This is a genomic window from Pseudomonas sp. S2_E02, from assembly GCF_054668355.1.
On the sequence record NZ_CP162761.1, the window covers coordinates 3,987,574 to 4,215,396 of the forward strand.

The 227,823-nt window shown below is 60.0% G+C and carries 212 protein-coding genes, 1 other RNA gene, 2 pseudogenes and 1 riboswitch (2 of these 216 cut by a window edge); of the genes and pseudogenes, 103 read left to right on the forward strand and 112 right to left on the reverse strand.

All coding sequences use genetic code 11. The features are described 5' to 3' along the window. A protein-coding gene (locus AB4O01_RS17930; RefSeq protein WP_093429898.1) for a dipeptidase crosses the window boundary here: on the reverse strand, positions 1-435 show its 5' portion. Its footprint begins 543 nt before the window's first position; the window shows 435 of its 978 coding nt (coding positions 1-435); its start codon is at positions 433-435; its stop codon lies off the left edge, out of view. 234 nt (positions 436-669) lie between these two features. Here AB4O01_RS17930 and AB4O01_RS17935 point away from each other — a divergent pair, with 234 nt between their 5' ends. Then, positions 670-1,071, forward strand: coding sequence for a lysozyme inhibitor LprI family protein (locus AB4O01_RS17935; RefSeq protein WP_077574880.1), 402 nt, complete (start codon positions 670-672; stop codon positions 1,069-1,071). Between the two features lie 102 nt (positions 1,072-1,173). Beyond that, entirely contained in the window at positions 1,174-1,497 is a 324-nt protein-coding gene (locus AB4O01_RS17940; protein WP_460089135.1) for a helix-turn-helix domain-containing protein, read from the forward strand. A 63-nt stretch (positions 1,498-1,560) separates the two neighbouring features. On the opposite strand, the gene AB4O01_RS17945 is transcribed toward AB4O01_RS17940, so the two are convergent. Beyond that, entirely contained in the window at positions 1,561-2,526 is a 966-nt protein-coding gene (locus AB4O01_RS17945) for a tyrosinase family protein (RefSeq protein ID WP_186619992.1), read from the reverse strand. 229 nt (positions 2,527-2,755) lie between these two features. On the opposite strand from AB4O01_RS17945, the gene AB4O01_RS17950 reads away from it, so the two are divergent. Further along, entirely contained in the window at positions 2,756-3,172 is a 417-nt protein-coding gene (locus AB4O01_RS17950) for a DUF3010 family protein (RefSeq protein WP_460089136.1), read from the forward strand. A gap of 140 nt (positions 3,173-3,312) precedes the next feature. Here the strand turns inward: AB4O01_RS17950 and AB4O01_RS17955 are convergent, their stop codons facing one another. Then, positions 3,313-4,257, reverse strand: a complete 945-nt coding sequence (locus AB4O01_RS17955) for a GlxA family transcriptional regulator (protein ID WP_099757380.1) — start codon at positions 4,255-4,257, stop codon at positions 3,313-3,315. A 207-nt stretch (positions 4,258-4,464) separates the two neighbouring features. Here AB4O01_RS17955 and AB4O01_RS17960 point away from each other — a divergent pair, with 207 nt between their 5' ends. From AB4O01_RS17960 to AB4O01_RS17985, 6 genes are all read left to right on the forward strand, one after another. Next, positions 4,465-5,409, forward strand: a complete 945-nt coding sequence (locus tag AB4O01_RS17960; RefSeq protein ID WP_460089137.1) for a choline ABC transporter substrate-binding protein — start codon at positions 4,465-4,467, stop codon at positions 5,407-5,409. A gap of 109 nt (positions 5,410-5,518) precedes the next feature. After that, entirely contained in the window at positions 5,519-6,406 is an 888-nt protein-coding gene (locus AB4O01_RS17965) for a beta-keto acid cleavage family enzyme (RefSeq protein WP_093429893.1), read from the forward strand. Between the two features lie 141 nt (positions 6,407-6,547). After that, complete coding sequence (locus AB4O01_RS17970; RefSeq protein WP_093429892.1) at positions 6,548-7,513, forward strand: L-carnitine dehydrogenase; 966 nt, start codon at positions 6,548-6,550, stop codon at positions 7,511-7,513. 337 nt (positions 7,514-7,850) lie between these two features. Continuing rightward, a complete protein-coding gene (locus tag AB4O01_RS17975) occupies positions 7,851-8,327 on the forward strand; it encodes a thioesterase family protein (protein WP_460089138.1) in 477 nt (158 codons plus the stop codon). Between the two features lie 23 nt (positions 8,328-8,350). Further along, on the forward strand, positions 8,351-9,514 hold the full coding sequence (locus AB4O01_RS17980) for a gamma-butyrobetaine dioxygenase (RefSeq protein WP_460089139.1): 1,164 nt from the start codon (positions 8,351-8,353) through the stop codon (positions 9,512-9,514). Positions 9,515-9,901: 387 nt separating this feature from the next. Beyond that, on the forward strand, positions 9,902-10,165 hold the full coding sequence (locus AB4O01_RS17985; RefSeq protein ID WP_095050250.1) for a hypothetical protein: 264 nt from the start codon (positions 9,902-9,904) through the stop codon (positions 10,163-10,165). Between the two features lie 125 nt (positions 10,166-10,290). On the opposite strand, the gene gbdR is transcribed toward AB4O01_RS17985, so the two are convergent. Together gbdR and AB4O01_RS17995 are read right to left on the reverse strand one after the other, a co-directional pair. Continuing rightward, positions 10,291-11,394 carry a choline metabolism transcriptional regulator GbdR gene (gene gbdR / locus AB4O01_RS17990; protein ID WP_007949927.1) on the reverse strand — a complete coding sequence of 368 codons (1,104 nt, stop codon included), beginning with the start codon at positions 11,392-11,394 and terminating at the stop codon, positions 10,291-10,293. Between the two features lie 515 nt (positions 11,395-11,909). Continuing rightward, complete coding sequence (locus tag AB4O01_RS17995) at positions 11,910-13,286, reverse strand: L-serine ammonia-lyase (RefSeq protein WP_034153599.1); 1,377 nt, start codon at positions 13,284-13,286, stop codon at positions 11,910-11,912. A gap of 436 nt (positions 13,287-13,722) precedes the next feature. Between AB4O01_RS17995 and AB4O01_RS18000 the strand changes: the two genes are divergently transcribed. From AB4O01_RS18000 to choV, 3 genes are all read left to right on the forward strand, one after another. Then, positions 13,723-14,667, forward strand: coding sequence for a choline ABC transporter substrate-binding protein (locus AB4O01_RS18000; protein WP_007918300.1), 945 nt, complete (start codon positions 13,723-13,725; stop codon positions 14,665-14,667). 66 nt (positions 14,668-14,733) lie between these two features. Then, positions 14,734-15,579, forward strand: coding sequence for a choline ABC transporter permease subunit (gene choW / locus AB4O01_RS18005; RefSeq protein WP_093429887.1), 846 nt, complete (start codon positions 14,734-14,736; stop codon positions 15,577-15,579). After that, positions 15,576-16,754 (forward strand): choline ABC transporter ATP-binding protein, encoded by a 1,179-nt coding sequence (gene choV / locus AB4O01_RS18010; protein ID WP_034153601.1) that lies wholly within the window; start codon positions 15,576-15,578, stop codon positions 16,752-16,754. The genes choW and choV overlap by 4 nt, the downstream gene beginning before the upstream one ends. A gap of 188 nt (positions 16,755-16,942) precedes the next feature. Here the strand turns inward: choV and AB4O01_RS18015 are convergent, their stop codons facing one another. Continuing rightward, positions 16,943-18,883 (reverse strand): BCCT family transporter, encoded by a 1,941-nt coding sequence (locus tag AB4O01_RS18015; RefSeq protein ID WP_460092282.1) that lies wholly within the window; start codon positions 18,881-18,883, stop codon positions 16,943-16,945. 486 nt (positions 18,884-19,369) lie between these two features. Between AB4O01_RS18015 and betI the strand changes: the two genes are divergently transcribed. From betI to yccS, 9 genes are all read left to right on the forward strand, one after another. Beyond that, complete coding sequence (gene betI / locus AB4O01_RS18020; RefSeq protein WP_008085771.1) at positions 19,370-19,963, forward strand: transcriptional regulator BetI; 594 nt, start codon at positions 19,370-19,372, stop codon at positions 19,961-19,963. 89 nt (positions 19,964-20,052) lie between these two features. Further along, entirely contained in the window at positions 20,053-21,525 is a 1,473-nt protein-coding gene (gene betB / locus AB4O01_RS18025; RefSeq protein WP_093429885.1) for a betaine-aldehyde dehydrogenase, read from the forward strand. 153 nt (positions 21,526-21,678) lie between these two features. Then, on the forward strand, positions 21,679-23,382 hold the full coding sequence (betA, locus tag AB4O01_RS18030) for a choline dehydrogenase (protein ID WP_099757387.1): 1,704 nt from the start codon (positions 21,679-21,681) through the stop codon (positions 23,380-23,382). A gap of 281 nt (positions 23,383-23,663) precedes the next feature. Further along, the gene (locus AB4O01_RS18035) at positions 23,664-25,106 is read left to right on the forward strand and encodes a TldD/PmbA family protein (RefSeq protein WP_093429882.1); all 1,443 of its coding nucleotides are present in this window, start codon (positions 23,664-23,666) and stop codon (positions 25,104-25,106) included. Continuing rightward, positions 25,106-26,443 (forward strand): TldD/PmbA family protein, encoded by a 1,338-nt coding sequence (locus AB4O01_RS18040; protein WP_093429881.1) that lies wholly within the window; start codon positions 25,106-25,108, stop codon positions 26,441-26,443. Before AB4O01_RS18035 ends, AB4O01_RS18040 begins: the two co-directional genes overlap by 1 nt. Before the next feature lie 151 nt (positions 26,444-26,594). Beyond that, positions 26,595-28,022 carry a multidrug transporter subunit MdtD gene (mdtD, locus tag AB4O01_RS18045; RefSeq protein WP_099757388.1) on the forward strand — a complete coding sequence of 476 codons (1,428 nt, stop codon included), beginning with the start codon at positions 26,595-26,597 and terminating at the stop codon, positions 28,020-28,022. 80 nt (positions 28,023-28,102) lie between these two features. Then, the gene (gene dbpA / locus AB4O01_RS18050; RefSeq protein ID WP_093429879.1) at positions 28,103-29,488 is read left to right on the forward strand and encodes an ATP-dependent RNA helicase DbpA; all 1,386 of its coding nucleotides are present in this window, start codon (positions 28,103-28,105) and stop codon (positions 29,486-29,488) included. A 131-nt stretch (positions 29,489-29,619) separates the two neighbouring features. Continuing rightward, positions 29,620-30,798 carry a BaiN/RdsA family NAD(P)/FAD-dependent oxidoreductase gene (locus tag AB4O01_RS18055; protein WP_122842324.1) on the forward strand — a complete coding sequence of 393 codons (1,179 nt, stop codon included), beginning with the start codon at positions 29,620-29,622 and terminating at the stop codon, positions 30,796-30,798. Positions 30,799-31,028: 230 nt separating this feature from the next. Continuing rightward, the gene (gene yccS / locus AB4O01_RS18060) at positions 31,029-33,221 is read left to right on the forward strand and encodes a YccS family putative transporter (RefSeq protein WP_460089140.1); all 2,193 of its coding nucleotides are present in this window, start codon (positions 31,029-31,031) and stop codon (positions 33,219-33,221) included. A gap of 121 nt (positions 33,222-33,342) precedes the next feature. Here the strand turns inward: yccS and AB4O01_RS18065 are convergent, their stop codons facing one another. Further along, on the reverse strand, positions 33,343-34,080 hold the full coding sequence (locus tag AB4O01_RS18065; RefSeq protein ID WP_460089141.1) for a substrate-binding periplasmic protein: 738 nt from the start codon (positions 34,078-34,080) through the stop codon (positions 33,343-33,345). A 254-nt stretch (positions 34,081-34,334) separates the two neighbouring features. Between AB4O01_RS18065 and AB4O01_RS18070 the strand changes: the two genes are divergently transcribed. Beyond that, positions 34,335-34,787 (forward strand): GNAT family N-acetyltransferase, encoded by a 453-nt coding sequence (locus tag AB4O01_RS18070; protein WP_102900062.1) that lies wholly within the window; start codon positions 34,335-34,337, stop codon positions 34,785-34,787. Positions 34,788-34,973: 186 nt separating this feature from the next. Here the strand turns inward: AB4O01_RS18070 and AB4O01_RS18075 are convergent, their stop codons facing one another. The 3 genes from AB4O01_RS18075 to AB4O01_RS18085 are packed head-to-tail and all read right to left on the reverse strand — an operon-like array spanning position 34,974 to position 37,956. After that, entirely contained in the window at positions 34,974-35,270 is a 297-nt protein-coding gene (locus AB4O01_RS18075; RefSeq protein WP_460089142.1) for a winged helix-turn-helix domain-containing protein, read from the reverse strand. Between the two features lie 24 nt (positions 35,271-35,294). Then, positions 35,295-35,789, reverse strand: a complete 495-nt coding sequence (locus tag AB4O01_RS18080) for a M48 metallopeptidase family protein (RefSeq protein WP_099757394.1) — start codon at positions 35,787-35,789, stop codon at positions 35,295-35,297. Between the two features lie 43 nt (positions 35,790-35,832). Next, complete coding sequence (locus AB4O01_RS18085) at positions 35,833-37,956, reverse strand: putative bifunctional diguanylate cyclase/phosphodiesterase (RefSeq protein WP_460089143.1); 2,124 nt, start codon at positions 37,954-37,956, stop codon at positions 35,833-35,835. Between the two features lie 321 nt (positions 37,957-38,277). On the opposite strand from AB4O01_RS18085, the gene AB4O01_RS18090 reads away from it, so the two are divergent. The 4 genes and pseudogenes from AB4O01_RS18090 (at position 38,278) to AB4O01_RS18105 (ending at position 40,646) form a co-directional block, all read left to right on the forward strand. Next, positions 38,278-38,946 (forward strand): polysaccharide lyase family 7 protein, encoded by a 669-nt coding sequence (locus tag AB4O01_RS18090; RefSeq protein ID WP_093429873.1) that lies wholly within the window; start codon positions 38,278-38,280, stop codon positions 38,944-38,946. Positions 38,947-39,429: 483 nt separating this feature from the next. Beyond that, on the forward strand, positions 39,430-39,792 hold the full coding sequence (locus AB4O01_RS18095) for a DUF6124 family protein (protein WP_116254339.1): 363 nt from the start codon (positions 39,430-39,432) through the stop codon (positions 39,790-39,792). Between the two features lie 120 nt (positions 39,793-39,912). Next, positions 39,913-40,023, forward strand: a pseudogene (locus tag AB4O01_RS18100) (helix-turn-helix domain-containing protein); the annotation flags it as partial. Positions 40,024-40,295: 272 nt separating this feature from the next. Next, complete coding sequence (locus AB4O01_RS18105; RefSeq protein ID WP_220557107.1) at positions 40,296-40,646, forward strand: hypothetical protein; 351 nt, start codon at positions 40,296-40,298, stop codon at positions 40,644-40,646. 215 nt (positions 40,647-40,861) lie between these two features. On the opposite strand, the gene fba is transcribed toward AB4O01_RS18105, so the two are convergent. The 6 genes from fba to tkt form a co-directional block, all read right to left on the reverse strand. Beyond that, a complete protein-coding gene (gene fba, locus AB4O01_RS18110) occupies positions 40,862-41,926 on the reverse strand; it encodes a class II fructose-bisphosphate aldolase (RefSeq protein ID WP_019694035.1) in 1,065 nt (354 codons plus the stop codon). Positions 41,927-42,197: 271 nt separating this feature from the next. Next, positions 42,198-42,530: an MliC family protein gene (locus tag AB4O01_RS18115; RefSeq protein ID WP_460089144.1), complete on the reverse strand. Its 333-nt coding sequence runs from the start codon at positions 42,528-42,530 to the stop codon at positions 42,198-42,200. 57 nt (positions 42,531-42,587) lie between these two features. Further along, a complete protein-coding gene (locus tag AB4O01_RS18120; RefSeq protein WP_007913756.1) occupies positions 42,588-42,809 on the reverse strand; it encodes a hypothetical protein in 222 nt (73 codons plus the stop codon). Positions 42,810-42,843: 34 nt separating this feature from the next. After that, a complete protein-coding gene (locus tag AB4O01_RS18125; RefSeq protein ID WP_007913753.1) occupies positions 42,844-44,007 on the reverse strand; it encodes a phosphoglycerate kinase in 1,164 nt (387 codons plus the stop codon). Positions 44,008-44,019: 12 nt separating this feature from the next. After that, positions 44,020-45,072 (reverse strand): erythrose-4-phosphate dehydrogenase, encoded by a 1,053-nt coding sequence (gene epd, locus AB4O01_RS18130; RefSeq protein ID WP_064388120.1) that lies wholly within the window; start codon positions 45,070-45,072, stop codon positions 44,020-44,022. 150 nt (positions 45,073-45,222) lie between these two features. Further along, on the reverse strand, positions 45,223-47,220 hold the full coding sequence (tkt, locus tag AB4O01_RS18135) for a transketolase (protein WP_093429867.1): 1,998 nt from the start codon (positions 47,218-47,220) through the stop codon (positions 45,223-45,225). Positions 47,221-47,479: 259 nt separating this feature from the next. Between tkt and AB4O01_RS18140 the strand changes: the two genes are divergently transcribed. The 4 genes from AB4O01_RS18140 (at position 47,480) to AB4O01_RS18155 (ending at position 52,084) form a co-directional block, all read left to right on the forward strand. Next, entirely contained in the window at positions 47,480-48,475 is a 996-nt protein-coding gene (locus AB4O01_RS18140) for an ArsR/SmtB family transcription factor (protein ID WP_093429866.1), read from the forward strand. Positions 48,476-48,493: 18 nt separating this feature from the next. Beyond that, positions 48,494-49,684, forward strand: coding sequence for a methionine adenosyltransferase (gene metK / locus AB4O01_RS18145; protein WP_093429865.1), 1,191 nt, complete (start codon positions 48,494-48,496; stop codon positions 49,682-49,684). A gap of 230 nt (positions 49,685-49,914) precedes the next feature. Beyond that, positions 49,915-51,591, forward strand: a complete 1,677-nt coding sequence (gene ligB / locus AB4O01_RS18150; protein ID WP_460089145.1) for an NAD-dependent DNA ligase LigB — start codon at positions 49,915-49,917, stop codon at positions 51,589-51,591. Between the two features lie 97 nt (positions 51,592-51,688). Next, positions 51,689-52,084, forward strand: coding sequence for a DUF1090 domain-containing protein (locus AB4O01_RS18155; RefSeq protein WP_093429863.1), 396 nt, complete (start codon positions 51,689-51,691; stop codon positions 52,082-52,084). A 74-nt stretch (positions 52,085-52,158) separates the two neighbouring features. Here the strand turns inward: AB4O01_RS18155 and AB4O01_RS18160 are convergent, their stop codons facing one another. After that, complete coding sequence (locus tag AB4O01_RS18160) at positions 52,159-52,608, reverse strand: c-type cytochrome (RefSeq protein WP_093429862.1); 450 nt, start codon at positions 52,606-52,608, stop codon at positions 52,159-52,161. A 128-nt stretch (positions 52,609-52,736) separates the two neighbouring features. Here AB4O01_RS18160 and mltA point away from each other — a divergent pair, with 128 nt between their 5' ends. After that, complete coding sequence (gene mltA, locus AB4O01_RS18165; protein ID WP_460089146.1) at positions 52,737-53,915, forward strand: murein transglycosylase A; 1,179 nt, start codon at positions 52,737-52,739, stop codon at positions 53,913-53,915. A gap of 121 nt (positions 53,916-54,036) precedes the next feature. Here the strand turns inward: mltA and AB4O01_RS18170 are convergent, their stop codons facing one another. Together AB4O01_RS18170 and AB4O01_RS18175 are read right to left on the reverse strand one after the other, a co-directional pair. Further along, a complete protein-coding gene (locus AB4O01_RS18170; protein ID WP_008081053.1) occupies positions 54,037-54,420 on the reverse strand; it encodes an MAPEG family protein in 384 nt (127 codons plus the stop codon). A 38-nt stretch (positions 54,421-54,458) separates the two neighbouring features. Continuing rightward, positions 54,459-55,292 carry an EamA family transporter gene (locus AB4O01_RS18175; protein WP_093429860.1) on the reverse strand — a complete coding sequence of 278 codons (834 nt, stop codon included), beginning with the start codon at positions 55,290-55,292 and terminating at the stop codon, positions 54,459-54,461. A gap of 212 nt (positions 55,293-55,504) precedes the next feature. Between AB4O01_RS18175 and AB4O01_RS18180 the strand changes: the two genes are divergently transcribed. Beyond that, entirely contained in the window at positions 55,505-56,674 is a 1,170-nt protein-coding gene (locus AB4O01_RS18180) for an MFS transporter (protein ID WP_093429859.1), read from the forward strand. A 267-nt stretch (positions 56,675-56,941) separates the two neighbouring features. After that, complete coding sequence (locus AB4O01_RS18185; protein ID WP_099757401.1) at positions 56,942-58,207, forward strand: cation:proton antiporter; 1,266 nt, start codon at positions 56,942-56,944, stop codon at positions 58,205-58,207. Here the strand turns inward: AB4O01_RS18185 and AB4O01_RS18190 are convergent, their stop codons facing one another. Both AB4O01_RS18190 and AB4O01_RS18195 read right to left on the reverse strand, forming a co-directional pair. Next, on the reverse strand, positions 58,208-59,095 hold the full coding sequence (locus AB4O01_RS18190) for a formate/nitrite transporter family protein (protein WP_099757402.1): 888 nt from the start codon (positions 59,093-59,095) through the stop codon (positions 58,208-58,210). It lies immediately after the preceding gene. A 176-nt stretch (positions 59,096-59,271) separates the two neighbouring features. Next, a complete protein-coding gene (locus AB4O01_RS18195; protein WP_016984776.1) occupies positions 59,272-59,679 on the reverse strand; it encodes an acyl-CoA thioesterase in 408 nt (135 codons plus the stop codon). Between the two features lie 198 nt (positions 59,680-59,877). Continuing rightward, a riboswitch (S-adenosyl-L-homocysteine riboswitch) is annotated at positions 59,878-59,976 on the forward strand. A 23-nt stretch (positions 59,977-59,999) separates the two neighbouring features. Here AB4O01_RS18195 and ahcY point away from each other — a divergent pair. From ahcY to AB4O01_RS18215, 4 genes are all read left to right on the forward strand, one after another. Beyond that, entirely contained in the window at positions 60,000-61,409 is a 1,410-nt protein-coding gene (ahcY, locus tag AB4O01_RS18200) for an adenosylhomocysteinase (RefSeq protein WP_460089147.1), read from the forward strand. Between the two features lie 156 nt (positions 61,410-61,565). Beyond that, a complete protein-coding gene (gene metF, locus AB4O01_RS18205; RefSeq protein ID WP_093429977.1) occupies positions 61,566-62,411 on the forward strand; it encodes a methylenetetrahydrofolate reductase [NAD(P)H] in 846 nt (281 codons plus the stop codon). A 145-nt stretch (positions 62,412-62,556) separates the two neighbouring features. Further along, entirely contained in the window at positions 62,557-63,369 is an 813-nt protein-coding gene (locus AB4O01_RS18210; RefSeq protein ID WP_460089148.1) for a substrate-binding periplasmic protein, read from the forward strand. Between the two features lie 222 nt (positions 63,370-63,591). Next, positions 63,592-65,475 carry a DEAD/DEAH box helicase gene (locus AB4O01_RS18215; protein ID WP_460089149.1) on the forward strand — a complete coding sequence of 628 codons (1,884 nt, stop codon included), beginning with the start codon at positions 63,592-63,594 and terminating at the stop codon, positions 65,473-65,475. Between the two features lie 258 nt (positions 65,476-65,733). Here the strand turns inward: AB4O01_RS18215 and AB4O01_RS18220 are convergent, their stop codons facing one another. Continuing rightward, positions 65,734-66,312 (reverse strand): YceI family protein, encoded by a 579-nt coding sequence (locus AB4O01_RS18220; protein ID WP_038358767.1) that lies wholly within the window; start codon positions 66,310-66,312, stop codon positions 65,734-65,736. A 31-nt stretch (positions 66,313-66,343) separates the two neighbouring features. Further along, the gene (locus tag AB4O01_RS18225) at positions 66,344-66,895 is read right to left on the reverse strand and encodes a cytochrome b (RefSeq protein WP_077574882.1); all 552 of its coding nucleotides are present in this window, start codon (positions 66,893-66,895) and stop codon (positions 66,344-66,346) included. A gap of 320 nt (positions 66,896-67,215) precedes the next feature. Between AB4O01_RS18225 and AB4O01_RS18230 the strand changes: the two genes are divergently transcribed. Next, complete coding sequence (locus tag AB4O01_RS18230; RefSeq protein ID WP_460089150.1) at positions 67,216-67,713, forward strand: hypothetical protein; 498 nt, start codon at positions 67,216-67,218, stop codon at positions 67,711-67,713. A gap of 373 nt (positions 67,714-68,086) precedes the next feature. On the opposite strand, the gene AB4O01_RS18235 is transcribed toward AB4O01_RS18230, so the two are convergent. Then, entirely contained in the window at positions 68,087-69,856 is a 1,770-nt protein-coding gene (locus AB4O01_RS18235) for a flavin monoamine oxidase family protein (RefSeq protein WP_460089151.1), read from the reverse strand. A gap of 223 nt (positions 69,857-70,079) precedes the next feature. On the opposite strand from AB4O01_RS18235, the gene AB4O01_RS18240 reads away from it, so the two are divergent. Continuing rightward, complete coding sequence (locus AB4O01_RS18240) at positions 70,080-71,486, forward strand: adenosylmethionine--8-amino-7-oxononanoate transaminase (protein ID WP_320336205.1); 1,407 nt, start codon at positions 70,080-70,082, stop codon at positions 71,484-71,486. 145 nt (positions 71,487-71,631) lie between these two features. Continuing rightward, positions 71,632-72,351: a 16S rRNA (uracil(1498)-N(3))-methyltransferase gene (locus tag AB4O01_RS18245; RefSeq protein WP_460089152.1), complete on the forward strand. Its 720-nt coding sequence runs from the start codon at positions 71,632-71,634 to the stop codon at positions 72,349-72,351. A gap of 136 nt (positions 72,352-72,487) precedes the next feature. Here the strand turns inward: AB4O01_RS18245 and trhA are convergent, their stop codons facing one another. Beyond that, positions 72,488-73,105 carry a PAQR family membrane homeostasis protein TrhA gene (gene trhA, locus AB4O01_RS18250; RefSeq protein ID WP_007964065.1) on the reverse strand — a complete coding sequence of 206 codons (618 nt, stop codon included), beginning with the start codon at positions 73,103-73,105 and terminating at the stop codon, positions 72,488-72,490. Positions 73,106-73,247: 142 nt separating this feature from the next. Between trhA and AB4O01_RS18255 the strand changes: the two genes are divergently transcribed. Further along, a complete protein-coding gene (locus AB4O01_RS18255) occupies positions 73,248-74,168 on the forward strand; it encodes a LysR family transcriptional regulator (RefSeq protein ID WP_099757407.1) in 921 nt (306 codons plus the stop codon). A 213-nt stretch (positions 74,169-74,381) separates the two neighbouring features. Here AB4O01_RS18255 and madM read toward each other — a convergent pair whose 3' ends face one another. From madM to pilG, 16 genes are all read right to left on the reverse strand, one after another. Then, positions 74,382-75,146, reverse strand: a complete 765-nt coding sequence (gene madM / locus AB4O01_RS18260) for a malonate transporter subunit MadM (RefSeq protein WP_038861195.1) — start codon at positions 75,144-75,146, stop codon at positions 74,382-74,384. 5 nt (positions 75,147-75,151) lie between these two features. Then, positions 75,152-75,544 (reverse strand): malonate transporter subunit MadL, encoded by a 393-nt coding sequence (gene madL / locus AB4O01_RS18265; RefSeq protein ID WP_016984760.1) that lies wholly within the window; start codon positions 75,542-75,544, stop codon positions 75,152-75,154. A 65-nt stretch (positions 75,545-75,609) separates the two neighbouring features. Further along, complete coding sequence (gene mdcH, locus AB4O01_RS18270; protein WP_257356521.1) at positions 75,610-76,530, reverse strand: malonate decarboxylase subunit epsilon; 921 nt, start codon at positions 76,528-76,530, stop codon at positions 75,610-75,612. Then, complete coding sequence (locus AB4O01_RS18275; RefSeq protein WP_460089153.1) at positions 76,527-77,147, reverse strand: malonate decarboxylase holo-ACP synthase; 621 nt, start codon at positions 77,145-77,147, stop codon at positions 76,527-76,529. The genes mdcH and AB4O01_RS18275 overlap by 4 nt, the downstream gene beginning before the upstream one ends. Continuing rightward, complete coding sequence (gene mdcE / locus AB4O01_RS18280; protein ID WP_460089154.1) at positions 77,141-77,926, reverse strand: biotin-independent malonate decarboxylase subunit gamma; 786 nt, start codon at positions 77,924-77,926, stop codon at positions 77,141-77,143. Before mdcE ends, AB4O01_RS18275 begins: the two co-directional genes overlap by 7 nt. Continuing rightward, positions 77,923-78,774, reverse strand: a complete 852-nt coding sequence (locus AB4O01_RS18285) for a biotin-independent malonate decarboxylase subunit beta (RefSeq protein ID WP_093429848.1) — start codon at positions 78,772-78,774, stop codon at positions 77,923-77,925. The genes mdcE and AB4O01_RS18285 overlap by 4 nt, the downstream gene beginning before the upstream one ends. Then, positions 78,767-79,066 (reverse strand): malonate decarboxylase subunit delta, encoded by a 300-nt coding sequence (locus AB4O01_RS18290; RefSeq protein ID WP_007913697.1) that lies wholly within the window; start codon positions 79,064-79,066, stop codon positions 78,767-78,769. Before AB4O01_RS18290 ends, AB4O01_RS18285 begins: the two co-directional genes overlap by 8 nt. Further along, positions 79,066-79,938: a triphosphoribosyl-dephospho-CoA synthase gene (locus AB4O01_RS18295; RefSeq protein WP_460089155.1), complete on the reverse strand. Its 873-nt coding sequence runs from the start codon at positions 79,936-79,938 to the stop codon at positions 79,066-79,068. Before AB4O01_RS18295 ends, AB4O01_RS18290 begins: the two co-directional genes overlap by 1 nt. Then, a complete protein-coding gene (gene mdcA, locus AB4O01_RS18300; RefSeq protein WP_098966058.1) occupies positions 79,938-81,608 on the reverse strand; it encodes a malonate decarboxylase subunit alpha in 1,671 nt (556 codons plus the stop codon). The genes AB4O01_RS18295 and mdcA overlap by 1 nt, the downstream gene beginning before the upstream one ends. 322 nt (positions 81,609-81,930) lie before the next feature. After that, entirely contained in the window at positions 81,931-82,296 is a 366-nt protein-coding gene (locus tag AB4O01_RS18305; RefSeq protein ID WP_460089156.1) for a DUF6124 family protein, read from the reverse strand. Positions 82,297-82,950: 654 nt separating this feature from the next. Next, the gene (locus AB4O01_RS18310; RefSeq protein WP_460089157.1) at positions 82,951-83,421 is read right to left on the reverse strand and encodes a chemotaxis protein CheW; all 471 of its coding nucleotides are present in this window, start codon (positions 83,419-83,421) and stop codon (positions 82,951-82,953) included. Beyond that, a complete protein-coding gene (locus tag AB4O01_RS18315; protein WP_460089158.1) occupies positions 83,414-89,311 on the reverse strand; it encodes a hybrid sensor histidine kinase/response regulator in 5,898 nt (1,965 codons plus the stop codon). The genes AB4O01_RS18310 and AB4O01_RS18315 overlap by 8 nt, the downstream gene beginning before the upstream one ends. 11 nt (positions 89,312-89,322) lie before the next feature. Then, positions 89,323-91,371: a methyl-accepting chemotaxis protein gene (locus AB4O01_RS18320; RefSeq protein ID WP_093429842.1), complete on the reverse strand. Its 2,049-nt coding sequence runs from the start codon at positions 91,369-91,371 to the stop codon at positions 89,323-89,325. A gap of 154 nt (positions 91,372-91,525) precedes the next feature. Then, on the reverse strand, positions 91,526-92,065 hold the full coding sequence (locus AB4O01_RS18325; RefSeq protein ID WP_186620027.1) for a chemotaxis protein CheW: 540 nt from the start codon (positions 92,063-92,065) through the stop codon (positions 91,526-91,528). Positions 92,066-92,075: 10 nt separating this feature from the next. Continuing rightward, positions 92,076-92,441, reverse strand: a complete 366-nt coding sequence (gene pilH, locus AB4O01_RS18330; protein ID WP_007897961.1) for a twitching motility response regulator PilH — start codon at positions 92,439-92,441, stop codon at positions 92,076-92,078. A gap of 60 nt (positions 92,442-92,501) precedes the next feature. Further along, positions 92,502-92,906, reverse strand: a complete 405-nt coding sequence (gene pilG / locus AB4O01_RS18335; protein WP_007913673.1) for a twitching motility response regulator PilG — start codon at positions 92,904-92,906, stop codon at positions 92,502-92,504. A gap of 225 nt (positions 92,907-93,131) precedes the next feature. Here pilG and gshB point away from each other — a divergent pair, with 225 nt between their 5' ends. From gshB to AB4O01_RS18370, 7 genes are all read left to right on the forward strand, one after another. Further along, positions 93,132-94,103, forward strand: coding sequence for a glutathione synthase (gene gshB / locus AB4O01_RS18340; protein WP_093429841.1), 972 nt, complete (start codon positions 93,132-93,134; stop codon positions 94,101-94,103). Positions 94,104-94,210: 107 nt separating this feature from the next. Next, positions 94,211-95,110: an energy transducer TonB gene (locus AB4O01_RS18345; RefSeq protein ID WP_460089159.1), complete on the forward strand. Its 900-nt coding sequence runs from the start codon at positions 94,211-94,213 to the stop codon at positions 95,108-95,110. Between the two features lie 172 nt (positions 95,111-95,282). After that, positions 95,283-95,855 carry a YqgE/AlgH family protein gene (locus AB4O01_RS18350; protein ID WP_016985971.1) on the forward strand — a complete coding sequence of 191 codons (573 nt, stop codon included), beginning with the start codon at positions 95,283-95,285 and terminating at the stop codon, positions 95,853-95,855. Then, positions 95,855-96,292 (forward strand): Holliday junction resolvase RuvX, encoded by a 438-nt coding sequence (ruvX, locus tag AB4O01_RS18355; protein ID WP_064589634.1) that lies wholly within the window; start codon positions 95,855-95,857, stop codon positions 96,290-96,292. The genes AB4O01_RS18350 and ruvX overlap by 1 nt, the downstream gene beginning before the upstream one ends. An 80-nt stretch (positions 96,293-96,372) precedes the next feature. After that, complete coding sequence (gene pyrR, locus AB4O01_RS18360; RefSeq protein ID WP_034153653.1) at positions 96,373-96,879, forward strand: bifunctional pyr operon transcriptional regulator/uracil phosphoribosyltransferase PyrR; 507 nt, start codon at positions 96,373-96,375, stop codon at positions 96,877-96,879. A 27-nt stretch (positions 96,880-96,906) separates the two neighbouring features. After that, entirely contained in the window at positions 96,907-97,911 is a 1,005-nt protein-coding gene (locus tag AB4O01_RS18365) for an aspartate carbamoyltransferase catalytic subunit (protein WP_007913665.1), read from the forward strand. Further along, a complete protein-coding gene (locus AB4O01_RS18370) occupies positions 97,908-99,179 on the forward strand; it encodes a dihydroorotase (protein ID WP_460089160.1) in 1,272 nt (423 codons plus the stop codon). Before AB4O01_RS18365 ends, AB4O01_RS18370 begins: the two co-directional genes overlap by 4 nt. Positions 99,180-99,272: 93 nt before the next feature. Here AB4O01_RS18370 and AB4O01_RS18375 read toward each other — a convergent pair whose 3' ends face one another. Then, positions 99,273-99,704, reverse strand: coding sequence for an NINE protein (locus tag AB4O01_RS18375; RefSeq protein WP_007913651.1), 432 nt, complete (start codon positions 99,702-99,704; stop codon positions 99,273-99,275). A gap of 248 nt (positions 99,705-99,952) precedes the next feature. On the opposite strand from AB4O01_RS18375, the gene AB4O01_RS18380 reads away from it, so the two are divergent. After that, positions 99,953-100,570, forward strand: a complete 618-nt coding sequence (locus AB4O01_RS18380; RefSeq protein WP_095049466.1) for a C40 family peptidase — start codon at positions 99,953-99,955, stop codon at positions 100,568-100,570. A gap of 125 nt (positions 100,571-100,695) precedes the next feature. Here the strand turns inward: AB4O01_RS18380 and AB4O01_RS18385 are convergent, their stop codons facing one another. After that, the gene (locus AB4O01_RS18385) at positions 100,696-101,730 is read right to left on the reverse strand and encodes a type IV pilus twitching motility protein PilT (protein ID WP_041063525.1); all 1,035 of its coding nucleotides are present in this window, start codon (positions 101,728-101,730) and stop codon (positions 100,696-100,698) included. 56 nt (positions 101,731-101,786) lie between these two features. Here AB4O01_RS18385 and AB4O01_RS18390 point away from each other — a divergent pair, with 56 nt between their 5' ends. From AB4O01_RS18390 to AB4O01_RS18435, 10 genes are all read left to right on the forward strand, one after another. Then, positions 101,787-102,473 (forward strand): YggS family pyridoxal phosphate-dependent enzyme, encoded by a 687-nt coding sequence (locus tag AB4O01_RS18390; protein ID WP_460089161.1) that lies wholly within the window; start codon positions 101,787-101,789, stop codon positions 102,471-102,473. Between the two features lie 23 nt (positions 102,474-102,496). After that, a complete protein-coding gene (proC, locus tag AB4O01_RS18395) occupies positions 102,497-103,315 on the forward strand; it encodes a pyrroline-5-carboxylate reductase (protein WP_093429835.1) in 819 nt (272 codons plus the stop codon). A gap of 10 nt (positions 103,316-103,325) precedes the next feature. Continuing rightward, positions 103,326-103,916 (forward strand): YggT family protein, encoded by a 591-nt coding sequence (locus AB4O01_RS18400; protein ID WP_099757419.1) that lies wholly within the window; start codon positions 103,326-103,328, stop codon positions 103,914-103,916. Next, a complete protein-coding gene (locus AB4O01_RS18405) occupies positions 103,913-104,209 on the forward strand; it encodes a DUF167 domain-containing protein (protein WP_007913642.1) in 297 nt (98 codons plus the stop codon). Before AB4O01_RS18400 ends, AB4O01_RS18405 begins: the two co-directional genes overlap by 4 nt. A gap of 330 nt (positions 104,210-104,539) precedes the next feature. Continuing rightward, positions 104,540-105,679, forward strand: coding sequence for a homoserine O-succinyltransferase MetX (gene metX, locus AB4O01_RS18410; RefSeq protein ID WP_093429832.1), 1,140 nt, complete (start codon positions 104,540-104,542; stop codon positions 105,677-105,679). A gap of 7 nt (positions 105,680-105,686) precedes the next feature. Then, entirely contained in the window at positions 105,687-106,307 is a 621-nt protein-coding gene (gene metW, locus AB4O01_RS18415) for a methionine biosynthesis protein MetW (protein ID WP_460089162.1), read from the forward strand. Positions 106,308-106,333: 26 nt separating this feature from the next. Next, complete coding sequence (locus tag AB4O01_RS18420) at positions 106,334-106,768, forward strand: DUF4426 domain-containing protein (protein ID WP_099757420.1); 435 nt, start codon at positions 106,334-106,336, stop codon at positions 106,766-106,768. Continuing rightward, positions 106,765-107,361, forward strand: coding sequence for an RdgB/HAM1 family non-canonical purine NTP pyrophosphatase (rdgB, locus tag AB4O01_RS18425; protein ID WP_008083802.1), 597 nt, complete (start codon positions 106,765-106,767; stop codon positions 107,359-107,361). The genes AB4O01_RS18420 and rdgB overlap by 4 nt, the downstream gene beginning before the upstream one ends. Further along, the gene (gene hemW, locus AB4O01_RS18430; protein WP_099757421.1) at positions 107,358-108,563 is read left to right on the forward strand and encodes a radical SAM family heme chaperone HemW; all 1,206 of its coding nucleotides are present in this window, start codon (positions 107,358-107,360) and stop codon (positions 108,561-108,563) included. Before rdgB ends, hemW begins: the two co-directional genes overlap by 4 nt. 22 nt (positions 108,564-108,585) lie before the next feature. Further along, positions 108,586-108,909, forward strand: a complete 324-nt coding sequence (locus tag AB4O01_RS18435; protein ID WP_007913629.1) for a DUF3392 domain-containing protein — start codon at positions 108,586-108,588, stop codon at positions 108,907-108,909. Between the two features lie 130 nt (positions 108,910-109,039). Here the strand turns inward: AB4O01_RS18435 and trmB are convergent, their stop codons facing one another. The 4 genes from trmB to AB4O01_RS18455 form a co-directional block, all read right to left on the reverse strand. Beyond that, positions 109,040-109,765 (reverse strand): tRNA (guanosine(46)-N7)-methyltransferase TrmB, encoded by a 726-nt coding sequence (trmB, locus tag AB4O01_RS18440; protein WP_460089163.1) that lies wholly within the window; start codon positions 109,763-109,765, stop codon positions 109,040-109,042. Positions 109,766-109,774: 9 nt separating this feature from the next. Next, on the reverse strand, positions 109,775-110,569 hold the full coding sequence (locus AB4O01_RS18445; protein WP_007913621.1) for a thiazole synthase: 795 nt from the start codon (positions 110,567-110,569) through the stop codon (positions 109,775-109,777). A 60-nt stretch (positions 110,570-110,629) separates the two neighbouring features. Further along, on the reverse strand, positions 110,630-110,830 hold the full coding sequence (gene thiS / locus AB4O01_RS18450; protein ID WP_122604433.1) for a sulfur carrier protein ThiS: 201 nt from the start codon (positions 110,828-110,830) through the stop codon (positions 110,630-110,632). Between the two features lie 71 nt (positions 110,831-110,901). Beyond that, on the reverse strand, positions 110,902-111,282 hold the full coding sequence (locus AB4O01_RS18455; protein ID WP_116254318.1) for a DUF423 domain-containing protein: 381 nt from the start codon (positions 111,280-111,282) through the stop codon (positions 110,902-110,904). A gap of 74 nt (positions 111,283-111,356) precedes the next feature. On the opposite strand from AB4O01_RS18455, the gene mtgA reads away from it, so the two are divergent. Then, positions 111,357-112,079, forward strand: a complete 723-nt coding sequence (mtgA, locus tag AB4O01_RS18460; protein WP_422610240.1) for a monofunctional biosynthetic peptidoglycan transglycosylase — start codon at positions 111,357-111,359, stop codon at positions 112,077-112,079. 181 nt (positions 112,080-112,260) lie between these two features. Here the strand turns inward: mtgA and rpoH are convergent, their stop codons facing one another. From rpoH to ftsY, 4 genes are all read right to left on the reverse strand, one after another. Continuing rightward, a complete protein-coding gene (gene rpoH / locus AB4O01_RS18465; RefSeq protein ID WP_003229146.1) occupies positions 112,261-113,115 on the reverse strand; it encodes an RNA polymerase sigma factor RpoH in 855 nt (284 codons plus the stop codon). A gap of 115 nt (positions 113,116-113,230) precedes the next feature. After that, positions 113,231-114,256 carry a permease-like cell division protein FtsX gene (gene ftsX / locus AB4O01_RS18470; protein WP_077574909.1) on the reverse strand — a complete coding sequence of 342 codons (1,026 nt, stop codon included), beginning with the start codon at positions 114,254-114,256 and terminating at the stop codon, positions 113,231-113,233. Next, positions 114,253-114,924, reverse strand: a complete 672-nt coding sequence (gene ftsE, locus AB4O01_RS18475; protein WP_008065082.1) for a cell division ATP-binding protein FtsE — start codon at positions 114,922-114,924, stop codon at positions 114,253-114,255. The genes ftsX and ftsE overlap by 4 nt, the downstream gene beginning before the upstream one ends. After that, the gene (ftsY, locus tag AB4O01_RS18480; RefSeq protein ID WP_460089164.1) at positions 114,921-116,462 is read right to left on the reverse strand and encodes a signal recognition particle-docking protein FtsY; all 1,542 of its coding nucleotides are present in this window, start codon (positions 116,460-116,462) and stop codon (positions 114,921-114,923) included. Before ftsY ends, ftsE begins: the two co-directional genes overlap by 4 nt. A 344-nt stretch (positions 116,463-116,806) precedes the next feature. Here ftsY and AB4O01_RS18485 point away from each other — a divergent pair, with 344 nt between their 5' ends. The 5 genes from AB4O01_RS18485 (at position 116,807) to AB4O01_RS18505 (ending at position 122,154) form a co-directional block, all read left to right on the forward strand. Continuing rightward, positions 116,807-118,162 carry a M16 family metallopeptidase gene (locus AB4O01_RS18485; protein ID WP_007913612.1) on the forward strand — a complete coding sequence of 452 codons (1,356 nt, stop codon included), beginning with the start codon at positions 116,807-116,809 and terminating at the stop codon, positions 118,160-118,162. After that, complete coding sequence (locus AB4O01_RS18490; RefSeq protein ID WP_460089165.1) at positions 118,155-119,642, forward strand: M16 family metallopeptidase; 1,488 nt, start codon at positions 118,155-118,157, stop codon at positions 119,640-119,642. Before AB4O01_RS18485 ends, AB4O01_RS18490 begins: the two co-directional genes overlap by 8 nt. Then, the gene (gene rsmD, locus AB4O01_RS18495) at positions 119,642-120,256 is read left to right on the forward strand and encodes a 16S rRNA (guanine(966)-N(2))-methyltransferase RsmD (RefSeq protein WP_093429823.1); all 615 of its coding nucleotides are present in this window, start codon (positions 119,642-119,644) and stop codon (positions 120,254-120,256) included. The genes AB4O01_RS18490 and rsmD overlap by 1 nt, the downstream gene beginning before the upstream one ends. 63 nt (positions 120,257-120,319) lie before the next feature. Beyond that, the gene (locus tag AB4O01_RS18500) at positions 120,320-121,315 is read left to right on the forward strand and encodes a hydrolase (protein ID WP_460089166.1); all 996 of its coding nucleotides are present in this window, start codon (positions 120,320-120,322) and stop codon (positions 121,313-121,315) included. Further along, a complete protein-coding gene (locus tag AB4O01_RS18505) occupies positions 121,312-122,154 on the forward strand; it encodes an AraC family transcriptional regulator (RefSeq protein ID WP_093429821.1) in 843 nt (280 codons plus the stop codon). The genes AB4O01_RS18500 and AB4O01_RS18505 overlap by 4 nt, the downstream gene beginning before the upstream one ends. Before the next feature lie 102 nt (positions 122,155-122,256). On the opposite strand, the gene AB4O01_RS18510 is transcribed toward AB4O01_RS18505, so the two are convergent. After that, positions 122,257-123,111 (reverse strand): sulfurtransferase, encoded by an 855-nt coding sequence (locus AB4O01_RS18510; protein ID WP_460089168.1) that lies wholly within the window; start codon positions 123,109-123,111, stop codon positions 122,257-122,259. 33 nt (positions 123,112-123,144) lie between these two features. Beyond that, a complete protein-coding gene (locus tag AB4O01_RS18515) occupies positions 123,145-123,816 on the reverse strand; it encodes a TetR/AcrR family transcriptional regulator (protein ID WP_099757428.1) in 672 nt (223 codons plus the stop codon). Between the two features lie 146 nt (positions 123,817-123,962). On the opposite strand from AB4O01_RS18515, the gene AB4O01_RS18520 reads away from it, so the two are divergent. The 5 genes from AB4O01_RS18520 (at position 123,963) to AB4O01_RS18540 (ending at position 128,677) form a co-directional block, all read left to right on the forward strand. Next, the gene (locus AB4O01_RS18520; protein WP_460089170.1) at positions 123,963-125,393 is read left to right on the forward strand and encodes a coniferyl aldehyde dehydrogenase; all 1,431 of its coding nucleotides are present in this window, start codon (positions 123,963-123,965) and stop codon (positions 125,391-125,393) included. Positions 125,394-125,422: 29 nt separating this feature from the next. Next, positions 125,423-125,968 carry a twin-arginine translocation pathway signal protein gene (locus AB4O01_RS18525; RefSeq protein WP_116254312.1) on the forward strand — a complete coding sequence of 182 codons (546 nt, stop codon included), beginning with the start codon at positions 125,423-125,425 and terminating at the stop codon, positions 125,966-125,968. 119 nt (positions 125,969-126,087) lie between these two features. Continuing rightward, positions 126,088-127,683, forward strand: a complete 1,596-nt coding sequence (locus AB4O01_RS18530; protein ID WP_116028418.1) for a GMC family oxidoreductase — start codon at positions 126,088-126,090, stop codon at positions 127,681-127,683. Between the two features lie 115 nt (positions 127,684-127,798). Then, on the forward strand, positions 127,799-128,278 hold the full coding sequence (gene coaD, locus AB4O01_RS18535; RefSeq protein WP_003229157.1) for a pantetheine-phosphate adenylyltransferase: 480 nt from the start codon (positions 127,799-127,801) through the stop codon (positions 128,276-128,278). A gap of 147 nt (positions 128,279-128,425) precedes the next feature. Beyond that, a complete protein-coding gene (locus AB4O01_RS18540; RefSeq protein ID WP_003195146.1) occupies positions 128,426-128,677 on the forward strand; it encodes a YfhL family 4Fe-4S dicluster ferredoxin in 252 nt (83 codons plus the stop codon). A gap of 132 nt (positions 128,678-128,809) precedes the next feature. Here the strand turns inward: AB4O01_RS18540 and AB4O01_RS18545 are convergent, their stop codons facing one another. The 3 genes from AB4O01_RS18545 to AB4O01_RS18555 all read right to left on the reverse strand — a co-directional run bounded on the left by AB4O01_RS18545 (position 128,810) and on the right by AB4O01_RS18555 (position 130,840). Continuing rightward, the gene (locus tag AB4O01_RS18545) at positions 128,810-129,133 is read right to left on the reverse strand and encodes a multidrug transporter (RefSeq protein WP_095049443.1); all 324 of its coding nucleotides are present in this window, start codon (positions 129,131-129,133) and stop codon (positions 128,810-128,812) included. Between the two features lie 69 nt (positions 129,134-129,202). Continuing rightward, positions 129,203-130,015, reverse strand: coding sequence for a bifunctional DNA-formamidopyrimidine glycosylase/DNA-(apurinic or apyrimidinic site) lyase (gene mutM, locus AB4O01_RS18550; RefSeq protein WP_095125836.1), 813 nt, complete (start codon positions 130,013-130,015; stop codon positions 129,203-129,205). A 12-nt stretch (positions 130,016-130,027) separates the two neighbouring features. Continuing rightward, on the reverse strand, positions 130,028-130,840 hold the full coding sequence (locus tag AB4O01_RS18555) for an HDOD domain-containing protein (protein WP_175559546.1): 813 nt from the start codon (positions 130,838-130,840) through the stop codon (positions 130,028-130,030). 228 nt (positions 130,841-131,068) lie between these two features. Between AB4O01_RS18555 and AB4O01_RS18560 the strand changes: the two genes are divergently transcribed. From AB4O01_RS18560 to ilvD, 6 genes are all read left to right on the forward strand, one after another. Further along, positions 131,069-131,608, forward strand: coding sequence for a type 1 glutamine amidotransferase domain-containing protein (locus AB4O01_RS18560; protein WP_093429814.1), 540 nt, complete (start codon positions 131,069-131,071; stop codon positions 131,606-131,608). Between the two features lie 172 nt (positions 131,609-131,780). Further along, positions 131,781-132,977, forward strand: a complete 1,197-nt coding sequence (locus AB4O01_RS18565; protein ID WP_093429813.1) for a class I SAM-dependent rRNA methyltransferase — start codon at positions 131,781-131,783, stop codon at positions 132,975-132,977. Between the two features lie 440 nt (positions 132,978-133,417). Further along, positions 133,418-134,491 carry a SagB family peptide dehydrogenase gene (locus AB4O01_RS18570; RefSeq protein ID WP_257358654.1) on the forward strand — a complete coding sequence of 358 codons (1,074 nt, stop codon included), beginning with the start codon at positions 133,418-133,420 and terminating at the stop codon, positions 134,489-134,491. Continuing rightward, entirely contained in the window at positions 134,488-135,465 is a 978-nt protein-coding gene (locus tag AB4O01_RS18575; protein WP_460089173.1) for a diiron oxygenase, read from the forward strand. The genes AB4O01_RS18570 and AB4O01_RS18575 overlap by 4 nt, the downstream gene beginning before the upstream one ends. Beyond that, on the forward strand, positions 135,458-136,690 hold the full coding sequence (locus tag AB4O01_RS18580; protein WP_099757432.1) for a multidrug effflux MFS transporter: 1,233 nt from the start codon (positions 135,458-135,460) through the stop codon (positions 136,688-136,690). Before AB4O01_RS18575 ends, AB4O01_RS18580 begins: the two co-directional genes overlap by 8 nt. 268 nt (positions 136,691-136,958) lie before the next feature. After that, positions 136,959-138,800, forward strand: coding sequence for a dihydroxy-acid dehydratase (ilvD, locus tag AB4O01_RS18585; protein WP_099757433.1), 1,842 nt, complete (start codon positions 136,959-136,961; stop codon positions 138,798-138,800). A gap of 188 nt (positions 138,801-138,988) precedes the next feature. Here ilvD and AB4O01_RS18590 read toward each other — a convergent pair whose 3' ends face one another. Then, entirely contained in the window at positions 138,989-140,050 is a 1,062-nt protein-coding gene (locus tag AB4O01_RS18590) for an HAD family hydrolase (RefSeq protein WP_099757434.1), read from the reverse strand. A gap of 242 nt (positions 140,051-140,292) precedes the next feature. Between AB4O01_RS18590 and AB4O01_RS18595 the strand changes: the two genes are divergently transcribed. Further along, the gene (locus AB4O01_RS18595; protein WP_095049438.1) at positions 140,293-141,684 is read left to right on the forward strand and encodes an L-cystine transporter; all 1,392 of its coding nucleotides are present in this window, start codon (positions 140,293-140,295) and stop codon (positions 141,682-141,684) included. 108 nt (positions 141,685-141,792) lie between these two features. Here AB4O01_RS18595 and AB4O01_RS18600 read toward each other — a convergent pair whose 3' ends face one another. Then, positions 141,793-142,305, reverse strand: coding sequence for a dihydrofolate reductase (locus AB4O01_RS18600; protein ID WP_099759369.1), 513 nt, complete (start codon positions 142,303-142,305; stop codon positions 141,793-141,795). A gap of 85 nt (positions 142,306-142,390) precedes the next feature. On the opposite strand from AB4O01_RS18600, the gene AB4O01_RS18605 reads away from it, so the two are divergent. Both AB4O01_RS18605 and AB4O01_RS18610 read left to right on the forward strand, forming a co-directional pair. Further along, entirely contained in the window at positions 142,391-143,770 is a 1,380-nt protein-coding gene (locus AB4O01_RS18605; RefSeq protein WP_460089175.1) for a DUF2868 domain-containing protein, read from the forward strand. Next, positions 143,763-145,148, forward strand: coding sequence for a GTPase/DUF3482 domain-containing protein (locus AB4O01_RS18610; RefSeq protein WP_460089177.1), 1,386 nt, complete (start codon positions 143,763-143,765; stop codon positions 145,146-145,148). The genes AB4O01_RS18605 and AB4O01_RS18610 overlap by 8 nt, the downstream gene beginning before the upstream one ends. Positions 145,149-145,308: 160 nt before the next feature. On the opposite strand, the gene AB4O01_RS18615 is transcribed toward AB4O01_RS18610, so the two are convergent. The 7 genes from AB4O01_RS18615 to AB4O01_RS18645 form a co-directional block, all read right to left on the reverse strand. Continuing rightward, positions 145,309-145,869 (reverse strand): phosphonate degradation HD-domain oxygenase, encoded by a 561-nt coding sequence (locus AB4O01_RS18615; protein WP_460089179.1) that lies wholly within the window; start codon positions 145,867-145,869, stop codon positions 145,309-145,311. Next, positions 145,869-147,002 (reverse strand): TIGR03364 family FAD-dependent oxidoreductase, encoded by a 1,134-nt coding sequence (locus AB4O01_RS18620; RefSeq protein ID WP_460089180.1) that lies wholly within the window; start codon positions 147,000-147,002, stop codon positions 145,869-145,871. Before AB4O01_RS18620 ends, AB4O01_RS18615 begins: the two co-directional genes overlap by 1 nt. Positions 147,003-147,134: 132 nt before the next feature. Then, positions 147,135-148,160, reverse strand: a complete 1,026-nt coding sequence (locus tag AB4O01_RS18625) for a putative 2-aminoethylphosphonate ABC transporter substrate-binding protein (protein WP_093429804.1) — start codon at positions 148,158-148,160, stop codon at positions 147,135-147,137. 36 nt (positions 148,161-148,196) lie between these two features. After that, positions 148,197-149,921, reverse strand: coding sequence for a putative 2-aminoethylphosphonate ABC transporter permease subunit (locus tag AB4O01_RS18630; protein ID WP_460089182.1), 1,725 nt, complete (start codon positions 149,919-149,921; stop codon positions 148,197-148,199). Then, complete coding sequence (locus AB4O01_RS18635; protein ID WP_093429802.1) at positions 149,921-150,997, reverse strand: putative 2-aminoethylphosphonate ABC transporter ATP-binding protein; 1,077 nt, start codon at positions 150,995-150,997, stop codon at positions 149,921-149,923. The genes AB4O01_RS18630 and AB4O01_RS18635 overlap by 1 nt, the downstream gene beginning before the upstream one ends. Before the next feature lie 221 nt (positions 150,998-151,218). Continuing rightward, entirely contained in the window at positions 151,219-152,082 is an 864-nt protein-coding gene (locus AB4O01_RS18640; RefSeq protein WP_093429801.1) for a LysR family transcriptional regulator, read from the reverse strand. 13 nt (positions 152,083-152,095) lie between these two features. After that, on the reverse strand, positions 152,096-154,405 hold the full coding sequence (locus AB4O01_RS18645; protein ID WP_460089184.1) for a heavy metal translocating P-type ATPase: 2,310 nt from the start codon (positions 154,403-154,405) through the stop codon (positions 152,096-152,098). 84 nt (positions 154,406-154,489) lie between these two features. On the opposite strand from AB4O01_RS18645, the gene cadR reads away from it, so the two are divergent. Further along, positions 154,490-154,939: a Cd(II)/Pb(II)-responsive transcriptional regulator gene (gene cadR / locus AB4O01_RS18650; RefSeq protein WP_008088440.1), complete on the forward strand. Its 450-nt coding sequence runs from the start codon at positions 154,490-154,492 to the stop codon at positions 154,937-154,939. Positions 154,940-155,064: 125 nt separating this feature from the next. Here cadR and AB4O01_RS18655 read toward each other — a convergent pair whose 3' ends face one another. From AB4O01_RS18655 to AB4O01_RS18665, 3 genes are all read right to left on the reverse strand, one after another. Further along, complete coding sequence (locus AB4O01_RS18655) at positions 155,065-156,036, reverse strand: thymidylate synthase (protein ID WP_102901367.1); 972 nt, start codon at positions 156,034-156,036, stop codon at positions 155,065-155,067. Positions 156,037-156,086: 50 nt separating this feature from the next. After that, the gene (gene lgt, locus AB4O01_RS18660) at positions 156,087-156,902 is read right to left on the reverse strand and encodes a prolipoprotein diacylglyceryl transferase (protein WP_016983202.1); all 816 of its coding nucleotides are present in this window, start codon (positions 156,900-156,902) and stop codon (positions 156,087-156,089) included. Between the two features lie 79 nt (positions 156,903-156,981). Continuing rightward, positions 156,982-157,764 carry a sulfite exporter TauE/SafE family protein gene (locus AB4O01_RS18665; protein ID WP_460089187.1) on the reverse strand — a complete coding sequence of 261 codons (783 nt, stop codon included), beginning with the start codon at positions 157,762-157,764 and terminating at the stop codon, positions 156,982-156,984. A gap of 132 nt (positions 157,765-157,896) precedes the next feature. On the opposite strand from AB4O01_RS18665, the gene AB4O01_RS18670 reads away from it, so the two are divergent. Both AB4O01_RS18670 and AB4O01_RS18675 read left to right on the forward strand, forming a co-directional pair. Further along, positions 157,897-158,643 (forward strand): NRDE family protein, encoded by a 747-nt coding sequence (locus AB4O01_RS18670; RefSeq protein WP_186620069.1) that lies wholly within the window; start codon positions 157,897-157,899, stop codon positions 158,641-158,643. Positions 158,644-158,944: 301 nt separating this feature from the next. Continuing rightward, positions 158,945-160,090, forward strand: coding sequence for an integrase core domain-containing protein (locus AB4O01_RS18675; RefSeq protein ID WP_116256756.1), 1,146 nt, complete (start codon positions 158,945-158,947; stop codon positions 160,088-160,090). A gap of 83 nt (positions 160,091-160,173) precedes the next feature. Here the strand turns inward: AB4O01_RS18675 and ptsP are convergent, their stop codons facing one another. Together ptsP and AB4O01_RS18685 are read right to left on the reverse strand one after the other, a co-directional pair. Further along, complete coding sequence (gene ptsP, locus AB4O01_RS18680; protein ID WP_093429796.1) at positions 160,174-162,453, reverse strand: phosphoenolpyruvate--protein phosphotransferase; 2,280 nt, start codon at positions 162,451-162,453, stop codon at positions 160,174-160,176. A 22-nt stretch (positions 162,454-162,475) separates the two neighbouring features. Next, positions 162,476-162,955, reverse strand: coding sequence for an RNA pyrophosphohydrolase (locus AB4O01_RS18685; protein WP_003229203.1), 480 nt, complete (start codon positions 162,953-162,955; stop codon positions 162,476-162,478). A gap of 143 nt (positions 162,956-163,098) precedes the next feature. Here AB4O01_RS18685 and AB4O01_RS18690 point away from each other — a divergent pair, with 143 nt between their 5' ends. Beyond that, entirely contained in the window at positions 163,099-163,755 is a 657-nt protein-coding gene (locus tag AB4O01_RS18690) for a histidinol-phosphatase (protein WP_116254299.1), read from the forward strand. A gap of 105 nt (positions 163,756-163,860) precedes the next feature. Here the strand turns inward: AB4O01_RS18690 and AB4O01_RS18695 are convergent, their stop codons facing one another. Both AB4O01_RS18695 and ilvA read right to left on the reverse strand, forming a co-directional pair. Further along, positions 163,861-164,274 (reverse strand): DUF2269 family protein, encoded by a 414-nt coding sequence (locus AB4O01_RS18695; protein ID WP_093429794.1) that lies wholly within the window; start codon positions 164,272-164,274, stop codon positions 163,861-163,863. Positions 164,275-164,314: 40 nt separating this feature from the next. Further along, complete coding sequence (gene ilvA / locus AB4O01_RS18700) at positions 164,315-165,829, reverse strand: threonine ammonia-lyase, biosynthetic (protein WP_041072159.1); 1,515 nt, start codon at positions 165,827-165,829, stop codon at positions 164,315-164,317. A 148-nt stretch (positions 165,830-165,977) separates the two neighbouring features. Between ilvA and rpiA the strand changes: the two genes are divergently transcribed. Next, a complete protein-coding gene (gene rpiA / locus AB4O01_RS18705; RefSeq protein ID WP_007913886.1) occupies positions 165,978-166,652 on the forward strand; it encodes a ribose-5-phosphate isomerase RpiA in 675 nt (224 codons plus the stop codon). 148 nt (positions 166,653-166,800) lie between these two features. Here rpiA and AB4O01_RS18710 read toward each other — a convergent pair whose 3' ends face one another. The 4 genes from AB4O01_RS18710 to AB4O01_RS18725 form a co-directional block, all read right to left on the reverse strand. Then, entirely contained in the window at positions 166,801-167,718 is a 918-nt protein-coding gene (locus tag AB4O01_RS18710) for an SdiA-regulated domain-containing protein (protein WP_099757445.1), read from the reverse strand. A gap of 115 nt (positions 167,719-167,833) precedes the next feature. Continuing rightward, entirely contained in the window at positions 167,834-168,757 is a 924-nt protein-coding gene (locus tag AB4O01_RS18715) for an SdiA-regulated domain-containing protein (protein WP_093429792.1), read from the reverse strand. A gap of 268 nt (positions 168,758-169,025) precedes the next feature. Continuing rightward, positions 169,026-169,691: a fumarylacetoacetate hydrolase family protein gene (locus tag AB4O01_RS18720; RefSeq protein WP_093429791.1), complete on the reverse strand. Its 666-nt coding sequence runs from the start codon at positions 169,689-169,691 to the stop codon at positions 169,026-169,028. Positions 169,692-169,732: 41 nt separating this feature from the next. Beyond that, entirely contained in the window at positions 169,733-171,127 is a 1,395-nt protein-coding gene (locus tag AB4O01_RS18725) for an FAD-binding oxidoreductase (RefSeq protein ID WP_026000500.1), read from the reverse strand. A 206-nt stretch (positions 171,128-171,333) separates the two neighbouring features. Here AB4O01_RS18725 and serA point away from each other — a divergent pair, with 206 nt between their 5' ends. Continuing rightward, positions 171,334-172,563, forward strand: a complete 1,230-nt coding sequence (gene serA, locus AB4O01_RS18730) for a phosphoglycerate dehydrogenase (RefSeq protein ID WP_008085296.1) — start codon at positions 171,334-171,336, stop codon at positions 172,561-172,563. A 61-nt stretch (positions 172,564-172,624) separates the two neighbouring features. On the opposite strand, the gene AB4O01_RS18735 is transcribed toward serA, so the two are convergent. Beyond that, positions 172,625-173,050, reverse strand: a complete 426-nt coding sequence (locus tag AB4O01_RS18735) for a DUF4399 domain-containing protein (RefSeq protein ID WP_093429790.1) — start codon at positions 173,048-173,050, stop codon at positions 172,625-172,627. Between the two features lie 135 nt (positions 173,051-173,185). On the opposite strand from AB4O01_RS18735, the gene AB4O01_RS18740 reads away from it, so the two are divergent. Next, a complete protein-coding gene (locus tag AB4O01_RS18740; protein WP_093429789.1) occupies positions 173,186-173,749 on the forward strand; it encodes a transporter substrate-binding domain-containing protein in 564 nt (187 codons plus the stop codon). 254 nt (positions 173,750-174,003) lie between these two features. Here the strand turns inward: AB4O01_RS18740 and AB4O01_RS18745 are convergent, their stop codons facing one another. Together AB4O01_RS18745 and AB4O01_RS18750 are read right to left on the reverse strand one after the other, a co-directional pair. Continuing rightward, complete coding sequence (locus tag AB4O01_RS18745) at positions 174,004-174,489, reverse strand: 2-thiouracil desulfurase family protein (RefSeq protein ID WP_460089190.1); 486 nt, start codon at positions 174,487-174,489, stop codon at positions 174,004-174,006. Position 174,490: 1 nt separating this feature from the next. After that, complete coding sequence (locus tag AB4O01_RS18750; RefSeq protein WP_093429787.1) at positions 174,491-175,123, reverse strand: 2OG-Fe(II) oxygenase; 633 nt, start codon at positions 175,121-175,123, stop codon at positions 174,491-174,493. 108 nt (positions 175,124-175,231) lie between these two features. On the opposite strand from AB4O01_RS18750, the gene AB4O01_RS18755 reads away from it, so the two are divergent. Then, a complete protein-coding gene (locus AB4O01_RS18755) occupies positions 175,232-175,963 on the forward strand; it encodes a DUF2059 domain-containing protein (RefSeq protein WP_093429786.1) in 732 nt (243 codons plus the stop codon). 132 nt (positions 175,964-176,095) lie between these two features. On the opposite strand, the gene bipL is transcribed toward AB4O01_RS18755, so the two are convergent. Then, positions 176,096-177,043, reverse strand: coding sequence for a phospholipase BipL (bipL, locus tag AB4O01_RS18760; protein WP_093429785.1), 948 nt, complete (start codon positions 177,041-177,043; stop codon positions 176,096-176,098). A gap of 99 nt (positions 177,044-177,142) precedes the next feature. On the opposite strand from bipL, the gene AB4O01_RS18765 reads away from it, so the two are divergent. Beyond that, a complete protein-coding gene (locus tag AB4O01_RS18765; protein WP_099757452.1) occupies positions 177,143-177,721 on the forward strand; it encodes a DUF6436 domain-containing protein in 579 nt (192 codons plus the stop codon). Between the two features lie 102 nt (positions 177,722-177,823). Next, complete coding sequence (locus AB4O01_RS18770) at positions 177,824-180,235, forward strand: penicillin acylase family protein (protein ID WP_460089192.1); 2,412 nt, start codon at positions 177,824-177,826, stop codon at positions 180,233-180,235. 202 nt (positions 180,236-180,437) lie between these two features. On the opposite strand, the gene AB4O01_RS18775 is transcribed toward AB4O01_RS18770, so the two are convergent. Continuing rightward, positions 180,438-181,403 carry a DJ-1/PfpI family protein gene (locus AB4O01_RS18775; RefSeq protein WP_116254292.1) on the reverse strand — a complete coding sequence of 322 codons (966 nt, stop codon included), beginning with the start codon at positions 181,401-181,403 and terminating at the stop codon, positions 180,438-180,440. Between the two features lie 151 nt (positions 181,404-181,554). Here AB4O01_RS18775 and AB4O01_RS18780 point away from each other — a divergent pair, with 151 nt between their 5' ends. Continuing rightward, positions 181,555-182,193 carry an HD domain-containing protein gene (locus AB4O01_RS18780; RefSeq protein ID WP_093429781.1) on the forward strand — a complete coding sequence of 213 codons (639 nt, stop codon included), beginning with the start codon at positions 181,555-181,557 and terminating at the stop codon, positions 182,191-182,193. Positions 182,194-182,342: 149 nt separating this feature from the next. On the opposite strand, the gene AB4O01_RS18785 is transcribed toward AB4O01_RS18780, so the two are convergent. From AB4O01_RS18785 to AB4O01_RS18820, 8 genes are all read right to left on the reverse strand, one after another. After that, positions 182,343-183,233 (reverse strand): ABC transporter permease subunit, encoded by an 891-nt coding sequence (locus tag AB4O01_RS18785; protein WP_093429780.1) that lies wholly within the window; start codon positions 183,231-183,233, stop codon positions 182,343-182,345. Then, positions 183,230-184,111: an ABC transporter permease subunit gene (locus AB4O01_RS18790; RefSeq protein WP_257358657.1), complete on the reverse strand. Its 882-nt coding sequence runs from the start codon at positions 184,109-184,111 to the stop codon at positions 183,230-183,232. Before AB4O01_RS18790 ends, AB4O01_RS18785 begins: the two co-directional genes overlap by 4 nt. Before the next feature lie 35 nt (positions 184,112-184,146). After that, on the reverse strand, positions 184,147-185,289 hold the full coding sequence (locus AB4O01_RS18795) for an ABC transporter ATP-binding protein (RefSeq protein ID WP_034151965.1): 1,143 nt from the start codon (positions 185,287-185,289) through the stop codon (positions 184,147-184,149). A gap of 67 nt (positions 185,290-185,356) precedes the next feature. Continuing rightward, a complete protein-coding gene (locus AB4O01_RS18800) occupies positions 185,357-186,454 on the reverse strand; it encodes a polyamine ABC transporter substrate-binding protein (RefSeq protein ID WP_460089195.1) in 1,098 nt (365 codons plus the stop codon). 187 nt (positions 186,455-186,641) lie between these two features. Further along, complete coding sequence (locus AB4O01_RS18805) at positions 186,642-187,751, reverse strand: polyamine ABC transporter substrate-binding protein (protein ID WP_093429777.1); 1,110 nt, start codon at positions 187,749-187,751, stop codon at positions 186,642-186,644. Between the two features lie 171 nt (positions 187,752-187,922). Then, positions 187,923-189,287 carry an aspartate aminotransferase family protein gene (locus AB4O01_RS18810; RefSeq protein ID WP_093429776.1) on the reverse strand — a complete coding sequence of 455 codons (1,365 nt, stop codon included), beginning with the start codon at positions 189,285-189,287 and terminating at the stop codon, positions 187,923-187,925. Between the two features lie 56 nt (positions 189,288-189,343). Then, complete coding sequence (locus tag AB4O01_RS18815; RefSeq protein WP_099757459.1) at positions 189,344-190,702, reverse strand: glutamine synthetase family protein; 1,359 nt, start codon at positions 190,700-190,702, stop codon at positions 189,344-189,346. Between the two features lie 93 nt (positions 190,703-190,795). After that, complete coding sequence (locus AB4O01_RS18820) at positions 190,796-191,152, reverse strand: gamma-glutamyl-gamma-aminobutyrate hydrolase family protein (RefSeq protein WP_460089197.1); 357 nt, start codon at positions 191,150-191,152, stop codon at positions 190,796-190,798. Between the two features lie 278 nt (positions 191,153-191,430). Here AB4O01_RS18820 and AB4O01_RS18825 point away from each other — a divergent pair, with 278 nt between their 5' ends. Next, positions 191,431-192,807 (forward strand): glutamine synthetase family protein, encoded by a 1,377-nt coding sequence (locus AB4O01_RS18825; RefSeq protein WP_038358985.1) that lies wholly within the window; start codon positions 191,431-191,433, stop codon positions 192,805-192,807. Between the two features lie 276 nt (positions 192,808-193,083). Beyond that, the gene (locus AB4O01_RS18830; RefSeq protein ID WP_077574961.1) at positions 193,084-193,722 is read left to right on the forward strand and encodes a TetR/AcrR family transcriptional regulator; all 639 of its coding nucleotides are present in this window, start codon (positions 193,084-193,086) and stop codon (positions 193,720-193,722) included. A gap of 178 nt (positions 193,723-193,900) precedes the next feature. Here AB4O01_RS18830 and AB4O01_RS18835 read toward each other — a convergent pair whose 3' ends face one another. The 11 genes from AB4O01_RS18835 to argE all read right to left on the reverse strand — a co-directional run bounded on the left by AB4O01_RS18835 (position 193,901) and on the right by argE (position 206,249). Next, positions 193,901-194,116, reverse strand: coding sequence for a TOBE domain-containing protein (locus AB4O01_RS18835; protein ID WP_003229256.1), 216 nt, complete (start codon positions 194,114-194,116; stop codon positions 193,901-193,903). Positions 194,117-194,143: 27 nt separating this feature from the next. Next, positions 194,144-194,950: an aliphatic sulfonates ABC transporter ATP-binding protein gene (gene ssuB / locus AB4O01_RS18840; protein WP_460089199.1), complete on the reverse strand. Its 807-nt coding sequence runs from the start codon at positions 194,948-194,950 to the stop codon at positions 194,144-194,146. Continuing rightward, entirely contained in the window at positions 194,947-195,729 is a 783-nt protein-coding gene (ssuC, locus tag AB4O01_RS18845; protein WP_003229260.1) for an aliphatic sulfonate ABC transporter permease SsuC, read from the reverse strand. The genes ssuB and ssuC overlap by 4 nt, the downstream gene beginning before the upstream one ends. An 8-nt stretch (positions 195,730-195,737) precedes the next feature. Continuing rightward, a complete protein-coding gene (gene ssuD, locus AB4O01_RS18850) occupies positions 195,738-196,886 on the reverse strand; it encodes an FMNH2-dependent alkanesulfonate monooxygenase (protein WP_007939251.1) in 1,149 nt (382 codons plus the stop codon). A gap of 25 nt (positions 196,887-196,911) precedes the next feature. Next, entirely contained in the window at positions 196,912-197,877 is a 966-nt protein-coding gene (locus AB4O01_RS18855) for a sulfonate ABC transporter substrate-binding protein (protein WP_034151972.1), read from the reverse strand. Positions 197,878-197,968: 91 nt separating this feature from the next. Further along, positions 197,969-198,562 (reverse strand): NADPH-dependent FMN reductase, encoded by a 594-nt coding sequence (ssuE, locus tag AB4O01_RS18860; RefSeq protein ID WP_007913832.1) that lies wholly within the window; start codon positions 198,560-198,562, stop codon positions 197,969-197,971. A 326-nt stretch (positions 198,563-198,888) separates the two neighbouring features. Continuing rightward, entirely contained in the window at positions 198,889-199,527 is a 639-nt protein-coding gene (locus AB4O01_RS18865) for a peroxiredoxin (RefSeq protein WP_007913831.1), read from the reverse strand. A 296-nt stretch (positions 199,528-199,823) separates the two neighbouring features. Next, positions 199,824-201,197 (reverse strand): OprD family porin, encoded by a 1,374-nt coding sequence (locus AB4O01_RS18870; RefSeq protein WP_460089202.1) that lies wholly within the window; start codon positions 201,195-201,197, stop codon positions 199,824-199,826. Between the two features lie 417 nt (positions 201,198-201,614). Beyond that, entirely contained in the window at positions 201,615-202,943 is a 1,329-nt protein-coding gene (locus AB4O01_RS18875; protein WP_093429767.1) for an OprD family porin, read from the reverse strand. A gap of 573 nt (positions 202,944-203,516) precedes the next feature. Next, positions 203,517-204,818: an amino-acid N-acetyltransferase gene (argA, locus tag AB4O01_RS18880; RefSeq protein ID WP_064116338.1), complete on the reverse strand. Its 1,302-nt coding sequence runs from the start codon at positions 204,816-204,818 to the stop codon at positions 203,517-203,519. Between the two features lie 273 nt (positions 204,819-205,091). Beyond that, the gene (argE, locus tag AB4O01_RS18885; protein WP_320336176.1) at positions 205,092-206,249 is read right to left on the reverse strand and encodes an acetylornithine deacetylase; all 1,158 of its coding nucleotides are present in this window, start codon (positions 206,247-206,249) and stop codon (positions 205,092-205,094) included. 155 nt (positions 206,250-206,404) lie between these two features. Between argE and AB4O01_RS18890 the strand changes: the two genes are divergently transcribed. Further along, the gene (locus AB4O01_RS18890; protein ID WP_007913820.1) at positions 206,405-207,775 is read left to right on the forward strand and encodes a CYTH domain-containing protein; all 1,371 of its coding nucleotides are present in this window, start codon (positions 206,405-206,407) and stop codon (positions 207,773-207,775) included. 89 nt (positions 207,776-207,864) lie between these two features. Here the strand turns inward: AB4O01_RS18890 and AB4O01_RS18895 are convergent, their stop codons facing one another. Further along, complete coding sequence (locus tag AB4O01_RS18895) at positions 207,865-208,329, reverse strand: Lrp/AsnC family transcriptional regulator (protein ID WP_257356574.1); 465 nt, start codon at positions 208,327-208,329, stop codon at positions 207,865-207,867. A 126-nt stretch (positions 208,330-208,455) separates the two neighbouring features. On the opposite strand from AB4O01_RS18895, the gene AB4O01_RS18900 reads away from it, so the two are divergent. The 3 genes from AB4O01_RS18900 to AB4O01_RS18910 all read left to right on the forward strand — a co-directional run bounded on the left by AB4O01_RS18900 (position 208,456) and on the right by AB4O01_RS18910 (position 211,057). Further along, positions 208,456-208,794: a hypothetical protein gene (locus AB4O01_RS18900; RefSeq protein WP_093429765.1), complete on the forward strand. Its 339-nt coding sequence runs from the start codon at positions 208,456-208,458 to the stop codon at positions 208,792-208,794. A gap of 92 nt (positions 208,795-208,886) precedes the next feature. Beyond that, positions 208,887-210,671 (forward strand): GspE/PulE family protein, encoded by a 1,785-nt coding sequence (locus AB4O01_RS18905; RefSeq protein WP_093429764.1) that lies wholly within the window; start codon positions 208,887-208,889, stop codon positions 210,669-210,671. A gap of 68 nt (positions 210,672-210,739) precedes the next feature. After that, entirely contained in the window at positions 210,740-211,057 is a 318-nt protein-coding gene (locus AB4O01_RS18910; RefSeq protein WP_460089205.1) for a DUF2388 domain-containing protein, read from the forward strand. A 186-nt stretch (positions 211,058-211,243) separates the two neighbouring features. On the opposite strand, the gene gcvP is transcribed toward AB4O01_RS18910, so the two are convergent. Beyond that, positions 211,244-214,117: an aminomethyl-transferring glycine dehydrogenase gene (gene gcvP / locus AB4O01_RS18915; RefSeq protein ID WP_460089207.1), complete on the reverse strand. Its 2,874-nt coding sequence runs from the start codon at positions 214,115-214,117 to the stop codon at positions 211,244-211,246. Between the two features lie 156 nt (positions 214,118-214,273). Between gcvP and AB4O01_RS18920 the strand changes: the two are divergent. Further along, positions 214,274-215,417: pseudogene (locus AB4O01_RS18920) on the forward strand (DegT/DnrJ/EryC1/StrS family aminotransferase). Positions 215,418-215,472: 55 nt separating this feature from the next. On the opposite strand, the gene gcvH reads toward AB4O01_RS18920, so the two are convergent. From gcvH to AB4O01_RS18965, 9 genes are all read right to left on the reverse strand, one after another. Then, positions 215,473-215,856 carry a glycine cleavage system protein GcvH gene (gene gcvH / locus AB4O01_RS18925; RefSeq protein ID WP_095049398.1) on the reverse strand — a complete coding sequence of 128 codons (384 nt, stop codon included), beginning with the start codon at positions 215,854-215,856 and terminating at the stop codon, positions 215,473-215,475. 50 nt (positions 215,857-215,906) lie between these two features. Then, positions 215,907-216,989, reverse strand: a complete 1,083-nt coding sequence (gene gcvT / locus AB4O01_RS18930; protein WP_116254279.1) for a glycine cleavage system aminomethyltransferase GcvT — start codon at positions 216,987-216,989, stop codon at positions 215,907-215,909. Positions 216,990-217,145: 156 nt separating this feature from the next. Next, positions 217,146-218,762, reverse strand: a complete 1,617-nt coding sequence (locus AB4O01_RS18935) for an ABC transporter permease (RefSeq protein WP_093429761.1) — start codon at positions 218,760-218,762, stop codon at positions 217,146-217,148. 154 nt (positions 218,763-218,916) lie between these two features. Then, on the reverse strand, positions 218,917-219,921 hold the full coding sequence (locus tag AB4O01_RS18940) for an extracellular solute-binding protein (RefSeq protein ID WP_093429760.1): 1,005 nt from the start codon (positions 219,919-219,921) through the stop codon (positions 218,917-218,919). A gap of 221 nt (positions 219,922-220,142) precedes the next feature. Further along, positions 220,143-221,360, reverse strand: coding sequence for a 2-octaprenyl-3-methyl-6-methoxy-1,4-benzoquinol hydroxylase (locus AB4O01_RS18945; RefSeq protein WP_460092286.1), 1,218 nt, complete (start codon positions 221,358-221,360; stop codon positions 220,143-220,145). Positions 221,361-221,369: 9 nt separating this feature from the next. Next, the gene (locus AB4O01_RS18950; RefSeq protein WP_460089209.1) at positions 221,370-221,855 is read right to left on the reverse strand and encodes a DUF4442 domain-containing protein; all 486 of its coding nucleotides are present in this window, start codon (positions 221,853-221,855) and stop codon (positions 221,370-221,372) included. Then, positions 221,848-223,035, reverse strand: a complete 1,188-nt coding sequence (gene ubiH / locus AB4O01_RS18955) for a 2-octaprenyl-6-methoxyphenyl hydroxylase (protein ID WP_095049392.1) — start codon at positions 223,033-223,035, stop codon at positions 221,848-221,850. The genes AB4O01_RS18950 and ubiH overlap by 8 nt, the downstream gene beginning before the upstream one ends. Continuing rightward, positions 223,032-224,366 (reverse strand): Xaa-Pro aminopeptidase, encoded by a 1,335-nt coding sequence (gene pepP, locus AB4O01_RS18960; RefSeq protein WP_099757471.1) that lies wholly within the window; start codon positions 224,364-224,366, stop codon positions 223,032-223,034. Before pepP ends, ubiH begins: the two co-directional genes overlap by 4 nt. Before the next feature lie 27 nt (positions 224,367-224,393). Further along, positions 224,394-224,954: a YecA/YgfB family protein gene (locus AB4O01_RS18965; protein WP_460089211.1), complete on the reverse strand. Its 561-nt coding sequence runs from the start codon at positions 224,952-224,954 to the stop codon at positions 224,394-224,396. 125 nt (positions 224,955-225,079) lie between these two features. Between AB4O01_RS18965 and AB4O01_RS18970 the strand changes: the two genes are divergently transcribed. From AB4O01_RS18970 to AB4O01_RS18985, 4 genes are all read left to right on the forward strand, one after another. After that, the gene (locus tag AB4O01_RS18970; RefSeq protein ID WP_007911197.1) at positions 225,080-225,289 is read left to right on the forward strand and encodes a TIGR02449 family protein; all 210 of its coding nucleotides are present in this window, start codon (positions 225,080-225,082) and stop codon (positions 225,287-225,289) included. Further along, positions 225,286-225,603, forward strand: a complete 318-nt coding sequence (locus AB4O01_RS18975; protein WP_093429754.1) for a cell division protein ZapA — start codon at positions 225,286-225,288, stop codon at positions 225,601-225,603. Before AB4O01_RS18970 ends, AB4O01_RS18975 begins: the two co-directional genes overlap by 4 nt. A gap of 30 nt (positions 225,604-225,633) precedes the next feature. Continuing rightward, positions 225,634-225,812, forward strand: a non-coding RNA gene (ssrS, locus tag AB4O01_RS18980) — 6S RNA. Positions 225,813-225,891: 79 nt separating this feature from the next. Continuing rightward, positions 225,892-226,497, forward strand: coding sequence for a 5-formyltetrahydrofolate cyclo-ligase (locus tag AB4O01_RS18985; RefSeq protein ID WP_099757472.1), 606 nt, complete (start codon positions 225,892-225,894; stop codon positions 226,495-226,497). A gap of 36 nt (positions 226,498-226,533) precedes the next feature. On the opposite strand, the gene AB4O01_RS18990 is transcribed toward AB4O01_RS18985, so the two are convergent. Continuing rightward, on the reverse strand, positions 226,534-226,689 hold the full coding sequence (locus AB4O01_RS18990) for a hypothetical protein (RefSeq protein WP_016985917.1): 156 nt from the start codon (positions 226,687-226,689) through the stop codon (positions 226,534-226,536). Between the two features lie 197 nt (positions 226,690-226,886). Between AB4O01_RS18990 and AB4O01_RS18995 the strand changes: the two genes are divergently transcribed. Both AB4O01_RS18995 and AB4O01_RS19000 read left to right on the forward strand, forming a co-directional pair. After that, positions 226,887-227,336 carry an EVE domain-containing protein gene (locus AB4O01_RS18995; RefSeq protein WP_099757473.1) on the forward strand — a complete coding sequence of 150 codons (450 nt, stop codon included), beginning with the start codon at positions 226,887-226,889 and terminating at the stop codon, positions 227,334-227,336. 121 nt (positions 227,337-227,457) lie between these two features. Further along, on the forward strand, positions 227,458-227,823 hold the 5' end (the start) of the coding sequence (locus AB4O01_RS19000) for an HlyD family secretion protein (RefSeq protein ID WP_460089214.1). 600 nt of this gene lie beyond the right edge of the window; 366 of the gene's 966 nt are visible here — the first part of the coding sequence; its start codon is at positions 227,458-227,460; its stop codon lies off the right edge, out of view.

Sequence of the window (227,823 nt, forward strand, 5' to 3'; positions counted from 1 at the left end):
GACGATCTCGCGACCGAAACCCGACAGGCCGCCGTCACGCTCATAGCAACCGGTGCCGACCAAGTTCTGGGTGTTGTAGCACATCTGCACGATGCCGACGCCGAGCTGCTTGAACACTTCGACATAGCCGATCTGGTCTTCAAACGCGTGAGCATTCTGGAAGCCGAAGAGGATGCCGGTCTTGCCTTGCTCCTTGGCGCGACGGATGTCGGCGGTGGTGCGCACCGGCATCACCAGGTCGCCGTTTTCGCGGATCAGCTTCTGGCTGGCGGCAATATTGTTCACGGTCGCCTGAAAGCCTTCCCACACCGACACAGTGCAGTTGGCTGCCGTCAGACCGCCCTTGCGCATGTCTTCGAACAGCTCGCGGTTCCATTTGGCAATGATCAGACCGTCGATAACGATGCTGTCGGCGTGTAATTCGGCTGGGCTCATCAGGCGTCCCCTTATTGGCGATTCATGCGCCGAATCGTCTGCCGGCGCTTTGGGGCCAGCATATGCCTCGGTGCCGGGGCGACCGGGTGCAAAAACGACAGGGGAATTGCCGAAAGCGTCAATCCGCGACAAAGGGTCGCCAGACGCTCCGATCAGCTACCTGTTCAAGCCCGCCAGCTTGAGCCAGAATCTGGCCCATCTTGGAAACACCACTGGATTAGAGCGGCGACAACAATGAAATCGATCTTCTTGGCTTTGGCTTTGCTTGCGACCGGCGTGCACGCCGCTGAAGAGTCCGACAACAACCCGTGCGACGCCGTCGAAAACGACGTCCAGACCCTGGAATGCTCGACCTATAGCCGCACCACCGCCGAAGACCTGCTCAAGGACAACTACGCCAGCCTCAACGAACGCATGCAGACGGCGTATGGCAAGAACCCGACGCAATTGGCGGACATTACCGCCAAGATCAAGACGGCTCAGCAGCAGTGGTTGAAGACGCGGGACGCGGATTGTGCGGTGGAAGCGTTTCCGGCGACCGCTGGCAGCAAGGCCTTTACGATTGCGCAGAATGACTGCGTGGCGCGGATGAGTGATGAACGGTCGGAGTTTTTGGAGTCGATTGGGCAGGAGTGATCCTGACTTCTCGCAACATGCCGTCAAACTTGCGGATTGGTATTTGGGAGAAATATAAGAAAAGATTCTGAAATCTTATAAAAGACTTATATTTCTTCGTATATGAAGTTATCCACAGATATCCAAATCATCAACGATGCCGAGGGCAAGCCAGCCTTCGTCGTCATCCCTTACGCCCAGTACTTCGCGCAGAAAATGCAGCCCGATCTGATTCCCCATGAGGTCGTCAGTCGGATGGTCGATGGGGCAACACCGATCCGCGCCTGGCGCGAACACCTCAACCTGACTCAGGAAGAAGTCGCCAAACGCATGGGCATTTCGCAACCGGCGTTTGCTCAACAGGAAACGGTGTCCAAGCCACGAAAAGCAACTCGCGAAAAGATTGCGGCGGCCTTTGGAATCACCTCTGAGCAGCTTGAGCTCTAGCCGGTTATGGCGTGTTTGCCTGCCGCAATAGCCAGGCATTCACACCGCCACCCAGCACCCTCATCAATCCTGAAAAGGAGAACGAGGTTTCACATGATCGAGGATCAGACGTGGCGCCTCGTACTCATACCCCAAGTCAGTGATGTCGCTCACAGTCCGAGCAGACTGCGCAAACGGCTCAAGCACATCATCGTAGTTATGTCCTATCGGACCATTGATCAGAGGCGCGTAATGCGGCGCCCAACGTTCGTTGCTCTGGAGCATCAGCGACTGCCAGTCTGCCCACACTTTGTCGACAAAGCAGTGATGCAGGAAGAACACCGGATCATCTGGAGAGGTCATCGGCAACATATTGCCGCCCACCCAGAGGTGGACGCGATTATGCAGTTGTGAACCCGCAGTGGTTACCTGCGGATCACCGCGCTGGGTGATCCAGCCTTCCAGACGATTTCGGAAGCCACGCACAGTCGGGCCGGAATCATAAGGCGGGGTGTCGTAAAGACTTTCGCGCAAAGCCATTTGCAGATCTTCCGGGGTTGGCAATGAGTTTACAACCAGCCCGAACTGGCGCTTCAAACCAGGACCTGGCAAATCGTCATCCGGATAGGAGGGAACCGGCCATTTACCGTTTTGAACAGCAAACGGACCGGTTGCTACACGCCACTCATCGCTTTCAACACCATTACCGCCCATAAAATCCTCAGCCCACAGCGGAGAGTTGAGCGGATTGGCAGCATCTTCGGTCCAGTTCCAGTAAGGAATCGTGTTGGAGCGGTTAATCGCCTGAAGGTCATTTTCGAACTTCAGTAAAAATGCCCGGTGCCAGGGCAAGAACGAAGGCCCCCGATGAGCGCCATTGCGGTAGTTTGGATCGTTTGGTTCATGTGGCAAAACCGTGGGCTTCATGACTTGGTGATGCAGGTGTACATACTCATCGTATTGACCAGTCTTTTTGAGCTGGAGGCAGGCATCGACGAAGTTGTCTTTTTCGATTGGGGTCAGCGAGCGAATGTTCTTGCGCAGCTTCATGTCTTCAATCCTTTGAGCGAGGTTAGGTGTGGAAAGGGCGACAATCGTCCCAATCCCCCGACAACCAAGCTAGGCGCCAGTCGGAAGGGCGTCTACTGTCAGAAATTACAGGTCAACAACTATTTCAGACCAGCGGTACTGCTCCGCTGCGGCACCGACGCGAGGTGACTTGACCGCCCGACTGCGTCAACATGACCGCCATCCAATTCGCTCATAAGGTCACTCGCCCATGAACATCTGCGGCATCGAAATCAAAGGCAGCGAAGCGATCATCGCCGTGGCCGCTCTCGACGGTTCGAACCTGAGCCACGTTCCCCTCGCCACCAAGAAGATTGCCCTCGAAGACGATGACGAGGCGGCGAACGTGAAGCTGTTCGCGGCACAGGTGGCGTCGTTTGTGCGGGAGAATTCGGTTGACCGGATTGCGATCAAGAAGCGCAGCAAGAAGGGTGAGTTTGCCGGTGGCCCGACGACGTTCAAGATTGAGGGGATTTTGCAGTTGCTGGATGGTTGCGAGGTGACGTTGTTGTCGCCGCAGACGATCAATGCGCAGGCGAAGAAGCATAATTTCGAGCTGCCGGGGACGTTGAACAAGTATCAGCATGAGGCTTATAAAGCGGCGTGTTCGGCGTTAATGAAGAAGTAACCCGATTTCCGAAATCACAGTAAATCCATGTGGGAGCGAGCTTGCTCGCGAAGAGGGAGTGTCAGTCGACAGTTTTTTTGAATGCTCTACCGCATTCGCGAGCAAGCTCGCTCCCACAGGTTTATTTGCTGGTCTCAAGATCAGGCCTGGGCGGTACGGCGGTCTTCGCGGGGGCAGCGGGCGAATTTTGCGCGGTAGCTGCGGGTGAAGTAGGACGGTGATTCGAAGCCGCAGGCGATGCTGACTTCGAGCACGCTCATGTCGGTTTGGCGCAATAACTGCCGGGCTTTTTCCAGCCGTAACCTGAGATAGAAATTGCTCGGTGTATCGTTCAGATGCAGCCGAAACAAGCGCTCCAATTGCCTCCGCGTGACCTTGATCGATTCCGCCAGTTGCAGCGTGGTCAGCGGCGGTTCGCTGTGCTGCTCCATCTCGCCGATCACCTGCACCAATTTCTTGTTGTTGATGCCGTAACGCGTAGCGACTTCCATACGCTGGTGGTCTTTGCGCGGACGAATGCGCCCCAGCACAAACTGCTCGCTGACCTGAATCGCCAGTTGCGGGCCATGGGCCTGGGCGATCAGATCGAGCATTAAATCGATGGACGCCGTGCCGCCCGCCGAGGTGATGCGCCGGCGGTCGATCTCGAACAGCTCCTGGGTGACGCTGAGCGTTGGATAAGATTCCTTGAATGCGTCGATGGCTTCCCAGTGCAGGGTCAGGCGATGACCGTCGAGCAGACCTGCTTCAGCGAGGACAAAGCTGCCGGTGTCGATAGCACCGAGGGTCACGCCTTCGTTATCCAGTCGCCGCAACCAGTGTTCAAGGGTTGGCGTGGCGAACTTCAGCGGTTCAAACCCGGCCACCACCAGCAGCGTCGCGCCTTTCTTCAGCGGCTCCAGCGCCGCATCGGCGTTGACCGACATGCCATTGCTTGCCAGCACCGCCCCGCCGTCGGCGCTGAGCACATGCCAGCGGTACAGCTCGCCACGAAAGCGGTTGGCCACGCGCAGCGGTTCGATCGCCGAAATAAAGCCGATGGCGGAGAACCCCGGCATCAGCAGAAAGTAGAAATCCTGGGACATGGGCGCACTCGATTCGCGGGTAACGAGAGGGAGGGGAGCGTGGCTCGTTGATACGCCGATTGTCGTCAGCGTTCAAGCGCACAGGTCGCTACAGTGCAAATGCCAGTCGCCGCAGTGCGCTTTCATGGGCGTATAGCTGCGTAACTTGGCATCACCGGCGCATCAGACGCCGGAAACCACAATAAACCACCTGCCGAGGAACCCGACATGAAACGACTGATCAGCAGCTGTGTTCTTGCACTCAGCGGTACCGCTTTCTTGAGCGCCAGCGTCATGGCGGCCGAACCTGCGTCATGCCAGAACGTACGCATGGGCGTGGTCAACTGGACCGACGTGATCGCCACCAGTGCCATGACCCAGGTCCTGCTCGACGGCCTCGGCTACAACACCAAACAAACCAGCGCGTCCCAGCAAATCATCTTCGCCGGGATCCGCGATCAGCGCCTGGACCTGTTCCTCGGTTACTGGAACCCGCTGATGACCCAGACCATCACGCCGTTTGTCGACGCCAATCAGGTCAAAGTCCTCGAAGCGCCAAGCCTGAAAGATGCCCGTGCGACCCTCGCCGTGCCGACTTATCTGGCCGACAAGGGCCTGAAAACCTTCGCCGACATTGCCAAGTTCGAAAAAGAACTGGCCGGCAAGATCTACGGCATCGAGCCAGGCTCGGGCGCCAACACGCAGATCAAGGCAATGATCGCCAAGAACCAGTTCGGCCTCGGCAAGTTCCAGTTGGTCGAGTCGAGCGAGGCCGGCATGCTCGCCGCCGTCGACCGTGCTGTGCGCCGCAAAGAGGCCGTGGTCTTCTTTGGCTGGGCGCCGCACCCGATGAACGTCAACGTCAAGATGACTTATCTGACCGGCAGCGACGACGCCCTCGGCCCGAATGAAGGCATGGCCACCGTGTGGACAGTGACCGCGCCGAAATACGCCGAGCAGTGCCCGAACATTGGTCGCCTGCTGACCAACCTGACGTTCACCGCCGAGGACGAGAGCCGGATGATGCAGCCGCTGCTCGACCACAAGGACGCTTTCGAATCGGCCAAGCAATGGCTCAAGGATCACCCCGAAGACAAGCAGCGCTGGCTGGAAGGTGTGACCACGTTCGATGGCAAACCGGCGGCTGAAAACCTGCAACTGACCAGCAAATAACCGCCACCCTCACCCTAGCCCTCTCCCGTTGGGAGAGGGAACTGAACGACGCTTCGCAGCCCGGAAAAGGGTTGCGGACAGACCCATCACGCCTGAAGGAAACCGCACCATGAACCACGACGTCATCATCACCTGCGCACTCACCGGTGCTGGCGACACGACCGCCAAAAGCCCACACGTGCCGGTCACCCCGAAACAAATTGCTGCTGCTGCGGTGGAAGCGGCCAAGGCCGGCGCCACGGTTGTGCATTGCCATGTGCGCGATCCGCAGACCGGCAAGTTCAGCCGTGACGTGGCGCTGTACCGCGAAGTGATGGAGCGCATCCGCGAGGCCGACGTCGACATCATCGTCAACCTCACCGCCGGCATGGGCGGCGATCTGGAAATCGGCGCTGGCGAGAACCCGATGGAGTTTGGCCCGAATACCGATCTGGTCGGCCCGTTGACTCGTCTGGCTCACGTTGAAGCGCTGTTACCGGAAATCTGCACCCTCGATTGCGGCACGCTGAACTTCGGCGATGGCGACACCATTTACGTCTCCACACCGGCGCAACTGCGTGCCGGCGCCAAGCGCATTACCGAGCTGGGCGTGAAGGCCGAGCTGGAGATTTTCGACACCGGTCACCTGTGGTTCGCCAAGCAGATGATCAAGGAAGGCCTGCTCGATAACCCGTTATTCCAGCTGTGCCTGGGCATCCCGTGGGGCGCGCCGGCGGATACCACCACGATGAAAGCCATGGTCGACAACCTGCCCGCCGATGCGGTGTGGGCCGGGTTTGGCATTGGCCGCATGCAGATGCCAATGGCCGCACAAGCGGTGCTGCTCGGCGGCAACGTGCGGGTGGGGCTGGAAGACAACCTGTGGCTGGACAAAGGCGTGCTGGCGACCAACGGCCAACTGGTCGAACGCGCCACCGAAATCCTCAGCCGCCTCGGCGCCCGGGTGCTGACCCCGGCCGAGGGCCGCAAGAAAATGGGCCTGACCCAGCGCGGCTAACGAACTCACCTCAAAACCCTGTGGGAGCGAGCTTGCTCGCGAATGCGATGGATCTGCTGATGAAGATACTGCGGATGTACCGCCCCCTTCGCGAGCAAGCTCGCTCCCACAGTTGATCGCCGAACTATTCAGGAAATCACCATGAGCTTTATCACCGAAATCAAAACCTTCGCCGCGCTGGGCAGCGGTGTCATCGGCAGCGGCTGGGTATCCCGCGCCCTCGCCCATGGCCTGGATGTGATCGCCTGGGACCCGGCACCCGGTGCCGAAGCGGCACTGCGCAAACGCGTGGCCAACGCCTGGGGCGCGCTGGAAAAAAACGGTCTGGCACCGGGCGCTTCGCAGGATCGTCTGCGCTTCGTCGCGACCATCGAGGAGTGCGTGCGCGATGCCGATTTCATTCAGGAAAGCGCTCCGGAACGCCTGGAACTGAAACTCGATCTGCACAGCAAAATCAGCGCCGCGGCCAAGCCCAATGCGTTGATCGGTTCGAGTACCTCGGGCCTGCTGCCAAGTGAGTTCTACGAGAGCTCAACGCACCCTGAACGCTGCGTGGTCGGCCACCCGTTCAACCCGGTTTATCTGCTGCCGTTGGTCGAAGTCGTGGGTGGCAAGAACACCGCGCCCGAGGCCGTTCAGGCAGCGATGAAAGTCTACGAATCCCTCGGCATGCGTCCGCTGCACGTGCGCAAAGAAGTGCCGGGGTTTATCGCCGACCGCTTGCTCGAAGCGCTGTGGCGTGAGGCGCTGCACCTGGTCAACGATGGTGTCGCGACCACTGGCGAGATCGATGATGCGATCCGCTTTGGCGCCGGCCTGCGCTGGTCGTTCATGGGTACGTTCCTGACTTATACCTTGGCCGGGGGTGATGCCGGCATGCGCCACTTCATGTCGCAATTCGGCCCGGCGTTGCAGTTGCCGTGGACCTATCTGCCGGCGCCGGAACTGACTGACAAGTTGATTGATGATGTGGTTGATGGCACCAGTGATCAGCTTGGTCGTCACAGCATTTCGGCACTGGAGCGCTATCGTGATGATTGCTTGCTGGCGGTGCTTGAGGCGGTGAAGACCACAAAGGAAAAGCATGGGATGGCGTTCAGCGAGTAATGCGTTCGCGTCAGACCGCTGCCCTCACCCTAGCCCTCTCCCAGGGGTAGAGGGGACTGACCGAGTTGAATGTTCGAGCTACGCCGACCTGCACCGCCGAGCCGAACTCAGGACTTGAAACGCTTGAAGATCAGCACCCTTTCTCCTCTCCTCCATTGGGGAAAGGGGACTGACCGCGGTGTTTTTTTCGAGCTACGCCGACTTGATCTATCGAGCCGAACTCAAGTTTTGAAAGGCGCCCGATCTACTCCCTTCCCCCTCTCCCCCTGGGGGAGAGGGCTGGGGTGAGGGGGTAGCTTTTGATCTTGAAGACCACCTAACTGCCGGAACCCAAACCATGCCCCAGCTCACCACGCACCAAACCCGAATCATCCCCGACTGGGTCGACTACAACGGCCACCTGCGCGACGCCTTCTACCTGCTGATTTTCAGCTACGCCACCGACGCCCTGATGGATCGCCTCGGCATGGACAGCAACAACCGCGAAGCCAGCGGCCACTCGCTGTTCACCCTTGAACTGCACCTCAACTATCTGCACGAAGTGAAGCTCGACAGCGAAGTCGAAGTGCGTACGCAAATCATCGGTCACGACAGCAAACGCCTGCACCTCTATCACAGCCTGTACAAGGTCGGTGAGGAACAGGAACTGGCCGGCAACGAACAGATGCTGTTGCACGTCGATCTCGCCGGCCCGCGTTCGGCACCGTTCAGCGCGGACACCCTGAGCCGCCTGCAAAGCATCGTCGCCGAGCAGCAAGACTTGCCCGCTCCCGCTTACATCGGCCGCGTTATCGCACTGCCACCCGCCAGGTAATCCATCGATCACAAGGAGCCGCCATGCACACCGCTGCCGCTGTTGCCGATTTCCGTACTTATCCGTTGATCAGCGCGCTCGGTGGCGTGCAGACCCTGGCGGATCGCGTTGCCATTGAATGGGCTGACGGTCGTGTCAGCCCGTTTCACCACGTCTGGTTGCGGGATAACTGCCCGTGCCCGCAGTGCGTCTACAACGTCACCCGCGAGCAGGTGTTCGAGATTGTCGATGTCGCTGAAGACCTCAGGCCTGCCGCCGCCGATATCGATACCGACGGCTGCCTGCGCATCGACTGGCAGGACGGTCACCTCAGCCGTTTCGATCCCGGCTGGCTGCGCGCTCATGCCTATGACGATGAATCCCGCGCCGAACGCTTGGCCGGCAAACCTAAGTCTCATCTGTGGCGCAGCGATCTGCAGTTGCCAGTGTTCGAATACGCGGCATTGATGAACGACAACGCCGCCCTGCTGCAATGGCTGCTCGCCGTACGCGACATCGGCCTGACGCAAGTACGCGGCGTGCCCACCGAGTCCGGTTCACTGAAGCTCATCGCGCAACGCATTTCCTTCATTCGCGAGAGCAACTTCGGTGTGCTGTTCAACGTGCAATCCAAAGCCGATGCCGACAGCAATGCCTACACCGCTTTCAACCTGCCGTTGCACACCGATCTACCGACCCGCGAGCTGCAACCGGGGCTGCAATTTCTGCATTGCCTGGTGAATGACGCCGAGGGTGGCGAAAGTATTTTTGTCGACGGTTTTGCGATTGCCGATGCGTTGCGCAGTGAAGACCCTGCATCGTTTCAGGCGCTGTGTGAAATACCGGTGGAGTTTCGCAACAAGGATCGCCATAGCGACTATCGCTGCCTGGCGCCGATCATCGCTTTGGACGCCTTGGGACGCGTGGCGGAAATCCGCATGGCAAACTTTCTGCGCGGAGCGTTCGATACCTCGGTAGAGCAGATGCCACGGTTGTATCGGGCTTATCGGCGGTTTATTGCGATGACCCGTGAGCCACGGTTTCGGCTGATGCAGCGGCTTAATTCCGGTGAGCTGTGGTGCTTCGATAATCGCCGTACGTTGCACGCGCGTAATGCCTTCGATCCGGCGACCGGGGCGCGGCATTTTCAGGGCTGCTACGTCGACCGGGATGAGTTGTTGTCGCGGATTCTGGTGTTGCAGCGGTAGACCGCGTCATCGTTCTTCGCGAGCAGGCTCGCTCCCACATTTAATCGCATTCCCCTGAATGAACGCGGTCACCTGTGGGAGCGAGCTTGCTCGCGAAAGCGTCAGTCCAGACAACGCGTCACTAACTGAATCACAGACAAAAAAAGCCCCGATACCAGCCGTGACTGGATCGGGGCTCAAGCTACTGTTGAGGAGCTGCCAAGCGAGGGTGACCAAACCTTCGTGTTGCAAGCTGAGTTCAGTGTGCCCACTCCCTTGAGCGGCGAGTTAGCCGAAAACGACCTGTTCATAGCCGTCGCAGCCACTGCGACAAATCGCCCTTGCCGTGCTCCCGCATGGCTACCAGAATCGAGCCACGACCTCCGTTACCGAAGAAGGATGCGCGTCATGATGTATGCCGATTTGATCGATCAGGAAGATTTGTTGGGCCAGCTCAAGGCGTTGGGTATTCAAGTGCCCAGTGGCACTACTGCCGATAAGGCTTGCGAGTGCGCGGTGCGCGGTCTGGATAATGTTCGCGCGTTTGAACTGCGCAAAATGGTCAAGGACATGTACACCAGCGGCGCCAGTATCCAGCCTGCGGTGCGCCAGGCGATCGACAAACAATTACTGCCGGCATTGGCGGACTATCAGCAAAGCCATAGCGCCTGACGTTGCTCACCTGATCGTTCCCACGCTCTGCGTGGGAATGCCTCAACGGACGCTCCGCGTTCGGCCTTTTGGGACGCAGAGCGTCCCGGGCTGCGTTCCCACGCAGAGCGTGGGAACGATCCTCATCAGAGCCTTACGCTGGCAAACGTCGATTCATTGCGCGCCTGACTCAACGCCGACATCGGCCCCGACAGCGGCGACATCACGATGGCCTGCGGCAGCGGCAACATCGCCACTTGTTGAGTGGTGTTGGACCCTACGCGCTCGTCACGCGGCGGAATGCCGAAGTATTCGCGATAGCACTTGGAGAAGTGCGGCGTCGAGACGAAACCACACACGGACGCCACTTCGATGATCGACATCGGCGTCTGCTTGAGCAACTGCCGGGCGCGAATCAAACGCAGCTTCAAGTAGTAACGCGACGGCGAGCAGTGCAGGTATTTCTGGAACAGGCGCTCCAGCTGTCGACGCGACACGGCGACGTACACCGCCAGTTCATCGAGGTCGATCGGCTCTTCGAGGTTGGCTTCCATCAGCGCGACGATTTCCTGCAGCTTCGGCTGGTTGGTGCCGAGCATGTGCTTGAGCGGCACACGCTGGTGATCCTGTTCGTTGCGGATACGTTCGTAGACGAACATCTCCGAGATCGCGGCGGACAGTTCACGGCCGTGATCGCGACTGATCAGGTGCAGCATCATGTCCAGCGGCGCGGTACCGCCGGAGCTGGTGAAACGGTTACGGTCGAGGGTGAACAAACGGGTGCTCATGGCCACGCGCGGGAAAGCTTCCTGCATCGCCGCCAGACATTCCCAGTGCACGCTGCAATCGAAACCATCGAGCAACCCGGCGCAGGCCAAAGCCCAACTGCCGGTGCACACCGCGCCGAGACGCTTGGACTGACGCGCCTGGCTTTGCAGCCAGGAAACGTGTTCACGGGTAACAGTGCGTTGAATGCCGATGCCGCCGCAGACAATCACAGTGTCCAGTGGCGGGGCTTTGTGCATGGAGGCGTCTGGCGTGATTTGCAGACCGTCACTGGCCCACACCTGGCCGCCATCGACGGTGAGGGTACTCCAGCGATACAGCTCGCGACCGGACAATTGGTTGGCCATGCGCAGGGGTTCTACTGCGGACGCCAGAGAAATCAGCGTGAAATTGTCCAGCAGCAGAAAGCCGATGGATTGAGGCGCACGGTTCTGGGGTTGGGCCCCGGAGTTGAACGACGTCATCGCGGTATCTCCTCACACAAAGCGGGTGATGGCCTCAGGCGGAGGCTCTTGTTATTGCCAGCGTTCTCGCGTGGGAGACGGGCTTTGTTATGACAGAGCAATTGCCATGCCTAAAATTGGATGGCCGTTCAATAACTCCTGAAAACGACGTCGCGACGTGTCTATACGAGCCGTCCGACGAAAGGTGTTTCGAAGTGCCATCAGCGTTGCTGAGCGCCCTGCCCCCAAGGGTGTGAGCAAATCGGTAGCACTTGTGGGAACTGGCCTGCGCGCAGTTTGAGGGGAGTGTCACCGCAAGCACGGGTGACGGACGGTAGGGGGTGCTGAATGCATGTAACAGCTGGGAAAGACTCTTATCTGTTTGCGACGCGCTAAAAGGTGGCGTGATTTATTGTCTGTGTTCACTTGATGAGCAATTTTGACTGGTCTGGCCCCTTCGCGAGCAGGCTCACTCCTACATTTGGAATGCGTTCCCCTGTAGGAGCGAGCCTGCTCGCGATGGAGGCGACTCGGTCTCAGCACTCAACCGCACTGACCGCCAATCCACCACGCGATGTCTCTTTATATTTGTCATGCATATCAGCGCCGGTATCACGCATGGTGCGGATCACCCGATCCAGCGAGATAAAGTGCTGACCATCGCCACGCAATGCCATTTGCGCCGCGTTGATCGCCTTGACCGCGGCAATCGCATTACGCTCGATGCACGGCACCTGCACCAAGCCACCGACCGGATCGCAAGTCAGCCCAAGGTTGTGTTCAAGACCAATCTCCGCTGCGTTGCACAACTGCTCCGGCGTGGCACCAAGAATCTCCGCCAGCCCCGCCGCCGCCATCGCACACGCCGAACCGACTTCGCCCTGGCAACCCACTTCGGCGCCCGAGATCGAAGCATTCTTCTTGCACAGAATCCCCACCGCCGCTGCACCGAGGAAGTAATCGACCACGTTGGCGTCAGTCACCGCTTCACTGAACTTCATAAAGTAGTGCAACACCGCCGGAATGATGCCCGCCGCGCCATTGGTCGGCGCCGTGACCATGCGCCCGCCCGCCGCGTTTTCTTCATTAACCGCCAGAGCGAACAGGTTGACCCACTCCATCGCGCTCAGCGTCGAGCCGATCACATTGGGCTTGCCCAGTTCCTGCAGACTGCGATGCAACTTCGCCGCGCGCCGACGCACATTCAGTCCGCCGGGCAGAATGCCTTCGTGTTTCAGGCCCTGCTCGACGCAATCCTGCATCGCCCGCCACAGTTTCATCAGCCCGGCGCGGATCTCTTCTTCACTGCGCCAGACCTTTTCGTTGGCCATCATCAATTCGGCAACGCGCAGGTTGTTTTTCTTGCACAACTCCAACAGCTCAACCGCGCTGGAAAAGTCGTAGGGCAACTCAGTGCGATCCAGATCGACCACGCCGCTGGACGCCTGCGCTTGATCCACGACAAAACCGCCGCCCACCGAATAGTAGGTGTCGCGATGCAGTTCGCCGTGATCACCCTCGGCAACGATAGTCATGGCATTGGGGTGGAATGGCAGGTTCTCGTCGATCAGGCGCATGTCCCGTGCCCAGACAAACGGCACCGACAAGCGACCATCCAATAGCAGGGTGTGCGTTTCGCGCAGCGCCTGGATACGTGGGCCGATCTGCGACGGGTCGATTGCGTCCGGCCACTCGCCCATCAAACCCATGATCACCGCGTTGTCGCTGCCGTGGCCAATGCCCGTGGCCGACAGCGATCCGAACAATTGCACTTCTATACGACGCACCTGTTCCAACTGGTGCTTGTCCCGAAGCGACTCGACGAACAACGCCGCGGCGCGCATGGGCCCGACGGTGTGGGAACTGGAAGGGCCGATGCCGATTTTGAACAGGTCGAAAACGCTGATAGCCATTGCTGCAGAGCTCCTGAGGATGCCGGTCCGGGGCGTGAAGCGCCCGCTGGCGGAGCTGCTACGCTCAAGCTGCGATCCGCCGGAATGCCCGCATCATCAGGCTTTTGTCGGAGCGCACGGCGTCTGACACCGACGCACTCATGTCCACCAGCGCCGCGCCGTTTTCGCCCCGGTTTTTCGCCGTTTTTGTGCGGTTCAGATGGCCATTCGGGGCTGAAAAAAGCTGTAAACGACGTCACTGACACTGGATGCGACCATCCCTGTACTGGATACGACCCCCCCTGTAGGCGTCAGATTTTCACTGGTACATGATCGTTATGACTCGATTGCAAGGCGCCGTGGTAGAGCTGTCTCCAGAACGCCATCCAACCGCAACCTATAAGTGCGGTGGTCCACAGTCGGAACACTGCCAAAAAAAACACCAAGGAGTCCATCCATGAAAGGTTCCCCGTCGTTGTTGTTGGCCGCCATGCTGAGTCTGCCGTTACTGGCGCAAGCTGCAGAACCGGCACAGTGCAGTACCGTTAACTTCTCCGATGTCGGCTGGACCGACATCACCGCTACCACCGCTACCACCTCCGTTGTCCTCAACGCCCTCGGCTACAAGACCAAGACCACCATGATCTCCGTGCCCGTGACCTACAAGTCGCTGGCCGACGGCAAGAACATGGACGTGTTCCTCGGTAACTGGATGCCGACCATGGAAAACGACATCAAGGCCTACCGCGACGCCGGCACCGTAGAAACCGTGCGCACCAACCTCAAGGGCGCCAAGTACACCCTCGCCGTGCCGCAAGCCCTGTATGACAAAGGTCTGCATGACTTCGCCGACATCGCCAAATTCAAGAAAGAACTCGACGGCAAGATCTACGGCATCGAGCCTGGCAATGACGGCAACCGTCTGATCCAGAGCATGATCGACAAGGACGCTTTCGGCCTGAAAACCGCCGGTTTCAAAGTCGTCGAATCGTCGGAAGCGGGCATGCTCTCGCAGGTGGATCGCGCGCAAAAACGCGACACCGCCGTGGTCTTCCTCGGCTGGGCGCCACACCCGATGAACAAGCGCTTCAAGATTCAATACCTGACCGGTGGCGATGATTTCTTCGGCCCCGATTTCGGTGCTGCGACCGTAGCGACCAACACCCGCAAGGGTTACGCCGAGGAATGCAGCAACGTCGGTCAGTTGCTGAAGAACCTGGAGTTCACCGTCGACATGGAAAGCGAACTGATGGGCAACATCCTCGACGACAAGATGAAGCCTGACGCGGCCGCGAAGGCCTGGCTGAAAAAGAATCCACAAGTGCTCGATACCTGGCTCGCTGGCGTGACCACCATTGACGGTAAACCTGGCCTGGAGGCCGTGAAAGCCAAGCTTCAGTAATCGCTTATGCCGGGTGGGTTCGCCCGCCCGGGCTGTTTATTTCCTTGCATGCGGACGTTCACTACCATGCTGATTGATCAGAAAATACCTTTAGGCCAGTACATCGCGGGCTTCGTTGAATGGTTGACGCAACACGGCGCCAACACCTTCGACGCAATCGCCGTGACACTGGAAACGATGATCCACGGCGTGACGTTTGCGCTGACCTGGTTCAACCCACTGGTCTTGATTGGCCTGATCGCACTACTCGCTCACTTCATTCAGCGTAAATGGGGCCTGACTGCGTTCGTCATTGCCTCCTTCCTGCTGATCCTCAATCTGGGGTACTGGCAGGAGACCATGGAAACCCTCGCCCAGGTCATGTTCGCAACCCTGGTCTGCGTGGTCATCGGCGTGCCGTTGGGCATCGTCGCCGCGCACAAACCGATGTTCTACACGGTCATGCGTCCGGTACTCGATCTGATGCAGACCGTACCGACCTTCGTTTACCTCATTCCTACCCTGACCCTCTTCGGGCTGGGTGTGGTGCCAGGCCTGATCTCCACAGTGGTGTTCGCCATCGCTGCGCCGATCCGCCTGACCTACCTGGGCATCCGCGATGTCCCGCAAGAACTGATGGACGCCGGCAAGGCCTTCGGCTGCTCGCGTCGCCAACTGCTCTCACGGATCGAACTGCCGCACGCCATGCCGAGCATCGCGGCCGGCATCACCCAGTGCATCATGCTGTCGTTGTCGATGGTGGTGATCGCGGCACTGGTAGGCGCCGACGGACTCGGCAAACCGGTGGTCAACGCACTGAACACTGCTGATATCGCCCTGGGCTTCGAAGCGGGCCTGGCGATCGTACTGCTGGCGATCATGCTCGACCGTATCTGCAAACAACCCGACGCTAAAGCAGGGGGTGACGCATGAGCATAATTCGCTTCGAAGACGTCGACGTAATCTTCTCCAAAGACCCGCGCGAGGCGCTCAAGCTGCTGGATCAGGGCATGACCCGCAACGAGATCCTGAAGAAGACCGGACAGATCGTCGGCGTGGAAAAAGCCACGCTGGACATCAATAAAGGCGAGATCTGCGTGCTGATGGGCTTGTCCGGCTCGGGCAAGTCGAGCCTGCTGCGCTGCATCAACGGCCTCAACACCGTGAGCCGCGGCAAGCTGTTCGTCGAGCATGAAAACCGCCAAATCGACATCGCCTCCTGCACCCCGGCCGAACTGAAAATGATGCGCACCAAACGCATCGCCATGGTCTTTCAGAAGTTCGCCCTGATGCCTTGGCTAACGGTGCGCGAGAACATCAGTTTCGGTCTGGAAATGCAGGGTCGCCCGGAGAAGGAACGCAAGAAGCTCGTCGACGAGAAACTCGAACTGGTCGGCCTGACCCAATGGCGCAACAAGAAGCCCGACGAACTCTCCGGCGGCATGCAGCAGCGTGTCGGTCTGGCGCGGGCACTGGCGATGGACGCCGACATTCTATTGATGGACGAACCGTTCTCGGCCCTCGACCCGCTGATCCGTCAGGGCCTGCAGGATGAACTGCTGGAACTGCAACGCAAGCTGAGCAAGACCATCGTGTTCGTGAGCCACGACCTCGACGAGGCGCTCAAATTGGGTAGCCGCATCGCGATCATGAAAGACGGCCGGATCATCCAGTACAGCGTGCCGGAAGAGATCGTGCTGAACCCGGCGGACGACTACGTGCGCACTTTCGTTGCGCACACCAATCCGCTCAACGTACTTTGCGGCCGCAGCCTGATGCGCACCCTGGACAAGTGCAAACGCATCAATGGTTCGGTGTGCCTGGATCCGGGCGGCGATTCGTGGCTGGACCTGGCCGAAGGCAACACCATCAAAGGTGCGCGGCAGAATGGTTCGGTGCTGAACCTGCAGAACTGGGCACCAGGCCAAGCGGTGGAAGGCCTGGAGCGCAAGCCGACGCTGGTGGACTCTAATATCGGTATGCGCGATGCGTTGCAGATTCGTTATCAGACCGGCAACAAGCTGGTGCTGCACGATGACAATCATGTGGTGGGGATCTTGGGCGACAGTGAGTTGTATCACGCGTTGCTGGGCAAGAACCTCGGTTAAGGCGGGATAAAAAAAAGGGATCGCGGTGAGCGATCCCTGATCGTTCCCACGCTCTGCGTGGGAATGCAGCCCGGGACGCTCCGCGTCCCACAACAGCGGACGCAGAGCGTCCATTGAGACATTCCCACGCGGAGCATGGGAACGATCATGCAAAAGGGGCTCAATCGAGCCCCTTTTGTTTTAGCGGTTTAGCTATACACCCGGCCAAGGAGCTGCCGATGGCTTTCAAACTGATCGAGCACATCGCGTGTGATCTGATCCTGCGTGAAGCCCATCAGGTCGTAATCCTGGCTGCCGTTGTGCAGGTACACCTCGGCGCGGTAGTAACGCTGGCGCGCTTCATCGGATTGCGCCGATTCGGTCGGGGTCGCCAGATAGCCGTCCAGGCTGACTTCGTAGACGAAAGGGTTGCCCTCTTCCATCTCGACGCGCACGCCCATGCAACGCTTGGATTTACCCAGCAGCGTCTGCACTTCCAGACCCTGCGCACGCATCTGCGCAGCAGCATCTTCCAGCGCCGGGCTGACCTGCTTGTCCATGAAGCGTTGCACCACCGATTGGCTCGGTTGCAGATCCAGTTGCGTCAGACGCTCGCTGAAACCACGACGACCGCGCTCCGCCAGCTGCGCCTGCTCCTGTTCGATCTGCACGTCCTGACGCATGGCCTTGTGCAAGCCGAACATGAAGAACACCAGCACCACCGAGAACGGCAGACCGGCCAGCACCACCATGGTTTGCATGGCTTCGAAGTTACCGGCAAACAGCAGACCGATGGTCACCAGGGTGATCACCACCGACCAGAAGATCCGCAGCCAGTGCGGCGCATCTTCATCGACGTTACCGCCCTTGCAGGACAGATTCGCCATCATCACCGCGCCGGAGTCGGCCGGGGTCAGGAACAGCACGAAGCCAACAAAGATCGACACACCGATAACGACTTTCGACGCCGGGTAGTGCTCAAGCAATTGATAGATCGCCATCGACGGCTGTTCCAGCGCCGTCTTGCCGAGCTCCACCGCGCCATGGTTCATCACCAGGTCCAGTGCCGAGTTACCGAAGATCGACAGCCAGGCCAGGGTGAAGCCCAGCGGAATCAGCAGTACACCCGCCACCAGCTCACGCACGGTACGACCACGGGAAATACGCGCGATGAACATGCCTACGAATGGCGCCCAGGAAATCCACCACGCCCAGTAGAACAGGGTCCACAGGCCCATCCAGCGCTCGGACTTGGCGTTGTCGCCTTCGTACACATAAAGGTCGAAGGTTTTCAGCACGATGCCATTGAGGTAGTCGCCGATGTTCTGCACGAAGCCGTTGAGCAGGTGCAAAGTCGGGCCAAACAACAGCACGAAAATCAGCAGACCGCTGAACAGCACGATGTTCAGGTTGGACAGACGACGGATGCCGTTTTCCACGCCGGACACGGCTGCGATGGTCGCCACGGTGCTCATCACGATGATCACGATCAGCAGGTTGGTGTTGCTGTGTTCCATGCCGAACAGGTTTTCCAGGCCCGAGGACACTTGCAGCGAACCAATCCCCAGGTTGGTCACCAGACCCAGCAGGGTCACGAACATGCCGAAGCCGTCCACCGCGTGACCGGCCGCACCCTTGACCCAACGCTCGCCGACCAGCGGATACAGCGCCGAACGCAGGGCCAGCGGCTGGTTATGACGATAAGCAAAGTACGCCACGGCCAGACCGACCAGTGCGTAGATCGCCCAGCCGTGCAGACCCCAGTGCAGGAAGGTCAGCTGTACCGCCTGGCGCGCGGCCAAGTTGCTGGCCGAAGCGCCTTCCGGCGGGTTGAAGTAGTGATCCAGTGGCTCGGATGCGCCGAAGTACAACAGCGAAATACCGATACCCGACGAGAACAGCATCCCCGCCCAGGCGCCGTAACTGAAATCCGGGGTGTCGTCCTTGCTGCCCAGTTTGAGTTTGCCGTACGAAGAAAACGCCAGGCCCACCACAAACACCAGGTAGGCGGCGATGACCACCATGTAGTACCAGCCGAAGCTGCGCGACAACCAGGCCTGAGCGATACCCAACAGTCTGCCGGCCTCTTGCGGGGCGATAATCAGAATGGCGGTCAACAACAGAATCAGCGCGGTAGAGGTGTAAAACACCCAACCGTTGACCGTCACCTTCTCGGGCGGGGTCTTTATAAGCGAGGCAGAACTCATGGCACAAATGCTCCAGGCAGTGCGAGAGAAGAACACAAGGCAACACGGAACCCGACCAATCGGTTAGTTGGCAGCCGACCGGCGGGTGATATAAAGACACCCCGAAAAAAGCCCGAACCTGCCGAAATGGCGCTGCGAATCGCTTTCGTGGCCGAAGGTGGACGGACGGTCATCCGAAACCTGGCCCTGAGCGTCTTGCCCTTTCAACACGTCCATCGAATCGCGAACCGCGCCATGCCCCACGCAGGTTTCGAGCTTTTTCGGATGTCGGTTTTATCGCCACTTACACGTAGGAAAAAGCTGTAGGCAGCGACGATTTGTCGCAGATCTTATTCTTTGTTGATTGAACGTTCAATCAAAACAAAATAGACTGGCCCTCAATCCGATCGGCGTGATTCGCCGCTCGGAAGGCCTAAGGAGATGTGCAAGATGCCCAAGGTCGGTATGCAACCCATCCGCCGCCAACAACTGATCGAAGCCACATTGCAGGCGGTCGATCAGGTCGGAATGGGGGACGCCAGCATTGCGCTGATCGCCCGTTTGGCCGGTGTCTCGAATGGCATCATCAGTCATTACTTTCAGGACAAGAACGGCCTGATTGCCGCCACGATGCGGTATCTGATGACCGCCCTCAGCGAGAGCGTCACCGCGCGCCGGCAGGCGCTGGCAGATGACAGCCCACGGGCGCATCTGCAGGTGATCATCGAAGGCAACTTCGACGCCAGCCAGGTCAATGGCCCGGCAATGAAAACCTGGCTGGCCTTCTGGGCCACCAGCATGCACCAGCCGTCTTTGCACAGGTTGCAGCGGATCAACGATCACCGTCTGTATTCCAACCTGTGCTGTCAGTTCCGCCGTGTGCTGCCGCTCGAAGATGCGCGCAGCGCAGCGCGGGGGCTGGCAGCGTTGATTGACGGCTTGTGGTTGCGCGGCGCGCTGTCGGGAGACGCTTTCGACACGGCGCAGGCGCAACAGATCGCTTACGAATACATGGATTTCCAATTGGCCAAGAAGGTGAGCTAGAGCACACAGAAAACGCTCGGCCCCTGAACCGCCACCGCAGCCTCACCGCGGTGGTCAACGCCAACCACCAATGCACTTGCGAGGACACTATGGCCCGTTTCGAACTGCAAAAACTTTACATCGATGGCGCGTACTCCGACGCCGGCAGCGATGCCACCTTCGAAGCCATCAACCCGGCTAACGGTGAAGTCCTCGCACAGGTGCAACGTGCGACCAAGGAAGACGTCGAGCGTGCTGTGGTCAGCGCTGAAAAGGGCCAGAAAATCTGGGCCGCGATGACCGCCATGGAGCGTTCGCGCATCCTGCGTCGCGCCGTCGACATCCTGCGCGAGCGCAACGATGAACTGGCCGCGCTGGAAACCCTGGACACCGGTAAATCCTTCTCCGAAACCAAGTACGTCGACATCGTTACCGGTGCTGACGTGCTGGAATACTACGCAGGCCTGGTGCCAGCGATCGAAGGCGAGCAGATCCCGCTGCGCGACACTTCTTTCGTCTACACCCGTCGCGAGCCGCTGGGCGTTGTCGCCGGTATCGGCGCGTGGAACTACCCGATCCAAATCGCGCTGTGGAAATCCGCGCCAGCCTTGGCTGCCGGTAACGCGATGATCTTCAAGCCAAGCGAAGTGACCTCGCTGACCACCCTGAAACTGGCCGAGATCTACACCGAAGCCGGCGTTCCAAACGGTGTGTTCAACGTCCTGACCGGCAGCGGCCGTGAAGTCGGCACCTGGCTGACCGAGCACCCGCGCATCGAAAAAATCTCCTTCACCGGCGGCACCGACACCGGCAAGAAGGTTATGGCCAGCGCTTCGGCTTCGTCGCTGAAAGACGTGACCATGGAACTGGGCGGCAAGTCTCCGCTGATCATCTGCGACGACGCCGATCTCGATCGTGCTGCCGACACCGCGATGATGGCCAACTTCTACAGCTCCGGCCAGGTCTGCACCAACGGCACTCGCGTGTTCGTTCCGGCGCACCTGAAAGCCGCTTTCGAAGCCAAGATCGTTGAGCGCGTTGCACGCATCCGCGTCGGCAACCCGGAAGACGAAAACACCAACTTCGGCCCGCTGGTCAGCTTCGCGCACATGGAAAGCGTGTTGGGTTACATCGCCAAGGGTAAAGAACAAGGCGCCCGCGTCCTGTGCGGCGGCGACCGTCTGACCGACGGCGAATTCGCCAAAGGCGCGTTCGTGGCACCTACCGTGTTCACCGATTGCACCGACGACATGACCATCGTTCGCGAAGAAATCTTTGGCCCAGTGATGGCGATCCTCTCCTACGAGACCGAAGAAGAAGTGATCCGCCGCGCCAACGACACCGACTTCGGTTTGGCCGCCGGTATCGTCACCAAAGACCTGAACCGCGCACACCGCGTGATTCATCAACTGGAAGCCGGTATCTGCTGGATCAACGCCTGGGGCGAGTCCGACGCAAAAATGCCGGTCGGCGGTTACAAGCAGTCGGGTGTTGGCCGTGAGAACGGCATCAGCTCGCTGAACAACTTCACCCGCATCAAATCGGTACAGGTCGAGCTGGGCGATTACGTCTCGGTGTTCTAAGACCCGAGTCTTGTATTGCTCGTGAGGCCGTCTTCGCGAGCAGGCTCGCTCCCACATTGGAACAGTGTCTCCTATGGGAGTGAGCCCGCTCGCGATTCGAGTGCAAAGCACTCGTCAGGCCCGACCTGACCACATCTAAAGAGGGTGCATTCAATGTCCCAAGAATTCGATTACATCATCATCGGTGCCGGCTCGGCCGGTAACACCCTGGCGACCCGTCTGACTGAAGACGAAGGCGTCACCGTTCTGCTGCTCGAAGCTGGCGGTCCGGACTACCGTTTCGACTTCCGCACGCAAATGCCCGCTGCCCTGGCATTCCCGCTGCAAGGTCGTCGCTACAACTGGGCCTACGAAACCGATCCAGAGCCACACATGGACGGTCGCCGCATGGAATGCGGTCGCGGCAAAGGCCTCGGCGGTTCCTCGCTGATCAACGGCATGTGCTACATCCGTGGCAACGCGATGGACTACGACGGCTGGGCGAAACTGCCGGGCCTGGAAAACTGGTCGTACCTCGACTGCCTGCCGTACTTCCGCAAAGCGGAAACCCGCGACATCGGCCCGAACGACTACCACGGTGGCGAAGGCCCGGTCAGCGTGACCACGCCGAAGGCGGGCAACAACCCGCTGTTCCACGCCATGGTCGAAGCCGGTGTACAAGCCGGTTACCCGCGCACCGAAGACCTCAACGGTTACCAGCAGGAAGGCTTCGGCCCGATGGACCGCACCGTGACGCCGAACGGCCGTCGTGCATCCACCGCCCGTGGCTACCTCGACGTCGCCAAGAAGCGTTCGACCCTGACCATCGTCACCCACGCCCTGACCGACAAGATTCTGTTTGAAGGCAAACGTGCGGTCGGCGTGCGTTACCTGGTCGGCGACGCTGAAGAGCGCGTTGAAGCCAAAGCGCGCAAAGAAGTGCTGCTGTGCTCCGGCGCCATCGCTTCGCCGCAGATTCTGCAGCGTTCCGGTGTCGGCCCTGCCGAACTGCTGAAATCCCTAGACATCCCGGTCGTTCACGACCTGCCGGGCGTCGGTGAAAACCTGCAGGATCACCTTGAGCTGTACCTGCAATACGCTTGCACTCAGCCGGTTTCGCTGTACCCGTCGCTGCTCTGGTACAACCAGCCAGCCATCGGTGCCGAGTGGCTGTTCAACGGCACCGGCATCGGCGCCAGCAACCAGTTCGAAGCCGGCGGTTTCATCCGTTCGCGTCCGGAATTCGAATGGCCGAACATCCAGTACCACTTCCTGCCGGTAGCGATTAACTACAACGGCAGCAACGGTGTGAAAGAGCACGGTTTCCAGGCGCACATGGGTTCCATGCGTTCGCCAAGCCGTGGTCGTATCCAGGCCAAGTCGAAAGACCCGCGCCAGCACCCGAGCATCCTGTTCAACTACATGGCCACTGAGCAGGACTGGCAGGAATTCCGCGACGGCATCCGCCTGACCCGTGAAATCATGCAACAGCCGGCGCTGGACGCTTTCCGTGGCCGCGAAATCAGCCCGGGCATCGAAGTGCAAACCGATGAGCAGCTGGACAAGTTCATCCGCGAGCACGCCGAAACTGCGTTCCACCCGTCCTGCTCGTGCAAGATGGGCACCGACGAAATGGCTGTAGTGGATGGCGAAGGTCGCGTGCACGGCATGCAGAGCCTGCGTGTGGTCGATGCCTCGATCATGCCGATCATCACCACTGGCAACCTCAACGCGCCAACGATCATGATCGCCGAGAAAATCGCCGACAAGATCCGTGGCCGCCAGCCGCTGCCGCGTAGCACCGCGCCGTACTACGTCGCGGGCGATGCGCCGGTGAAGGGCAAGCCGATGCGTGATATCACCCCGGCTGCTCAGTAAGACGTAATACCGAGGCGCGGCCTTCGCGAGCAGGCTCGCTCCCACAGTAGATCTCCAGTGAACACAAAATTTGTGAACACCCGGAATCCAATGTGGGAGCGAGCTTGCTCGCGAAGGGGCCCTCACATTCAGCAAAAATTCCCCCGCTACACAGTAAATCCCCCTACACCCCCTCTTCACTTGATCCTACCCCCACGCAGGCCTACTCTAGACCTCGCGCAACCGTTTCACCCCCTCCCCGCCGCTGCTCTACCGCTTCCCCCTGACAAGGAGGTTCCCGAATGTTCGATTTCCACCCCCAGCTCAAGCAGCGCTTCGCTGCCTTGCGCACGGGCGCTGAGTTTTTTTCCCTGCGGTATGTACGCGAGTCCGGGCAATATCTGTCGGTGCGCAAGAATGTCGCCGAGCCGCCGAGCCTGAGACGCGACGAAGGCGCGATGCTCACCGTGCGCGTCAATGGCGTTGAGGCCTACGCGGCGACCAACGACCTCTCGCAACAAGGTCTGCAAGCCGCCCTCGAACGCGCCGAGCAGCAAGCCCGCCGCCTCAAACCGCACGCCTTGCTCGACCTGCGCGATCAGCCGGTGTCCAGCGATCGTGCTGATTACTTTTCACCCAATCTCGACCAAGCCTTCCCGTCCCTGAGCGAATGTTTTGAGCTGCTCGGCGCGGAATCCGCCTCGGTGCCAAAGGATGAGCGCCTGGTGAATTGGGAAGTGAGCATTGGCATTACCCACGTCGAACAGATCTACCTGAGCAGCGCCGGGGCTGAATTGCGCCAAGCGCAGCGCTTCGTCTATCCGGGCCTCGACGTCACCGCTTACGATGGCAACGACAGCCAGACCCGTAGCCTTGGCCGCGAGAATTTCGGCCAACAGGGCGGCGCTGATGTGATCAGCCGCTGCGGTTTGATCGGCGCCGGCCCGCAAGTCGCCGATCAGGCCCTGCAACTGCTGCTTGCGCCGAACACCCCGCAAGGCCCGCGCGATCTGCTGCTGATGCCCGATCAAATGATGCTGCAGATCCACGAATCCATCGGTCACCCGCTGGAACTCGACCGCATCCTCGGTGATGAACGCAATTACGCCGGCACCAGTTTCGTCAAAGCCAGCGACTTCGGCAGCCTGCAATACGGCTCGAAACTGCTCAACGTGACGTTCGACCCGGGCATTCCCGAAGAACTCGCCAGCTATGGCCACGATGACGATGGCAGCAAGGCCAGCAAACAATTCCTGATCCGCGATGGCCTGTTGTTGCGCCCGCTGGGCGGTGCGCTGTCGCAGTTCCGCGCCGGTCTCGATGGCGTTGCCAACAGCCGCGCCTGCGGCTGGAACCGCCCGCCGATAGACCGCATGGCCAACCTCAATATCGAACCGGGCGATCAGCCTCTGAACAAACTGATCGAAGGCATCGAGCACGGCATCCTGATGAGCACCAACCGCTCATGGTCGATCGACGATGCGCGCAACAAATTCCAGTTCGGTTGTGAATGGGGCCAGTTGATCGAAAACGGTGAACTGAAAGGTGTGGTGAAAAACCCGAACTACCGGGCGATTTCCGCGCACTTCTGGAAAAGCCTGCGCGCCGTCGGCGACGCCAACACCGTCAAGGTGCTGGGCACGCCGAACTGCGGCAAGGGCGAACCGAACCAGGTGATCCGCGTCGGCCACGCTTCGCCGGCCTGCGTATTCAGCAACGTTGATGTGTTTGGGGGAGACGCCTGATGAGCATTTCGAAGAGTCAGTCCGACGCCTTCAAGGTCATGGTCAATTGGCTGCGCGACAGCGTGCGCGAGCCGGAACAGTTCACCCTCAGCTATGCCGCAGAATCCTCGGCGTTCGTGCGTTTCAATCACGCCAAGGTGCGTCAGGCCGGGCAAGTGCAGCAGGCCAATATCGTCCTGAAACTGATCAACGACGGTCGCCACGCCGACCTGCAAGTCACCCTGTCCGGTGATCAGGAAGGCGATCTGCAACGCCTCGCCGAAGGCCTGCAACAACTGCGCGAAACCCTGCCGCTGCTGCCGCAGGATCCGTACCTGTTGCTCAACCACAACGGCTGGCAGAGCAAAAATGTGCAGGAGCATCCGCTGCCGGACACCGAACAGGTTGTCGATGAAATCTGCGCTGCCGCTGAAGGTCTGGATCTGGTGGGTTTCTATGCCGCCGGCCCGATCAGCCGTGGTTTCGCCAGTTCTTCAGGCGCATTTGGCTGGCATCAGGCCAACAGCTTCAACTTCGATTTCAGCCTGTTCCACCAGAACGGTGAAGCAGTGAAAGCCAGCTACGCCGGGCATGACTGGAGCAGCGAAGGCTTCGCCAAGCGCTTCGGCCAGGCCCGCGAGCAACTGGAATTTCTCGGCCGACCGCTGCGCACCTTGGCGCCGGGGCAGTACCGCGCGTATCTGGCACCGGCGGCGCTGGAAGAAATCATGGGCATGCTGAGCTGGGGCGGTTTCTCGGCGCAGTCGATCGCCAGTAAGAGCAGCCCGTTGCAAAAGCTGTATGTCGGCGATCAGGCGTTCAGTCCACTGCTGTCGCTGGATGAGAAAGTCAGCGAATCGCTGAGCCCGGCGTTTTCCGGCGAGGGTTATCCGCGCAGTGATTTGCGCCTGATCGTCGAAGGCAAGGCTGGCGATCAACTGGTCGGCTCGCGCAGTGCAGCGGAATATGGCCTGACCGCCAACGGCGCCGGCGGCGGGGAAATGCCGAGTGCGTTGAACATGGCGGCGGGCGATCTGGCGCAAGCAGAGATCCTCAAACAGTTGGGCACCGGGCTGTACATCAGCAACCTGTGGTACCTGAACTTCTCGGATCAACCGGCGGCGCGCATGACCGGCATGACTCGGTTTGCGACCTTCTGGGTCGAGAACGGCGAGATCCAGGCGCCGGTCAGCACCATGCGCTTCGACGACAGCGCTTACAGCCTGCTCGGTTCACAGCTGGAAGCGTTGACCGCCGAGCGTGAGTTGTTGCTTTCTGCGAGTACGTACAGCCAGCGCAATACCTCGTCGGCGTTGCTGCCGGGGGCACTGGTCAGCCGGCTGACCTTGACCCTGTAAACGCAAAACCTGTGGGAGCGAGCCTGCTCGCGAAAGCGGTAGATCAATCGACATCGATGTTGAATGAAATGGCCTCTTCGCGAGCAAGCTCGCTCCCACACTGACCGCGCTCGACAATGGATATGCATTAACTTCAACGACAAGAGGTTCCATGCCCAACCGCCCGCCTCTCGACGCCATCACCGCACGCTGGTTGCCGTGGGTCGTCGCCATTGCGTTCTTCATGCAGTCCCTCGACGGGACCATCCTCAACACCGCCCTGCCGGCCATGGCTCGGGACCTGGCCGAAGACCCGTTGCGCATGCAAGGCGTGATCATCGCCTACATGCTCACCGTGGCCTTGCTGATACCGGCCTCAGGCTGGATCGCCGACCGTTTCGGCACCAAGAAAATCTTCTTCGGCGCGATCTTGTTGTTCAGCTTCGGCTCGCTGCTCTGCGCCTTGTCGAGCAGTCTGAGCATGCTGGTCGGCGCCCGGGTGATTCAGGGCCTGGGCGGTGCGCTGATGCTACCGGTCGGGCGACTCGTCGTACTGCGCGCCTATCCGCGATCCGAACTGGTGCGGATCATGGGCTTCATCACCATCCCCGGCCTGCTCGGTCCGCTGATCGGCCCGACCATGGGCGGCTGGATGGTCGAGTACCTGACGTGGCACTGGATCTTCCTGATCAACCTGCCGGTCGGCGTGATCGGTTGCTACGCCGTGTGGAAATTCATTCCCGACCTGCGCGGCACCGAGCGCACGCGTTTCGATAGCCTGGGTTTCCTGCTGTTCGGCGCGGCGATGATCCTGATCACCATCGCCATGGAAGGCCTTGGCGAACTGCACTTGCCGCATCTGCGGGTGATGTTGCTGCTGTTCGCCGGTCTGGCGTGTCTGGCGGCGTACTGGTTGCGCGCCGGGCACATCGAAAACCCGCTGTTCGCGCCATCGCTGTTCAAGACCCGCACGTTTGCCGTCGGCATTCTCGGAAACCTGTTCGCCCGCCTGGGCAGCGGCGCATTGCCATTTCTGGTGCCGTTGCTGCTGCAAGTGGCGCTGGGCTATTCACCGTCGCAAGCGGGGATGAGCATGCTGCCACTGGCGGCGGCGGCGATGTTTGCCAAATGGATGGCGCGACCGCTGATTGAGCGGCTCGGTTATCGCATCGTGCTCACCGGCAACACCCTGGCACTGGGGATCATGCTGGCGAGCATGGGCCTGGTCAGCGAGCAGACGCCGTATTGGTTGTTGCTGTGCCTGCTGGCAGTGCTGGGCGCGATCAACTCGCTGCAATTTACGGCGATGAACACCGTGACGCTGATTGATCTCGACGATGCCAGCGCCAGCAGTGGCAACAGCTTGCTCTCGGTGGTGGCGCAGTTGTCATTGAGTCTGGGCGTTGCCTGCGCCGGCGCGTTGCTCGGCGGGTTTACCGCAGAGATCGGTAACGATGGCGTGGAGACCGTGCTCGGCGCGTTCCAGCTGACCTTCGTCACCGTCGGCATCATGGCCATGCTCGCTGCGACGATCTTCTCGCAACTGTCGAAGGAAGACGGCCGCCGCGCCAAACGTCCGGAAGAACACATCGAACATTAACCACTGTTCGTCCAGAACTTTCGAAGAAAGTGGCACGGGGCTGCTACACTGCGCGACATTTTGTTTTGCAGGCCAGTCCCGTGACCACCATCGCCACCGCTTTTAATACTCTGCCGCTGTCCGCCGCCATGCTGGCTAACCTCGAATCCCTCGGTTATGCCCAGATGACGCCGATCCAGGCGCAGAGCTTGCCGGTGATCCTCAAGGGGATGGACCTGATCGCTCAGGCCAAGACCGGCAGCGGCAAGACCGCCGCGTTCGGCATCGGCCTGCTCAACCCGATCAACCCGCGCTACTTCGGTTGCCAGGCACTGGTGATCTGCCCGACGCGCGAGCTGGCCGACCAGGTTGCCAAGGAAGTCCGTCGTCTGGCCCGTGCCGAAGACAACATCAAAGTCCTGACCCTGTGCGGCGGCGTGTCGTTCGGCCCGCAAATCGCTTCGCTGGAGCACGGCGCGCACATCATCGTCGGCACCCCGGGGCGTATTCAGCAGCACCTGCGCAAGGGTTCGCTGGTCCTCGACGGCCTGAACACTTTGATCCTCGACGAAGCCGACCGCATGCTCGACATGGGCTTCTACGACGCCATCGAAGACATCATCGTCAAAACCCCGGAGCGCCGTCAGACCCTGCTGTTCTCTGCGACTTACCCGGTGGGCATCAAGCAACTGGCGTCGAAGTTCATGCGTGATCCGCAAACGGTGAAAGCCGAAGCGTTCCACGATGACACGCAGATCGAGCAGCGTTTCTACGAGATTTCCCCGGAAGATCGTATGAGCGTGGTGACCAAAGTCCTGCACCACTTCCGTCCGGCGTCCTGCGTGGCGTTCTGCTTCACCAAGCAGCAAGTGCAGGAAACCGTCGATCACCTGACCGCCAAAGGCATTTCCGCCGTCGGCCTGCATGGCGATCTGGAACAGCGTGACCGCGATCAGGTGCTGGCGATGTTCGCCAACCGCAGTACGTCGGTACTGGTTGCCACCGACGTCGCCGCCCGTGGTCTGGACATCGATGCACTGGACATGGTGATCAACGTCGAACTGGCGCGCGATTCGGAAATCCACATTCACCGCGTTGGCCGTACCGGTCGTGCTGGCGAAAAAGGCATCGCGATCAGCCTGGTTGCTCCGGGCGAAGCGCACCGCGCGCAAGCCATCGAACAACTGCAGAAATCACCGCTGAACTGGGATCAGGTCGATAACCTCAAGTCCCAGGGCCTCGCCCCGCTGCAACCGCCGATGACCACCCTGTGCATCGGTGCTGGCCGTAAAGACAAAGTGCGTCCGGGCGACATTCTTGGCGCACTGACTGGCGATGCCGGCATTCCCGGTGCGCAGGTTGGCAAGATCGCGATCTTCGATTTCCAGGCCTATGTGGCTGTTGACCGCACTGTGGCCATGCAGGCCTTGCAGCGTCTGAACGACGGCAAGATCAAAGGCCGTTCGCTGCGCGTCCGCATCCTCTGACCTGATCGTTCCCACGCTCTGCGTGGGAATGCATCCCGTGACGCTCCGCGTCACATAACAACGGACGCAGAGCGTCCATGGCGGCGTTCCCACGCAGAGCGTGGGAACGATCATTGTGTGAGGACACCGTTTTGCGCTCTACCGAAGTCGTGATCATTGGCGCAGGCGCCGCTGGGTTGATGTGTGCACTGACCGCCGCCGGGCGTGGGCGTCAGGTGTTGCTGCTCGACCACGCGAACAAGGCCGGCAAGAAAATCCTGATGTCGGGCGGTGGCCGCTGCAATTTCACCAACATGTACACCGAGCCGAGCAATTTCCTCTCGCAGAACCCACACTTCTGCAAATCCGCGCTGGCGCGCTATACCCAGTGGGATTTCATCGGCATGGTCGGCAAACACGCCGTGCCGTACCACGAGAAGAAACTCGGCCAGTTGTTCTGCGATAACAAATCCAGCGACATCCTCGAAATGCTCCTGACCGAGTGCGATCAGGTCGGCGTCGAGTTGCATCTGGACACCTCGATCCAGACCATCGAGAAGGTCGAAAGCGGTTACCTGCTCGACACCACACTGGGCCAGATCCAGTGCCAGTCGCTGGTGATCGCCACCGGCGGTCTGTCGATCCCGACGCTGGGCGCCACCGGTTTCGGTTATCAAGTGGCCAAACAGTTCGGCCATGAACTGCTGCCGACCCGCGCCGGTCTGGTGCCGTTCACCATCACCGATCAACTCAAGGAACTGTGCACCGAGCTGTCCGGCACTTCGGTGGATTGTCTGGTCAGCTGCAACGATCAGAGCTTTCGCGAGAACATCCTCTTCACTCACCGTGGCCTCAGCGGCCCGGCGATTTTGCAGATTTCCTCGTTCTGGGAATCCGGCGACACGGTTGAGATCAACCTGCTGCCGGATCACGACGCGGCGAGCTGGTTGCAGCAGCAAGTGGCCGAGCGTCCGAACAGTGAATTGAAAACCCTGCTCGGTGAAATCTTCACCAAGAAGATGGCCAATCTGTTGGCGGATAACTGGTTCGTGTCCAAACCGATGAAGCAGTACACCCACGCGGAACTGGCGGAAATCGCCGACAAGCTCGGCAGCTGGAAAGTCGTGCCAGCGGGGACTGAGGGTTATCGCACGGCCGAAGTGACCCTCGGCGGTGTCGACACTCGCGAAGTCTCCTCCAAGACCATGGAATCGCTGAAAAGCCCCGGCCTGTATTTCATCGGTGAAGTCCTCGACGTCACTGGCCACTTGGGCGGTTTCAACTTCCAGTGGGCCTGGGCCTCGGGCTACGCCGCCGCGCAGTACGCTTAACTCAAGGCCAAATACAAAACCCTGTGGGAGTGAGCCTGCTCGCGATAGCGGTGAATCAGTCGATGAATGCATTGGCTGACACACCGCTATCGCGAGCAGGCTCACTCCTACAGTTGTTATGTGTGATGCAGTAAGGAACACTTTTTGCTGTCAGATGTGATCGGCGCCATTGCGTCGGCGTCATTACTGGCTCAATTTAGCGGCATCGCCTCGGAAGGCCCTCGCACTTCATGTCCTCGACCTCGTTTCGTCAGTCTTTGCGGCGCCTGTGGGCGCTGGATAAATTCAGCTACAGCGTGCGGGTGTTCATCGCCCTGACCGGCAGCATGGCGCTGTGTTGGTATCAGGATGAAATGGGCCTGCTGATCCCGTTGTTCCTGGGGATTATCGCCAGCGCCCTGGCCGAAACCGACGACAGTTGGCAGGGCCGCCTCAACGCCCTCGCCGTGACACTGGTGTGTTTCAGCATCGCCGCGCTGTCGGTCGAATTACTCTTCCCCTACCCCATCGTGTTTGCCATTGCTTTGGCGCTGGCCAGTTTCGGCCTGACCATGCTCGGTGCGCTCGGCGAGCGCTATGGCGCGATTGCTTCGGCGACGTTGATTCTGTCGGTCTACACGATGATCGGCGTTGATCAGCGCGGCGGTGCGGTCACCGATTTCTGGCACGAACCGATGCTGCTGGTCGCCGGTGCCGCGTGGTACGGCTTGCTCTCGGTGTTGTGGCAGGCGCTGTTTTCCAACCAGCCGGTGCAACAAAGTCTGGCGCGCTTGTTCCGTGAGCTGGGCTTTTACCTGAAGCTGAAATCTTCGCTGTTCGAGCCGATCCGGCAGATGGACGTCGAAGCCCGGCGGCTGGAACTGGCCCAGCAAAACGGTCGCGTGGTGGCGGCGCTGAACAGTGCCAAGGAAATCATCCTGCACCGCGTCGGCAATGGCCGCCCCGGCTCGAAAGTCAGCCGTTATCTGAAGCTGTACTTCCTCGCTCAGGACATCCACGAACGCGCGAGTTCTTCGCACTATCCGTACAACGCACTGGCCGAAGCGTTCTTCCACAGCGACGTGCTGTTCCGCTGCCAACGCCTGTTGCGCCAGCAAGGCAAGGCCTGCCGCGCTCTGGCCGAATCGATCCAGATGCGTCAGCCTTTTATTTATGACGCGAGTTTCGCCGAAGCGCTGGGCGACCTCGACGCCTCCCTTGAACACCTGCGCATCCAGAGCAATCCGGCCTGGCGCGGATTGCTGCGCTCACTGCGCGCCCTGGCGGCCAACCTCGGCACCCTCGACCGTTTGCTCAGCGACGCGAGCAACCCCGACGCCTTGGCCGATGCGACTGACAGCAGCCTGCTCGACCGCTCGCCGCGCAACCTCAAAGACGTCTGGGTGCGCCTGCGCACGCAACTGACGCCGACGTCTCTGCTGTTCCGGCATGCCCTGCGCCTGCCATTGGCGCTGAGTATCGGTTACGGCATGGTGCATTTGATTCACCCGTCGCAGGGTTACTGGATCATCCTCACCACGCTGTTCGTCTGCCAGCCGAACTACGGCGCGACGCGGCGCAAACTCGGTCAGCGGATTTTCGGCACCGCCATCGGCCTGACCGTGGCGTGGGCATTGTTCGATCTGTTCCCGAGTCCGTTGGTGCAGTCGTGCTTTGCCATCGCTGCCGGCGTGGTGTTCTTTACCAACCGCACCACCCGCTACACCCTGGCGACAGCGGCGATCACCATCATGGTGTTGTTCTGCTTCAACCAGGTCGGTGACGGTTACGGACTGTTCCTGCCACGGTTGTTCGATACCTTGCTCGGCAGCCTGATTGCCGGCCTGACGGTGTTCCTGTTCCTGCCGGACTGGCAGGGCCGACGCCTGAACAAAGTGCTGGCCAACACTCTGACCTGCAACAGCATCTACCTGCGCCAGATCATGCAGCAATACGCCGCCGGCAAGAGCGACGATCTCGCCTATCGGCTGGCCCGCCGCAACGCGCACAACGCCGATGCGGCGCTGTCGACAACGCTGGCGAACATGCTCATGGAGCCGGGGCATTTCCGTAAGGAAGCCGATGTCGGATTCCGCTTTCTGGTGCTGTCGCACACGTTGTTGAGTTATCTGTCAGGGCTGGGTGCACACCGCGAGACGCAGTTGCCGGCGGATGTGCGCGAGCATTTGATTGATGGCGCCGGGGTGAAACTGGCGACGAGTATTGATGAAATCGCCCAAGGGCTGGCCAACAAGCAGCCGGTGGCGATTCAGAGTGATGAAGAAGAAGCGCTGGCCAATGAGCTGGAGCAGATGGCCGATGAGATCGATGAGGGGCAGCGGTTGGTGCAGACGCAACTGGCGTTGATCTGCCGGCAGTTGGGGCCGTTGAGGACGTTGGCGGCACATCTGATCAAGGACACCAGTGAGGTAAGCGCTGGCTGACAAGACGCCTTCGCGAGCAGGCTCGCTCCCACATGTGTTCTGTGTCGTTCACAAATCCAATGTGGGAGCGAGCTTGCTCGCGAAGAGGCCATCAGCCACACAAAAAATTCTGGATCAGCCCTCACATGCCATGCTGCCTCAACAACTTGTCATAACTCCCATCCGCCCTCATCGCCGCAATCGCCTTATCAAACCCCGCGACAATCTGCTCATGCTGCGGATTCTTCAGGCTCACCAATATATGCAGGCTGTTCTCACTCAACGGCTTGGGTAAAAACTCCACCGAATTGCGCACCTTGGCGGATTCCCGCGCCAGGTAATACTTCGCCACATACTCATCTTCCAGCGTCAGCTTGACCCGATCCGCCGCGAGCATGCGCACGGCCATGGCGAAGTTATGCACAGGGACTTTCTGCAACGCCGTGTCGGCATCGAACGGCGCCGAATAGGCGTAGCCGCGCACCACCGCAATCGGATAGGTGTGCAGTTGCTGCAGATTGGAATAGTCGAGTGGCGTGTCTTTGCGCTTGAGAAAGCGGATGCGGTTGAGCAGGTATTCCCCGGAAAATTGCCCGAGCTTGGTCCGCTCGTCGTTGTACCAGGCGTTGACCAGCACATCGTAACGGCCCTCCCCCACGCCAAGCAGCGCCCGTGCCCACGGCACCTGCTCGTAACCGCTGGCGTAACCGGCTCTGGACAGCGCGGTGCTGACAATGTCGGTGGCCAGGCCGCCGTTGACCAGCGTGTCGTCGGTAAAGGGTGGCCAGATATCAAACACCAGCCGCAGCTTATCCGCTGCAGCGGTCTGAGCCAGCAAGAGCAATCCGATCAAAGCAAAGGCTCGATGCAAACGCGGCATGCTTGAAATCCTTAGCGGGCAAGTTGCCCAGCATGTTTTCAGCCAAAACCCCAAGGCCCCTTACCGGCAAAACCCAGGCCCTAACATTAGCTCATTGCAGCCAATGCACAGGGCTCTCCAGCAGATTACACAAAGTCACCGAGGCTGCGAGAAAGGAATGATGGCATTTTGACCTTTGTCACAGACTCTTACGCCATACAGACATCTTTGCCACAGGCGCTTAGTATCGGGCGACACGTTCAAGGAATCGGCAAATGACAATCGAATGGGTCTGCAAACATCACAGTGATCTGGGCAAGGAACAGCTATACGCGCTGCTGAAGCTGCGCTCTGACGTGTTCGTCGTCGAGCAGAAATGCGCCTATCCGGACCTCGATGGCCAGGATCTGGAAGGCGACACCTACCATCTGATGGGGTGGGAGGATGACCAGTTGATGGCGTACCTGCGCCTGCTGGATCCGGAATCCCAGGGGGGTGACGTGGTGATCGGCCGCGTGATTACCGCACCGCAAGGGCGCGGCAAAGGGCTGGGGCACGAAATGATGGAGCAAGCACTGAAACAGGCCGAGAAGCATTGGCCGCAGGTGCCGATCTATCTGTCGGCGCAGGCGCATTTGCAGGGGTATTACGGTCGGTACGGGTTTGTTGTGGCGGGTGAAGAGTATCTGGAGGATGACATTCCACACATTGGGATGCGTCGTTCCTGAAGAGCCCCTCACCCTAGCCCTCTCCCGGAGGGAGAGGGGACTGACCTTATTGTCTTGCGGCAGACATCGACCTGAAAAACCGAGTCGATTATGGATTCAGAGGAATTCGCTCAAGTCGGCGTACTTCTCCAATATCCCCCAATCGGCTCCCTCTCCCTCTGGGAGAGGGCTGGGGTGAGGGGCTTTTCAGGGATATCCCAGAACTGCCTTGATCTGCCGCAAATTACGCTCGATCCACCCACGATCAATCGCCCCCCACTCACGAATCCGATAGCGCCCGGCGTGATTACGCGCGCCCTCTTCCTGCTCAAATTCACAGACGATATCCAGATCCGCCAACGCGGCAATCGTGTCCTGCGCCGTGCGCCGGGGCATGCCGGTCACTTCGGTCAGCGTCGGCACACTCGGCGCCAGACGGCTGTCGATCAGGTACGCCACATACAAGCGGCGGTAGAAACTGCTTTTGGTCTTGCTGACGTCCATCCCCACCTTCCTGGTTGCGTACGGTTAAGCCTGCATATCGCGCCACGTCAGGTACACACGCAGATCAAACTCGACCTGGTGATACCCCGGCAGCATGTGCTCGCACAATTTATAGAACGCCTTGTTGTGATCCGACTCTTTGAAGTGCGCCAGTTCATGCACCACGATCATTTTCAGAAAGTCCGGCGCGGCGTCTTTGAACAACGAGGCGATACGAATCTCTTTCTTGGCCTTGAGCTTGCCGCCCTGCACCCGTGAAACCGTGGTGTGCAGACCCAGAGCGCGGTGGGTCAGGTCGAGGCGGTTGTCGAACAGCACCTTGTCGATGGCCGGGGCGTTGCGCAGGTACTCCTGCTTCAGGTCCAGCGCGTAGCTGTACAAAGCCTTGTCGCTCTGCACGTCGTGTCGCCCTGAATAGCGTTGATTCAGGTAATCACCCAGACGCCCTTCGGCAATCAGTTGGCGCACCTGATCCTGTAATTGCGCGGGATAGGCCTGGAGGTACTTCAACACAGTCATGGACGAGCGACACGGTTCGAAAAGGTGCGCCAGTGTAGCGAATTCAACCGGGCAGCGCGCTCCAGTCAAACGGTTCGGCGAAGCTGACCGCATCCTCGGCCATCAGCGGCCGCGCGACGAGGAAACCCTGCACGTATTCGCAGCCATGGGCTTGCAGCCATTGGTATTGCTCGATGGTTTCCACCCCCTCGGCAATCACCAGCAAACCGTATTGTTTGCACAGACTGATCACCGTACTGACCAGCGAGGCGTCGCGTTTGGAGTCCGGCAACCGCGCAATAAGATGGCGATCAAGCTTGAGGGTATCCAGCTCCAGATCACGCAGGTGCGCCAGCGAACACGGCCCGGAACCGAAGTCATCCAGCGCCACCCGCACGCCCAGATTGCGCAGCAACCGCAGTTGTTTGCGGGTTTCGTCGGGATTCTGCATCAGCGCTTCTTCGGTGACCTCGACCTCCAGTTGCCGAGGCTGCAAGGCATGTCGTTCCATCACCTGACGCAACTCGGTGACCAGATTCGGCAGGCTGAACTGGGTGTTGCTCAAACTCACACCGAGCACCAGATCTTCGGCAAACAGGGTTTCCCAGGCTTTGCGCTGACCGGCACCACGATGATAAATCCAGCTGCCGAGGCGGCTGATCAGCCGCGCCTCTTCCAGCAACGGCAAGAACAACCCCGGCGGCACATCGCCAACGCTCGGGTGCTGCCAGCGCAACAAGGCTTCGAAGCCACGAATCTGGCCCGTGTCGATGGCCACCTGCGGCTGATACACCAAGTTGAAATCGCGGTTCTCGATGGCGGCACGCACGCTCTCTTCGAGCATCAACCGCGAGCGCGCCCGGCCGTTCATTTCATGATCATAAAAGCGATATTGCTGACGTCCGGCGCGCTTGGCCTCGTACATGGCGATGTCGGAGGCACGCAGCAACCCGTCAAGGTCCGAGCCGCAGTCCGGGTAAGTGGCGATGCCGATGCTGGCGCCTAGAGCGATGTCCAACCCTTCAATCTGCTGACAGATCGACACCCGTTCGATGAGTTTTTCGGCAATCTTCGCCGCTTGCTCGGGAAACTCCAGATCCAGCAGCGCGGTAAATTCATCGCCGCCCATGCGCGCAAGAATGTCGAACGGCCGCAGACATGCCTTCAATTGCTCGGAGACCCAGCGCAACACCCGATCGCCGGCATCGTGGCCTAGCGAATCGTTGACCCGTTTGAAGCCGTCGAGGTCCAGATACAGCAACACCCAACTGCTGTCGCTGCGCTCGCCACGCAGCAGCAGGTTTTCAACGGTCTGGTAAAACCCGCGTCGGTTGAGCAACCCGGTCAGTGGATCGGTCACCGCTTGAAATTCCAGTTGCTGGTGCAAGTGCCGGACCACCGACATATCGAGCACGGTCACCACCATCGCATGCTGTTCGGCGGGCAACGCCGCACAGGACAGCGCCACCGGCACTTGCTGGCCGGGCGCGGTGCGCAGCAAGGCGTCGTGCAGCCTCAACGTCTCGCCACGCTTGTAGCTGGCATAAAACTCGGAATCGGCCCACAGCGGAATGTGCGGCTTCTGAAGAAAATCGAGAAACTCCTTACCTTCCAGCTCCTTCACCGGCGCATTCAACAACCGCGAAATCGCCGGATTGGCAAAGCGGATCAAACCGTCCTCGCCCACCACCAATATCCCTTCGGCAGCGTTATCCAGCACCGAAGCATTGAAGGCGCGCGCCAACTCCAGATCATGACTCAAGCGCTGCAACGCGCGGCGATTGCGCTGATGTTCCAGCAACGCCTGAACTTTGGGCTTGAGGATCTGCGGGTCGAACGGCTTGAACAGGTAATCCACCGCGCCACTGGCATAGCCTTTGATCACGGCGTCCTGGGATTGCTCGTTGGCAGTCAGAAAGATAATCGGCGTCAGGCGCGTGCGCTGGCTGCCACGCATCAATCGCGCAACTTCAAAGCCATCCATGCCCGGCATCTGCACATCCAGCAGCACCAGATCGACGTCGTGGGAGAGCAGAATATTGAGCGCTTCGAAACCGGAGGCTGCGGTGAGGACGTGCCAATCCTGGCGCTGCAGCAACGCGCGCATGCTGATCAGATTTTCAGGGTAATCATCAACGATCAAAAGGACAGAACTGCCTTCACCTGGCGGGGGTTGCGCGCATTCCATGCTGCTTCTCTTGTCGGGACTTTCGGTCGGTTTCCGATAAAAACCGCACACATACTGAGCCTTCACTCTAGTACTGGATCCAGGAAAGCAGAAGCTGTCATCAGGCCATCATTTAACCAAAGCGTGAGTTTGCCGACTAACGGTCACCGCTGAAGCCCCCGGAAACCGGCAGAGATGGCATTTCGACAGGATGTTGACGTCAATCATCTGCCAAACGGGCATTAACAAAAAATCCCTCTACGCTTATAAAGGCCGCCCGAAAAGGCGCGGGCTAGAGCTTCTGGCACCCGCGTTCAGGATGAAATGAGTGGAAGAACCGACATGATCGACCTCGCAACCTGGAACCTCAGCGTTCCCGTTGGCAGCCCGCCATACACCGTCGAAACCTCAAAACTGGTGAACGGCTTCAAAGATCAGTACTTCCATTCCGACACCGGCACCTTGTTCTTCTGGTCACCGGTTACCGGGTCAAAAACCGAAAACGCCATCTACCCGCGCACCGAACTGCGCGAAACCTACAGCAACGGCACCCTGCGCAACTGGTATTACCCGGATGCCGACAATTCATTGCGCGCGACCGTCACGGTGAACAAAGTGCCGAGCTCCGGCAAGATCGTCATCGGCCAGATTCATGCTTATGAAAGCCAGAAGCCGATGGTCAAACTTGAATATCAGTACAAGACAAAAACCGAGACCGGCAACCTGGTGATCAAGGTGCGCATGCATCCGGACGAGGATGAGAGTCGCGTCATCACGCTGGCGACCGGGATCAAACTGGATCGCGAATTCAACTACTTGATTCACCTGAGTCCTGGCGGTGCGTTGGGTGTGAGTGCGGCGGGGTATCAGTGGGACTCACAGATCAGTGCGACTTGGCGAAACAAGCCGTTGTACTTCAAGGCTGGGGTTTATGTGCAGGACAACACGGGGTACACCAGCGAAGGTGGCCAAGTGACCTTCTCCAAACTCGACATCGATCACGACAAATAACCCAATCCCGACGGTAGGAGGTGCCGAAGGCTCGGGCCGCGATCGGACGATCTTTTGATCTTGTTTTTGCTTCTAAAAAGACAAAATCAAAAGATCGTCCGATCGCGGCCCGAGCCTTCGGCAGCTCCTACCTTTAAACGGTGTTGTTTAGATCTGTCGGCGGTTACTTCCGGATGCCTACAACAGCTTGCGTCGTTGCCTACCACTACGCCAGAATCCGCCGGCTTGTGCGCCTGGCGGGCCATCGGTAACTTGATTCGCGTCACTGATTTCCAGTGATCGGGTTTAGTAGCCCGTGGTGTTTTTCAGTTTTGTGCAAAGCGCATCCGTCGGTGATTGCTGTCCGACTTGATGGTGGCTGTGTGCAGGGCGCTTCGGCGCGCCGGTCAATGCTGAATACTCCCCGGTCTACTAACCTGCGCACAGCTGCCACCCTTCTTTTAGTAGAGAAGACGAAGCGGCTCCATCAGGAGTTTTCAGCTAATGATCAAATCAACGCCACACCCGCCAGAAACAGATCTCGCATCCCCTTACGAATCCCTCGATTCAAAAAAACTCAACGACGCCGCCGAACGCGCCCTCGACCATTACCTAAAACCCTCCGCCTTCATCATGGCCAGCACGCATAAACCCGAACCCATGTACCTCGCCAACCCGAAGTACAACACCGAATCCCTACTGGCCAACGCCAGTGAAACCCTGGGTTCAGCCAGCGAAATGCTCAACAACTTCGCCGCCATGCTCGACACCTCACACCGCAAGACCGCGCTAGGCATCGCGCAAGTGGTCATGCTTGGAGAACTGGCGGTGAATCAGGCGCTGGATCACGTTGAACTGAAGGAATAACCGCCCATAAAAAAACCCGCTTCATGGCGGGTTTCTTAAGCCAAATGGATTAAATGTTCCGCATACGCAACATCGACATCAAAATGTGACGGTAGCGCAACATGGAATGACTCTCCTTTAATCACCCGTCTCGGTATTCAACTACGCGAAAAACGTATAAATCGTGGCCTGACGCAGGCGCAGCTTACCGATCTAGCGGGACGGACACGATACAAGCAAATAAAGGGGACAAAGACACAAAAAGGGGACGGAATCTTGATAAATAAATCTGCCCCTTTTTTGCACTTTCAGCGAGATCTTAATCAAACAAATCAGTCAAACTTTGACATTGTCTCTTTTTGCCACTTCCTTGTTTTATTAAAAACCAGAACCCTTATAGCGAAAAAATATTAAAACCTGTCATTTATTACAGGTTACCTGCAACAACTTCTCGCCTAGTCTCATCGACGTAATACGAGACAACCTATTTGACTTTAATACTGAATACACGGAAGGTAAATATCATGAAAAATTACAATGGCTTCGTATTTAACGCCGCCGGCGAGGAACATGCCGCCACACTCAGATTTGACGATCCAGCCCAGCAAACTGGCAACATAAGTAACGGCTACATGGACTATTGCGGACTTGACTTCGTCGTCACTGGCACCTGCACGAAATCCACTTGGGCTTTTAAGCTTCAAGCGAAATCAGATGCCAAAAATAGAGATGAGCTAAACCATGGCCCAAGCACTCTCAATATTGATATGAAATCAACTGATGGAACCGACAGGAACTTGGAAGGTACGGTTACCGTTAAAGCAGGCGGGCCGTATGTAGGCCAATCCTTTGGAATCAGATTCACAAAAGGCTGACATCCTTTATTACCTATGAAACAGGGTGAATCAGTTAACCTTACATTCAGCTGACCCTTCAGATAACGCTGAGATTTCACCTCCAGCAAGATCGGCTTAATATCCGAAGCATTATGGATTGCTCTTACTTTTAGATAACTTCGTCAAGCGAAATAATCGTCCACAAAAAACCCGCCTCACGGCGGGTTTCTTTTAAAGAAGTCTAACGCTCAAGCTCAGTTAACCTTAGCGTTCAACTCACCCTTCAGATAACGCTGGAACATCGCTTCCAGAGAAATCGGTTTGATCTTCGAAGCATTACCCGCAGTACCGAAAGCTTCATAACGAGCGATACACACGTCACGCATCGCCGTCACGGTCGCGCCGAAGAATTTACGCGGGTCGAATTCGCTCGGGTTGGTGGCCATCAGGCGACGCATCGCACCGGTGGATGCCAGACGCAGGTCGGTGTCGATGTTGACCTTGCGCACGCCGTGCTTGATGCCTTCGACGATTTCTTCAACCGGTACGCCGTAGGTTTCTTTGATGTCGCCGCCGTACTGGTTGATGATCGCCAGCCACTCTTGTGGCACCGACGAGGAACCGTGCATCACCAGGTGGGTGTTCGGGATGCGTTTGTGGATTTCCTTGATGCGGTCGATCGCCAGAACGTCACCGGTAGGTGGCTTGGTGAACTTGTAGGCGCCGTGGCTGGTGCCGATGGCGATGGCCAGGGCATCGACTTGTGTGCGCTTGACGAAGTCAGCGGCTTCTTCCGGGTCGGTCAGCATTTGGCTGTGATCCAGAACGCCTTCAGCGCCGATGCCGTCTTCTTCACCGGCCATGCCGGTTTCCAGCGAACCCAGGCAGCCCAGCTCGCCTTCTACCGAAACGCCGCAGGCGTGAGCCATGGCTACGGTTTGTTGGGTAACGCGGACGTTGTAGTCGTAGTCGGTCGGGGTCTTGCCGTCTTCGCCCAGCGAGCCGTCCATCATCACCGAGCTGAAGCCCAGTTGAATCGAACGCTGGCAGACGTCAGGGCTGGTGCCGTGGTCCTGGTGCATGCACACCGGGATGTGCGGGAATTCTTCGATCGCGGCCAGGATCAGGTGACGCAGGAAAGGTGCGCCGGCGTATTTGCGAGCGCCGGCCGAAGCCTGAACGATCACCGGGGAGTCAGTCTTGTCAGCGGCTTCCATGATGGCGCGCATCTGCTCAAGGTTGTTGACGTTGAAGGCTGGAACGCCGTAGCCGAATTCGGCTGCGTGGTCCAACATCTGGCGCATGCTGATAAGTGCCATTGTGTGTGTCTCTCCCGGTTGAGGGTCGTTAATCGTGCCAGCCTGCCGGAGCGGCGGCGGCTATTCAAGTGATTGCAGATCGGGGGTTGAGGCCCGGTCTGGTGATTCGATAAAGCAAAATCCTGAGAGCTACACAGAACCCCTGTGGGAGCGAGCTTGCTCGCGAATGCGGCTTGGCATTCAGCATTGATGCAAGCTGATCCACCGCTTTCGCGAGCAAGCTCGCTCCCACAGTTGGATCTATTTCCACATTGGGCCTGCGGTGTTGCAATTACTGCGCTTTGCAGCCGCGGCCGATCAGGTCATTGGTGGCGACCCAGTACACCAGGCCTTCCTCACCCTTGACGTGAAACGCCAGCATGCCGTCGCTGTACAGCGTGCCCGAGGCGCCCGGTTCTTCTTTCAGGCGATAGACCTGATCACCGCCACCCAGTCGCACGTCGACTGCCTTCTGGCCGGCATCGGCGTAACGCCACAGCACTTTGGCCTGGCTGTCGCAGGTCCAGGTGGTCCAGTTGTCCGCCGGGGCAGACGACTGAAACAGGTTCAACTGCGCGCAACCGCCCAACAATGCCAACGCCGCGATGGCGATCAAGCCTTTCATCCGTGTTCCTCGACTGACGGCGCACGCCGCCAGCCCTGAGTTAAAGAGTCAGACCCGTCAAGGACAACCATGTTCCTTGGCCGGGGTTTGCGTCTCGTATTTGTCCAGGCCGTCCGGCCCCGAACGCTTGTTCAGCACCGGGTTGGTTTCGGCCTGCCAGTCGGCCTGATAACAGCCCTTCTGCGACTCGCTCGGCGCCGGCGTGGCTTCGGCCTTCGGGTTACTCCCGCAGGCCGCCAGCGTACCGGTCAGCAACAACAGTGCTAACGACTTGACCATGTAAACACTCCTTTGCCTGGCCAAACGGGCGGCCTCAGGCCTTGGCCCGGCTTTCCAGGACTTCTACGGCTGGCAGCACTTTGCCTTCGACGAATTCGAGGAACGCGCCACCACCGGTGGAAATGTAGGAGATTTGTTCAGCCACGCCATACTTATCAATGGCGGCCAGGGTGTCGCCACCGCCAGCGATGGAGAACGCCGAGCTTTCAGCGATGGCCTGGGCCAGCACTTTGGTGCCGTTGCCGAACTGGTCGAATTCAAACACGCCGACCGGGCCGTTCCACAGAATGGTTTTCGACGATTTCAGCAGTTCGGCGAAGTTGGCTGCGGTTTGCGGGCCGATGTCCAGAATCATGTCGTCTGCCGCGACGTCAGCAATCAGCTTGACGGTGGCTTCTGCGGTTTCAGCAAACTCTTTGGCAACCACTACGTCAACCGGCAGTGGCACGCTGACTTTGGCAGCGATGGCGCGTGCGGTGTCGAGCAGATCCGGTTCGTACAGCGACTTGCCAACCGGGTGACCGGCCGCCGCGAGGAAGGTGTTGGCGATGCCGCCGCCGACGATCAGTTGATCGCAGATCTGGCTCAGGCTGTTCAGCACGTCGAGTTTGGTCGACACCTTGGAGCCGGCAACAATGGCAGCCATTGGCTGAGCCGGTGCGCCAAGGGCTTTGCCCAGTGCATCCAGTTCAGCGGCCAACAGCGGACCTGCGGCAGCGACTTTGGCGAACTTGGCCACGCCATGGGTCGAACCCTCGGCACGGTGAGCGGTGCCGAAGGCGTCCATCACAAACACGTCGCACAGGGCGGCGTATTGCTGGGCCAGCTCGTCAGCGTTCTTTTTCTCGCCTTTGTTGAAGCGCACGTTTTCGAACAGCACAATGTCGCCGGCCTTGACGTCCACGCCGCCCAGGTAATCGGCCACCAGCGGCACTTCACGGCCCAGGGCCTTGCTCAGGTAGTCAGCGACAGGCTTGAGGCTGTTCTCGGCGGAGAACTCGCCTTCGGTCGGACGGCCAAGGTGCGAGCAGACCATCACGGCCGCGCCTTTTTCCAGGGCCAGCTTGATGGTCGGCAGCGAAGCCAGGATTCGCGCATCGCTGGTGACAACACCGTCCTTGACTGGGACGTTGAGGTCTTCGCGGATCAATACGCGCTTACCTTGCAGATCGAGGTCGGACATCTTCAACACGGTCATGGGTCGCACTTCCTACGGTTTTTTTGAAGTTGCTGTTTGCAGATAGTGTTCTGCTACGTCCAGCATTCGGTTGGCAAAACCCCATTCGTTGTCGAACCAGGCCAGGATGTTCACCAGCTTAGGGCCGGAAACACGGGTCTGACTGGCATCGACGATGGCCGAATGTGGGTCATGGTTGAAATCACAGCTAGCGTGCGGCAACTCGGTATAGGCGAGCAGACCTTTGAGCGGGCCGCTGGTGGCGGCTTCGCGAAGGATCCGGTTGACCTCATTGGCATCGGTCGCGGTGGCGGTCTGCATCGTGATGTCGAGGCAGGACACGTTGACCGTCGGCACGCGTACGGCTTTGGCCTGAATTCGCCCGGCAAGTTCCGGCAGCAGGCGCTCGATACCGCGCGCCAGACCAGTGGACACCGGGATCACCGACTGGAACGCCGAACGCGTGCGGCGCAGGTCTTCATGGTGATAGGCGTCGATCACCGGCTGATCGTTCATCGCCGAGTGAATCGTAGTGATCGACACGTAATCGAGGCCGATCGCCTTGTCGAGCAAGCGCAACAGCGGCACGCCGCAGTTGGTGGTGCAGGAGGCGTTGGACACCAGCAGTTCGTCGCCGGTCAGGCAGTCCTGATTGACGCCATAGACGATGGTGGCGTCGACATCCGCCTCGCTGGCCATTGGCTGCGAGAACAGCACACGCGGCGCACCAGCGTCGAGAAAGCGCTGGCCGTCTTCACGAGTGTTGTAGGCACCGGAACATTCGAGCACCAGATCGACGCCCAGTGACGCCCAATCGATGCCTTCGGGGGTGGCACTGCGCAGGACCTTCACGCAGTCGCCATTAATATGCAGACAATCGCCTTCTACTCGCACCTCGCCCGGAAAACGGCCGTGAGTGGAGTCGAAGCGTGTCAGGTATTCGATGCTGGCCATGTCCGCCAGATCGTTGATCGCGACAATTTCAAACCCGGCTTTCTCGCCTCGCTCAAACAACGCACGCAAGACGCAACGACCAATGCGGCCGTAGCCGTTGAGTGCAACTTTGAAGGGACGCGGTTGAGGCATGGGGTTCTCGATTACCGTGGTGAATCAGGCAGTGCGATGTTGCCCGAACCAACGCTTTCGCGAGCAAGCTCGCTCCCACAGGGAAATGCGTTCCAATGTGGGAGCGAGCTTGTTCGCGAAGGCGTCAGCTCAGACGACATCTTTTCTGGATCAGTCTTCCAGCAGCTCTTCAGCCTGACCCAGGATGTTTTCCAGGGTGAAGCCGAACTCTTCGAACAGTGCCGAAGCCGGAGCCGATTCGCCGTAAGTGGTCATGCCAATCACGCGACCTTCCAGACCCACGTACTTGAACCAGAAGTCGGCGTGTGCCGCTTCGATTGCAATACGTGCGCTGACCTGCAACGGCAGCACGGCTTGTTTGTAGCCAGCGTCCTGAGCATCGAAAACACTGGTGCACGGCATGGAGACCACACGCACCTTGCGACCTTGTTCGGTCAGCTTGTCGAACGCCTGAACAGCCAGACCGACTTCCGAACCGGTGGCGATCAGGATCAGCTCAGGCTCGCCTGCGCAGTCCTTCAGCACGTAACCGCCACGGCTGATGTCGGCAATCTGGCCGGCATCGCGTTCCTGGTGTTGCAGGTTCTGACGCGAGAAGATCAGCGCCGATGGGCCGTCCTTGCGTTCCAGCGCATTTTTCCAGGCCACTGCCGATTCAACGGCATCGGCTGGACGCCAGGTGTCGAGGTTCGGTGTGGTACGCAGGCTGGTCAGTTGCTCGATCGGCTGGTGCGTCGGGCCGTCTTCGCCCAGACCGATGGAGTCGTGGGTGTAGACGTGGATCACTTGCTTCTTCATCAGCGCGGACATGCGCACGGCGTTGCGGGCGTATTCCATGAACATCAGGAAGGTCGCGCCGTAAGGCACCAGGCCGCCGTGCAGGGTCACGCCGTTCATGATTGCGGTCATGCCGAATTCGCGCACGCCGTAGTACATGTAGTTGCCGCTGGCATCTTCAGCGCTGACGCCTTTGCAACCTTTCCACAGGGTCAGGTTGGAACCGGCCAGGTCAGCGGAGCCGCCGAGCAGTTCCGGCAGCAACGGGCCGAACGCGTTCAGGGTGTTCTGGCTGGCTTTACGGCTGGCGATGGTTTCGCCTTTGGCCGCAACTTCAGCGATGTAAGCCGAAGCTTTTTCGGAGAAATCGGCCGGCAGCTCACCGCTCAGACGACGCACCAGTTCGTTGGCTTCGGTCGGGAATGCAGCGGAGTAGGCAGCGAAACGCTGATCCCACTCGGCTTCGGCCGCGCGACCTTTTTCCTTGGCATCCCACTCGGCATAGATGTCGGCCGGGATTTCGAACGGGCCGTGGTTCCAGTTCAGCGCCTGACGGGTCAGCGCGATTTCCGCATCACCCAGTGGAGCGCCATGGCAGTCTTCTTTGCCCTGCTTGTTTGGCGAACCGAAACCGATGGTGGTCTTGCAGCAGATCAGGGTCGGCAGCGGGCTCTTGCGCGCGGTTTCGATGGCGGTCTTGATCTCTTCCGGGTCGTGACCGTCAACGTTGCGGATCACTTGCCAGTTGTAGGCTTCGAAACGCTTCGGCGTGTCATCGGTGAACCAGCCTTCGACTTCGCCGTCGATGGAGATGCCGTTGTCATCGTAGAAAGCGATCAGCTTGCCCAGACCCAGAGTGCCAGCCAAGGATGCGACTTCGTGGGAAATGCCTTCCATCATGCAGCCATCACCCAGGAACACGTAGGTGTGGTGGTCAACGATGTTGTGGTTTGGGCGGTTGAACTGCGCTGCCAGGACTTTTTCTGCCAGAGCGAAACCGACGGCGTTGGCCAGGCCCTGACCCAGCGGGCCGGTGGTGGTTTCAACGCCCGGGGTGTAACCGAATTCAGGGTGGCCCGGGGTGCGGCTGTGCAGTTGACGGAACTGCTTGAGGTCTTCGATCGACAGGTCGTAACCGGTCAGGTGCAGCAGCGAGTAGATCAACATCGAGCCATGGCCGTTGGACAGCACGAAGCGGTCACGGTCGGCGAACGATGGATTGCTCGGGTTGTGCTTGAGGTAGTCGCGCCAAAGCACTTCGGCGATATCTGCCATACCCATAGGGGCACCGGGATGGCCGCTGTTGGCTTTTTGCACGGCATCCATGCTGAGGGCACGAATGGCGTTGGCACGCTCACGACGGCTAGGCATCGCTGATCTCCTGGGTGTGAATAGATTGAAACGGAAAAAAGGAGGGCATTTTCCCTCACCGGAGCGCCTCGGGGCAATGACAGATAGTCATCCGGAGGCGTTTTTCCAATGGATAGCAGTGGTTTCGGTAGGTGAAACCTTTCCGCTGTTCGTTTGTAGAGTTAACCGTTTCGGGAGAAGTGCCATTTATCGAGCAATATCAAAACTTTTTGATATTGGCCTTGCGATGATTTGCCCCCCTCTCTAGACTGCCAGCCCTATGAACTTACGCGTGCCTTCCATTCGCCATGACGATTGCGACGAGCTGGCGGCCCTGTGCAAGGCCGGCGGCGATCCGCTGCGCCTGAATGTATTGCGCGCGCTGGCCAACGATTCGTTCGGCGTGCTGGAGCTGGCGCAGATTTTCGGCATTGGTCAGTCCGGTATGAGTCACCACCTCAAGGTGCTGGCCCAGGCTGATCTGGTGGCGACGCGCCGCGAAGGCAACGCGATCTTTTATCGCCGCGCCCTGCCCCACACCGAATTGCTCGGCGGCAAGCTGCACGCTGCATTGTTAGAAGAAGTCGACAACCTGGCACTGCCTGACGACGTGCAAGCGCGCATCGAACAGGTTCACGGCCAACGTGCCGCCGCCAGTCAGGACTTTTTCACCCGGGTGGCGGAAAAATTCCGTGCCCAGCAAGACTTGATCGCAGGCCTGCCGCAATACCGTGACAGCGTGCTGGCCCTGCTCGACAAACTGAACTTCGATGGTGCAGCCACGGCCATTGAAGTCGGCCCCGGCGATGGTGCTTTTTTGCCGGAACTGGCCCGTCGCTTCGGCACCGTAACCGCGCTGGACAACAGCCCGGCGATGCTCGAACTGGCGCGCCAGGTATGTGAACGTGAACAGCTGGCTAACGTCAGCCTGCAATTGGCCGATGCATTGAATGGCACAAGCCTTACGGCCGATTGCGTGGTGTTGAACATGGTGTTGCACCATTTCGCCGCGCCGGCCGACGCACTCAAGCATATGGCCAACCTGCTGCAACCGGGCGGTAGCCTGCTCGTGACAGAGTTATGTAGCCACAACCAGAGTTGGGCCAGGGAGGCCTGCGGTGATCTGTGGTTGGGGTTTGAACAGGACGATTTGGCCCGTTGGGCCACCGCTGCGGGACTCGTTCCCGGGGAAAGCCTCTATGTAGGCTTACGTAATGGTTTCCAGATCCAGGTCCGCCATTTTCAGCGACCGGCTGGCGACACTCACCATCGGTAAATTCAGGAAAACATCGAGATGAGCGAATACTCCCTCTTCACCTCCGAGTCCGTGTCCGAAGGACATCCGGACAAAATCGCCGACCAGATTTCCGATGCGGTGCTGGACGCCATTATTGCCCAGGACAAACACGCACGCGTTGCCGTGGAAACCCTGGTCAAGACCGGCGTGGCCATCGTTGCCGGTGAAGTGACCACCAGCGCCTGGGTCGACCTGGAGCAGATCGTTCGTGACGTCATCTGCGACATCGGCTACACCAGCTCCGAAGTCGGCTTCGACGGCGCGACGTGCGGCGTGATGAACATCATCGGCAAGCAGTCCCCAGACATCAACCAAGGTGTTGACCGTGCCAAGCCTGAAGATCAGGGCGCCGGCGACCAGGGCCTGATGTTCGGCTACGCCAGCAACGAAACCGACGTGCTGATGCCAGCGCCGATCACCTTCTCGCACCAGTTGGTGCAGCGCCAGGCCGAAGCCCGTAAATCGGGTCTGCTGCCTTGGCTGCGCCCGGACGCCAAGTCGCAAGTGACTTGCCGTTACGAAGGCGGCAAGGTTGTTGGTATCGACGCGGTTGTTCTGTCGACCCAGCACAACCCTGAAGTGTCGTACAAAGACCTGCGCGAAGGCGTGATGGAGCTGATCGTCAAGCACGTGCTGCCTGCCGAACTGCTGAGCAAAGACACCCAGTTTCACATCAACCCGACCGGCCAGTTCATCATTGGCGGCCCGGTAGGTGACTGCGGTCTGACCGGTCGCAAGATCATCGTCGACAGCTACGGCGGCATGGCCCGTCACGGCGGTGGCGCGTTCTCCGGTAAAGATCCATCGAAGGTTGACCGTTCGGCTGCCTACGCTGGCCGTTATGTGGCCAAGAACATCGTCGCGGCCGGCCTGGCCGAGCGTTGCGAGATTCAGGTTTCCTACGCGATCGGTGTGGCTCAGCCTACTTCGATCTCGCTGAACACCTTCGGCACCGGCAAGATCAGCGATGACAAGATCGTCAAACTGGTGCGTGAAGTGTTCGACCTGCGTCCATACGCAATCACCACTATGCTCGACCTGCTGCACCCGATGTACCAGGAAACTGCAGCGTACGGCCACTTCGGTCGCGCGTCAGAGACCAAGACCGTTGGCGAAGACACCTTCACCACGTTCACCTGGGAAAAAACCGACCGCGCCGACGCCCTGCGTTCTGCTGCTGGTCTGTAAGACTCCCTGGCGGTACAAAAAAGCCCCGCACGGTTCGCTCCGTGCGGGGCTTTTTCATGCCTGAAATACAGTTTTGAACTCGCCCCCCTGTGGGAGCGAGCTTGCTCGCGAAGGGGCCAGCCGAACCGACATCAATTTCCGGCCAGACACACCCCGCAAAACACCCCGTCTACCACGCTCCAGATTGTCTTCTAACCTTCAAGCATTCCCCCTGAGCAAGGACGCTCACCATGCTTGTCACGCTGCGCCTGCTGTTTGTTTTCCTCGTGGCCTGTACGGCCCTCAACGCCCACGCCGATTGCCCGAAATGGCCAGCTACTCAAGCAAAAAGCGAAATCACCGCCCTGCACAAACAGATCAACCAATGGGACGACGCCTATCACCGCGAAGGCCGCTCGCTGATTGCCGACGAACTCTACGATCAGTCACGTCTGCGCTTAAGTGAGTGGCAGCGCTGCTTCGATCTGCCACCCGCACCTGTGCCACTGCGCACCACCTCAGGTTCAATCACACACCCCATCGCCCATACCGGCCTGGATAAATTACACGAAGCAGCCGCCGTGGAAGCGTGGCTACGCGACCGCCGGAATGTCTGGGTACAACCCAAGATCGACGGCGTCGCGGTGACGCTGATTTACCGCGCAGGCGTTCTGCATCAGGCCATCAGTCGTGGTGACGGGATTCGGGGCCAGGACTGGACGCCATCAGTGCAAAAGATCGCCGCCATTCCGCAACGCCTGACGCAACCGCTGGACCTGCTGGTACAAGGCGAACTTTATTGGCGCTTGAACGAACACGTGCAAGCCAAATCCGGCAGCGTCAACGCTCGCGCCACCGTCGCCGGATTGATGGGGCGTAAATTCCTGAATACAGAACAAGCCGCCGGAATCGGATTCTTCGCCTGGGACTGGCCGCAAAGCCCCCTGGACTTGCCCAAGCGAATAACCGGATTGGCGACGCTGGGTTTCGCCACGACGGAACCTTACAGCCAACCGGTCAGCGAACTCGCAGAGGCGCAGAAATGGCGCGATCACTGGTATCGCTCACCCCTTCCCTTCGCAACCGACGGCGTGGTTCTGCGTCAGGGTCAGCGCCCACCCGCCGAACGCTGGCAGGCACGTGCTCCCTACTGGGCCATCGCTTGGAAATACCCATTCGCGCAGGTACTGGCCGAAGTCCGCAAGGTCAATTTCAAGATCGGGCGCACCGGGCGCATCACCCCGGTGATCGAGCTGAACCCGGTCAGGCTCGATGACCGAGAGATAAAACGGGTCAGCGCCAGTTCGCTAAAACGCTGGCAGGCACTGGATATTCGTCCTGGTGATCAGGTCGCCATCAGCCTCGCCGGCCTGACCATTCCCCGGCTCGACGGCGTCGTGCTGCGAACCGCCGAGCGGGCAGAGATCAACCTCCCCAACGCCGACGACTTCCATACCTTGAGTTGCTGGCAACCTACCCCTGGTTGCGAAAGCCAGTTTCTCGCCCGCTTGACCTGGCTCAGTGGCAAGCAGGGACTGGCGATGCAGCATGTCGGTCGCGGCACCTGGGAGAAACTTTTCGAAACAGGCCGCCTGAATAACCTGCTGGATTGGTTGACCCTTGATGAGCCGGAGCTTGCTAACATTGCCGGCTTTGGCGAACGCAGCAGCGCCCGCCTGATGCACAGTTTTCACAGCGCCCGCCAACGGCCCTTCGCTCAGTGGCTCAAGGCTTTGGGCTTGCCGCCAAGCGGTGAGGCACAACTCCCCGATTCATGGCAGGCGCTGGCACAACGAGACACCGAACAATGGCAGGCAGAACCCGGTATCGGCCCCGGTCGCGCAGCGCAATTGAGCGCCTTCTTCCGCGACCCGCAGGTGTTAGCCTTGAGCGATACCTTGCGGAACGCCGGAATCGACGGTTTCTGAGCACGCAATCCCGGTACCCCGGGAACCCAACCACCACCGAGGCGCTCCAACAGCGCAGTGCCGCCCCGACCCGATTGCCTTTGCACATGGAGCTTTTATGAAATTTCTCGCACCGCTCGCCATGCTGACCCTTTGTGGCGTGATGGCCGCCCCTGTCATGGCCGACGAAGACGCCCCGGGCCTGACCGGTTGCGCGGCCAAGAAGCAAGGCATCATGAACCAGATCGAACAGGCCAAGTCGCGCGGCAACGCTGATCAGCAGGCAGGCCTGGAAACTGCCCTGCGTGAGGTCACCGAACACTGCACCGACGCGGGCCTGAAGAAAGAACGCGAAAACAAGGTGCTCGACGCCAAGCACGAAGTGAGCAAGCGCCAGGCTGATCTCGACAAGGCGATGAAGAAAGGCGATCCAGAGAAGATCAACAAGCGCAAAGACAAACTCGCCGAATCGCGCAAAGAACTTCAGGACGCGCTGGACGAAATCGATAAGTAAAAATCAAAAGATCGCAGCCTGCGGCAGCTCCTTGATCAGGGCAGGAGCTGCCGCAGGCTGCGATCTTTTAAATATCAATGATCGCGAAACTGTTTATGACAAGCGCTGCAGGCATCTTCAACTTTCTGCACCGCAGGCCCGAGATTGCTGGCCTTGTACGGCTGCACCTGGCTGGCAATCACCAATTCACCGGTGGCGGCTTCAAGGTTGCGGGCCATTTCCTGAAAACGTGCCTGTTGTTTCCAGACATCGTCCTTGGCGCTGGTGTGATCTTCTTCGCGAACCTGCGGGAAGTGCTTCCACGGCTCATGGGACAACGCATCAAGCTTGACCGCGCCCTCGGCGAATTTCGGCCCGTCGAACGGAATGCGCCCACGCAACATGCCTCCCAGATCTTCACCGGTCTTGAGCATCTGTTTGAAGATCGCCTTGCGTTGGCCCAGTGGAGAATTCGGATCGACACCGCCACAGGCGGACAAGGTCAGACAGGCCAGCAATACAACAGAAATGCTTTTAAGAGTCATGGTGGCTTCAGGTCACGGAATTCGGCGGCCAGTATCCTCGCGTCACCGCCAAACACCAATAGCCCTATTAAAAATACGGGTTGCTCGAGCGCATGGAGCACTCGGTCAACCGGCACAGGAATTACTCCATGAACAGCCCTTTCAAGGCCTGGCGTCACCCGCTGATCGCATCCCTGCCTCTAGTGGCAATTCTCGCTGGCTGCACTGGCGGTGATAGCGCCAAACCAAAAACCCACGCACTGGCCACTTATTCCAGCGCCACCTGGGAAGCACTGCCGGCAGTATCCGATAGCGATCTGGTCGCCGGTTTCGGTTCGTGGCGTAGCGCCTGCACCCGACTCAAAGCTGATGCCGTATGGGGCTCCACCTGCGCCGCTGCGGCCAACGTGCCACAAAGTGCTGGCGAGATTCGCGCCTTCCTTAAGCAAAACCTCGACGTTTACGGCCTGCGCGCTGAAAACGACAACCCGAACGGTTTGATCACCGGTTACTACGAACCGGTCTACCCCGGCAGCCTGACGCCCACCGAAAGGGCCAATGTGCCGGTGTACGGCGTGCCCGAAGACATGATCATTGTCTCGCTGGACAGCATTTACCCGGAGCTGAAAGGCAAACGCCTGCGCGGCCGCCTCGAAGGTCGCGTGCTCAAGCCTTACGACGATGCCGCCACCATTGAATCCAAAGGTGTGAAAGCCCCGGTGGTTGCCTACCTGACCGACCCGATGAACCTGCAATTTCTACAGATCCAGGGCTCCGGGCGAATTCAGACCGAGGATGGCAAACAGTTGCGCATCGCCTACGCCGATCAGAACGGCCATCCGTATCGCCCAATCGGGCGCTGGCTGGTCGAGCAAGGCGAGCTGAAGAAAGAAGACGTGACCATGAGCGCGATCAGCAACTGGGCCAAGGCCAATCCTTCGCGCATTCCGGAACTGCTGGGCAGCAACCCGAGCTACGTGTTCTTCACGCGCAACCCGGACAGCAACGAAGGCCCGCGCGGTTCGCTGAACGTGCCGTTGACTGCCGGTTATAGCGCGGCAGTGGATCGCAAGGTGATTCCGTTGGGCAGCCTGCTGTGGCTGTCGACGACAAAACCGGATGGCACGGCACTGGTTCGCCCGGTGGCGGCACAGGATACCGGCGGCGCGATTGCCGGCGAGGTGCGTGCGGATCTGTTCTGGGGCACCGGTGATGCGGCCGGACAACTGGCCGGGGACATGAAACAGCAGGGGCAGATCTGGATGCTCTGGCCCAAAGGCGCAGCGCTGCCGCAAGTACCGCAGGTGGCTGATACAGAGAAGAAGTAACCCTTGGAATTTGCTGAGGTAATCAGATAGCTATCGCGAGCAGGCTCACTCCTACAGGGGAACGCATTCCAAAATGTAGGAGTGAGCCTGCTCGCGATGAGGCCATCAGCAACACCGATAATCAAACAGACACAAAGAAGAACGAAGCAATCAACCCCATCCCCACAAACCACACCAGCGAGCGCAGGATCGCCCAGTCCGCCAGGTAGCAAATGATGTAGAGCAGGCGACTGGTGATAAACAGCACCGCCAGCACATTGACCGTCACCAGCTCCGCCGTCCCCACCAGGTGCGCAACAATCACTGCCGCCGCAAATGCCGGCGTCACTTCAAAGCTGTTCATCTGCGCGGCATGGGCACGCCTCGCCACACCGTTGAGACTTTCGAGAAAGTCGCGCGGATCGTGGTTATCACTCAGCCGGTAGCCGCCCACGGCTTTCGCTACGCCAGTGCAGATATACGGCAGGAAAATCGCAATCAACACACACCACAGAGCCACCGTCATAACGCCGTCCTTTTTCGAGTTTTAGAGTTCGCGAGCGGTCAGAACTTCATTACCAGCATGCCGATCAGTACCAGCCCACAGGCTAAGAGCCGCGGCCGGCCAAAAGGTTCTTTGAGGTAACGCATACCGAACAGCACTACCAGAATCACGCTGATCTCGCGCAATGCCGCCGCCTCCGCAATCGAGCCCAATTGCATCGCCCACAGCACCAGAGCGTAGCTGGCCAATACGCAGAAGCCCACCGCCAACCCCAGCTTCCATTGCTCACGCCAGAACAACATGAACGCCGGACGCTTGGCGACCCACGCCAACAGCGGAAACGGCCAGGCGCTGAGCAGCGTGACCCAGACCAGATAATCCAAAGGATGGGACCAGCGCCGCAACGCCTGGCCATCAATGTAGGTGTAGCAGCCGATGCACAGGCCGATCAGCGCCACCACCGGCAGCATCGACCACGGCAAATGTTTGCCACCGCCACCCTGCCATAGCAGACAAACCATGCCGAACGGGATCAGCATGATGCCGAAGATTTGCTGCGTGGTGAGCACCTCTCCCGCGAAGATCAGGGTCAGCGCGAGCACCACCAAAGGCGATAATCCACGCATCAGCGGATATACCAGCCCGAGATCGCCGACCCGGTAGGCTTGAATCAGCAGATAGCGATACAGCAGCTCAAAGGCTGCCGAAGCGAGAATCCATGGCCAGATTTCCATGGGCGGCAAGCTCACGAATGGAAACGCGATGGCAACGACCAGCAGCGCCACGGTGTCCATGCACGCCACCACCAACAGTCGCTCGGCGCTGAACTTGATTAACGTATTCCACGTCGCATGCAACAGCGCCGCCATCAATACCAAAGCTGTCGCCAGCACGTTCCACTCCTTATTGTTGTTAGCGAGCCAATTAGTCAGATTATTGATTCGCGATGTGTCAGCAGCTGTTTATACTGCAAGCGACCACGCCGCACTCAGTTGCGCACAGAAAAATACCAATAATCCCTGCCTGCACCGCCCTCCATCGAGATCGGTCGTCGGCCTGCGTATGCCTGATCAAAGCGTCAAGACTATCGACAGAGACCTTGCGCATGCCACTCGCCTTGCTTGCACTCGCTGTTGCCGCGTTCGGCATCGGCACCACTGAATTCGTCATCATGGGCCTGCTGCCCGATGTCGCCCGGGACCTCTCCGTGAGCATTCCCCATGCGGGCCTGCTGATTACCGGCTACGCCCTGGGCGTGGTCTTCGGCGCCCCGATCCTGGCGATCGGCACCGCAAACATGCCGCGCAAAGCAACGTTGCTGGGCATGACGCTGATGTTCATCCTCGGCAACATCCTCTGCGCACTGGCGCCCAACTACGCGACGCTGATGGCCGCTCGTGTGGTCACAGCCCTCTGTCACGGCGCGTTCTTCGGCATTGGCTCGGTGGTTGCCGCCGGGCTGGTCGCACCGAACAAACGCGCGCAGGCGATTGCAATGATGTTCACCGGCCTGACCTTGGCCAACGTTCTCGGCGTGCCGCTGGGCACGGCGCTCGGGCAGTATGCCGGCTGGCGCTCGACGTTCTGGGCGGTGTCGGTGATTGGTGTGATTGCGGCGCTCGCGCAATGGTTGTGGCTGCCAAAACACATCCCCATGGACAAGGCCAATCTCGCCAGCGAATTCAAGGTACTGGGCAAGGTCAACGTGTTGCTGGCGCTGGGCATGAGTGTGCTCGCGTCGACCAGTCTGTTCAGTGTGTTCACTTACATTGCGCCGATCCTCCAGGACATCACCGGCGTCAGCCCGCATGGCGTGACGGTGATGTTGCTGTTGTTCGGCGTCGGTTTGACCGGTGGCAGCATGCTCGGCGGGCGTCTGGCTGATAGCCGTTTGTTGCCGTCGCTGGTCGGTGTGGCCTTGGCGGTGGTGGTGATTCTGGCGGCGTTCAGTCAGACCAGTCGCTCGGTGGTGCCAGCGGCAATCACGCTGGTGCTGTGGGGGATTTTCGCTTTTGCGCTGTGCCCGATTCTGCAACTGCTGATCATCGATCAGGCGCATGAAGCACCGAACCTGGGCTCGACGTTGAACCAGAGCGCATTCAACCTTGGCAACGCAGCGGGTGCGTGGATCGGCGGACTGGTGGTGGCCAGTGGCGCGGATCTGGCGGACTTGCCATGGACGGGTGCGCTGGTCGGTGTATTGACGGTGCTGACGGCGCTGTTTTTCATCTATCTGCAACGTCGCGAAGCGGCTGCGGTCAATGTGTCCGGCTAGCCCTCACCCTAACCCTCTCCCAGAGGGAGAGGGGACTGAATGGGGGATGCTTCAGAAGTACGCCGACCTGAACGCGCATTGCCGAATCCATAATCGACTCGGTTATTCAGGTCGATGCATGCCACAAGACAATAAGGTCGGCTCCCTCTCCCTCCGGGAGAGGGCTGGGGTGAGGGAAGCTTGTGCCCTCTGTCGCTCTCAGCCCATCAAACCCCTGCGCCCAAACATCGGGCGCGCTCCACTCACCCCTCATCCAAAGGACCCCGGATGCTTGAACTTGTCGCCGCTTTCATCTGCCTCACCACCCTCCTCACCTTCGTCAATTTCCGCTTCATCGGCCTGCCGCCGACCATCGGCGTGATGGTCACCGCGCTACTGTTCTCGCTGATCCTGCAAGGCCTGAGCGTGCTCGGTTACCCCGGTCTCGAAGAACGCGTGCAGCAACTGATTGGCCAGATCGACTTCGGCGATCTGCTGATGAACTGGATGCTCTCGTTCCTGCTGTTCGCCGGCGCCCTGCACGTCAACCTCAACGACCTGCGCAGCTACCGCTGGCCCATCGGTCTGTTGGCGACTTTCGGTGTGTTGATTGCCACCACGGTGATCGGCAGCCTCGCCTATTACATTTTCGCCCTGTTCGGCTGGCACGTGAGCTTCTTGTATTGCTTGCTGTTCGGCGCGTTGATTTCGCCGACCGACCCGATTGCGGTGCTCGGCGTGCTGCGTACCGCCAATGCCTCGAAACCGCTGAAAACCACCATCGTCGGCGAGTCGCTGTTCAACGACGGCACCGCTGTAGTGGTGTTCACCGTGTTACTGGGCATCGCCCAACTCGGCGAAACCCCGACCATCAGCGCCACCGCGATGCTGTTCGTGCACGAAGCGATTGGCGGCGTGCTGTTTGGCGGCCTGATCGGTTATCTGGTTTATCGAATGATCAAAAGCGTCGAGCAGCATCAAATCACCGTGATGCTGACGCTGGCGCTGGTCATTGGTGGTTCGGCGATGTCTACCGAGATTCACGTTTCCGCACCGATTGCGATGGTGGTCGCAGGTCTGATCATCGGTAACGTCGGGCGCAATCTGGCGATGAATGACATGACCCGTCGTTATCTCGACGGTTTCTGGGAATTGCTCGATGACATGCTCAACGCGCTGCTGTTCGCGCTGATCGGCATGGAGCTGTTGCTGCTGCCATTCAACTGGTTGCACATGGCCGCGGCAGGTTTGTTGGCGGTGGCGATTCTGCTGTCGCGCCTGCTCACCGTGGCCCCGGCGATTGTCCTGCTGCGCCGCTGGCGGACGGTGCCGGCCGGCACCATCCGGATTCTGACCTGGGGCGGTTTGCGCGGCGGTGTTTCGGTGGCACTGGCGCTGGCCCTGCCATTGGGCCCGGAGCGCGATCTGCTGCTGAGCATCACTTACATCGTGGTGCTGTCATCGATCCTGTTGCAGGGTCTGACCATCGGCAAACTGGTCAAGTACGCAACTCGCAACGAGCCCGTGACCATCAGCGAAGCCGCTCACCACTGATCATTTTTTGATCTCCTGCGGATCAGGTTTCCCGGCCTGATCCGCAGGCTCCTTAGGCGCACCGCTCTCGCTGCGAATCTGCGCATGGCTGATCAGCGCAAAGATAAAGCTGCCACCAATGATGTTCCCCGCCAACGTGGGACCTGCGAAGACCATCCAGAAATCGCTCCACGGCAACTCGCCGGCAAACACCAGATACGACACCTCCGCCGAACCCACCACGATGTGAGTGAAGTCACCGAGCGCCATCAGGTAGGTGATGAGGATGATGATCCACATCTTCGCGCTCTCCATGGACGGGATCATCCAGACCATGGTGGCGATCATCCAGCCGGAAACGATGCCCTTGGCGAACATCTGGCTGGCGTGGTTTTCCATCACCTTACGGCCGATTTCGAGGAAGGCATGGTCAGTCTTGGTGTCGAAGATCGGCAGTTCGAGCATCACGTACGCGACCAGAATCGTCCCGCACAGATTACCGACCAAAACCACTGTCCACAGGCGGATCAACCGGCCGAAGTTTTTCAGGGTCGGCTTGGTCATGACCGGCAATACGGCGGTCAAGGTGTTTTCGGTGAACAGTTGCTGGCGGGCGAGGATCACTGCGAGGAAGCCTGCGCAGTAGCCGAAACTGGCGATTACCTTGAACTCGTCACCTTCGGGCAGACGCGAATTGAGCAGGCCCATGCCCATCAATGACAGGCCCATGGTCAACCCCGCCGCCAACGCCGACCACCAGAGCGCGGCGATGCTGCGTTCCAGTTCCTGATCGCCTTGGGTGCGGATGATTTCATGCAGAACGGCCGCGCGGGGCGGCTGGCTTTTCTCGACTTCGTGTTGCTCATCGGCCGAGAGATCGGGGGTCTTGCCGTCGGTGGGGGTGGTCATGGCGTGGGAACCGTGGGGGGGGGGTGTTTACCTACGACCCCGGCGGTTCATGGCTGTTCAGTGGCCTGATCAATCTTCGGTGACAGGACAACCGCTTTCGCGAGCAAGCTCGCTCCCACAGGTACAGCGTGATCCTTGTGGGAGCGAGCTTGCTCGCGAAGAAAGCACCGCCGATGTTATTTGGTGACTAACTCATCTTCCTGGAACTGATCTTTCACATATTTGATTTCAGTGCGCCCGTGCGGAGCCGGCAAACCGTCTTCACCGAGGTTCACAAACACCATCTTCTCAACCGTCAGAATGCTCTTGCGGGTGATTTTGTTGCGCACTTCGCAGGTCAGGGTGATCGAGGTGCGACCAAACTCGGTGGCGGTGATGCCCAGTTCGATGATGTCGCCCTGGCGCGAGGCGCTGACGAAGTTGATTTCGGAAATGTACTTGGTCACCACGCGCTGATTGCCCAACTGGACGATCGCGTAAATCGCCGCTTCTTCGTCGATCCAGCGCAACAGGCTGCCACCGAACAGGGTGCCGTTGGGGTTAAGGTCTTCGGGTTTTACCCATTTGCGGGTGTGGAAATTCATCTTCACTCCTGAGTGTCTTGCCGAACGATGGACGGTATCTTGGCAGACTGAGCGGTCAGGCTCCATGCGGCTTCGACTATGGTCGTCATTAACGATCTTCATCTGGCCGACAGAAACCCTTTGGAAGATCAGTCTAGACGGCTATAATCGCCCCCGTTTCAAAACGGTAACGTTCACTTGCTACCGTTTTCCCGCCACCTGTCCGAGGGGCGCTGCAGCAGGTTCAACCTGTCAGGCTCGGATGGGGCGTTGACTGGCTCAGGCCGGACACTAAACGCACAACGGCGCCCATTCGCATACATTACGAATGGAGGCTCTTCATGAGCGCTGTTATCACGCCTGCAGATTTTAACGATTACAAAGTTGCCGACATGTCCCTGGCTGCCTGGGGCCGTCGCGAAACCATCATCGCCGAATCGGAAATGCCGGCCCTGATGGGTCTGCGTCGCAAGTACTCCGGCGAACAGCCGTTGAAAGGCGCCAAGATCCTCGGCTGCATCCACATGACCATTCAGACTGCCGTGCTGATCGAAACCCTGGTTGCCCTGGGTGCCGAAGTACGCTGGTCGTCCTGCAACATTTTCTCGACTCAGGATCAGGCTGCTGCCGCTATCGCTGCTGCCGGTATCCCGGTTTTCGCCTGGAAAGGCGAAACTGAAGAAGAGTACGAGTGGTGCCTGGAGCAGACCATCCTGAAGGATGGCCAGCCATGGGACGCCAACATGATCCTCGACGACGGCGGCGACCTGACTCAGCTGCTGCACGACAAGTACCCACAAGTACTGGATCGCGTTCACGGCGTGACCGAAGAAACCACCACCGGCGTACACCGTCTGCTGGACATGCTGGCCAAAGGCGAGCTGAAAATCCCGGCCATCAACGTCAACGACTCGGTGACCAAGTCCAAGAACGACAACAAGTACGGCTGCCGTCACAGCCTGAACGACGCGATCAAGCGTGGTACCGACCACCTGCTGTCCGGCAAGCAAGCGCTGGTCATCGGTTACGGTGACGTGGGCAAGGGTTCGGCTCAGTCGCTGCGTCAGGAAGGCATGATCGTTAAAGTCTCCGAAGTTGACCCGATCTGCGCCATGCAAGCATGCATGGACGGTTTCGAACTGGTTTCGCCGTTCATCGACGGTATCAACGACGGTTCCGAAACGAGCATCGACAAAGCGCTGCTGGGCAAGATCGACCTGATCGTGACCACCACCGGTAACGTCAATGTTTGCGACGCGAACATGCTCAAAGCCCTGAAGAAGCGCGCTGTTGTCTGCAACATCGGTCACTTCGACAACGAAATCGACACCGCTTTCATGCGCAAGAACTGGGCATGGGAAGAAGTGAAGCCACAGGTACACAAGATCCACCGTACCGGCCCGGGCGCGTTCGACGCGCAGAACGACGACTACCTGATCCTGCTGGCCGAAGGCCGCCTGGTGAACCTGGGCAACGCCACGGGTCACCCAAGCCGCATCATGGACGGTTCGTTCGCCAACCAGGTTCTGGCGCAGATCTTCCTGTTCGGCCAGAAGTACGCCGACCTGTCGCCAGCCCAGAAAGCCGAGCGCCTGACCGTTGAAGTACTGCCGAAGAAACTCGACGAAGAAGTGGCCCTGGAAATGGTTCGCGGCTTCGGCGGCGTGGTCACCCAACTGACCAAGCAACAGGCTGACTACATCGGCGTGACCGTCGAAGGCCCGTTCAAGCCGCACGCTTACCGCTACTAACAGGTGCTTGCTCGCTCTCCCTGTGGGAGCGAGCCTGCTCGCGAAGGCGGTTTATCATTCAGCATCCGTGTTGTCTGACCCGACGCTTTCGCGAGCAGGCTCGCTCCCACACGGGATTGCAGCGCCTCGAAGGTTCTTGTTTCCAAGGGTATGACCATGTCCCAAGACCGTCGCTACAGCTTCGAGTTCTTCCCGACCAAGACCGATGCTGGGCATGAAAAGCTGCTCAACGTTGCCCGTCAGTTGGCAACGTACAATCCCGATTTCTTCTCCTGCACCTATGGCGCTGGTGGTTCGACCCGTGATCGCACCCTCAACACCGTTCTGCAACTGGAAAGCGAAGTCAAAGTACCGGCCGCACCGCACCTGTCGTGCGTCGGCGACAGCAAGGACGACCTGCGCGGCCTGCTGAACGAGTACAAGGCTGCCGGCATCAAGCGTATCGTCGCGCTGCGTGGCGACCTGCCATCCGGCATGGGCATGACCAGCGGTGAGCTGCGTCACGCCAATGAACTGGTTGAATTCATTCGTGAAGAAACCGGTGATCATTTCCATATCGAAGTTGCCGCTTACCCGGAGATGCATCCGCAAGCACGCAACTACGAAGACGATCTGGCCAATTTCATCCGCAAGGCCCGTGCCGGCGCCGACAGCGCTATCACCCAGTACTTCTTCAACGCCGACAGCTACTTCTATTTCGTCGAGCGTTTGCAGGCGCAGGGTGTGGATCTGCCGATCGTTCCGGGGATCATGCCGATCACCAACTACAGCAAACTCGCGCGCTTCTCTGATGCCTGCGGTGCGGAAATCCCGCGCTGGATCCGCAAGCAACTGGAAGCCTACGGCGATGACACGCAAAGCATTCAGCGCTTTGGTGAGCAAGTCGTCAGCGAGATGTGCGAACGCCTGCTGCAAGGTGGCGCGCCGGGTCTGCACTTCTATTCCATGAACCAGGCTGAGCCTAGTCTGGCGATCTGGAATAACCTGAAGTTGCCGCGTTAAGCCTCATAGAAAGATCAAAAGATCGCAGTCTTCGGCAACTCCTACAGGGGTGTCGCAGCTGCGATTTTTTGCTTTTAAAGGCCCGAAACAGAGCTTGTGCAGGCACTTTCTGGCTCTTTCGCGTTTCTCGTCGTAATCTCAAGCCATGCCTTTGATCACGCAGTTATTCGCCGTGCTGGTTTTTGCTTGCCTGAGCTTCGCCGCTCGAGGCGAAAAGTTGCGTATTGTCACCGAGCCGTGGGCGCCCTATGTCTACGAAGAGAACGGTAAAAGCCTCGGGCTGGATTACGAAACCACGGCCATTGTCTTCAAACGTCTGGGCATCGAAGTCGAATGGCAGTTCTTGCCGTGGAAGCGCTGCCTGTCGATGCTTGAGACCGGTCAGGCCGATGGCGCGCTGGACATTTTTCACAGCGACGAGCGCGACGCCACCCTGCTTTACCCGAGCGAGCCGCTGTCGGACGTCGAGTTCGTCCTGTTCTACGCCAACGACCGGCCGCACCCGTTCAGCAAACTCGAAGAGCTCAAAGGCCTGACCATCGGCACCTCGCCGGGTTATCTGTACAGCCCCGATTTCAGCGAATCAACACTGTTTACCCGTGAACCGGCACCGACCCACGAAGCCAACTTCGGCAAACTGGTGCGCGGTCGCATCGACTTGCTGATCACCGATCGCCGTGTCGGTCAGCACTTGCTCGATGAGCTGGATATTCGCGATCAGATCACCGAAAACCCCACTGTCATTAGCCGCCAGAGCCAGTTTCTCGCGGTTAGACGCAATGCCGGCATGGATTTGCTGGTGCAGCGATTTGGCGCCGAGCTCAAGCGATTCAAGCGCGAACCGGCTTACGCTGAGCTGAGCGCACGCTACGGCGCGGCTCCCGCCATGGCTGCGCCGCTGGGCAATGCCACGGCCAGCGGCAAAACCGTTGAGCAGCAGGAAAGCAGCGCGCAGTGATTGCTCTGTTATACTCCGGCGTTCCCGCCAGGCTCACGCCCGGACGCCCGGAACCGTAACAGGCCTCTCGACCCGCTACAGCGCAGCTTTGCAGCCCGCGCGAGCGCTCCAGACGTGCCTTCGGAACCGCAGCAGGACCGGACGGGATTGCGTCCTCTTAAACGTGATTCGCGCCAGGCAAGACTCCCATTGGGCCAAGCCCTAACTAAAACAGGATTACTCATGTCCTTTGCTTCCCTCGGTCTCTCCGAGGCTTTAGTCCGCGCCATCGAAGATGCGGGCTATACCGAGCCTACTCCGGTGCAACAGCGGGCCATCCCCGCCGTGTTGCAAGGTCGCGACCTGATGGTTGCGGCACAGACAGGTACCGGTAAAACCGGCGGTTTCGCCCTTCCGATCCTGGAGCGGTTGTTCCCCAACGGTCACCCGGACAAATCCCAGCGTCATGGCCCGCGCCAACCGCGCGTACTGGTCCTGACCCCGACCCGCGAACTCGCGGCCCAGGTTCACGAGAGCTTCAAGATCTACGCCCGTGACCTGAAATTCGTCAGCGCCTGCATCTTCGGCGGCGTCGGCATGAACCCACAGGTTCAGGCCATGTCCCGTGGCGTCGACGTGCTCGTTGCCTGCCCGGGTCGCTTGCTCGACCTCTGCGGCCAGGGCAGCGTTGACCTGTCCCACGTGGAAATCCTCGTCCTCGACGAAGCCGACCGCATGCTCGACATGGGTTTCGTGCACGACGTGAAGAAAGTCCTCGCGCGCCTGCCGTCCAAGCGTCAGAACCTGCTGTTCTCGGCGACCTTCTCCAAAGACATCACCGACCTCGCCGGCAAGCTGCTGCACAACCCGGAACGCATCGAAGTGACGCCGCCGAACACCACGGTCGAGCGCATCGAACAACGCGTGTTCCGTCTGCCGGCCAGCCACAAGCGTGCGCTGCTGGCGCACCTGATCACCGCCGGCGCGTGGGAACAGGTGCTGGTGTTCACCCGCACCAAGCACGGCGCCAACCGTCTGGCCGAGTACCTGGACAAGCACGGCCTGCCGGCTGTAGCGATCCACGGTAACAAGAGCCAGAACGCGCGCACCAAAGCGCTGGCCGACTTCAAGGCGAACCAGGTGCGCATTCTGGTTGCGACCGACATCGCCGCACGCGGCCTGGACATCGATCAGTTGCCACACGTGGTCAACTTCGAACTGCCGAACGTCGATGAAGACTACGTGCACCGTATCGGCCGTACTGGCCGTGCCGGTCGTTCGGGCGAGGCGATCTCGCTGGTTGCCCCGGACGAAGAGAAACTGCTGAAAAGCATCGAACGCATGACCAAGCAGAAAATCGCCGACGGCGACCTGATGGGCTTCGATTCGAGCACCATTGAAGCCGAGAAGCCGGAAGTGCGTGAGCGTCCGGACGTGCGTAACCCACGCAATCCACGTGGCCCACGCGGCGACGGCCCGAATGGCAGCGGCGGTGGCGGCGGTCGTAAAGACAAAGGCAAAGACAAGGGCAAGGAAAAACCGGCCGGCGAACGTGGCGAGCGCCCTGCTCGTCAGCAGAAACCGCGCGAAGGCACTCCGAGCCGCGAACAGCGTCCGAGCCAACCGCCACGTGCGGCGGCTGATCGTGCACCGGACGAGTTCCTCGACGACGATATCGATAACTTCGGTAACCGCGTTGATTACGTACCAAAACCAGCCCCTGCCGGCGGCCGTGGCCGTCGTCCAGGCGCACCGGCTCAAGGTGCAGGCGCAGGTTCGGGCGCACCACGTGGCGGTCAGTCGCAGGGTCGTCAGAACGGTCCGCGCAACAGCAACGGTTCGAGCACCGGCACCCCGCCAGCCAAGCGTAACGGCCCGCGCAACGGCGCACCGCGTGATGGTCAGTCGGGTCGTCGCGACGAATCCTCCTCGTCCTCGCGCAATCGTCGTCCGGCCCGTGACGATCAGCCACGCAGCGAGCCAGCCGTACAGAACCCGCGCAGCAACGGCCCGAAGATCATGCACAAGGAATCGAAAGCCGACCGCTTCCCGACGCCTGAGCAGCTCGATCAACTGCCAAGCCGCCCGCGTGGCGAAAAACCAGCATTGCTGACCCGCAATCGCTGAGTTAACGCCGCCATATAAAATGCCCCGACTCGCAAGAGCCGGGGCATTTTTTTGCCGCCACGAATCCCCCTGAATCACCGCATATCCCCTGTGGGAGCGAGCCTGCTCGCGAAAGCGGTCATTCGCCAACATCATTGCTGACTGACCCGCCGCCTTCGCGAGCAGGCTCGCTCCCACAGGGGATGCGTGTGTGTCGTAGGCAATAAAAAACGCCCCCGATCTTTCGACCGGGGGCGTTTTTGTGTGGCGGGAGGAAAGTTATTTAACTTTCACGCCTTCCAGCGAGATGTCCAGATCCGCAGTTTGCGAGGTAGGACCTGGGCCCTTGATCCCGAAATCGTTCAGGTTGAGGGTGGTCTTGGCGTTGAAGCCAGCGCGTTCGCCGCCCCATGGATCCTTGCCTTCGCCGTTGAACGTAGCCTTGAAGGTCACAGGCTTGGTCACACCGTGCAGGGTCAGGTCGCCAGTCACATCAGCAGTCTTTTCACCGGTCGATTTAACGGCGGTGGAGACGAACTTGGCATCAGCAAACTTGCCAACATCCAGGAAGTCTTTGCTGGCGATGTGCTTGTCACGTTCAGCGTGGTTCGACCACAGGCTGGCGGTTTTCACATCAACGGAGATCTTGCTGGCTTCAGGCTTGGCCGAATCCCACGAGAATGTACCGTCGAAATCCTTGAAAGTACCGTGAATGAAGCTGTAGCCCAGGTGGCTGATTTTCCAGTCAACGAAGGCGTGCTGGCCTTCCTTGTCGATTTTGTAGTCCGCAGCCATGGCCTGACCAGCCGAGAGCAGTGCAGAACCGATTGCCAGAGCGGCCAGAGTCTTTTTCAACATGCTTTCTTTTCCTTTGAGTCGAGGTTGAATTTCAGGCTTTGCGACCGAGCATTCGCGTCAGGGTCGCATCACGATCGATAAAGTGGTGCTTCAATGCTGCCAACGCATGGAGGCCGGAAAAAATTACCAGTGCCCACGCGAGCCAGAGATGAATCACCCCAGCGGTATCTGCCTGATCCGGTAGCCCGGAAACCAGTGCAGGAACTTCAAACAGGCCAAACACCGGAATCCCGACACCGTCTGCGGTGGAAATCAGGTAACCGGCAAGCATCACAGCGAACAGCGCCAGATACAGAAACCCATGGCCGAACTTGGCGCCGATGCGGGTCATCCGGCTGTAGCTTTGCAGCGTCGGCGGCGGCGGGCTGATAAAGCGCCACAACACCCGCAACACCATCACACCCAGCAGCACCAGACCGATGCTCTTGTGCAGATCCGGCGCCTCTTTGCGCCAGCTGCTGTAGTAATCCAGCCCGACCATCCACAGGCCCAGCGCAAACAGCCCGAAGACCACCAGCGCCACGCCCCAGTGCATGAAGATGCTGACCCAACCATAGCGCGAAGAAGAGTTACGTAGCTGCATTGCCCAAATCCTGTGAGAACTGCGAACCAAGACTAGCGAGTTATCTATCGAATTAAAGCGGAAAATTTTGCTTTGAAATATCGAGAAATACGATCAAGAGTCTGAAAGTGGCGTGTTAAGGAAAGATTAAAGGCGATTCTACCGCGCAGCGCTCGGACCACGGGGCGCGATTCTCCTTCTGCTCCGGCGCGCCGCGGAGCAGGCAGTGATCACAAAAAATTCGCAGAAAAAGAAAATTAATTTAATAACTATGTATCGCTAGTTGGCCGCTTGCCCCTGATCAAATGATGACTCAATCATTCATTGAAAAGGTGAAAAACATGGCACTTCGTTATACCCCCTTTCAAGCAAGTGGCACTTCCGAGTTACCACCAAACCAGACAATGTCTCCGGGCCAATACCTGCAATCCGAGAACGGTCGATATCGGTTGTTATTGCAGAGCGATGGCAATCTGGTGATAAAAGAAGGTGAAGCAGTAGTCTGGATTGCCGACAACAATCAGCCTTACAGTGCAACTCTGCATCCAAAGAAGATGCGTGAACCACTACAATTTGTCGTCAGTAATAACGGATTTCTCTTCGACCCTTTCAGACGGCGACTATGGATTGCCGAAAGTACCCACAGCCTCGAAAAGTCGCTGTGGTACAACACTTACCTGACGATGCAGGACGATGGCAATCTGGTCATTTACGATCAGCGCAACGGCAACCTGCGTTGGGCTCGTTTCGGTTTTATCCCCGGGCGGATTCGAAAACCCAAGCAGCGCTGGCTCAGAAAGTTACCGAACGGCACCGAGTTCTATAAATGGGACTTTTAACAAGCCACCGCTCTTTTGATTGATTAGTTGGTGAAAACTGGCGGCGGCTGCAAGCAATCGGCACTGTAGGGATCAATCTTGCATTGATGCACAAGTTCTGCGTTATATCCACCTGGAAAGAAACGCCCATTGGCACAACCGGAAAGTGTCATCAACAGAAGTATTACCGTAAGTCTTTTCATCGAGCGCCTCCAATTTCTTCAAGCATAAAGTTGCAGCTAAGGCACCCGCTATCATTTCGTTCCGATTGTTTTGTGGGAAGTGTCCTGCGCAAAGGTAAGCCTTGAGACTGCACCGGGAAGGATCGAAGTGCGCGCTTCTGGCAAAAAAAAACGCGGCCCGTGTGGCCGCGTTTTTTTATTGAAGCAAAGGCCTACTGCGCCTTGGTCTCGGTCGTTGCCGCAGGCTTGGCCGCTGGCTTCTTCGCCGGATCAGCCTTCTGCGCTGCCGGTTTCGCCGCAGGCTTTTTCGCCTCGGTTTTAGCCGCTGGCTTCTTCACCGCTGGCTTGGCCGCCGCTTTCTTCGCCGGTGCAGCTTTCACTGGTGCCGCAGGCTTTGGCGCTTCCACCGGAGCTGGCGCAGGTGCCGGAGTCGGCGCAGGCGCTGGAGCGACCGGAGCTGGAGCCGGCTCTGGCGCCTTCACAGGCTCAGGCTTCTTCTCGTCATCCGAACCGCCAAACAGATTAGTGAAGAAGTTGCCCTTCTTCGCCGCCACGGCACCCGCCGCGCCTGCCGCTGCTGCAGCCGGCACTACTTTGGCTGGCTCGAACGATTTGCCTGCCGCCAGATCTTCAACCTGACTCGCCGCCCGCTGACCGGTGCGCAGCGCGCCTTCCAGGGTGCCCGGGTACAAGGTGTCGGTGTGTTCGCCGGCGAACGTCACGCGTTGCAGCGGACGTTCCCACAGACGCCAGAACTTGCTGATCTGCCCCGGGCCGTAAGCCAGGTAGGCGCCGCCCATCGACGGGTCGGTGCTGTAGCGACGGATTTCATAACCGGTGAACGAGCCACGAGCCTGTGGATAAAACGCGTGCAGACGAATTAGCACCTGATCGACCATTTGCTTGTCGCCAAACGCCTGCATCACACGAGCGTTGTCGCCGGACAGGTTGATCACCACGTTGGCGCCGCCCTTCAGGGCAGGTTCGATCCAAAGCATGCCGAGACCGGTGTTGCTGTAGATCTCGCCGGACATGCGCGCCTTGCTTTCCCACACCGGCGTCTTGAACTTCAGCATGATCTGGTCGCGCCAGCCGTAGTTGGTGCCCTTGATCGCAGCCAGATGCTGGGCATCCAGCGCCGGCGTCAGGGCAATCTTGTTCAGTGCACGCAGCGGCACGGCCAACACGACGTAGTCAGCCTGATAGCCAACACTGCCGACCTTGACGGTCACGCCGTCTTTGTCCTGAGTGATCGCGGACACCGGCGAGTTGGTCTTGATGGTTTTGATCTGTTTGACGAACGCCTGCGCCAGCACTTGGCTGCCGCCGACCAGACGCGAAGCGCGCAGGTCACGGTCGGAGATGCCGCGATACACGCGGTTCTGCTGAGCGAAATACAGCAGCGACAGACGCGAAGGCTCGTCGTAGTGGGTGCGGATGTCCTGGTTGATCAACTGACGTGCGGTGGCCGGCAGGTTCTGCTTGTCGAGCCAGCTCGACACGGTGATCTGGTCCAGCGCGTGCAGGGTGCTGGTTGCCGCCGGGTTTTGCGGGTCGTCGATCGAACGCGCCAGATCATCGAGGGCTTTCTGGTAGCGCTTCAAGGCATCGGCGGTGGCCGGCTGCTTGGTCGCCAGATCGGCGGCAGAGAAATACTCGCCGTCGATCAGGTAGCCCGGGGTCCGCACGAATTCCGGCGCCGGCGTGGTGCCCAGCTTGAATGTCGAAACGTACTTGTTCAGCACTGGCTGGGTCTTGTCGTTGCCGATCCACTCGCTGGTGGCCATACCCGAGCGACCACCCAGGCTCGGTTTGGCTTCCAGCAGGGTGACCTGCCAGCCTTTGTTTTGCAGCTCATAAGCGGCGGTCAGGCCCGACAGGCCACCGCCGATCACGATTGCAGTTTTATCCTTGGCCAGCGCTGTAACGCTGAACAGCCCCAACATCACCAGCGCACAGGCGCGCAGCCAACCGACAGACATTCAGCGAACTCCGGAAATACACGTAGGAAAAAGCAGTTTTGCGGGTCAGACGACCCAAAGAACCGCGAAGAATACGTTAGCCATCAAAACGCCGCCAGCGACGTCTATCGGCTCATACAAAGTAGCTCAATCGACACAATGGGTTGTCCCCGCGCGACGCATTGCATAGGCTTGCGCGATTGTTTGCCCGCGCCTGACGCGAGCCGCCTCGAGGAGACTGTAAATGGGCCTGAATAACCAGTGGATGCAACGCGACCTCGCGGTGTTGTGGCATCCCTGTACCCAGATGAAAGACCACGAACAGCTGCCGCTGATCCCGATCAAGCGCGGCGAAGGCGTCTGGCTCGAAGACTTCGAAGGCAAGCGCTACCTCGACGCCGTCAGCTCGTGGTGGGTCAACGTGTTCGGCCACGCCAACCCGCGCATCAACCAGCGCATCAAGGATCAGGTCGATCAGCTGGAACACGTGATTTTGGCCGGTTTCAGCCATCAACCGGTGATCGAGCTGTCCGAGCGTCTGGTGAAGATGACCCCGGAAGGCCTGAACCGGGTGTTCTATGCCGATAACGGTTCGTCCTGCATCGAAGTCGCGCTGAAGATGAGCTTTCATTACTGGCTCAATCGCGGCCAACCGAACAAGAAGCGCTTCGTCACCCTGACCAACAGCTACCACGGTGAAACCATGGCAGCGATGGCGGTCGGTGACGTGCCGCTGTTCACCGAAACCTACAAAGCGCTGTTGATGGACACCATCAAGGTGCCGAGCCCGGATTGCTACGGACGCCCCGAAGGCATGAGCTGGGAAGACCATTCGCGCAATATGTTCGCCGCCATGGAACAGACCTTGGCAGAAAATCATGACAGCGTCGCGGCAGTGATCGTCGAGCCGCTGATTCAGGGCGCCGGCGGCATGCGCATGTATCACCCGGTGTATCTGACGTTGCTGCGCGAGGCCTGCGACCGCTACGGCGTGCACCTGATTCTCGACGAAATCGCCGTCGGCTTTGGTCGCACCGGAACCATGTTTGCCTGTGAACAGGCCGGCATTCGCCCGGACTTTCTCTGCTTGTCGAAGGCGCTGACCGGCGGCTATCTGCCGCTGGCGGCGTGCCTGACCACCGATGAGGTCTACAGCGCGTTCTACGACGACTATCCAACCCTGCGCGCCTTCCTCCACTCGCACAGCTACACCGGCAACCCGCTGGCGTGCGCGGCGGCACTGGCAACGCTGGATATCTTCGAGCAGGACAACGTCATCGAGAACAACAAGGCGCTGGCTCAGCGCATGGCGTCGGCGACGGCGCATCTGGTCGATCACCCGAACGTCTCCGAAGTACGCCAGACCGGCATGGTCCTGGCCATCGAGATGGTCAAGGATAAAGCCACGAAAGAGGCCTACCCTTGGCAGGAACGTCGCGGTTTGAAAGTGTTCCAGCATGCACTGGAACGTGGCGCGTTGCTGCGCCCGCTCGGTAGCGTGGTGTATTTCCTGCCGCCGTACGTGATCACCCCGGAGCAGATCGACTTCCTCGCCGAAGTGGCCAGCGAAGGCATCGATATAGCGACGCGTGACAGCGTCAGCGTCGCCGTGCCAAAAGACTTCCACCCGGGGTTCCGCGATCCAGGCTGATTCAAAAAATTTGTGGCGCCTGAACTGCCGCTTTCGCGAGCAAGCTCGCTCCCACAGGGGAATGCATTCCAAATGTGGGAGCGAGCTTGCTCGCGAATGAAGTCGACACCGATCCACCTGATTCACATCTTTCCAGAGACCCGAAATGAGACTGTCCCGCTTCTTTATCGACGCCCCGCTGAGCACCGGCGAACACGAATTGCCGGAAGCCCAGGCGCATTACATCAGCCGCGTACTGCGCATGGCCGAGGGCGATGCGGTGCAGTTGTTCGACGGTTCCGGCCATGAATTTCGCGGCGCCCTGCTGGAAGTCGGCAAGAAGCGCGTGACCGTGCAGATCGATGAGCAATTCGCCGGCCAGGTCGAATCGCCGCTGCACATTCACCTCGGCCAGGGCCTGTCCCGTGGCGAGCGAATGGACTGGGCGATTCAGAAAGCCACCGAACTGGGCGTGAATGAAATCACCCCAATCTTCAGTGATCGCTGTGAAGTCCGCCTCAAGGACGAACGCGCCGACAAACGCCTGCTGCATTGGCGTCAGGTGGCGATCAGCGCGTGTGAGCAATGTGGACGCTCGCGGGTGCCGGTGATTCATCCGCCGGTGTTGTTGGCGGACTGGATCAAGCAGGCCGAAGCCGAGTTGAAACTGGTGCTGCACCCGGTGGCGGAGCCGTTGGTGAGTCATGCCAAACCGGCGACGCTGGCGTTCCTGATCGGGCCGGAAGGTGGTTTGACGGATGCCGAAGTCGAGCAGGCCAAGGGCAACGGTTTCCACGCCGCCCGCCTTGGACCGCGCGTATTGCGTACCGAGACGGCGCCGGTGGTTGCACTGGCGGTGGCCCAACAGCTTTGGGGTGACTTCTAAGCCTTTTTGCCGGACTGATCGTTCCCACGCTCTGCGTGGGAATGCAGCCCGGGACGCTCCGCGTCCCAAACAGCGTGACGCAGAGCGTCACAGTAGGCGTTACCACGCAGAGCGTGGGAACGATCAGTCAGCCGGGCTACAGGACATAAAACAGAATCGCGACAAAGTGCAGCAAACTCCCGGCAATCACGAACAAATGCCAGATCCCATGCGCATGCCGCAGCCGGTGATCCAAGGCAAAAAAGATAATCCCCACCGTATACAAAACCCCGCCCGACGCCAGCCAGGCAAACCCGGCCGTACCCAGCGCCGCAATCAAAGGCTTCACCGCCACCAACACAATCCAGCCCATCACCGCATAAATCACGATCGACAGAATCCGCGCCTCGGAGCGCGGTTTGATCTCTTGCAGGATGCCGATCAGCGCCAGCCCCCAGACAATCCCGAACAGCGTCCAGCCCCACGGCCCGCGCAGGGTGACCAGACAGAATGGCGTGTAGCTACCGGCAATCAGCAAATAGATCGAAAAGTGATCAACCTTCTTCATGATCGCTTTCTTGCGCCCGCGCACGCTGTGGTACACGGTCGAGGCGCTATAGAGAACCAGCAAGGTAAACGCGTAGATCGCCACACTGACAATCTTCCACGGGCTGCCGTCGAGGCTGGCGATCACCAGCATCCAGACGCCGCCGATAAACGCTGCCACTGCCCCAACCAAATGCGTCCAGGCGTTGAGTTTTTCTCCGTGATACATGTATCGCTCACCTCAATATTCGTTACCGCAGCGCGCAAGGCTCGGGCCTTGAGCGTAAAAGCGCAATGTTTCTGTTCAACGCGGACCTGCGCACGCCACGGTAATTGGGCACAATCGAAGCATTCCAAAAAGAGTCCGCGCCATGCTGATCGACGAAGAATTGACCCTGAAAAAACTCGAGGTGTTCCTCGCTTTCATGCGTACCGGCAACCTCGCCCGCGCCGCTGCCGAGTTGCAGACCAGCAACGTCAGCGTGCACCGCGCCATTCATTCGCTGGAAAGCGCCCTGCGCTGCCCGTTGTTCAAGCACGAAGGCCGTAACCTGACGCCGCTGGAAAGCGCTTACGTGCTCGAAGAACGGGCGCAGAAGCTGATCAACGACGTCGTCGAAAGCGTGCGCCTGACCCGCGAAGCCGCCGGGTTCTCCGCCGAACGCTTCAAACTCGGCTCGCTGTATTCGCTGACCGTGAAAACCGTACCGCAACTGATCATGGGCCTGAAAATCCGCCGCAGCGAACTCAACATCGACCTGATCCTCGGCTCGAACATCGACCTGCTCTACAAGCTGAAGAACATGGAAGTCGACGCGATTCTGGTGTCGCTGGACGACAGCATCAACGACCCGGATTGCGAGCAGATTGCGCTGTTTTCCGACGACATCTTCCTCGCCACACCGGCGGATTCAAAGTTTGCCCAGCGCAGTGAAGTGGATCTGGCGGAAGTCCGGGATGAAACTTTTATCACCTTGACCCAGGGTTTTGCCACGCATCAGGACGGTAACCGGGTATTCAAGCAGGCGGGGTTCGAGCCGAAGGTGGCGATGCAGGTGAATGACATCTTCACGCTGTTGAGCATGGTCAGTTCGGGAGTGGGTTATGCATTGCTGCCGGGGCGGATTGCGGCGGTGTATGAGAATCGGGTGAAGTTGATTCCGCTGCAGGAGAAGTACCGGTTGCAGCAGCACATTGGCGTGGTGTTTTTGAAGGCCAAGGAGAGGGATCCGAATTTGCTGGCGTTGCTGGCGGAGTGTCGGATGTATGCCAATCGACAGGCTGGGATTTAGAGCAAAATCAAGATCAAGAGCTACCCCCTCACCCCAGCCCTCTCCCCCAAGGGGGCGAGGGGGAAAGGGAGCAGATCTTCATGGGTTTCGGAACCTGAGTTCGACATAAGAATTTCAGATCGATGTATAACGCCAAAACAACTCGGTCAGTCCCCTCTCCCTACGGGCGGTCCGACGTTTCGGGAGGGCTAGGGTGAGGGCAGCTCTTAGCTGTTATCCCATCAACCCGCGCATCGCCAGAAACAACAGCGAAGGCCCAAGCAAACACCCAAGCGCCGTATAAAACGCCGCCGTCAGACACCCGTAAGGCACCAGCTTCGGATCCGTCGCCGCCAACCCGCCGGCCACACCGCTGGACGTGCCCATCAGCCCGCCAAAAATCACCGCGCTGCGTGGATTGTTCAGGCCAATCATCGGCGCCACGAACGGCGTCATCACCATCACCAGAATCGCCTTGATCAACCCCGCTGCAATCGACAACGCCATCACCTCGGAACTGGCACCAATCGCCGCGCCGGTCACCGGGCCGACAATGTAAGTCACCGCGCCGGCACCAATAGTGGTCAGGCTCACGGCATCGGTATAACCGAACGCCATCGCCACACCGACCCCGGCGACAAACGAAGTCCCCACCCCGACAAACAGCGCCAGCACTCCGACGAACCCGGCACGCTTGAGTTCATCGACACTCACGCCAAACGCCGTGGCCACAATCGCGAAATCGCGCAGCATCGCCCCACCGAGCAAGCCGATGCCCGACAGCAACGGAATATCCACCACGCCCTTCTGCCCACCGGTCAGTGCGCCGCCGACATACGACAGCACCAGCCCGAGCAGAATGGCGATGGCCGAGCCGTGCAAACGGCCCTTGGTGAAGGTGTTGGACATCCAGTAGGACACCCACATGGTCAGCCCGACAATCAGGAAACCGCTGATCAAACCGTAACCGGTGATCACTTTCATCATTGATTCGTACATGGCGCTTACCCCGCAGTCTTGGCTGGAGCGATCGGGGTCTGCTCCTTGTTGCCCATGCGCGTCAGCACGGGCACCAGGGCAAAAGCGATCACCACGGCAAGCGTCCCGGCGAGAATCGCCATTGGCCCGCCCTTGAGCGCGCCGTACACGTTCTGCTGCGCTGCCATCGCCACGACGATCGGAATGTAGATGGCGCTCCAGAACTCGACACCCTGCTCGGTCTTGCCCTTGAGCCAGCCGCTTTTGTTCAGATAACTGCCCAGGCCAATCAACAGCAGCATCGCAATGCCGACGCCGCCGACGTTGGCCGGCACGCCGATCAGCTTGCCGAGCAGTTCACCGACCCAGATACCCACCAGCGTACAAAAGGCGAGAAACGCCACACCGTAAATAATCATTGTTGTAGTCCTCAAAGTGCATCGTCGAATGTTGTTTTTGTTGTTCGAAGCTTGAGTCGGCGGTTTTAGAGTTGGCGGCCACCCTCCTCACGCAACAGCGCCTGCAAGGTGTCGAGACGCGCACTGTCGAAGGCCGTGACCGTGCCCTGCTCGAACACCCGGCGCGCCAGCCCGGTCAGCACCGCACCGGGCGGCAGTTCGATCTGTAAACGCACGCCGCGCTCGTAGGCGCTTTGTACGGTGCCGCGCCAATCCACTACGCGACACATGTTGAAGGCGAGGTCGTCGCGCAGCGCTTCGATTTTGGTCACAGGACGCGCGCGGCTGCCGCTCAGGTAAGCGATTTTCGGAGTTTTCAGTTCAACTTTGGCGAAGGCCTCGGCGAGGGTTTGTGCAGGTGCCTCCAGCAGCGGACAGTGCGACGGCACACTCACCGCCAGGCGTTTCGCCAGACCAGCGCCACGACTGCGCGCCAGTTCAGCCACCACTTGCATGGCCTCGTCACTACCGGCGATCACCACCTGGTTATCGGCATTGATGTTGGCCAGGTGCACCGGCGAATCTTCGCTGTGCACCTGTGCGAGCAGTGTTTCGACTGTGGATAATTGCAGGCCGATGATCGCGGTCATGCCGTAGCCCTGTGGATAAGCCTGTTGCATCAACTCACCGCGCAGGCTGACCAGATGCAGCGCATCGCTGAAGCTCAACGCTCCAGCGACCACCGCTGCCGGGTAAGCGCCGATGGACAAGCCGGCGACGTAATCCGCCGTGAGTCCGTCCTGCAATAACTGTCGTGAAGCCGCGACGCCGGCGATCAGCAGGCACAGCTGAACCGCCCTCGTCGTGCGCAATGCTTGAGCAGAATCGAGCAGCAAAACATCTTCGCCAAGTACATCACTGGCTTCGACCAAGGTTTCCCGAGGCAAGCGCTGAAACATGCCCGCCTGCTGCGCGCCCTGACCGGGGAACACCAGCAGACTGCTCACGCTGCCTGCTCCTGCGGATTCCACGGATCAATCACCAGGCAAGCCTGATGAGCATTCTTCAGCAGCACGCGTGCCGAACCGCTGGCCCATTCACGCAACGCCACCGCACCGAAAGGTGTCTGCAATTGCAGGTCGACCCGGCACACAGCTTGATCAAAAACCGCGACAAGTTTGCGTGCCTGATTACGCGTGATCAGTTGCGGCGTACGCAGAATCAGATCGAGATCACTGGCCGCGTGCATCGCGGTAAAACCGCTGGCCAATTCAAACCCGACACTGCCGCTGACACCCCAGACCCAACCGCAATCGTCGAGCATTGGCCGCAGTTGTTGGAGCGCGTGCATGACCGGCAGATCGCGCTCGCAGTCGACGTGACACAGCGCCTCCGGACTGACCCGACAGGCAATCGAATCGACGGCCATAAATGCCGCCCAGCGCTGCTCGCGCAACACACCGCGCACGCCGACCGCGACAAAACCCTCAGCACTCAACGCCCGTCGCACTACCACCGGTTGCCCGGCGGCTAATGACTCGACGGCCCACAGCGGCGCATCCGCCGGCAACTGCGCCGGGGTCATGCCCCAGAGCAGATCGTGGGCCAGAGGCGTGCTCACCACTGCGCCCTCAGCAGTTCGCGAACCTTGCTGGAGGCCGCACGATTCTTCGCGCCGAGGCGATTGCTCAGATCAGTGCTGACGACATCGCCGATGGCTTGCTTCAGGCACTCGTTAACTCTCGATAGATCCTCCGCCGTCGGCTGCTCAATCTGCTGCACCGACAGGGTTTCCCAGAGCAATCCGAGGCTGGCGTAGCTGTCGATGTCATAAGCCATCGGTGGCACACTGGCGGCCAGCGCTTCGAGCTCTTCAACACTGCGCAACGTCACCCGCGCCGCCGACGCCTTGCCCATCGCATGCACCATCACGCCCGGATCGCGCAGCGCAATCAAACGGTTGGCCTGATAACCATGAGCGAGAAACGCCCCGGACATTGCCTTACCGACCAGTAATGCAATCACCGGATGCCCGGCCAACCGCGCACGGGCATAACTGTCCGCCGCACCGGCCAGCGCCTGATGAATGCCGAGTGCTTCTTCGCGCCGACCATAAGCCTGGCTCGGCACATCGACGATGGCGATGATCGGGCGTTTCTGCGCTTTGTCACGATCAGCAGTGATCGCGTCATCCACAGCCTTGGCCAGACCCCAGCCTTCAAGCAAGCCGACTTCGCCATTGCGAGCACGCGGAAAGCGATTGTCCGGGTCAGCGACCACGGCGATAAATCGCCCAAGTTCACCATCGGCAACCCGCAGCGATGGCGGCAAACCCTCAACGGCTTTCGCCCCGGCGCTCAAGGCGTCGAACCAGCTCAAACCGCGCAGTGAATAACCGCTCATGAGCGCTCTCCTTGATACAGATCGCGAACCACCGACGGTTCGATTTGCGGGTCAGTGTTGAGGCTGCTCAGGCGTTGCAGAAACCATTCGGCGCGTTGCCTGCGTGGTTGTTTTGGCAAACCTTGCTGCAGCAATTCGCCGACCTGCTGACGAATCTTCGCCACATCATCGGCGACATAACGATCCACCAGACCAGTGTCGAAACGCTGCTCGCCACCGGTCAGGCTCCAAATGAACGGCCGGTCGCGGGAGTCGTATTCTTCGATCCCGGCTTCTTGCTCGATCACTTGCGGGCCGTTCAAACCGAGGCGTGCTTCCTGAGTCACCAGCAAATAGCTGCACAGCGCCGCCGCAATCGACATACCGCCAAAACAACCAACGCTGCCCGCCACGACCCCAACCACCGGTTGGTACTGCTGCAAATCGACAATCGCCGCATGAATATCAGCAATCGCCGCCAGCCCGAGATTGGCTTCCTGCAAGCGCACGCCACCGGTTTCCAGCAGCAACACCGCGCGGGTCGGAATGCCTTTGCGGTTGTCTTCAGCCGCCAGTTCCAGCGCGCCGGCAATCTTCGCCCCGCCGACTTCGCCAAGGCTGCCGCCCTGAAACGCGCCTTCAATTGCGGCAATGACCACTGGCAAACCGTCGAGGCTGCCCTTGGCGATCACCACGCCGTCATCGGCCTGCGGCACCACGCCCTGACGTTCAAGCCACGGCGACATCACCCGTTGAAACGGGTCGAGCAATTCACGAAAGCTGCCGGCATCGAGCAAGGCTTTCGCCCGTTGCCGCGCGCCGAGCTCGACGAAGCTGTGTTTGTTGAGCAACGCTGCGCTGTCAGTCATGGCCGATCTCCTCGAAACCTTGTTCCAGACGCAAACGCACCACCCCCGGCGTCGCGCCGAAATCGTGGATATCGATGGCCATCGCCGGCGGCGTGGTGCCGTCGAACATCCGCGCAAACAGGTGCTGCCAACGCAACTGCGCGCCGTTGACCGAGGTCTGCACATTGATTGTCAGTTTGCCGGCCAGACCCGGTTCGATCAGCACTTCCAGATCACCCGAGCCGACACAACCGACCAGCGCACGGCCGCGTGGCGGCTGCCCGGCGGGGAATTCAAACGATAGGGTTTCCATCAAAACGCTCCCTGAAGGATGCCGTCGCGCTCGATGCGATCGAGCAGCAGTGTGGCGGCGAGCAAGTCGGCGGCGCCACCGGGCGAGGCATTCAATGCGATGAGTTGTTGATCGAGATCGTGCAGGCGACGGCGACCGCTGAGGCTGGCGCTGCCACCGGCGTCGAGCACCGCTTGCGCGCCGGACTGCATGGCGTGCAGACCCTCTTCGCCGGCGCGGTAGAGCACGCAGGTGTCGGCGAGGTCAGTCATGATTGCGAGCAAGGCGTCGAGCCGGGCGTTCTGTTCGCCGTGGCCATTGGCGCGGCTGAGTTTGAGTTGCGGCAGACCGCGTTGCAGCACCGAAGGGAAGCCGAGTTGCGCTTCCTCACGAGCGCCGCGAGCGCCGTAACGCAGGGCGACTTGCGCGCCGTGGCTCAAGGGTTTTGGTGCGTGGCGATCGTCCAACAAGGCCAGGCGTGCGGCGCGCAAGGTCACGGCATTGGCGCTGGAAGATTGTGGTTCCAGCGCAGCGGCGGTCACCAATAATCCCAAGGCCCAGATCGCCCCACGATGCGTGTTCACGCCGTTGGTGGTGGTGAGCATCGCTTGCTCACCTTCACGGCCGATGCGGCCAATCGCTTCGCGCAACGCTGAATCGACTTCACCGATTGCAACCGCCGCTTCAGCCATCTCCTTGAACGCCGGCCACAACGACAGCGCCGAAGCGTGCATCAGGCCCAGGTGCAGATCGGTGTGCGCGCCATTGCCGCGACGGTCGACCAGTGCCGGTTTCGGCGACAGATCGGCTTCGTCGATCAGCGCGTCCACCGCCAGGTCGGCCAATCGATCAGCCAGGGACAGCGGTTTCGCTTGCAGGTTAAATGCGTGCATTACCAGCTCCTGAATTTGGCGGGCGGGTTGTACAGGCCGCCGGACCACTCGACCAGATCGGCCACGCTTTTTGCCGCGAGCAGTTCGCGGGTGGCGTCGGTGCGACGGATGCCGAGGTCTTCGGGCAAGGCGATCAGGCCTTCGCGGCGCATGCGTTCGGTGTCTTTCGGGTTGTGGCGCAGGCCGATCGCGGTGACGCCGGCGACCGCTGCGATCATCGCCTGACGCTCTTCCAGCGAGCGCGCCTTGTACAGGTAGGCGATGCCTTCTTCGGTGAGCAGGTGGGTGACGTCGTCGCCGTAGATCATGATCGGCGCCAGCGGCATGCCGCTTTTCTTCGCCACTTCCACGGCGTCGAGGGTTTCAACGAAGGTCGGTTTGCCGCCCTCCTGGAACGTCTCGACCATTTGCACCACGAGTTTCTTGCCGCGTTCGAGCATCGGTTGCTGCGCATCGTCATGACGCATATCGAGCCACGCCGGGGTGCCGTGACGCCGACCGCGCGGGTCGTGGCCCATGTTCGGCGCACCACCGAAACCGGCGAGGCGACCACGGGTCACGGTCGAGGAGTGGCCGTCGCCATCAACCTGCAACGTCGCGCCGATAAACAGATCCACCGCGTATTGCCCGGCGAGCTGGCAGAACATCCGGTTGGAACGCAGCGAGCCGTCGCGACCGGTGAAGAACACATCCGGGCGCGCGGCGATGTAGTTTTCCATACCCAGTTCGGTGCCGAAGCAATGCACGCTTTCGACCCAACCGCTCTCGATTGCCGGGATCAAAGTTGGGTGCGGGTTGAGCGTCCAGTTGCGACAGATCTTGCCTTTGAGGCCGAGGGATTCACCGTAGGTCGGCAGGATCAGCTCGATGGCGGCGGTGTTGAAACCGATGCCGTGGTTGAGCGACTGCACGTTGTGTTTTTCGTAGATGCCACGGATCGCCATCATCGCCATCAGCACGTGCACAGGCTTGATATGGCGTGGGTCGCGGGTGAACAGCGGTTCGATGTAGAACGGCTTGTCGGCCACCACCACGAAGTCGACCCATGAGGCGGGGATGTCGACGCGCGGCAGTTCGCTGACGTCGTCGACCAATTGGTTGACCTGGACGATGACGATGCCGTCGCTGAAGGCGGCCGGTTCGATCAGTGCCGGAGTGTCTTCGGTGCTCGGGCCGGTGTAGATGTTGCCGGCGCGGTCGGCCATGAACCCGGCCGAGAGCACGACGTTGGGGATCAGGTCCACCACCAGCCGGGCGTAGAGTTCGATGTAGGTGTGAATCGCGCCGATTTCCAGCAGGCCGTCTTCCAGCAACTGGCTGATGCGCAGGCTCTGGGTTCCGGCGAAGGAGAAATCAAGCTTGCGGGCGATGCCGCGTTCGAACAGGTCGAGGTGCTCGGAGCGACCGACGCTGGGCATGATCATGTGCAGGTCGTGGAGCTTTTCCGGGTCGGCTTTGGCCAGCGAGCGCGAAAGGAAATCCGCCTGCTTCTGGTTGTTACCCTCCAGCACCACACGGTCACCGGGGTGGATCAGCGCTTCGAGCGCGGCGACGATCTTGTCGGTGGGCAACACCACACCGTCGGCCAGCCCGCGCACCTTGTCGAGGCGGCGCTGCTTCTCATCGCGCCGCCGCGTCCAGCGCGAGTCGGGGGAAATTGTTGTTGTCATGCTCACTCCACGGGGTTCGCTGTCGTGGAGCTAAGGTAGGCGTGTGGGGTGGGGGCATCAATCAAGCGCGGTGGTGAATCATTACGCTCAGGGTAACGATCAAGAGCCGCCCTCACCCTAGCCCTCTCCCGGAGGGAGAGGGGACTGATTGGGGGATATTCGGGAATTGCGCCGACCTGGGAATGTTGCACTGAATCCGGAATTTACTAGGTTTACCAGATCCATAATCGACTCGGTTTTTCAGGTCGATGTACAACGCCAGACACCTCGGTCGGCCCCCTCTCCCTCCGGGAGAGGGCTGGGGTGAGGGTCGGCTTTTAAGTCACTCCGTCGGCACCAACCTATCCAACAAACGATTGACCGCCATCTCCGCCACCATCACCACCTGCGCAATACCCTGCACAGTCTTGCGGTGCGTACCTTCCACCATTGCCGCATGATTGTTGAGCATCACCGTGGCCGACCCGAGGGTTTCACTGGCGTCGGCCAGCAGGGATTCGGTGTCGGCATTCGGGTTGGCCATGTACAGCGTGTTCGGGGTGTAGGGCGTGGCCATCAGGTCGGCGTTGGTCGGACCGAGGTAATGGTCGAGGGCGCGCTCGGCGGCTTCGTGGAATTTCCTGGAGTCGGGGGATTCGTAGGGGGATGCCGGGTCGGTGACCGGCGGGTTTGGCGTTACTTTGAACATTTACCAGATCCTCATTCGGGCTAGCCACCGCTTCTCTACTAAAAGAAGTGGAGGCAGCTGTGCGCAGGTTAGTAGACCGGGGATCTGGGAAACCGGCGCGCCCGAAGGCGCCCTGCGCACAACCACCATAAAGTGCAGGTATGGAGTACCTGACTGTCTGATGAGCTATACGCCCCAAATATGGCGGGCTACTAAACCCGATCACTGGAAATCAGTGACGGAATCAAGTTACGCAGCATGCCAAAGGCGCACAAGCCGGCGGATTCTGGTGCATGCGTAGGCAGCGGCGCAAGGATTTGTAGGTTAGGGAGGCGTAACACAGAGTGTCTTTAAACAGCTGCGCTAAAGGGTGTTTATTGCGCACAAAGATTGAGGATTTTCCTGTCGGATTGAGGTGTAGCGACTGACGCTTTCGCGAGCAAGCTCGCTCCCACAGGAGATCTCCAGAGAACGCAGATTCTGTGTACGACAGAAACCCACTGTGGGAGCGAGCTTGCTCGCGAAGAGGCCAGCCGAAGCAGCGCAAGTTCTGGATCACCCCGCGGATGATCGTTCCCACGCTCTGCGTGGGAATGCCTCAACGGACGCTCTGCGTTCGGCTTTTTGGGACGCGGAGCGTCCCGGGCTGCATTCCCACGCGGAGCGTGGGAACGATCAGTGGGCTAGCCCAGCATCTACCAACAACTTCTCCAGCCCCAACAAATCCGGAACCTTCGCCACTTGCTCCCCGACCTGCACCGCCGCCTGCTCCAGCGCACACAACGGCACATCGACATAACTCAACTGGCTATCAAGCTTGTACGACCGCGGAATCCCCTGCACCAGCAGCGCAATGAATTTCAACTCCGGCAACCCGCCCAGCGCATTCAAAATCACGATCCGCGCGCGCTCGCCAATGACGATTTTCTGCCCGCACGCCGATTCAAAACTCAGCAACGGAATCTGCCGCTCACGCCACGTAACCTTGCCGAGATACCACGGCGGCGTATCCAGATCGAAGGCGCTGGCCTGGTAATCGATCAACTCAGCGACAGCAACGTTAGGCAGGATCAAATTGCGATCCGCCAACGGCAGCAGCAACCCGGTCAGTTGGCTGCTGCGCTGATTATGCCGGCGCTCATGCATGTTTCTTGCTCCATTGGGCAATGCTTTCAAGCAGCACCGACTCTTGATACGGCTTGCCGAGGTAGTCGTTGACGCCAATCGCCATGGCACGGTCGCGGTGTTTCTGGCCGGTGCGTGAGGTGATCATGATGATCGGCAAGTGTTGCAGGCGTTCGTCGTTGCGTACCTGGGTGGCGACTTCGAAGCCGTCCATGCGCGGCATTTCGATGTCGAGCAGCATCAGGTCGGGCATGTGTTCTTCGAGCAGCAGCATGGCGTCGACACCGTCCTTGGCCGTGAGCACGTTCATGCCGTGACGTTCGAGCAAACGGCTGGTGACCTTGCGTACGGTGACCGAGTCGTCGACCACCATCACCAGCAGCGGTTTCTGCGGTTCGCTGTCGATCTCCGGCAGCGTCGGTGTCTGCGCAACCCGCGCTTGCATTGCCCGAATCGGTGCGAGCAAATCGAGAATCAGCACCACCCGGCCATCGCCGAGAATCGTCGCCCCGGACACGCCCTGCACCGCCGCGAATTGCGCGCCAAGGCTCTTGACCACGATCTCGCGGGTGCCGGCCATGGTATCGACCAGCACCGCGATGCGCCGGTCGTTGTAGTGCACCAGCAGCACCGGCAACGGCAGGTTCTGGCCGAGCAGTTTTGGCCGTGGCGCGGTTTTCAGCAGTTCGCCGAGGTAGCACAGTTCATAGGTCTGGCCGCCGTAGTGGTAGCGCGGTGGATCCTGGCGGAAGTGCCCTTCCAGATCATTCGGCAACACGCGGACGATGCCTTCGATGGTGTTCAGCGGAATCGCATATTGATCCTCGCCACACTGCACCATCAATGCGCGGTTGACCGACACGGTGAATGGCAAACGAATACGGAAATGCACGCCCTGCCCCGGCACCGAGTCGATGCTCATGCTGCCGCCGAGTTGCCGCACTTCTTCATGCACCACGTCCATGCCGACGCCGCGTCCGGAAATCTGCGTGATCTTTTCCGCTGTGGAAAACCCCGGCTGAAGGATGAACTGCAACACGTCGCGGTCGCTGATCTCAGCTTCCGGCGCGAGCATGCCACGCTTGATCGCCTTGCGCCGCACCGCTTCCAGTGGCACCCCGGCACCGTCGTCGCGAATGTCGAAAACGATGTCGCCGCCCTCGCGGGACAGGTCCAGGCTTACCGTGCCCTGCGCCGGTTTGCCTGCCGCCAGCCGCACCTCGGCGGACTCCAGACCATGATCGACGGCATTGCGCAGCATGTGTTCCAACGGCGCGGCCATGCGTTCGAGTACGTTGCGATCCATCTCGCCTTCGGCGTTGCCGACGACAAACGCGACGTCTTTGTTCAGCTCTTCAGCGACCTGCCGGACGATGCGTTTCAAACGCGGCAACATGCGCTCGAACGGCACCATGCGCGTGCGCATCAGGCCTTCCTGCAATTCGGTATTGATCCGCCCCTGTTGCTGCAACAGGTTCTCGGCGTCGTGGTTGCGGCGGTCGAGGGTTTCCTTGAGGTCGAGCAAGTCGGAGGCCGATTCGAACAGCGCGCGAGACAGTTGCTGCAACTGCGAATGGCGGTCCATTTCCAGCGGATCGAATTCTTCGTAGCCGAGGCGTTCGGCATCGACCTGCTGACGGCTGAGAATCCGCCCTTGGGTTTCGGTGTCGAGGCGGCGCAACTGATCGCGCATGCGTTCGATGGTGGTTTCCATCTCGTTCAGGGCGATCTGTGCGTCGTTGACCTGCTGCTCGATGCGACCACGGAAGATCGAGGTTTCCCCGGCCAGATTGACCAGCTCATCGAGCAGTTCGGCGGAGACTTTGACCATGTCCGCGCCAGCGTCAGCAGCCGGCGGCGCCGCGTCAGTCTTGACCGGAACGGGTAGCACTGGCGGCGTTTCTATCGTCACCGGATGGCTGAAATTCTGGATCGCGTTGATCAGCCGATCGGCCGGTGGACACGGTTGCCCGGCGCGCACGCCATCGAGCATTTGTGCCAGCCGATCATGGCCGCGCTGCACCAGCGCAAACAGCTCCGCCGACGGCTGCAAAGCGCCGCTGGAAAGACTTTCGTAAAGGTATTCCAGCTCATGGGCGAGGTCGCCGATCGGCCCGATCTCGACCATCCGCGCGCCACCCTTGAGGGTGTGCAGATCGCGCAGCAGGGTTTCCACTTCCTGGCGATTGCCCGGCTCGGCTTGCCAGCGCAGCAGCGCGGCGCCGGAGTTTTCGATGATGTCGAAACCTTCTTCGAGGAAGATTTCCAGCAGTTCGGGATCGTGGCCAGCGCTGTCGTGCTCGGTTGTTGCTGACGGCGCTTCGGCGACGCTGTGGCCCTGACGTACCTGACGAATCGTGTCGATCAGATCCTGCGCCGGGATCAGCGGCTGATGGCTTTGCAGTTGATCAAGCAACAATGCCAAACGCTCATGACTCTTGAGCAGCAAGCGCCCCAGGCTTTCGCTGTAGTGGTAGCGACGATCCACCAAGCCTTCGTAAAAGCTTTCCAGCTCCTGAGCCAGATCGCCAATGGCCTCGACTTCAGCCATCCGCGCGCCACCCTTGAGGGTGTGCAGATCGCGTTGCAGCGAGGACAGCGGTGCAGCGTTGTCCGGGTCGCTCAACCAGCGCTGCAAGGCTTGGCCCGAGCTATCGAGAATGTCGACCGCTTCTTCAAGGAAAATCTCGACGATCTCGTCATCGTGTTCAAGCGCCGTTGCCTTTTGCTGCAACTCAGCGGTGGCGCTGCCCAGATCACGGATGCTCAGGGTGCGGCTGCCATCGCTGCGAATCAGGCCCATGGACGATGGGTCGAGGCTCTGATCGAGCAGATCATGCAACGCCCGGATCCGCGCCGGTTGTGGCGTGACTTCCTGCCCGGCGGCCAGTTCGTCGAGCATGTTGATCAGCGCTTCGTGAGCGTTCTGCGCTTCGCGGAAAAACTGTTCACTGACCGCCAGGCTGCTTTCTTCCACCGCGCCATACAGGTCGAGCAAGGCTTCGCACAGCACATCCACCGGCAGCAGATCCGCCAAATGCGCGCCTTCGCCAAGGGTGGTCAGCTCATCCAGCAAGGCGCTGAGTTCCTGACGCTCGCCGGGGTGTTGTTGCCAGCGCTGCAACAGGCTTTCAGCGTCGAGCAGGATGTCCATGCCCTGAGCGAGGAAGTTGTTGATCAGTTGCGGATCACGCTTGATCCGCAGGCCGGTGTGCGGCGCATCGAGGATCGATTCCAGACGCTCGGCAAGCAGGGTTTCCGAGCGTTTGATCAGCGACTGTGCACCGACAATCGGCGCCAGCGGATCATGCCTGAGTTGACGCAGGCCGACGCGGAACAGACCCTCGGCTTCCAGCAGCAACTCCACTTCGTCGAGGTCCAGCGGCAACTGGTGCGCCTTGAACTCGCGGGCCAGTTGATCGAGCGGCGCAGCGAGTTCGGCAATCGGCAATACGCCAGCCATCGAGGCGCTGCCCTTGAGCGTGTGCAAGGCGCGCTGCAGTTCGTCGCTGGCCTGCAGCGGCACATGCTCGGCGGCCTGATCGAGAAAGCGGTTGAGGCTGGCGAGGTGGGTCTCGGCTTCTTTGCGGAAGATTTCCAGCAACAGCGGATCGAGCGCCGCGACATCGTCGACGTCTTCGGCGGCCAATGGCTCGTCACCTTTGGCCAAGGCGTGAGCACGGGCCGCGAGTTGATCGACATCGCCGCGCTGGCGCTGGTTACTAGTGGCGAATTCGCTGATCAACTCGGGCAGCAACAGCACGGTGTCGCTCAGCACTTGCTGCACCACCGAGCCCGGTTCGACACTTTGTTCGAGCACGCGGTTGAGCAGGTTTTCCACCGACCATGCCAGCTCACCGAGAATCAGCGCGCGGACCATGCGCCCGCTGCCCTTGAGCGTGTGGAAGGCGCGACGCAGTTCGGTCAGCGCATCGCGGTCCTGCGGATTGGCAATCCAGCGCGGCAGGTATTCGTGGAGGACTTCGAGGACCTCGTCGGTCTCTTCGAGGAACACTTCGCGCAGTTCATCGTCGACCGGTTCTTCATCGGCTGGCGGCGGCATCAGGCTGCCCGGCGTGATCAATGCCGGCGGGTTGAGCGCTGAAACCGGGCTGGCCAGAACGTCGGCCAGCGACTGCACGGTTTCCGGGTCATCAAGCGCTTGCATGTCCTGCATCACCAGCGCTTCGCTGGGGCTGAGCACGTCGTCGAGCACGGGCACATGCGGCTCATCTGGAAAGAAACCCAGACTCGCAAGGGACTTCTGCGCGACATCCAGCAACTGCTCGCTCGGCGCCTGCGGATCGTCGCTCAGACGTTCGAGGTAATACTCGAGGCTGCTGATGACATCGGCCAGATGATCCAGCTCTTCCCAACCCGGCTCGTGCGGATCAAGCAACAGATGTTCGCGGATAAAGCCGTTGCACGCCTCGACCAGACTTGCCGCGCGGTTCAACGGAATCATCGCCAGTGCCCCGCGCACCTGAGTCAGCAGCGCCGGCAACGGTTGCAGGTGCTGGCGATCCCAATCGGCGTCGATGTAGTCGACGATCATGTCCTTGGCCTGTTGCAGGCAGATGCGTGCTTCCTTGATGACGATCTGATGGATCTGCGTCAGGTCGGTGGTTGGCAGGCGCGTATCTTCCGGGCTTTCCGGCTCGACGGTGCCGACCATTCCGGCCAGCGTCGCTTCGACGTAGAGCAGCGCGCCGGCAACGTCCATCAGGATCGCGTCGTTCGGTTCGCGCTGGCCCTGAGCGAGGCTGAGCACCACGGCCAATTGATCAATGATCACTTTGCGCGGCTGGCCGAAACCGAGCACCGCGAGGGTGTCGGCGATCTGCCGCAGGGGTGCGAGCAGGTTTTCCAGATCCGAGGTGTGCTGGCGGTCGCTGCGCACGAACAGGTCGAGGCGCTCCTTGACCCGCACCAGTTCTTCACACAACGCCGCCAACACCGAGCGCATCGCATCGCGATCGGGGCCGGCCAGGCGCGCGCGTTCTTCGTCGACCATCGCGCTGTCGGGCAACGCGTCGTCCAGGGAGTAGCGATCTTTCATGGTCAGCATCTGCCCGGTGGGATGTTCGGCTTTGGCAATATAGAACAACAGGCTTTTCAGTAGCTCAGCCGGAGGCGGCTGATTGAGGCCGGACATACCTTGCTCGAGCAGACGCTTGAGCTCTTTGTCGGCATCCTTGAACAGGCTGCGCAGCGCCGGGCTGTTGGCGATGACGCCTGCGCGCATGCCCTCGACCAGCGCCGAGGCGACTTGCCACAGCGGACTCAGCGGCGAATCACCGCTCAGCGCTTCGAGGCGAGTGAATACTTTGGCCAGATAACCGAGGTGGGTCTGGTCATCCTGCTCGCGCAGCAAACCGACCAAAGCCATTTGCAGCATCTGGCGCAATTTGCGCAGCACGTTCGGCAGTTCTGCCGGCTCCAGCAGTGCCAGCGCTTCTGCGTTTAGCTGTGCCAGTTCGGGCAGTTGCGGGCTGAACAGGCTGGTTTCAGACAACAGGCTTTCGCCACGGGCGCTGCGCAGATCGTTGATCAGCGGCAGCACCACCAACGGCAAATCTCTCCGGGCGCTCTGCACGCGGTCGAGGTAGATCGGCAATTGCCCAAGGGCTTGCAGCAACAGGTGCAGGGCTTCGTCGCGATGGCTGACGCGCTCGTGCTGCAGGGCTTCGACCAGATGCTCCATTTCCTCGGCGAGCAAGGCTGCGCCGTAGAACTCGACCATCTGCAGACTGCCGTGGACCTGATGGATGTAATCCAGGCACTCCTCCAGTCCGGGAAAGGCCTGCGGATCATCGAGCACGGCTTCTATCGCCTGATGCGCCTGTTTCAGCGTTTCGGCAATTTCACCTTTGACCCATTCGAGGGCCACGTAGTCGTGCCGATCACCCATAACCACTCCACTCACGCTTTATCTGTCGCCGCCGGCAAGGTGAAGCCGGACACCGAACGTCGTAGCTGACTGGCCATTTTCGTCAAGTTGCCGATGCTCTCGGCGGTGGCCGTGGAGCCGGACGAGGTCTGCGAGGTGATCTGCTGGATCACGTTCATCGTCAGCGAGATCTGCCCGGCCGAAGTCGTCTGCTGCTGCGCTGCGTTGGAGATGCTTTGAATCAGCGCCGCAAGGGTCTTCGACACGCCTTCGATTTCTTCCAGGGCCACACCGGCATCCTGCGCCAGTCGTGCGCCGCGCACCACTTCGGTGGTGGTTTGCTCCATCGAGATGACCGCTTCGTTGGTGTCGGTCTGAATTGCCCGCACCAGGGTTTCGATCTGCCGGGTCGCGGCGGACGAGCGTTCAGCCAGTCGCTGCACTTCATCGGCGACCACGGCAAACCCGCGCCCGGCATCACCAGCCATCGACGCCTGAATCGCCGCATTGAGGGCGAGGATGTTGGTCTGGTCGGCAATGTCGTCGATCAGGCTGACGATGTCGCCGATTTCCTGCGACGACTCGCCCAGACGCTTGATGCGTTTGGCGGTGTCCTGAATCTGCTCGCGGATGTTGTCCATGCCGTGGATGGTGTTGTGCACCACCTCGTTGCCCTTGTTGGCGATCTCCACGGACCGCTCGGCTACCGCTGAAGACTCAGCGGCGTTGGCCGAAACCTGGTCGATGGATTCGGCCATGTCGCTGATCGCCGTCGAGGCTTCGGAAATCTGCTGAGCCTGATGCTCCGAGGCCTGGGCCAGGTGCATGGCGGTGGCCTGGGTTTCCTGCACGGCGGCGGCAACCTGGCCGGCGGTGAGGTTGATCGTCGCGACCAGATCGCGCAATTGGTCGACGGAGTAGTTGATCGAGTCGGCGATGGTGCCGGTGAAGTCTTCGGTCACCGAAGCGGTCACGGTGAGGTCGCCGTCAGCGAGGTCTTCGATTTCATCGAGCAGGCGCATGATCGCGTTCTGATTGCGCTCGTTCTTCTCGGCGGTTTCGCGCAACTGGCGATTGGTTTCGCGGACCATGACCATGCCGATGAGGATGATCGAGGCCAGCGCCAGCAAACCGAGGACGTAGCCGCCGATGGTGTCAGTGTTGCGCCCACCGGCAAGGTTCTCGAAGCGAGTGGCCAAGTGCGAGGCTTCGTCGAGCAGGGTTTGCGAGAGGCTGAAGATATTGCTCGCCGATTCACGAACCTTGAACAGCTCCGGCGAGGTTTCGAGGATTTCATCGACGGAGCCGGAGACAAACTGGAACAGCTCGGAGATTTCGCTCAAACGAGCACGGGCGTCGCGATCTTCGACCTGGCTGATTTTCAGCGTCGGGTTGCCTTGCAACATGCCATTGAGCACTTGGCCGAAACGCGTGGCGTCGCGGCCAAAGGCGTCGGCGGCTTGCTGCGAGTTTTCGTCGCCAGCGAGCACCGTGTTGACCGCGCCGAGAATGCGTTCGGCGAGCAGCGATTGGCGCTGGGCCATCGCCACTTGCGCGGCCGGGGCACCGCGCTGGAGGAGGATTTCGACGACTTTTTCGTATTCAATCTGCAACTGCGGCACGGTTTCGGCCAGCGTTGCGGCGACCTGATGCAGCGACAGCACGGTCTGTTCGCTGGAAAGAATCGCGTCGGTGTTTTTCAGAAGGCGCTCCCAGTCGAGCTGCACGGCGCGCATTTCCGGGCGCACAGTAGCCGGGGCGGGAGGCAGGCCGGTCGCCGGATCACCCTTCTTCAAGTAACCCCAGCGCTGGGCGAAATCGTTGCGCGCGTCGCTGAGCAATTTGAACGCGGCAGCCTTGCCGGCGGCGGCTTCGGTGGCGTTCTTGGCGATGCGTTGCGAGAGCACGCGCAGCTCACCGGCGTGGCCGATGTACTGTTTGTCGTAGTTCGCCTGGGTGTTGAGGTAAGCGAAGTTGGCGAACAGCAGCATGATGAACACGATCAGTGCGATGAACAGCACGATGATCTGCGAGCGACTGCGCGAGCCTTCCGCCGGCTTGCCTGTTTTTGCTTTTGTCATCGGTCCTCGCCCTTAACCCACACCTTTGAGGCCTGCTGCAATCCCTGCGGGAGCGAGCTTGCTCGCGAAAGCGCTGGGTCAGCCAATATTTATCTTGCCTGACACGCCCTCTTCGCGAGCAGGCTCGCTCCCACAGGGGACGGTGTTGAATCTGTTATATCGCGACGCTCATGAACACCGGGGATTTGGCCAATGCAAACAGGCTGAACACCCGCCAGTTCTGCTCGCGGCGGAAATAGCCTTTGACGAACTCGGCCTTGGAGCCCTGGCGTTTGCTGATCGACAGCGGTTCAAAGCTGTTCTGCTCAAAGTGCTGCAGGCCGATAACCTCATCGACCATCAGCCCGGCAAACACATCGCCATGCTCGACCACCAACACCCGCCGCTGTTTACGCAACGGCGACAGCTCATGCCCGAAGAAACCGCACAAATCCATGATCGGCAGCAGCCGCCCGCGCAGGTTAGCCACGCCTTTGACCCATGGTTTGACCCCGGGCAACTGGGTGAATCGCGGTTCATGCAGCACTTCGCTGACTTCACCCATCGGCGCCACATACCAATGCTCGCCAAGGCGAAAGCCGATGCCGCTCCAGCGATCCTGGCGCGCCGCTTGCGACGGCAGGTCCGCCGCCAGCAAGCGGCAGCGCTGGTCGATTTGCCAGAGCAGTTCGAACGCGGTCAGCGATTCGCTCATGGTTGCGCGATCAACCGGCCAAAACGTTGTTCAGCGTCTTGATCAGGGTGTCTTCGTCGACCGGTTTGGTCAGGTAATCCTTGGCGCCCTGACGGGTGCCCCAGACCTTGTCGGTTTCCTGATCCTTGGTGGTGATGATAATCACCGGGATATGTCCGGTTTCCGGGTCTTTGGTCAACTGACGGGTTGCCTGAAAACCATTGAGGCCGGGCATGACGATGTCCATCAATACCGCGTCAGGTTTTTCCTGACGGGCCAGGGCCACGCCGTCAGCGCCGTTTTCGGCCTTCAGCACTTCATGGCCGTGCTTTTCGAGCATGCCGGTGAGTTTGTACATTTCAGTCGGCGAATCATCAACGATCAGGATGCGTGCCATGGTTTTCCCCATTTTTCTTGTCGACGCGCGGCCCGCTGGCCGCGTGTCTCTGTACGTGTCTTACTGCGGCAAAACGGCGGCGAAGCCCGGAACATGGGCCTGGATCGCGTTGAGCAGTTCTTCCTTGCTGAAAGGCTTGGTCAAAAATTGATCAGAACCGACAATCCGCCCCTTGGCCTTGTCGAACAGCCCGTCGCGCGATGACAGCATGATCACCGGCGTGGCCTTGAATGCACTGTTGTTCTTGATTAAAGCGCAGGTCTGATAACCATCCAGACGCGGCATCATGATGTCGACAAAAATGATCCCGGGATGGTTGTCGGCGATCTTTGCCAACGCATCGAAACCGTCGATCGCCGTGATCACTTCGCAACCGACATTCTTCAACAATGTTTCGGCGGTGCGACGAATCGTTTTCGAGTCGTCGATCACCATGACCTTCAAGGCGCTGGACTGCTGTTCCATAAGAGGGCTCTACCGTCGCCTTTGCGAATCAAATTGTCCGTTTTGCGATGAGTAATGGCTGGAAACCCTTGATGTTCAAGGGCCAGCACCGCTTGGCAGTCTTTTTAGCACAGTCTCCAGATGCAATCTATCGACGGGTTTTTCCTTGACCGAAAACCCGCCCGGCGCCACTCTGGCGGCACTTTTTCAATACCGATCCGGTAGCCAATTTTCGAGGAAAACCCAATGAGCGTTCGCGTCGGGATTGTCATGGACCCTATCGCCAGCATCTCCTATAAAAAGGATAGCTCGCTGGCCATGCTGCTGGCCGCGCAGAAGCGTGGCTGGGAACTGTTCTATATGGAACAGCGCGACCTGTATCAGGGTGAAGGTCAGGCCCGGGCGCGCATGAAGCCGCTGAAAGTCTTCGCCAACCCGGAAAAATGGTTCGAACTGGACGCCGAGCAGGACAACCTGCTGAGCGATCTCGACGTGATCCTGATGCGCAAGGATCCACCGTTCGACATGGAGTTCGTTTACTCCACCTACCTGCTCGAACAGGCCGAAACCGCTGGCGTGCTGGTGGTGAACAAACCGCAGAGCCTGCGCGACTGCAATGAAAAACTGTTCGCCACGCTGTTCCCGCAGTGCACGCCGCCAACCATCGTCAGCCGCCGCGCCGACGTGCTGCGTGAGTTCGCCGCGAAACACGGCGACGTGATCCTCAAGCCGCTGGACGGCATGGGCGGTACTTCGATCTTCCGCCACCGTGCCGGTGATCCGAACCTGTCGGTGATTCTCGAAACCCTGACCGCCCTCGGTGGCCAGCAGATCATGGGCCAGGCTTACCTGCCGGCGATCAAGGACGGCGACAAACGCATTCTGATGATCGACGGCGAGCCGGTGGATTACTGCCTGGCGCGGATTCCGGCGCAGGGCGAAACCCGTGGCAACCTCGCGGCCGGTGGTCGTGGTGAGGCGCGCCCGCTGACTGAAAAGGATCGCTGGATCGCCGCCCAAGTCGGCCCGACCCTGCGTGAGAAAGGCCTGCTGTTCGTTGGCCTCGATGTGATCGGCGAAAACCTCACCGAAATCAACGTCACCAGCCCGACCTGCATCCGTGAAATCGACAATGCCTTCGGCACTGACATTGGCGGCATGTTGATGGATGCCATCGCCAAGAAGCTGCAAGCCGCCGGCAAAATGCCACAAGCTTGATGCACGTCACATGCAGTCTGTCGCTTGAAGCGTGAAGCCCAAGGCGTGAAACCAACATTGCGTTATCATGCGCAGCCTCTGAAAAACGCGATGTTGGTTTTCTTGTCATGACCCTCCCGTCCGATCTGCCCGCAGAACTCGCCCACCGTGGCGTGCGCCCGGCCGATCGCCTCGGATTTACCCTGTTTCTTGCGGCGCTGATCCATTTGGCGCTGCTGCTCGGCGTCGGCTTCACGATGGTCGAGCCCAAGCAAATCAGCAAAACCCTGGAAATCACCCTCGCCACCTTCAAGAGCGAAAAGAAGCCGGAGAAGGCTGACTTTCTCGCTCAACAGCATCAGGAAGGCAGCGGCACGCTGGACAAGAAGGCGATTCCGAAGACCACTGAGGTGGCGCCGTTCCAGGACAATCAGGTCAAGAAAGTCACCCCGCCACCGGCCGCCAAACCGCAAGTGCAGGAAGCCGCACCCAAAGCTGCGGTGACCACCGTCGCGCCGAAACCTAAAAAAGCGCCGACCAAGAAAGAAGAAGCCAAAACCGAAGTCAAACCGACAGTCGACGCGCCGGAGTTCGACAGCTCACAGCTGTCCAGCGACATCGCCAGCCTCGAAGCCGAACTGGCCAAGGAACAGCAGTTGTACGCCAAGCGCCCGCGTATTCACCGTTTGAGCGCGGCGTCGACCATGCGCGACAAGGGTGCCTGGTACAAGGATGACTGGCGCAAGAAGGTCGAGCGCATCGGCAACCTCAATTACCCCGAAGAAGCACGGCGCAAGCAGATCTACGGCAATTTGCGCCTGATGGTCTCGATCAACCGCGACGGCTCGCTGTATGAAGTGCTGGTGCTGGAATCGTCCGGCCAGCCGCTGCTGGATCAGGCGGCGCAGCGCATCGTCCGGTTGGCAGCACCGTTTGCGCCGTTTACCGGGGACTTGTCGGATATCGATCGTCTGGAAATCATTCGCACCTGGAAATTTGCCCAGGGCGACAAGCTCTCGAGCAACTGACACACCACAGAAACCTTGTGGGAGCGAGCTTGCTCGCGAAGAGGCCGGGACATGCACCATTGATATTGCCTGACCTGGCGCCTTCGCGAGCAAGCTCGCTCCCACATTTGATCTGCGTTGTTCTCTGATCCTCAGCTTGTCAGTTTGCCCCTTCGACGCCACACTAGCGCACATGAAAAACGTCAGCCCCAGCTACCTCAAGCATCAATTCCTGATCGCCATGCCACACATGGCCGACCCGAACTTTGCCCACACCTTGACCTACATCGTCGAGCACACGGCCAATGGCGCTATGGGGATTGTGGTCAACCGGCCGCAAGAGCTGAATCTGGCCGACATCCTTGAGCAATTACGTCCGGACATCGACCCGCCAGCACTCTGCCAGCATGTGCCGATCTTCATTGGCGGCCCGGTGCAGACCGATCGCGGTTTTGTTCTGCACCCGGCGGGCAAGACCTTCCAGGCCACCGCGCAATTGGACGGTGATCTGGCCCTCTCGACCTCGCAGGACGTGCTGTTCGCCATCGCTGACGGCGTCGGCCCGGCAAAAAGCCTGATTGCCCTCGGTTACGCCGGTTGGGAAGCCGGGCAACTGGAAGCCGAACTCGCCGACAACGCCTGGCTGAACTGCCCGTACGACGCCGACATCCTGTTCAACACCAGCAGCGAACTGCGTCTGGAAGCGGCGGCCCGGCACTTGGGGATCAACCTCAGCCTGCTGACCAGCCAGGCAGGTCACGCCTGATGGCCCTGCGCCTGATTCTCGGCTTCGACTACGGCACCAAACAGATCGGCGTCGCGGTCGGCCAGGTGATTACCGGCCAGGCTCGTGAGCTGTGCACCTTGAAGGCACAGAACGGCGTGCCGGACTGGAACCAGGTCGAAGCCCTTATAAAAGAATGGAAACCCGACGCCGTTGTTGTCGGACTGCCGCTGAACATGGACGGCACCCCGAGCGACATGTGCGTACGCGCGGAAAAGTTTGCCCGCCGCCTCAATGGCCGCTTCAATCTGCCCTTCTATACCCACGACGAACGCCTGACCACGTTTGAAGCCAAAGGCGAGCGACTGGCCCGTGGCGGTCAAAAAGGCAGTTACCGCGACAACCCGGTGGACGCCATCGCCGCCGCTCTGCTGTTGCAGGGCTGGCTCGATGAAAACACTGCTTTGTTTGAATCCTGACAAGCGCTTCGGCGCTTTTCTTTTGAGTGAAAAACCGAGTCGTGTCCAAGGACCCGATTCGCCCCCAACAAGGAGCAACCATGAGCCTGCCAAATCCCGCCGATCTGATCAGCCAGATGGCGACCCGCCTCAAGGCGCACCTTGCCCAGCGTGAAATCACTGAACCGCGTTACATCGGCATTCGCACCGGCGGCATCTGGGTCGCGCAGGCCTTGCTCAAGGAACTGGGCAGCGATGCGCCACTGGGCACGCTGGATGTGTCCTTTTACCGCGACGACTTCAGCCAGAACGGCCTGCACCCGCAAGTGCGCCCGTCCGCCCTGCCCTTCGAGATCGAAGGCCAGCATCTGGTGCTGATCGACGACGTATTGATGAGCGGCCGTACCATCCGCGCCGCCATGAACGAATTGTTCGACTACGGCCGCCCGGCCAGCGTGACCCTGGTCTGCCTGCTGGACCTCGACGCCGGCGAGCTGCCGATCCGCCCGAACGTGGTTGGCGCGACGCTGTCGCTGGCCGCACATGAACGGGTGAAGCTGTCCGGCCCCGAGCCGCTGACGCTAGAACTGCAAGACTTCAACCTTTAATCCGCCCTATTGAGAGTCCCCTTCGCGATGACGCCTCTAGATACCAAGCGCCCGCTGCAGCTCAATGATCAGGGCCAGCTGCGCCACTTCCTCTCGCTCGACGGCCTGCGCCGTGAGTTGCTGACGGAAATCCTCGACACCGCCGACTCGTTCCTCGAAGTCGGTGCCCGGGCGGTGAAGAAAGTCCCGTTGCTGCGCGGCAAGACCGTGTGCAACGTGTTCTTCGAAAACTCCACGCGCACCCGCACCACCTTCGAACTGGCGGCCCAGCGGCTGTCGGCGGACGTGATCACCCTGAACGTGTCGACCTCGTCGGCAAGCAAGGGCGAAACGCTGCTCGACACCCTGCGCAACCTCGAAGCCATGGCCGCCGACATGTTTGTCGTGCGCCACGGTGATTCCGGCGCCGCGCACTTCATCGCCGAGCATGTTTGCCCGCAAGTGGCGATCATCAACGGCGGCGACGGCCGTCACGCGCACCCGACGCAGGGCATGCTCGACATGCTCACCATCCGTCGGCACAAGGGCGGCTTCGAAAACCTCTCGGTGGCCATCGTCGGCGACATCCTGCACTCGCGGGTCGCACGTTCGAACATGCTCGCGCTGAAAACCCTCGGTTGCCCGGACATCCGCGTGATTGCGCCGAAGACCTTGCTGCCGATCGGCATCGAGCAATACGGCGTGAAGGTTTACACCGACATGACCGAAGGCCTGAAAGACGTCGACGTGGTGATCATGCTGCGCCTGCAGCGTGAGCGCATGACCGGCGGCCTGCTGCCGAGCGAAGGCGAATTCTACCGCCTGTTCGGCCTGACCACTGCGCGTCTGGCCGGGGCGAAACCGGATTGCATCGTCATGCACCCGGGGCCGATCAACCGGGGGGTGGAGATCGAGTCCGCAGTGGCCGACGGCCCGCACTCGGTGATCCTCAACCAGGTCACCTACGGCATCGCCATTCGTATGGCCGTGTTGTCCATGGCCATGAGCGGGCAAACCGCGCAGCGTCAATTCGAGCAGGAGAACGCCCAGTGAAGCTCAGCATTCTCGGCGCACGCGTCATCGACCCAAGCAGCGGCCTGGATCAAGTCACCGACATTCACGTTGAAGCCTGCAAGATCGTCGCCCTCGGCGCCGCTCCAGCGGGTTTCACGGCAGTGGAAACCATCGATGCCCAAGGCCTGGTTGCCGCTCCGGGCCTGGTCGACCTCAACGTTGCCCTGCGCGAGCCGGGTTACAGCCGTAAAGGCTCGATCATCAGCGAAACCCGCGCGGCCGCCGCCGGTGGCGTGACCAGCCTGTGCTGCCCGCCGAAAACCAAACCGGTGCTCGACACCTCCGCCGTGGCCGAGCTGATCCTCGATCGTGCCCGCGAGGCCGGCAACACCAAAGTCTTCCCGATTGGCGCCTTGAGCAAAGGTCTGGACGGCGAGCAACTGGCCGAACTGGTGGCGCTGCGCGACGCCGGTTGTGTGGCGTTCGGCAACGGTCTGGAGAGCTTCCGCAACACCCGCACCCTGTGCCGGGCGCTGGAATACGCGGCGACCTTCGATCTGACGGTGATCTTCAACTCGCAGGATCACGACTTGGCTGAAGGTGGCTTGGCTCACGAAGGCGCGGTGGCCAGTTTCCTCGGCTTACCGGGGATTCCGGAAACCGCTGAAACCGTGGCATTGGCCCGTGACCTGCTGCTGGTTGAGCAAACCGGCGTACGTGCGCACTTCAGCCAATTGACCAGCGCCCGCGGCGTAGCCCTGATCGCTCAGGCGCAGGCCCGTGGCTTGAAGGTGACGGCGGATGTCGCGCTGTATCAACTGATTCTGACTGATGAGGCGCTGATCGACTTCAGCAGCCTGTACCACGTGCAACCGCCGCTGCGTACGCGTGCTGACCGTGATGGCCTGCGTGAAGCGGTGAAGTCCGGTGTGGTCACGGCGATTTCCAGCCATCACCAGCCGCACGAACGCGACGCCAAACTGGCGCCATTCGGCGCGACCGAGCCGGGCATCAGCAGTGTTGAGTTGCTGTTGCCGCTGGCGATGACGCTGGTTGAGGATGGGTTACTGGATTTGCCGACCTTGCTGGCGCGTTTGAGCGCTGGCCCGGCTGAAGCGCTGCGTCTGCCGGCGGGCAAACTGGCAGTGGGTGGTGCGGCGGATATCGTGCTGTTCGATCCGCAGGCTTCGACGGTGGCCGGTGAGAACTGGTTGTCGAAGGGTGAGAACTGCCCGTTCATTGGGCACAGTCTGCCGGGTGTGGTTCGCTATACGCTGGTGGATGGGCGGATCAGTCACCAGGCTTGATACCGCGTCGCCCCATTCGCGAGCAGGCTCGCTCCCACATTGGATCTGTGAACGACACAAATCCCCTGTGGGAGCGAGCCTGCTCGCGAAGACTTACTGGAAGGCGCCTCTGCCCTCGGCGTTGCGTACGGACACCTGATCATTCAGCGTCCAGAAGTCATACAGCACCCCCAGAAAGAACAACCCGCCTGTCAGCAGATAGATCAGTCCGCTGATCCACTTGCCTTGGTACATCCGGTGCACGCCGAGTGCGCCAAGGAACGTCAGCAGAATCCACGCCACGTTGTACTCGATCGGCCCTGCGGTAAAACGCAGATCCGCCTCGCGATCCATCGCCGGGATCAGAAACAGGTCGATCAGCCAGCCAATACCCAGCAAACCGAAGGTGAAGAACCAGATCGTCCCGGTCACCGGTTTGCCGTAATAGAAGCGGTGAGCACCGGTAAAACCGAAAATCCACAGCAAATAGCCAATGATTTTGCTGTGCGTATCTTGCTGCTGAACAAATTGTTGATAGGGGTTCATGAAGACCTCGATTCACACGATAGATAAATATTCTTGAATTCTTTGTGACTTTTTTACAGGTAGCCGACGTACGGCAAATGTTACCGTTGCTACCGTCAAAGCCTTATAGCACCTGACTTCTGTCCGACAATTGCGTCCATTTGCCGCTTATTTGGTTCCGTTGGCCTCCAACTGAATCGACCAACGGACTCGGAATGAAAAAAAACTCTGTTATAAAGTTGCGCGCTATCACTAAAGAGCCACGCCTAATGCGACCATTTTTCAAGACATGGCTAACCATCTGCCTATTAATGCCACTGGCCGCCCACGCCACCAATCGTGAGCAACGTCTTCCTAACGTTAACGGCTTTACCCCTAAATCCCATGCTTCGGCTCCCTCGAGCAAAAGCAGCAAAAGCAAAACCACCACGCTGAGCAGCAAGAGCCACAGCAAGCTGGTGCCACCGATGGCGAGCAAGGAAAGCAGCAACGTACTGAGCCGTGCGGTGAACGTCCTCGGTACCCCTTATCGTTGGGGCGGCAGCAGCCCAAGTAAAGGCTTCGATTGCAGCGGTCTGGTGAAATACGCGTTCAACGACGCTACGTTCGACCTGCCACGCACCTCCAACGCCATGGCCAGCGGTCACGGCGAGAAAGTCGAGCGCAAGGATCTGAAGCCGGGCGACCTGATTTTCTTCAACATCAAGAGCCGTCGGGTCAACCATGTTGCCATTTACCTGGGCAACGATCGCTTCATCCACGCTCCGCGTCGTGGCAAAGCGGTGAGCATCGATACGTTGAACAAGCCGTATTGGCAGCAGCATTACGTGGTTGCCAAGCGTGTGTTGCCGAAAGAGCAAAACCAGATGCGCGTGGTTCAGCGCTAACACCATACCGATCGTTCCCATGCTCCGCGTGGGAATGCCTCAATGGACGCTCCGCGTCCGCTTCGGCAGGGACGCAGAGCGTCCCGGGCTGCATTCCCACGCAGAGCGTGGGAACGATCACTCCCTCAGAAATTATCCGGCGTGCGCGCCTTCTCCCGCGCATGTTCGCGGCTGATCAAGCCCTTGGTCACCAGTTCCTTCAGGCACATGTCCAGTGTCTGCATGCCCAACGACCCACCCGTCTGAATCGCCGAATACATTTGCGCGACCTTGTCCTCGCGGATCAGGTTACGGATCGCCGACGTCCCCAACATAATCTCGTGCGCCGCCACCCGCCCGCCGCCGATCTTCTTGATCAACGTCTGCGAGACCACCGCCAGCAGCGACTCGGAAAGCATCGAGCGCACCATCGACTTCTCGTCACCGGGGAACACGTCGACCACGCGGTCGATGGTTTTCGCCGCCGAGGTGGTGTGCAGCGTGCCGAACACCAAGTGCCCGGTTTCGGCTGCGGTCAGCGCCAGGCGAATGGTTTCCAGGTCACGCATCTCACCGACCAAAATTACATCCGGGTCTTCACGCAGTGCCGAGCGCAACGCAGTGGCGAAACTGCGGGTATCACGGTGGACTTCACGCTGATTGATCAGGCATTTGCGCGATTCGTGAACAAACTCGATCGGATCTTCGATAGTCAGGATGTGGTGATGCCGGTGGGTATTGAGGTAATCGATCATCGCCGCCAGCGTGGTCGATTTGCCGGAACCGGTCGGCCCGGTGACCAGCACCAGACCGCGCGGCGCATCGGTGATCTTGCGGAAGACGTCGCCCATGGCGAGGTCTTCCATGCTCAGCACTTTCGACGGAATCGTACGGAATACGGCGCCGGCGCCACGGTTCTGGTTAAAGGCGTTAACCCGGAAACGCGCCACACCCGGCACTTCGAAAGAAAAGTCGGTTTCCAGATGTTTCTCGAAGTCGACCCGCTGGGTGTCGTTCATGATGTCGTAGATCAGTTCGTGCACTTGCTTGTGATCCAGCGCCGGCAGATTGATCCGCCGCACGTCGCCATCGACGCGGATCATCGGCGGCAGACCGGCCGACAGGTGCAGGTCGGAAGCTCCCTGTTTGGCGCTGAAGGCCAGCAGTTCAGTGATATCCATAGCGCTCCTCAATTCCAGTAGAATGCCGCGAACCTTCCGACCGCTGGCGCCTCTTGATGTCCACGATAGCAGACAACATCCAACTGGTTAGTTCGCGCATCCAGGCAGCGGTAACAGCTGCAAACCGCGCTGAAAACAGCGTCCAGTTGCTCGCGGTCAGCAAGACCAAACCCGCCCAGGCCCTGCGCGAAGCATATGCCGCCGGCCTGCGCGACTTTGGCGAGAACTACCTGCAGGAAGCCCTGGGCAAACAGCTCGAACTGGCCGACCTGCCCTTGATCTGGCACTTCATCGGCCCCATTCAATCGAACAAGACTCGCGCCATCGCCGAGCATTTCGACTGGGTGCACTCCGTGGATCGCCTGAAAATCGCTCAACGCCTGTCCGAACAGCGCCCGGCCGAGTTGCCGCCGCTGAACATCTGCATTCAGGTCAACGTCAGCGGCGAGGCGAGCAAGTCCGGCTGCACCCCGGCCGACCTGCCGGCATTGGCCGCGGCCATCAACGCCTTGCCACGCTTGAAACTGCGCGGCTTGATGGCAATTCCCGAGCCGACCGAAGATCGCGCCGAGCAAGACGCGGCCTTCGCCGCCGTGCAGAAATTGCAGGCCAGCCTCGATCTGCCGCTCGACACACTGTCCATGGGCATGAGCCACGACCTCGAGTCGGCCATTGCCCAAGGCGCCACTTGGGTGCGTATCGGTACGGCCCTGTTTGGTGCCAGAGATTATTCCCAGTCTTGAACGATTCCAGATAAGGACCACACATGAGCAACACACGTATTGCGTTTATCGGTGCGGGCAACATGGCGGCCAGCCTGATCGGCGGCCTGCGCGCCAAGGGCCTGGAAGCCGCACAGATCCGCGCCAGCGACCCGGGTGAAGAAACCCGCGCCAAAGTCAGTGCCGAACACGGCATCGAAACTTTCGCCGACAACGCCCAGGCCATCGACGGCGTCGATGTGATTGTGCTGGCAGTCAAGCCACAGGCGATGAAAGCCGTGTGCGAGGCGATTCGCCCAAGCCTGAAACCGAATCAACTGGTGGTCTCCATTGCCGCTGGCATCACTTGCGCCAGCATGACCGCCTGGCTTGGCGAGCAGCCAATCGTGCGCTGCATGCCCAACACCCCGGCACTGCTGCGACAGGGCGTCAGCGGTTTGTACGCGACCAGCGAAGTGACCGCCGAGCAGCGTCAGCAAGCCGAAGAGCTGCTGTCCGCCGTCGGCATTGCCCTGTGGCTGAACGAAGAGCAGCAACTCGATGCGGTCACCGCCGTCTCCGGCTCCGGCCCGGCGTACTTCTTCCTGCTGATCGAAGCCATGACTGCTGCTGGCGTCAAACTCGGCTTGCCGAAGGACATCGCTGAACAACTGACTCTGCAGACCGCACTCGGCGCCGCACACATGGCCGTCTCCAGCGACGTTGACGCTGCTGAACTGCGCCGCCGTGTGACCTCGCCAAATGGCACTACGGAAGCTGCAATCAAATCATTCCAGGCCAATGGCTTCGAAGCCCTGGTCGAAACCGCACTCGGCGCCGCCGCGCACCGCTCGGCCGAAATGGCCGAACAACTGGGCAAATAAGGAGCCTTACATGATTGGATTGAACACCGCAGCGGTTTACGTGCTGCAAACCCTCGGCAGTCTGTACCTGCTGATCGTGCTGCTGCGCTTCGTCCTGCAACTGGTACGGGCGAACTTCTACAACCCGCTGTGCCAGTTCGTGGTCAAGGCGACCCAGCCGCTGCTCAAGCCACTGCGCCGGATCATTCCGAGCCTGTTTGGTCTGGACATGTCGTCGCTGGTGCTGGCGATTCTGGTGCAACTGGCGCTGATGGCGTTGACCCTGCTGCTGACTTACGGCACCACCGGCAACCCGCTGCAACTGTTTATCTGGTCGATCATCGGCGTGACCGCACTGTTCCTGAAGATCTTCTTCTTCGCCCTGATCATCAGCGTGATTCTGTCGTGGGTTGCGCCGGGCAGCCACAATCCCGGCGCTGAACTGGTCAACCAGATCTGCGAGCCGGCGCTGGCGCCGTTCCGCAAGTTCCTGCCGAATCTTGGCGGTCTGGACCTGTCGCCGATCTTCGCCTTCCTCGCGCTGAAACTGATCGACATGCTGGTGATCAACAATCTGGCGGCGATGACGATGATGCCGGAAATCCTGCGCTTGCTGATGTGAGCTGGTTCCGTTGGGACGGTGACGACTTGATCCTCGAGTGTCACCTGCAACCGGCAGCCCGCAGCGATGACTTCGCCGGGCTGCACGGTGATCGTTTGAAGATTCGCCTGACTGCGCCGCCGGTCGAGGGTAAGGCCAATGCTTATCTGATGGGCTTTCTAGCCAAGGCGTTTGGCGTTTCCAAGAGCCAGGTCAGTTTGCTCAGTGGTGAGCTGAACCGGCAGAAGCGGGTGAAGATCTGCTCGCCGAAGAAGTTGCCGGATTTGCCTGGGTTGGTTGGGCGCTTGTCTTGAGTTTCGCGGCGTCTGTACCCCTCACCCCAGCCCTCTCCCCCTGGAGAGGGAGCCGATCTATGGTGTTTTCAAAACTTGAGTTCGACTCCATAGCTCAGGTCGGCGTAGTTCAAAAGAACACCTCGGTCAGTCCCCTCTCCCTCCAGGAGAGGGAGCCGATTTTGGTGGTTTTCAAGGCCTGAGTTCGACTCGATAGATCAGGTCGGTGCAGCTCAAAAGAACACCTCGGTCAGTCCCCTCTCCCTCTGGGAGAGGGCTAGGGTGAGGGCTGCTTGCCGCTAACCCCCCCGGTCTTTAGACTTACGCCTCATTTCAACGAGAGCAGGGTCGATGCCAACTGCCTTTCCCCCCGATTCTGTTGGTCTGGTGACGCCGCAAACCGCGCACTTCAGCGATCCGCTGGCGCTGGCCTGTGGCCGTTCGCTGGCCGCCTATGACCTGATCTACGAAACCTACGGCACGCTGAACGCGCAGGCGAGCAACGCCGTGCTGATTTGCCATGCCTTGTCCGGCCATCACCACGCTGCCGGCTATCACAGCGTCGACGACCGCAAACCCGGTTGGTGGGACAGCTGCATCGGCCCGGGTAAACCGATCGACACCAACAAGTTCTTCGTGGTCAGCCTGAACAACCTCGGCGGCTGCAACGGCTCCACCGGCCCGAGCAGCATCAACCCGGAGACCGGCAAACCGTTCGGTGCCGATTTCCCGGTGCTCACCGTGGAAGACTGGGTGCACAGCCAGGCGCGGCTGGCCGACCTGCTCGGCATCGGCCAGTGGGCGGCGGTGATTGGCGGCAGCCTCGGCGGCATGCAGGCGCTGCAATGGACCATCACTTACCCGGATCGAGTGCGTCACTGCCTGGCCATCGCCTCGGCACCGAAGCTGTCGGCGCAGAACATCGCCTTCAACGAAGTTGCGCGTCAGGCGATCCTCACCGACCCGGAATTCCACGGCGGTTCGTTCCAGGAAGCAGGTGTAATCCCCAAGCGCGGGCTGATGCTGGCGCGGATGGTCGGGCACATCACCTACCTGTCCGACGATTCGATGGGCGAGAAATTCGGCCGTGGCCTGAAGAGCGAGAAGCTCAACTACGACTTCCACAGCGTCGAATTCCAGGTCGAAAGCTACCTGCGTTATCAGGGCGAAGAGTTCTCCGGACGCTTCGACGCCAACACCTATCTGTTGATGACCAAGGCGCTGGACTACTTCGATCCAGCGGCGAACTTCGACGATAACCTGGCGAAAACCTTTGAAAACGCCACGGCCAAGTTCTGCGTGATGTCGTTTACCACCGACTGGCGCTTCTCTCCGGCCCGTTCGCGGGAACTGGTGGATGCACTGATGGCGGCGCGCAAAGACGTCAGCTATCTGGAAATCGACGCACCGCAGGGCCACGACGCCTTCCTGATTCCGATCCCTCGCTACTTGCAGGCGTTCGGCAATTACATGAACCGCATCACGTTGTGAGAAAGCCATGAGAGCTGATCTGGAAATCATCCAGGAATGGATCCCCGCCGGCAGCCGCGTCCTCGACCTCGGTTGCGGTGACGGCGAGCTGCTGACCTGGCTGCGCGACAACAAGAACGTCACCGGTTATGGCCTGGAAAACGACGCTGACAACATTGCCCAGTGCGTGGCCAAGGGCATCAACGTCATCGAGCAGGATCTGGACAAGGGGCTGGGCAACTTCGCCAGCAACAGTTTCGACATCGTCGTCATGACCCAGGCCCTGCAAGCCGTGCACTACCCGGACAAGATCCTCGACGAAATGCTCCGGGTCGGTCGCCAATGCATCATCACCTTCCCGAATTTCGGTCACTGGCGCTGCCGCTGGTACCTGGCAAGCAAGGGGCGCATGCCGGTGTCGGAATTTCTGCCGTACACCTGGTACAACACACCGAACATTCACTTCTGCACCTTCGAAGACTTTGAAGAACTTTGCCGCGAACGTGATGCGAAGGTCATTGATCGGCTTGCCGTGGATCAACAGCACCGTCACGGGTGGGCAAGTAAGCTATGGCCTAATCTGTTAGGTGAGATCGGTATCTACCGCGTCAGCAGCCCGCAGCTTGCAGACCACAAAGTCGCGGTCTGAATCCCGTCATTTCGAGGAGCACGATCATGGGTCGTTTAGCGTTGTTGTTATTGACTGCCTGCCTGAGCGCCAGCGCCATGGCGGCCGACGTCATCAAGGGCGAGCGCCAGGAAACCTTTGGCGACGTCACGGTGCACTACAACACTTTCAACTCGACGTTTCTGACGCCGGACATCGCCAAGGCAGCGGAGCTGATCCGCAGCAAAAATCAGGGCGTGATCAATGTCTCGGTGATCAAGGACGGCAAACCACTGATCGCCAACGTCACCGGCATGGTCAAAGACCTGACCAGCCAGAGCGTGCCGCTGAATTTCCGCCAGATCACCGAACAGGGCGCGATCTATTACATCGCCCAGTACCCGGTGGAGCAGCAGGAAACCCGCACCTTTGAAATCAAGGTGCAGAACGGCGACAAGATCAACACCATCAATTTCAACCAAGAACTCTTTCCCGGCGAATGATGAACATCAAGCAGCTCGTACTGGCCAGCCATAACGCCGGCAAACTCAAAGAACTCCAGGCCATGCTCGGCGAATCGGTGCAACTGCGCTCGATTGGCGAGTGGAGCAAGGTCGAGCCGGAAGAAACCGGTCTGTCGTTCGTCGAGAACGCGATCCTCAAGGCGCGTAATGCCGCGCGCATTTCCGGGTTGCCGGCGCTGGCCGACGACTCCGGTCTGGCGGTGGATTTCCTTGGCGGTGCGCCGGGCATCTATTCGGCGCGTTATGCCGACGGCAAGGGCGATGCGGCGAACAATGCCAAATTGCTCGATGCACTGAAAGATGTGCCGGAAGCCGAGCGCGGTGCGCAGTTCGTCTGCGTGCTGGCATTGGTGCGTCACGCCGATGATCCGTTGCCGATCCTCTGCGAAGGCCTGTGGCACGGACGCATCCTGACGGCCGCCAGCGGCGAGCACGGTTTCGGTTATGACCCGCTGTTCTGGGTGCCGGAGCGTGATGTGTCCAGCGCCGAACTGAGTCCGGCCGACAAGAACCAGATCAGCCACCGCGCCCGTGCAATGGATCTGCTGCGCCAGCGTCTGGGCCTGAAATGACCCGTGACTCTTCTGCGCCGTCGCTGATTGTCGGCGGCGCCGCTTCTTCGCCTCGGGCACCGCTGCCAACGCTGCCGCCCCTGGCGCTGTACATCCACATCCCGTGGTGTGTGCGCAAATGTCCGTATTGCGACTTCAACTCGCACACTGCCAGCCCGGTGTTGCCGGAGCAGGAATACGTCGACGCGCTGCTGGCCGATCTCGATCAGGATCTGCACGCCGTGTACGGTCGTGAAATCAGTTCGATCTTCTTTGGTGGCGGCACGCCGAGCCTGTTCAGCGCCGAAGCCCTCGGGCGGCTGCTGGAAGGCGTCGAACAGCGGATTCCGTTTGCCCACGACATCGAAATCACTCTGGAAGCCAACCCCGGGACCTTCGAGCAAGAGAAGTTCGTCGCGTACCGCAAGCTGGGGATCAATCGCCTGTCGATCGGCATCCAGAGCTTCCAGCAGGAAAAGCTCAAGGCGCTAGGGCGGATTCACAACGGTGACGAAGCGGTACGCGCGGCCGGTATGGCGCGGCAGGCCGGGTTCGATAACTTCAACCTCGACTTGATGCACGGTTTGCCCGATCAGTCGCTGGACGATGCCCTCAGCGATCTGCGCCAGGCCATCGCGCTGAATCCAACGCACATTTCCTGGTATCAGCTGACGCTGGAGCCGAACACCGTGTTCTGGAACCAGCCGCCGGTGCTGCCGGAAGATGACACGCTGTGGGACATTCAAGAGGCCGGGCAAGCGCTGCTGGCGGAACACGGTTATGCGCAATACGAAGTGTCGGCTTATGCCCAGGCCGGTCGGCCAGCGCGGCACAACCTCAATTACTGGAGTTTCGGCGACTTCATCGGCATAGGCGCGGGAGCCCACGGCAAGCTGAGTCATCCGGACGGACGCATCGTGCGTACCTGGAAGACGCGTCTGCCGAAGGACTATCTCAATCCGGCAAAAAGCTTTCAGGCCGGCGAGAAAGCACTGACCAACGACGAGATGCCGTTCGAGTTTCTGATGAACGCTTTGCGCCTGACCGCAGGCGTCGAATCGCGCCTGTATCCTGAGCGCACCGGGCTGTCGCTGGAAAGCCTCGCTGAAGGCCGGGCAGCGGCAGAACAAAGCGGTCTGTTGCAGGTCGAACCGTCACGTCTGGCGGCCACCGAGCGCGGACAGCTGTTTCTCAACGACTTGCTGCAACAATTTCTGAACTGACTTCAGTCCCAAGGGAAAACGCATGGATTTGATACTCGACCTGCTCGCCACCGTCTCCCGCTGGAGCCGTAGCAACCTCTCGGAAATCGCCCTGGCGCTGGTCGGCTGCCTGCTGGTGCTGTTCGGCGCCGACTTCAAAGGCTGGGTTGAGCAACGCCTGGGCAGCATCGCCGGCGCCCTGCGCGTGCCATTGATGGCGCTGCTCTGCGTGATCGGCAGCGGTGCGGCGCTGATCTATGCAACGCCTTGGGTTATCAAGGGTTTGAGCCAGTTCAACAACTACAGCCTGGCGCCAGTCCTGCTGGTGGTGCTGGTGCTGATCGGCGTCGTCGCCGACCGCCGCTGATCTTTCAGCACACCCAAAACGACTGTAGGAGTGAGCCTGCTCGCGATTGCGGTCTGACATTCAACCTCTTCGGTGACTGTCAGCCCGCAATCGCGAGCAGGCTCACTCCTACATTTTTACCGCGTGATGCTTAGGACTGTTTTTCGAACTTCAGGTCCCACACGCCATGGCCCAGTCGTTCGCCGCGGCGTTCGAACTTGGTGATCGGGCGTTCGGCCGGGCGTGGTACGCACTTGCCGTCTTCGGCGAGGTTGCGGTAGCCCGGGGCGACGCTCATCACTTCCAGCATGTACTCGGCGTACGGTTCCCAGTCGGTGGCCATGTGCAGGATGCCGCCAACCTTCAACTTGCTGCGCACCAGTTCAGCGAACGAGGCCTGAACGATGCGACGCTTGTGGTGACGGCTCTTGTGCCACGGATCCGGGAAAAACAGCATCAGGCGATCGAGGCTGTTGTCGGCGATGCAACGGTTGAGCACTTCGATCGCGTCGCAATCGTAGACCCGCAGGTTGGTCAGGCCCTGAGTCAGCACGCCATTGAGCAGCGCGCCGACACCCGGACGGTGAACCTCAACGCCGATGAAATCCTGATCCGGCGCGGCCGCAGCCATTTCCAGTAGCGAGTGGCCCATGCCGAAACCGATCTCCAGCGAGCGCGGTGCCGAACGGCCGAACACTTGATCGTAATCCACCGGGGCGTCGGCCAGCGGCAGCACGTACAGCGGCGTGCCTTGATCCAGACCTTTCTGCTGGCCTTCGGTCATGCGCCCGGCGCGCATCACGAAACTCTTGATGCGGCGGTGTTGGCGCTCGTCGCCTTCTTCCGTCTGGATAGGCGTGTCGTTCGATTCAGTCATCAATGGCTCTTACTTGATCAGACCATCCAGCGGCGAGGAGGCGCTGGCATAGAGTTTTTTCGGCATACGGCCAGCGAGGTAGGCCAGACGGCCTGCAACGATGGCGTGTTTCATGGCTTCAGCCATCATCACCGGCTGCTGGGCGTGGGCGATGGCCGAGTTCATCAGCACCGCATCGCAACCCAGTTCCATGGCGATGGTCGCATCGGACGCAGTGCCGACACCGGCATCGACCAGCACAGGGATTTTGGCTTCTTCGAGGATGATCTGCAGGTTGTACGGGTTGCAGATCCCCAGACCGGAACCAATCAAACCGGCCAGCGGCATGACCGCGATGCAGCCGATTTCCGCCAGTTGGCGGGCGATGATCGGGTCATCGCTGGTGTACACCATCACGTCGAAGCCTTCCTTGACCAGCGTTTCTGCAGCCTTAAGGGTTTCGATGACGTTAGGGAACAGGGTCTTCTGGTCGGCCAGCACTTCCAGCTTCACCAGATTGTGGCCATCGAGCAGCTCACGGGCCAGGCGGCAGGTGCGCACGGCTTCGATGGCGTCGTAGCATCCAGCGGTGTTCGGCAGGAAGGTGTAGCGCTCCGGCGACAGCACGTCGAGCAGGTTCGGTTCGCCTTCGATCTGGCCCAGGTTGGTGCGGCGCACGGCGAAGGTGACGATCTCGGCACCCGAGGCTTCGATGGCCTGACGGGTTTCTTCCATGTCACGGTACTTGCCGGTACCGACCAGCAAACGCGACTGGTAAGTACGACCGGCCAGCACAAAAGGCTTGTCGCTACGAACGATGCTCATGGGGAATCCTCTTTAGGAGTGAGGGTCTTGCAGAATTCTGTGCCCTTGCAGACCTGGCGATCAGCCGCCGCCGATGGCGTGCACCACTTCGACGTTGTCACCATCATTGAGGGTGGTATCGGCATGCTGGCTGCGCGGGACGATATCCAGATTGAGTTCGACTGCCACTCGACGTCCGGTCAGTTCCAGACGAGTGATCAGGGCCGCAACGGTCTCGCCGTCGGGCAGTTCAAGGGATTCGCCGTTCAACTGAATGCGCATGCGTAACGCCGCCATCATTTTTAGGGGCTGGCATTCTAGCCCGATCATGACCTAAAGGTCAGCACCAAGCGTCAAGCGGTTGGTTGCAAGCGCCAGGCGGCGAGGCCCAGGCATAGCCAGCCAATCAGGAACGCCAGGCCACCAAATGGGGTGATGATGCCGAGCTTGCTGATGCCGGTCATGGTCAGCACATACAGACTGCCAGAGAACAACAGGATGCCAATGGTGAATGACACGCCGGCCCAAGTGACCAGTCGGCCCTGAATCTGCGTGGCCAACAGCGCCACACCAAACAGCGCCAAGGTGTGCACCAATTGATAGGTGACGCCGGTATGGAAGATCGCCAGATACTCGGGTGTCAGGCGGTTTTTCAGGCCATGGGCGGCGAATGCACCCAAGGCGACCCCGGTGAAACCGAAAAAAGCGGCCAGCATCAAAAAGCCACGCAGCATTGGGAACTCCAGTCAGACGCGATCGGCAGGGTCTGTATAATGGCCCGCTCCACCGGTTCGGCCAAGCCATCTCTATGCTGCGTACTATTTTCCGTCGTCTCACGAAGGCCCTGCTCTGGTTCGCGGGCGGCAGCATTTTGCTGGTGCTGGTGTTTCGCTTCGTGCCACCGCCGGGCACGGCGTTGATGGTCGAGCGCAAGGTCGAATCCTGGGTCGATGGCGAGCCGATTGACCTGCAACGCACGTGGAAGCCGTGGGACGAGATCTCCGATGACCTCAAAGTCGCGGTCATGGCCGGTGAGGATCAGAAGTTTCCCGAGCATTGGGGCTTTGATTTCAGTGCGATCCAGGCAGCGTTGGCCCACAACGAGCTTGGCGGGTCGATTCGCGGCGCCAGCACCTTGAGCCAGCAGGTGTCGAAAAACCTGTTTCTGTGGGCCGGCCGCAGCTATCTGCGTAAAGGCCTGGAGGCGTGGTTTACCGCGCTGATCGAGGTGTTCTGGCCCAAGCAGCGGATTCTTGAGGTGTATCTCAACAGCGTCGAGTGGGATGACGGGGTGTTTGGCGCCGAAGCCGCAGCCCGCCATCACTTTGGTGTGAGCGCGAAGTCGTTGTCGCGGCAGCAGGCGAGTTATCTGGCGGCTGTTCTGCCCAATCCGCGTGTCTGGAGTGCTAGCCATCCGACCGCTTATGTCTCGCGCCGGGCCGGGTGGATTCGTCAGCAGATGAGTCAGCTGGGTGGGGATAGTTATCTGTTGGGGCTCAACGATTCGCGCCGCGCACCTTGGTCTGAATAACGCTGAAGATCCCCTGTGGGAGCGAGCTTGCTCGCGAATGCGGTGGATCATTCAGCAGTGGCGGTGACTGACTCTCCGCTTTCGCGAGCAAGCTCGCTCCCACATGGATTTTGTGTGAAGCCTGAAATGAAAACGCCCCGATCATCGCTGATCGGGGCGTTTTTTATTGCCTACTCGCCGGTTATGCGGCGATCGACAACTTGAGCTTGTTCATCGCGCTCTTCTCGAGCTGACGGATCCGCTCGGCCGACACGTTGTACTTCTGCGCCAGGTCGTGCAGCGTGGCTTTCTCTTCGGCCAGCCAGCGCTGGTAAAGGATGTCGCGGCTACGTTCGTCCAGCACTTCCAGCGCTTCGTGCAGGTTGTGGTTGGAGTTGTCGCTCCAATCGGCATCTTCCAGTTGACGCGCCGGGTCGTACCGGTGGTCTTCCAGGTAGTTGGCCGGCGACTGGAAAGCGCTGTCGTCGTCGGCTTCAGCAGCCGGGTCGAAAGCCATGTCATGGCCGGTCAGGCGACTTTCCATTTCGCGCACTTCACGCGGCTCGACGCCGAGGCTTTCCGCCACACGGTGGACTTCCTCGTTGTTCAGCCACGCCAGACGTTTTTTCTGGCTGCGCAGGTTGAAGAACAGCTTGCGCTGGGCCTTGGTGGTCGCGACTTTCACAATGCGCCAGTTGCGCAGGATGAACTCGTGAATTTCCGCCTTGATCCAGTGCACGGCGAACGACACCAGACGCACGCCCATTTCCGGGTTGAAGCGCTTCACAGCCTTCATCAGGCCGACGTTACCTTCCTGGATCAGGTCAGCCTGAGCCAGACCGTAGCCGGAATAGCTACGGGCAATGTGTACGACAAAACGCAGGTGGGCGAGCACCATCTGCCGAGCCGCCCCCAAATCCTGCTCATAGTAGAGACTCTCGGCCAGTTCACGCTCCTGCTCCGGCGTCAGCAATGGAATGCTGTTGACGGTGTGCACGTAGGCTTCCAGGTTCGCACCCGGAACCAACGCATACGCAGGTTGCAAAGAATTGGTCATACGAAAAAACCTCCCACTTACATACTCGTGCCTCTCGGCACTGCGAAAAATTGACCGGGAATTCAAGTGCAAGTTCCCAAAAAAACCGCGAGGTCAATCACGCGCAAAAAAGATTCTACTTCGGCGCCAGCTCCCTGAGATGGCGTGCGACTGCAATCCATGCACCGATATAACCCAACAGCACCGCGCCAAGCAAGAGCGACAGACCGTCGGCAACTGGCACTCCGGCCAGCGCGAAATCACTGCCGTACAAGCCGGCCAGTCCAACCACCGCATCGTTCAGCCAGTTCAGGCCGAACGCCAATACACCCCAGGACAGTAGCCCCGCACCGAAGCCATACAACGCGCCCATATAAAGGAAAGGGCGACGCACATAACTGTCAGTGCCGCCGACGAGTTTAATCACTTCTATCTCGGTGCGGCGGTTTTCAATATGAAGACGAATGGTATTGCCTATCACCAAAAGTAATGCAGAAACCAGCAGCACCGTCAGACCGAAGACAAAACGATCGCCAAGCTTGAGGATCGCGGCCAAACGCTCGACCCAGACTAGATCAAGTTGCGCCTGTTGTACCTTGGGCAATTCGGAAAGTTTTTGTCTTAATGCTTCCAGCGTCGGCTTGTCGACCTCGTTCGGGGTGACCAGCACCACGCCCGGCAACGGGTTCTCCGGCAGCTCGCGCAGGGCTTCGCCCAACCCGGATTGCTGCTGAAACTCTTCCAGCGCCTGATCGCGGCCGACATATTCAGCATCCGCTACGCCGGGCATGCCTTTGATCTGCTCGCGCAACGACTCGCCCTGCTCCGGGCTGGCGTCGAGTTGCAGATACAGCGAAATCTGCGCCGCACGCTGCCACGAACCGCCAAGACGCTCGACGTTGTTGAGCAACAGGGACAAGCCCATTGGCAGACTCAGCGCGACCGCCATCACCATGCAGGTGAAGAAGCTGCCGATCGGCTGCTTGCCGAGACGACGCAGGCTGTCGAGCAGACTGGCGCGATGGCTTTCGACCCAGGCACGGAACAGCGTGGCGAAGTCCGGGCCATCGTCTTCGTCGTGTTTTTTCTTCTTCGGTGGCTGCGGATCGGCGGCTTTCGGGGCCACGCGTTCGGAAACCTTCGGACTGCGTGTGGCACTCATTCCCCGGCCTCCCCGTCGCCAATCAATCGGCCGCGTTGGAGGGTCAGCATGCGGTGACGCATGCGCGCGATCAGTGCCAGGTCGTGACTGGCGATCAGCACGCTGGTGCCCAGACGGTTGATGTCTTCGAATACGCCCATGATTTCCGCCGCCAGACGCGGGTCGAGGTTACCGGTCGGTTCGTCCGCCAGCAGCAAGGCCGGGCGGTGCACGATGGCGCGGGCGATGCCGACGCGCTGTTGCTGACCGGTGGACAGGTCGCCCGGGTACAGATCGGTTTTATCCGACAGCGCCACGCGCTCCAGCGCCGAGTCGACACGCTTGGCGATTTCGGCCTTGGACAAGCCAAGAATCTGCAGCGGCAAGGCGACGTTGTTGAACACCGTGCGATCGAACAGCAGTTGGTGATTCTGGAACACCACGCCGATCTGCCGACGCAGGAACGGAATCTGCGCGTTGCTGATGGTGCTCAGGTCTTGCCCGGCCAGCAGCAGTTTGCCGCTGGTCGGACGCTCCATCGCCAGCAACAGGCGCAACAACGTGGATTTACCGGCGCCGGAGTGGCCGGTGACAAACAAGAACTCGCCACGACGGACTCGAAAGCTCAGCTCATGCAAGCCGACGTGACCGTTCGGGTAGCGTTTACCGACCTGTTCGAAACGAATCATGAACGCTCCCGCTCGGCAAACAGTGCCTGGACAAAGGGTTCGGCTTCAAAGGTACGCAAATCGTCGATGCCTTCACCGACGCCGATGTAGCGGATCGGCAGGCCGAACTGCTTGGCGAGGGCGAAAATCACCCCGCCCTTGGCGGTACCGTCGAGCTTGGTCAGCGCCAGGCCGGTCAGTTCGACGGTCTGGTTGAATTGCTTGGCCTGGTTGATGGCGTTCTGGCCGGTGCCGGCGTCGAGCACCAGCAGCACTTCGTGCGGCGCGTCGGCGTCGAGCTTGCCGATCACCCGGCGAACTTTTTTCAGTTCTTCCATCAGGTTGTCTTTGGTGTGCAGGCGACCGGCGGTGTCGGCGATCAATACATCGATACCACGGGCCTTGGCGGCCTGCACGGCGTCGAAGATCACCGAAGCCGAGTCGGCGCCGGTGTGCTGGGCGATGACCGGGATCTTGTTGCGCTCGCCCCAGACTTGCAGCTGTTCCACGGCAGCGGCGCGGAAGGTGTCACCGGCGGCGAGCATGACTTTCTTGCCTTCCAGTTGCAGCTTCTTCGCCAGTTTGCCGATGGTGGTGGTTTTGCCGGCGCCGTTGACGCCCACCACCAGAATCACGAACGGCTTGTTCTGCGAAACGATTTTCAGCGGTTGTTCGACCGGCTTGAGCATCGCCGCCAGTTCGGCCTGCAGGGATTTGTACAGCGCGTCGGCGTCGGCCAGCTCTTTGCGGGCGACCTTCTGGGTCAGGCGCTGGATGATCTGCGTGGTGGCTTCGACGCCGACGTCGGCGGTGAGCAGACGGGTTTCGAGGTCATCGAGCAGATCGTCATCGATGGTTTTGCGGCCGAGGAACAGGCTGGCCATGCCCTCGCCGATGCTGGCGCTGGTTTTCGACAGGCCTTGCTTGAGGCGGGCGAAGAAACCGGCTTTGGCTTCTTCGGTGCGCGGGGCTTCGACTGGGGCCTCGGTAACCACTTCAACCGGCACAACTGGCGCAGCGACGACCGATACCGGTACAGGTGCAGGTGCAGGTGCAGGTGCAGGTGCAGGTGCAGGTGCAGGTGCAGGTGCAGGCTGTTGAACAACTGGCGCAACAAACACGGGCGCAACAGGCTCGACAACAACCGGCGCAGGCTCGACAACCGGCTCAACCACCGGCGCCGGAGCAACCTCTGGAACGAACGCAGCAGGCGCAGGAATCATCGGGGTGATATGCGGCGCAGCCTCTTCAACCAACGCCACCGGCTCTTCCGCCACCGGCAAGGTCAGCCACGGTTCAGCCGCAGGAGTCAGTGGTAGCTCAGCCGCCACAGGCGCTTCAGGCTCAGGCTCAACCGGTTGCAACACCGGCTCGGCAATCGGCAGCACAATCGGTGCCGGCTCTTCTTCTATGACTGGAGCCGGCGCAGGCGCTGGCTCAGGAGTCACCGGCGGCTGTTCGACGACGGGTTCCTGCGGTTTCTTACGCAGCCATCCGAACAGGCTTTTCTTCTCGCCAGCCGCAGCTGGGGTCTTCTTGTCGTCGTTGGAACCAAACATGGAGGACGGCTATCTCACGGTAGCGACGCGCCATAAGGGCGCCCCGGCAAATAAATATTCGATGCAGAACAGACTGTGTTTCATCCAGCTTGTTCACGCGCAACATTTTGTCGAGGCGCCAGCGGCACCTCAAAGAATCGTATAAACGAAGGACTAAACCGGCAAATTCGGCGAAAAAGCGAAGTTTAGTCGATAAACCGTAGCTTTCTGCCGCAAACCCATTCAGCCAGATCAGGTCTGAAAACCTGATAGGCGTGGTCGCCGGTAAAACGGATCAGTATCCTAGCACCCTCTCGCCCGCCGACGCTAAGACCAAGCGGGCAGCCCAACAGGTTAAAAAACGAATGAATGCTCTAGCCCGCCGCGCTGCAGGCCTGCTGCTCAGCACAGTCTGCCTGCCCCTTTCGGCCCTGGCGGCCGACCCGCAACCGACTCACGAATTCACCCTCGACAACGGCCTCAAGGTCGTCGTGCGCGAAGACCATCGCGCGCCGGTGGTGGTCTCGCAGGTCTGGTACAAGGTCGGCTCCAGCTACGAAACCCCGGGCCAGACCGGTCTGTCCCACGCGCTTGAGCACATGATGTTCAAGGGCAGTGAAAAAGTCGGTCCCGGCGAAGCCTCGCTGATCCTGCGTGACCTCGGCGCCGAAGAGAACGCCTTCACCAGCGACGATTTCACCGCTTATTACCAGGTGCTGGCCCGCGACCGTCTGGGTGTAGCATTCGAACTGGAAGCCGACCGCATGGCCAATCTGCGCCTGCCGGCCGACGAGTTCGCCAAGGAAATCGAAGTCATCAAGGAAGAGCGCCGTTTGCGCACCGATGACAAGCCGATGTCCAAGGCTTACGAGCGCTACAAGGCCATGGCCTACCCGGCCAGCGGTTACCACACGCCAACCATTGGCTGGATGGCCGACCTCGACCGGATGAAAGTCGAGGAGCTGCGCCACTGGTACCAATCCTGGTACGTGCCGAACAACGCCACGCTGGTCGTAGTCGGTGACGTTACTCCGGACGAAGTGAAAACCCTCGCCCAGCGCTATTTCGGCCCGATCGCCAAGCGCGACGTGCCGCCAGCGAAAAAACCGCTGGAGCTGGCCGAACCCGGCGAACGCCAGATCACCCTGCACGTGCAGACTCAGTTGCCTAGCTTGATGCTCGGTTTCAACGTGCCAAGCATTGCCACGGCTGAAGACAAACGCTCGGTCAACGCCTTGCGCCTGATCTCGGCGTTGCTCGACGGCGGTTACAGCGGGCGCATCCCGACGCAACTGGAGCGCGGCGAAGAGCTGGTCTCCGGCGGTTCGTCGAGCTACGACGCCTATACCCGTGGCGACAGTCTGTTCACCCTGTCGGCAACCCCGAACACCCAGAAGAAAAAGACTATCGCGCAAGCCGAGGCGGGCTTGTGGAAACTGCTGGAACAACTGAAAACCACCGCACCGTCCGCTGAAGAACTGGAGCGCGTGCGAGCACAAGTGATTGCCGGTCTGGTCTTCGAACGTGATTCGATCACCAGTCAGGCCACCGCCATCGGTCAACTCGAGACCGTAGGTCTGTCGTGGAAACTGATGGACACCGAACTCGCCGATCTGGAAAGCGTGACCCCGCAAGACATCCAGAATGCCGCCAAGCTGTATTTCACCCGCGAACGTCTCAGCGTCGCCCACGTCCTGCCACTGGAGACGACTCATGAGTAAGCGCAAATCCCCACGCCTGCTGCTCGGCCTGATCGCCGTGGCGGTGATCGGCTCTGCCGCGCTCTACCTGTCGCCTGGCGCTGACAGCAATGCCAGCGAAGCCCTCGACAACGCCAAGACCAGCCAGAAGCTGCAATCACTGACCGAACTCGACGGCAAGGCCCCGGCCAGCCGCAAACTCGACGTGCAAACCTGGAACACCGCCGAAGGCGCCAAAGTATTGTTCGTCGAAGCCCATGAGCTGCCGATGTTCGACATGCGCCTGATCTTCGCCGCCGGCAGCAGCCAGGACGGCAGCGCGTCGGGTCTGGCGGTGCTGACCAACGCAATGCTCAACGAAGGTGTCGCCGGTAAAGACGTCGGCGCCATCGCGCAAGGCTTCGAAGGCCTCGGTGCGGATTTCGGCAACGGTGCTTTCAAGGACATGGCGCTGGCTTCGCTACGCAGCTTGAGTGCCACCGACAAGCGTGGACCGGCGCTGAAGCTGTTTGCGGAAGTGGTTGGCAAACCGACCTTCCCGGCCGATTCGTTCGCACGCATCAAGAACCAGCTGCTCGCCGGTTTCGAATACCAGAAACAGAACCCCGGCAAACTCGCCAGCCTTGAGCTGATGAAGCGCTTGTACGGCGATCACCCGTACGCGCATTCGAGTGACGGTAACCCGCAGAGCGTGCCGAAGATCACCCTCGCGCAGTTGCGTGAGTTCCACGCCAAGGCCTACGCCGCTGGCAACGTGGTGATCGCGCTGGTCGGCGACCTGTCGCGGGCGGACGCCGAAGCAATTGCCAATCAGGTCTCTTCTGCCCTGCCGAAAGGCCCGGCGCTGGCGAAGATCGCCCAGCCACAGGAACCGAAGGCCAGCACAGGCCATATCGAGTTCCCGTCGAAGCAGACCAATCTGATGATCGCGCAACTGGGTATCGACCGTGACGATCCGGATTACGCCGCGCTGTCGATGGGCAACCAGATCCTCGGTGGCGGCGGTTTCGGCACGCGCCTGATGAGTGAAGTGCGCGAGAAGCGCGGCCTGACCTACGGCGTGTACTCGGCGTTCAGCCCGATGCAGGTACGTGGCCCGTTCATGATCAACCTGCAAACCCGCGCGGAAATGAGCGAAGGCACCCTGAAACTGGTGCAGGACGTGCTTGCCGATTACCTGAAAACCGGGCCGACGCAGAAGGAACTCGACGACGCCAAACGCGAACTGGCCGGCAGTTTCCCGCTGTCCACCGCGAGCAATGCCGATATCGTCGGCCAACTCGGCGCGATGGGCTTCTATAATCTGCCGCTGAGCTATCTGGACGACTTCATGCGTCAGTCGCAAAGCCTGACCGTGGAACAAGTCCGCGACGCTCTGAACAAACACCTGAGCACGGACAAAATGGTCATCGTCACCGCTGGCCCGACCGTGCCGCAAAAGCCGTTACCGGCCCCATCTGATAAACCTGCCGAGCAACCGCTCGGGGTTCCGGAGCATTAATGGCGACTCGAGCACCCAAGAAACCTGCGCAAAACGTTCACAACGGTGTGAACCAGTTGCGCATCATTGGCGGCCAATGGCGCAGCCGCAAGCTGAGCTTCCCCGACGCACCGGGCCTGCGCCCGACGCCGGATCGCGTGCGTGAAACCTTGTTCAACTGGCTCGCACCGTACGTTGAAGGGGCCAAGGTGCTTGATCCGTTCGCCGGCAGTGGCGCGCTGTTTCTCGAAGCGCTGTCCCGTGGCGCGGCCATGGGTCAGGCACTGGATGCCAGCAACATTGCGGTGTCCAGCCTGAAAGAACACCTCGGCACCCTGCGCTGCACCAACGGCCAGGTGCAGACCGCCGACGCCCTGCGTTATCTGGAAACCCAGACCGCAACACCGTTCGACCTGGTATTCCTCGACCCGCCGTTCAACCAGAACCTGCTGCCTGCCGTCTGCACCTTGCTCGAAGAGCGCCAGTGGCTGGCGCCGGACTCGTGGATCTACACTGAAAGCGAAACGGCGCCATCGACGCTGGGCCTGCCGGGCAACTGGCGCCTGCATCGCGAACAGAAATCCGGCCGGGTTTATTACGCGTTGTGGCAACGTACGGCAGAGATCGCCGGTTAACCGACCGGTCTGAATAAGCGGCGCCCCTTCCAACAGGGTCGCCGCTCTGCATCGAGAACCATCGTGTCCGCCTCTTCAGAACGCTTCAACCCCGCCTTCGGCCTCGGCAATCCGCACCTGCAAACCTTGTGGGGGCCGCTGTGGCGCAAAACCGTACATATCGAGCGTGAACGCGAACGCCTGTGGCTTGAGGATGGCGACTTTCTCGATCTCGACTGGCACGGCCCGCACACCGCCGATGCACCACTGGTGCTGGTGTTACACGGTCTGACCGGGTCCTCCAATTCGCCTTATGTAGCGGGCATCCAGAAGTCACTGGCTGATCAAGGCTGGGCCAGTGTTGCGTTGAACTGGCGCGGCTGCTCTGGCGAACCGAATTTGCTGCCGCGCAGCTATCACTCCGGCGCCAGCGAAGACCTCGCCGAAACCATCAGACATCTGCGCGCCAAACGACCGCTGGCACCGCTGTATGCCGTCGGCTACTCCCTGGGCGGCAACGTGCTGCTTAAACACCTCGGGGAAACCGGCAGCGCCAGCGGCGTGCTCGGCGCCGTGGCGGTATCAGTGCCGTTTCGCCTCGACCAATGCGCCGACCGCATCGGCCAGGGATTTTCCAAGGTCTATCAGGCGCACTTCATGCGCGAGATGGTCGCCTATATCAAGAACAAGCAGCGGCAGTTTCAACACGACGGGCGTGAAGAAGGACTCGCCGCGCTGGCCGCCCTCGGCTCGCTGGAAAACATGCGCACCTTCTGGGATTTCGATGGCCGGGTAACCGCGCCGTTGCACGGGTTCGAGGATGCCGAGGATTACTATCGTCGCGCTTCTAGCCGCTATTTCCTCGGCGAGATCCGCACGCCGACCCTGATCATTCAGGCGGCGGACGATCCTTTCGTGTTCCCGCACAGTTTGCCGCAGGCCAATGAGCTATCGGCGTCAACCGTCTTCGAATTGCAGGCACGCGGTGGGCATGTCGGCTTTGTCGAAGGCTCGCTGCGTCAGCCCGGTTACTACCTGGAACGACGCATCCCGCAGTGGCTGGCTCGCGTGTCCGCATGAGCGATCAGGGCGAGTCGATCCGCTTCTGGCAAACCGCGCCGCTGGCCGGGGTCGAGTTGCTGTCGGCGCGCTACATCGAGCATCGCTTCGCCCCGCATGTGCATGACGGCTATGTGATCGGCATGATCATGGCCGGCGCCCAGCGTTATCGCTATCGCGGCGCCGAGCATCTGGCGGGCAGCGGCACGCTGGTGTTGATCAATCCGGACGAGCTGCACACCGGACACAAGGGCACCGAGGATGGCTGGCTGTATCGGGCGTTTTATCCCGATACCGCGCAAATCGTTTCGCTGCTGGATGAGCTGGAGCTGTCCACCAGCAACCTGCCGGCGTTCAGCGCCACGTTGTATCGCGATGCGGATCTGGTCAACGGCTTTGCGCAGTTGCACCGTCTGCTCGAAAGCCCGACCACCGCGCTGCAACAGCAGACGGTGTGGCGCGAGATGATGTTGCGGCTGTTGCAGCGCCATGCGGCAGTGCCCGTGCCCGGCCGAGCCGGCAAGGAACACCGCGCGGTGCTGTTGGGCAAAGAACTGCTGCGCGCGCAACTGGCGGCGCCGCCATCGCTGGAAGAGCTCGCGGCGGCGGTCAATCTGTCACCCTTCCATTTCGCCCGAGTATTCCGTCGCGCCACCGGCATGCCGCCGCACACCTGGCTGATGCAGCAGCGCATCGCCCAGGCCCGCGCACTCCTGCAACATGGCTGCCTGCCCGTGGAGGTCGCCACGCAATTGGGTTTTGCCGACCAGAGCCATTTGAGCCGACAGTTCAAACAGGCTTATGGTGTCGGGCCCGCCGCTTACCGCAGCGCCCGACAGCTTCCTTCAGACAACGAATAACCAATGTGGGAGCGAGCCTGCTCGCGAAAGCGGTTGTTCATTCAACATTAATGTCGACTGATCCGACACCTTCGCGAGCAGGCTCGCTCCCACAGATGTTGGTTATTCGCCGGTGGCGATACCGCGCGAAGGCTCGTTGATCCACTCACTCCACGATCCGGCATACAACGATCCCAACGGATAACCCGCCAGACACAAGGCAAACAGGTTGTGACACGCCGTCACGCCGGACCCGCAATACGCAACCAGATCCGCTGGCGAACGCTCACCGAGCTTCGCGGCAAAACGCTGCTTGAGTTGATCCGCCGGCAGGAATTGTCCATCGCTGCCGAGGTTGTCGGTGAACGCCGCGCATTGCGCACCGGGAATATGCCCGGCAACCGGATCAATCGGCTCGACCTCACCTTTGAAACGCGGCAAAGCCCGGGCATCGATCAACGTCAGCGCCGGTTGACCAAGGCGCTGTTGCAGTTGCTCGGCGCTGAGCAGCAGGCGGGTGTCCGGCTGGCCACTGAAATTGCCACGGGTAACCGTCGGCGCATCCAGGCTCAGCGGCAGCCCCGCCGCATGCCACGCCTTGAGCCCGCCATCGAGAATGAACACGCCATCGCGCTTGCCCAGCCACGCCAGCAACCACCACGCCCGTGCCGCGTAGGCACCGGGACCGTCGTCGTACAAAACCACGTCGCTGTCCTTGTTGATGCCCCACGCCTGCAGCCGCTCGATCAACGCCGCCGGCTCGGGCAACGGGTGACGGCCAGTCACGCCTTTGACCACTTTACCGCTGAGGTCACGCTCAAGGTCGGCAAAGCTCGCCCCGGCAATGTGCCCTTCGGCATAGCTGCGCTGACCGTAGTCCGGGTCTTCGAGGGCAAAACGACAATCGAGAATCACCAGTCCCGGCTGCACCTTGCGGGCGTCCAGTGCTTCGGGGCTGATCAGTTGCGCAATCGGCATAACGGGCTCCCTGAGGGATTTCAACAGAACGGTTTATTTCACGTCTTCGAGGGCCTGGGCCAGCGGCACGTAGAATTCCTCGAACAACGCATTGACCTCGTCACGCGCCTGCTCGGTGACAAACCCGGCTTCAAGCACCAGTACCTGATACACGCCACGTTTAATAGCTTGTTCACTGAGGTGGTTGGAGTTTTCGCGCGTGGTGCACAGGAAGCGCACCCAGGACGTCAGGATGATCCAGGCATTGAGGGTCAGGGATTCGATCTGCACGCGATCCATATCAAGGATCCCGGCGGAAACAAAACCTTCGTAGATCGCCGCGCCCTGAATCACGCAGCGCTGGGAAAAGCGCCGATAGCGGGCGGCCAGTTCCGGATCGCTGTCGAGCAGATGCTCCAGATCGCGGTGCAGAAAGCGGTAGCGCCACATCGCCGAGAGCAATTCCTTGAGATAGAAACGCTTGTCCTCGACCGTCGCCGCGCGCCCCTGCGGCGGACGCAGAAAGCTGTCCACGAGGCTTTCGTACTCACTGAACAACACGGCGATGATCGCCTGCTTGTTGGGGAAGTGGTAGTACAGGTTGCCCGGAGAAATCTCCATGTGGGCGGCAATATGATTGGTGCTGATGCTGCGCTCACCCTGCTGATTGAACAGCTCAAGGCTGTTCAGCACGATACGCTCGCTGGTTTTTATTCGTGGGGCCATGGCTTGAGCTTTAATTCAGAGTGCGTTGGGGAGCATCTTACGACCTAACCGGAAATGGATAAAACACTGCCGTGCAAGGAAGTCATTTGACTTTCTAGAGCATAGACTCTAAAAAGTTCATCACTACAATAAATCCGGAGCAGACCATGACTGCCGACGTTGCTTACCTGCAAACGCTGCAACAACCGCTGGCCGAACTGGACCGGTTGTTCGAGGCGCAGCGGGCTGCGTATGCCGCCAATCCGATGCCGCCCGCCGCCCAGCGCCAGCAATGGCTCAAGGCCCTGAGTGATTTGCTCAGCAACGAGCGTCAGGCCTTGATCGAGGCGATCAGCTCCGATTTCAGCCATCGCAGCGCCGACGAAACCTTGCTCGCCGAACTGATGCCGAGCCTGCACGGCATTCATTACGCCAACCGCCATCTCAAAGGCTGGATGAAAGCTTCGCGGCGCAAGGTCGGCATCGCGTTTCAGCCCGCTTCGGCAAAAGTGGTGTATCAACCATTGGGCGTGGTTGGCGTCATCGTGCCGTGGAACTACCCGTTGTATCTGGCCGTCGGCCCACTGGTCGGCGCCTTGGCGGCGGGTAACCGGGTGATGCTCAAACTCAGTGAATCAACCCCCGCCACCGGCCTATTGCTCAAGGAATTGCTGGCGCGGATCTTCCCCGAAGACCTGGTCTGCGTGGTGCTCGGTGAAGCCGACATCGGCGTGGCGTTCTCGCGCTTGCGCTTCGACCACTTGCTGTTTACCGGCGCCACCAGCATCGGCAAACACGTGATGCGCGCCGCCGCCGAAAACCTCACCCCGGTCACCCTGGAACTGGGCGGCAAGTCGCCGGCCATCGTCTCCCGCGATGTACCGCTCAAAGATGCCGCCGAGCGCATAGCCTTCGGTAAAACCCTCAACGCCGGCCAGACCTGCGTTGCCCCGGATTACGTGCTGGTGCCGGAAGACCGGGTCGGTGCTTTTGTCGAAGCCTATCGCCAGGCGGTGCAGGGTTTTTACCCGACACTCACCGACAATCCGGACTACACGGCGATCATCAACGAACGCCAACTGGCGCGGCTCAACGGTTATGTAAGCGACGCCACCAGCAAGGGAGCGCTGTTGATTCCGCTGTTCGAGCAGGGCCAGGGCCGACGCATGCCGCACAGTGTGCTGCTGAATGTCAGTGATGAGATGACGGTGATGCAGGACGAAATCTTCGGCCCGCTGCTGCCGATCGTGCCGTATCAGGACCTGGAGCAGGCATTTGCTTACATCAATCAGCGGCCACGTCCTCTGGCTCTTTACTACTTTGGCTACGACAAACGCGAACAGAACCGGGTGCTACACGAAACTCATTCCGGCGGTGTGTGCCTGAACGACACCTTGCTGCATGTGGCTCAGGACGATATGCCATTCGGTGGCATCGGCGCTTCGGGCATGGGCCACTACCACGGTCACGAAGGTTTCCTGACCTTCAGCAAAGCCAAGGGCGTGCTGATTAAACAGCGGTTCAACGCAGCCCGACTGATTTACCCACCCTACGGCACATCGATTCAGAAACTGATCCAGAAGCTGTTCATTCGCTAAACCTTTGTCATCGCCGGGTAATAAAAAAAATGCACCCAAGCCTGACCGAAACACCTGCACTGTCGCGCCGTGGCCTGCTGAAATTCAGCCTTGGCGCCACGGCGTTTCTCGCCACCGCCGGACTCGGCGCCAGCCTAAGTGGCTGTTCGTCGAGCGTCGCGGCCAACGGCTTTGTCTCGTTGCGCGACGGCGACCTGCTGTTTCTGCGCGCACTGATTCCGGTGATGCTCGACGGCGCCGTGGCAGCCGAGAAGATGCCGAGCGCGGTTGATGGCACGCTCAAGTCGCTGGACTACAGCCTTGATCACCTGTCGCCGGAAATGCTCAAGCTCACCCGGCAACTGTTCGACGTACTCGGCATGGCCGTGACGCGCGGGCCACTCACCGGGATCTGGGGCAGTTGGGAGAACGCCAGTGCCGAGGCCATGCGGCATTTCCTTGATCGCTGGGAAAACAGCTCATTGAATTTGTTGCGCATGGGGCATAGCTCGTTGCAGCAGATGGTGATGATGGCCTGGTATACCCGCGCAGAATCGTGGGCGCATTGCGGTTATCCAGGGCCGCCTAGCGTCTGAAACCGTGTCGCTCCCTTCGCGAGCAAGCTCGCTCCCACATTTGAAATGCATTCCCCTGTAGGAGTGAGCCTGCTCGCGATGAGGCCCGCCAGAACAACAAAAACAAGAGAACCTGATCGATGCCCGTACCCGACCCGTTCCGCGAAGGCCTCGCCCGAGGCTGGAAAACCTACAACGGCGCACAACTGAGCGACGATCTCAGCCTTGAAGCCGACGTGGCCATCATCGGCAGCGGCGCCGGTGGCGGCACCACGGCAGAAATCCTCAGCGCTGCCGGCTACAAAGTTCTGCTGATCGAAGAAGGCCCGCTGAAAACCAGTTCAGATTTCAAAATGCTCGAAGACAAGGCCTACAGCAGCCTTTATCAGGAAGGCATCGGGCGCATGAGCAAGGACGGCGCGATCACCATTCTTCAGGGCCGCGCGGTCGGCGGCACGACGCTGATCAACTGGACCTCGAGCTTTCGCACCCCGGAGCCGACCCTCGAGCACTGGGCCAAGGAACACAACGTCAAAGGTCACAGCCCTGCCGAGATGGCGCCGTGGTTCGAGAAAATGGAGCAGCGCCTCGGCGTCGCCCCGTGGAGGGTGCCACCCAATGCCAACAACGACGTGATCCGTAAAGGCTGCGAACAACTTGGCTATAGCTGGCACGTGATCCCACGTAACGTGCGCGGCTGCTGGAACCTCGGCTATTGCGGCATGGGCTGTCCGACCAATGCCAAACAATCGATGATGGTCACGACCATTCCGGCGACTCTGGAAAAGGGCGGCGAACTGCTTTATCTCGCCCGCGCGGAGAAGCTGCTGATCAACGGCGACAAGGTCACTGGCCTGCAATGCGTGGCGATGGACGAACGTTGCGTCACGCCGACCGGGCGCAAGATCACGGTCAAGGCGCGGCATTACGTGCTCGCCGGCGGCGGCATCAACAGCCCGGCGCTGCTGCTGCGTTCGGATGCTGCGGACCCACATAAAACCCTGGGAAAACGTACCTTCCTGCACCCGGTGAACATGTCCGCAGCGCGCTTCGACGAAGTCATCAACCCGTTTTACGGGGCGCCGCAGTCGATCTACTCCGACCATTTCCAGTGGAAGGACGGCACCAGCGGGCCGATGGCCTTCAAACTCGAAGTGCCGCCGTTGCATCCGGCCTTGGCTGCCACCCTGCTCGGCGGCTTTGGCGCAGAGAGCGCGCAACACATGGCGGACCTGCCGCACACCCACGCCATGCTGGCCTTGCTGCGTGACGGTTTTCACCCGGACAGCACGGGCGGCACCGTCGAGCTGCGTGGCGATGGTTCGCCGGTGCTCGACTATCAGGTGTCACCCTACGCCTGGGAAGGCTTGCGCCGGGCTTTTCACGTCATGGCCGAAATCCAGTTCGCCGGCGGCGCGAAAGCGGTGATGCCGATGCACGCCGACTCCCGTTACGTGAAAACCCTGGCCGAGGCCCGCACGTTGATCGATGGTTTGAGCCTTGAGCTGTACCGCACGCGTCTGGGCAGCGCGCACGTCATGGGCGGTTGCGCGATGGGCGAAGAGCCGAAAAGCGCAGTCACCGACAGTCTCGGCCGGCATCATCAACTGGCTAATCTGTCGATTCACGACGGCTCGCTGTTCCCTACCAGCATCGGCGCCAACCCGCAGCTATCGGTGTATGGCCTGACCGCGCAACTGGCGACTTCCCTCGCCGATCGGCTGAGAAACCCGTGAAAAAACCAATTAATTGCCTCGTCTATAGTGCTTTCTTACCCAACAGGCGACTTGGCCGACCGGGACGGCTGCGATACCATCCGACTCCCCAACGGACTCCCGCCAGGACGACGCGATGAACCGAGTGTTGTACCCAGGTACCTTCGACCCTATTACCAAGGGCCATGGCGATCTGGTCGAACGCGCCTCGCGCCTGTTCGACCACGTGATTATTGCAGTCGCTGCCAGCCCGAAGAAAAACCCGCTGTTCCCGCTGGAACAACGGGTCGAACTGGCTCGCGAAGTGACCAAACACCTGCCGAACGTGGAAGTGGTCGGTTTCTCGACACTGCTGGCGCATTTCGCCAAAGAGCAGAACGCTAACGTGTTCCTGCGCGGCCTGCGTGCGGTGTCGGACTTCGAATACGAATTCCAGCTGGCCAACATGAACCGTCAGTTGGCCCCGGATGTGGAGAGCCTGTTTCTCACGCCGTCCGAGCGTTATTCGTTCATTTCCTCGACGCTGGTGCGGGAAATTGCCGCGCTGGGCGGCGATATCAGCAAGTTCGTCCACCCGGCCGTGGCTGATGCGTTGACCCTGCGCTTCAAGAAGTAGGAGCTGCCGAAGGCTGTGATCTTTTGCTTTTAAAAGATTGCAGTCTCGTGCCCTTGATCGCAGCCGCGTGCACTGCGCTCGCCAATGCGGCACAATTGCGCGCATTGATTTATAGCGCCCGGGCCTGCCGCCCCGGCTGGAGTTAGCATGTCCCTGATCATCACCGACGATTGCATCAACTGCGACGTCTGCGAACCCGAGTGCCCGAACGCCGCCATCTCCCAAGGCGAAGAGATCTACGTGATCGACCCGAACCTGTGCACCCAGTGCGTCGGCCACTACGACGAACCACAATGCCAGCAGGTCTGCCCGGTGGATTGCATTCCGCTGGACGAAGCGCATCCGGAGACTGAAGAACAGTTGATGGAGAAATACCGCAAGATCACTGGCAAGGCTTGATCCGCCGGATTTGTAGCGCTCTTTCGGGCCTCTTCGCGAGCAAGCTCGCTCCCACATTTAAAATGCGTTCCAATGTGGGAGCGAGCTTGCTCGCGAAAGGGCCGTCAGCCACACAGGAAATCCCTGCTCAGCTTACTCGCGCTGCTCAAACCCCTCCCCGATACACCCCAGGCACCGCACAAAAGCGGCTTTAGCCGGATCAACTACCAGCGCCTGCCCGGCATCGCCCACCCCGCCGCCCAGTGCGGTGAACGGCAACGACACGACGAACGCCCCCGCACCGATGACCGTCGCCACCACCAATAAAGGTCGGGCAATCAGCAAGTCGCCGATCATCGCGTAGGCCGGTGGATTCTGGATGGTGTAGCGCGGGTCACCGCTGCCGTTTTCCGTGGCCTGAACCGCCAGACTGGAACACAGCAGCAGCGTAATAACGAGGGTTTGCAAGGATTTCATGGCACGATCCTTCGGGCTGAACAGTGAGACCACTCACTATAGACCGTAAGACTTTTTCAGCCTGTTGTCTCAGGTCTGGCAGCGCGGGCAGAACACACTGGCACGCTGGCCGAGCTTCACTTCACGCAAACCGGTACCGCAGACCTTGCAGTGTTCACCGCCACGGCCATAGACAAACAGTTCCTGCTGGAAATACCCCGGCTGACCGTCGCCGCCAATGAAATCGCGCAGCGTCGTACCTCCGCGCTCGATGGCAGCGGCCAGAATGCGTTTGATCTCTATCGCCAGCTTCAGATAGCGCCCCCGGGAAATGCCCCCGGCCTCGCGGCGCGGGTCAATCCCGGCGGCGAACAGCGCTTCGGTCGCGTAAATATTGCCGACCCCGACCACCACTGCGTTGTCCATGATGAACGGCTTGACCGCCATCGACCGCCCGCGTGATAGCTGAAACAAGCGCTCGCCGTCGAACAGATCGGTCAGTGGCTCAGGCCCCAAGCGAATCAGCAGTTCATGATTGAGCGGGTCGTTGCTCCACAACATCGCGCCGAACCGGCGCGGATCGGTGTAGCGCAGCGCCAGCCCTGACTCCAGCTCGATATCGACGTGTTCGTGCTTAAGCGCCGGCAATCCGGCTTCAACCAGACGCAAATTACCCGACATGCCCAAGTGGCTGATCAGCGTGCCGACTTCGGCGTTGATCAGCAGATACTTGGCGCGACGCTCGACCAGCACGATGCGCTGCCCCGACAGGCGCACATCGAGGTCTTCGGGGATCGGCCAGCGCAACCGCCGGTCACGCACGATCACCCGACTGACGCGCTGGCCTTCCAGGTGCGGGGCAATCCCGCGACGGGTGGTTTCGACTTCTGGCAGTTCAGGCATGGCGTTCTCGGATCAATGCGCGCCGAGGTCGCGGATTGTTTGTTTGAGAGTTTCGAAGTCGTAATCCGACAGTCCTACATAGTCGAGTACCAGCGGGCCGACGGCGTTCCATTCGGAATCTTCGGTCTGGTTGCCCAGCACACGGTATGACGCACAAATATGCTCGGCCATCTTCAGGATCGCCAGGAGGTTTTTCAGCTGACTGTTGCGCGACGATTCATCGCTGAAGATCGCCAGGGCGTTGTGGTGATTGGCGATCGCCGCACTGACATGCTCCGGCAGGCGCCACGACTTGGCGGTGTAGTAGCCGACCACCGCGTGGTTGGTGTTGAACTCGCTGTTCTCGGTGTCGACCACCCGACATTCGGCGCTGGCATTGGCGTAAGCCTTTTCCAGCACCGTCATGTAATTGGGAAACCGTTGCAGCATCAACGGCACGCCACAATCGTGGAACAGGCCCAAGGCGTATGCCTCGTCACCGGCCTGAGTGCCGATACGCTTGGCCAGCGTCAGGCAGGTCATCGCCACATCCTGGGCGGTGTCCCAGAAGCGGTTAAGGGTGACGATGGTGTCGTCGTTCATCTCGCCCTTGATCGACTGCGCGTTGATCAGGTTGATGATCGAGCGGCTACCCAGCAGGTTCACCGCGCGCTGAATCGAGGTGATTTTGTTGCTCAAGCCGTAATACGGCGAGTTGACGATCTTCAGCAACGAGCCGGACAGCCCGGGATCCTGGGCGATCAGCTTGGCGATCACCTCCAGGTCCGGGTCGGGCATGTACTGCTCCATTTGCAGATCCACCATGATCTGCGGTTGCGCAGGCACGCTGATGCCTTGCAGCGATTGTTGAATCTGTTCGGTGGTCAGCTCTTGGGACATAAGTACACACTCTGGGACAGGCGGCGATTCTAACCTCTAAAAACCGCACGACGACACACCAGTGGGCAATTGTCAGGAACTTTCATTCACGTCCAGGCTTCGGAATCTGTAATGCCCAACGGGTCACACCGGCCCATTGCGGCGGCAAACTCCCACAGACTCAGGAGCTTATCGATGGCCACTTCCCTCAACGGCAAACGCGTCGCCATTTTGGTAACAGACGGTTTCGAGCAGGTCGAACTGACCGGTCCCAAGCAGGCACTGGAGCAAGCGGGCGCGCAAGTCGACATCCTCTCCGCCGAGGCCGGCAAGGTCAAAGGCTGGAACCACGATAAACCAGCGGACGACTTCGAGGTCGACCAGACTTTCCAGAGCGCCAGCAGCGAGCAGTACGACGCGATCGTCCTGCCGGGCGGCGTGCAGAACTCCGACACCATCCGCATCGATCAGGATGCCCAGCACCTGGTCAAGACCGGCGCCTCTGCCGGCAAACCGATTGCGGTGATCTGCCATGGCGGATGGCTGCTGATTTCCGCCGGGCTGGTCAACGGCAAGACCATGACCAGTTACAAGACACTCAAGGATGACCTGGTGAATGCCGGGGCCAACTGGGTCGATAAAGAAGTGGTCAAGGATGGTCACCTGATCAGCAGCCGTCAGCCGGATGATATTCCGGCGTTCAGCAAGGAGCTGATCACCGCGCTGTCGGCGTAGTATTCGAGGCCGTCTCGCGAGCAAGCTCGCTCACACAGTAGATTCTGGATCGACACAAGGTCCCTGTGGGAGCGGGCCTGCTCGCGAAGAGGCCATCAGCGTTTCATCGCTCATCAAACCCGGCACAAGTCGCAACACGCTATACTCCCGCTCTTTTTTCCGGAGCGACGTCATGTCCCTGCCTAGCTTGCGCCTCAAAGCCAACGCCGACCGTCGCCTGCGCGCCGGTCACCTGTGGGTCTACAGCAACGAAATCGATGTAGCCGCCACCCCGCTTCACGGCTTCAATGCCGGCGACCAGGCCATCCTCGAAGCCGCTGGCGGCAAGCCTTTGGGCATCGTGGCGATGAGCCCGAACAACCTGATCTGCGCCCGCCTGCTGTCGCGCGATATTAAAGTTGCGCTGGACAAGTCGCTGCTGGTGCACCGTCTGAACGTGGCCCTGTCACTGCGCGAGCGCCTGTTCGACAAACCGTTCTACCGTCTGGTCTACGGTGACTCCGACCTGTTGCCAGGCCTGGTCGTTGACCGTTTCGGTGACATTCTTGTGGTGCAGATCGCCTCGGCGACCATGGAAGCGCACAAAGATGACGTGATCGCGGCCCTGACCCAAGTGCTCAAGCCAAGCGGCATCCTGTTCAAGAACGACTCCGCAGCCCGTGATGCCGAAGGCCTCAACCGCTACGTCGAAACCGTGTTCGGCCTGGTGCCGGAGTGGGTGGCGCTGGAAGAGAACGGTGTGAAATTCGAAGCCCCGGTCATTCAGGGGCAGAAAACCGGCTGGTTCTACGACCACCGCATGAACCGTGCACGCCTGGCCCCTTACGCCAAAGGCAAACGCGTCCTCGACCTCTATAGCTACATCGGTGGCTGGGGCGTGCAGGCTGCTGCGTTCGGCGCCAGCGAAGTGTTCTGCGTCGACGCCTCGGCTTTCGCCCTCGACGGTGTTGAGCGCAACGCTGCGCTGAACGGTTTCGCCGACAAGATGACCTGCATCGAAGGCGACGTCTTCGAGGCCTTGAAAGAGCTGAAAGCCAGCGAAGAGCGCTTCGACGTGATCGTGGCCGACCCGCCAGCGTTCATCAAACGCAAGAAAGACATGAAAAACGGCGAAGGCGCCTACCGTCGCCTGAACGAGCAAGCCATGCGCCTGCTCAACAAGGACGGCATCCTGGTCAGCGCGTCGTGCTCGATGCACCTGCCGGAAGATGACCTGCAGAACATCCTGCTGACCAGCGCCCGTCACCTGGATCGCAACATCCAGTTGCTCGAGCGTGGTGGCCAGGGTCCGGATCACCCGGTGCACCCTGCTATCGCCGAAACACGCTACATCAAGAGCATCACCTGCCGCCTGCTGCCCAACAGCTGATTTTTTGCGGATAACGGGGAGCCAGCAGGCTCCCCGTTTTGGTTTCTGGCATCGCCCTTCCCTTCGCTATCTTCCTGGACTTCCTACAATTATATTCCCGCAGACATGCAGGACATTTCCTTACGTCTTTTAATTACTGAAACTTGCCCTACAAGTTTATTTCCAGCTAAAGATTGCTCCGACAAAATTACTGGAAATTTCCTACCCAATATCCCCTTGCCAATAATCCATTACAAACTATTATGAAGTTGTCACCACGAGGTGACTTCAACTATCAATGAACAAGGAGTTCACATCATGAAAAGTATTTCTCTGGAAAGTAAAAAAATCGCAAACCTGGCTTTTCTGGTTGCCCCTAAAGCCCGCTAAGTAAGTCAGGACGCTGGGGAGTGCCGGCAACCCGGCGTCCTTTTGACTTCTTCCAGAGTGAAACGATCAACATGCACATCAATCCTTACTTGTTTATATTGCCGCGCCAGACCGGACAAGTTGTGTGGAATTATAAAAACCATACACAACACGAACTTGACCTGAACTATGCAACTCGCCTTGCGCAACTAATAAACAACCCTCAACTGTTCGACGCGCACAACATAATAGACACACAACTATTGAGCGCAGATATTCTTACCGTTTCAAAAATAGACAATCCGCCATGGGGCTGGGATGAGCTGTCGAAGATTTATCACATCGGCACACAAAATATTCCCTGCGAACATACCCCACAGAATATTCACGAGTGGTCCAGGCAATATCTGGCGCACTGCAACGAAGTACTGGCCACCCCACAGCCTGCAGCAGACCGCCCGACGCCAGCACCCGAGCAGCGTATCGCCCTGCCTGCGCCGGGCGCTTTGAATAACGACCGTCTGGGAAATGTTCTGCTCCAGCGCAAAACCTGCCGCTCCTACACAGGTGCAGCGATAACGCTGAAGGACGTCGGCACCCTGCTTTACCTTTCCCTCGGTTATCTCCATGAACGAGACAATGATCGCGACGACAGCATCGCCCAAGGACTAAGCGCACGGCGAAGCAGTCCTTCCGCGGGGGGCCTGAACGCTTGCGAAGGCTTCCTCCTGGTGCAGAACGTCGATGGCCTGGAACCGGGCATCTATGCCTATCATCCGGCCGACCACACCCTGAGCCGGATCAATCCGCTGCCTCAACCAGCGCTGGGCCAATTGCTCGGCGGTCAGCACTTCATCAACAACCTGCCGCTGGGGTTGTTCATCACCGCCCGTTTTGACCGGCTCTGGTGGAAGTACGAACACTCGCGGGCCTATCGCATGGCCTTCGTTGAAGCGGGCCACTTGTCGCAAACCTTTCAACTGGTCGCCACGGCACTGGGCCTCAACACCTGGCTGACCGGCGCATTTGCCGACCAGCAGGTCGAAGCACTGCTCAATCTCGAGGGCAGCGCTGAACAACCGCTGTTCTTTGTTGGCTGTGGACAAAGCGACGGGCAAGTGATGTGCCACGAAATGCGCGAGCTGTTGCGCGAGGGACAGGCATGACCCTGTCGATGGCCGACCCTGATCAAGCGCCGGTGTCCTGGGCGCTCAAATTCACCTTGGGAGACTGGGAAAGCCGGGCCTCGGTGCGCAGCAGTACCCATGACTATCAATTGCCCGACGATGTGCCGCTGCAACTGCAAACCCGCCACTGGTTCCCGCCGGCATTTCTGCCTTATCTGGCACATCCGGCCATCCAGGCGGCGGGGCGCGACGTACAGCATCGACTGGCAGCCAACCATCTGGTGCATTTTCTCGATTACACCACCTTGCTTGAACACCGCATCGTCAATCGTGCAGTAGAAGTCATCGTGCACCGGGAACTGCCCCTTTACGTGCCTCTGCCGATGAAGCACGCCGCGCTGCAGCTCTATACCGACGAGGGTTATCACGCGCTGTTCTCCAATCGTCTCGCCGAACAGATCGCCGCGTTTTACGGGTTCACCGGACGTCCGACGATTCCGAAGCGCATCAGCCGCCTCAACGCACTGATCGCCCGCACCCCGGAAAACAACCGGCCACTGGCATGGTTTCTGCTCGGTTTCGTCTCGGAAACCATCATTGCCCGCGAGCTGCTGGACGTCTGCCGCGACAGCCTGGTGTCCAGCGTCAACGACATGCTGCGCGACCACCTGACTGACGAAGCCCGCCACAGCCGCTACTTCAGCGAGGTGTTCCATTATTTCTGGCTGTCGATGAACAGCCGCCAGCGTGCGTTTGTGAGCCGGACACTGCTGGAGATCATCGGGATTTTTTTCGAGGCCGACGAACGCTGGCTGCAACAGAGCCTGCGAGGGGCAGGCATCGCCGACAGTGACGTGAAACAAATCGTCGGCGGCATGGCAACGGTGCAAGCCAACCGGGCCCGTGCACGATCAGGCGCCATCGCAACGCTGGACGCACTACGCAAGGCCGGTTTTTTCGCACTTCCCCATAACCAGAAACTTTTCGCCAAGGCAGGACTGATCGATGGATAAAGGACAATCCGTGGCAACCACCAGGCAGCGCCGCGCCGCTGTCAGCCTGTTGCTGGCCATGGTGCTGCTGGGTGTGTTTCCACTGGACGTGCTGCTGCCCTCCTTTCCGGCAATGGCGACGCACTTTCTCCGTTCACCGGCAGACATCGCACTGTCCATCAGCCTGTTCGCCGTGGGGATCGCGTTTGCCCAGCTTTTGATCGGCCCCCTCTCGGACGTGATCGGGCGCAAGGGCCTGTTACTCGCCGGCATGAGCGTATCGATGCTGGGTGCGTTCGGTTGCGTGCTGACCTCCGATTACACGCTATTCCTGATATTTCGGGTGATGCAGGCCTTGGGCTGTGGATGTTTCGTGCTGTCGCAGGCACTGGTGCAGGATCTGTTCGAAGGTGAAGAGCGCGACCGGTTACGGATCCTGATGGTCACGGCGACCGGGATATTCATTTCGGTATCGCCGCTGGCCGGGACTTTTCTCCAGGCGACACTTGGTTGGCGCGGCAGCTTCTGGATCTTTTGCGCACTGTCCGCCACGGTGCTGATCAAGGCCTGGCTGTTTTTACCGAGCAGCCGACCGGCCTCAGGTGGTTCGCCGACCGGCTTCATTCAATCCTACCGACGCGTGTTGGGGGACTTCGAGTTTGTCGGCTACTGGCTGATTTCAGCGTTCGCCTTCGCCTGCCACTTCTCGTTCATCGTGATTTCGCCGCTGATTTTCATGGACCAACTGCAACTCGCGCCTTACGACTTTTCGCTGATCCTGCTGGTTTACGGTGCGGCGTATGTTGTCGGCGGGATCATCGCCGCGGTACTCAATCGACGCATCACGCCGGTTCAGCAAATCTTCACCGGGCTGAGCCTGATACTGCTTTCGGGACTGGCAATGCTGTACCTGGCAGCCAATCATGTGTTGGCGCCGGCCACGGTGTTGATCCCGATGCTGATCTGCACCGCCGGCACCACCATTGCCCGCCCTGCCGCCACCTCTCGGGCCATGGGCCTGTTTCCTGAGAACGCCGGCACATCGGCCTCGGCGGGCAGTACGATTATCTTTATTTGTGGCGGCCTGATCAGCGCATTGATCAGCCTCAGTCCGGCCAATCTGCAATTGACGCTGGGCTACAGCTTTGTGCTGCTGAGCGCGATCGCGCTGGTGCTCAACAACCGGCTCAGCCGTCGCGCGAAAAACCTTGAAGGCAACGTCATGGCGCAGACCGGCGGTGATTAAACCCGCCGGTCGTCATCCCATACACGCCGTCGGCACTGGAACAACGCTTTGCGCCATTCCCTCCAGACGCCAGCGGTGTAGAATCGGCTGATTCATCGCCATTCATCCCCCGGCGGGTTTATGAGCTCAGGCTGAGACCAGCGGCGATCCCGCAACGTCATCGGCAACTTCACGGACACACGGCCATTTCTGAGTGTTCCAGACGTCAATAGAAGCTCACTCCCCTTTTGCACCTGATTAGTAAGTGATTAGCCGCCCGGAGTGCTCCATGCCAGATTACCGCTCGAAAACATCCACCCACGGCCGCAACATGGCCGGTGCCCGCGCACTGTGGCGCGCCACGGGGATGAAAGATGACGACTTCAAAAAGCCGATCATCGCCATTGCCAACTCGTTTACCCAGTTCGTACCGGGCCACGTGCACCTGAAGGACCTCGGTCAACTGGTCGCCCGTGAAATCGAACGCGCCGGTGGCGTGGCCAAGGAATTCAACACCATCGCCGTGGATGACGGCATCGCCATGGGCCACGACGGCATGCTGTATTCGCTGCCGAGTCGCGAAATCATCGCCGACTCCGTCGAGTACATGGTCAACGCCCACTGCGCCGACGCCATCGTCTGCATCTCCAACTGCGACAAGATCACCCCGGGCATGCTGATGGCTGCCCTGCGCCTGAACATTCCGGTGATTTTCGTTTCCGGCGGCCCGATGGAAGCCGGCAAGACCAAACTCGCTTCCCACGGCCTCGACCTTGTCGATGCCATGGTGATCGCCGCCGACGCCAGCGCTTCTGACGAGAAAGTCGCTGAGTACGAGCGCAGCGCCTGTCCGACCTGCGGTTCGTGCTCCGGCATGTTCACCGCCAACTCGATGAACTGCCTGACCGAAGCACTGGGTCTGGCATTGCCCGGCAATGGTTCGACCCTCGCCACCCACAGCGACCGCGAACAACTGTTCCTGCAGGCCGGCCGCACCATCGTCGAGCTGTGCAAACGCTACTACGGCGAGAACGATGAGTCGGTATTGCCGCGCAACATCGCCAACTTCAAGGCGTTCGAGAACGCGATGATGCTCGACATCGCCATGGGCGGTTCGACCAATACCATCCTGCACTTGCTCGCTGCCGCTCAGGAAGCCGAGATCGATTTCGACCTGCGCGACATCGATCGTCTCTCGCGCAGCGTCCCGCAACTGTGCAAAGTGGCGCCGAACATCCAGAAGTACCACATGGAAGACGTGCACCGCGCTGGCGGTATCTTCAGCATCCTCGGTTCGCTGGCCCGTGGTGGTCTGCTGCACACCGACCTGCCGACTGTGCACAGCCGCAGCATGGAAGAAGCCATCGCCAAGTGGGACATCACCCAGACCGACGATGAAGCGGTGCACCACTTCTTCAAGGCTGGTCCTGCCGGCATTCCGACGCAGACGGCGTTCAGCCAGTCGACCCGTTGGGAAACCCTCGATGACGACCGTGAAAACGGCTGCATCCGCAGTTTCGAACACGCCTATTCGCAAGAAGGTGGTTTGGCCGTGCTGTACGGCAACATCGCGCTCGATGGCTGCGTGGTGAAAACCGCCGGTGTTGACGAGTCGATCCACGTCTTCGAAGGCAACGCGAAGATCTTTGAAAGCCAGGACAGCGCCGTACGCGGCATCCTCGCTGACGAAGTGAAGGAAGGCGACATCGTCATCATTCGCTACGAAGGCCCGAAAGGCGGCCCGGGCATGCAGGAAATGCTCTACCCGACGTCGTACCTGAAATCCAAAGGTCTGGGCAAAGCCTGTGCGCTGCTCACCGACGGCCGTTTCTCCGGCGGCACGTCGGGTCTGTCCATCGGCCACGCTTCGCCAGAAGCAGCAGCCGGCGGCGCTATCGGTCTGGTGCAGGACGGCGACAAGGTGCTGATCGACATTCCGAACCGCTCGATCAACCTGTTGGTCAGCGACGAAGAACTGGCGGCACGCCGCGCCGAGCAGGACAAGAAAGGCTGGAAACCGGTCGAGGTGCGTCCACGCAAAGTGACCACCGCCCTCAAGGCCTACGCCCTGCTGGCGACCAGTGCCGACAAGGGTGCTGTGCGTAACAAAGCGATGCTCGACGGGCTGTAAGCCTCAGCTGTCGAAAAGAAAATGCCCCGCCAAGTGCGGGGCATTTTTTTGTCTGGCCGAAATCCCAAAGTCACTGCAGATCAAACTGTGTGCGAGCCTGCTCGCGAATGCGGTATGTCAGAAACGAAGAAGGTGACTGACACTACGCTTTCGCGAGCAGGCTCGCTCCCACATTGGATCGGTGTGGCTTACTGAATCTCCTCCGGTTTGACGATCACCCAGTTCTTGTCCGCTGTCACCGGCAAACCTTCCTTGGCCTGCGCCGCCGCGTGCTTGGCCATCATGCCGTTCAACTGCGTCATGTACTTGTCCTTGCGGTTGACCCACAAGTGAATCCCGCCCTTGGCCACATCGACATCGTGGAACAGCATGTAACCGTCGCTGGTCGGGGTATCGCCACCGACCAATACCGGTTTTTTCCATTCATCGATGTAGGTCAGAATCGCTGCGTGCTTGCCGGCCATCCACGTCGCCGGCGTCCACAGATACGGCGTCAGTTCGAGCCCAAGGTTGGCCTTCTCGTCATATTTGCCGGCGGTAATCTGCTTGCGTGCCGTGGTCAGTTCGTTGGTCTCGCGGTTCTTCAGCAGGGTGGTCACGCCGATGACGTTTTGCGGTTTGACGTTGTAGCCGTACTTCGGATCCGCCGCGACCATGCGCACCAGTTCTTCAGAGGCGGCGGTCATCACGTAGACCTCAATGCCGTTCTCCATCAGCTTGTTGTACAGCTCTTGCTGGCCGGTGAAGATCTTCGGCGGATTGACGTCGAGTTTCTTGACCACATCGCCTTCGTAGTAAGTCGCTGGCACCGGCTTGCCCGAAGCCATCAGCTCATCGACGTAGCCTTTGAGTTCCTTGAGGGTGAAACCGGAGAACACCTGCGCCACCCACGGGTAGCAGACCATGTCGTCGACTTCGCAGAGGCGGTAGTAGTAACTGAACAGGCTTTCCTTGTGGTCGGCGGTGTCCTTGAACGGCATCAGTTTCAGGGAAGGATCAAGCTTGTCGCGGGTGATCAGGCCCTTGTTTTCCATGAACGGCAACAAGGATTCTTCGAGGTCGTAGCGGTAACTGGTGTTGTCCATGTCGAACACCGCGTAGTTACCCTTGTTGGCGTTGGCGGCGATCATCGCGTCCAGCGCCTTGGCCTGATCGGCCGGCCAGTGTTTCAGGTCGGTGGCGAACGCCTGAGTGGCCAGGCCCATGCCCACAGCCAGTGCGACAGCCAGAAATTTCGGTGCGAACTTCATAAGCCTCTTCTCCCTGATTCAAAGAGATCGACGCTAACAAATATGTGTGACAGTCCTCGTCTGTCAGCGACCGCCCTCGTCCCTGTTTGCGCCAGATGCATTGCCGAGAGCGACACGGGCTTATTCCAAAAACGACGGACGCCCTAAGATTTCGGTATTAAATCATTGCAAATCAAGCTGTTAGGCTTGCCGGTTCGCAGCAGCCCCGGAAGGCTGTTGGCACAGTCTTTCCTGGAGATCTCATGAATCTACCGTTGATTCTCAACCTGCTGGTGTTCCTCGCCCTGCTCTTCGGTCTGGCGCAAACCCGCCACACCACGTGGAGCCTGGCGAAAAAAGTCCTGCTCGCACTGGTGCTCGGCGTGGCGTTCGGCGTAGCTCTGCACACCGTTTACGGTGCCGGCAACCCGGTGCTGAAAGCGTCGATCGGCTGGTTCGATCTGGTCGGCAACGGCTACGTGCAGTTGCTGCAAATGATCGTCATCCCGTTGGTGTTCGCCTCGATCCTCAGCGCCGTGGCACGCCTGCACAATGCTTCGTCGCTGGGCAAGATCAGCTTCCTGACCATCGGCACCCTGCTGTTCACCACTGCGATCGCGGCGCTGATCGGCATCGGCCTGACCAACCTGTTCGGCCTCACCGCTGAAGGTCTGGTCGCCGGCACCCAGGAAATGGCCCGTCTGCAAACCATTCAGACCGACTACGCCGGCAAGGTCGCCGATCTGAATGTGCCGCAACTGCTGCTGTCGTTCATCCCGCAAAACCCGTTTGCCGATCTGGCGCGGGCCAAGCCAACCTCGATCATCAGCGTGGTGATTTTCGCCGCGTTCCTCGGGGTCGCAGCGCTGCAACTGCTCAAGGATGACGTCGAGAAAGGTCAGAAAGTGATCAACGCCATCGACACCCTGCAAGCCTGGGTGATGCGCCTGGTGCGTCTGGTGATGAAACTGACCCCATACGGCGTGCTGGCGCTGATGACCAAAGTGGTCGCCGGTTCCAACCTGCAAGACATCATCAAACTCGGCAGTTTTGTGGTGGTGTCGTACCTCGGTCTGGGCCTGATGTTCGTCGTGCACGGTTTGCTGGTTTCGGCGGCGGGTATCAACCCGCTGCGCTTCTTCCGCAAGATCTGGCCGGTGCTGACGTTCGCGTTCACCAGCCGTTCCAGCGCCGCGAGCATTCCGCTGAGCATTGAAGCGCAGACCCGTCGTCTGGGCATTCCACAATCGGTGGCGAGTTTTGCTGCTTCGTTCGGTGCGACCATCGGCCAGAACGGTTGCGCGGGTCTGTACCCGGCGATGTTGGCGGTGATGGTTGCGCCGACCGTTGGCATCAACCCGCTGGATCCACTGTGGATCGCGACGCTGGTGGCGATTGTGACCTTGAGTTCGGCGGGTGTTGCCGGTGTGGGTGGCGGCGCGACGTTCGCGGCGCTGATCGTGCTGCCGGCGATGGGCTTGCCGGTGTCACTGGTGGCGTTGCTGATTTCGGTTGAGCCGCTGATCGACATGGGCCGCACGGCGTTGAACGTGAGTGGCTCGATTACCGCTGGGGCGATTACCAGTCAGGTGATGCAGCAGACTGATAAAGAATTGCTGGATGCGGATGAGCATGCGGAGCTGGCTCAGGCTTAAGCTCATCTTTGCCTGATCTGGCCTCTTCGCGAGCAGGCTCGCTCCCACATAGGAATGCGTTTCCCCTGTGGGAGCGAGCTTGCTCCGGGCGGCGTTCCGACGAAGCTCTTAGGCTTTCTCCCAAACCTCAAAGCTGTACGCAGGTTTGTCGCCCTCAGCCGGATTCGGCACATTCGAGACCAGTTTCCACTGCTCCAAATCAAACTCTGGAAACCACGCATCCCCTTCAGGGCTCAACGCCACGCGAGTCAGATACAGACGATCCGCCTGCGCCAGCCCTTGCGCGTACAACTGCGCGCCGCCAATCAGCATCAGCTCATCGACGCCCTGCTCCTTCGCCCATTCCTCGGCGCGAACCACAGCAGCTTCCAGCGACGGATAAACTTCCGCACCTTCGAGCACCAGATTGGCCTGACGGCTGACCACGATGTTCAAGCGCCCCGGCAATGGCCGGCCGAGCGAATCCCAGGTCTTGCGACCCATGATGATCGGCTTGCCCAAGGTGGTGGCCTTGAAGTATTTGAAGTCCCCCGGCAGGTGCCAGGGCATGCTGTTGTCGACGCCGATCACGCGGTTTTCACCGAGGGCTGCGATCAGGCTGAGAGGGAGTGATTTAGTCATGCCGGCGAGGATACCAGAGCCGTGCTTACCCCGATAAGCGCCACAGCGGTTATGCTCAGCGCTCATTTAAGCGACGGGACGCCGCGTGACTGAACTGACTCCACTGCAAAACCTCTGGCTGACCGAGACCGTGCGCCTGCGCGAAGAACACGCAGGCCCCTTGGAAGATCTGGAAGCCAACCGACTGGCGCGCACGGCCGGCGGCGATCTGCCGAGCCGCATTCAGCGCCGGGCTTTATGGCTGGCCGAGCGTGACGGGCTGACGGCTGCCCTCAAACACTGGCTGCAAGGCGCGCGTCTGGCGCTGGTGCTGATGGCGCTACTGGCCTGCGTCACTGGCGCAGGCATGGCATTTTCTGCGCTCGGCGACGGCACACGAGCGGTCAATATTTTCTGGGCGCTGGGCACCTTGCTCGGGGTCAATCTGATCCTCCTGCTGAGCTGGGCGCTGGGCCTGCTTTTCGCTGGCGAACACGGAGCAGCGCTCGGCCGCCTGTGGCTGTGGCTCAGCGAAAAATTTGCCCGGGACGCCAAGGCCGCGCAATTACCCCCCGCATTACTGGTCTTGCTGCAACGCCACAAACTCAATCGCTGGGCGATTGGCACGCTGGTCAATGGCCTGTGGCTGCTGATCATGTTCAGCGCGCTAAGCATGCTGATATTGATGATGGCCACTCGGCAATATGACTTCATCTGGGAAAGCACGCTGCTGGGCGCAGACTTCTTCGCGGCACTGACTGATGCGTTGACGGTGATTCCCCATGCGCTGGGCTGGAGTGCGCCGAGCGTGGACATGATTCGCGTGACGCTGGACACCGATTACAACCGCGTCCTGGTTCGCCAGATGTGGGCGATATGGCTGGTCGGCGCGGTGCTGATCTATGGCGTGCTACCCCGTCTGCTGCTGATGCTGTTCTGCCGTTGGCGCTGGAAGCGTGGTCGGGATCGCTTGCGTCTGGAGCTGAACCTGCCCGGCTACGCGCAGTTGCGTGAACGTCTGATGCCGACCAGCGAACGCCTCGGCGTCAACGATCCGGAGCCTGCGCAACTGCACCGCGTCGAAAGCAGCGTCGGCGGACTCGCCAGCGAAGGTGCCTTATTGGTCGCCATCGAACTCGATGAACAACGCCCATGGCCACCCGCGCTGCCAAAGAATGTCAGCAACGCCGGCATCCTCGACAGTCGCGAATCGCGCCATAAACTCCTCGAACAACTCAGCCGCTTCCCGCCGGCACGTCTGGCGATTGCCTGCGACCCACGGCGCTCGCCGGATCGCGGCAGCCTCGCCTTGATCGCTGAACTGGCGCGTAGCGCGGGCGAGACTCGCGTGTGGCTGCTGCAAGCGCCACCGGGCGAAGCACTGGATGCCGAGCGCCTCGGCGACTGGCACACCGCGCTGCAACAGCTGGATCTGCAGTTTGCCGATTGCGCACCGTTGAACTGGCTGGAGAGTGGCCATGACTGATGCCTGGAAAGCGCCACTGAAACTCGCGGTGGTCGGCCACACCAACGTCGGCAAAACCTCGCTGCTACGCACGCTGACCCGCGATGTCGGCTTCGGCGAAGTCTCCCATCGCCCGAGTACTACACGACATGTCGAGGGCGCGCGATTGTCAGTGGACGGCGAGCCGTTGCTCGATCTCTACGACACCCCGGGGCTGGAAGACGCCATCGCCCTGCTGGATTTTCTCGAGCGCCTCGAACGCCCCGGCGAACGCCTCGATGGTCCGGCAAGACTGGTGCGGTTTCTAGAAGGCAGCGAGGCGCGCCAGCGCTTTGAGCAGGAGGCGAAAGTGCTGCGGCAACTGCTCGCCTCCGACGCCGGTTTATATGTGATCGATGCGCGCGAACCGGTGTTGGCCAAGTACCGCGATGAACTGGAGGTGCTCGCCAGTTGCGGCAAACCGCTGCTGCCGGTGCTGAATTTCGTCAGCAGCGCCAACCATCGTGAGCCGGATTGGCGTGAAGCGTTGGCGCGGCTTGGATTGCATGCACTGGTGCGTTTCGACAGCGTGGCGCCGCCCGAGGATGGTGAACGGCGGCTCTATGAAAGCCTCGCGTTATTGCTGGAAAATGCCCGGCCGCAACTGGAGCGATTGATTGCCGATCAACAGGCTCAGCGCCTCGCGCGCCAGCAAAGTGCGGCGCGCTTGATTGCTGAATTGTTGATCGACTGCGCCGCGTGCCGGCGCAGTGTGGTCAGCGACGCTGAGCAGGAACAGCAGGCGATCAGTGAACTGCGCAAAGCTGTGCGCCAGCGTGAGCAGAAGTGTGTTGAGGCGTTGCTCAAGCTGTATGCGTTCCGCCCGCAAGATGCGGCGGCGAGTGATTTGCCGCTGCTGGATGGGCGCTGGGGCGATGACTTGTTCAATCCGGAAACCTTGAAGCAACTCGGCGTGCGCGTGGGTGGCGGCATTGCTGCCGGTGCGGCGGCGGGGGCTGGTGTGGATTTGCTGGTCGGCGGGATTACCCTTGGCGCGGCAGCGTTAGCGGGGGCAATTGCCGGTGGTGCGCTGCAGACGGCGCGCAGTTATGGCAGCCGCTTGCTCGGCAAGATCAAAGGCCAGCGCGAGCTGACGGTGGATGACGGGGTGTTGCGGCTGTTGGCGTTGCGCCAGCGGCAGTTGGTATTGGCGCTGGATCAGCGTGGGCATGCGGCGATGGATGCGGTTCAGGTGGCGACACCGCAGGACAAGACCTGGCGAGAGGGCAAGTTGCCGGAGGCATTGAGCAAGGCGCGGGCGCATCCGCAGTGGTCGTCGTTGAATCCGCAGGCGAAGTTGAATCAAGCGGAACGGCAGGAGCAGATTGAGGCGTTGGTGGGGAAGGTGCTTGAGCTGTAGACGCCGACCCTCACCCCAGCCCTCTCCCAGAGGGAGAGGGAGCTGACCGTGTCGTTCTTCCGTCATACGTCGACCTGAGATATCCAGTCGAACTCAGGTTTGAAAGGCATGAAAATCGGCTCCCTCTCCCTCCGGGAGAGGGCTGGGGTGAGGGCGACAATCACACAGTAGACAACAATCTCGCAGCCTTACGCTTCAAAACCCCAAGATCCATCACCGGCACCGCCATCTCCTTGGCCAGCTCATCCCACTGGCGCATCCGCAGACTGACCGCACACAACGGATCCCGCGCAAACGCATCCGCTTCAGCCTCGGTCATCACCCCGCCCTGATATTCCAGCGTCCGCCGACTCGCCTCACTCAAGCGTTCGTAATACCCCGGCTCACGCAACGTCAGATACCGCTTGGCCTGCACGTGATATTCCACCAGCCGCGCCATGCGCTCGCTGAACCCGGCCTCACGCAAATAATCCGCACCCAGCCGTTCATGGCTGACCACGCCAAAGCCGCCCATGTTCTCCGCGCCCTCGGCACACAAATGGCCGATGTCGTGGAAGAACGCCGCCAGCACTACTTCATCATCGAAGCCTTCGGCCATCGCCAGCTCAGCGGCCTGGGACATGTGCTCGATCTGCGACACCGGCTCGCCGATGTAATCGCTGGTGCCAAAACGCTCATATAGCGCGAATACCTTGGCGACGGTTTGCTCGTGACCCGTCATCAAATTTCCTCCAGCAACTGCGCAATGTTCTGCTCAGCCAACGCCGGGCCGACGCTCATGCCGACGCCGGTGTGCATCAGCGCCACACTTAGCCCCGCTGCCGGGCGCAGGAACGAGAACGGCCCCGGCCCCCGGGAACCATAGACGCCCTGCCAGCGCTCGACCACTTGCACCTTGCAGCCCAGCGTCTGCTCGGCCAGTTCGAGCATCCAGTCATCCACCTGCTCGGCGTTGAACGGTGAAGGGTCGCTGCCGTAATGGTGCGAGTCGCCGATGATCAGTTCGCCGTAAGGCGTCGGGCTGATCAGCAGGTGGATGCCGTTGTCGTGCAGGTGCGGTTGCTCACGGAGGATTTGCGCCTGCACCGCCGCCGCTTCCGGCAGATCGGCGAAGGCGCCGTAATGCACGCAACTGAGGCCGGTGAGCAAGGCGTGTTGCAGATTCAGTTCGGTCTGCGGTTTGGCGCGGAGCATTTGCAGGCGGCAGATTTGCGGGTCGAGTGCGGCGATCGGCTCGGCCAGCAGGGTCTGATAGTCGTGGCCGGAGCAGACGATAATCTGCTTCGCCGTAAAGCTGCCGACGGTGCTGTGCAGACGCACCGGTTCGACGTCGCGCACCAGCGTGGAGAAATGAAACGCCACACCAAGGTCGCGGCGCAGATAATCGATCAGTGCCGGAATCGCTTCGCGCGAATACAGCTGTTGATCGTCCATGCCGTGCAACGCGGCGCGGTGGTGGCTGAACTGACCGTGATACAGATCGCGCAAGGCAGCGCCGCGCAGCAACTGGATGTTGTAACCGTGTTCCACGGCGCGACCGTTGCAGAAGGCTTCGAGCAGATGTTCTTCGGCTTCAGTGCGGGCGAACAGATAGGAACCGTTGCGCTTGATTTGCAAACCGGCGAGCTGCGCCCAGTCACCCCAGATCTCGCGGCTGGCCTTGGCCAGTTCGAGCATGGTGCCCGGAGGCTGGCCAGTGACCAGCGCCTGGCCGAAGTTGCGCACCGAAGCGCCGAGGGGGGTGGCAGTGCGTTCGAAGACGGCGACCTTGAGACCGCGTTTGGCGGCGGCGTAGGCGTGGGACAGGCCCAGAATGCCGGCGCCGACGATCAGCAAGTCTTGTTGTTGTGTCATGAAGCTACCTCAATGATCGTTCCCACGCTCTGCGTGGGAATGCAGCCAAGGACGCTCTGCGTCCATAGTGACGCGGAGCGTCACGGGATTCATTCCCACGCGGAGCGTGGGAACGATCGGCACTACGAAGATTTACTTGGCAACCACTTTCTCGGACTTGCCGTCATAACGCTTGCGCCACTCGGTGAGGATCTCGTCGCGGTTCTTCGAGGCCCAGGCAAAGTCGTTCTTGATCAGGCGTTGCTCATAATCCGCCGGCAATTCGGTCTGCGGCTTGGCGATCCCTGGCTGCGCGAGGACAGCGAAGTTCTCCTTGTACAGATCCATCGCCTCAGCACTCGCTGAGAAGTCAGCCAGTTTCTTGGCTGCCTCTTCATGCGGCGTACCTTTGATCACCGCCGTCGCTTCGATCTCCCAACCCAGACCTTCCTTCGGCAGAATGATGTCCAGCGGCGCGCCCTGACGCTTGAGCTGTACTGCCGGGTATTCAAAGGAAATACCAATCGGGAATTCGCCCGCCGCTGCCAGTTTGCAAGGCTTGGAACCGGAGTGAACGTACTGGCCGATGTTCTGGTGCAGACCGTCCATATAGGCCCAGCCCTGCTTCTCGCCGAAGGTTTGCAGCCAGGCGCTGACGTCGAGGAAACCGGTGCCGGACGACGCCGGGTTGGGCATGACGATCTTGCCCTTGTACTCAGGTTTGGTCAGGTCCTGCCAGCTCACGGGCTTGCTCAGGCCCTGCTTCTCGGCCTCGACGGTGTTGAAGCAAATGGTCGCGGCCCAGACGTCCATGCCGACCCACGCTGGCGGGTTCGCGGCGTCGCGGTAGTTCGCGCCGATCTTGCCGAGGTCCTTTGGCGCGTAGCTCTGCAACATGCCTTGCTGATCGAGGATCGCCAGACTGGAAGCCGCGAGGCCCCACACCGCATCAGCCTGCGGACGGGCCTTCTCGGCGAGCAGCTTGGCGGTGATGATCCCGGTGGAATCACGCACCCACTTGATCTCGACGTCCGGGTTGGCCTTTTCGAAGGCTTCTTTGTAGGACTTCAATTGCTCGGCCTCGAGGGCGGTGTACACCGTCAACTCGGTTTTTGCCGCGAAGGCATTCAGGCTGAAAGTAGCGAGCACAGCAGCGGCCAGGGCCATAGGCTTGAACATGATCGTTTTCCTGTAATGAGTTGAACGGGGTTGGAATCAGTGACCGGGCGCGGTTTGCCGCCAGGCTTGAGAACGGCGCAGCAAGCCGCGCGAAGCCCACGCCAGCAGCAAGGACACGCCCGCCGAGGTGAACAGAATCAGGGTCGACATCGCCGCCGCGCCGCCGACGTTGCCGGCGTCATCCATGTTCAGCACCGCGACCGCCGCAAGGATGGTGTCGGGGCTGTAGAGGAAGATCGCAGCAGAAACCGTGGTCATCGCCGAGACGAACAGGTAGCGCACGATGTCGAGCAGCGCCGGCAGGCAGATCGGCACAGTGACACGCAGGTAGTGGCGGTACAGCGGCGCTTTGAGCGACAGCGCGGCGGCTTCGAACTCGGCATCGAGTTGGCGCAGCGCGGTGGTCGCGGTCATTTGTGCGGTGGTCAGGTAGTGCGCAATCGTGCAGACGATCAGCAGCGTCATCGTCCCGTAGAGCACATGCAGCGGATTACCCGTGAGGTTGAAGAAGAAGACGTAACCCAGACCGAGCACCAGCCCCGGCACCGCCATCGGCACGAAACTGAGCATGCGCAGGGCCAGGTTGAGTCCGCGTTGGCTGCGGGTTTTCTCCATCAGGTAAGCGCCGGTAAAGATCAGCACACTGCCGATCAGCGCCGTGCCCAACGCCATCTTCAGACTGTTGCTGTAGGCCAGCCAGCCACCGCCGGCGGTTTCGTTGAACTGATAGTGGTTGAGCGACAGCGACAGGTTGTACGGCCAGAACTTCACCAGCGAGGAAAACACCGCCATGCCGAACACCAGAATCAACGCGGCGCTGATCAGCACAACAATCGCCAGATAGCAGCCATCGCGCAGTTTCGACGGTGCCGGTTTGAACACCTGTGCACGCCCGCTCATGGAATCGCCGTGTCGCCGACGCAACCACGCATCGACGCCGAAGCTGAACAGCGCCGGCAGCAACAGCACCATGCCGATCAACGCGCCGCGACCGAATTGCTGTTGGCCGACCACGGCTTTGTAGGCTTCCAGCGCCAGCACTTGATAGTCGCCACCGACCACCACCGGCACACCGAAATCGGTGATGGTCAGGGTGAACACCAGACAGAACGCGGCAAACACCGCTTGGCGAGTGGCCGGCCAGGTGATGCTGCGGAAAGCCTTGGCGGGACTGGCGCCCATGCTCGACGCAGCATCAAACAGACGCGCATCGGCCAGCGACAGCGCCGAGAGCAAAATCATCAATGCATGCGGGAAGGTGTAAATCACCTCACCCAGCACAATTCCCCAGAACCCGTAGATGTTGTCCGAGAGCAGGCCGCGCAACATGCCCTGGTTGCCGAACAGATAGACCAGTGCAATGCCTGGCAGCATCGACGGCGCCATCAACGGCAGCAGGGAAATTCCGCGCCAGATGCCCTTCGCCGGAATCATTGTGCGTTGCAGCGCGTAGGCAAACAGGTAGGCCAGCGGTACGACGATGGCCGCGACGCTGAGGGAAACCTTCAGGCTGTTGCCGAGCAGCCAGTGGAAATTCTCGCTGCTCACCAGCTCCTTGGCCGCGAGCCAGCCACCGCCCTGCCCGGCTTCACTGCTGAAGCCGCGCCAGAAGATCGCCAGCAACGGCAGCAACACCGCGACGCCAAGCAACAGCAGCAAGAGAAGCTTGCCGCCGACGACAAAAATGCGGTCGCCAATCTCGGCTTTCGAAGACTGTCGCACCTGCTTGTGCGGTAGCGGCAGCGCGAGGTTGCTGTTCATCAGGCAAACACCTGCAGGCTGCGCGGCGGCAAGGCGACCATGATCTGCTGGGCGCCGAGACGCGGCATGGCTTCCGGCGCGAGTTCGGCGAGCAGTGCGTGGCCCGGCAACTGATCGAGTTCGAAGCTCATGCGGCAGCGGTTGCCGAGGAAGGTGATCTCGCGGACTTTGGCCGGGAACAGGTTTTCTTCGTGCACCGGCGGATTGACGTTGATCGCTTCCGGGCGGCAGAACAACCGGCCCGAGGCGCGCTGGATGCTGCCGTCGCTGAGGCGCAGGTTCATTCCGCCGACCTGCGCGTGAGTGTCGCTGCTGCGCTGAAACGGCAGCCAGTTGCCCTGACCAACGAACTCGGCCACGAACGGTGTGGCCGGGCGGTTGTAGATTTCCTGCGGCGTGGCGTACTGCTCGACGCGGCCGTTGTTCATCACGGCGATGCGGTCGGCCATCAGCATGGCTTCGTCCTGATTGTGCGTGACCATCAGCGTGGTGATGCCGAGGTTGCGTTGCAGCTGGCGCAGTTCGGTGCACAGATGCTCGCGGACGCGGGCGTCGAGGGCGGACATCGGTTCATCGAGCAACAACAGCGATGGTGCTGGTGCCAAGGCCCGAGCAAGAGCAACGCGCTGTTGCTGGCCGCCGGACAATTGGCCGGGGAATTTTTTCTCGCTGCCAGTGAGGCCGACCAGTTCGAGCATCTGCCCGACGCGACGGCGTACTTCATCACGACCGCTGCCAGCGAGGCCGTAGGCAATGTTCGCTTCGACGGTCAGATTGGGGAACAGCGCGTAGGACTGGAACAGAATCCCGTAGTCGCGGGCTTGTGGGGCAAGGTGCGAAACGTCGCGGTCGCCGAGGTACAGCTCGCCACTGTCCTGCTTCTCCAGACCGGCGATGCAGCGCAGCAACGTGGTCTTGCCGCAGCCCGACGGGCCGAGCAGGCACACCAGTTCACCGGCGGCGACGTCGAGGGAGACGTTATCCAGCGCAGTGAACGCGCCGAAGCGTTTCTGTACGCCGCGCACTTTCATCGGCGCACCGGGGTTGGTCAGGGCAGTTGCGATGGCAGGATTCATGGACAGACCTCATCAAGCAGATGGGGCCAATCCTAGAGTTGTAATGCGTCCGTCATGTGGCAGTGAGGCAAAAACTGGTGATAGTGGTATTCGGGGATTTTGGTTCACCAGAGATCGTTCCCACGCTCTGCGTGGGAATGCCTCATCGGACGCTCCGCGTTCGGCTGTTGGGACGCAGAGCGTCCCGGGCTGCATTCCCACGCGGAGCGTGGGAACGATCATTACGCGGGGGACATTTCCTGCGCCAACCCAAGAAACGCCGCCGGCAACCGCGCGCCCTTCCTCTCCTTCAGGCAATACAGATATTCAGGAATCTGCGGCGCATTCTCGATCGTCAACACGCGCAACTGCGGGTCATGCGGCACTTCCTGCCGGGCAATGATGCTGATGCCGATATTGCGCAACACCGCCTCACGGATCGACTCACGGCTGCCAATCTCCAGCAACGGACCGAAACTCACCCCGGCGCTGGCCAGCAACTCTTCAGTCAGCCGCCGCGTCGTTGACCCGGTTTCGCGCATCAACAAGGTATGCCCGGCCAGTGCGCTCAATGTCACATGATCATGGGCCGCCAGCGGATGGTTGCGATGCACCGCCAGTACCAGTGGATCAGTGCCGAGCACCCGGCGAATCAATCGCGCATCGTCGAGCAACTGTGACGAAGCGGCGACGTCCACTCGGTAATCCTCCAGCGCTTCGAGCACCTGCTGCGAGTTACCGATTTCCACCGACACTTCCACCTGCGGCAAGCGCTCGCGAAAGGTCTTCACCAGATCGAGGATGTAATACGGCGCCGTCGCGGCAATGCGCAAAGTACCCTGCACCTGACCGCTGTTGCGCAGAAAAAACTCGATGTCGGCCTCCTGCTGCAACAGCGTCTTGACCATCGGCAGCAACCGCGCACCTTCGTCGCTGACGCTCAGACGCCGGCCGCCACGGTAGAACAGCTCCACCGAATACTGGCTTTCCAGATTGCGGATCTGCGTGGTCACGGTCGGTTGGCTGAGGCCGAGTTTTTTCGCCGCCAGCGTGATGCTGCCCAGGCGGGCGACCATGTAAAACGCTTTCAGCTCGGCACTCAGCACAACCTTTCCTCATCTATTTGCGCAGCAGGCGCAAACCGTTGAACACCACCAACAGGCTCACGCCCATGTCGGCGAACACCGCCATCCACATGGTGGCGAGCCCGGCGAAGGTTACCCCAAGAAAGATAGCCTTGATCACCAGTGCCAACGCAATGTTCTGTTTCAGGATGCTTGCGGTATTGCGCGACAGGCTGATGAATGCCGGAATCTTGCGCAGATCGTCGTCCATCAGGGCGACATCGGCGGTTTCAATCGCGGTGTCGGTACCGGCCGCGGCCATGGCAAAACCAATCTCGGCGCGGGCCAGTGCCGGCGCGTCGTTGATGCCGTCGCCGACCATGCCGACTCGGCGGCCCTGTGCATAAAGCTCTTCGATGGCTTGCAGCTTGTCGGTCGGCAGCAAGTCGCCACGCGCTTCGTCGATCCCGACCTGTGCGGCAATCGCTTGGGCGGTGTGGACGTTGTCGCCGGTGAGCATCAGGGTTTTCACCCCGAGTTCATGCAATTGGCGGATCGCTTCGCGGCTGGTTTCCTTGACGGTGTCGGCCACAGCGAACAGTGCCAACGGGCCGGAGCTGTCGAGCAGCAACACCACGGATTTGCCCTGCTTCTCCAGCGCGAAGAGTTTTTCTTCCAGTGCTGGCGAGCACAGGCCGAGTTCTTCGACCAGACGATGGTTGCCCAAGTGGTAGGTCTGGCCGTTGATGTCGCCTTTGACGCCCCGCCCGCCCAGCGCTTCGAAGTTATCCACAACCAGCGCGGCGAAGTTTTTATCCACAGCGGCATTGGCGATGGCCAGCGACACCGGGTGATCGGAGCGACCGGCCAAGGCAGCGGCAATTGCCGGTGCGGTGGCATCGGCGATTGGATCGAGCGACAGGTAATCGGTCTGCACCGGTTTGCCGTGGGTGATCGTCCCGGTTTTATCCAGCGCCAGATAATCCAGTTTGAAACCGCCCTCCAGATACACGCCGCCCTTGACCAGAATGCCTTTGCGCGCAGCTGCCGCAAGGCCGCTGACAATGGTCACCGGGGTCGAAATCACCAATGCACATGGGCACGCGACCACCAGCAACACCAGCGCACGGTAGATCCAGTCAAACCACACAGCGCCCATGAACAGCGGCGGAATGATCGCCACGGCCAAGGCAAATACGAACACCACGGGCGTGTAGATTTTCGAGAACTGATCGACGAAGCGCTGGGTCGGCGCACGCGCGCCTTGGGCCTGCTCGACGGCGTGGATGATCCGCGCAAGAGTCGAGTTGTTCGCCGCTGCGGTCACCGCGTATTCCAGCGAACCGGCCTGGTTGATGGTGCCGGCGAAAACTTTGTCGCCGACAGTTTTCTCCACTGGCAGGCTCTCACCGGTGATCGGCGCCTGGTCGATGGTCGAACTGCCGCTGACCACTTCACCGTCCAGCGCGATGCGCTCGCCGGGTTTCACTCGCACGCGGGCGCCGAGCTCGACACTTTTCACGTTCTGCTCAATCCACGAACCGTCAGCCTGCAACACCGTGGCTTGCTCCGGCGTCATCTGCATCAGACCACTGATCGCGTTGCGCGCACGGTCCAGCGAGCGCGCTTCGATCAACTCGGCGACGGTGAACAGGAACATCACCATCGTCGCTTCCGGCCACTGGCCGATGAGGATGGCACCGGTGACGGCGATGCTCATTAGCGCGTTGATGTTGAGGTTGCGGTTCTTCAGGGCGATCCAGCCCTTTTTATAGGTGGTCAGGCCACCGCTGAGGATCGACACCAGCGCGATGATCGCCACCACCCAGGTGGGCGCGGCGTTGGTGAAGTGGATGACTTCGGCAGCGAGGGCGCCGACACCGGACAGCGCCAGCGGCCACCAGTGCTTTTTCACTGGCGCCGGGGCCGGTGCTTCGACGCCCGCCTCCAGCGGCTCGGCGTGCATGCCGAGGGATTTGATCGCCTCGGTGATCGGCTCGGTGCCCGGCAGGTTATGGGTCACGCCGAGTACGCGGTTGATCAGGTTGAATTCCAGTTGCTGCACGCCGGCGAGTTTGCCGAGCTTGTTCTGGATCAGCGTCTGCTCGGTCGGACAGTCCATCGCCTCGATGCGGAAACTGCTCAGTCGCGCATCCGCGCTGGTTTTCTCGCTCAGTTGTACCAACGCAGGCGCGGCGGCTTTCGACGAGCAGCAGGAATCTTCGTGCGCATGAACCGGTGCCGGCGCTGCAACTTTCGACCCACAGCAGGAATCGCCGCCGTGGGCATGTTTATGCACAGGCTGCAATTTATGACTGTGATCGTGGCCGTCGCCGGGCTTGTGGGTGTGCTGGGAATCGCTCATTGGTCGCGTCCATGAAGGTGCCTGTTGCCAAGTAAAGACCCTGTAGCCACTATAGGGTCAAGCACCCTTTTGGAGATTGTCGTCATGAAGATTGGAGAACTGGCCAAACTCACCGACTGCGCCGTGGAAACCATCCGCTACTACGAGCGCGAAAACCTGCTGCCGGAACCGGCTCGCAGCGACGGCAACTACCGCGTTTACACCCAGGCGCACGCCGAACGCCTGACCTTTATCCGCAACTGCCGCACCCTCGACATGACCCTCGAAGAAATCCGCAGCCTGCTGGCCATGCGTGATAGCCCGCAGGATCAGTGTGAAAGCGTGAATACGCTGATCGACGAGCATATCCAGCATGTGAAGGCGCGGATTGATGGCTTGTTGGCGTTGCAGACACAGTTGCTCGACCTGCGCCAACGTTGTGGCGAAGGGCCGGGGGCGGATCAATGCGGGATTTTGCAGCGGCTGGAAGTGAGTGGCGGGGTTGTCGCCACGGAAGTGGAACACTCCCATGTAGGCCGCAGCCACGGCCATTAAGACTCACGCAAAACCAAATGTGGGAGCGAGCCTGCTCGCGAAAGCGGTGTATCAGTCGACATCTCTATGACTGACACGCCCTCTTCGCGAGCAGGCTCGCTCCCACAGGGGTTTTATGCAACGGCTTAGACCGCCATTGGCGCGGTCATTGGCGCGTGGTGCTCATAGCCTTCCAGCGAGAAATCGCTCGGCTCGACCAGCTCCAGCCATTCCGGCTGATACACGCCAGTCTTGGCAAACTCCGGCACACGATCCGAAATTTTCAGCTTCGGCATGGCGAACGGCTCGCGCTTGAGCTGTTCGTTGAGCATGTCCAGATGGTTCTCGTAGACGTGCGCATCACCGATGAAATAGGTGAACCAGCGCGGCGTGTAGCCGGTCAGGCGACCGATCAGGCTCAGCAGCGCGGCGCCTTCGGTGAGGTTGAACGGCGTGCCCAGACCCAGATCGTTAGAACGGATGTAGAGGGTCAGGGAAATTTCCTTGGTCTCGACATTCGGGTGGAACTGGTACAGCAGATGGCACGGCGGCAGGGCCATTTCATCGAGCTGAGCGACGTTCCAGCCGTGGAACAGGATGCGGCGGCTGCCCGGATCGTTGATGATCGTGTCGACGCACTGACGCACCTGATCGATGGCTTTGTACAACACCACGTAGGCCTGGCCGTCTTCTTCGCCTTGAGCGATCTGCTTGTAGCCGTTGGCCAGGGTTTGTTCGATGGCGGCGCTGTTGCTCAGCGGGATCTGCTTGTACGCCGGCCATTTGCGCCATTGCACGCCGTAGATTTCGCCGAGGTCGTCGTCGCCCTGACGGAACGGGTTGGCCAGCCACTGCGCGTTTTCGTTGGCGTTCTGGTCCCAGACCTTGCAGCCCAGCGCACGGAATTCCGCGGCGTTGTTCACGCCACGCAAAAATCCGCACATCTCGCCGATGGCCGATTTGAAGGCCATTTTGCGCGTGGTGATCGCCGGAAAACCTTCCTGCAGATCGAAACGCAGCATCGCACCCGGGAAGCTGATGGTGTTGATACCGGTGCGGTTGGCTTGTTTGGTGCCGTTCTGAATGACGTGCGAGACCAGTTCGAGATATTGCTTCATGAGTTACCTGTGTCCTTTGAGCCCCGGCGTCGCGCGCCGGGGTTCGTAGTTTAAGCCGTCGGCGCGAGCGGTGCTGCCGGTGCGCGACGATAGGCCAGCCAGATCAGGAACAGCCCGCCGACGATCATCGGCACGCAGAGTACTTGGCCCATGGTCAGCCAGTTCCAGGCCAGATAGCCCAGTTGCGCATCCGGCACGCGGACGAACTCGACGATGAACCGGAAGATGCCGTAGAACAGCGCGAACATGCCCGAGACGGCCATGGTCGGACGCGGCTTGCGCGAGAAAATCCACAGGATCAGGAACAGCGCCACGCCCTCGAGCGCGAACTGATACAGCTGCGACGGGTGACGCGGCAGTTGCGCCGGATCGCTGAATGGCGGGAAGACCATGGCCCACGGCACGTCGGTCGCCTTACCCCACAACTCGGCGTTGATGAAGTTGCCGATACGCCCGGCGCCCAGGCCGATCGGCACCATTGGTGCGACGAAGTCCATCAACTGGAAGAACGACTTGCCGTTACGCTTGCCGAACCACAGGGCCGCGAGCATCACGCCAATGAACCCGCCGTGGAACGACATGCCGCCCTTCCACACTTCGAAAATCAGCGTCGGGTTGGCCAGGTAGGCACTCAGATCGTAGAACAGCACGTAACCCAGACGTCCGCCGACGATCACGCCCATCGACATCCAGAAGACCATGTCGGAGAGTTTCTCCTTGGTCCAGGTCGGGTCGAAACGGTTGAGCCGGCGCGACGCCAGCAGCCACGCACCGCCGATGCCGACGAGGTACATGAGACCGTACCAGTGGATTTTCAGCGGACCGATGGCCAGGGCCACCGGGTCGATCTGCGGGTAAGGCAGCATTGCGACTCCTCGTTAGAGTTGAAACCAAAATTCCCGGGCGACGCTGCCACCACAGGATTAAGCCAGGATTGCGAAGTGGTTAAAGCAAGAAGCTCAGACCCACGCTGAACAGCAAAGCGGCGAACAGCCGTTTCAGCAAGCGCGGCGACAACCGATGTGCCAAACGCGCGCCGATGCGGGCGAAAACCATGCTGGTCAGGGCGATGCCCAGCAGCGCCGGTAAATAAACAAAACCGAGACTATGCGGTGGCAACAACGGATCGTGCCACCCCAGAATCATGAAACTTAATGCACTGACCAGGGCGATCGGCAGACCGCAGGCCGATGAGGTTGCCACGGCTTGCTGCATCGGCACGCTGCGCCAGGTCAGGAACGGCACGGTCAGCGAACCGCCGCCCACGCCAAAAATCGCCGAGGCCCAACCGATCACACTGCCGGCCACGGTCAGACCGAGTTTACCCGGCACCGTTCGGCTGGCCTTGGGTTTGATGTCCAGCGCCAGTTGCACCGAGATGATCAAGGCGAAAACGCCGATGATCTTTTGCAGGTGCGGGCCAGAAATCGCTTCCGCAGTCAGCGCGCCGAAACCTGCACCGAGCAGGATGCCAACGGCCATCGACATGAAGATCGGCCAGCGCACTGCGCCTCGACGGTGATGCTCACGCACGGCGTTGACCGAGGTGAAGATGATCGTCGCCAGCGAAGTGCCGACCGCCAGATGCGTGAGGATCGACTGATCGAAGCCCTGCAAGGTGAAACTGAACACCAGCACCGGCACGATGATGATCCCGCCGCCAACCCCGAACAGCCCGGCCAGCACGCCCGCACAGGCGCCCAGCGCCAGATAGAGCAGAAATTCCATGACCGTCTCCCCAGACCGCATCCGCAAAACCGGAGCGGCATGGTAACGGATGCACACCCTTTGGCTCCACTGGCGATGGATGCACGGACGCCGGATGCGTAGAGTGAGCAAAAAACACACAAGGACCACCTTATGTGCCTGATTGTTTTCGCCTGGCGCCCGGGCCATGCCCAGCCGCTGATCGTCGCGGCCAACCGTGACGAGTTCTACGCCCGGCCAAGCCTGCCACTGGCGCCATGGCCAGAGGCGCCGCATGTGCATGCCGGACGTGATCTTGAGGCCGGCGGGAGTTGGCTGGGGATTGGCGCCAACGGGCGCTTTGCCGCGCTGACCAATATCCGCGATCCGCAGCAGGCGCCTGCGCGTAAGTCGCGGGGTGAGTTGGTGGCGCGGTTTCTGACCGGCGATGCGTCGATTGATGATTATTTGAGCGAAGTGGTCGGGCGTGCGGCGGAATATGCCGGGTTTAATCTGCTGCTCGGTAATAGTCATGAGCTGTGGCACTTCAATGCGCGGATGTCGGAGCCAGTAATGCTGGGATTGGGGGTTTACGGATTATCCAATGCCGGGCTGGATACGCCGTGGCCGAAGTTGCTCAAGGCCAAGGCAGCGTTAGGTGCAGTGCTGGATGATCCGACGCCTGCGCGGTTGTTGGGGTTGTTGAGTGATGCGCAGGTTGCGCCGTCGGCTGAGCTGCCGGATACAGGGGTGGGGTTGGCGACTGAGACTTTGTTGTCGAGTGTGTTTATTGCCAGTCAGAGTTATGGGACGCGGGCGAGTACGGCGTTGATCGTTCAGGCGGACGGGACTCGGCGGATGGTGGAGCGGAGTTTTGGGCCGTATGGCGGGCATCTTGGGGAAGTTGAGGTTTGTGTCTAAGAGCTGACCCTCACCCCAGCCCTCTCCCGGAGGGAGAGGGGGCCGATCGAGGTGTCTTGCGCCATACACCGACCTGAAAGACCGAGTCGATTATGGATTCGGCACAGCACTATCAGGTCGGGGCGCTTCGATTATGGATTCAGCACAGCCCTTTCAGGTCGGCGTAAGTCCGCAGCATCCCCGGATCAGTCCCCTCTCCCTCTGGGAGAGGGTTAGGCGGGGTAAAGACCGGGTACATCCTTTACGTTTGAGACCGGGGACATGGTTTACAGGTATCAATCATGGTCAGGAGGTGCTGACCATGCCCTGGAAACAAGAGTCCCCAATGGATCAACGAGTGAAGTTAATTAGCGATTGGCTCAGCGGCAGCTACACCAAAAGCCAATTAAGCCGGCGGTATGGCGTCAGTCGTCCAACCATCGACAAGTGGCTGGAACGGTATGCAGCGTTGGGCGTGGATGGCTTGAAAGAGCAGTCGCGTAAGCCGCTGAATTGCCCTCACCAAACTTCCGATGAAATCATCGCCAAGTTGCTGGCCAAGAAAAACGAACATCCCGATCGGGGACCCAAGCAGATCATTGGTCGCCTGCGCGATTCCGATCCGCATATCCAATGGCCGGCGGCGAGTACCGCCGGGGAGTGGTTGAAGAAAGCTGGTTTGGTGGTGGCGCGACGGCCCTATCCCCCGCGTCCCCGTGCTCCAACACATTTGCGTCCGGTCGACGCGCCCAACCAGACTTGGTGTGCTGATTACAAAGGGCAGTTCAAAATGCAGGACGGTAATTGGTGCTATCCGCTGACCATTACCGATCAGATGAGCCGCTTTTTATTCGTCTGTCGCGCTTTGCCCAGTACGCACGGAGCGCCGACGCGGGAAGGCTTCGAGTGGGCTTTTCGAGAATATGGGCTGCCGGATGTGATCCGCACTGATAATGGCGCTCCTTTTGCGTCGACAGGTCTGGCGCGACTTTCGAAGTTATCGGTTTGGTTCATCAGGCTCGGAATCCATGTCGAAACGATTACACCTGGCCGTCCCGACCAAAATGGTCGACATGAACGGATGCATCGAACGCTAAAGGCAGCAGTGCCACCGGCGGAAAACCTGGTGCGCCAGCAGCTGGCTTTTCAGGATTTCATCCAAGACTTCAACCACCACCGACCGCACACCGCGCTGGGCATGAAACCGCCGGCATCTGTCTATCGCCCGTCGATACGCGCTTATCCCGGTTACTTGCCTGCGCTTGAATACGGTTCCGATGTTGAAGTACGTAAGGTTCGGTCAAATGGGGAAATTAAATGGAAAGGACAGCTGATTTTTCTAGGAGAGGCTCTAATTGGAGAGGACATCGCGTTGAAGGAAGTGGCTGATGACGCTTGGGAACTGTACCTTTGCAGCCACTGTTTAGGCAGGCTTGAAAGAGGCGCCAAACGCGTTTCAAGCCTGTAAAGGTGTAAACGATGTCCCCGGTCTAATTTGTAAAGGATGTACCGGTCTCTACACGGGCGGCGTTCCGATGAGGGGCTTTTGATTCAGAGGGCCTTGACCACCGCCGGCGGATGCATCTTCGACAACCCAAGGTTCTTCAGCGCCAATTGCAGCGAGCTGTGGATAACTTGCGGGTTGTCGATAGTCATCAGCTCCGCCAGCAATTCCTGAGCCTTGCTCAGATTGACCTGACGCAGCATCCACTTCACTTTCGGCAAGTTGGTGGCGTTCATCGACAGGCTGTCGAAGCCCATCGCCATCAACAGCACTGCCGCCGCCGGATCACCGGCCATTTCGCCGCAGATACTCACCGGTTTGCCTTCGGCATGGGCATCGCGCACCACGGTCTGCAGGGCTTGCAGCACCGCCGGATGCAGGTAGTCGTAGAGATCGGCCACACGCGGGTTGTTACGGTCGACCGCCAGCAAATACTGGGTCAAGTCGTTGGAACCGACGGACAGGAAGTCGACCATCCGCGCCAGCTCCTTGGTCTGGTACACCGCTGCCGGGATCTCGATCATCACGCCGATCGGCGGCATCGGCACGTCGGTGCCTTCGTCGCGCACTTCGCCCCAGGCCCGGTGGATCAGGTGCAGGGCTTCTTCGAGTTCGTGGGTGCCGGAGATCATCGGCAGCAGAATCCGCAGGTTGTTCAGGCCTTCGCTGGCCTTGAGCATCGCGCGGGTCTGCACCAGGAAGATTTCCGGGTGGTCGAGGGTGACGCGAATGCCGCGCCAGCCGAGGAACGGGTTGTCTTCCTTGATCGGGAAGTACGACAGCGACTTGTCACCGCCGATGTCGAGGCTGCGCATGGTCACCGGTTGCGGGTGGAACGCGGCGAGCTGCTCGCGGTAGATCGCCAGTTGTTCCTTCTCGCTCGGGAAGCGCTGGTTGATCATGAACGGCACTTCGGTGCGGTACAGGCCGACACCTTCGGCGCCACGCTTCTGCGCCCGCGCCACATCGGCCAGCAGGCCGGTGTTGACCCACAGCGGCATGCGGTGGCCATCGAGGGTCACGCACGGCAGGTCACGCAGGGTGTCGAGGCCCAGCGCCAGTTGTTTCTCTTCTTCGACGACTTCGGCGAACTGCTTGCGCAGCACTTCGCTCGGGTTGGTGTAAACCTCACCGCGTGTGCCGTCGACGATCATTTCGATGCCGTCGACCTTGGCGTACGGCAGGTCGACCAGCCCCATCACCGTCGGAATGCCCATCGCTCGGGCGAGGATCGCGACGTGCGAGTTACCCGAGCCGAGTACCGAGACCAGACCGACCAGTGTGCCTTCCGGAACCTCGCCGAGCATCGCCGGCGTCAGTTCTTCGCTGACCAGAATGGTTTTTTCCGGGTAGACCAGGTTCTGCTGGCGCTCTTCCTGCAAGTAGGCGAGTAGACGGCGACCAAGGTCTTTGACGTCCGAGGCACGCTCACGCAGGTAGGCGTCGTCCATCAACTCGAAACGGTTGACGTGCTCAGTGACCACCTGACGCAGCGCGCCCTGGGCCCACTGGCCGGTCTTGATCACGGTGGTGATTTCGCTGCCCAGCGAGGCATCGTCGAGCATCATCAGGTAGACGTCGAACAGTGCGCGTTCTTCCGGACGCAGTTGGGTCGCGAGTTTAGCGGACAACGCGCGCATGTCGGCACGCACGCCTTCGATGGCGGTCTTGAACAGCGCCAGTTCAGCGTCGATGTCGGTGATGGTCTTGTCGGGCACCACGTCGAGATCGGCCGGCGGCAGCATGACCACCGCGGTACCGACCGCCGCACCCGGCGAGCCCGGCACGCCGACGAACTTGGCTTCTTGAATACCCTTGCCCTGACGGCCCAGACCACGGATCGAACCGGTGGCCTCGGCATGGGCGATAACGCCTGCAAGCTGGGCGCTCATGGTCACGAGGAAGGCTTCTTCACCCTCGTCGAACTGGCGGCGTTCTTTTTGCTGGATGACCAACACGCCGACGACGCGGCGGTGGTGAATGATCGGTGCACCGAGGAACGAGGCGTAACGCTCTTCACCGGTTTCGGCGAAGTAGCGGTAGCGCGGGTGATCCGCAGCGTTTTCGAGGTTCAGGGGTTCTTCACGCGTGCCGACCAGACCGACCAGACCTTCGTTGGGTGCCATGCTGACCTTGCCGATCGAGCGCTTGTTCAAGCCCTCGGTGGCCATCAGGACGAAGCGGTTGGTCTCGGGATCAAGCAGGTAGACCGAGCAGACCTGGCTGCCCATGGCCTCTTTGACGCGCAACACAATAATCCCCAACGCCGCCTTGAGATCCTTGGCGGAGTTAACTTCCTGGACGATCTTGCGCAGCGTATTGAGCATGGCTCGGGGTCGAACTCCGTCGTCAGTCGCGCGCTAAAAGGCGCGGGGCAAGCTCTTTGAGGGCGCGGCGATACACCTCGCGCTTGAATGTCACCACCTGGCCCAACGGATACCAATAGCTGACCCAGCGCCAGCCATCGAACTCCGGTTTACCGGTCAAATCCATCCGCACCCGCTGCTCGTTGGAGATCAGGCGCAGGAGAAACCATTTCTGTTTCTGGCCGATGCACAGCGGTTGGCTGTGCGTACGCACCAGACGTTGCGGCAAACGATAGCGCAACCAGCCCCGGGTACAGGCCAGTATTTCAACATCTTCACGTTCCAGGCCAACTTCTTCGTTCAGCTCGCGGTACAAGGCGTCTTCCGGCGTCTCTTCAGGGTTGATTCCCCCTTGCGGAAACTGCCAGGCATCTTGATTGATACGGCGAGCCCATAGCACCTGGCCGGCGTCATTCGTCAGAATGATCCCGACATTGGGGCGGAAACCATCGGGGTCGATCACGGCAACAACCTCGCAAACGCATGTCGCCGCATTGTTCCACAAAGGTTGATAAGGCGGCAACGAGGCTTCCTACCTTATGTGCACTCTTGTGAAAAGACCGTATTCTTGTCGCCTTTTTACTGACTTTTCAGCGGGTAACTGCAATGCGCCTGGCTCTATTCGATTTGGACAACACCCTTCTGGGCGGCGACAGCGATCACGCCTGGGGCGACTATCTGTGTGAACGCGGCTTCCTCGACCCGATTGCGTACAAGGCGCGCAACGACGAGTTCTATCAGGATTACCTCGCCGGCAAACTGGATAACGCCGCGTACCTGAACTTCTGCCTGGAGATCCTCGGTCGCACCGAAATGGCCGTGCTTGAGCAATGGCACAACGATTACATGCGCGATTGCATCGAACCGATCGTGCTGCCGAAGGCACTGGACCTGCTGAAAAAACATCGTGATGCCGGCGACAAACTGGTGATCATCACCGCGACCAACCGCTTCGTGACGGCGCCGATTGCCGTGCGCCTGGGCGTTGAAACCCTGATTGCCACCGAATGCGAGATGGTTGATGGCCGCTACAGCGGGCGCAGCACCGACATTCCGTGCTTTCGCGAAGGCAAGGTCACGCGCCTGAACCGTTGGCTGGAGGAAACCGGGTATTCGCTGGATGACAGCTATTTTTATAGCGATTCGATGAATGACTTGCCGCTGCTGGAGCAGGTGGCGAATCCGGTCGCGGTGGATCCGGATCCGAATCTGCGTGCTGAAGCCGAGAAGCGTGGCTGGCCGGTGATTTCGCTGCGCGGCTGATTATGCCTTCGCGAGCAAGCTCGCTCCCACATTGGATCTGTGTCGTTCACAAATCCCCTGTGGGAGCGAGCCTGCTCGCGAATGGGGTCGACACGGTCTCAAGCCTTAAACAGGCTTGGCCCCCATCAACCCGGCAATGGCAAGAAACCCGACACCGCTGACAATCGCCAGGGCCAGATTGAATTTCCAGTTACCAACCCCCGTTGTCCACAGCCGATTAAGCCGCACCAACAACCACACTGCACTCAACGTGGCCACGGCATAAATCACGCTGGACCCCAGAATCCACAACTGCCCCAATGGCCAGCCGATCAGGTGCACCAGCCACCAGCCGGTGAAAGGCATGCTCAGCATACCGATCAGCATCAAACACCAGATAAACAGCCAGGGACGCTGCATCGTGCTGGCCGGCCCTTCGCTGCGATTACGCCAGGTCAGGGCGGCAAGCCCCAGCCCGCTCGCGAGTATGACCACGGTCGCCGCGACGTGAAGGACTTTCAGGGTGGTCAGGGTTTCCATGTAATTCTCTTCCTTGGGCCATGCCCATCAGCGTAGCCGCTCAGCCAAGAAACAGCTGATAGGCCGGGTTTTCGCTTTCATCCCAGTACGGGTAACCGATTTCCTCAAGCGCCGCCGGCACCAGATGACGTTCGTCGTGCGGTACTTGCAGACCGGCGACCACGCGACCATCGGCAGCGCCGTGGTTGCGGTAGTGGAACATCGAGATGTTCCAGCGCCCACCGAGCTTGTTGAGGAAATTGAACAGCGCGCCCGGACGCTCCGGGAACTCGAAGCGGAACACCACTTCATCAATCACGTGCGCCGCGTGGCCGCCGACCATGTGGCGGATGTGCAGTTTGGCCAGTTCGTTGTCGGTCAGGTCGAGTACCGGGAAACCCTGCTCGGTCAGGCTCGCCAGCAATGCACTGCGCGGATCGTTTTCCGGATGGGTCTGCACGCCAACGAAAATGTGCGCTTCGCTGCCGGTGTTGTAGCGGTAGTTGAATTCGGTGATCTGGCGCTTGCCGATCGCTTCGCAGAACGCCTTGAAGCTGCCGGCCTTCTCGGGGATGGTCACAGCGATTATCGCTTCGCGGCCTTCACCCAGCTCGGCGCGTTCGGCGACGTGGCGCAGGCGATCGAAGTTGACGTTGGCGCCGGAGTCGATGGCCACAAAGGTCTGGCCGCTGACGCCGCGCAACTCGACGTACTTCTTGATCCCGGCCACGCCCAATGCGCCGGCAGGTTCGGTGATCGAGCGGGTATCGTCGTAGATATCCTTGATAGCCGCACAGATCTCGTCAGTGCTGACTGTGATCACTTCATCGACGTAGTCCTTGCAGATGTCGAAGGTGTGCTGGCCAATCTGCGCCACCGCCACGCCGTCGGCGAAGATGCCCACGGTCGGCAATACGACGCGCTCACCGGCGGCCATTGCCGCTTGCAGGCAGTTGGAGTCGTCCGGCTCGACGCCGATGACTTTGATGTCCGGACGCAGGTATTTCACGTAGGCAGCGATGCCGGCGATCAGGCCGCCGCCGCCGACCGGAACGAAAATCGCGTCCAGTGGCTGCGGGTGCTGGCGCAGAATTTCCATCGCCACGGTGCCCTGCCCGGCAATGGTGTGCGGATCATCGTACGGGTGAATGTAGACGTAGCCTTTTTCATCGACCAGTTTCAGCGAGTACGCCAGAGCTTCCGGGAACGAGTCACCGTGCAGCACTACTTTGCCGCCACGCGAGCGCACGCCTTCGACTTTGATCTCGGGGGTGGTCTTGGGCATGACGATGGTGGCTTTGACGCCCAGCACTTTCGCCGCCAGGGCCAGACCTTGCGCATGGTTGCCCGCCGACGCAGTGACCACGCCACGGGCACGCTCTTCGTCAGTCAGCTGGGTGAGTTTGTTGTAGGCGCCGCGAATCTTGAACGAGAACACCGGCTGCAAGTCTTCACGCTTGAGCCAGATGTCATTGCCCAGCCGCTCGGAGAGCTGGCGAGCGTTCTGCAACGGGGTTTCTACGGCAACGTCATAAACGCGCGAGGTGAGGATCTTTTTGACGTACTGTTCGAGCATCGGAAAGCATCACTGAGCGGGTTGGGCAGGGCCAAGGAGTCTAACCCGGCTTTTGCCCGGACGACCACACGAATCCAGAGGTTTTAGCCTCGCTTGCGGCTATAATGCCGGCCTTTCCGTTCTCACCTTGCCCGCTTCCGGAGCCCGCATGACCCAGGATCAACTCAAACAGGCAGTGGCTCAGGCCGCCGTCGACTTCATCCTTCCGAAACTCGACGACAAGAGCATCGTCGGGGTCGGCACCGGCTCCACCGCCAACTGCTTCATCGACGCCCTGGCCCAGCACAAGGGCGCCTTCGATGGCGCGGTGGCCAGTTCCGAAGCTACCGCCGCGCGCCTCAAGGGCCACGGGATTCCGGTGTATGAGCTGAACACCGTCAGCGACCTGGAGTTCTACGTCGACGGCGCCGATGAAAGCGACGCGCACCTGAACCTGATCAAGGGCGGCGGCGCAGCGCTGACCCGCGAGAAGATCGTTGCCGCCGTGGCCAAGACCTTCATCTGCATCGCCGACGCCAGCAAACTGGTGCCGGTGCTGGGCGAGTTCCCGCTGCCGGTCGAAGTGATCCCGATGGCCCGCAGCCACGTCGCGCGTCAATTGGTGAAACTGGGCGGCGACCCGGTGTACCGCGAAGGCGTTTTGACCGATAACGGCAACATCATTCTGGATGTGTTCAACCTGCAGATCACCAACCCGGTGGAGCTGGAAGCGCAGATCAATGCGATCGTCGGCGTGGTCACCAACGGCTTGTTCGCGGCGCGTCCCGCGGACTTGCTGTTGCTGGGCACCAGTGAAGGTGTGAAAACCCTGAAGGCTGAGTAATCCCAGTCACCCACACATTTGTGGGCAAACGAAATCCCCCTGTAGGAGTGAGCCTGCTCGCGATAGCGGTCTGTCAGTTGATATTGTTGTCGACTGACAGACCGCTATCGCGAGCAGGCTCACTCCTACAATGGTTTTGGGGTGTTGGTTAGGGCTGTGCAGGTTTTTTGAAGACGTAGAACAGATTCGGCTCGCTCACCAGATACAACGTTCCGTCATCATCCATCGCAATGCCTTCCGCCTGCGGCACGGTTTTCTTCAAACCCTGCCGGCCGCCACTGATGGACATGGTGCTCAACGGCCGTCCGCCGACATCCAGCTCCAGAATCAACCGCGACTCATCCGACAGCGCCAGCAAATGCCCGCTGCGCTCGTCGTATTGCAAACTCGACAGATCGCGCACAAACATCCCAGCGTCACGCTTGGGGTCGTTGATCACATGCACCGCGTAGGACTTTTCCGGATTGAAGTGCGGAAAACCGTGCACTTCGTAGATGAGCATCGGATTACGCTCTTTCGCGACAAACAGACGCTTGCCCACCGAGTCATACGCCAGGCCTTCAAAACCTTTGTTGCTGGCCATATGCACGCCGAGGGTCATCTGCTCGGCGTCCGCCGCGTCGAGGAATGTGGTGCCTGCCTCCAAGTGAATCTTGATCAGTCGCTGCTGACGCTCATCAGTGATCACGTAGGTGTCGGCGCTGATGTACTCGACGGCTTCGGGATCGCCAAAACCAATCAGGGCAATGCGCCGCAGTATCTTGCCTTCAAGCGACAGTTCGACCAGCTCGGAATTCTTGTTGGTCACGGTGAACAGACTTTTGCGCACCGGATCGAAGGTCAGCGCCGAAACATCGTCGTCCAGCCCGTCAATCACCCGCGCCTCAATCTCCACGCGATACTGATCCAGCCCAATCGACTCGCTACTCTGCGGTTGCCACAGGGTGTGCAAGTTAAACCAGGCGCGCTCGAACAGGCGCATGTATTGACCGATCGCAATCAACGCGATCAGGGCAATCACCGACAGGAAGATAATCAGAGGCTTGGGGCGGGCAAGTCGACGCATGTGGATGGCTCGGGATCAAAACAGGCGGATGAAATATCACGCCCGTCTGAACTGAAGCTTAATGGCCACTTGCCTCAAACCACAAGCCAACCCCTGTAGGAGCTGCCGAAGGCTGCTATTTCTGTTTTTCGAAGCGATAGAACAAGTTGGGCTCGCTGACCATGTACAGCGTACCTGCCTCGTCCATGGTCACGCCTTCGGCGCGGGGAATGGTGTTTTTCAGGCCATTGAAGCCGCCAAGCAGGGTCATGAAGCTGACCTGTTCGCCCTTCTCGTCCAGTTCCAGCAGCAGATGCGAGTCGGCGGACAGCACCAGCGTGTGCTGAGTGCGCGGGTCAATCGCCAAGGCCGAGAGGTTGCGAATATCCAGTTCATCACTGGCAAGTTTCTGCTTGTCGCCCTTGAGGGTCTGGCTGCCGTCGCTCTTCCAGGTGAACAGCGCCGGTGGCCGCTCCTCACCGAGCAGCAATTGCTGGTTGTGGGAATCCCAGGTAATGGCTTCGAAGGCTTTGTTCTGGTCTTTCGACGGGCCGAGGTCGTATTTCGGGAAGTCGGCGATATTCAGCTCGCGAGTATCGGCATCGACTTTGACGATCGACAGCATGTGCTGACGCTCGTCGACGATGGCCATCAAGCCGTTTTCCATCATCGTAAGGCCTTCCGGATTGCTCCAGCCCACCAGCGGCATTTTGCGCAGTACATCGCCCTGTAACGTCAGTTCAGCGAGAAACGGGTTCTTGCCCATCACCGAGAACAGCGTTTTGGTCTGCGGGTTGTAAGCCAGATCCGAAGCCTCGTCCTTCTCCATACCCTTCAGCGGTTTGGCATCGATGACCACCCGATAGTCCGGCAGCCAGATGCTTTCCTTCTGCTCGGCCTGGCTTTCAAAGCGCTCCTGCAGCCAAAGCACACCGCGATCATCCCAATGCATGGCAAACGCCAAGGCATATGCCGCGGCAAGCACCAGCAACAGCCAGACATACCAGCGCAGGGCGAAACGTGAACGGCGGGTGGGTTTGAGCTGAGTTTGAGATGACATCGAGGGACGCGTTCCGAAAATTCAGGCTATGGGTAATAGCACAAAGAGGCCGGCTCAGACGCCAGAATGAGAGGAATTATCCGTACAGGATGTGAAAAAAACGGCAAATGGCGGGATTGCCGTGTGTTGCCAGCGATCTTCAGGGCAGCACAAAACAATGTGGGAGCGAGCTTGCTTGCGAAGGCAGAGTGTCAGTCGACATCTTTGTTGACTGACAAAATGCTTTCGCGAGCAAGCTCGCTCCCACAGGGGATTTGCAGTGTGGCGGTTAGCGCACGCTGCTGTTGAAGCTGCTCGCGCCGACCAGTTCGAGAACGATGTCATCGCCAACGTTCAGCGGGCCAACGCCCACTGGCGTGCCGGTGAGGATCACGTCACCGGCCTGCAGCGAGAAGCAGCCGGCCATGTGCTGGATCATCGGCACGATCGGGTTGAGCATCGCGCTGCTGTTGCCGTCCTGGCGCACTTCGCCGTTGATGGTCAGGCGAATGCCGATGTCGGTCAGGTCAGCGAAGGTGCTGCCAACCACGAACGGGGCGATCACCGCTGCGCCGTCAAACGACTTGGCGATTTCCCACGGCAGGCCCTTGGCTTTCAGCTCGGCCTGTTTGTCGCGCAGGGTCAGATCCAGTGCCGGGGCAAAACCAGAGATGGCGTCGAGCACTTCTTCACGGCTCGGCTTGGTCGACAACGGCTTGCCGATCAACACGGCGATTTCCGCTTCGTAGTGCACTGAACCGCGCTCGGTCGGAATGCTGAAACCGCCTTCCAGCGGCACCACGCAACTGCCCGGTTTGATGAACAGCAACGGCTCGGTAGGCACCGGATTGTCCAGTTCCTTGGCGTGTTCGGCGTAATTGCGGCCAATGCACACGACTTTCCCGATCGGGAAGTGAATGCGCGTACCGTCGACGTACTGGTGCTGATAGCTCATTTACCGACTCCTGCCTTCATTGATTCATCAAAGATTGTCGATCAAACCGCAAAAATCTTGCCCGGGTTCATGATGCCGTTCGGGTCGAACACCGCTTTCACCGCTTTCATGTACTCGATCTCAACCGGCGAGCGGCTGTAGGTCAAGTAATCGCGTTTGGTCATGCCCACGCCGTGCTCGGCGGAGATCGAACCGTTGTACTTCTCGACGGTTTCGAACACCCACTTGTTGACGGTCGCGCATTTGGCGAAGAACTCGTCCTTGCTCAGGTTATCCGGCTTGAGAATGTTCAAGTGCAGGTTGCCGTCGCCGATGTGGCCGAACCAGACGATCTCGAAGTCCGGATAGTGTTCGCCGACGATCGCGTCGATTTCCTTCAGGAACGCCGGCACTTTCGACACGGTGACCGAGATGTCGTTCTTGTACGGCGTCCAGTGCGAGATGGTTTCGGAGATGTACTCGCGCAGCTTCCACAGGTTCTGCAGCTGGGTTTCACTCTGGCTCATCACGCCGTCGAGCACCCAGCCCTGTTCGACGCAGTGCTCGAAGGTTTCCAGTGCGCTGTTGGCCACTTCTTCAGTAGTCGCTTCAAACTCCAGCAACGCATAGAACGGGCAGTCGGTTTCGAATGGCGCCGGTACGTCGCCACGGCCCATGACCTTGGCCAGAGCCTTATCGGAGAAGAATTCGAACGCGGTCAGGTCGAGCTTGCCCTGGAAGGCGTGCAGCACCGGCATGATCGAGTCGAAATCGGCGGTGCCGAGAACCATCGCGGTGAGGTTTTTCGGCGCACGATCGAGGCGCATGGTCGCTTCGACGACGAAACCGAGCGTGCCTTCAGCGCCAATGAACAGCTGACGCAGGTCGTAACCGGTGGCGTTCTTGATCAGGTCTTTGTTCAGTTCCAGCACATCACCCTTGCCGGTGACGACTTTCATGCCGGCCACCCAGTTGCGGGTCATGCCGTAGCGAATCACCTTGATTCCGCCGGCATTGGTGCCGATATTGCCGCCAATCTGACTGGAACCTGCCGAGGCGAAGTCGACCGGGTAGTACAAGCCTTTTTCTTCGGCAACGTTCTGCAAATGCTCGGTGACCACACCCGGCTGACACACGGCAGTGCGGTCGGTGAGGTTAACGTCGAGAATCTGATTCATGTAGTCGAAGGAGACGACCACTTCGCCGTTGGCCGCCACCGCAGCGGCGGAAAGCCCGGTGCGCCCGCCCGACGGCACCAGCGCAATCTTGTGGGTGTTGGCCCAACGCACCACGGCCTGCACTTGCTCGATGGTCTTGGGAAACACGATGGCGCTTGGCGCCGGGGCGAAGTGCTTGGTCCAATCCTTGCCGTACGCATTCAGGGAGTCGGCGTCGGTCAGGACCTTGCCAGGCTCGACCAGGGTCTTCAGTTCATCAATCAGGGCAGGATTGGTCATCGACAGAACTCTCGAACAATTCATGGTCATCCTGAGAACGCTTCACGTCGCAGGAATGAGTGTTTAGCGGGGAGGCTATGCTAGCATACCGACCCCGCAGGCCAGTGCCCAAGGCCAGTTCTGCGGTAACGGCTTTCCTGCCGTTTGGGTCAGCTCCAGGCTGCTCCCCTCCCTGCCATTTTTCTCCGGGATACAGGTTTACGCAGATGAGCAAGACTTCTCTCGATAAGAGCAAGATCAAGTTCCTTCTTCTCGAAGGCGTCCACCAATCGGCTGTCGACGTCCTCAAGGCGGCGGGCTACACCAGCATCGAATACCTGACAGGTTCCTTGCCGGAAGCCCAGCTCAAGGAAAAGATCGCTGACGCTCACTTCATCGGCATTCGTTCGCGCACCCAACTGACCGAAGAGATCTTCGATCACGCGAAGAAGCTGGTAGCGGTCGGCTGTTTCTGCATCGGCACCAACCAGGTTGACCTGAGTGCTGCCCGCGAGCGCGGTATCGCCGTGTTCAACGCGCCGTACTCCAACACTCGCTCCGTCGCCGAGCTGGTGCTGGCCGAAGCGATCCTGCTGCTGCGCGGCATCCCTGAGAAAAACGCTTCCTGCCACCGTGGCGGCTGGATCAAATCCGCAGCCAACTCCTTCGAGATCCGTGGCAAGAAACTCGGCATCGTCGGCTACGGCTCGATCGGTACGCAGTTGTCGGTTCTGGCTGAAGGTCTGGGCATGCAGGTGTACTTCTATGACACCGTGACCAAGCTGCCACTGGGCAACGCGACTCAAATCGGTAGCCTGACCGAACTGCTGGGCATGTCCGACATCGTCACCCTGCACGTTCCGGAAACCGCTGCGACCCAGTGGATGATCGGCGAGAAGGAAATCCGCGCCATCAAGAAGGGCGGCATCCTGATCAACGCCGCGCGCGGCACCGTGGTCGAACTGGACGCCCTGGCGGACGCGATCAAGGACAAGCACCTGATCGGCGCGGCCATCGACGTATTCCCGGTGGAGCCTCGTTCCAACGACGAAGAGTTCGAAAGCCCGCTGCGTGGCCTCGACAACGTGATCCTGACCCCGCACATCGGTGGCTCGACCGCCGAAGCACAAGCCAACATCGGTCTGGAAGTGGCAGAAAAACTGGTCAAGTACAGCGACAACGGTACCTCCGTTTCGTCGGTGAACTTCCCGGAAGTGGCCCTGCCGGCTCACCCTGGCAAGCACCGCCTGCTGCACATCCACGAGAACATCCCGGGTGTGATGAGCGAGATCAACAAGGTCTTCGCCGAAAACGGCATCAACATCTCCGGTCAGTTCCTGCAGACCAACGAGAAAGTCGGTTACGTGGTAATCGACGTCGACGCCGAGTACTCGGATCTGGCGCAAGAGAAGCTGCAGCACATCAACGGCACTATCCGTAGCCGCGTGTTGTTCTGATCAAGCGTTGAGCGACAAAAAAGGGAGCCTTCGGGCTCCCTTTTTCATTCACGCCGAAACGTTATTCGACGTTGACGGTGATTTTCTTCGAGACGATGGGTGGATCGAACGGCATGTGGCCGCTGTCGCCCAGTTCAAGCTGCAGAGTGTGCTTGCCCGGCGCCAACTTGACGTCAGCCTGAGTCTGCGCTTTACCGAAGTGCATGTGGTTGGCGTCATTCGGAATCGGTGCGCCAGCGGCCGGCAGCTTGTCGACGTCGATCAGCAGGTGATGGTGACCGGTGTTCTTGGTGACGTCACCGGCCGGTGCCAGCGCGACGTCCTTGGTACCGAATTTGACGGTGAAGGTCTGCGAAACCGTGGCCCCGTCTTCGGGAGAAACGATGAACACTTCGGCACCTTTGGGGGCCGGTGTGGCGGCACTGGCCAGCACCGAAACGCCCATCAGCACACCCGCCAGCGCTGCACGTGACATAAAGCTTTTCATTTTCTTCTCCAGTTTTTCCGTAAAATCCGCAGGGTCATGACAACTTCATGACCATTCGTTGTCGAAGGCACTCGACAACCATAGCAAAGCGAGCCTCACTCAGAGCGTCGCGATAATGATTTCAAAGGAGTGACCATGCGCTTTCTGCCTGGCCTGATCTGCCTGCTACCCCTTCTGAGCCCTTTGGCTCACGCCGAACTGATTGATGACGTCAATGACCGTGGCGAGCTGCGCATTGCCCTTGAGGCTAATACACCGCCCTTCAATTTCAAGGATGGCGACACACTCACGGGGTTCGAGGTCGAGCTTGGGCAACTGCTGGCCAACGAGCTGGATGTGCGCGCCGACTTCATCGTCACTGACGAAGCCGACCTGCTCCAGGGCGTTGAAAGCGGCAAGTACGACGTTGCGCTCAACCACATAGCACTGACACCCGAACTCAAGGATCGTTTCGACTTCAGCGAGCCGTACGGCAAGGTCGATTCGCAGCTGCTGGCGAAGAAGGATGAGCAGCCACGGCCGATGGTGCTGGTGCAGGCGCTTACGGAAGAGAAGCCGAAAGCGGCAGCGCCGGTGGATTTGGCGATTCCGTTCCAGAAGGGTAATCCGGCGTTTCAGGCCAGCCTTGCGAGCGCGATGGAGCGGATCAAGGCGGATGGACGTTTGGCAGCGCTGACTGAGAAGTGGTTGAAACCTTAAAGCCCCTCACCCTGGCCCTCTCCCAGAAAGAGAGGGGACTGATTGGGGGATGCTTTAGAGGTACGCCGACCTGGGATTGCTATACCGAATCCGAAATCGACTGGTCATGGCTTTGTCGAAGCCATAATCGATCAGTCATGGCTGTGTCGAATCCATAGTCGATAAGGTCTTTCAGGTCGATGAATAACGCCAGACACTTCGGTCGGCCCCCTCTCCCTCGGGGAGAGGGCTGGGGTGAGGGCAACGATTTAGGATCAATCCAAAGCAGCCAGAGCCACCGCCGCTAGCGGCAGTTCAACTTCACTGAAGACCTGCACACCATGACGCTTGAGCAATGCTGCCGTCACGCCTTCGCCACTGACCTTCACGCCACTGAACGTCCCGTCGTAAGTCAGCAAATTCCCGCAAGAAGGACTATTGGCCTTGAGCACCGCCACCCGAATGCCATGCTTCTGAACTAACGCCAGCGCCTGCCACGCGCCATCCAGAAACTGCGCACTGACATCCTCGCCTTCGGTGGTCATGACCGAGGCAATGCCATCCAGCACTTCACCACCCTGCCCGCCCGGAATCTCCGCCGCCGCCCGTGGCGTCGGCAATCCGCCAGCGACCTCCGGACACAGCGGCACCACCCGCCCTTCAGCGATCCACTGTTCGAGCAGATCGAACGGCCCGCTCGCGCCACCGTCGTAACGCACGCGATGGCCCAACAGGCAGCGGCTGACCAGAATCTTTTCCATCTCAGAACGGCTCGTTGCCACGGCGGCGGAACCAGCCGGTCAGCGACAGGCGCTCGCGGTTCGCCGGCAGCACTTCATGAGGCACTTCACCGGAAAGGAACACCACCAGGCAACCGCCGGTAGGCTGCACGTCGTGCACGCGCTCATCGCTCAGGTACATTCGCAATTGACCGCCATCCTCCGGCAACCAGGCATCATTGAGGTAGACCACCACTGACACCATGCGTTTGTCATCGTCGCGAAAACGGTCGACATGCCTGCGATAGAACGCGCCCGGCGGATACAGCGCGAAATGGCATTCAAAATCCTCAAGCCCGAGAAACAGGCCACGGTTAAGCGCCTCACGCAGGCTTTCCATCAAGTTCAGATAACGGTCGCTGGCCTCGGCCTGGCCGGGGTCGATCCACTGAATGTGGTCGCCCCGAATCCCTTCGCGGATCTCTGAAAACGGCCCGCGACCGACAGCCGCCGGCGCCAGCTCACCCTCGGCCTCACGTTTACGGCACTCGGCCGCCAGCTCGCGGGTCAAACCGGCGGGCAGGAATATGTTCTGCTGCGACCAGCCGTGTTCGGCCAGGTCATCGACAATGCGTAACAGCAGTGGGTGTTCAGAGGATATTTGCATGGCGCGCATAGTATGTCGGCGGCAAGAAATCCGACAGAGCCACGCGGCGGCTTGCTACGAATTCTCGACAAGTACCGGCACCGCACGGAGAATAGTCCGCTGCTGACAGGAGTCCCTATGCGCCGTTTGCTTTTTTCACTGTTGATGTTCTGCGTTTTGCCCGCTTGGGCGGACGGCCACGATCAGTTGTACAAGGTCGCCGGCTGGCCAGATCAACGTGCGCATTTCAATGACGCCCTGACTGCTGCGCAGCAGCGCTACCAGAACAGCCTGCCGCCCGCCGTGTTTCAGGCACTGGTGAACAACAGCAACCAGCGCTTCGCCCCGCAAGCTGTGGATCAACGCGCCGAGGCGCAACTGCGGCAGAAGCTTGCCGACCCGAAACCGGCCCTGACTTTCTTTCAATCGCCGCTGGGCAAGAAAATTGTCGCGGCTGAATTGCTCGCCACCCGTCGCGATCAACTGGCGAAAAATGCCAAGGGCTTGCCGAAGATGCAGGCCAGCGACAGCCGTCTGCTGATCATTGGCCACCTCGCTCAGGCCTTGCCGGCGCGTGAGGCCGGCGCCGAAGTGAGCCTGGCGATTGCCGGCGTGGCGGCGGACAGTTTGAGTTCGATGATCCCGGGATTGCTCGGTGGCGGTCAGGCGCAGGGCATGCTCAATGGTCAGCGCCAGCGTTTGATGGATCAGATTGGCGCGGACATCAACAACACGCTGCTCTACGTGTATCGCGACTTGTCGGATGAAGAGCTGGAGGAGTTTGCGACATTTGCCGAATCGACTGAGGGCAAGGCTTATTACCAGGCAGCGTTGGCGGCGATTCGCGCGGGGTTGGCGGTCGGGCAATGATCCTTGCTGCCTGACAAACCGCCTTCGCGAGCAAGCTCACTCCCACATTGGATCTTCAGCGGACACAAAATTTGTGAGCATCCCGCCCCCCCTGTGGGAGCGAGCTTGCTCGCGAAGAGGCCCTCACAGGCGCTAAAGATTCCGGCCCCTGATGCGCTTGCTCAGAAACTCGAAATACTCTTCCCGCATCTCCGCCGTTTCATTCGCCAGATGATGCCGCGCCTCGGCCAGCAACAGGATCTGCGGTCGATCGAACTTCCACTTCATCACCTGCAAATTGTGTTGCCAGTCCACCGTCATGTCCGCCTGTCCCTGAATGATCAGCGGCCGTCGCGGACTTTTTTTCGCGTGCTCGACGCGGATGATCCAGCGTGACAGCGCGCCCACCCATTTGGTCGGCAAGCGCCGTGGCTGCAACGGATCGGCCTGGAGAAACGGCAGGAAATCCGGGTCATTGGAATTCTCGCTAAAGCGTCGCGTGACACCCCGAACGAAAGGCCGGAGCAGGTAATAACTAAATTGCGACCAGCCCCATGCCCTTGGACGCACCAGCGGCGCCAGCAAAATCACCTGGCCTTGCGCCGGGCTGTTTTCGCCATGGTTGAGCAGGTGATCAACCACAATCGCCCCGCCGGTGCTTTGCCCGCACAAGTGCCACGGCTGCGGCAACGCGATCGACTGCGCCTCGGCGAACAACGCTTGCAGGACGTCCTGGTATTCAGAGAAATCGCGGATGCTCGCACGCGGCCCGCTCGACAGACCATGCCCCGGCAAATCACACGCGATTACCGCAAAGTCTTGATCCAGCGCCCACTCGATCACATGCCGATACAGCCCGGTGTGATCGTAGTAACCGTGCAGCAGAAACAGCGTCGCCTTGACCTTCTCCGGCCACCAGCAATGGCTGACCACTTCATAGCCATCGACCTCGAAACGGCCCATGCCACGCCAGACATCGCGATGGGGAAAGTCGGTCTGGTAGAAGCGCTGGTAAGCCTTGGCCTCGTCCGACAACGGCTGCCACTCGGCCAAAGGCTTGAGGCTGGCGCGGATTTGATCGGGGTCGAAAGTGGCAGGCATGCGGGAATTCCAAAGCGGTAAACAGACTTTATCGGCCTGCGATATTCATCTGTCGGAGCAAGCATGGCAAGCTAGCCCACCTCTTCTGGAACGAAAACCATGCGTTCGCCCTACCGCACCGCACTGTTTGCCAGCCTGCTCGCGCTGATTTGCGCCGGGGTACTGTGGGCGGCGTACGACTGGTTTCAGGGGCGTTATCTGCGCGCGTTCAGCGAACACACGGCGGTATTTTCCGGTGATCCGCTGCGCCTGCCGGACAACCTCGCCGGTCCCGGCAAGATTCGCCTGGTACATTTCTGGGACCCGGCCTGCCCGTGCAACGTCGGCAATCAACAGCACCTGACCGAGATGGTCGAGCGGTTTGGCGGCAAAGGCGTGGAGTTCTTCGCCGTGCAGAAAACCGGCAGCCACGGTCAGTTGCCCACGACCCTCAGCAGTCTGAAAACCATCACGATATTGCCCGGCTCCGAACAGGTTCCGGCCAGCCCGGCCGTGGCGATCTGGGACCGCAGCGGTAAGCTGGCGTACTTCGGCCCCTACAGCGAAGGCCTGACCTGCAATTCCAGCAACAGCTTTATCGAACCGATTTTGAATGCCCTGACGGAGGATCGCCCGGTCAATGCCACGCACACCCTGGCGGTCGGTTGTTATTGCCCGTGGCCGGTGGAAACGCCGTAAGGCATTCCGGACTTTTCAAGGACAGCGCTGCACGGCACAGAAGGTCTGTGCTAATTGTTTGCAGCCCGACGGGCGGCAATCCCGCTTGCACAAGGAGTCACCATGAAGCGCGTGTTCACCGTACTTGGCTTGCTCATCGTTGTTCTGCTTGCCGGCGTCGGCTGGTATGTCTACAGCAAACAACCCACACGCCAGGGCCAGGTTGAACTGCGCAACCTGCAAGGTTCGGTGACCGTGCGCTACGACGAGCGCGGCGTGCCACACCTGCGCGCCGAGAACGAAACCGACCTCTACCGCGCCCTCGGCTACGTGCATGCCCAGGATCGCCTGTTCCAGATGGAAGCCATGCGCCGCCTCGCTCGAGGCGAACTGGCCGAAGTACTCGGGCCGAAACTGCTCGACACCGACAAACTGTTCCGCAGCCTGCGCATCCGTGAACGCGCGGCCAGTTACGTCGCCAGTCTCGATAAACAGTCACCGGCGTGGAAGGGCCTGCAAGCCTATCTGGATGGCATTAACCAATATCAGGACACCCACGCCGCACCGATCGAGTTTGACGTGCTGGGCATCCCCAAACGACCGTTCACCGCGGAAGACAGCATCAGCGTCGCCGGCTATATGGCCTACAGCTTTGCGGCGGCGTTTCGCACCGAGCCGTTGCTGACCTATGTGCGCGATCAACTCGGCGCTGATTACCTCAAGGTCTTCGATCTCGACTGGCAACCCAATGGTGTGCTGGCCAACGGTCACGCCAAACCTGCGCCGGTCCTCGCCGCCGGCGACTGGAAAGACCTCAACGCCCTCGCCCGCCTCAGCGAACAAGCGCTGATCGACCATGGCCTGCCGCAGTTCGAAGGTAGCAACGCCTGGGTCATCGCCGGCAGCCGCAGCCAGAGTGGCAAACCTCTGCTGGCGGGTGATCCGCACATTCGCTTCTCGGTGCCGTCGGTGTGGTACGAGGCGCAATTGTCGGCGCCGGGCTTCGAGCTGTACGGCCATCATCAGGCGCTGGTGCCGTTCGCGTTTCTGGGACACAACCTGGATTTCGGCTGGAGCCTGACCATGTTCCAGAACGACGATCTGGATCTGATCGCCGAGAAGGTCAACCCGGACAACCCGAATCAGGTCTGGTATCGCGGCCAGTGGACCGACATGGTCGTCACGCAGCAGCAGATCAATGTGAAAGGCCAGACGCCGGTCAACCTCACCTTGCGCCAATCGCCCCACGGCCCGATCGTCAACGATGCGCTGGGGACTGCTGCCGGGAAAACGCCGATTGCCATGTGGTGGGCCTTCCTCGAAACGCCGAACCCGATCCTCGAAGGCTTCTACCAGCTCAACCGCGCCGACACGCTGGCCAAGGCCCGCGCCGCAGCGGCGAAAGTGCAGGCGCCGGGGCTGAACCTCGTCTACGCCAACGCCAAAGGCGATATCGCCTGGTGGGCTTCAGCGCTGCTGCCCAAGCGTCCGGCCGGGGTGCGGCCGGAATTCATTCTCGACGGCAGCAGCAATCAGGCGGACAAGGACGGCTTCTACCCGTTCAGCGCCAACCCGCAAGAAGAGAACCCGGCGCGCGGTTATATCGTCTCGGCCAACTTCCAACCCGTCTCGCCGACGGGCATGGAGATTCCTGGTTACTACAACCTCGCCGATCGCGGCCAGCAACTGAATCGTCAGCTCAGCGACAAGAGCGTGAAGTGGACCAACGAAGCCAACCAGAAACTGCAACTGGGCACTGCGACCGGTTATGGCCCACGTTTGCTCGCGCCGTTGCTGCCGGTGCTGCGTGAGGTAGTGAGCGATCCGGCACAGCTGAAACTGGTCGAGCAACTGGCGCAATGGCCGGGCGACTATCCGCTGGACTCGGTCAGTGCGACGCTGTTCAACCAGTTCCTCTACGACTTGGCCGATGCGGCAATGCGGGATGAGTTGGGCAATGACTTCTTCGACACCTTGCTGTCGACGCGGGTGATCGATGCGGCGTTGCCGAAGCTGGCGGCGAACGCCGATTCACCGTGGTGGGATAACCGCAACACGGCGAACAAGGAGACCCGTGCCGATGTCGTGCGCGCGGCGTGGGCGGCGAGCATGCAGCACCTGAAGCTGACCCTCGGCGACAATTCGGCCGAGTGGAAATGGGGCGCGGCGCACACGCTGACCCACGGCCATCCGTTGGGGCAACAGAAACCGCTGGAGCGGATTTTCAATGTCGGGCCGTTTGCCGCGCCGGGCAGTCATGAGGTGCCGAACAACCTCTCGGCGAGGATCGGCCCGGCGCCGTGGCCGGTGACTTATGGGCCGTCGACGCGGCGGTTGGTGGATTTCGCTGACCCGGCGCACGGCTTGACGATCAACCCGGTCGGTCAGAGTGGTGTGCCGTTTGACAGTCACTATGACGATCAGGCTGAGGCGTATGTTGACGGGATGTATGTGCAGGCGCATTTCAATGCCGAAGAGGTGACAGCGAATACGCGCAGTACCTTGAAGTTGTTGCCGGCGCGGGCAGCGCCTTAAAAGCCCCTCACCCTAACCCTCTCCCGGGGGGAGAGGGGACTGACCGAGGTGTCTTTTGTCATACATCGACCTGAAAGAACGGTGTCGATTATGGATTCACAACCGCTCACTCAGGTCGGCGTATCTCCTCAACATCCCCCAATCGGCGCCCTCTCCCTATGGGCGGTCCGACGTTTCGGGAGGGCTGGGGTGAGGGTAAGGCTCAAACCATTACCGCAAAATTCAGCCGAAACTGCTGCGGCGTAACCCCCAACCGCCGGTTGAACACCCCGCGCATATGCTGCGCATCCCGAAACCCGCACTGATAGGCCACCGTCTTCAACGGCGCCGCCGTGCTTTCCAGCATCACCCGCGCCGCATCCACCCGCGCCCGCTCGACGAACTCCGCCGGGGTGACTTTGGCTTCCCGGGCAAACACCCGCGAGAAATTGCGCGCACTCATGTTCGCCGCATTGGCCAGATCGGCAATCGTCAGATCGCCCGTGAGATTGGCCAGCACATACAACTGCACCATCGCCACCGCCGAGGTCGGCTCCGCGTGCGGTGTGAGGAATGGGCTGAATTGTGACTGCCCACCGGAACGCTGGGTGAACACCACCAGCCGCTTGGCCACGCTCAACGCCACTTCGGCACCGTGATCACGGGCCAGCAGGTACAGCGACAGGTCAATCCCCGCCGTGACCCCGGCCGAGGTGTAGAGCGTGCCGTCCTCGACATACAAGCGATCGGCCTCAACCTGCGTTGTCGGACACAACTGCGCCAACGCCTCGGCATCGTTCCAGTGGGTGGTGACGGTGCGCGCCTCCAGCAATCCGGCCCGCGCCAGCATAAACGCGCCGTTGCAGATCGAGCCGAAACGCTGCGCCCGTGCGCAGGCCCCGCGCAGCCAACCGTCGAACGTCGCGCCGAAATCCATGAAGGGCAGTTGCGGCCCACCGGCGACCAGCAGCAGGTCGTAGGCGTCGAGTGCTTCGCTGAAATGCCGATGAGCATTCAGGGTCAAACCGTTGGAACAGGCCATCGGCCCGTGCTCGACGCCGATTACTTCGAGCCGATAGTGATCCTCGGGCGCCAGGAAGCGATTAGCCTCGGCGAACACATCCATCGGGCCGCTGACGTCCAGCGACTGCACGCCGGGGAACACGACGATGGCGACGGTTTTGGTCATGGCGGAAAGCTCCTTTGGGTCTGACCCGAGTTGGCACGATTTGCAGGTGGATTGGCAAGGATCGCAGCCATGCATCGATTGTCCGCTTCCAGCGCCGGGAACAGACTTTCCCCATCAGCGCCACAACGGCGTTTCAGTGTGGAAACTTGCCATGACCACAACCATCGCCGGCATCAAAATCCCTGACAGCGCCCTCGCCCGGGCCACCACCGAATACATCCGCGACATCGAATCCGACCTGCTCTACCACCACTCGCGCCGGGTCTTTCTGTTCGGCGCGTTGAGCGGCGAGCGCCAGCAACTGGCCTACAACCCGGAGCTGCTGTACGTCGGCGCAATGTTCCATGACCTCGGTCTGGTCGAAGGTCACCGCAGTGATGATGAGCGCTTCGAAGTGGACGGTGCCAACGCAGCGGCGGCTTTTCTCAAACCGTACGGGTTGAGCGATGACGACATCGAGCAGGTCTGGCTGTCGATTGCCCTGCACACCACGCCGGGCGTGCCCAAGCATCTGCGCCCGACCGTAGCGCTGGTCACCGCTGGTGTGGAAATGGACGTGCTGGGGATGGATTACGCGGCGTTCAGCACTGTGCAGCGCGAAGCGGTGGTGCATGCGCACCCGCGCGGGGAAGGCTTCAAGGAGTGCATCATCTGCGCGTTTGCCGATGGCTTGCGCCATCGTCCGCAGACGACGTTTGGCAATGTGAAGACTGATGTGCTGAAGGATCAGCAGCCGGGGTTCAAGCCGATGAACTTTGTTGAAGTCATCCGCCAATCTCCCTGGATTTGAATATCACCAGAAACAACTGAGGGAGCGAGCTTGCTCGCGAATGCGGTGGGTCAGCCAACATTTCAGTGCCTGACACGCCCTCTTCGCGAGCAAGCTCGCTCCCACAGGGACTGGGGTTGATCACAGATTTGTGATCAACCCCATTTGGCTTACGCCGCTTCCGGCGCCGGGGCGCGACGCACGTCCGGCTGCTTCCACGAATCGGCTGCGCTTTCTTCGATGGCTTGCTGGATGGCTTTCTTGCGCGCTTCTTCGGCACGGCGGCTGAAGAACCAGACCATGAAGGTCACGATCGACACCGCCAGCAGAATCAGACTGGCAACGGCATTGATCTCGGGTTTCACACCCAGACGTACCGCCGAGAACACCTCCATCGGCAGGGTCGTCGACCCCGGACCAGAGACGAAGCTCGCCAGCACCAGGTCATCCAGCGACAGCGCGAACGACATCATGCCGCCCGCCGCCAGCGACGGCGCGATCATCGGGATGGTGATCAGGAAGAACACCTTCCACGGCCGTGCACCGAGGTCCATGGCCGCTTCTTCGATCGACAGGTCCAGCTCACGCAGACGCGCCGACACCACCACCGCCACATACGCCGCACAGAATGTGGTGTGGGCGATCCAGATGGTGACGATGCCACGTTCCTGCGGCCAGCCGATCATCTGCGCCATGGCCACGAACAGCAGCAACAGCGACAGACCGGTGATCACTTCCGGCATCACCAACGGCGCTGTGACCAGACCGCCGAACAGCGTGCGGCCCTTGAAGCGGGTGATACGGGTCAGCACGAACGCTGCCAGCGTACCCAGCGCCACCGCAGCGACCGCGGTGTAGCAGGCGATTTCCAGCGAGCGCAACACCGAGCCCATGAGTTGCGTGTTGTCGAGCAAACCGACGTACCACTTGATCGACCAGCCGCCCCACACCGTCACCAGTTTCGAGGCGTTGAACGAGTAGATCACCAGGATCAGCATCGGCAGGTAGATGAACAGCAAACCCAGAACCAGCATCAGGCTGGAGAAACGGAAGCGCTTCATTCTTTACCCTCCATTTCCTTGGCCTGACTGCGGTTGAACAGAATGATCGGCACAATCAGGATCGCCAGCATCACCACCGCCAGCGCGGACGCTACCGGCCAGTCACGGTTGTTGAAGAACTCTTGCCACAGCACCTTGCCGATCATCAGGGTTTCCGGACCGCCAAGCAGTTCCGGGATCACGAACTCACCGACCACCGGGATGAACACCAGCATGCAGCCGGCAATGATGCCGTTCTTGGACAGCGGAATAGTGATCTTCCAGAAGCTGTTGAAAGTACTCGAGCCGAGGTCCGATGCCGCTTCGAGCAGACTGTTGTCGTGCTTCACCAGGTTGGCGTACAGCGGCAGGATCATGAACGGCAGGTACGAATAAACAACACCGATGTACACCGCGAGGTTGGTGTTGAGGATTTGCAGCGGCTCGTCGATGAACCCCATGCTCATCAGAAAACCGTTGAGCAAACCGTTGTTGCTGAGGATGCCCATCCACGCGTAAACGCGGATCAGGATCGCGGTCCAGGTCGGCATCATGATCAGCAATACCAACACCGTTTGCATTTCTTTACGGGCGGTGGCGATGGCGTAGGCCATCGGGTAGCCGATCAGCAGGCAGAGGACGGTGCTGATGAACGCCATCTTCAACGAGCCGAGGTAAGCGGCGATGTACAACTCGTCGCCCGCCAGCATCGCGTAGTTGCCCAGGTTCAGCAGCAGTTGCAGCTTCTGCTCGGCGTACGTGTAGATCTCGGTGTACGGCGGAATGGCCACGTCGGCTTCGGCGAAACTGATCTTCAGGACGATGAAGAACGGCAGCATGAAGAACAGAAACAGCCAGATGAACGGAACCCCGATGACCAGTTGCCGGCCATTGGGGATTATTCGGTTGATGCGACGTTTGAATTTGCGCATGTTCATGAGCGAAGTACCACGCCGCTGTCGTCTTCCCACCACACGTAGACCTGATCACCCCAGGTCGGACGCGCGCCGCGACGTTCAGCGTTGGCCACAAACGACTGCACCAGTTTGCCGCTCGGCAATTCAACGTAGAACACCGAGTGCCCGCCGAGGTAGGCGATGTCGTGCACCTTGCCGCTGGACCAGTTGTACTCGCAGGTCGGCTGGTCGGCGGTGACCAGCAGCTTCTCCGGGCGGATCGCGTAGGTCACGGACTTGTCCTGCACCGAGGTGCTGATGCCGTGGCCGACGTAGATCTGCCGATCGAGATCCTTACAGGTGATGGTCGCGTGGCCTTCGGCGTCGTCGATCACTTCACCTTCGAAGATGTTGACGTTACCGATAAATTCGCAGACCAGACGGCTGGTCGGGGTTTCGTAGATGTCGATCGGGCTGCCGATCTGGGCGATCCAGCCCAGGTGCATGATCGCGATGCGCTCGGCCATGGTCATGGCCTCTTCCTGGTCGTGGGTCACCATCACGCAGGTCACGCCGACGCGCTCGATGATTTCCACCAGTTCCAGCTGCATCTGCGAACGCAGTTTCTTGTCCAATGCGCCCATCGGCTCATCGAGCAACAGCAACTTCGGTCGCTTGGCCAGCGAACGTGCCAGCGCCACACGCTGACGCTGACCGCCCGACAACTGATGCGGCTTGCGCTTGGCGTACTGGCTCATCTGCACCAGCTTGAGCATCTCGGCCACACGGGCATCGACCTCGGCCTTGGGAATCTTGTCCTGCTGCAGGCCGAAGGCGATGTTCTGCGCCACGGTCATGTGCGGGAACAAGGCGTACGACTGGAACATCATGTTGATCGGACGTTCGTACGGCGGCATGTCGGTGATGTCGACGCCGTCGAGGAAAATCCGCCCCTCCGTGGGCCGTTCGAACCCTGCCAGCATCCGCAGCAGAGTGGATTTGCCCGATCCCGAACCGCCGAGCAAGGCGAAGATCTCGCCCTTCTTGATTTCCAGGGACACATCGTCCACGGCAATCGTCTCGTCGAACTTCTTCGTGACCCGGTCGATTTTGACCAACACCTGTTTCGGTGTCTGGTCGCCCTCGAGGGCTTTCTTATAGGCGCCGGAGGCAACTGCCATTTACGAAACTCCCAGAAAAAAACAATGCAGTTCGCCCAATGCAGACGAACCCAGGATAGTTTGTGCCTTACTTGCCCGACTTGACCTTGGTCCAGCTGCGGGTCATCAAACGTTGAATATTGGGCGGCAACTCGGTCGACACGTAGGTCTTGTCGAGTACTGCTTGCGGTGGATAAACCGCTTCATCGGTGCGAATGGACTGTTCCATCAGCTTGTCCGAGCCCGGGTTGGGGTTGGCGTAACCGACGTAATCACTGGCCTGGGCAATCACCTCAGGTTTCAGCAAATAGTTGATGAAGGCGTGGGCCTCTTTGACGTTGGACGAATCCTTCGGAATCGCCAGCATGTCGAACCACAGCGCGCCGCCTTCTTTCGGGATCGAGTACGCGATGTTCACGCCCTTCTTGGCTTCCTCGGCGCGGTGCTTGGCCTGGAAGATGTCTCCGGAGAAACCGATGGCCACGCAGATATCGCCGTTGGCCAAGTCGCCGATGTACTTGGACGAGTGGAAATAGGTCACGTACGGACGCACGGCGAGCAGTTTGGCCGTGGCCTTTTCGTAATCCTTGGTGTTGGTGCTGTTGGCGTTCAGGCCCATGTAGTTGAGCACGGTCGGCATCATTTCATCCGCCGAATCGAGGAACGCGACGCCGCAGCTGTGCAGCTTCTTGATGTTCTCGGGTTCGAACAGCACGCTCCAGGAATCGATCTTGTCGATACCGAGCACTGCCTTGACCTTGTCGACGTTGTAACCGATGCCGTTGGTGCCCCACAGGTACGGCACGGCGTACAGGTTGCCCGGATCGTTTTGCTCCAGACGCTTGAGCAGCACCGGGTCGAGGTTGGCATAGTTGGGCAGCTGCGACTTGTCGAGTTTCTGGAACGCGCCAGCCTTGATCTGCTTGCCAAGGAAGTGGTTCGACGGCACGACCACGTCGTAACCGGTACGCCCGGCCAGCAGCTTGCCTTCCAGGGTTTCGTTGGAGTCAAAGACGTCGTAGACCGGTTTGATCCCGGTTTCTTTCTGGAAATCGGCCAGCGTGGTCTCGCCGATGTAATCGGACCAGTTATAAATATGTACCGTACCGGCGGCCTGGGCTCCGACGGCGATCGTCAGGCCGGCAGTGGCCAGCAGGGCTTTGCGCAAAGAAGAAAAAATAGGCAAGTGGAGGTCCTCTAAATTAGTTGGGCCCAAGTTGCCCCGCACTGCATGACAGCCATGGCTGCCCGGCAACAAAACCGGCGCGCAACTTACCCTCGAAAAACCGTTCCTGCAAAACTTCCTGTCATTTAATTGATCCGCTGGCCGCCCTCGCGGGGACGACGGCCAGCGGTTGCTGCTTCAAACCGGCTTATTTACCGGATTTGATCTTGGTCCAGCTGCGGGTCATTTCACGCTGGGTCGCTGCCGGCAAGTCGGCGATCGCATACAACTTGGCCTGCACGTCGGCTGGCGGGTAGATGCCTGGATCGCTGGTGATGTCTTTTTCCACCAGTGCGGTTGCAGCGGCGTTACCGTTCGGGAAACGTACGGCGTTGGTGATGCCGGCCATGACTTCAGGCTTCTGCAGGAAGGTCATGAACTTGTAGGCGCCTTCAACGTTTTCGGCATCTTTAGGGATGGCGACCATGTCGAAGAAGCTGCCCGCGCCTTCTTTCGGAATGGCGTAGCTGACTTTCACCTTGTCACCGGCCTCGGCGGCACGCGACTTGGCCTGCTGCACGTCACCCGAGTAGCCGACCGCTACGCAGATGTTGCCGTTGGCCAGGTCCGAGATGTACTTGGAGGAGTGGAAGTAGGTGATCGAAGGACGAATCTTGAGGAACAGTTCCTCGGCTTTCTTGATGTCTTCTTTCTTCTGGCTGTCGGTTGGCAGGCCCAGGTAGTGCAGCGCGACCGGGAGCATTTCGGTCGGCGAATCGAGGAAGCTCACGCCGCAGCCCTTGAGTTTGGCGATGTTCTCCGGCTTGAGCAGCACGTCCCACGAATCGATGGTGTCGACGCCCAGCGCAGCCTTGACCTTCTCCGCGTTGTAACCGATGCCGATCGAGCCCCACATGTACGGGAAGGCGTGCTTGTTGCCCGGGTCGCTGACCGACACGGCCTTGAGCAGGTCCTGGTTGAGGTTCTTCCAGTTAGGCAGCTTGGACTGGTCCAGCTCTTGGTAAACGCCAGCCTTGATCTGCTTGGCCAGGAAGTTGTTCGACGGTACGACCACGTCATAGCCGGACTTGCCCGCGAGCAGTTTGGCTTCCAGGGTTTCGTTACTGTCGAATACGTCGTAGACCACCTTGATCCCCGACTCTTTCTCGAAGTTGGCGATGGTGTCCGGCGCGATGTAATCGGACCAGTTATAGACGTGCAGTACTTTGTCGTCCGCTTGAACCGCACCCGCCATCATGCCCGCCACGGACAGCGCGAGAAGTGTCTTGCCAGCAAGCTTTTTACCTAATGCCTTCATGCGTCATGCTCCAAATTTTTCTTTTTTGAACCACTTTGTTCAGCGGCCGAACCCGGACAACTGGAACCGCGGTTAGTCTGGCAAGATCCGAGGCGGTCTTTCAAGAAAAGACCGGCCTTTCTGACAGCTTTGAGCGAGAGCGCCGCAGCTCCCCCGCTCAGAGCCTAGCACTTAGCCTTGCAACGCACTGAGGGTCAGGTCCAGACACTTGCGTGCCTTGGTCACCAGCTCATCGATCTCGGCTTTGCTGATCACCAGCGGCGGCGCGATGATCATGGTGTCGCCCACAGCGCGCATGATCAGGCCATTGTCGAAGCAGAACTGGCGGCAGATCATGCCGACGCCCTTGCCTTCATAACGCTTGCGCGTGGCCTTGTCCTGCACCAGCTCGATCGCGCCCAACAGACCAACCCCGCGAACTTCACCCACCAACGGGTGATCGCTCAGTTCCCGCAGACGTTTCTGCAAATACGGTGCCGTTTCGTTGCGGGCGTTCTCGATAATTTTTTCGTCGCGCAGAATGCGGATGTTTTCCAGGCCCACCGCTGCTGCCACCGGGTGACCGGAGTAAGTAAAGCCGTGGTTGAAATCGCCGCCTTCGTTGAGCACCGCCACAACGGAGTCGCGAACGATCAGGCCACCCATCGGGATGTAGCCGGAAGTCAGGCCTTTGGCGATGGTCATCATGTCGGGCGCAAGGTCGTAGAAATCGCTACCGAACCACTCACCGGTACGGCCGAAACCACAAATCACTTCGTCGGCGACGAAGAGGATGTCGTACTTGGCGAGGATTTCCTTGATGCGCGGCCAGTAGCTGTCTGGCGGAATGATCACGCCGCCGGCGCCCTGGATCGGCTCGGCAATAAAGGCACCGACGTTGTCGACGCCGACTTCGAGAATCTTCTCTTCCAGCTGGTTGGCCGCCCAGATACCGAACTCTTCCGGGGACATGTCGCCACCCTCAGCGAACCAGTACGGCTGCGCGATATGAACGATGCCCGGGATCGGCAAGTCGCCTTGTTCGTGCATATACGTCATGCCACCGAGGCTCGCGCCGGCTACGGTCGAACCGTGATAACCGTTCTTGCGGCTGATGATGACTTTCTTGTTCGGCTGGCCTTTGATCGCCCAGTAGTGGCGAACCATACGCAGCATGGTGTCGTTGCCTTCGGAGCCAGAGCCGGTGAAGAACACGTGGTTCATGCCTTCCGGTGCCACGTCGGCAATCGCCTTGGCCAGTTCCAGTGCCGGCGGGTGCGCGGTCTGGAAGAACAGGTTGTAGTACGGCAGTTCGCGCATTTGTTTGGCGGCCGCATCGGCCAGCTCATCACGACCATAACCGATAGCCACGCACCACAGACCAGCCATGCCGTCGAGAATCTTGTTGCCTTCGCTGTCCCACAGGTAAACGCCCTTGGCGTTGGTAATGATCCGCGGGCCCTTCTCTTTCAGTTGCTTGAAGTCGCTGAACGGGGCCAGGTGGTGATCATTGCTGAGTGCTTGCCACTCGCGGGTTTGCGGGTTGTTGCTGGTCATGCCAATTCTCCTTGTTATCGGTGAAGGCGCGGCTGCTGCCAGCCGCGCCCGGCGTATCAGACGGCGAAGAGCAGGTACTCACGCTCCCAGGAACTGATCACGCGCTTGAAGTTTTCATGCTCGGCCCGTTTTACCGCGACGTAGCCAGTGATGAAGGTTTTGCCCAGGTACTTCTCGATGGTCGCGCTGTTTTCCATACGTTCCAGTGCGTCTTCGATGGTCAGTGGCAGGCGCAGGTTGCGGCGCTCATAACCACGGCCCACCACCGGCGCGCTCGGGTTCAGGCCTTCGATCATGCCGATGTAGCCGCAGAGCAGGCTCGCGGCAATCGCCAGGTACGGGTTGGCGTCGGCGCCCGGCAAGCGGTTTTCCACACGGCGGTTCTGCGGGCCGGCATCGGGTACGCGCAGGCCCACGGTGCGGTTCTCTTCGCCCCACTCCACGTTCACCGGTGCCGAGGTATCCGGCAGGAAGCGGCGGAACGAGTTGACGTTGGGTGCGAACAGCGGCAGCAATTCCGGGATCAATTTCTGCAGGCCACCGATGTGGTGCAGGAACAACTGGCTCATGGTTCCGTCTTCATTGGAGAAGACGTTTTTGCCGGTTTCGATGTCGATGATGCTCTGGTGCAAATGCATCGCGCTGCCCGGCTCGCCGGTCATTGGCTTGGCCATGAAAGTCGCGGCCACGTCGTGCTTGAGTGCTGCTTCACGCATGGTGCGCTTGAACACCAGAATCTGGTCGGCCAGCGACAGTGCGTCACCGTGACGGAAGTTGATTTCCATCTGCGCCGTGCCGTCTTCGTGGATCAGCGTGTCGAGGTCCAGCTCCTGCAGTTCGCACCAGTCGTAGACATCTTCGAACAGCGGATCGAATTCGTTCGCCGCTTCAATGGAGAACGACTGACGACCGATTTCCGGACGGCCCGAACGGCCAATCGGAGGCTGCAACGGATAGTCAGGGTCGTCGCTGCGCTTGGTCAGGTAGAACTCCATTTCCGGCGCGACGATCGGCTGCCAGCCCTTGTCGGCATAGAGTTTGAGGACTTTCTTGAGGACGTTGCGCGGCGACAGCTCGATCGGGTTGCCCTGCTTGTCGTAAGTGTCGTGGATTACCTGGGCGGTCGGCTCGATGGCCCACGGCACCAGGTACACGGCGTTCTGGTCGGGGCGGCAGATCATGTCGATGTCGGCCGGGTCGAGCAGTTCGTAATAGATGTCGTCTTCGACGTAGTCGCCGGTCACGGTCTGCAACAGCACGCTTTCTGGCAGGCGCATGCCTTTTTCGGCGATGAACTTGTTGGTCGGCGAGATCTTGCCCCGGGTGATACCGGTCAAGTCGGCGATCATGCATTCGACTTCTGTGATCTTGTGGTCTTTCAACCAATCGGTGAGCTGGTCGAGGTTGTTACTCATAAATGCCTCTGGGCTGAGTCTCCTGACAGGATGTCAGGCAAAGTTTGACGCTTTGAGCGTCGCGTTAAAGGGGCTTGCTCGCGCAGTACCGGCTTACGCCTGGCACCGCGCATAGACAATGAAAGAGGAGCTTACCTGCCCTTTACGCTGGCGTTGCATTTCCTGTGCACAGACGAGGCGTGCAGAATCATGAGCACGGCTGGGCACGCGACACAGGCTTTGGAAGTGAAAGCGATCTATATTGGAAGGGGACGCCATAAACAGGATGCTGTCCCGTACGTCCAGAATATCGGACGCTTGCGCTTGAGCGACCATGGACGGGAACATCGTCGGCAACGATTCAGCCATGCTGGCTGCGCTACGGACGGATTTTTCGCCACTGATGTGATGAGCATGCAGACCGGACTGTTGCGAGCAGTCGGTGATGCCGATTAACGGCAGGCGAGACATGAAGCACCCCGGTATTATTGCTGTTATGGGTTTGATCGGAGCTTAGCCTTGTTCATTTTTTTACACAACACCCCCGTAAAAAATACAACACGGCCTGCTCAAGCCCGCGGGTGGCAAGCTTCCTCATGACAAAAAACTGCCCAAAAATGCCCCATAAATGCCCTCACAGCGCTTTTTTAGGGCAAAAAAGGCCTCGCTTGACTTCGGCAGGCCGTTCGGGTTGACTGAAACCAGAAAAGATCAATGATTGATATTTTTAACAACAAAGGTGTTGCATCATGTCGGTACCCCCGCGTGCCGTTCAGCTTAACGAAGCGAACGCGTTCCTTAAGGAACATCCTGAGGTTCTGTACGTTGACCTTCTGATTGCGGATATGAATGGTGTGGTGCGCGGCAAGCGCATTGAACGCACCAGCCTCCACAAGGTTTACGAGAAAGGCATCAACCTGCCGGCCTCTCTATTTGCTCTGGATATCAACGGTTCCACGGTGGAAAGCACCGGCCTGGGCCTGGACATCGGCGACGCCGATCGTATCTGCTATCCAATCCCCGATACCCTGTGCAACGAGCCATGGCAGAAGCGCCCGACTGCGCAACTGTTGATGACCATGCACGAACTCGAAGGCGACCCGTTCTTCGCCGATCCGCGCGAAGTGCTCCGTCAAGTTGTTGCAAAGTTTGACGAGCTGGGCCTGACCATTTGCGCCGCATTTGAACTCGAGTTCTACCTGATCGACCAGGAAAACGTGAACGGCCGTCCTCAGCCGCCACGCTCGCCGATCTCCGGCAAACGTCCGCACTCGACGCAGGTCTACCTGATCGACGACCTCGACGAATACGTTGACTGCCTCCAGGACATTCTGGAAGGCGCCAAAGAGCAAGGCATTCCGGCCGACGCCATCGTCAAGGAAAGTGCCCCGGCGCAGTTCGAAGTGAACCTGCACCACGTAGCCGACCCGATCAAGGCCTGCGACTACGCGGTCCTGCTCAAGCGCCTGATCAAGAACATCGCGTACGACCATGAAATGGACACCACCTTCATGGCCAAGCCGTATCCGGGCCAGGCAGGTAACGGTCTGCACGTACACATCTCGATTCTGGATAAAGAAGGCAAAAACATTTTTGCCAGCGAGGATCCCGAGCAGAACGCCGCGCTGCGTCACGCGATCGGCGGTGTGCTCGAGACCCTGCCCGCGCAGATGGCGTTCCTCTGCCCGAACGTCAACTCCTACCGTCGTTTCGGCGCACAGTTCTACGTGCCGAACTCGCCGTGCTGGGGTCTGGACAACCGCACCGTGGCGATTCGCGTACCGACCGGCTCTGCCGATGCCGTGCGTATCGAACACCGCGTGGCCGGTGCCGACGCCAACCCGTACCTGCTGATGGCTTCGGTACTGGCCGGCGTGCATCATGGTCTGACCAACAAGATCGAGCCAGGCGCGCCAGTCGAAGGCAACAGCTACGAGCAGAACGAGCAAAGCCTGCCGAACAACTTGCGCGATGCCCTGCGTGAGCTGGACGACAGCGAGGTGATGGCCAAGTACATCGATCCGAAATACATCGATATTTTCGTCGCCTGCAAGGAAAGCGAGCTGGAGGAGTTCGAACACTCCATCTCCGACCTTGAGTACAACTGGTATCTGCATACCGTGTAAGCGGTTGTAGCGCCAAACAGAACGCCGTCGGCTCTTGCAGCCGGCGGCGTTTTTTTATGTCCGGACTCAGATCCCAAGGGTGGGGGTGAATGGCCGCCTGCGGCGGTTCGCGAGCAAGCTCGCTCCCACAGAGATCTTCAGTGAACATGGGTTGTGTGTACACAGGAGATCCCCTGTGGGAGCGAGCTTGCTCCGGGCGGCGCTCCGACGAAAGCGGCCGACAAGACAACACACAAGCCGGCTCGTACAATGCCCGCTGCCCCGCAGGAGACTCCCATGACGCGACCCGCCCCCGTCCGCAAACCCCGTGCCCGCAGTCAGGCGCGCATCGATTCGATACTCGACGCCGCGCGTACATTGCTGGCCGCCGAGGGTGTGGCGAGTCTGTCGATCTACAGCGTCGCCGAGCGCGCGCAGATTCCGCCCTCCTCCGTGTACCACTTCTTCGCCAGCGTCCCGGCGTTGCTTGAGGCACTGACGGCGGATGTGCACGCTGCATTTCGTGCCTGCCTGCAAGCGCCGATCGATCACGAAGCTTTGCGCGACTGGCGCGATCTGTCGCGGTTGGTTGAGCAACGGATGCTGGAGATCTACGATGAAGACGCGGCGGCGCGGCAGTTGATCCTTGCTCAGCATGGTCTGACCGAAGTCACTCAGGCTGACCGTCAGCACGACATCGAACTGGGCGACCTGATGCACAAGCTGTTCGATCATCACTTCGAGCTGCCGAGGCTGCCGGAAGATGTCGATGTGTTCGCCCTGGCGATGGAGTTGGGTGATCGGGTATATGCGCGTTCGGTGCAGCAGCATGGGCAGATCACGCCGCGCATGGCCGAGGAAGGCATGCGCGTGTTTGATGCCTATATCGGCCTGTATCTGCCGCCGTATCTACCCAAAAGATCTCTAGTGCTCTGACTGGCCCTTTCGCGAGCAAGCTCGCTCCCACAGTGATTTGTAGTGAATACAACATCTGTGGGCAACACCGAACCTGTGGGAGCGAGCCTGCTCGCGAAGGCCGCACCGCAGTTTTCAGATCAGGCACAAAAAACCCCGAAGGGCTCACGCTCTCCGGGGTTGTTTTTTACTCACCGACTTACAGCTTGGCGATCGACACCTCGGTGGATTTCACAAAGGCGATCACTTCGCTGCCGACCACCAGTTCCAACTCCTTGACCGAGCGGGTGGTGATCACCGAAGTGACGATGCCCGAAGCGGTCTGCACGTCGATTTCCGACAGCACGTCGCCGAGGACGATTTCCTTGATCGAGCCTTTGAACTGGTTACGGACGTTGATGGCTTTGATAGTCATGGCAATGATTCCTGTCGTTTGCTTGAGTTATTGAGCCCAACGCAGTTGCGTAGGCAGTGGTGAAACAGGTTCCGGCGCCGGCGGTTCGCCGGGCAGGGAGAGAACACGGTTAAGCACTTCGGTTTCCAGCGCCGCCAGTCGGTGCGAACCACGCACTCGCGGCCGCGGCAGTTCGACATGCAGATCGAGGCCGACTTCGCCGTCCTCGATCAGAATCACCCGGTCGGCAATCGCCACCGCTTCGCTGACGTCGTGAGTCACCAGCAGCATGGTGAAGCCGTGTTGTTGCCAAAGACGTTCGATCAGTTGCTGCATTTCAATGCGGGTCAGTGCGTCCAGTGCGCCGAGCGGTTCGTCGAGCAGCAGCAGACGCGGTTGATGGATCAGCGCCCGCGCCAGTGCAACCCGCTGCTTCTGTCCGCCAGATAACGCCGCCGGCCACTCATTGGCACGATCCGCCAGACCGACTGCTTCCAGCGCATCCAGTGCTTGCTGACGCCAGTTGCCCTTGAGCCCAAGGCCAACGTTGTCGATGATCTTTTTCCACGGCAGCAGACGTGCTTCCTGGAACATCAATCGGGTGTCTTCCCGCGCATCGCTGAGCGGCGCAGAACCGGCGAGCAAATCGCCGCCAGTCGGTTGATCGAGCCCAGCGAGCAAACGCAGCAAGGTACTTTTGCCACAGCCACTGCGCCCGACCACGGCGACAAACTGCCCCGCCGGAATGTGCAGATCAATGTCACGCAGCACCTGCCGCGCGCCGAAGGTTTTCTGCAGGTTGCGCACTGCCAGCGGAATCCCGCGCAGCAGGCGTGGAGGTTGTTGAGCGGTCATGCTGCACCTCCTTTGGCAACCTGATAGGCCGGGTGCCAGCGCAACCACACACGTTCAAGTCCACGTGCCGCAAGGTCAGCGAGTTTGCCGAGCACCGCGTAAAGCAGGATCGCCAGCACCACCACGTCGGTCTGCAAGAACTCGCGAGCATTCATCGCCAGATAGCCGATGCCCGAGCTGGCGGAAATGGTTTCGGCGACGATCAGCGTCAGCCACATAAAGCCCAGCGCGAAGCGCACGCCGACCAGAATCGAAGGCAGCGCACCCGGCAGAATCACCTGCCAGAACAGGCTGAAACCGCTCAGGCCATAGCTGCGCGCCATCTCCACCAGCGCCGGATCGACGTTGCGGATGCCGTGATAGGTATTCAGGTAAATCGGGAACAACGTGCCCAGCGCCACCAGAAAAATCTTCGCCGACTCGTCGATGCCGAACCACAGGATCACCAGCGGAATCAGCGCCAGATGCGGCACGTTGCGGATCATCTGCACCGAACTGTCGAGCAGGCGTTCGCCCCACTTCGACAGACCGGTGATAAAGCCCAGGACCAGACCGATGCTGCCGCCGATGGTGAAACCGAGGGCTGCACGCCAGCCACTGATGGCCAGGTGCGTCCAGATCTCGCCGCTGCGCACCAGGCTCACGCCGGCCTCGATCACCGCCACCGGTGCCGGCAGAATCCGTGTCGACAACCAACCCGCCGACACCGACAACTGCCACACCGCTAGCAACAACACCGGCAACGCCCAGGGCGCGAGGCTGTGGATGATTTTCTTCATGGCGCGCCTCAGCTCTGCGACGCGGCTTTGGGAAGAATGTCGTTGGCGACCATCTCGCCGAACGGGCTGACATAACCGGCGCTTTTCGGCAGTTCCGGGCGCTCGATGTCGAGGTGCGGGAACAGCAGTTCAGCGACGCGGTACGACTCTTCGAGGTGTGGATAACCGGAGAAGATAAAGGTGTCGATGCCCAGATCGGCGTATTCCTTCACGCGCGCGGCCACGGTCGGGCCATCGCCGACCAGCGCCGTACCGGCACCACCACGCACCAGACCGACGCCGGCCCACAGATTCGGGCTGACTTCGAGGTTGTCGCGACTGCCGCCGTGCAGGGCGGCCATGCGTTGCTGGCCGACCGAATCGAACCGCGCCAGCGAAGCCTGAGCACGAGCGATGGTGTCGTCGTCCAGGTGCGAGATCAGCCGATCCGCCGCTTGCCACGCTTCAGCGTTGGTTTCACGGACGATCACATGCAGACGAATGCCGAAGCGCACGGTGCGGCCGAGCTTGGCGGCTTTGGCGCGCACCTGTTCGATCTTCTCCGCAACCGCTGCGGGCGGCTCGCCCCAGGTCAAAACCATTTCCACTTGTTCTGCAGCCAGATCCTGCGCCGCTTCCGAAGAACCACCGAAGTACAGCGGCGGACGCGGTTGCTGGATCGGCGGATAGAGCAACTTCGCGCCTTTCACGCTGATGTGCTGACCGTCGTAATCGACGGTTTCGCCTTCCAGCACACGACGCCAGATGCGGGTGAATTCCACCGAAGCCTGATAGCGTTCTTCGTGGCTGAGGAACAGACCGTCGCCGGCCAATTCTTCCGGGTCACCGCCGGTGACCAGATTGAACAGCGCACGGCCGCCGGACAGGCGATCAAGGGTCGCAGCCTGTCGCGCCGCGACCGTCGGGGAAATGATCCCGGGGCGCAGAGCCACGAGGAATTTCAGGCGCTGGGTCACCGGGATCAGCGACGCTGCCACCAGCCATGAGTCTTCGCAAGAACGGCCGGTAGGAATCAGCACACCGCCGAATCCCAGACGATCCGCCGCTTGCGCGACCTGTTGCAGATAACCGTGGTCGACGGCGCGAGCGCCTTCGGCGGTGCCAAGGTAATGGCCGTCGCCGTGGGTAGGCAGGAACCAGAAGATATTGAGGCTCATGGAGTGGTCTCCTTAGGAATTCGAATTACTGCGCTTTAGCCACAGCGGCCGGTGGTGTCCAGATCACATCCTTGATGCTCAGCGGCTTGGGAATCAGCTTGAGCTGGAAGAACGTGTCAGCGATTTTCTGCTGCGCGGCGACCACTTCCGGGGTCAGGAACAGCGCGCCGTAGCCCTGGCGTTTCACCGAGGTCAGGGTGATGTCCGCCGGCAGACCGAGCAGTGGCGCAACTTGTTGGGTGACGTCTTCAGGGTTGGCTTTTGACCATTCGCCGACCGCGCGCACTTCCTCAACGAGGGTTTTGATCACCTGAGGATTTTTCTCGGCGTAAGGCTTGGTCGCGAGGTAGAACTGGTGGTTGTCGACGATGCCTTTGCCGTCGCGCAGGGTGTGCGCTTGCAGCTGTTTCTCGGCGGCAGCCTGGTACGGATCCCAGATGACCCAGGCGTCGACGCTGCCACGTTCGAACGCGGCGCGGGCATCGGCTGGCGGCAGGAATACGGTTTGAATATCGGTGTATTTGAGGCCGGCGTCTTCCAGTGCACGCACCAGCAGGTAGTGGACGTTGGAGCCTTTGTTCAGTGCGACCTTCTTGCCCTTGAGATCGGCCACCGATTTGATCGGCGAGTCTTTCGGCACAAGGATCGCTTCGCTGTTCGGCGCTGGCGGTTCGTAGGCAACGTAAAGCAGATCGGCGCCGGCCGCCTGAGCGAACACCGGTGGAGTTTCGCCGGTGACACCGAAGTCGATCGAGCCGACGTTCAGGCCTTCCAGCAGTTGCGGGCCGCCGGGGAATTCAGTCCATTGCACGTCGACGCCTTGGGCGGCCAGACGTTTTTCCAAAGTGCCCTTGGCTTTGAGCAGCACCAGCGTGCCGTATTTCTGATAACCGATCCGAAGGGTCTCGGCTTGAGCTTGAGTGATGGCGCCGAAGGTGACAGCCGCAGCAAACAGAGCGACCAGACCACGACGCAAAAATACAGTGCGCATAGCGCTCTCCTTTTTGCTGTTGGGTTTTGGCTGCACCTGCTTGGCCGTTAGCGGCTGAGTAAGGTGAGTGGAGCAAATTCGGGTGTGGCTTTTAAATGCTCCAGCGAGCACTCAACAAACGTTCGTTCAACAGGCCCGGTTCCAGCGGTTTCGGTCGGCGCGCCATGGCGCCGACAAACTGATCCAGCGCTTCATGCAGTCGCTGCTCCAGCGCCGGTGCCAGTTGTGCTGCGGCACTGCCTTCGCCGTAAGCGATCTGGCTGTCCTCGGCGAAAATCCCCTGGAGCATTTCCTGGGCTTTCAGCGCGGACAACACAGGCTTGAGCGCGTAATCGACCACCAGCATGTGGGCGATGCTGCCGCCGGTGGCCATTGGCAAAACAATCTTGTGGTTCAGGGCACGCTCCGGGAGCAGATCCAGCAACGTCTTCAACGCGCCGGAAAACGAAGCCTTGTACACCGGCGTGGCGATCAACAGGCCGTCGGCGTTTTCGATCTGTTGCAGCAGGTCGAGCACCTTCGGGCTGTCGAAGCGGGCGTGAAGCAAATCTTCGGCCGGGAAGTCCCGCACCTGATAACTCACCACTTCCACCCCTTGCGCCTGCAACCAACGTTGCGAGCGTTCCAGCAGCACCCCGGAACGGGAGCGCAGGCTGGGACTGCCACCGAGTGAGACGACCAGCATTGAGACAATTCCTTAAGCGTTTCAGGCGATTCGCGGGTTGCGATCTCGCTTCGATGGGAATGACCTTACCAGCTGATTTATATATCCATAAATCATATTTATTCATTTGGTTATGCGTTTTGGAGATATACGATGAGCTTTGTTTCGGGCGAAAAAAAAGGCCGTCGAAACGGCCTGAAATCCCCTGCTTAGTAGCAACCACTGATCATTCCCACGCTCTGCGTGGGAATGAATCCATGGACGCTCCGCGTCCACTGTGACGCGGAGCGTCACGGGCGGCATTCCCACGCGGACGGTTCGACGTGGGAACGATCTGCCCGGTGATATCACTTATTCGGCTGTGGCGTCAGGCGCAGGTACGGCTTCACCGCGCGATAGCCCTTCGGAAAGCGCTGCTTGATCTCTTCCTCATCCTTAAGCGACGGCACGATCACCACCTCCTCACCGTCCTGCCAGTTGGCCGGCGTAGCCACCTTGTAGTTGTCGGTGAGCTGCAGCGAATCGATCACCCGAAGAATCTCGTGGAAGTTGCGCCCGGTGCTCGCCGGGTAGGTGATGGTCAAACGAATCTTCTTGTTCGGATCGATCACGAACAGCGAGCGCACGGTCAGCGTGTCGTTGGCGTTCGGGTGGATCAGGTCATACAGATCCGAGACCTTGCGATCGGCGTCCGCCAGGATCGGAAAGTTGACCACAGTGTTCTGGGTTTCGTTGATGTCTTCGATCCACTTGTGGTGCGAATCCACCGGGTCGACCGACAGCGCGATGGCTTTGACGCCGCGTTTGCTGAACTCATCCTTGAGCTTGGCGGTGAAGCCCAGCTCAGTGGTGCACACCGGAGTGAAGTCCGCCGGGTGGGAGAACAGCACGCCCCAGCTATCGCCCAGCCATTCGTGAAAACGAATCTTGCCGGCGCTGGAATCCTGTTCGAAATCGGGGGCGATGTCGCCGAGTCTGAGGCTCATGGTGCTGCTCCTGATGAGTTGTTCGAGACCTCAACTGTAGCCCGGGATTTGCCATCGTTAAAAAGAATAAATAACTAGATATCTAGATCATTATTGAATATTAAATATCTGTTCACTGGACGCTGGCAGGCATCCCGACGACCATCGGTCGCAAGGTTCGAGAAGGCCTTGAGTTGCTTTAAAGAGGGAAGTTTCGGGGATGGCTTACGGGGGTGAGCCTGACTCGAAAACGCAAAAGCCCCGTCCGGCGCAATGCCGGACGGGGCTTTTTTACATCAGCGAATCGAGGCGCGCTATTACAGCAGCGGGATCGAGTAGCTGACGATCAGGCGGTTTTCATCCTGGTCACGCTGACCTGGGATGTCGTTGCGCCACATGGCGTTTTTCCACATCACGCCAACGTTTTTCAGCGGGCCTTCCGGTACGACATAACCGATGGTCAGGTCGCGTTCCCACTCGGAACGGCCGGTGGCATTGACGCTGGTTTGAGGAACAGTGCTGCCGACTTTACCAGTGGTGTCGATGTTATCGCCACGCAGGTAAACCACACCGGCGGTCAGGCCAGGTACGCCAACTTTGGCGAAGTCGTACGAGTAGCGAGCTTGCCAGGTACGCTCGCCAGCGCGGGCGAATTTGGCAATCTGCATGTCGGTAGTGATGTAAGCCGACGAGCCGTCACCCTGGTTCAGCCAAGGGAAGTCGCTGTTGCCGTTGCTGACCTGATAACCGCCACCGAAGGTGTGACCTTCAACGGTGTACAGGAACAAGCCGCTGTACAGGTTGTTGTCGACTTTACCTTTGGTGATGCCGGTGCCGTAGTCACCGGTGGTGTAATAGGCAGGGTCGTTACCGTTGGCGCCATCGTCACGGCTGTTGAAGTAACGGAAGTCAGACTTCAACACACCCGGGCCGATTGCCCAGTTGTGCACCAGACCGAGGAAGTGCTGCTTGTAGTAATCCTGCAAGTTGCCGTAGTAGTACTGGGCAGTCAGGTCTTTGGTGATTTTGTAGTCACCACCACCGTAGATGAACTTGTTGCTGTCACGACCGGCAGCGGTGTGAGCGTTGGAGCCAGCAATCGACAACTCTTCGTTGTTGCTGGAGTTACGGCCCTTGGCGTGCTCGATTTGACCAGCAACCAGCGTCAGATCCTTGATCTCATTGGAAGTGATCTGGCCACCCTGGAAGGTTTGCGGCAGAAGACGACCGTCGTTGGTCACGATAACCGGCAGTTTCGGCTGCAGACTGCCGAGCTTCAGTTCGGTCTGGGAGATCTTGGCTTTGGCAGTCAGACCCAGGCTGGAGTAGTTGTCGACCGCTTCACCGTTGGACTTGCTCGGGAATACAGTGCCGCCATAGGAAGTCGACGTGGCACCGTTGGTGCCGCCACCCGAATCCAGACGCACGCCCACCAGGCCGATGGCGTCGATACCGAAGCCTACGGTGCCTTGGGTGTAACCGGAGATGAAACGCAGATCGAAGCCTTGGCCCCATTCTTCTTGCTTGTTCTGAGCCTTGGCAGCTTTGGTATCGCCATCACGGTTATCAGTGTTGATGTAGAAGTTACGCAGCCCCAAAGTAGCTTTGCTGTCTTCGATGAAACCGGCGGCGCCTGCCTGCTGCGCCATAACCCCTACGGCCACAGCCAGGGCCAAGGTGGACTTGTTCATGTATCGCTCCTCTCGTTTCTAATTTTTTTGCTTTTTTTACTGTCGGTTCCGGATCTATTGCCCGAAATCCTCAACGCTTGATCGCGACGGACCATCTCCCCCGGTCAAAGCCGCGAAAGGATACCCCGGCATAGTCCTTAAAAGAATTGTTTCACTCTTTTTCAGAGCGTCGAGGCATATATATAGGCAGCGCAGACTGGAGGTATCGGCTTCAACACCGATTCCTGAACCCTGCAGATTGTCGAGGGACAAAAATGCCAAAACACCGCAGCGTATTTTGAACGCCGCACGGGTCTACTTTAGGCCTTCGCCGAAGAACATAAAAAGAATAAAAATCGCCATTAGACTTATATTTTGGAATATAGAAAAATGCGCAAAAAAAACCTTGCCGAGGGGCAAGGTTTTTTTCAGGACTTGTTACAGGAAGCTGTAGGTGTAGTTGAAGATCAGGCGGGTCTGGTCCTGATCGGCAATATTGATTTCGCTGCCGCGATAAACACCATTGCGCAGTGTCACACCAAAACCTTTGAGAGCACCCTGTTGAATGGTGTAGTCGATACGCATGTCCCGTTCCCACTCGGACATATCGCTGCCGGTGCCATTCGTTGCCTTGATGTTGTCGCCATGCAGGTAAGCGATCGAGGCTTTGAGGCCAGGTACACCCAGGCCTGCGAAGTCATAGGAGTACTGACCGAAGGTGGTGTTTTCACCGGCACGAACGAAACCGTTGATCATGGAGTCGGTGAACAGATAGAAACTGGCGCCACCGGCACCTTCAGGGCGACCGTTGCCATCGACCACGTTGCCTTGGTTCAGGTAGACGAAGCCACCGTCATCGTTGACACGTTGATGGCCAAGCAAGAAGGCGTTGCCACCCAAGGTGTAAGTGAACATGGCGCTCCAGGTCTTGTTATCGACCTCGCCCGGGTTCTTGGCATAACCACCGTTGTTATTGAAGCGGTAGCCTGCGTCCCCGTTCTTGCCATCGGAGCTGCTGTCGAAATAGCGGATGTCCGTCTTGAACGACTGGTTGGTGCCGATCGGAAGCACGTGTATCAGACCAAAGAAGTTCTGCTTGTAATAATCCTGCAGGTTCGAATGGTAGTACTGCAGGGTCAGGTCTTTGGTGACCTTCCAGTCAGCACCGGCATAGCGGAACTGGTTGCTGTCCTGCGTACCACCGGCCACAGCTAGGCCGGTGCTGTTTGTCGAGGCGCGACCCACAGCGTGCTCGAGCTGACCAGCATTGAAGGTAACGTTGTCGATTTCCTTGGAGGTGATCGTGCCACCCTCGAAGGTTTGAGGCAGCAGACGGCTATCGTTCGCAACCAGAATCGGCAAGCTAGGTTGCAGAGCGCCACCCAGGTGAGCTTCGGTCTTGGACAGACGTGCCTTCACGTTGCCCGCTACGCGGCTCCAGGACTGCGTTGCTGAACCGTCGGAGTCACTTGGGCTGAACGAGTTATTGTCTGGGTGGTGCCCACGGCCACCATCCAGGTGAATGCCGCTGAGCGCCTGCACATCAAGACCAAAACCGACCGTGCCTTGAGTGAAACCGGACAGGTAATCAAACTTGAAGCCCTGCGCGGCTTCTCGCTGATCTGCGCCGCCATCACGGTTGTCGTTGTTGAAATACATGGTGCGGGAACTGATAGAAGCCTTGCTGTCTTCGATGAAACCCGCGGCACCTGCCTGCTGCGCCAATACCCCAAAGGCCACAGCCACGGCCAAGGTGGACTTATTCATTGTTAAGCTCCTCTCGTTTCTAATTCTTGTTGACCTGGCCCGGATCGATGCCCGGGTTCCAAAGGTTAGCGATTAGCGCCAGAGCGTGACCCACAAGTCAATCGTAACTTTGTGTGTCTACGACCATAGTCTAATCAGCGGTTTTTTGGTCCATGCAGATTCATGAGTTCGTCATGAATCTGAAAAGAATGGATGCCTTCTTTTCTAATACCCTTTAGGAATTTAACGCCCGTGTTTGCACGCCCTGGTGCTCCCCACAACAACGCGCCGATTAATTCCTGAAGAGTATTAAGCTGCCCTGTTTAGCGAGTTTGCCCTGAAGCAATCCTGTAACAGTTTCATCACCCCAGCAGCTAACCCAGCGCACTATCCGGATCAATTGTTACAGTTTATGTGTCGGCAGAAATTTTTCACGCACGGCGCAGCCGTCGTCCTTGCCGGAATGAACCAAGTCATTTCAGCCGGGGATTTCAGCGGAGGGGAATCAGTAGGAGAGGTTCAGCTTGGAATGCACAACAGGTGCAGCAATGTGAGGACCTCGCAGCCGGCCCCCACTCGCCACACCCTGATGAATCAAAGGGTCTTTTCGAAGATCTTCGAATTACGCTGAAAGTTGTACAGCGAAGCCCGCGCCGCTGGCAGGCGTTCAACGCTGCTCGGCTCGAACCCACGCTCACGGAACCAGTGCGCGGTGCGCGTGGTGAGGACGAACAAGGTCTTCAACCCCTGCGCCCGCGCGCGGGTTTCGATGCGCTCCAGCAGTTCATCACCGCGACCGCCATGGCGGTACTCCGGGTTCACCGCTAGGCACGCCAGCTCACCGGCATCGGAATCGGCAATCTGATACAGCGCCGCGCAGGCGATGATCATGCCTTCACGCTCGACCACGCTGAACTGCTCGATCTCACGCTCCAGCACTTCGCGCGAACGACGCACCAGAATCCCCTGCTCTTCCAGCGGACTGATCAAGTCGAGCAAACCGCCGACGTCTTCAATCGCGGCCTCACGCACCAGTTCGAATTGCTCTTGCGCAACCAGCGTACCGCCACCGTCACGGGTGAACAGCTCGGTCAGCAGCGCGCCGTCTTCGGCGTAACTGACGATATGGCTGCGCGCCACGCCGCCACGGCAAGCCTCGGCAGCGGCATCAAGCAGTTCCGCCTGATAATTGCTGCTGCCCAGACGCTGTAAATGCGCCGGCACTTGCTGTGGACGCAACTCACGCACCAGTTTGCCGTTCTCGTCGATCAAACCGAGATCAGCCCCGAACAGCAGCAGCTTGTCCGCGCCCAGGTCGATAGCGGCGCGGGTGGCGACGTCTTCGCAGGCGAGGTTGAAGATTTCACCGGTCGGCGAGTAGCCCAACGGCGACAGCAACACGATCGAACGCTCGTCGAGCAGGCGATTGATGCCCTTGCGGTCGACCCGGCGCACTTCGCCGGTGTGGTGATAGTCGACGCCTTCCAGCACACCGATCGGCCGCGCGGTAACGAGGTTGCCGCTGGCCACGCGCAGACGCGAGCCCTGCATCGGCGACGAAGCCATGTCCATCGACAGCCGTGCTTCGATGGCGATGCGCAATTGGCCGACCGCGTCGATCACACATTCCAGGGTTGCGGCGTCGGTGATGCGCATGCCGTGGTGGTAATGCGGGGTCAGGCCACGGGCGGCAAGGCGGGTTTCAATCTGCGGGCGCGAACCGTGCACCAGCACCAGGCGCACGCCGAGGCTGTGCAGCAGGACGATGTCGTGGACGATGTTGCCGAAATTAGGATGCTCCACGCCGTCGCCAGGCAGCATGACGACGAAGGTGCAGTCGCGGTGGGCATTGATGTAAGGAGACGCGTGACGAAGCCAATTGACGTATTCGGGCATGAACCTGGGCCTGTAATAAATAGCAGCCGAAAAAGGGGCGAAACGGAAAACGCACAGCGGGCTGATGGTTATCGTCGGAACAGGCTTGGCGACACGCGCGCTCTCCTCATGAATACGGGTTGGGTTGCTGGCAATTTACAGCGTTTGATCGGGCAAAACATAGATCCCTTGTAGGAGTGAGCCTGCTCGCGAAAGCGGTGTATCAGATACATCAATGTCGACTGACCCGACGCCTTCGCGAGCAAGCTCGCTCCCACATGGACAGTGTTCAATTCATAGAACTTTGTCCGGGGTCAGGCAGTAATGTTCAATCAGTTGCCGTAATAGATGCACGGTAGGCTGCAAACGTGACATTTCAAGGTACTCGCCGGGCTGATGCGCACAGGCAATGTCACCGGGGCCGAGCACGATGGTTTCGCAACCAAGGCGCTGAAGATAAGGCGCTTCGGTGCCAAACGCTACTGCTTCGGCGCTGTGGCCGGTGAGCTTTTCAGCAATGCGCACCAGTTCAGCGTCTTCGGCCTGCTCGAACGACGGCACTTCCGGAAACAAAGGTCTGTAGTCGATCTTCACCTGGTGGCGTTCGGCGACCGGGTTGAGCTTGCGCAGAATCTCCGCGCGCAGGACTTTCGGGTCCATACCCGGCAATGGCCGCAGGTCGAATTCCAGCGAACACTGGCCGCAGATACGGTTGGGATTATCGCCGCCATGGATGCAGCCGAAGTTCATCGTCGGTTGCGGCACGCTGAACTGCGGATTATTGAATTCGCGCTGCCACAGCAGGCGCAGGCCGCGCAGTTCGCCGATCGCATCGTGCATCGCTTCGAGGGCGCTGTGGCCCAGGCGCGGATCCGACGAATGGCCACTCTGCCCGAGAATGTCGATGCGCTCCATCATGATGCCTTTGTGCATGCGGATCGGTTTGAGCCCGGTCGGCTCGCCGATCACCGCCGCACGACCCAGCGGACGCCCGGCCTCGGCCAGTGCGCGGGCGCCGGACATCGAGCTTTCTTCATCGCAGGTGGCGAGGATCAGCAGCGGCTGCTTGAACGGCTGATCGAGCAGCGGCTGCACGGCTTCGATTATCAGCGCGAAGAACCCTTTCATGTCGCAACTGCCCAAGCCAACCCAGCGGCCATCAACTTCGGTAAGTTTCAGCGGGTCGGTCTGCCACAACGCATCGTCGTACGGCACCGTGTCGCTGTGCCCGGCCAGCACCAGCCCGCCGGGGCCGCTGCCGAAACTGGCGAGCAGGTTGAATTTGCCGGGGCTGACCTGCTGGATATCGCAATTGAAACCCAGGTCGCCCAGCCAGCCGGCGAGCAAATCGATCACCGCGCGGTTGGATTGGTCGAGGTTCGGTTGGGTACAGCTGACCGATGGCGCGGCGATCAGCGCAGCGAACTGGTCTTGCATGGACGGCAAAGGCATCGCTGACTCCAACTCCCGATTTGAAGTCCATCATAGAACCATCCGGCGTCAGGAATAAACCGCCGCAGGGCGTAGGACGAATCAGTCCTGTACACTGCACGGCCTTGGCAGCCACATATTCCCCGGCTGCGCTCCCGATCCTGGATTTTCCGGCCATGCAGAAAGAAACCGAAATCAAACTCCGCGTCAGCCGCGAAACCCTCGCTGCGCTGCGCGAGCACCCGTTACTGAAAAAACGCAACAAAAGTGGCTGGGAACGCCGTGAGTTGATGAACCAGTACTTCGACACCCCTGAGCGCGATCTGGCCCAGGCCAAAGTCGCCCTGCGCCTGCGCAAGGACGGTGACGAAGTCATTCAAACCCTCAAGACCCGTGGCCAAAGCGTTGCTGGTCTGTCCGAACGCAATGAATACGACTGGAAGTTGCCGAAAGCCAAGCTCGACGTGAAGAAACTCGACGGCGAATGCTGGCCCGAGTCGCTGGCCGAGCTGGACAAGAAAACCCTCAAGCCGATCTTCACCACCGACTTCGTCCGCGAGCGCGCCGAAATCGCCTGGGGCCGTGGCAAGAGCAAAGTGGTCATCGAAGCCGCGCTGGATCTCGGTCACGTTGTGGTAGGCAAGCAGAAAGAAGAAATCTGCGAGCTGGAACTGGAGCTGCGCGAAGGCGAGCCTGCCGCGCTGCTGGAACTGGCCGCCGAACTGGCTGAAACCCTGGCGTTGATGCCGTGTGACATCAGCAAGGCTGAGCGCGGCTATCGTCTGTACGACGCCAACAGCTATTCGCTGAGCCTGCCGGCGCCGGAGCTGACCCCGGAAACCCAACTCGACGACGCCTTCGCCGCGCTGAGCTGGCATTTGCTCGGCAGCAGCCAGCGTCTGGCCGAACAGTACCGTTTCAACGGCCACTGGCGCCTGTTGCTCGACTGGGTCGAGAACCTCGCGGAAATGCGCGCCCTGCTCAGCAGCCTCGGCCAGGCCGCGCCGCGTCAGTCGACTCACGATTTGCGCGTCGCGCTTGATGCATTGCTGGAAGACTGGCGTCCGCTGGTACAGGCCGGCATCGAAGATGAAGACGTACGCAAGGCTGCGCCGGAGCAGTTCCTCGAAGAACTGGAAGATCCGCGCTGGGGTCTGTTCTCGCTGAGCACGTCACGCTGGTTGCTGGCCCGTACCTGGACCGCCGACCGCAACGTTCGCGGCAATCGTCAGGGCGGTGCGCAGTTGCATAGCTGGTTGCCGCGCCTGTTGGGCGAAGAAGCTACGGCCCTGCAATTACAGCGCTATCAGCAGCAGCCGGAAGATCTGGCTGAACAACTGCCGCGTATCGAGCGCATTCAGGTCTGGCTGCACCACGCGCGCAACGTGCTGGAAATCCCGGAAATGGATCGTCTGTACGGCGAGCTGAACAAATTGGCGCAACTGGCCAACGAGCCGACAATCACTGACGAACTGCTCGACGCGCGCAAGCAACAGGCGATTGCGGTTTACCAGAATCGCGCGTGGAAAATGCTCCTGCGTATGTAACACCGCTTTCGCGAGCAGGCTCGCTCCCACTTTGGAATGCAATTCCCTGTGGGAGCGAGCCTGCTCGCGAAGAGGCCAGCCGCCTTACTTCAAACCGGCAAGCTTGTGGTGGACTTGATCTCCGACAACGCCACAATCGAATTCACTTCCTGAATCCCCGGCACCAGCGACAGCTTCTCGAAAAAGAATCGCTCATACGCCTCGATGTCCGCCGCAACAATCCGCAGTAAAAAATCCACCGCCCCCATCAGCACATAGCACTCCAGCACTTCCGGAAAGCCGCGAATCGCTTCGGTGAACTCGGTGAAGTTCGAACGCCCGTGGGCGTTGAGTTTGATCTCGGCAAAGATCTGCGTATTCAGGCCAATCTTCTTGCGATCAAGCAAGGTCACCTGGCCACGAATGATGCCCTCCTCCTTCATCCGCTGAATCCGCCGCCAGCACGGCGATTGCGACAGGCCGACCTGCTCGGCGATCTGCGCGCTCGACAGCGAGGCGTCCTCTTGCAGGAGGGCGAGAATCTTGCGGTCGTAGCTGTCCAGCTCATTGTGCATAGAAAAACCTCTAATCGAACATTTTGCGAATTGATCATTTCGATCAATCGTCAATAACGACGATCATAGCCAAGAAATACCCGGCGTCGAATGTAAAAATTCCTCCAGAGATTTTGGAGACTCGCCATGCCACACCTCGAAGCCGTAACCACCTCGCCTACCCGCGCCGACGTCTGGAACGTCAGCAACGCCCATTGCCTGGCGCAGTATCAGATCCTCGCCGAGGCCGAGCCGGATCTGCTGGTGCGGGTGCTCAACCTGTTCGCACTGCAGTTCCTCACGCCCGAGCAGGTCAATGTGCAGCGCATGGATGATCTGCTGTCGATCGACCTGGTCATGGGCGGTCTCAGTTGGCATCGCGCGCAAGTGATCGCGGAAAAACTTCGTAACCTGATCAGCGTCTGCTCGGTCAATCTGCAAAACGCCGACAGTGCTTGGGATGCCCCCGCGCAAGCCGCTGGCTGACAAATCCGGCAACGGCTTCATCGGGTAGTGGCCCAACGGTCTGCGGGGCCGCGACTATCCTTTTGCGCACTGTCGCTCAAAAGGAAGCCCGCATGTCCGTTCAACTTGCCACTCAGGACCGCTGGCTGGAACTCAACGAGGTGCTGCGTGAACTGGTCGCCCAAGGCTTTATCGGCCAGGACGCGGCCGAGCAGGCGCTGAATGCCCGTCGTCGCCACGCCGTCCATGGCCAGATGCATCCACTGGAATTCATCGCCAGCCAGCAACTGGACGACCTCAGCCGTCCGGGCAAACACCTCGACCTGGAAAGCCTGACCCTGTGGCTGGCGCAACAGGCCGGCCAACCGTACTTGCGTATTGACCCGTTGAAGATCAACGTCGCCGCGATCACGCCGTTGATGTCCTATGCCTTTGCGCAACGGCACAAGATTCTCGCCGTGGCGGTCGACCGCGATTCGGTGACAGTGGCCAGCGCCCAGCCTTATGTCACCGGCTGGGAGGCCGATCTCACCCACGTATTGAAACTGCCGATCAAACGGGTGGTGGCCAACCCGGCGGATATCCAGCGCTTCAGCGTCGAGTTCTTCCGCTTGGCCAAATCGGTCAGCGGTGCCAGCAATGCCGATCAGCAGAGCGGTAACCTTGGCAACTTCGAACAACTGCTCAACCTCGGCGCCAGCGATCAGGAGCCGGATGCCAACGATGCGCACATCGTCAACATCGTCGACTGGCTGTTCCAGTACGCCTTCCAGCAGCGCGCCAGCGATATCCACATCGAGCCTCGGCGTGAACAAGGCACGGTGCGCTTTCGCATCGACGGCGTGCTGCACAACGTCTATCAATTCCCGCCGCAGGTGACCATGGCAATTGTCAGTCGCCTGAAAAGCCTCGGGCGGATGAACGTCGCCGAGAAGCGCAAACCCCAAGACGGCCGGGTCAAGACCAAGACCCCGGACGGCGGTGAAGTGGAGCTGCGCCTTTCGACGCTGCCCACCGCGTTCGGCGAAAAAATGGTCATGCGGATTTTCGACCCGGAAGTGCTGCTCAAGGATTTCGACCAGTTGGGTTTCAGTGCCGACGATTTGCGCCGCTGGCAAGACATGACCCGCCAGCCCAACGGCATCATTCTGGTCACCGGGCCGACCGGCTCGGGCAAGACCACCACGCTGTATACCACGCTGAAAAAACTGGCGACGCCGGAGGTCAACCTCTGCACCATCGAAGACCCGATCGAGATGGTCGAGCCGGCGTTCAACCAGATGCAGGTGCAGCACAACATCGACCTGAGTTTCGCCGCCGGGGTGCGCGCGCTGATGCGGCAAGACCCGGACATCATCATGATCGGCGAGATCCGTGACCTGGAAACCGCTGAAATGGCGATTCAGGCGGCGCTCACCGGGCACCTGGTCTTGTCGACGCTGCACACCAACGACGCCCCCAGCGCGATCAGCCGTTTGCTCGAACTCGGCGTGCCGCATTACCTGATCAAGGCCACCGTGCTAGGTGTCATGGCCCAGCGCCTGGTGCGCACCTTGTGCCCGCATTGCAAAGCACCGCTGACGTTGGAGGAGGAAGACTGGCAAACCCTGACCCGCCCGTGGCAAGCGCCGCTACCGGGCAACGCACAACGCGCCATCGGTTGCGTGGAATGCCGCGATACCGGCTATCGCGGCCGCGCCGGGGTCTACGAAATCATGCAACTGAGCGACAGCCTCAAGGCGTTCATCACCCCGGACGCCGACCTCACGGCGATTCGTCGGCAGGCGTTCAAGGAAGGCATGCGCAGTTTGCGTCTGTCCGGGGCACAGAAAGTCGCAGCAGGGCTGACGACGGTGGAAGAAGTGCTGCGGGTGACGCCGCAGAGCGAGCAGAAATAAGCCGCCACGGAACCGGATCAGGGAATGGCGATCCAAGGCCCTAGTTAACCCCCTGGAGTCATCTCATCATGCGTCTCAAACTTGCTGTCGCCTCTCTGGCCTTGCTGTCCCTTCCCGTTGGTTCGGCCATGGCGGACAGCTTTTGGCGTAACGTCATCTCGTCCGGTGCCACTACCGGTTCGACCTACCTGACCTTCAAGGATCACAAGCTGATCATCGCCGCACAGGACGATGCCGGCAGCTTCGTTGCCAGTGATGGCGGCATTCGCGGACCGTATCTGGAAGCGGCGATGCAGAAAGTCCGCGCCGACAATCCGGGCCTGCAGGCGACCGATATGGAATTGGCGAATGCGATCCTGGCGAAGAACGCCGTGGCTTCCGAGTAAGCCATCCGCCAACAAAAATGCCGCTCAATCGAGCGGCATTTTTTTGCCTGTCTTCTGAGCCCAACACTAAACCCTGTGGGAGCGAGCTTGCTCGCGAAGGCAATTTCACATCCGAAATATGCGGCGACTGACACGCCGTCTTCGCGAGCAAGCTCGCTCCCACAAGGACCGCATACAGTCTGAATGTCAGCGGTAATCATCCACCGGGACGCAGGCACAGAACAGGTTGCGATCGCCGTAAACGTTATCCACCCGATTCACCGCCGGCCAATACTTGTGCGCTTTGGTGTGCGCATCCGGGGTAATGCCCTGCTCGATGCTGTAGGGCCGCTCCCAAACCCCGGTGACATCCGCCAGGGTATGCGGCGCTCGTTTCAACGGGTTGTCCTCGGCCGGCCAGTTGCCGTTTTGCACTTCGGTGATTTCTGCACGAATGCTCAGCATCGCACCGATAAAACGATCCAGTTCAGCCTTGGATTCACTCTCGGTCGGCTCGACCATCAACGTGCCCGGCACCGGGAAGGACATGGTCGGCGCATGGAAGCCGTAATCCATCAGGCGCTTGGCGACGTCTTCTTCGCTGATACCGGTCAGCGCCTTCAAGGGCCGCAGGTCGAGAATGCATTCGTGAGCGACCCGCCCGTTGCGCCCGGTGTATAACACCGGGAATGCGCCGGATAAATGCTGCGCCAGATAGTTCGCCGCCAGAATCGCCACCTCGCTGGCATCCGCCAATTGCGGGCCCATCATGGCGATGTACATCCAGCTGATCGGCAGAATGCTCGCGCTGCCCCAGGGCGCCGCGCTGACCGCGCCGTTCTGCGCCAGCGGCCCTTCAATTGGCACCACCGGGTGATTGGCGACAAACGGTGCCAGATGCGCGCGAATGCCGATCGGCCCCATGCCCGGCCCACCGCCGCCGTGAGGGATGCAGAAGGTCTTGTGCAAATTCATGTGCGACACGTCGGCGCCGATGTCCGCCGGCCGCGCCAGCCCGACCTGCGCATTGAGGTTGGCGCCGTCCATGTAGACCTGACCGCCGTACTTGTGGATAACCTCGCAGATCTCGCTGATGCCCTCCTCGTACACACCGTGGGTCGACGGATAGGTCGCCATCAGGCACGACAACTTATCCCCAGCCTCGGCGGCTTTCGCTTGCAGATCCTCCAGATCGACGTTGCCCGCCTCGTCGCACTCGACGATCACTACGCGCATCCCGGCCATTTGCGCCGAGGCCGGGTTGGTGCCATGGGCCGAGGACGGAATCAGGCAGATCTCCCGCGCCCCCTGCTGACGGCTTTCGTGGTATTTGCGGATCGCTAGTAACCCGGCGTACTCGCCCTGAGCGCCGGAGTTGGGCTGCATGCAGATCGCATCGAACCCGGTGATTGCGCACAGCCAGCGCTCCAACTCCTCGATCATCAGCGTATAACCGACCGCCTGCTCACGCGGCACGAACGGATGCAGGTTGGCGAATTGCGGCCAGGTGATCGGAATCATTTCGCTGGTGGCGTTGAGTTTCATGGTGCAGGAGCCCAGCGGGATCATCGACTGATTGAGCGCCAGATCCTTGTTTTCCAGTTGTTTGAGATAGCGCAGCATCTCGGTTTCGCTGTGATGGGCGTTGAACACCGGGTGGCGCAAGTACGGTGTGTTGCGCTGTAGGTTGTCGGGGATGCCCGAACTCAGGGCTTCAGCGTCAAGTTCATCGACGTTCAACCCATGATCGGCGCCAAGCAGGACATCGAACAGCTTGGCCACGGTACTTTCATCGCAGGTCTCATCGAGACTCAGCCCGACCCGACCGCGCCCGAGAATCCGCAGATTGATCTGTGCGGCTTGAGCGCTTTCGATGATCGCCGTTTGCGCACCGCCGACGTCCAGCGTCAGTGTGTCGAAGAACTGCGCATTGACCCGACTGATTCCTTTGCGCTCAAGCCCTGCGGCCAGAATGCAGGTCAGCCGATGCACGCGCTGGGCGATGTGTTTCAGGCCTTCCGGCCCGTGATAAACCGCGTAGAAACTGGCGATGTTGGCCAGCAACACCTGAGCCGTGCAGATGTTCGAGTTGGCCTTCTCGCGGCGGATATGTTGTTCGCGGGTTTGCAGCGCCATGCGCAATGCGACGTTACCCCGAGCGTCCTTCGACACGCCGATGATCCGCCCGGGAATCGCCCGTTTGTATTCCTCGCGACTGGCAAAGAACGCCGCGTGCGGGCCGCCATAACCCATCGGCACACCGAATCGCTGGGAGGAACCGAACACTACATCGGCGCCCAACTCACCCGGCGGCGTCAGCAACAGCAAACTCAGCAGGTCCGTGGCGACGCAGGCCAGCGCTTGCTGCGCATGCAAATGGTCGATCAGCGGGCGCAGGTCACGCACCTCGCCATGGGTGTCGGGATATTGCAGCAGCGCACCGAACACTTGGTGCTGTTTGAGATTATCCACAGCATCGACGATCAATTCGAAGCCGAAACCTTCGGCGCGGGTCTGCACCACCGAAATGGTTTGTGGATGACAGTTCTCATCAATGAAGAACAGATTGCTCTTCGATTTGGCTACGCGTTTGGCCAACGCCATGGCTTCCGCCGCCGCCGTGGCCTCATCGAGCAAAGACGCGTTGGCCAGTTCCAGACCGGTGAGGTCGATGGTCAGTTGCTGGAAATTCAGCAACGCTTCGAGCCGGCCCTGGGCGATTTCCGGTTGATACGGCGTGTACGCGGTGTACCAGCCGGGATTTTCCAGGACGTTGCGCAAGATGACCGTGGGCGTGAGGGTGCCGTGATAGCCCATGCCGATGAGGCTGGTCCAGACCTGATTCTGCTCGGCGTAACCGCGCAGTCTGGCCAGCGCCGCTTGTTCGTCGAGGGCCGGCGGCAGATCCAGTGCGCGGTTAAGGCGGATGGCCGGCGGTACAGTCTGTTCGATCAGTTCGACCCGGCTGCCGAGGCCGAGGCTGTCGAGCATCGCCTGTTGTTCGGCAGCATCGGGGCCGAGGTGACGGCGCAAAAAAGCGTCGGGGTCGCGTAACTGGCTCAGGGACGGCAACTGGGACATGACGGGCTCTCTCTTGGCTGGCGCTCGGCGTCAATGCAACACGGTCAAACCAGCATAGCAGTCGATATCGTCGCGCACGGCTTGGCGGCCGAGGGCGTTCCGGGCCATGCTGTGGCGCCTGCGTCAGGCGTTCAACTCGCGGATGATCAAAGCCTCATGAGCACACTGCCGTTTCTGCCGTTTTCCAAACCTGTCATCGACGAAGCGACGATTGCCGCTGTGGGCGAAGTCTTGCGTTCCGGCTGGATCACCAGCGGGCCGAAGGTTCAGGCCTTCGAAGCACAGTTGTCGGAATATTTTGGCGGGCGCCCGGTGCGCACCTTCAATTCCGGCACCTGCACCATGGAAATCGCCTTGCGCATCGCCGGCATCGGGCCCGGAGACGAAGTGATTACCACGCCGATTTCCTGGGTGGCCACAGCCAACGTGATCCTTGAAGTCGGCGCCACACCCGTGTTTGCCGACATCGATCCGCAGACCCGCAATATCGACCTGGACCAACTGGAAGCGGCCATTACCCCACGCACCAAAGCAGTGATTCCGGTGTACCTCGCCGGTCTGCCCGTAGACATGGATCGCCTGTACGCCATCGCGCGCAAACACAATCTGCGCATCGTCGAAGACGCCGCCCAGGCGCTGGGCTCGAGCTGGAACGGCCAGCGCATCGGCGCCACCGGTGACTTCGTGTCGTTCAGTTTTCAGGCGAACAAGAACGTCACCTGCGCCGAGGGGGGGTTGTCTGGTGCTGAACACACCTGAGGAAGCGCGGCTAGCGGAGAAGTACCGCTTGCAGGGCGTAACCCGCAACGGTTTCGATGGCCTGGACGTCGATGTCCTGGGCGGCAAGTTCAACATGACCGATGTCGCTGCCACGATCGGTCTGGGCCAGTTTGCTCATATCGAAGCGCTGACGGCGCATCGGCGTGAACTGGCGCGGCATTATTTCCAGTGCTTTGGCGCTGACTTTGAAGCGACCTATGGCGCCCAACTGCCGCTGGCGGATTTCACCAACAGCAACTGGCACCTGTTCCAACTGGTACTGCCGGAGCGCAAGGACGGCTTGCCTGCGCGGGCGACGTTCATGGAGCAGATGCAGGCGCATGGTATCGGGATCGGCTATCACTATCCGCCGATCCACTTGCTGAGTCTGTACCGCGAGCGCGGTTTCAACGAGGGGATGTTGCCGGTGGCCGAGCGTGTCGGGCGGCTGATCGTGTCGCTGCCGATGTTTACCGCGATGAGCAAGGAGGATGTCGAGCGCTCGGTCGCTGCGGTGAAAGCGGTGTTGCACAACGCCTGACAGACACCCATAAAAAAGCCCCGACAAGTCGGGGCTTTGCGGTGTAGCCGGGCAATTACTCGCCGATGGCAGCCTTGTAAGCGCCGGCATCCAGCAGTTTGTCCAGCTCAGCCTTATCGCTTGGCTTGAGCTTGAAGATCCATGCGCCGTACGGATCGGAGTTCAGCAGCTCTGGCGAACCGCCCAGCTCTTCGTTGATCGCGATGACTTCACCGCTGATCGGCGAGTAGATGTCGGAAGCAGCTTTCACCGATTCAACGACGCCAGCCTGATCTTCAGCGGCGAACACCTTGCCTACTTCGGTCAGCTCAACGAACACCACATCGCCCAGCGCTTCCTGCGCGTGATCGCTGATGCCCACGGTGACGGTGCCGTCGGCTTCCAGACGTGCCCATTCATGACTTTCGGCAAAACGCAGTTCAGCGGGAATATTGCTCATCTTCGGTGTCCTCTGGAATTGGGTCAGCGGTCATGCCCGCCGGAAAAAGGTTAGATCAAAGTTTTGCCATGGCGTACGAAGGTCGGTTTGACCACCCGTACCGGGTACCACTTGCCACGGATTTCCACTTCGGCGCGGTCGGCAGTTGCCATCGGAACACGCGCCAAGGCAATCGATTTGCTCAGCGTAGGAGAGAAACTACCACTGGTGATCTCCCCTTCGCCAACATCGGCGATGCGAACCACTTGATGAGCGCGCAAAACACCACGTTCTTCCAGGACCAGACCAACCAGTTTGTGCGCAATGCCGGCAGCTTTTTCCGCCTCCAGCGCAGCACGGCCGATGAATTGGCGGGTGGCCGGTTCCCAGGCAATGCTCCAGGCCATGTTCGAGGCCAGTGGCGAAACGTCTTGGTGAATGTCCTGACCGTAGAGATTCATCCCGGCTTCAACCCGCAGGGTATCGCGGGCACCGAGGCCGATCGGGGAAATGCCGGCACCGACCAGATCGTTGAAGAACCCAGGCGCCTGATTGGCCGGCAGGCAGATTTCCAGGCCATCTTCACCGGTATAACCGGTACGCGCGATGAACCAGTCACCGTCGGTATAGCCTTCGAAGGGTTTGAGGTGCTGGATCAGCGTGGCGCGCGACTGGGTCACCAGTTCGGCAATCTTGTGCCGGGCCTGTGGGCCTTGGATGGCGAGCATCGCCAGCTCGGAGCGCTCGTGCAGCTGCACGTCGTAATCGCCGCGCTGCGCGTTCATCCAGGCCAGATCCTGATCGCGGGTCGAAGCGTTGAACACCAGTCGATAAGCGTCGTCGAGGCGGTAGACGATCATGTCATCGACGATGCCGCCACGCTCGTTGAGCATAGTGCTGTACAACGCACGGCCGGGGCGGTGCAGGCGGTCGACATCATTGGCCAGCAAATGCTGCAGCCAGGCCTTGGCCTGGGTGCCGGTGACATCGATCACGGTCATGTGGGAAACATCGAACACCCCGCAATCGCGGCGCACTTCGTGGTGCTCCTCGACCTGCGAGCCGTAATGCAGTGGCATGTCCCAACCGCCAAAATCGACCATCTTCGCGCCGAGGGCGAGATGCAGGTCATACAGAGGCGTACGCTGTCCCATGGGTTTCTCCTTCCGGGCGTGGCGAAGGTGCGGACAGCCGCTGTACGGGGTGAAAGCCGCGAAATAGAAGGCTTTCAGCCGATTTCAGCGAACGGGTCTGTCAGACGAACCGCACCGAATGCCGCGCATTGTAGCCGCATGATTCAGGACTGACGACTAAGTGTTTCGGTGCGCCGAGCGGCGGATCAGTCCGATGACCGGCAATAGACCGACCAGAACCAGGGTCAGCGCTGGCAAAGACGCCCTCGCCCATTCACCTTCACTGGTCATTTCAAAGATCCGCACCGCCAGCGTGTCCCAGCCAAACGGGCGCATCAGCAGGGTTGCGGGCATTTCCTTGAGCACATCGACGAACACCAGCAGCGCCGCGCTCAGCGCGCCGGGCAGCAACAGCGGCAGATACACTTTGAAAAACAGTCGCGGCCCACTGACACCCAGGCTACGTGCTGCTTCGGGCAAAGAGGGCCGTATACGCGCCAGACTGCTTTCCAGCGGCCCGTACGCCACCGCAATAAAACGCACCAGATAGGCCATCAGCAACGCCGCCAGACTGCCAAGCAGCAGCGGTTTGCCCGCGCCACCGAGCCAACCGGAGAGCGGAATCACCAGCTCGCGATCCAGATAACTGAACGCCAGCATGATCGACACCGCCAGCACCGAACCCGGCAAGGCGTAACCGAGATTGGCCAGACCAACGCCGGAGTTGATCGCGGGCGTCGGCGCCAGTCGCCGAGCGAAGGCCAGCAGCAACGCGACGCTTACGGTAATCAGCGCCGCCATGCCGCCCAGATACAAGGTGTGCAGGATCAGCCCGGCGTAGCGCTCGTCCAGATCGAAACGGCCGCGCTGCCAGAACCAGACGATCAGTTGCAGCAGCGGAATGACGAAGGCGCAGGCGAACACCAGTGCGCACCAGCTCATCGCCGCGAACGCCTTGAGCCCGCGCAAGTGATACAGGGCTTTCACCCGTGGCCGCTCGTTGCCCGCCCGATTGGCGCCACGCGCGCGACGTTCGCCGTAGAGCACCAGCATCACCACCAGCAGCAACAGACTGGCCAGCTGCGCCGCACTCGACAGGCTGAAGAAGCCGTACCAGGTCTTGTAGATGGCGGTGGTGAAGGTGTCGAAGTTGAACACCGAGACCGCGCCGAAATCCGCCAGGGTTTCCATCAGCGCCAATGCCACGCCGGCGCCAATGGCCGGACGCGCCATCGGCAACGCCACACGCCAGAACGCTTGCCACGGCGATTGGCCAAGCACCCGCGCCGCTTCCATCAGGCCTTTGCCCTGAGCGAGGAATGCGGTGCGCGCCAACAAATAAACGTAGGGATAGAAGACCAGCACCAGCACGATGATCACCCCGCCGGTGGAGCGCACGCGCGGCAGCCGCAGGCCGCTGCCGAACCATTCGCGCAGCAGGGTCTGCACAGGGCCGGCGAAATCGAGCAGGCCGACGAAAACGAAGGCCAGCACATAGGCGGGAATGGCGAAAGGCAGCATCAGCGCCCAGTCGAGCCAGCGCCGGCCGGGGAATTCGCAGAGGCTGGTGAGCCAGGCGAGGCTAACACCCAGCAGCGTCACACCGACACCGACGCCAACGACCAGCGTCAGGGTATTGCCGAGCAGGCGCGGCATCTGGGTTTGCCACAGGTGCGACCAGATCTGTTGATCGATGGTCTGCCAGGAGAGCAGCAGAACGCTCAGGGGCAACAGCACCAGCGCGGCGATGGCGAAGACGATGGGATACCAGCGGCGTTGGGCGGGGTGGGCCAAGGAAACAGTCTCGTTCAAATGATTGTGCCCACGCTCTGCGTGGGCACACATCCTGTGACGCTCTGCGTCACGCTGTCGGCGGCACGACGCAGAGCGTCGATGGATGCATTCCCACGCAGAGCGTGGGAACGATCACAAGTCTATCGAAAAAGCCTCAATTCCAACCCGCCCGATCCATCATCCGGATCGCTTCAGCCTGACGCTTGCCCGCCACTTCCACCGGCAAGGTGTCAGCGACAAACTTGCCCCACGCCGCCACTTCTTCCGAAGGCGCCACCGCCGGGTTGGCCGGAAACTCCTGGTTCACGTCTGCGAAAATCTTCTGCGCCTCGGGCGTGGTCATCCATTCAACCAAAGCTTTGGCCGCTTCCGGGTGCGGCGCGTACTGGGTCAGGCCAATGCCCGACAGGTTCACGTGCACGCCACGATCGGCCTGATTCGGCCAGAACAGCTTCACCGGCAGTTCCGGCTTCTGCTTGTGCAGGCGGCCATAGTAGTAAGTGTTGACGATGCCGACATCACATTGCCCGGCGTTGATCGCTTCGAGCACCGCGACATCATCGGAGAACACGTCGGTGGAGAGGTTGTTGACCCAGCCCTTGAGGATCTTTTCAGTTTTCTCGGCGCCATGGACTTCGATCATGGTCGCGGTCAGCGACTGGTTGTAGACCTTCTTCGCCGTACGCAGGCACAGGCGCCCTTCCCAGTTCTTGTCGGCCAGTGCTTCGTAGGTGGTCAGCTCGCCCGGCTTCACCCGTTCGGTGGAGTAGGCGATGGTCCGCGCGCGCAGGCTCAGGCCGGTCCAGGCGTGAGTGGACGAGCGATATTGCAGTGGAATGTTGGCGTCGATGGTTTTCGAGGTGAACGGCTGGAGGATGCCCATCTGCTCGGCCTGCCAGAGGTTGCCGGCGTCAACGGTGAGCAGCAGGTCGGCGGTGGCGTTCTCACCTTCGGCCTTGATGCGCTGCATCAGCGGCGCTTCCTTGTCGGTGATGAACTTGATCTTCACCCCGGTCTTGGCGGTGTAGGCATCGAAGACCGGTTTGATCAGCTCATCGATGCGCGACGAGTAAACCACCACCTCATCAGCGGCCTGGGCCGTTGTGCTGCCGATCAGGGTCAGGGCCAGTGCGGTCAGAAGACGCTTGGGTGCCAACATGGGAGTGGTCTCTCGGTCGGAAAATGTGGGCCAAATGATAAGGACTCACATTTACCACCTCAATCGAACTCTTTTTGAAGGAGTTACCAGATGTTGCACAGTTTGAAATTTGTGGTGTCGGTTCTGACGCCTTCGCGAGCAAGCTCGCTCCCACATTGGAATGCATTTCAAATGTGGGAGCGAGCCTGCTCGCGAAGAGGCCATCAGCCTCAATGGAGAGGTCAGGGTTTGGCGAGGGCCGGAAGATCCCCGGTCAACCCGAGGGCTTCACGCACAAACAGCGCCTTCGCCTCCGGCATCTGCTCCACCAGTTTCAACCCGGCATTGCGCAGCCACCTGACCGGCAACGGATCAGCCTGAAACAACCGCTCAAACCCTTCCATCGCCGCCATCAGCGCCAGGTTGTGCGGCATGCGCCGGCGCTCGTAACGGCTCAGCACCTTCACCTCCGCCAAGCACTCGCCACGCTCGGCCGCCTGCAACAGCACTTCGGCCAACACCGCCGCATCGAGGAAACCGAGGTTCACACCCTGCCCCGCCAACGGGTGAATGGTGTGCGCCGCATCGCCGATCAGCGCCAGCCCTTCGGCCACATAGCGCTTGGCATGGCGCTGACGCAGCGGCACGCACAGTCGCGGATCGGCACTGACGACTGCGCCGAGGCGACCTTCAAAGGCGCGCTCCAGCTCTCGGCAGAACGCCGCTTCATCCAGCGCCATCAAGCGCTCGGCTTCGCTCGGCGTGGTCGACCAGACGATCGAACACCAATCCTGCTGCCCGTCACGCTCAAGCGGCAGAAACGCCAAAGGCCCGTGATCGGTAAAGCGCTGCCACGCGGTCATCTGGTGCGACTTGCTGCTGCGCACGCTGGTGACGATGGCGTGGTGCATGTAATCCCACTCGCGCGTGGCCATCCCGGTGAGGCGGCGAACGGCCGAGTTGGCACCGTCAGCGGCGATCACCAATGGCGCGCGCAACTGACGACCGTCAGCCAGCGTCAGCAACCAGTCATCGCCCGAGCGGCGCATCTGTTCCAGCCGCGCATTAGCGAGCATGCCCAGATCGCAATCGTGCAAACGGTCGAGCAAGGCGTCCTGCACCACACGGTTTTCGACGATATGACCCAGCACCTCGGCGTGCACACTGCTCGCCGAGAAATGGATCTGTCCGGTGCCGCTGCCGTCCCAGACATGCATGTCGGTGTACGGGCTGCTGCGGCGCTTGGCGATCCCTTCCCACACGCCGAGGCGTTCGAGGATGCGTTGGCTGGCTGCCGACAGCGCGCTCACACGCGGTTCAAATGCCGCGTCGGCATCGAACGGCTTGACGCTCAGCGGGCTGCCATCGAGCAGCAGGACTTCCAGCCCGCTGTCCTGCAACGCCAACGCCAGGGCGCTGCCGACCATTCCGGCTCCGACAATCAGCAGATCTGCGCGCATTTCCATGCTTTAAGCCTGTCTCGCTTGCGGCTTGAGCCGCACGTAAAGGGTTTTACCGACCCGCGCCACCAGATTGCCGACGCCGTCATGAATGTCGACCTGCAACTGCGGCAGGTATTTCTCGCCATTGGCGGTTTGCCGGCGAATCTCGGCGAGCAAGGTCTCGTCGATATTGAAGCGGGCGAACACCGGGCCTTTGCCCGGCGCAATGAAATCGATATCGGCAGCCTTGTCCCAGACAATGTACTTCGAGCCGAGGTTTTCCATGAGCATCAGCATGAAGAACGGGTCGACCATCGAATACAGACTGCCGCCAAACTGAGTGCCGACGTAGTTGCGGTTGTACCAGCCAAGGCCCATCGACACCTGAACGTCGCGGAAATCATCGCTGATATGCCGAACCCGTACACCGGCGCCAAGATACGGCGGGTAGAACGTCATCACCCAGCGCATCAACCGCGCCTTGCCGAATTTAGCGGTCAACCACTTAAGCATCCGGTCGCGTTCCCAGACCCATGGCCTGACGGGCAAACCAGCGCTTGGCCGGCGGCAACAGATCGAGACCGAGCAGGCCGATGTTACGCCCCAGCGAAACCAATGGCTGCGTGCTGCCGAACAGCCGTGTGACCTGATCGGAAAAGCCGACGGTTAGGTCCTGATCCAGACGCTGACGCTCGCGATAAGCCTGCAATGTGGCGAAGTCGCCCAGCGGCTTTTCACTGGACAACAACGCGGCGGCCAAGGCATCGGCATCACGCAGTGACAAGTTGAAACCCTGCCCGGCAATCGGGTGCAGGCTGTGCGCCGCGTTGCCGAGTACAGCCAGATGCGAGCGCACCTGCTCTTCGGCCTCGACCAACGTCAGCGGATACAAATGCCGTGCGCCAACCTGTTTCAACGTGCCGAGGCGATAACCGAATACGCCCTGCAATTCGCTGAGGAAATCACGCTCGCTCAAATCGGCCAGACGCTGCGCGTCCATGCCCAAACGGGTCCAGACCAGAGCACAGCGGTTTTCCGGCAGCGGCAGCAAGGCCATCGGCCCTTCGTCGGTGAAACGCTCAAAGGCCATGCCGTTGTGCGCTTCGCTCGGGGTGATGTTGGCGATCAGTGCGCTCTGGTTGTACGGACGCTTGCGCACGTTAATGCCTAGCTGCTCGCGCAGACCGGAGCGACCGCCATCGGCGAGCACCGCGAGGTCGCATTCAAGGGTGGTTTCATCATTGAGGGTCAGGCGATAGCCATCGGGCAGCGGTTCCATGCGTGTGACCTCCGCCGGGCAACGCCAACTGATCACGTCTTTGTCGATGTGCTGCCACAGGCACTGGCCGAGCCAGGCATTTTCCACCACGTAACCGAGCGCTGGTACGCCCTCTTCCATCGCCGAAAGACGCGCGGTGGAGAAGCGGCCACGGTCAGAAACATGAATCTGTTTGATCGGCTCGGCGCGACGGGAGATTTCCTGCCACACGCCCAGCCGTTGATAAATCTGCCGCGAGCCGAAGGACAGCGCCGACGAACGTGCGTCGTAACTCGGCTGCCAGCTGTCGCCTGGTGCAAACGGTTCGATCAGGACGATCTTCCAGCCACGCGCCTTGGCCCCGGCCTGCAAGGCCAACGCCAGACTGGCGCCGACCAGACCGCCACCGATGATTGCCAGATTGACTCGACTCATGCCGCGTGGGTCCTTGCTTGCGCCATCAGCGCTTCGATTTCAGCGACGGTTTTCGGCACGCCGCTGGTGAGGATTTCACAACCTGTTTTGGTCACGACCACGTCGTCCTCGATACGTACACCAATGCCGCGCCATTTTTTCGCGACGTTCTGATTGTCCGGGGCGATGTAGATGCCCGGCTCTACGGTCAGCGCCATGCCGACCTCGAGCACTCGCCATTCGCCGCCGACCTTGTACTCACCAACGTCATGCACATCCATGCCCAGCCAGTGACCGGCGCGGTGCATGTAAAAGGCTTTATAGGCTTCGCTGGCGATCAACTCGTCGACCTCACCATGCAGCAATCCCAGTTTCACCAACCCCGTGGTGATAACGCGAACCGTGGCTTCGTGCGCCTGATTCCAGTGCTTGTTCGGGGCGATTTCGGCGAACGCGGCTTCCTGCGAGGCCAGCACCAACTCATAGATCGCTTTCTGCTCGGGCGAAAACTTGCCGTTGACCGGCCAGGTGCGGGTGATGTCGCTGGCGTAGCAGTCAATCTCGCAACCGGCATCGATCAACACCAGGTCGCCGTCCTTGAGCAGCGCGTCATTCTGCTGGTAATGCAGGATGCAGCTGTTACGCCCGGCGGCGACGATCGAGCCGTAGGCCGGCATCTTCGCCCCGCCCTTGCGGAACTCGTAGTCGAGTTCGGCTTCGAGGCTGTACTCGTAGAGCCCGGCCCGACTGGCCTGCATCGCACGGATGTGGGCTTGCGCCGAGATCCGTGCGGCTTCGCGCATCACCTTCACTTCTGCCGCCGATTTATACAGACGCATGTCGTGCAGCAGATGATCCAGGGCAACGAATTCGTTCGGCGGCTGGGCGCCGAGGTGCGCCTTGGAGCGGATCACATTGATCCAGTCCATCAGGTGACGGTCGAATTCAGGGTTGCTGCCCATCGCCGAATACACCCGGTCGCGGCCTTCGATCAGGCCCGGGAGGATGTCGTCGATGTCAGTAATAGGGAAAGCGTCATCGGCACCGAAGTCGCGGATCGCGCCCTCTTGCCCGGCGCGCAAACCGTCCCACAATTCGCGTTCGGCGTTGCGCTCACGGCAGAACAGCACGTATTCGCCATGCTCACGGCCGGGCATCAAAACGATGACAGCCTGCGGCTCGGGAAAACCGCTGAGGTACTGGAAATCGCTGTCCTGACGGTAGACGTGCTCGACGTCGCGGTTGCGAATGGCGACCGCGGCGGCGGGCAGGATCGCGATGCTGTTGGGTTCCATCTGCGCCATCAGGGCCTTGCGGCGACGGCTGTATTCCGCTTTCGGGATATGGATCATGGGCAGATGGCTTTCCCTGGCACGCGATTAATGCAGCGACGGCTTGGCGGCTGGCGGCACGTCGGCTTTCTTGGTTTCCGAGAACAGCAGCAGCGGCGCGACGCGCAGATACTCCATGACTTCCATGTAGTCGGTTTCGCCGTCTTCGGATTCTTCGAGAGCATCCTGCACTTGGGAAATGGCGGCCAGATCCTGCAGCACTTCGGTGGCTTCAGTGCTGAGCATGCTGCTGTCGCGGCAGTTCAGGCCGAAACCGCTGAGGAAGCCCTGGCACCATTGGCCCAGTGCAGCGGCGCGGTCAGCCAGCGGTGCGTCATCGGTCGGCAGCAGCAGAACGACAGTGACGTCGTCGCCGGTCAGCTCGCCTTTGACCATCTCTTGCAGGCCGATCAAGGCGTTGCGGACATTGTCCTGCGGTTCGCTTTCGAGCAACTCGGCAGCATCGATCAGCCACTCTTCGGCATTGAAGCCGGCACCGGCGCAACTACGGCCAAGCAGCAGGCCATGCAGTTCGGCAGGCGAGACGTTGTGGCCGTTGGAAGTCAGCAGGGTGGCAAAGGCTTGGTACGGGGAATTCGCATTGGTCATGGGCAGCTAGGCGCCAGACGGCGCTATGTCTAGAATGAAGGCCTTGTATCCTACATCGACAGACTCGCCAAGACTATTAAAGGCTGTCCGCCAGCTACCTCCCATCAGACGAACACGTGGACACAATGGAAGACACCGACCTGCAAGCGCTGATGGCCAGACTCGAACTGTTGATTGGCCGAGTCGAGCAACTAAAGAGTCAAAATGCACTCTTACTAGCTCAGGAAAAGACCTGGCGCGAGGAACGCGCTCACCTCATTGAAAAAAACGAAATCGCCCGGCGTAAGGTCGAATCGATGATTTCGCGCCTCAAGGCCCTGGAGCAAGACTCATGAGTTCAAGCAATAGCGTCACCGTGCAGATCCTCGATAAAGAATATTCGATCATCTGCCCGCAGGAAGAACGCAGCAATCTGGTCAGTGCCGCGCGCTATCTGGATGGCAAGATGCGTGAGATCCGCAGCAGCGGCAAAGTCATCGGTGCCGACCGTATCGCCGTGATGGCCGCGCTGAACATCACCCACGACCTCTTGCACAAAGAAGAGCGTCCGGACATCCAGGCCAGCGGTTCGACCCGTGAACAGGTACGTGACTTGCTCGATCGTGTCGATCTTGTCCTCGCCGACGATCAGAACACCAGCAAGGGCTGATTCAACTGGCCGCTTGCGGTATACTCGCGGCACTCCCTGGGGTGCTTGCCAGTTGACGATGTCCCTGAGCCGATTCGCACTACCCTGGAAGTTGCACGTTGGGCTGGTGTGCATGTCCGCTAGACGGAAAGCCTTAAAGTCTACTGCATCTTCCACCTTGAACTTTCGGGTTCAAGGGCTAAGTTGACAGCGGTTCATCCGGGGAGCCTGATTCGAATCCGATGTCGGTGAAAACCGCCATCGGATTTTTTATGCGTACGTTTTCGTCCAACCTGCCGAAGCCGAACCATGACCGAACCCGCGCTGCTGCCCCGCCCGCAACTCCGCCGCCTGCTGCGCAAGGCGCGCCGTGCGCTGACCAAGAGCGAACAACGCCAGGCTGCCAAGGGCCTGTACCGGCAACTGGCACAAGACCCGCACTTTCGCCGGGCCAGACATATCTCTTTGTATTTGCCCACCGATGGTGAAATCGATCCGCGCCTTCTGCTGCGCGAAGCCCAACGTCGGGGTAAATCGACTTATCTGCCGGTGCTCAGCGCCTGGCCACGCACCAAGATGGTTTTCCAACGCATTCGTCCCGGCGAGAAACTTAAACCCAATCGCTTCCGCATTCTCGAGCCGCGAGCCAATCTGGCACAGCAACGCAAGGTCTGGACACTGGATCTGGTGTTATTGCCGTTGGTAGGGTTTGACGATGTCGGCGGGCGACTCGGGATGGGCGGCGGTTTCTATGATCGCAGCCTGGCGTATCTGGCTCGGCGAAAAAGCTGGCGCAAGCCGACGCTGCTGGGCCTGGCCCATGAATGTCAGAAGGTCGAACGCTTGGCGCAGGCAAGCTGGGATGTACCGTTACAAGGCACGGTCAGCGACAAGGCTTGGTATTTCGCGGGATAGGACGCCGCGCAGATCAGCGGCGTCGAGAAAGCCGTTTCAGCGCTTGAAGGCTGTCGACTGTTGCACCTGTTGCGCGACTTCAATCGGCGCGTCGGCCTTGTTCGACCACAAGCTCTGCGCATAACCAGTGGTCACGACGCCCAAGCCAAACAAAATTACCAAAGTCCATAGTAGATCCGGTTTGCGTTTCATCGATTGCCCCCCTCAAGGCACATCATCACGATGACAGCAGCGGTTTCCGTTCGTAGGCCGTGCAGCAGCGTCAAGCTTTAAAGGCCGGCATTTTGCGACAACGTGAACCTGCGCGCAAACGCTGACGTCAACCGACTGTCGGTTTGTCATAAAATTGCCCGACAACCTGCCCAATGACCGTTTCAGGAGCAAAAACCATGGCCTATTGGCTGATGAAGTCCGAGCCCGACGAACTCTCTATCAAAGGTCTGGAAAAGCTCGGCACAGCGCGCTGGGACGGAGTTCGCAACTATCAGGCGCGTAACTTCCTGCGCTCGATGGCCGTGGGTGACGAGTTCTTTTTCTACCATTCCAGCTGCCCGGAGCCGGGGATTGCCGGTATCGGGAAAATTATTCAGGCGGCGTACCCGGATCCCACCGCACTGGAGCCGGAAAGCCACTACTTCGACCCGAAGGCTACTCCAGAGAAGAATGCCTGGAGTGCGATTGATGTTGCGCACGTCGAGACGTTTGCCCGGGTATTGAAGCTGGATTATCTGAAGCAGCAGACCGCGCTGGCCGAGATGCCGTTGGTGCAGAAGGGCTCGCGGTTGTCGGTCATGCCCGTGACGGCCGAACAGTGGGCCGCCGTGCTCGGCTTGCGCTGAGAACTGCCCGGTCACGGTTATTAGCCGAAAAAGGGGCTAGGCTTGGCGCTCGGTTGACTGACATCAAGCGACTGGAACGCTTGAGCAGTCAGACTGCACGCCACAGCCGCAGGATGCCCCCATGTCGACGCACAGCCGCTCTTCACTTTTATACGCCGGGTCGCTTCTGGTGTTACTCGCCGCCGCCGGCGGGCTCGGTTACTGGATGTCGATCAGCAGCCGTCTGGTCGAAGGGCTGTCGATGGGCAACGGGCGGCTGGAAGCCACCGAAGTGCAGATCGCCAGCAAGACACCCGGACGCCTGGCCGAGGTGCTGGTCGATGAAGGCGACAAGGTCAACAAGGGCCAACTGCTCGCGCGCATGGATACCCGAACCCTCGAAGCCCAGCGCACTCAAGCCGAAGCCGAAGTCTTGCGCGCCCGGGAAAACCTCAACGCCGCCGAGGCCAATGTGCAATTGCGCCAGAGTGAATTGCTACTGGCCCAG

What these genes read in the sequence shown, in the direction of transcription:
- ilvA (WP_041072159.1), bottom strand. Translation starts at nt 165,829, where the DNA reads ATGCTCGAACAGTACGTCAAAAAGATCCTCACCTCGCGCGTTTATGAC.
- AB4O01_RS18350 (WP_016985971.1), top strand. Translation starts at nt 95,283, where the DNA reads ATGAAAAACGTCAGCCCCAGCTACCTCAAGCATCAATTCCTGATCGCC.
- AB4O01_RS18965 (WP_460089211.1), bottom strand. Translation starts at nt 224,954, where the DNA reads ATGACCAATGCGAATTCCCCGTACCAAGCCTTTGCCACCCTGCTGACT.
- AB4O01_RS18565 (WP_093429813.1), top strand. Translation starts at nt 131,781, where the DNA reads ATGTCCCTGCCTAGCTTGCGCCTCAAAGCCAACGCCGACCGTCGCCTG.
- metX (WP_093429832.1), top strand. Translation starts at nt 104,540, where the DNA reads ATGCCAACTGCCTTTCCCCCCGATTCTGTTGGTCTGGTGACGCCGCAA.
- AB4O01_RS18645 (WP_460089184.1), bottom strand. Translation starts at nt 154,405, where the DNA reads ATGAGCGATTCCCAGCACACCCACAAGCCCGGCGACGGCCACGATCAC.
- betA (WP_099757387.1), top strand. Translation starts at nt 21,679, where the DNA reads ATGTCCCAAGAATTCGATTACATCATCATCGGTGCCGGCTCGGCCGGT.
- AB4O01_RS18510 (WP_460089168.1), bottom strand. Translation starts at nt 123,111, where the DNA reads ATGCCGATTGCGCAACTGATCAGCCCCGAAGCACTGGACGCCCGCAAG.
- AB4O01_RS18490 (WP_460089165.1), top strand. Translation starts at nt 118,155, where the DNA reads ATGAGTAAGCGCAAATCCCCACGCCTGCTGCTCGGCCTGATCGCCGTG.
- AB4O01_RS18755 (WP_093429786.1), top strand. Translation starts at nt 175,232, where the DNA reads ATGCGCCGTTTGCTTTTTTCACTGTTGATGTTCTGCGTTTTGCCCGCT.
- choW (WP_093429887.1), top strand. Translation starts at nt 14,734, where the DNA reads ATGCTGATTGATCAGAAAATACCTTTAGGCCAGTACATCGCGGGCTTC.
- AB4O01_RS18240 (WP_320336205.1), top strand. Translation starts at nt 70,080, where the DNA reads ATGGGCCTGAATAACCAGTGGATGCAACGCGACCTCGCGGTGTTGTGG.
- AB4O01_RS18940 (WP_093429760.1), bottom strand. Translation starts at nt 219,921, where the DNA reads ATGTTGGCACCCAAGCGTCTTCTGACCGCACTGGCCCTGACCCTGATC.
- AB4O01_RS18580 (WP_099757432.1), top strand. Translation starts at nt 135,458, where the DNA reads ATGGATAAAGGACAATCCGTGGCAACCACCAGGCAGCGCCGCGCCGCT.
- AB4O01_RS18950 (WP_460089209.1), bottom strand. Translation starts at nt 221,855, where the DNA reads ATGCTTAAGTGGTTGACCGCTAAATTCGGCAAGGCGCGGTTGATGCGC.
- AB4O01_RS18170 (WP_008081053.1), bottom strand. Translation starts at nt 54,420, where the DNA reads ATGACGGTGGCTCTGTGGTGTGTGTTGATTGCGATTTTCCTGCCGTAT.
- AB4O01_RS18595 (WP_095049438.1), top strand. Translation starts at nt 140,293, where the DNA reads ATGAATCTACCGTTGATTCTCAACCTGCTGGTGTTCCTCGCCCTGCTC.
- AB4O01_RS18695 (WP_093429794.1), bottom strand. Translation starts at nt 164,274, where the DNA reads ATGGAAACCCTGACCACCCTGAAAGTCCTTCACGTCGCGGCGACCGTG.
- rsmD (WP_093429823.1), top strand. Translation starts at nt 119,642, where the DNA reads ATGGCGACTCGAGCACCCAAGAAACCTGCGCAAAACGTTCACAACGGT.
- epd (WP_064388120.1), bottom strand. Translation starts at nt 45,072, where the DNA reads ATGCCTCAACCGCGTCCCTTCAAAGTTGCACTCAACGGCTACGGCCGC.
- AB4O01_RS18505 (WP_093429821.1), top strand. Translation starts at nt 121,312, where the DNA reads ATGAGCGATCAGGGCGAGTCGATCCGCTTCTGGCAAACCGCGCCGCTG.
- mdcA (WP_098966058.1), bottom strand. Translation starts at nt 81,608, where the DNA reads ATGACAACAACAATTTCCCCCGACTCGCGCTGGACGCGGCGGCGCGAT.
- gcvH (WP_095049398.1), bottom strand. Translation starts at nt 215,856, where the DNA reads ATGAGCAATATTCCCGCTGAACTGCGTTTTGCCGAAAGTCATGAATGG.
- AB4O01_RS18600 (WP_099759369.1), bottom strand. Translation starts at nt 142,305, where the DNA reads ATGACTAAATCACTCCCTCTCAGCCTGATCGCAGCCCTCGGTGAAAAC.
- AB4O01_RS18905 (WP_093429764.1), top strand. Translation starts at nt 208,887, where the DNA reads ATGTCCGTTCAACTTGCCACTCAGGACCGCTGGCTGGAACTCAACGAG.
- AB4O01_RS18515 (WP_099757428.1), bottom strand. Translation starts at nt 123,816, where the DNA reads ATGGCCCCACGAATAAAAACCAGCGAGCGTATCGTGCTGAACAGCCTT.
- betI (WP_008085771.1), top strand. Translation starts at nt 19,370, where the DNA reads ATGCCCAAGGTCGGTATGCAACCCATCCGCCGCCAACAACTGATCGAA.
- ssuE (WP_007913832.1), bottom strand. Translation starts at nt 198,562, where the DNA reads ATGCTGGTCGTCTCACTCGGTGGCAGTCCCAGCCTGCGCTCCCGTTCC.
- AB4O01_RS18545 (WP_095049443.1), bottom strand. Translation starts at nt 129,133, where the DNA reads ATGAAATCCTTGCAAACCCTCGTTATTACGCTGCTGCTGTGTTCCAGT.
- yccS (WP_460089140.1), top strand. Translation starts at nt 31,029, where the DNA reads ATGTCCTCGACCTCGTTTCGTCAGTCTTTGCGGCGCCTGTGGGCGCTG.
- trhA (WP_007964065.1), bottom strand. Translation starts at nt 73,105, where the DNA reads ATGTATCACGGAGAAAAACTCAACGCCTGGACGCATTTGGTTGGGGCA.
- AB4O01_RS18810 (WP_093429776.1), bottom strand. Translation starts at nt 189,287, where the DNA reads ATGACCAGCAACAACCCGCAAACCCGCGAGTGGCAAGCACTCAGCAAT.
- AB4O01_RS18155 (WP_093429863.1), top strand. Translation starts at nt 51,689, where the DNA reads ATGAAATTTCTCGCACCGCTCGCCATGCTGACCCTTTGTGGCGTGATG.
- AB4O01_RS18725 (WP_026000500.1), bottom strand. Translation starts at nt 171,127, where the DNA reads ATGACCAATCCTGCCCTGATTGATGAACTGAAGACCCTGGTCGAGCCT.
- mltA (WP_460089146.1), top strand. Translation starts at nt 52,737, where the DNA reads ATGAACAGCCCTTTCAAGGCCTGGCGTCACCCGCTGATCGCATCCCTG.
- AB4O01_RS18525 (WP_116254312.1), top strand. Translation starts at nt 125,423, where the DNA reads ATGCACCCAAGCCTGACCGAAACACCTGCACTGTCGCGCCGTGGCCTG.
- AB4O01_RS18520 (WP_460089170.1), top strand. Translation starts at nt 123,963, where the DNA reads ATGACTGCCGACGTTGCTTACCTGCAAACGCTGCAACAACCGCTGGCC.
- rpoH (WP_003229146.1), bottom strand. Translation starts at nt 113,115, where the DNA reads ATGACCAATTCTTTGCAACCTGCGTATGCGTTGGTTCCGGGTGCGAAC.
- argE (WP_320336176.1), bottom strand. Translation starts at nt 206,249, where the DNA reads ATGCCTTTGCCGTCCATGCAAGACCAGTTCGCTGCGCTGATCGCCGCG.
- AB4O01_RS18235 (WP_460089151.1), bottom strand. Translation starts at nt 69,856, where the DNA reads ATGTCTGTCGGTTGGCTGCGCGCCTGTGCGCTGGTGATGTTGGGGCTG.
- ligB (WP_460089145.1), top strand. Translation starts at nt 49,915, where the DNA reads ATGCTTGTCACGCTGCGCCTGCTGTTTGTTTTCCTCGTGGCCTGTACG.
- AB4O01_RS18435 (WP_007913629.1), top strand. Translation starts at nt 108,586, where the DNA reads ATGGATTTGATACTCGACCTGCTCGCCACCGTCTCCCGCTGGAGCCGT.
- AB4O01_RS17955 (WP_099757380.1), bottom strand. Translation starts at nt 4,257, where the DNA reads ATGTCCCAGGATTTCTACTTTCTGCTGATGCCGGGGTTCTCCGCCATC.
- AB4O01_RS18255 (WP_099757407.1), top strand. Translation starts at nt 73,248, where the DNA reads ATGCTGATCGACGAAGAATTGACCCTGAAAAAACTCGAGGTGTTCCTC.
- AB4O01_RS18560 (WP_093429814.1), top strand. Translation starts at nt 131,069, where the DNA reads ATGGCCACTTCCCTCAACGGCAAACGCGTCGCCATTTTGGTAACAGAC.
- AB4O01_RS18835 (WP_003229256.1), bottom strand. Translation starts at nt 194,116, where the DNA reads ATGACTATCAAAGCCATCAACGTCCGTAACCAGTTCAAAGGCTCGATC.
- mtgA (WP_422610240.1), top strand. Translation starts at nt 111,357, where the DNA reads ATGCTGCGTACTATTTTCCGTCGTCTCACGAAGGCCCTGCTCTGGTTC.
- AB4O01_RS18485 (WP_007913612.1), top strand. Translation starts at nt 116,807, where the DNA reads ATGAATGCTCTAGCCCGCCGCGCTGCAGGCCTGCTGCTCAGCACAGTC.
- tkt (WP_093429867.1), bottom strand. Translation starts at nt 47,220, where the DNA reads ATGCCTAGCCGTCGTGAGCGTGCCAACGCCATTCGTGCCCTCAGCATG.
- AB4O01_RS18185 (WP_099757401.1), top strand. Translation starts at nt 56,942, where the DNA reads ATGCTTGAACTTGTCGCCGCTTTCATCTGCCTCACCACCCTCCTCACC.
- AB4O01_RS18990 (WP_016985917.1), bottom strand. Translation starts at nt 226,689, where the DNA reads ATGAAACGCAAACCGGATCTACTATGGACTTTGGTAATTTTGTTTGGC.
- AB4O01_RS18765 (WP_099757452.1), top strand. Translation starts at nt 177,143, where the DNA reads ATGCGTTCGCCCTACCGCACCGCACTGTTTGCCAGCCTGCTCGCGCTG.
- madM (WP_038861195.1), bottom strand. Translation starts at nt 75,146, where the DNA reads ATGTACGAATCAATGATGAAAGTGATCACCGGTTACGGTTTGATCAGC.
- ahcY (WP_460089147.1), top strand. Translation starts at nt 60,000, where the DNA reads ATGAGCGCTGTTATCACGCCTGCAGATTTTAACGATTACAAAGTTGCC.
- ilvD (WP_099757433.1), top strand. Translation starts at nt 136,959, where the DNA reads ATGCCAGATTACCGCTCGAAAACATCCACCCACGGCCGCAACATGGCC.
- AB4O01_RS18675 (WP_116256756.1), top strand. Translation starts at nt 158,945, where the DNA reads ATGCCCTGGAAACAAGAGTCCCCAATGGATCAACGAGTGAAGTTAATT.
- AB4O01_RS18635 (WP_093429802.1), bottom strand. Translation starts at nt 150,997, where the DNA reads ATGAATCCTGCCATCGCAACTGCCCTGACCAACCCCGGTGCGCCGATG.
- lgt (WP_016983202.1), bottom strand. Translation starts at nt 156,902, where the DNA reads ATGCTGCCTTACCCGCAGATCGACCCGGTGGCCCTGGCCATCGGTCCG.
- bipL (WP_093429785.1), bottom strand. Translation starts at nt 177,043, where the DNA reads ATGCCTGCCACTTTCGACCCCGATCAAATCCGCGCCAGCCTCAAGCCT.
- AB4O01_RS18735 (WP_093429790.1), bottom strand. Translation starts at nt 173,050, where the DNA reads ATGAAAAGCTTTATGTCACGTGCAGCGCTGGCGGGTGTGCTGATGGGC.
- AB4O01_RS18690 (WP_116254299.1), top strand. Translation starts at nt 163,099, where the DNA reads ATGCGCCTGGCTCTATTCGATTTGGACAACACCCTTCTGGGCGGCGAC.
- AB4O01_RS18310 (WP_460089157.1), bottom strand. Translation starts at nt 83,421, where the DNA reads ATGCATGAGCGCCGGCATAATCAGCGCAGCAGCCAACTGACCGGGTTG.
- AB4O01_RS18900 (WP_093429765.1), top strand. Translation starts at nt 208,456, where the DNA reads ATGCCACACCTCGAAGCCGTAACCACCTCGCCTACCCGCGCCGACGTC.
- AB4O01_RS18390 (WP_460089161.1), top strand. Translation starts at nt 101,787, where the DNA reads ATGTCCACGATAGCAGACAACATCCAACTGGTTAGTTCGCGCATCCAG.
- AB4O01_RS18590 (WP_099757434.1), bottom strand. Translation starts at nt 140,050, where the DNA reads ATGAAGTTCGCACCGAAATTTCTGGCTGTCGCACTGGCTGTGGGCATG.
- proC (WP_093429835.1), top strand. Translation starts at nt 102,497, where the DNA reads ATGAGCAACACACGTATTGCGTTTATCGGTGCGGGCAACATGGCGGCC.
- AB4O01_RS18095 (WP_116254339.1), top strand. Translation starts at nt 39,430, where the DNA reads ATGATCAAATCAACGCCACACCCGCCAGAAACAGATCTCGCATCCCCT.
- AB4O01_RS18720 (WP_093429791.1), bottom strand. Translation starts at nt 169,691, where the DNA reads ATGAGCTATCAGCACCAGTACGTCGACGGTACGCGCATTCACTTCCCG.
- AB4O01_RS18075 (WP_460089142.1), bottom strand. Translation starts at nt 35,270, where the DNA reads ATGGACGTCAGCAAGACCAAAAGCAGTTTCTACCGCCGCTTGTATGTG.
- AB4O01_RS18290 (WP_007913697.1), bottom strand. Translation starts at nt 79,066, where the DNA reads ATGGAAACCCTATCGTTTGAATTCCCCGCCGGGCAGCCGCCACGCGGC.
- AB4O01_RS18785 (WP_093429780.1), bottom strand. Translation starts at nt 183,233, where the DNA reads ATGAAGCGCTTCCGTTTCTCCAGCCTGATGCTGGTTCTGGGTTTGCTG.
- gbdR (WP_007949927.1), bottom strand. Translation starts at nt 11,394, where the DNA reads ATGACGTCGTTCAACTCCGGGGCCCAACCCCAGAACCGTGCGCCTCAA.
- AB4O01_RS18380 (WP_095049466.1), top strand. Translation starts at nt 99,953, where the DNA reads ATGCGACCATTTTTCAAGACATGGCTAACCATCTGCCTATTAATGCCA.
- AB4O01_RS18345 (WP_460089159.1), top strand. Translation starts at nt 94,211, where the DNA reads ATGACCCTCCCGTCCGATCTGCCCGCAGAACTCGCCCACCGTGGCGTG.
- gshB (WP_093429841.1), top strand. Translation starts at nt 93,132, where the DNA reads ATGAGCGTTCGCGTCGGGATTGTCATGGACCCTATCGCCAGCATCTCC.
- AB4O01_RS18120 (WP_007913756.1), bottom strand. Translation starts at nt 42,809, where the DNA reads ATGGTCAAGTCGTTAGCACTGTTGTTGCTGACCGGTACGCTGGCGGCC.
- ftsE (WP_008065082.1), bottom strand. Translation starts at nt 114,924, where the DNA reads ATGATTCGTTTCGAACAGGTCGGTAAACGCTACCCGAACGGTCACGTC.
- AB4O01_RS18285 (WP_093429848.1), bottom strand. Translation starts at nt 78,774, where the DNA reads ATGACTGACAGCGCAGCGTTGCTCAACAAACACAGCTTCGTCGAGCTC.
- AB4O01_RS17965 (WP_093429893.1), top strand. Translation starts at nt 5,519, where the DNA reads ATGAACCACGACGTCATCATCACCTGCGCACTCACCGGTGCTGGCGAC.
- AB4O01_RS18985 (WP_099757472.1), top strand. Translation starts at nt 225,892, where the DNA reads ATGACCGAACCCGCGCTGCTGCCCCGCCCGCAACTCCGCCGCCTGCTG.
- AB4O01_RS18875 (WP_093429767.1), bottom strand. Translation starts at nt 202,943, where the DNA reads ATGAATAAGTCCACCTTGGCCGTGGCTGTGGCCTTTGGGGTATTGGCG.
- AB4O01_RS18820 (WP_460089197.1), bottom strand. Translation starts at nt 191,152, where the DNA reads ATGTCTCGCCTGCCGTTAATCGGCATCACCGACTGCTCGCAACAGTCC.
- AB4O01_RS18305 (WP_460089156.1), bottom strand. Translation starts at nt 82,296, where the DNA reads ATGTTCAAAGTAACGCCAAACCCGCCGGTCACCGACCCGGCATCCCCC.
- AB4O01_RS18830 (WP_077574961.1), top strand. Translation starts at nt 193,084, where the DNA reads ATGACGCGACCCGCCCCCGTCCGCAAACCCCGTGCCCGCAGTCAGGCG.
- AB4O01_RS17960 (WP_460089137.1), top strand. Translation starts at nt 4,465, where the DNA reads ATGAAACGACTGATCAGCAGCTGTGTTCTTGCACTCAGCGGTACCGCT.
- metW (WP_460089162.1), top strand. Translation starts at nt 105,687, where the DNA reads ATGAGAGCTGATCTGGAAATCATCCAGGAATGGATCCCCGCCGGCAGC.
- pyrR (WP_034153653.1), top strand. Translation starts at nt 96,373, where the DNA reads ATGAGCCTGCCAAATCCCGCCGATCTGATCAGCCAGATGGCGACCCGC.
- AB4O01_RS18745 (WP_460089190.1), bottom strand. Translation starts at nt 174,489, where the DNA reads ATGGAAAAGATTCTGGTCAGCCGCTGCCTGTTGGGCCATCGCGTGCGT.
- AB4O01_RS18070 (WP_102900062.1), top strand. Translation starts at nt 34,335, where the DNA reads ATGACAATCGAATGGGTCTGCAAACATCACAGTGATCTGGGCAAGGAA.
- AB4O01_RS18180 (WP_093429859.1), top strand. Translation starts at nt 55,505, where the DNA reads ATGCCACTCGCCTTGCTTGCACTCGCTGTTGCCGCGTTCGGCATCGGC.
- AB4O01_RS18570 (WP_257358654.1), top strand. Translation starts at nt 133,418, where the DNA reads ATGCACATCAATCCTTACTTGTTTATATTGCCGCGCCAGACCGGACAA.
- pilG (WP_007913673.1), bottom strand. Translation starts at nt 92,906, where the DNA reads ATGGAACAGCAGTCCAGCGCCTTGAAGGTCATGGTGATCGACGACTCG.
- AB4O01_RS18400 (WP_099757419.1), top strand. Translation starts at nt 103,326, where the DNA reads ATGATTGGATTGAACACCGCAGCGGTTTACGTGCTGCAAACCCTCGGC.
- AB4O01_RS18710 (WP_099757445.1), bottom strand. Translation starts at nt 167,718, where the DNA reads ATGCGTCGACTTGCCCGCCCCAAGCCTCTGATTATCTTCCTGTCGGTG.
- AB4O01_RS18995 (WP_099757473.1), top strand. Translation starts at nt 226,887, where the DNA reads ATGGCCTATTGGCTGATGAAGTCCGAGCCCGACGAACTCTCTATCAAA.
- AB4O01_RS18190 (WP_099757402.1), bottom strand. Translation starts at nt 59,095, where the DNA reads ATGACCACCCCCACCGACGGCAAGACCCCCGATCTCTCGGCCGATGAG.
- AB4O01_RS17970 (WP_093429892.1), top strand. Translation starts at nt 6,548, where the DNA reads ATGAGCTTTATCACCGAAATCAAAACCTTCGCCGCGCTGGGCAGCGGT.
- AB4O01_RS18125 (WP_007913753.1), bottom strand. Translation starts at nt 44,007, where the DNA reads ATGACCGTGTTGAAGATGTCCGACCTCGATCTGCAAGGTAAGCGCGTA.
- AB4O01_RS18780 (WP_093429781.1), top strand. Translation starts at nt 181,555, where the DNA reads ATGACCACAACCATCGCCGGCATCAAAATCCCTGACAGCGCCCTCGCC.
- AB4O01_RS18895 (WP_257356574.1), bottom strand. Translation starts at nt 208,329, where the DNA reads ATGCACAATGAGCTGGACAGCTACGACCGCAAGATTCTCGCCCTCCTG.
- AB4O01_RS18455 (WP_116254318.1), bottom strand. Translation starts at nt 111,282, where the DNA reads ATGCTGCGTGGCTTTTTGATGCTGGCCGCTTTTTTCGGTTTCACCGGG.
- ssuD (WP_007939251.1), bottom strand. Translation starts at nt 196,886, where the DNA reads ATGAGCCTCAATATCTTCTGGTTCCTGCCTACCCACGGCGACGGCCAT.
- AB4O01_RS18210 (WP_460089148.1), top strand. Translation starts at nt 62,557, where the DNA reads ATGCCTTTGATCACGCAGTTATTCGCCGTGCTGGTTTTTGCTTGCCTG.
- AB4O01_RS17995 (WP_034153599.1), bottom strand. Translation starts at nt 13,286, where the DNA reads ATGGCTATCAGCGTTTTCGACCTGTTCAAAATCGGCATCGGCCCTTCC.
- pepP (WP_099757471.1), bottom strand. Translation starts at nt 224,366, where the DNA reads ATGATCCATATCCCGAAAGCGGAATACAGCCGTCGCCGCAAGGCCCTG.
- AB4O01_RS18855 (WP_034151972.1), bottom strand. Translation starts at nt 197,877, where the DNA reads ATGCGCACTGTATTTTTGCGTCGTGGTCTGGTCGCTCTGTTTGCTGCG.
- thiS (WP_122604433.1), bottom strand. Translation starts at nt 110,830, where the DNA reads ATGCGCATTCAGTTGAACGGCGAATCCCTTGAACTGCCCGACGGCGAG.
- AB4O01_RS18625 (WP_093429804.1), bottom strand. Translation starts at nt 148,160, where the DNA reads ATGTTCAAGCCTATGGCCCTGGCCGCTGCTGTGCTCGCTACTTTCAGC.
- argA (WP_064116338.1), bottom strand. Translation starts at nt 204,818, where the DNA reads ATGCCCGAATACGTCAATTGGCTTCGTCACGCGTCTCCTTACATCAAT.
- metF (WP_093429977.1), top strand. Translation starts at nt 61,566, where the DNA reads ATGTCCCAAGACCGTCGCTACAGCTTCGAGTTCTTCCCGACCAAGACC.
- AB4O01_RS17985 (WP_095050250.1), top strand. Translation starts at nt 9,902, where the DNA reads ATGATGTATGCCGATTTGATCGATCAGGAAGATTTGTTGGGCCAGCTC.
- trmB (WP_460089163.1), bottom strand. Translation starts at nt 109,765, where the DNA reads ATGACTGAATCGAACGACACGCCTATCCAGACGGAAGAAGGCGACGAG.
- AB4O01_RS18065 (WP_460089141.1), bottom strand. Translation starts at nt 34,080, where the DNA reads ATGCCGCGTTTGCATCGAGCCTTTGCTTTGATCGGATTGCTCTTGCTG.
- gcvT (WP_116254279.1), bottom strand. Translation starts at nt 216,989, where the DNA reads ATGGGACAGCGTACGCCTCTGTATGACCTGCATCTCGCCCTCGGCGCG.
- AB4O01_RS18115 (WP_460089144.1), bottom strand. Translation starts at nt 42,530, where the DNA reads ATGAAAGGCTTGATCGCCATCGCGGCGTTGGCATTGTTGGGCGGTTGC.
- AB4O01_RS18295 (WP_460089155.1), bottom strand. Translation starts at nt 79,938, where the DNA reads ATGCACGCATTTAACCTGCAAGCGAAACCGCTGTCCCTGGCTGATCGA.
- AB4O01_RS18385 (WP_041063525.1), bottom strand. Translation starts at nt 101,730, where the DNA reads ATGGATATCACTGAACTGCTGGCCTTCAGCGCCAAACAGGGAGCTTCC.
- AB4O01_RS18665 (WP_460089187.1), bottom strand. Translation starts at nt 157,764, where the DNA reads ATGGAATTTCTGCTCTATCTGGCGCTGGGCGCCTGTGCGGGCGTGCTG.
- AB4O01_RS18225 (WP_077574882.1), bottom strand. Translation starts at nt 66,895, where the DNA reads ATGCAGCTACGTAACTCTTCTTCGCGCTATGGTTGGGTCAGCATCTTC.
- mdtD (WP_099757388.1), top strand. Translation starts at nt 26,595, where the DNA reads ATGCCCAACCGCCCGCCTCTCGACGCCATCACCGCACGCTGGTTGCCG.
- AB4O01_RS18320 (WP_093429842.1), bottom strand. Translation starts at nt 91,371, where the DNA reads ATGACAAAAGCAAAAACAGGCAAGCCGGCGGAAGGCTCGCGCAGTCGC.
- AB4O01_RS17935 (WP_077574880.1), top strand. Translation starts at nt 670, where the DNA reads ATGAAATCGATCTTCTTGGCTTTGGCTTTGCTTGCGACCGGCGTGCAC.
- madL (WP_016984760.1), bottom strand. Translation starts at nt 75,544, where the DNA reads ATGATTATTTACGGTGTGGCGTTTCTCGCCTTTTGTACGCTGGTGGGT.
- AB4O01_RS18220 (WP_038358767.1), bottom strand. Translation starts at nt 66,312, where the DNA reads ATGTTGAAAAAGACTCTGGCCGCTCTGGCAATCGGTTCTGCACTGCTC.
- AB4O01_RS18775 (WP_116254292.1), bottom strand. Translation starts at nt 181,403, where the DNA reads ATGACCAAAACCGTCGCCATCGTCGTGTTCCCCGGCGTGCAGTCGCTG.
- rpiA (WP_007913886.1), top strand. Translation starts at nt 165,978, where the DNA reads ATGACCCAGGATCAACTCAAACAGGCAGTGGCTCAGGCCGCCGTCGAC.
- AB4O01_RS18910 (WP_460089205.1), top strand. Translation starts at nt 210,740, where the DNA reads ATGCGTCTCAAACTTGCTGTCGCCTCTCTGGCCTTGCTGTCCCTTCCC.
- AB4O01_RS17980 (WP_460089139.1), top strand. Translation starts at nt 8,351, where the DNA reads ATGCACACCGCTGCCGCTGTTGCCGATTTCCGTACTTATCCGTTGATC.
- ubiH (WP_095049392.1), bottom strand. Translation starts at nt 223,035, where the DNA reads ATGAGTCGAGTCAATCTGGCAATCATCGGTGGCGGTCTGGTCGGCGCC.
- ruvX (WP_064589634.1), top strand. Translation starts at nt 95,855, where the DNA reads ATGGCCCTGCGCCTGATTCTCGGCTTCGACTACGGCACCAAACAGATC.
- metK (WP_093429865.1), top strand. Translation starts at nt 48,494, where the DNA reads ATGAGCGAATACTCCCTCTTCACCTCCGAGTCCGTGTCCGAAGGACAT.
- mutM (WP_095125836.1), bottom strand. Translation starts at nt 130,015, where the DNA reads ATGCCTGAACTGCCAGAAGTCGAAACCACCCGTCGCGGGATTGCCCCG.
- ptsP (WP_093429796.1), bottom strand. Translation starts at nt 162,453, where the DNA reads ATGCTCAATACGCTGCGCAAGATCGTCCAGGAAGTTAACTCCGCCAAG.
- serA (WP_008085296.1), top strand. Translation starts at nt 171,334, where the DNA reads ATGAGCAAGACTTCTCTCGATAAGAGCAAGATCAAGTTCCTTCTTCTC.
- ssuC (WP_003229260.1), bottom strand. Translation starts at nt 195,729, where the DNA reads ATGAAGAAAATCATCCACAGCCTCGCGCCCTGGGCGTTGCCGGTGTTG.
- AB4O01_RS18215 (WP_460089149.1), top strand. Translation starts at nt 63,592, where the DNA reads ATGTCCTTTGCTTCCCTCGGTCTCTCCGAGGCTTTAGTCCGCGCCATC.
- cadR (WP_008088440.1), top strand. Translation starts at nt 154,490, where the DNA reads ATGAAGATTGGAGAACTGGCCAAACTCACCGACTGCGCCGTGGAAACC.
- AB4O01_RS18715 (WP_093429792.1), bottom strand. Translation starts at nt 168,757, where the DNA reads ATGTCATCTCAAACTCAGCTCAAACCCACCCGCCGTTCACGTTTCGCC.
- AB4O01_RS18540 (WP_003195146.1), top strand. Translation starts at nt 128,426, where the DNA reads ATGTCCCTGATCATCACCGACGATTGCATCAACTGCGACGTCTGCGAA.
- AB4O01_RS18970 (WP_007911197.1), top strand. Translation starts at nt 225,080, where the DNA reads ATGGAAGACACCGACCTGCAAGCGCTGATGGCCAGACTCGAACTGTTG.
- hemW (WP_099757421.1), top strand. Translation starts at nt 107,358, where the DNA reads ATGACCCGTGACTCTTCTGCGCCGTCGCTGATTGTCGGCGGCGCCGCT.
- AB4O01_RS18090 (WP_093429873.1), top strand. Translation starts at nt 38,278, where the DNA reads ATGATCGACCTCGCAACCTGGAACCTCAGCGTTCCCGTTGGCAGCCCG.
- AB4O01_RS18610 (WP_460089177.1), top strand. Translation starts at nt 143,763, where the DNA reads ATGACTGATGCCTGGAAAGCGCCACTGAAACTCGCGGTGGTCGGCCAC.
- AB4O01_RS17945 (WP_186619992.1), bottom strand. Translation starts at nt 2,526, where the DNA reads ATGAAGCTGCGCAAGAACATTCGCTCGCTGACCCCAATCGAAAAAGAC.
- AB4O01_RS18575 (WP_460089173.1), top strand. Translation starts at nt 134,488, where the DNA reads ATGACCCTGTCGATGGCCGACCCTGATCAAGCGCCGGTGTCCTGGGCG.
- AB4O01_RS18670 (WP_186620069.1), top strand. Translation starts at nt 157,897, where the DNA reads ATGTGCCTGATTGTTTTCGCCTGGCGCCCGGGCCATGCCCAGCCGCTG.
- ssuB (WP_460089199.1), bottom strand. Translation starts at nt 194,950, where the DNA reads ATGACCGCTCAACAACCTCCACGCCTGCTGCGCGGGATTCCGCTGGCA.
- AB4O01_RS18245 (WP_460089152.1), top strand. Translation starts at nt 71,632, where the DNA reads ATGAGACTGTCCCGCTTCTTTATCGACGCCCCGCTGAGCACCGGCGAA.
- AB4O01_RS18870 (WP_460089202.1), bottom strand. Translation starts at nt 201,197, where the DNA reads ATGAACAAGTCCACCTTGGCCCTGGCTGTGGCCGTAGGGGTTATGGCG.
- AB4O01_RS17950 (WP_460089136.1), top strand. Translation starts at nt 2,756, where the DNA reads ATGAACATCTGCGGCATCGAAATCAAAGGCAGCGAAGCGATCATCGCC.
- AB4O01_RS18740 (WP_093429789.1), top strand. Translation starts at nt 173,186, where the DNA reads ATGCGCTTTCTGCCTGGCCTGATCTGCCTGCTACCCCTTCTGAGCCCT.
- AB4O01_RS18770 (WP_460089192.1), top strand. Translation starts at nt 177,824, where the DNA reads ATGAAGCGCGTGTTCACCGTACTTGGCTTGCTCATCGTTGTTCTGCTT.
- coaD (WP_003229157.1), top strand. Translation starts at nt 127,799, where the DNA reads ATGAACCGAGTGTTGTACCCAGGTACCTTCGACCCTATTACCAAGGGC.
- AB4O01_RS18315 (WP_460089158.1), bottom strand. Translation starts at nt 89,311, where the DNA reads ATGGGTGATCGGCACGACTACGTGGCCCTCGAATGGGTCAAAGGTGAA.
- AB4O01_RS18420 (WP_099757420.1), top strand. Translation starts at nt 106,334, where the DNA reads ATGGGTCGTTTAGCGTTGTTGTTATTGACTGCCTGCCTGAGCGCCAGC.
- AB4O01_RS18865 (WP_007913831.1), bottom strand. Translation starts at nt 199,527, where the DNA reads ATGAGCCTCAGACTCGGCGACATCGCCCCCGATTTCGAACAGGATTCC.
- AB4O01_RS18805 (WP_093429777.1), bottom strand. Translation starts at nt 187,751, where the DNA reads ATGAAGGCATTAGGTAAAAAGCTTGCTGGCAAGACACTTCTCGCGCTG.
- AB4O01_RS18230 (WP_460089150.1), top strand. Translation starts at nt 67,216, where the DNA reads ATGGCACTTCGTTATACCCCCTTTCAAGCAAGTGGCACTTCCGAGTTA.
- AB4O01_RS18825 (WP_038358985.1), top strand. Translation starts at nt 191,431, where the DNA reads ATGTCGGTACCCCCGCGTGCCGTTCAGCTTAACGAAGCGAACGCGTTC.
- AB4O01_RS18530 (WP_116028418.1), top strand. Translation starts at nt 126,088, where the DNA reads ATGCCCGTACCCGACCCGTTCCGCGAAGGCCTCGCCCGAGGCTGGAAA.
- AB4O01_RS18325 (WP_186620027.1), bottom strand. Translation starts at nt 92,065, where the DNA reads ATGAGCGAATCGCTGACCGCGTTCGAACTGCTCTGGCAAATCGACCAG.
- AB4O01_RS18195 (WP_016984776.1), bottom strand. Translation starts at nt 59,679, where the DNA reads ATGAATTTCCACACCCGCAAATGGGTAAAACCCGAAGACCTTAACCCC.
- AB4O01_RS18630 (WP_460089182.1), bottom strand. Translation starts at nt 149,921, where the DNA reads ATGAACAGCAACCTCGCGCTGCCGCTACCGCACAAGCAGGTGCGACAG.
- AB4O01_RS18890 (WP_007913820.1), top strand. Translation starts at nt 206,405, where the DNA reads ATGCAGAAAGAAACCGAAATCAAACTCCGCGTCAGCCGCGAAACCCTC.
- AB4O01_RS18105 (WP_220557107.1), top strand. Translation starts at nt 40,296, where the DNA reads ATGAAAAATTACAATGGCTTCGTATTTAACGCCGCCGGCGAGGAACAT.
- ftsY (WP_460089164.1), bottom strand. Translation starts at nt 116,462, where the DNA reads ATGTTTGGTTCCAACGACGACAAGAAGACCCCAGCTGCGGCTGGCGAG.
- AB4O01_RS18445 (WP_007913621.1), bottom strand. Translation starts at nt 110,569, where the DNA reads ATGAGCATCGTTCGTAGCGACAAGCCTTTTGTGCTGGCCGGTCGTACT.
- AB4O01_RS18750 (WP_093429787.1), bottom strand. Translation starts at nt 175,123, where the DNA reads ATGCGCGCCATGCAAATATCCTCTGAACACCCACTGCTGTTACGCATT.
- pilH (WP_007897961.1), bottom strand. Translation starts at nt 92,441, where the DNA reads ATGGCACGCATCCTGATCGTTGATGATTCGCCGACTGAAATGTACAAA.
- AB4O01_RS18080 (WP_099757394.1), bottom strand. Translation starts at nt 35,789, where the DNA reads ATGACTGTGTTGAAGTACCTCCAGGCCTATCCCGCGCAATTACAGGAT.
- AB4O01_RS18375 (WP_007913651.1), bottom strand. Translation starts at nt 99,704, where the DNA reads ATGAACCCCTATCAACAATTTGTTCAGCAGCAAGATACGCACAGCAAA.
- gcvP (WP_460089207.1), bottom strand. Translation starts at nt 214,117, where the DNA reads ATGTCCCAGTTGCCGTCCCTGAGCCAGTTACGCGACCCCGACGCTTTT.
- AB4O01_RS18655 (WP_102901367.1), bottom strand. Translation starts at nt 156,036, where the DNA reads ATGAAGCAATATCTCGAACTGGTCTCGCACGTCATTCAGAACGGCACC.
- AB4O01_RS18140 (WP_093429866.1), top strand. Translation starts at nt 47,480, where the DNA reads ATGAACTTACGCGTGCCTTCCATTCGCCATGACGATTGCGACGAGCTG.
- AB4O01_RS18615 (WP_460089179.1), bottom strand. Translation starts at nt 145,869, where the DNA reads ATGACGGGTCACGAGCAAACCGTCGCCAAGGTATTCGCGCTATATGAG.
- AB4O01_RS18035 (WP_093429882.1), top strand. Translation starts at nt 23,664, where the DNA reads ATGTTCGATTTCCACCCCCAGCTCAAGCAGCGCTTCGCTGCCTTGCGC.
- AB4O01_RS18040 (WP_093429881.1), top strand. Translation starts at nt 25,106, where the DNA reads ATGAGCATTTCGAAGAGTCAGTCCGACGCCTTCAAGGTCATGGTCAAT.
- AB4O01_RS18085 (WP_460089143.1), bottom strand. Translation starts at nt 37,956, where the DNA reads ATGGAATGCGCGCAACCCCCGCCAGGTGAAGGCAGTTCTGTCCTTTTG.
- AB4O01_RS18815 (WP_099757459.1), bottom strand. Translation starts at nt 190,702, where the DNA reads ATGAGTAACAACCTCGACCAGCTCACCGATTGGTTGAAAGACCACAAG.
- AB4O01_RS18620 (WP_460089180.1), bottom strand. Translation starts at nt 147,002, where the DNA reads ATGACACAACAACAAGACTTGCTGATCGTCGGCGCCGGCATTCTGGGC.
- AB4O01_RS18365 (WP_007913665.1), top strand. Translation starts at nt 96,907, where the DNA reads ATGACGCCTCTAGATACCAAGCGCCCGCTGCAGCTCAATGATCAGGGC.
- AB4O01_RS18160 (WP_093429862.1), bottom strand. Translation starts at nt 52,608, where the DNA reads ATGACTCTTAAAAGCATTTCTGTTGTATTGCTGGCCTGTCTGACCTTG.
- choV (WP_034153601.1), top strand. Translation starts at nt 15,576, where the DNA reads ATGAGCATAATTCGCTTCGAAGACGTCGACGTAATCTTCTCCAAAGAC.
- rdgB (WP_008083802.1), top strand. Translation starts at nt 106,765, where the DNA reads ATGATGAACATCAAGCAGCTCGTACTGGCCAGCCATAACGCCGGCAAA.
- AB4O01_RS17940 (WP_460089135.1), top strand. Translation starts at nt 1,174, where the DNA reads ATGAAGTTATCCACAGATATCCAAATCATCAACGATGCCGAGGGCAAG.
- AB4O01_RS18975 (WP_093429754.1), top strand. Translation starts at nt 225,286, where the DNA reads ATGAGTTCAAGCAATAGCGTCACCGTGCAGATCCTCGATAAAGAATAT.
- AB4O01_RS18795 (WP_034151965.1), bottom strand. Translation starts at nt 185,289, where the DNA reads ATGGCAGTTGCCTCCGGCGCCTATAAGAAAGCCCTCGAGGGCGACCAG.
- mdcE (WP_460089154.1), bottom strand. Translation starts at nt 77,926, where the DNA reads ATGAGCGGTTATTCACTGCGCGGTTTGAGCTGGTTCGACGCCTTGAGC.
- betB (WP_093429885.1), top strand. Translation starts at nt 20,053, where the DNA reads ATGGCCCGTTTCGAACTGCAAAAACTTTACATCGATGGCGCGTACTCC.
- AB4O01_RS18945 (WP_460092286.1), bottom strand. Translation starts at nt 221,360, where the DNA reads ATGCGCGCAGATCTGCTGATTGTCGGAGCCGGAATGGTCGGCAGCGCC.
- AB4O01_RS18000 (WP_007918300.1), top strand. Translation starts at nt 13,723, where the DNA reads ATGAAAGGTTCCCCGTCGTTGTTGTTGGCCGCCATGCTGAGTCTGCCG.
- fba (WP_019694035.1), bottom strand. Translation starts at nt 41,926, where the DNA reads ATGGCACTTATCAGCATGCGCCAGATGTTGGACCACGCAGCCGAATTC.
- ftsX (WP_077574909.1), bottom strand. Translation starts at nt 114,256, where the DNA reads ATGAGTGCCACACGCAGTCCGAAGGTTTCCGAACGCGTGGCCCCGAAA.
- AB4O01_RS17975 (WP_460089138.1), top strand. Translation starts at nt 7,851, where the DNA reads ATGCCCCAGCTCACCACGCACCAAACCCGAATCATCCCCGACTGGGTC.